This window comes from Agreia sp. Leaf283 (genome assembly GCF_001422485.1).
In the GTDB taxonomy this organism is placed as follows: Bacteria; Actinomycetota; Actinomycetes; order Actinomycetales; family Microbacteriaceae; genus Agreia.
Genome location: NZ_LMNF01000004.1, coordinates 56,769 through 284,878 on the forward strand (window position 1 = coordinate 56,769; position 228,110 = coordinate 284,878).

The window sequence follows — 228,110 nt, forward strand, 5'->3', positions numbered from 1 at the left end:
ATCGGCATCTACCCGTTCGGCAATCTGGCCGAGCTCGCGAGCGAGGTCGCCGCCGCCGGCCTCGACACGACGAAAGGGTCCATCCATCTGAAAGACGGGCAGACATTGCCAGTCGATCTCCTCGGCGCATTCATCCGACGCCGCATGGAGCAGATCGATCGAACCGGGCGCTAGCCCCGCACCTTCTCGACGCGGCGTTTCACAGAGAAGCGAATCCGTCGCGCCAACTCGCGTGGCGCAGAACGAGACCGCTTTCATAGGCGCGCGCGTTCGAGACAGGTCGACCGATGTCGCCAGAGCGCACCACGGCCGGCTCCGGCGCGTCCACGGCCGCCGCAAATCTCGGTGCCCACTCGCGGCCCGAGACGGGATCGTTGTCGACGATGTTCCAGGTGCCGCTCGGCCAGCCCACCGCGAGCGCAATCGCGCGAACGGCATCCGAGGTGTGGATGAACGACGTGACGGTGTCGGGGACCGACAGGTGTCCGGCTCGTGCGTCCTGCCCGAAGCGCCCTTCCCGGGAATACCAGGTGCCCGGGCCGTAGAGCTGTCCGAATCTCAGCACGACATGCTCGGGCAACTCCGCCACGGAGGATTCGAGCGCCGTTACGGCGGAGATCGTCGTGCGCCTCGGCTCGACGGACTCCGGATCGAGCGGTTCGTCTTCCGTGGCGGGCGTAGCGCCAGGCGGGTACGCCCAGGCGATGCTCTCCGCGATAATCCGAGGCGTACCGGCATGCGCCGCCGCATCGACGAGGTTGCGGGAACCGGCGACGCGGAGCCGGGCGTTGCTGACAGAGTCCCCCGCACTCAGATCGGTCAGCAGATGCACGATCACGTCTGGCCGACCCCGGTCGACCGCTTGCAACACGGCATCCCGGTCGAGCGCGTCGATGACGTCCGGGGTTGCACCGAGTCTGCTGATCAGTGAGGTCTTCCCGGTGGAGCGGGTCGTGGCGGTGACCTCGTGGCCGGCCCCGGCGAGCAGCGGAATGAGCTCGCGACCAAGCACGCCGGAACCTCCGGCGATGAAGATGCGCATGGTGATGTCCTCCGTTAGCAACGCCGATAGTCGAGCATCAGCCCCGCACCTTCTCGACGCGGCGGCGCAGCCCCGCACGCACCGACGGCCACTCGCTCTCCACGATCGAGAACACGACCGTGTCGCGCAGGGTTCCGTCTGCCGTGCGGGTGTGGCTGCGCAGCACCCCGTCCTGCTTCGCGCCGAGCCTGGCGATCGCCTCGCGTGACTGCTGGTTCATCCAGTTCGTGCGGAACTCGACGGCCACGCATCCGAGCACTTCGAAAGCGTGCCCGAGCAGCAGCAGCTTCGAGTCCGGGTTCGTGCCTGTTCCATGCACCGACGCGGCGTTCCAGGTGAAGCCGATCTCGAGCCGGGGCGTCGTGTGGTCGATGTCCATGTAGGTGGTCATGCCGATCACGCGTCCCGGCTCTCCCGTCTCGCGCTCGCGCAGGCGGGTCACGAACGGAAGCATCGAGCCCTCCTGCTGCAGCCCGAGTCGTCGATCGATCTCGGCGCGCATCCCCTCGGGCGACGGCACCGTCGTGTACCAGAGCTTCCAGAGCTCGCCGTCGCGCACGGCATCGACGAGTCCGTCGTGGTGATCGTGGCTGAGCGGCTCCAGAACGACGTGGGTTCCAGAGAGGGTGACGGGAGTGATGGCGAGTGTCATGCGGTCGAGTCTGCCCGCCACAGTGGTTCATCGACTATGCCACTATTGGCCGAAACGATGAGACCAGTTTCGAGGAGCATCATGCGGCACGCGCGCGCCATCGACATCGCAGAGCTGATCGCTGCCGACGGCCCCGGCAGCCCGCGCGACCGACTGTCGGCGGGGCTCAGGGCGGCCATCCTCAGCGGGCGCATGCGGCCGGGTGACGCGGTGCCGTCGAGCCGCGCCGTCGCATCCGCCGTCGGAGTCGCGCGGGGCACCGTCGTGCGCATCTACGACGAGCTGTCGGGAGAGGGATACCTCGAGACCGTCGCGGGGTCGGGCACCTTCGTGTCGACCAGCGTGCCCGTGCGAACGCCACATCACGGCGCAAAGCCCTCCGACGAGGCTCCGAACGTTCACGGCACAAACGATCCGTCCGACTCCCCCGGCCGATCTATCGAGCTGCGCCCGGGCATCCCCTCGACCGCGTCGATCGCGCGCGGCGACTGGGCCTCGGCCTGGCGCCGGGCGACCGCCGGCGAACCGGCCGCCGTCTACCCGCCACCCGCGGGTCTGCCGGCCCTGCGCGAGCAGATCGCGCGGCACCTGTTCCACTCGCGCGGCCTCGCCTGCGACCCCGACGACGTGATCGTCACCTCTGGCGCACGAGAGGGCCTGGCCCTGGTCGCGCTCGGCCTTTCGGCGCGACTCGGCGAGCGGCTGCGGGTCGGATGCGAGAACCCGGGTCATGTGGGAAGTCGTGCGGTGCTCGGTCGTCTCGGCGCCGAGATCGTGCCGATCGAGGTCGTCGACGGAGGGGTCGACTTCGCATCGGTGCAGAACTCGACCATCTCGGCGCTGCTCGTCACACCGAGTCACCAGTATCCGCTCGGCGGCAGTCTCGACGTGGGGCGGCGGCTGCAGCTGCTCGAGTGGGCCGAGCGAACGAACGCGATCATCATCGAAGACGACTACGACAGCGAATTCCGGCATGGTCGCAGGGCGCTGCCGTCTATCGCTTCGCTCGACGACTCCGGCCGCGTCGTGCACGTCGGCAGCTACTCGAAGGTGATCACGCCGTGGCTGCGCTGCGGCTACGTGGTCGCGCGCGATCCCGCGGTGCGGGCCCAGATTCTGGATGCGCGGGCCGACATCGGCGAAACCGTGTCGGGCATCCCGCAGCAAGCGCTGGCCCACTACCTCGAGAGCGGCGGACTCAGCCGGCACCTCGCTCGAACCCGGCGCGCGTACGCGCACAAGCGCGCCCTCGTTCTGGATGCGCTCGGCGGCCGTCTCGGCTCATCGCTCGAGCTGAGCGCGGTCGACGGAGGGCTGCACGCTGTGCTCTCGTCGCCCGTGGAAGCCGGAAACGCCCACCTGGCCGAGCGGCTGCAGCGACGCGGAGTCATCGTGAGCGGCCTGGCCAGGCACTACGTCGCGTCCACCTCGCGAGCGCGCGAAGGAATTGTCTTCGGCTACGGAGCTGCAACCGATCTCGAGCTGCAGGCGGCACTCGAAGGCATCCGCCGCGAGACGGCCTGACGAGTGAGACCTGAGGGATGAGAGGTATCGCAGCAAAGACGAGCCTAGCCCCTGATACGTTGAAGCGATGCCCTCCACTCGCCAGATCACCGAGTTCTCCGACGAACCGGCCGCCGGAAACCCCTGGGTCGTCGAGCCCCTGCCCACGACGATCGAGCTGGTCGAGTACGACCCGGAATGGCCCAGGCAGGCCCGTAAGATCCGCGAGCGGCTCAATGATCTGCTGGGCCTCCGGGCTATCCGCATCGATCACGTCGGATCGACCGCCGTCGAGGGCCTGCCCGCCAAACCGGTCATCGACATCGATCTCACGGTGGCCGACTCCGCCGACGAGGCGGGCTATGTGAGCACGCTGCAGGACGCCGGATTCGTTCTCACCGTGCGCGAGCCGTGGTGGCACGAGCACCGCCTGTTCCGTGGCGGCCGACGCGCCGACGATCGTGTCGCGCCGACCGACGGCGGGCCGGCCACGAACATCCATGTCTTCGGACCCGACAGCCCGGAGCTCATCAAGCACCTCGTCTTCCGCAACTGGCTGCGCTCGAGCGAGAGCGATCGAAAGCTGTATGCCGACGCGAAACGTGCGGCCGCCGCTGCCCAGCAGGAACACGACGCGGTCATGGACTACAACGTGCGCAAGCAGGCCGTGATCCTCGAGATCTACGAACGCGCGTTCCGCGCCTCCGGATTCCTCAGCTGACACACACCCGCTTCACGGTTCGACAGACAGCGCCCGCCGCACCTCCTGCGCGAGCCGCGGAACGGTCGTCTGCTCGAACCACGGATTGCGGGAACGCCAGCCCCGCGCCAGTGGCGACGGATGCACGAGCGGAAAGAAGGGCAGAAACGACTCGGCCGCCCGCACGGTCTCGGTCACGGACTGCCGCTTCTGTCCGTGAAGGTAGTAGCGCTGAGAGTAGGCACCCACCAGCACCGTCAGGCGCACCTCGGTCAGTGCGCTGAGAATGCGCGGATGCCACAGCGGTGCGACGTCCGGTCGAGGGGGCAGGTCGCCACTGGCACCTTTGCCGGGAAAGTAGAAGTCCATGGGCAGCAGCGCGAACTTGTCGGGATCGTAGAACGCGGCCTCCGTCACGCCGAGCCACGATCGCAGCAACCGCCCGCTGACGTCGCTCCACGGCTGCCCCATCTCCTGCGCGACCCGGCCGGGCGCCTGGCCGATCACCAGCACGCGAGCGCGAGCCGATCCGGCGAACAGGGGCTCCCACCCCAGATCCGTCGCCCAGGCGTTCGACGGGTGCTCCGTGATCTCCCGACGAATGCGATCGAGCTCATCCACGGGGCGCCCGGCTCTGCCCGGCAAGCCGGTCACGTACCGGCCCTCCCCTTGCGCGACGCCTTGTGCACGTAGAGGCGCTGATCCGCGCGCTCCCTGATCGCGTGAGCGGTGTCGTCCGATCGCGCCTCCGTCAGCCCGAACGACCACTGCTCCGACGTCGACGCACGCAGCCGATCGATCAGGTCGAGCGCCTGCTGCTCCGTCGTCGCGGGCAGCACAAGAAGGAACTCGTCGCCCCCGATGCGCGCCACAGAGTCGTAGGGCCGGGTCACCGACCTGAGAGCGGCCGCATACTGAACGAGCAGGTGGTCACCGGCAGCGTGGCCGCGCTCGTCATTGATGCGCTTGAAGTCGTCGAGGTCGATGATCACGAGCACCAGCGCCTGGCCGGTCCTCGTCGAGCGCGCCAGCTCCGTCTCGATCCGCGCGTCGAGTCCCGAGCGGTTCAGAACGCCGGTGAGCGGGTCGGTGGTGATCTCCTGGTCGAGTCTGCTCCGCAGGTAGCCCGCGGCCTCGAGACAGAACGTCGAGACGAGCGCGATGTTGATCCACGGCAGCAGCACGTCGTCGAGGGGGTTCACGAAGATCGCGATTCCTGACAGCGCGAACCCGCCCGCAGTGGCCGAGCGCGCGATCCACCGCCGATAGAACCAGCCCAGGTAGCAGGCCAGCATCGGGTAGAGCAGAACGTTGTTGACGGATGCGATGGGTGCGGTCGATACCGACAGCTGCAGCGACGTGACGACGAAGAAGATGCAGGCTCCCGCCAGGCCGACCCCGTTCACGAACCGCGTCCCGAGGGCGAGCGGGGTGCCCGCGAGCACGACGGTCACGGCGATCCAGAACCAGGTCCATGCTCCGCCGAGCGGATCCCCGGTCGAGGTGACGGCGTCGAGAAGGCCGCTGGCGGCAATCACCGCGCCGGCCGCCGAGGTGACCCAGGCGAACGGCGGAATCGACCGCCGCGCCACCCACGCGGACATGCGGCTCACCAGGCACCCCCCAGACCTTCGATGTCGTCGAATTCTAACGAGCGGATTCAACGACGAAGGCCGGACCGGGATTTCTCCCGATCCGGCCTTCACTCGTTCGCGTGCGCGAGGGGGGACTTGAACCCCCACGCCCTTTCGAGCACTGGCACCTGAAGCCAGCGCGTCTGCCAATTCCGCCACTCGCGCGAACTTAGAGAGATTAGCACGAAGGGGCGGCGCGGGGGAATTCGACGGAACGGGAGGAGATCTGCACATCCGAGCCGAATACGGGGTCGGATGTCGAAATCTCCTCCCGTTCCCTTCGACAAGCTCAGGGAACGGGGATGCAATGGTTAAAGGGAACGGGGACGCAGTGGTTAAGAGGTACGAGAATCACGCGGGAACACGCACAGACGGCGCACTGGGTGGATTTTCACGCAACACAAGTAACATCTACCTGAGCCACGCCGCCCGTGCCGTGGCGCGCGCGCAGAAATTGGGAGACACGTGGGACTGCTGGACAACTTCGAGAAGGGTCTCGAGCGCGCCGTCAACGGCGCCTTCGCCAAGACCTTCCGCTCGGGGCTGGCACCGGTCGAGATCACGTCCGCCCTGCGTCGCGAGCTCGACACCAAGGCCGCCGTCATCTCCCGCGATCGCATTCTCGTGCCCAACTCGTTCCGGGTAATCGTGGGCCCCAACGACTACCAGCGCATGATGGCCCTCGGCCCCACACTCAACGACGACCTCATCCAGTTCGTTCAGACCCACGCCAAGCAGCAGGGCTACCAGTTCGCCGGCGGCATCTCGATGGAGCTCGTGCAGAACGCCCGCCTCACCGACGGTCTGGTGCAGATCGAGTCGGCCAACGCGGCCGGCGAGGTCACCTGGACCCCGGTGCTCGACGTGGCCGGCAAGCGCTACCCCATCACCTCGTCGCGCACCGTCATCGGCCGCGGGTCGGATGCCGACATCACCATCGACGATCCCGGCACCTCCCGCAAACACGTCGAGATCCTGTGGGACGGCAAGCGGGCCCTGGTCAAAGACCTCGGCTCCACCAACGGATCGCAGCTCAACGGCGTCGCGGTGTCGAAGGCCCCGCTCGAGCCCGAGTCGGTCATCCAGATCGGCCGCACGCGCATCGTGTTCCGCGTTCTCGCGCAGTCCGCCAGCGTCGACCAGTACTCCGACCTGCGCACGCAGCGCCAGACCCGGCCCCCGGAGCAGTTCCGCGAGCAGCGACCGCTGCCACCGCGCCCCGACCGCCCCCGCCACGACCCGGGCGGTTTCTGGAGGGACCAGAGTTGAGTGAACTCACCCTCCTGATCCTGCAGTTCGCGTTCCTCGCCCTGCTCTGGATCTTCGTCTTCGTGGTGGTCTACGCCATGCGCAGCGACCTCTTCGGTCGCCGGGTCAAGAAACTGCCGGATGCGCAGGCCGCGAGCGCCGGCGGCTTCCCCGGTGCGGCCCCGGCCCCGGCCGCCGCCGTCAGCACCAACACCCCTCCCCGGCAGCAAGCCCCTGTTCCCCAGTCGAAGGTGCCGACCTTCACCCCCCTCGAGGGTTCCTCCGCCGGAACCCACCCCCGCGCCACGACCGGCAACGCCGCCCGTCTCGTCATCACCACGGGCACGAAGAGCGGCACGGAGATCCCCCTCGGAACCATGCCCCTCACCATCGGCCGCTCCACAGACTCGAGCGTCGTCATCCGCGACGACTACACCTCCACGCACCACGCCCGGCTCATGGTGTGGAACGAGGAGTGGATGCTGCAGGACCTCGACTCCACGAACGGAACCTTCCTCGACGGCAAGCGCGTCACCTCCCCGGTGAACGTCCCTCTCAATACGCCGATCAAGATCGGCGCGACCAGCTTCGAGTTGCGGCGCTAGGGGATGGCCCTCGTCACATCGAGCGCCGCCATCTCCCATGTCGGCAAGATCCGCTCGAACAACCAGGACAGCGGGTTCGCCGGGCAGTCCCTGTTCGCGGTGGCCGACGGCATGGGCGGCCACGCGGGCGGCGATGTCGCATCCGCCCTGGCCATCACGCGGCTGCGTGAGATCGACGGCGAGTACGGTTCCGCCGTCGACGCCGAGTTCGCCCTGCAGGAGGCGATCGTCGCGGCCAACGCGATCCTCGCCGAGACCGTGTTCGAGCATCCCGAGCTCACCGGAATGGGCACCACGCTCTCCGCCCTCGTGCGCGTGGGGCAGAGCGTCGCCCTCGCCCACATCGGCGACTCACGCGTCTACCGTTTTCGCGACGGCACCCTCACCCAGATCACCGCAGACCACACCTTCGTGCAGCGGCTCGTCGACTCGGGCCGCATCACGGCGGAAGAGGCGAAGACGCACCCGCGCCGATCGGTTCTGATGCGGGTGCTGGGCGACGTCGATTCGACGCCGGATGTCGACCTGCAGGTCATGGACACCCGTCCCGGCGACAGATGGCTGATCTGCTCCGACGGCCTCACGGGCGTGGTCGACAACGATCACATCTCCGAAGCCCTCGCCAGCGAGATGTCCCCCGCCGACGTCGTCTCCGAACTCGTCAAGCAGGCACTCGACGGAGGGGCGCCCGACAACGTCACCATCGTGGTGGTCGACATCAGCTCCTCGTTCGACGAGCACGGCGTCGAACCCGTCACGGTCGGCTCCGCCTCCAAGCCCGTGGCCTTCGAGGGCACGCTGGGGCGCCGCACCTCGCGGCTGCCCGGTCTGCGCCTGCACCCGCGAGGCCCGGCCGACCCCAGCCACTTCGAACCCGAGTCCGAGGACTATCTCGACGAGCTCATCGAAGAGAACCGCCGCCGCTCCCGCCGTCGAAAGACGGCCTGGCTCGCCGGCGCCCTCGTCATCGTTCTCGCCCTCGCGGCGGGCGCCTTCGCCGGCTACCGCTGGACGCAGACGCGCTACTACGTCGGCGATGTCGACGGCCAGGTCGCGATCTTCCACGGCGTGCAGCAGACCATCGGCCCGATCGCGCTGTCCGAGGTGTACCAGACCACCGACATCCAGCTCGACGACCTGCCCGTCTACACGCAGGAGCAGGTGCGTGACACCATCAGCGCCGACTCGGTGAAGGCCGCGCTCGAGATCGTCAAGCGCCTCGGCGCCGCGGTCGAGCCCGAGTCGACCTCGACGGCCACCCCCACCCCCACACCCACGCCGTCTCCCTCACCGACGCCCGACGCCCCGGCGGCCCCCGTTGGCTGATCTCAATGCATCGAGCCCCGTGATCGAGTCGTCGCCGATCGTTCCGGATGCCGGGCGCGGCATCCGTCGCATCCGCGTGCCCCAGAAACTCCGCAACCTCGAGCTGTTCCTGCTGGTCATCGCCTGCGGTATCAACGCGTCGGCCGTCGTGCTCGTGCAGCTCGGCGCGATCGGCACCGTCGACTCCACGGTGATCACGCTGGGCGCGAGCCTCTCGGTCCTCGTGATCGCGATGCATATCGCCCTGCGCTACGTCGCCCCGAACGCCGATCCGTTCATCCTGCCCGTCGCCGCGATCCTCAACGGAATCGGCATCGCCGTGATCTATCACGTCGACCTCATCAACGGCGACACGGGGTGGGATTCGACCGCCATCAGGCAGGTCGTCTGGAGCGCGATCGCCCTGGTGTGCGCCATCGCGGTCGTCGTCATCATCCGCAACCACCGCGTGCTGCAGCGCTACACCTACGTCTTCATGTTCGCGGCGTTCGTTCTGCTGCTGCTCCCCATGCTTCCCGGCATCGGGCAGGAGATCTTCGGTGCCCGCGTGTGGATCCACATCGGTCCGTTCTCCTTCCAGCCCGGCGAGATCGCCAAGATCCTGCTTGCCATCTTCTTCGCCGGATTCCTCGTGCAGCGTCGCGACACCCTGTCGCTCGTGGGCCGCAAGGTGCTGGGCGTGCGGTTCCCCCGGGCACGCGACCTGGGGCCCATCATCGTGATCTGGGCGCTGTCGATGTCGGTCATCGTGTTCCAACGAGACCTCGGCACGGCCCTGCTCTACTTCGGGCTCTTCGTCGTGATGCTCTACGTCGCGACCGGCCGCACGAGCTGGATCCTTCTCGGCGGCGGGCTCTTCCTCGCCGGTGCCGTGGTCGCGAGCCAGACCCTCACCTACGTCAACGATCGCTTCAATGCCTGGCTCGACCCGTTCAGCCAGAAGAACTACGACGATGTCGGCGGCAGCTTCCAGCTCGTGCAGGGCATCTTCGGACTCGCCAACGGCGGCCTCGTCGGCACCGGGCTCGGCCGTGGTCGACCCGACATCACGCCGTTGGCACAGAGCGACTTCATCATCTCGGCGATCGGAGAAGAGCTGGGACTCGCGGGCCTGTTCGCGATCCTCTGCCTGTATCTGCTGCTCATCGCACGCGGGCTGCGGATCAGCTTCGCGGGCCACGACGACTTCGGCCGGCTGCTCGGCGTCGGCCTGTCGTTCGTGATCGCCCTGCAGTGCTTCGTCGTCATCGGCGGAGTCACCCGGGTGATCCCGCTGACCGGCCTCACGACGCCGTTCCTCGCCTCGGGCGGATCGTCGCTCATGGCCAACTGGATCATCGTCGCTCTGCTCCTGCGCCTGTCGGACACAGTCCGCAACCAGCCAAGGCTGGTGATCTAGTCCGATGAGCAAAGAACTCAAACGCGTCGCGATCGTCGTTCTGCTGATGTTCGCCGCACTCTTCGTGGCGACCACGAGCATCCAGTTCTTTCAGACGGATGCCCTCGCCGCCGACACCCGCAACACGCGCGCCCTCTACGCCAGCTACGACGCCGAGCGCGGGCCGATTCTGGTCGGCGGCCAGCCGATCGCCATGTCGGTTCCGTCCAACGACGACTACAAGTTCCAGCGCACCTACCCGAACGGGCCGCTCTACAGCCAGGTCACCGGCTACTACACGCTCGGCCAGGGATCGACGGGAATCGAGCAATCTCTGGGCGACTACCTCTCGGGCACGGCCGACTCGCAGTTCCTCGCGCGCATCAACAGCATCATCACGGGGCAGAAGCCCAAGGGCGCGTCGGTCGAGCTCACGATCGATCCCGTGGTTCAGCAGGCGGCCTGGGATGCCCTGGGCGATTACAAGGGAACAGTCGTCGCGGTCGAGCCGTCGACCGGGCGCATCCTCGCCATGGTCTCGAAGCCCACCTTCGACCCCAACACTCTCGCCGTGCACGACACCCAGGCGGTGATCGACGCGTACAACTCGCTGATCGACGCTCCGGGCGACCCCCTCATCAACCGCTCGATCGACGGCAACCTCTACCCGCCCGGATCGACGTTCAAGATCGTCACCTCGTCGGCCGCCCTCGAGAGCGGGATCTCGGCCACCTCCACCCAGCCGAATCTCTCGCGCTTCCCCCTGCCCGGATCGACCAACACCGTGTCGAACGCCGGCGGCGGAACCTGCGGCGGCGGTGACACGGTCTCGCTCGAGACGGCCTTCGTTCTCTCGTGCAACATCCCCATGGCCGAGTTCGGCGTGCAGATGGGCGACAGCACCCTCGTCGACAAGGCCAAGGCCTTCGGGTTCGACAAGCAACTCGACATCCCGATGGCCGTGCAGCCCAGCACCATCCGCTCGCCCATGACCGATGACAAGCTCGCGCTGGCCGCGTTCGGTCAAGACGAAGACAGGGTCACGCCCCTGCAGGTCGCGATGTTCTCAGCCGCCGTCGCCAACAAAGGAACCATCATGAAACCGAACCTGGTCGACTCCATCACGGCGCCCGATCTCACGGTGCTGCAGCAGTTCGAACCCGAGGTGTTCGCTGAGCCGATCAGCTCTACAACATCTTCGACACTTTCGCAGTTCATGGTGTCCGCCGTCGAGAATGGCGCGGCTACTAATGCAAGAATAGACGGGGTCAGCGTGGCCGGTAAGACAGGCACGGCAGAGAACGGTGAAGACGATCCGTACACTCTCTGGTTCACCGGTTTCGCCCCCGCCGACAACCCTCGGGTGGCCATCGCGGTAGTGGTGGAGGACGGCGGAGGCGAAGACCAATCCGGCTCGGGGAACTCCATCGCCGCGCCGATAGCAAAACGAGTACTTGAGGCGGTGCTGAGTAAATGAGACCCACAGCAGGGCTCACCTTCGGGGGACGCTACGAACTGTCCAGCCGCATTGCGATCGGGGGCATGGGCGAGGTCTGGCAGGCCACCGACCTGGTCATCGGTCGAACCGTCGCCATCAAGATCCTCAAAGACGAATATCTCGGAGACCCGGGATTCCTCGAGCGCTTCCGAGCAGAGGCGCGCCACGCCGCACTCGTGAACCACGAGGGCATCGCCAACGTCTTCGACTACGGAGAAGAAGAGGGCAGCGCCTACCTCGTCATGGAACTCGTTCCCGGCGAAGCCCTCTCCACCATCCTCGAGCGCGAGCACGTGCTCTCGACCGACCGCGTTCTCGACATCGTCGCGCAGACCGCATCGGCCCTTCAGGCCGCCCACGCTGCCGGCCTCGTGCACCGTGACATCAAGCCGGGCAACCTGCTGATCACGCCCGACGGCCGGGTCAAGATCACCGACTTCGGCATCGCGCGCATCGCCGACCAGGTTCCGCTCACGGCCACCGGCCAGGTCATGGGAACCGTGCAGTACCTGTCACCCGAGCAGGCGTCCGGCCAGTCGGCTTCGCCGACCACCGACGTCTACTCGCTCGGAATCGTCGCCTACGAGTGCCTCGCTGGCAAGCGTCCGTTCACGGGCGAGTCGCAGGTCGCGATCGCCATGGCCCAGATCAACGAGACTCCGCCCGACCTGCCCATCACCGTCGCAGAGCCGGTGCGCAACCTCGTTCTCTCGTGCATCGCCAAGAAGCCCGAAGACCGTCCGTCGTCGACGGCCAACCTCGCGCGCGCCGCCACGGCGCTGCGCCGCGGCGACATCGCGGCAGCGGCCGCGGCGGTTCCCGCCATCCTCGGCGGCCGTCCCGCCCCGCAGACGCAGGCCACCAGCCTGATGCCCACCGCCAGCACCGTTCCGTATGGGGCCACGCAGGCGACCACGGTCATCGGCGCGGCCGGCGCGGGCGATGCGCTGCTGCCCCCGATCGACGACGGCACCGAGCAGCCCGGCGACAAGAAGAAGAAACGCAGTCCCTGGACCTGGCCGCTCATCGTTCTCATCGCTATCCTCGTGCTGGTGCTCGGCGGCACGATCACCGCGCTCGTGATCGGCCAGAACGGCTCGAACGACGTGCCGGTCACCACCGCGTCCACGCCGGCCTCGACGCCGTCGAAGACTCCCACGCCATCAGTGACACCCACCACGACGCCGCCCGCCACCACGGTCGCCATCCCTGAAAGCGAGCTCCTCGGCAAGTCGTTCAACGACGCGGCCGCCATCCTCGTCGCGCTGGAATTCGACCTCAGCGCGTCCGACGTGACGGGCACCGCCGCGACGACGGCCGAGCAGGTGGGAACGGTCTACAAGGTCAACCCCGTCGGCAACGTGCAGCGCGGAACCACGATCGAACTCACGGTCTACGGCCCCCTGCCCACGGTGAATGCGCCCACGACCGCGCCCAAGCTCGGCAGCGTCGACGCTCCGTCGCCACTGCCGAACAATCAGGTTCCGGCAGCCACCGGTTCGTTCACCGTCTCGTGGAGCGCGTACAGCTGCCCCTCGGGTACGAGCCTCGACGCGTACTCGATCGTCGCCACCAATGCGACGGTCCTCGCGGAGCCGGGCATCGGCACTCAGGCCACGCTGCAGGCCACCGCCGCGGGCCCGGTCACCGTCGCGTACACCGTCACCTGCTCGGGCATCGCGTCTCCCGCCTCTCCGGCCCTCAGCCTCACCGCGGTCGCCGTGGGCGGATCGACCCCGGCCCCGGGAGCGAACGGCTGACGATCCGCGATTCCCATGCACCTAGACTGAGAACCCCCCTTACACCGACCATGGAGTACCACTGTGACCGATGAACATCGCCTGCTTGCCGGGCGGTATCGAATCGGAGAAGTCATCGGCCGTGGGGGAATGGCCAATGTCTACTCAGGACGAGACGAGCGCCTCGGGCGCCAGGTGGCGATCAAGCTGCTGCGCTCGTCGCTGGCGAGCGATCCCGTCTTCCGCACCCGCTTCAAGCAAGAGGCCCAGGCGGCCTCGCGCATGGCGCATCCCACGATCGTGCGCGTGTTCGACGCCGGCGAAGAGAAGGTGCGCGAGCCCGGCGGATTCGAGGGTGTCGTTCCGTTCATCGTGATGGAGTACGTCGAAGGACGACTCCTGAAGGACATCATCAAAGAAGGCCCCGTCGCTCCTGCGGAGGCCATCCGCATCACCGAGGGCATCCTCACCGCTCTCGAGTACTCGCACCGGGCCGGCGTCGTGCACCGCGACATCAAGCCCGGAAACATCATGCTGACCACGTCGGGTCAGGTGAAGGTCATGGACTTCGGAATCGCCCGAGCGATCTCCGACTCGTCGGCGACCGTCGCCCAGACCACCGCGATCCTGGGAACCGCACAGTACTTCTCCCCCGAGCAGGCCCGCGGCGAATCCGTCGACGCGCGCACCGACCTGTACTCCACCGGCGTCGTGCTCTTCGAGCTGCTCACCGGTCAGGCTCCCTTCCGAGGAGACACACCCGTCGCCGTCGCCTACCAGCACGTCAGCGAGACCCCTCCGGTTCCCTCGTCGATCAACCACAACATCTCCCCCGCGATCGACCGGGTCGTTCTGCACGCGCTCACCAAAGACCGCTTCTCCCGCTTCCAGTCCTCGGCCGAGTTCCGCACCGACCTGCAGATCGCGGGCGCCGGCAAGATCCCGTCGAAGCGACCCCCTGTCGAAGATTTCCAGTCGTCGCTCTTCGGCGCTCCACCGAGCCTCACGGCGACGTCCGATTCGGCGCTCACGCAGCTGGCCGGCGACGACGACTACGCGGTGCGCACTCAGTCCAGGCCCCCGGTCGTGTGGATCTGGGCCGGCATCGCGAGCGTCGCCGTCATCATCATCGCCATCGTCTTCTGGATCTTCACCCTGCAGCCGACCACGATCGTGCCCGACAACTCGATCACCGTGCCCAGCGTGGCCGGTCAGACCTTCGACTCGGCAGACAGCACGCTGCAACAGGTGGGCCTGGTCACCGCCAGGCAAGACGTGTTCGACCCCGATGTTCCCGAGGGTCGAGTGATCCGAACCGATCCAGAGCCCGGCACAGTACTGAATCAGGGCTCCGATCTGATGATCGACGTCTACGTGTCACTCGGCAAGCAAACCGTCTCGATTCCGGATGTCGGGGGGCAGCCCGCCGCTGATGCCACGACAGCCCTCACGACGCTCGGATTGACGGTCGGCACGACGACCAAAGAGAACTCCGCCACGGCTCCGACCGACGCCGTGATCCGCACAGACCCGGCCGCGGGCACGGCGAGTTTCGTCGGAGACTCGATCAACCTCGTCATCTCTTCCGGTCTCGTGAGCGTTCCCGATGTATCGGGTCAGCCGCTCGATGTGGCGAGCACGACCCTGCAGGGCCTCGCGCTGCAGGTGAGCGTCGAAGGCGACCCCGGCTGCAAGACCGTCGCGGGCAACCCTGTGTCGAGCCAGTCGATCGCAGCGGGTGACGCGCCCCAGAAGTCGGCCATCGCCATCCGGTACTGCACCGGGGCGTGACGCCTAGCTCGTGCGCATGAGCGGGCTGAGGTGCTGCGCGGCCTCGGGCGCGCCCGTGAGCCCGGCTGCGGCGAGCCAGTTGCCCAGCATGCGGTAGCCGCCCTCGGTGAGAACCGACTCCGGGTGGAACTGCACGCCGAACACCGGCGCCTCGATGTGTCGCAGGCCCATGATGACGCCGCCGCGAGTGCGGCTGGTCACGACGAGCTCGTCGGGCACGGTGCCGTCGACCACGGCGAGCGAGTGGTACCTCGTGGCCGTGAACGGATCGGACACGCCCGCGTAGAAGGCGCTGCCGTCGTGCTCGATGAGGCTGGTCTTGCCGTGCATCAACTCGTCGGCATGCGTGACCGTGGCCCCGAGCGCCTCACCGATGGCCTGATGACCGAGGCAGACACCGAGGAGGGGCGTGGAGGCGGCGAGCGCCGCGTGCACGACGGGAATGGACACCCCCGCGTCGTGAGGCGTTCCCGGACCGGGAGAGATGAGCACGGCGTCGTAGTCGGCGATTCGTGCCGACGCGTCGGCGGCCGTGAAGTCGTCGTTGCGCACGACCTCGGTCTCGGCACCCAGCTGGAGCAGATATCCGTTGAGGGTGTAGACGAAGCTGTCGTAGTTGTCGATGACGAGAACGCGCGTCATCGGTCGACGGTCACTTCCTGTGCGGGGGTGATCAGCACGTCGATCCACGGGAAGACCCACGCGGCGAGGGCGAAGACCACCGCGGCGACCAGAATCAGAACCAGGATGACACGCAGCCAGACCGGCCCGGGCAGAACTCTCCAGAGGGCGGCGTACATGTCAGTTCCCCGATCCGACGACGGATGCGATCTCGGCGGGCGGCCCGGCCGAGCGCGGCTGCCACGATTCGAAGGCGCCGTAGGCGATGATGCGTTCCGACGCGATGTACAGCGGGTTGCAGCTGGTGAGCGTGATGAGTCGGTCGACCGGCGTGGCACCCTCGACCTGGGGAACGGGATCGATGACGCCCACGCCGTAGGGGGTCACGTACTCGGTGTCGCGGTACCGGTAGGTGTACCAGCCGTCTTGGGTCTCGACGTAGATGGGATCGCCGATCTGCAGCTCGTTGATCTTGATGAATGCGCTGCCCCAGCCGTCGCGGTGGGCCGCGATCGCGAAGTTGCCGACCTCGCCGGGCATCTGGGTGTCTTCGTAGTGGCCTGCGCCACCCTTGTTGAGCACGGTGTGGGGATCGACGCCCTCGGCGATCGTGCGCTTGAAGTCCGCGCCGAAGCGGGGAACGTAGATGATGGCGAAGTCGGTTCCCGTCGACGGCGCCCCCATGACCGCGGGGTCGCCGTAGTTGGCCGGTGCCGCCGTATCGGTCGACGTCGGAGTCGGCGTGGACGTGGGCGTCGTGCCCGTGACGACCGGCAGTTTCCAGTCGTCGGCCAGCGATGAGGCATCCGATGTCTGCTCGTTGGTGAGCACGATGCTGTTCCACCACAGCTGCCAGCCCAGGAAGAGGAGAACGAACACACCGGCCGTGATGAGCAGTTCGCCGAAGACCCCGACGACCTTGGTGGCCATGCTGCGCCTCACCGGCGGGCGCTCGGCGACCGAGGCGGCGCGGGCCTTCTTCGCGGCGCGACCGGATGCGGCTGCGCCGGCGGCCTCATCGGGACCGTCGCCGTGCGCGGGCGGCTCGGAGGCGAGGATGCCGAGCTGCTGCGTGGGCTCGGACTCGGGCTCCGACACGGGGGTCACCGCAGACACCGGCTCGGGCGTCTGCTCGGGCTCGGGCGCCTGCTCTGGCTCAGGCGTGTGCTCGGACTCGGGCGTCGCGGATGACGACGTCGGGCCCGTCGGGCTCTTGAGCGCGTCAGCCTCGGCCTTCCGGGCCTCACGCCGTGACATCGGCGCAGGACCGGAACTCGGCTGAATATCCCCCGGCTGGTATTCGGTCATTGTCGTATTGTAAGCGGTGCATGCTGGCCTTTGCCTTGAGAGCCGAGTCGTTCTCAGGCATTCCGGGCTAGAATCTCCCCTATGGCCCGCGAGAAGACCCGTTCACCCCGTTCCGAAGTCGCCAAGACTGCTACCCGAAGCGGTGATGAGTCGACCAAGCCCAACCCGGTGTGGTTCAAGCCGGTCATGTTCGGCTTTATGCTCGTCGGTCTCGCCTGGATCATCACGTTCTACGTGAGCCAGGCCAAGTTCCCCATCGCCGACCTGGGCGGCGGCAACATCCTCATCGGGTTCGGAATCGCCTTCATCGGCTTCCTGATGACCACGCGGTGGCGCTGAACCCGTTTTCAACGGCCTTCCTAGCCTGTGGATAACTCCTAATTACACCCGTGTAATTATCCCCAGCTGTGTATAAGCCTGTTAATAACTCTGTGAGCTAGACGAGGGCCCTCGCCACGGTCAGCCCCACGAGCGCCACACCGGTGGCGACGAGCAGCAGAATCTGCGTGTTCTTCTGCCTCACATTGCGCGTCTTCGTGAAGATCAGGCCCATCAGAGCGCCCGCGGCCAGACCGCCGAGGTGCGCCTGCCACGCGATGCCGAGGCCGGGAATGAACCCGATGACCAGGTTGATGCCGACGAGCACCAGCAGCTGGATGTTCGTGCCGCCCAGATGCCGCTGGATGACGAAGTAGGCGCCCATCAGTCCGAAGATCGCGCCCGAGGCGCCGACGACGCCCTGGAATGGCGACGCGATCAGGTCGACGGCAACCGAGCCGCCGAGCCCCGACAGCAGGAAGAGAGCGAGGTACCGAGCGCGACCGAGCGTGTGCTCGAGCAGCTGACCGAAGATGAACAGGGCGTACATGTTGAACAGCAGATGGAAGATGCTGCCGTGCATGAAGATCGAGGTGATCATGCGCCAGGGCTCGAGCGGCGCCCCGAGGCCGGGCTGCGTGTACGCACCGGCGTACTGCAGGGCCTGGGTCACCGACGAGCCGATGCCCGGAACGCTCTGCAGAACAAAGAAGAACGCCGCGATGCCGATCAGCGAATAAGTGACGACCGGCTGGGTCGACGTGCTGCGGAAGGCCGTGACGAAGCGCGGCTTCGGGCGCGCGGGTCGATTCTGGCGAGCGCAGTCGACACAGTGCACTCCCACGGCCGCCTGCACCTGACACTCGGGGCAGACGGTCTTGCCGCAGCGCTGACACAGCACGAAGCTCTGTCGACCGGGATGCCGGTAACAGTAGTTATCGGCATCCACCGGAGCCTGGGACACCCGCGCTCGTCTCTATCGTGTCGGTGAGACCTAGACGGCCTCGATGGTGACGCTCTCGACGACCACGCTGTCGAGCGGGCGGTCGCCCGCGTCGGTCGCGACGGCGCCGATCTTCTCGACGATGCGCTTCGACTCGTCGTCGGCGACCTCGCCGAAGATCGAGTGCTTGGCCTGGAGCCAGGTCGTCGGACCGGTGGTGATGAAGAACTGCGATCCGTTGGTGCCGTGACCGCCGCGCTGGCCGGCGTTGGCCATGGCCAGAACGTAGGGCTGCGTGAAGTTGAGCTCGGGGCTGATCTCGTCGTCGAAGGCGTAGCCGGGACCGCCGATTCCCTGGCCGATGGGGTCGCCGCCCTGGATCATGAATCCGGGGATGATGCGGTGGAAGATCGTGCCGTCGTAGAGCTTGTCCTTCGAGACCTTGCCGGTCTGCGGGTGGGTCCACTCGATCTCGCCTGTGGCGAGTCCGACGAAGTTGGCGACCGTCTTCGGTGCCTGATTGCCGAAAAGGTTGACCTTGATGGCGCCGTGGTTGGTGGTGAACGTTGCGACGTGCGTATGTGCGGGCATGGATCGATTCTCCCATACCCACCCATGCATCCAGACGAGGCACAGGGTATGTGCGGGCGATCATCAGGGCAAGCCGTGCGCGGCGAGTGGTGGGCGTGGCAAGATTGGGGGGAACCGCGCTCGTTCCGCTGATGGAGGTTTTCAATGAGTCTTACTCGCAAGCGTCGCAAGGCGCTCAAGAAGTTGAAGGGCAGTGCTGAAGAGCTCTGGCTCGACCAGCAAGAGATCCTTGATCGCGCGAACCAGATCGCCCGTGTCGCCGCAGGTCACGCATCCGACCTGACCCGCGAAGAGGTCGTGCCGCGCGTCCGCGGCGCCGTCGACTCCATCGGACCGGTCATCGGCCGCAACGTCGCCGGGGCCAAGCTCGCGGCTCAAGAAGTGCGCAGCCGCTTCGCGCACGACGTCCTTCCGTCTGTGGGCACCGCCCTCGGCTCCGCCGCGACCGTGCTGCACGTGGCCAACAACCCCTCCGTCAAGCGCGCCATCGCCAAGACGCAGCCGAAGAAGGCACCGGTCGGCGGCATCGTCGCGATCGTGCTCGGCGTCGTGGCTGCAGCAGGCGTCGGCTACGCCCTGTGGCAGACGCTCCGTGCCGATGACGAGCTGTGGATCGCCGACGACGAGGCCGTCTCGGAGACGCCCGCCGGCTAGGCAGCACACCCACGCATCGTCGAGAGCGGCATCCCACACGGGATGCCGCTCTCGTCGTCTGTACTACGTGACGCGCGCTTCGGCGGCGGAGCGCATCCGGAGACCCACGTCGACGAGGTCCACGCGATCGATCGACGCGACGTCGTCGAGCGCGAACCAGGCCGCCTCGTCGGTGCTGCCGTCGAGCTCGTTCGTGAGCTCGCCGCCCACGATCGCCGCCGTGTAGACGATCCTGAGGGCGTGCAGCGGCGCCCCGGATCCGCTGAGTCGATTCTCGGCGGGGATGACCTTCGAGTCGACGCCGATCAGTTCGCCGAGCTCCGCACGGTATCCCGTCTCCTCGGCGATCTCCCGCACGGCCGCATCGGCCGGGTCCTCGCCGGGGTCGATGCCGCCGCCCGGCAGAGTCCATCCCGAGTAGCCGCCCTGGCTCCAGTGAGCCAGAAGAATCCGGCCGTCCTGAACGATGACGGCGTAGGCGGCGACGCGGATATCCATAGGAGCCAACCTACCCGGCGCGTCGGTGACGCGCCGGGCAGGTGATTCGCTCCAGGCCTACTCGGCCATGCGCCGCCGACGACGCAGCACCAGCAGCAGGCCGCCCGCGAGCATGCCGGCCAGGGCGAGAGCACCGAGCACCACAAGCGGCTGGATGCCGAGTCCGGTGTTCGACAGGTGCCCGATGGCCGCCGGGTCGGTCGGTCCGCCGGCACCCGTGCTTCCGTCGCCCGGGAGGACGGGCGGCAGCACGGCGAAGGCGATCTCCACGGGCGCGTTCGATGCGGCCCCGGTGATGACGATCGTGTGGTCGCCCACCTCGGCGTCGGCGGGAATCGAGAAGCTCGCGGCCATGATCCCGTTCCGGTCGGTCGTGACGGTCGCTACCGTCACCGGTGCCGAGCGGAACTCCACCGTCACCTGCTCGCCGGGGGCGAAGCCCGAGCCGTCGAGGCCCACGACGTCTCCGGGGCGGCCCGCTGTGGAGTTCGCGATCACGCGCGGCGTGTAGACCACCGGCGGGGCCGGCGGTTCGTTCACGACCACGGTGCTGTCGGCGGGGTTCTTCGACGTCTCGCCTGTGGCGGTGAGCGAGTAGAGCGCGGGAACCGCGTCATCCGGAACCGAGATCGTGGCGGTGATCTCGCCCGATCCGTTCGAACGCACCGTGGTGGATGCTCCGTTCGGCAGGGTCTTCAGCTCGACCACCACGTCTTCGTCGGGAGCGAAGCCCGATCCGGTGACGGTGAGCTCCGTTCCGGCCTCGACGTCGTCTGTCGGCGACACCTGGATCGTCGGCGTGTACACCTCGGGCGCCGTGACGACCGCCTTCAGGGTGAGCCGCGTCGTGCCGCTGGCGTTGTAGACCGTGACGTTCACCGTGTACTCGCCGGGCGCAGCATAGGCGTGCGTTCCGTCGAGCACATAGCCCCCGTCGGCACCCGCCGTGACCGTCACGTCCTCCGTGGCCGACGCGTCGCCCCACTGAACCCGGGCTCCGGGGGCCGGCGTCGCGGCGTCGGTCACGGCGACCGTTCCGAGACGGGCCTGGATGGCCTCGCCCGTCAGGCCGGCCAGGTCTGCTCCGGCCGTCGCGGTGAACGACAGGTCGGGCACGACGCCGTTGCTGGCGATCGCGAAGATGTGCACGCGACCGGTGACCCCGGCCTCACCCGGCTGCACGGGCAGCGTGATCGACGCGACCGTCTTGCCATCCGGGATCTCGAACGGCACCGTCGAGAAGAAGTACGAGGCCGTCTGCGACGGGTTCGCCCCGACCAGCCTGTAGTTCGACTTCACGACCTCGATGTTGCCGTAGGGCGCCGTGGCGCCCGCGTTTCCTCCCTTGGTCCAGTCGGAGAACTGCAGCGGCGTCTCGACCGTCGTTCCGTCGGTGAATGCGACGGTGGCCGTCGTGTCCTGGTTCTTCTCCGTCGCGGAGCCGATGAACGAGAACGCGGTCGCTCCGACGCCCAGCTCGGGAACGATCACCTGGCCGTTGCCGGTCGCGTTGTCCGGCTGGCCGGCGGGCACCACGGGAAGGGTGAAGGTGAGGTCCGTTCCCGGCACCCCGTGCTCGACGCCCTGCTCGAGGCCGCCGTCCTTCAGACCCTGCCTCGGGTACGAGATGCCCTTCGCGTCGCAGTTTCCGCCCACGCCGTCGTCGGCGATGCAGGTGCTGTCGAACGCGCCAGTCAGCGCGCCGGGCTCGAGATAGTCCACGGTGATGACGACGGATGCCGTCACCGACTCGGTCTCGCCCCGCACGGCCGAGACCGTGGCACGGTAGGTGCCCGGCTTGGCGTAGACATGCGTCGCCGAGACCGGCACGTTGCCGACCTTCTCCTCGCCGATCGTCGCGTCGGACGTGGTGCCGTCGCCCCAGTCGACCGTCGCCGCGTAGTCGCCCGAGGTGCCGCCCGACAGGATGCCGAGGGCGAAGTCCTTCTCCACTCCCGATGAGGCGGTGAGACCGTCAGCCGGGCTGAACGCCAGGCTGCCCGCCTCGGCACCCGTGCCGTTCGTGAGCAGCTCGATCTCGGCGAGCGACACCGTGGCATCCCCCGCTGTGACCTGGAGCCGGAACTGCTGGAACGTGCCCGGCGCCGCGATCTTGAACGGCACGGTCTCGTTGCGGTTGGCGAACGTCTGGCCGGAGCGGCTGTCGACGGCCGTCCAGGTCACCCCGTCGTTGCTTCCCTCGAGGGTCCACGATGACGGATCCGCCTTCGCCGCTCCCGAGGTGAGGGTGTAGAAGGTGGGCCTCTGGCGTGCCCCCGAGTACGCGACGGTCACCTGGGGTGTGGGCTTCTGGAACGTGACCTGCGTGGCCGACGAGTTGTCGACCAGGGCGGCGACGTTCTCGCCGTCGACGCTCGACGACGCGGCGATGCCGGCGTCGGTCGTGTCGACCCGCGGTGTGGCGACCGCGTCGCCCGTGGTGAGCGACGGCAGACCCTCGCCATCCGCACCCCACGACGACGGCTCTGCGCCCATCGAGAAGTCGAGGTTGCCGCCCTGAGACAGGATGTTCGAGTCGATCGAGGGGCTGGTCTGCGGCTCGCCGTTCAGGCTGACCGACTGCACGTAGACGTTCTGCGTGCTGTTCTCCGGGGCGTTGATCACCAGCGACTTGCCGTCTTTCAGGGCCACCGTCGCCTTCGTGAACAGCGGCGATCCGATGACGAGATCGGTCGATCCCGTCTGCATCGGGTAGAGGCCGAGCGCGTTGAAGATGTACCAGGCCGACATCTCGCCGTTGTCCTCGTCGCCCGGGTAGCCCTGGCCGATGTCGCTGCCGGTGAAGGAGCGCTTCAGAGCCTCGCGGGTGATGGCCTGCGCCTTGTAGGGAGCGCCGACCTCGTTGTACATGAACGGGATGTGGTGGCTCACCTGATTGCTCACGCCCCACTGGCCATAGCGGCCGTCGCGGGCCTCGGCCTCTTCGTGGATGCCTCCGAGCGACGTCTCCGGGGTGCCGAAGAACTCGTCGAGCTTCGCCTCCATGCCGGCCTTTCCGCCGTAGAGGTTGGCGAGCCCGTTCGGGTCCTGCGGCGCGTGGAACGCGAAGTTCCAGCCGTTGGTCTCGGTGTACGGCCCCCACCAGGTGGTCGGGTCGTAGTCGCCGGGGGCAACGGAGAACGTTCCGTCGGCGTTGCGGGCCTGGAAGAAGCCGCCGATCGACGAGTCGAAAAGGTTCACGTAGTTCGTGGCGCGGTCGAGGTAGTACTCGCTCTGCTCCAGCAGCTCCTGTCGGCGCTCCTCCGGGGTGTTCGGGTCGGCGGCGAGGGCCGCGGCCATGTTGCCGATGCCGAAGTCGTTGATGTAGCCCTCGGTCGCCCACGACACGCTCTCGCCCTGCGACGCGGGGGTGAAGCCGAGGAAGGTGGAAGTACGCAGGCTCTTGCGCCCCACGTTGTCGTTCGACGACGGCGTCGACGCGTTCTTGAGGGCGGCGTCATAGGTGGCGAGCGCATCCGGCAGCTTCACGCCGCGCAGATAGGCGTCGGCGAACGACACGTCGGAGCTGGTTCCGGTCATGATGTTGGCGTAGCCGGGCGACGACCACCGGGCGATCCAGCCGCCGTCGCGGTACTGGTCGGTGAATCCGTCGACGAGCTCGGCGGCGACATCCGGATACAGCAGCGAGTAGGCGGGCCACACCGTGCGATAGGTGTCCCAGAAGCCGTTGTTGACGTACATCTTTCCGGAGACGACCTTGGCGCCCGTCGTGGTGGCCGAGCTCGAAGAAGTGGGCGTGCTCACCGGACTCGCGTACTTGTATTCCGGAGCCTCGACGGTTCCCGTGTTCTCGAACTGCGCGTTCGGGTAGACGTTGAGGCGGTACAGATTGCTGTACAGGGTCGTCAGCTCGGTCTCCGAGGCTCCCTCCACCGTGACGACACCGAGCCGGTCGTTCCAGATCTGCTGAGCGGATGCCCGTACGGCGTCGAAGGACTGGTCGCCGACCTCCTGGGCCAGGTTCTTGGCCGCCTGATCGAGGCTGATGAGCGACGTGGCGAGACGCAGCGTCACCGTCTTGTTCGCCGACGTGTCGAAGGTGGCGTACTTGGTGAGTGCGCGGCCGCCGTCCGCCGTACCGGTGGTCGTGGGCTTCTGGTCGAACGAGCCCGAGACGAACATGCGGCTCTGTCCCGCGATGAATCCTGATCCGTGGTCGATCCAGCCGGTCACGGAGCCGGTGGCCGCGTCGATCGTGAAGGACCCGTCTCCGGTGGGCGAATCGAGGACAGCACTGCCCGAGTCGCCGGGGAAGGTGAACTGCATGACCATGCCCCGGTTGGTGGGAGTCATCTCAGCGCGCACGTCGTTGTCGAGCGTCACGCCGTAGTAGTCGGGCTGCGCCGTCTCGTTGTCGTGGCTGAAGGTGGCGCCTCGGGCGTGCCAGTTGCCGTTCGGGGCGGATGCGCCGGCGACCGGCATGACCGAGAACTGATTGCGGTCTCCCATCCAGGGGCTGGGCTCGTGCGAGACACCGAGGCCCTCGAAGCGCGTACGGTTCGAGTCGTCGTTCTCCTGCTGATACGAGTACTCGCGGGAGGTGGCCTCGGCGTTGGTCACCGGAACGAGGAAGTTGAAGGCATTGGGCACCGCGGTGATGACCTCGTTCGATCCGCGCGAGAAGGAGCCGGAGGAGTTGGTGCCGCGCCGGGTGTCGACGTAGTGCGTCAGGCTCGTCCCGTCGATGGCGACGGGCTCGGCCTCGATGTCGATGTCGTCGATCCAGCCCTGGAAGGCGGTGTCGGCCTCGGCCCCATCGTTGTCGTAGGAGAGCTGGATGGCATCGATCGTGCGGCCCGCCGCGACGGCCCCCACGTCGATCTGCACGCTGTTCCACTGGTTCGTGTAGAGGATCTTGCCCTGACCCTGGCCGAGCGCCGTCGCACCGACGCCGTAGGAGTCGACAGGAGCGACGTCGGAGAGGCTGGAGCCGTCGGTGAAGTGCAGGTTCACGGCCGTGTACGTCGACGGGTACTGCAGATCGTTGCCCGTGAACTCGGGGAAGATCTTGTAGGACAGACGGGTGGTCTCCGCCACCGGAATCGAGACGTCGAAGAGTCGGTTCGTGGCGTAGCCCTCGCCCGCGTTCGTGTGGTGACCCGAGTACTTGAGCGAGTGGGCGCCCGTGAAGCCCATGCGGGCCTTCATGTTGTACCCCGAACTCGGCCCGGTGCCGATCGTGGTGGTGATGGGCGCGTCGCCCTCACTCGCGTTCTCGCTCGAGATCAGGTCCCAGTCGGCCAGCTGGATGAGACCGCCCGACTGATTCGACGAGATGTCGAGGCGGTAGGTGCTGAAGGCCGCCGGCGTCGCGACCGTGTAGCTCTTGCGCACACCGCGGTCGCCCGCAGCCCACGACTGTCCGGTCTGGGCGTCGACGACGGTCCAGTCCGTGCCATTGTTCGAGCCGAGCACGCGCCAGTCGCGCGGATCGCGCTCGGGTGCGTCTCCACCCGACACGAGGCTGTAGGTGACGGCCGTGAGGCTCTGTGAGAGGTCGTACTGCAGCCAGGCCTTGTTCGCGAAAGCGAGCCACTTGGTGCCCTGGTCGCCGTCGGCGGCGAAGATCGCCGCCTCGTTCGGCGCATTCTGCGCGCTGGCGGAGACGGTGCTGACGCTCGGCAGTACGCTGCCCGGCGCCTCGCCCGCCACGTTCAGTTGGAGCGGAGCGTCGTCTGCGCCGAGCTCGACCCTGTCGGAGTAGGGCTTCGCCTGCTCGGTCGGTTCGAAAGACGTGGAGAAGTCCTGCTCCCCTGCCGCGTACGCGGGAGCGGCGACCGCCAGCGGTACGAGACCGGCTCCCAGCAATGCAGCGGCCACGGTCAGAGAGACCGATCGGCGAAGCGAGTGGGAGCTGGTCCCAGGACGACGGGGGTGGTGCTGCGCCGGCATAACGGCCTTTCGACGATGAATGGCAGAGGAATCTCTTCGATGCGCCCGGGCCCGAGAGCCGGTCGCTCATCGAAACCTATGTTCTCGATCCGTTGTTGTCAACGTTGTCTTTTTATCGGCCCGCGCTTGATCGGCATATTTCCGGGCTTATTCGAGGATTTATCACCCCATCAGTCCCACGATAGGGAAGATCTGACGGACGATATGGCCTGAATTGTGACAACGCTGTCATTTCTCTGGCCCGATCACCCGCGTGCCCTAACCTGTACCGCATGGACGATGTCTCCTCACCCCGCCGATCACGGCCGACGATGAACGACGTCGCGGCCCACGCGGGGGTCAGCCTCAAGACCGTCTCGCGGGTCGTCAACGGACTCGACCATGTGCGTCCCGACAAGTTCGAGAGGGTCACCCGCGCCATCGAGACCCTCGGATTCCGTCGCAACGAGTACGCACGCCAGCTGCGCCAGGGAACGACGGCCACCATCGGCCTGGTTCTCGAAGATGTCGCCGACCCGTTCTACTCCCTGCTCACCCGGGCCGTCGAAGACGTCGCCTTCGAACGGAATCACGTCGTCCTCGCCGCGTCGAGCGCCGAGGATCCCCTCCGCGCCCGGGCGCTCATCGAGTCGTTCGGCGCTCGAGGTGTCGACGGTCTCATCGTGGCGCCGGCCGGTGGAATAGATGCCGGCTACCTGCGAAGCGAACTCGACGCCGGCAGCTCCATGGTGTTCGTCGACCGCCCCGTCTCCGGCATCGACGCCGATACCGTGCTCGTCGACAGCCGCGAGGGCGCCCAGCGCGGCACGGAACATCTGATCGGGCACGGACACCGACGCATCGCCTTCTTCGGCGACGACGAATCGGTCTACACCGCCACGGAGCGCCGCGCCGGGTACCGGGCCGCCCTCGAGGCCGCCGGCATCCCGTTCGACGACCGACTTGTCGTGATGACGGTGCCCTCCACCGCGCCGACGAGCGAACTGCTCGATCGTGTGCTTGCGGGCCCCGACGCGCCGACCGCCCTGTTCAGCGGCAACAACCGCTGGAGCGTTCGGCTGCTCCGCGCCCTGCGCGACCGGAGCGACCGCCTCGCGTTCCTCGGCTTCGACGACTTCGAACTGAGCGACGTCTTGAACCCCGGCATCACCGTTATCGCCCAGGACGCCTCCGCGGTGGGCCGCATCGCCGCCGAGCTGCTGTTCCGTCGGATCACCGGCGACACGTCGCCCGTGCAGCGCGTGCAGCTCGCCACAAGGCTCATCCCCCGCGGTTCTGCCGAGCGACCCGGGCCCTTCGCTGCCCGCTGAGTCAGATGTCGTCCATCTGCTTCTTGAGGGCCGCCAGGTCGACGTCGATCAGGGTGCGGATGCGACGGGTGCGGTTGCGCTCGTAGTCGGCGTTTCTCACCGGCGGCTTGGGGAGCCTGTCGAGTCGGGACTCGACGGCGCCACCCAGCTCGCCCCACGCATCCTGTCTCGCCGTCTCGACGATCTCGCCGACGTACCCGTCGTCGTCTGAGAGTCGCTTGAGCTCTGTGGCCACCCGCGAGTACACGGCGTGGCGCAGGTCAAGGCTTGCGAGGTCTTCGGGGTGATAGTCGTGTTCGTGCTTCACGCTGCCTCGGGCCCTCGCGGCCCGCTCGCGCAGCACGTCGGTGACGCGATCGGCGTAGTCCGACTGCTCGGCGGCGAGACGCACGAGCGACTGCCGCACCTCGCGGCCCGTCGCGTCGGCGTCGAAGGGCTCGTCATGCCGCAGCGCACTCACGATGATGTGGTTCTTCACATCCATGACCACGGCGAAGCGGGCGATGAGGAGGCCCTCGTCGACGGCTCGCTGCACGGCCTCTTCGGAAACGGAAATGGCCTCGGGCGAATCCTTCGGCCGCTTTCGCTTCCGATCGGATTTTCGCCTCAAGGCCATTTCGATCCACCAGTTTCGAGAACTGCTGTGTTTTTCATTAGTGCTGTGGAGCCTAGGAGAATCGAACTCCTAACCCCCTGCTTGCAAAGCAGGTGCTCTGCCAATTGAGCTAAGGCCCCGGGTGAGAAGACTTCTTGTGAAAGCCTCTCGTGGGGGTACGTGGACTTGAACCACGGACCTCTTCGTTATCAGCGAAGCGCTCTAACCGCCTGAGCTATACCCCCGGATGGGCAGATAGTAGGTTATCCCACCTGCACCCGTTTCCCCAAACCGAGCGGACTCGGATGGGAAGTCTGTGTCTTACTTGCTGGTGAAGCCGAGCAGGATTCCGCCCGTGATCTTGGTTGCGAGGTTGTACAGAACGGCGCTGATGGCGCCGAGCGCGGTCACGACGATCACGTTCAGGATCGCCACGATCACCGCGAAGCCCATGACCTGCGACAGTGATGCGAAGTCGAAGAGGTCGAAGTTGTCCTGGCCCGCGATGTCTTTCAAGAGACCGTTGACCTGGTCGAAGACGCCGGTCTGGTTGAGCAGCGACCAGACGAGGAACGACACGACGATCGTGATGATTCCGAGAATCACCGCGAAGAGGAACGACAGCTTGAGGATCGACCAGAAGTCGACGTAGACCAGCTTGAGCCGCACCTGCTTGGTGGCTGCGGGGCGCGACGATTTCTTCGCGAGTTTCTCGGCGACATTACTCATTCGTCGATTCTTCCTTTCCGTCGGGCTCTGATTCGCCCTGTGCGGCGGCGGCGCTTTCTGGAACACTATCCGACGCCGCTTCGGCGTCGAGGTTTCGTTCTGTGTTCTTTGCGAGAGCGATGATTCTGTCTTCGTCTGCGAAACGGGCGAAGACGACACCCATGGTGTCACGGCCCTTGGCGGGTACTTCGGCCACGGCAGAGCGTACCACCTTGCCGCTGGCAAGAACCACAAGCACCTCGTCGTCCTCCTCGACGATCAGCGAGCCCGCGAGATCGCCTCGGGCCTCCTGCAGCTTGGCCACCTTGATGCCGAGTCCGCCGCGGCCCTGCACGCGATACTGCTCGACGTGGGTGCGTTTGGCGAAGCCGCCCTCGGTGACCACGAACACGTAGCCCTCCTCCGAGACGACCGATGCCGCGAGCAGATAGTCGTCGCTGCGGAACTTCATGCCGATGACGCCGGCTGTGCTGCGACCCATGGGGCGAAGCGAGTCGTTCGACGCCGTGAAGCGGATCGACATTCCCTTCTTCGAGACGAGCAGCACGTCGCTGTCTTCTTCGACCAGAAGGGCCGACACGAGCTCGTCGCCCTCGCGCAGGTTGATCGCGATGATTCCACCCGTGCGGTTGGTGTCGTATTCGTCGAGCGCCGTCTTCTTGAGGAGACCGCCTCGAGTGGCGAGCACGAGGTACTTGGCCGCCTCGTAATCGCGGATGTCGAGGACCTGTGCGATCTGCTCGTCGGGAGCCATGGCGAGCAGGTTGGCGACGTGCTGGCCCTTGGCGTCGCGTCCCGCCTCCTGCAGCTCGTACGCCTTGGCGCGGTAGACCCGACCCCTGTTCGTGAAGAACAGCAGCCAGTGGTGCGTGGTCGTCACGAAGAAGTGCTCCACGACGTCGTCGGCACGCAGCTGTGCGCCCTTGACTCCCTTGCCGCCGCGGTGCTGGCTGCGGTAGTTGTCGCTGCGCGTGCGCTTGATGTAGCCGCCGCGCGTGACCGTGACCACCATCTCCTCTTCGGGAATGAGGTCTTCCATGTTCATGTCGCCGTCGAAACCGAAGACGATCTCGGTGCGCCGGTCGTCGCCGTACTTGTCGACGATCTCGCCGAGCTCCTCGACGATGATCTCTCGCTGGCGGGCGGGCGAGCCCAGGATGACGTTGTACTCGTCGATCTTGACCTGCAGCGCGTCGGCCTCGTCCATGATCTTCTGGCGCTCGAGGGCGGCCAGACGGCGGAGCTGCATCTCGAGGATGGCACGCGACTGCAGCTCGTCGATGTCGAGCAGCTGCATCAGACCGTCGCGGGCGTCCTCGACCGTGTTGGAGCGGCGGATGAGGGCGATGACCTCGTCGAGCGCGTCGAGGGCCTTGAGGTAGCCCTGCAGGATGTGCATGCGCTCCTGCGCTTCGCGCAGGCGGAACATCGTGCGTCGCACGATGACGTCGATCTGGTGCGAGACCCACTCGCTGATGAAGCCGTCGATCGAGAGCGTGCGCGGAATGCCGTCGACGATCGCCAGCATGTTGGCGCCGAAGTTCTCTTGAAGAGAGGTGTGCTTGTAGAGGTTGTTGAGAACGACCTTGGCCACGGCGTCGCGCTTGAGCACGATGACGAGACGCTGGCCGGTGCGACCCGAGGTCTCGTCGCGGATGTCGGCGATGCCGCCGACCTTGCCGTCTTTGACGAGGTCGGCGATCTTGATCGCCAGGTTGTCGGGGTTGACCTGGTAGGGCAGCTCGGTGACGACCAGGCAGGTGCGACCCTGCAGCTCTTCCACGTTGACGACGGCCCGCATCGTGATCGATCCGCGGCCCGTGCGGTAGGCATCGTGGATGCCCTTGGTTCCGAGGATCTGCGCGCCCGTGGGGAAATCGGGGCCCTTGATGCGCTGGATCAGCGCGTCCTGCAGTTCTTCGCGCGACGCATCCGGGTTCTCGAGCGCCCACACGGCGCCTGCGGCGACCTCGCGCAGGTTGTGCGGCGGGATGTTGGTGGCCATGCCGACCGCGATTCCCACGGAACCGTTGACCAGCAGGTTCGGGAAGCGCGCGGGGAGGACGACGGGCTCGAGCGTGCGGCCGTCGTAGTTGTCCTGGAAGTCGACGGTCTCTTCCTGGATGTCGCGCACCATCTCGAGCGCGAGCGGGGCCATCTTGGTCTCGGTGTAACGAGGCGCGGCGGCGCCGTCGTTGCCGGCCGAGCCGAAGTTGCCCTGGCCGAGGGCGAGCGGGTAACGCAGGCTCCAGGGCTGGATGAGACGCACGAGCGCGTCGTAGATCGACGTGTCGCCGTGGGGGTGGAACTGACCCATGACCTCGCCGACCACACGGGCCGACTTGGAGAACGCGCGGTCGGGGCGGTAGCCGCCGTCGTACATGGCATAGATGACCCGGCGGTGCACCGGCTTGAGCCCGTCGCGCACGTCGGGAAGCGCCCGGCCAACGATGACGCTCATGGCGTAGTCGAGGTAGGAGCGCTGCATCTCGAGCTGCAGGTCGACCTGTTCGATGCGGTCGGTCGTCGCACCGGAGGAGTCGGGGGCCTGGGGGATGTCGCCCGTGGTGTCGTCAGTCATGTACTTCTACTTCTTTTCCTTGGTCGCTGGCCTTTGTCGCTGGCCTGTGTGCCACGGAGCCCTTCGACAGGCTCAGGGAACGGATATGGCTGGGCGGACTGGATGTCGAGCGTCAGATGTCGAGAAAGCGAACGTCTTTGGCGTTCTTCTGGATGAAGTTTCTTCGTGACTCGACGTCTTCGCCCATGAGGGTCGAGAAGATCTCGTCGGCGGCCGCGGCATCGTCGAGCGTGATCTGGCGGAGGGTGCGCGTGTCGGGGTCCATGGTGGTGTCCCACAACTCGCGGTAGTCCATCTCGCCGAGACCCTTGTAGCGCTGAATTCCGTTGTCTTTCGGAATGCGCTTGCCCGCGGCCTGGCCGCTCACGAGCAGGGCGTCGCGCTCGATGTCGGAGTACACGTACTCGTGGGCCGCATTCGTCCACTTGAGACGGTAGAGCGGCGGCATGGCGAGGTAGACGTAGCCGAGTTCGATGAGCGGGCGCATGTAGCGGAACACGAGGGTGAGGAGCAGCGTGGTGATGTGCTGGCCGTCGACGTCGGCATCGGCCATGAGCACGATCTTGTGGTACCGCGCCTTGTCGGGGTTGAAGTCCTCGCCGATGCCCGCGCCGAACGCGGTGATCATGGCCTGAACCTCGTTGTTGCCGAGGGCGCGGTCGAGGCGGGCCTTCTCGACGTTCAGGATCTTGCCGCGCAGCGGCAGGATGGCCTGGGTCTCGGGGTTGCGGCCCTGGATGGCGGAACCGCCGGCCGAGTCTCCCTCGACGATGAAGATCTCGCTCTTCTCGGGGTCGCGGCTCGAGCAGTCCTTAAGCTTTCCGGGCATGCCGCCGCCCTCGAGCAGTCCCTTGCGACGGGTCTGCTCGCGCGCCTTGCGGGCGGCGAGGCGGGCCTGGGATGCCTGGATCGCCTTGCGGATGATGTCGCGGGCCTGCGTGGGGTTGCGGTCGAACCAGTCGGTCAGCTCGACACCCACGACGCGCTGCACGAAGGCCTTGGCCTCGGTGTTGCCCAGCTTGGTCTTCGTCTGACCCTCGAACTGCGGCTCTGCCAGCTTGATGGAGATGACCGCGGTCAGCCCTTCGCGCACGTCGTCGCCCGAGAGGTTGTCATCTTTCTCTTTGATGATTCCCTTCTCGCGCGCGTACTTGTTGACGAGGGTGGTGAGAGCGGCCCGGAAGCCCTCTTCGTGGGTGCCGCCCTCGTGCGTGTTGATCGTGTTGGCGTAGGTGTGCACGCTCTCGGTGTACCCGGTGGTCCACTGCATGGCGACCTCGAGTGCGATCTTGCGCACCGTGTCCTCCTGCTCGAACGAGATGATCTCCTCGTTGACGAGGTCGTTCTTCTTCGCCCGGTTCAGGTACTCCACATAGTCTTGGAGCCCCTTCTCGTAGAGATAGGTGACCGCGACGGGCTCGCCGTCGTCGCCGGCGGTCGCGCGCTCATCGGTGAGGCTGATGCTGAGGCCCTTGTTGAGGAAGGCCATCTGCTGGAACCGGGCACGGAGAGTCTCGTAGTCGAACTCGATGGACTCGAACGTCTCGGCACTCGGCCAGAAGGTGATGCGCGTGCCGGTCTCGGTGGTGGACTCGTCTTTCGACAGCGGCGCCTCGGGAACGCCGTTGCGATAGCTCTGACGGTAGACGTTGCCCTGGCGACGCACCTCGACCTCGAGTTCGCTCGAGAGCGCGTTGACGACCGAGCTGCCCACGCCGTGGAGGCCGCCGGACACGGCATAGCCGCCGCCGCCGAACTTGCCACCGGCATGGAGGATCGTGAGCACGACCTCGACGGTGGACTTCTTCTCGACGGGGTGCATGTCGACGGGGATGCCACGGCCGTTGTCGGTGACCTGGATGCCGCCGTCGCGTCGCATGACCACGGAGATGGTGTCTGCGTACCCTGCCAGAGACTCGTCGACCGAGTTGTCGACGATCTCGTAGACCAGGTGATGCAGTCCGCGGGGTCCGGTCGATCCGATGTACATACCCGGACGTTTGCGAACCGCTTCAAGGCCTTCGAGCACCTGGATCTGGTCGGCGCCGTACTCGCTGTCGGGGTTCACTTTGTCTGATTCAGACATATAGAAATGGGCTCCTCAGTGCCGCCTCGATGTCAGTCAGGAAGGCGACCCTTAATTCTAGCAAAGCCAACGTGTTTTAAACGGCTCTACGGCGATCTGAGCCGTTTATTCTGACCGGGTGACCGTATTTGTCACGTCAACCGTAGGTATCGCGAGGACCACGCCCTGGAATTGATCTGGAGCCCTTTTTCCAGGACGGTGCGTGGGGTGCCTGAAAGCGAACGGTCTCGATGCCCGCGTCGGGGTACGACTGGGCGATGCGCGTCATGATCATCGTGCGCATGTGCCTCAGCTGCGTGGCCCAGGCCGTGGAGTCGCATTGAACGGTGAGAACGGAGTCGGTGACGTCGAGGGGGAAGCTGTGTTCCGCGGTGTCTGCGCCCGCGATCTCGGTCCACGCGAGAAGCAGGTCGGACTTCGCCAGGGGGGTGGCCCAGCCCAGCTCGCTCGTCATCGCGGTCATCACGTCGGAGATGCCCTTGGGGTCTCGTCCCCGGCCGTAGGCCTCGCTCTCCGCGACGGGCTCCCGGATGCGGCGCTTGCGCGTTCCGTATCTGCGGCTCGACGCATCGCCGAACACCTCTTTGAACCTCAGGTACACAGAGGAGGAGAGATTCGGTTCGTTCCCTGAGGTCTCGTTCCCTGAGCCTGTCGAAGGGCCGGCGTCGCTCACGGTGTGTCCCCTTCGACAGGCTCAGGGAACGACGCAGGCTCAGGGAGCGACGACGGGTCGGGCTCAGGGAACGGCACGCTCGGGTCGACGATCGTTCCCGCGCTGATGCGCACCGTGTGCGGGGTGAGCGACGGAGGCACATCGTCGTAGACCGCTGCCGTGATCAGCACCTGCTCGTAGTCGGCGACAGCGATGGCGAGTCGCTGCCGTCTCGCCTCGTCGAGCTCGGCGAACACGTCGTCGAGAATCACCACCGGGTCGCCGGTGGGCGACTCGATGCGCAGAAGCGCGGCGGCGGAGAGTTTGAGCGAGAGCGCATACGACCACGACTCCCCATGGCTGGCGTATCCCTTCGCCGGCAGTCCGTTGAGCTCGAAGACGAGATCGTCGCGGTGCGGCCCGATGAGGGTGAGTCCGCGGTCGAGCTCCTGTCGCCGCACGCGGGCGAGGCCCTCACGGAACAGGCCGGCGATGACCTCGCGCGTCAGCGCGTCTTTCGTGGTGCCCTCGGGAACGGCGAATCCGTCGTCGCCCTGCTCATCGGCATCCGGATGCGCGGACAGCACGCTGAGCCGATTGCCGAGCGCCGGCCGGTGATCGGCTCCCGCGATGGAGCGGTACGCGTCGACGACGAGAGGGTGGAGCCTGCCGACCAGGGCGACCCGTTCGGCGATCAGCTCGCTGCCGAGTTCGACCAGGCGTTCGTCCCAGATGTCGAGCGTGGACAGATTCGCGCCGCGCAGGCCCTGGGCCCGCGCGGACTTGAGGAGCGTGTTGCGCTGCTTCAGCACTCTCTCGTAGTCGGACTGCACACCGGCGAGCCGAGGAGTGCGGGCGACGAGCAGCTGATCGAGGAATCGGCGCCGACCCGACGGCTCGCCCCGGATCAGAGCCAGGTCTTCGGGGGCGAAGAGAACAGACGAGAAATACCGCGGGAGCTCCCGGGGCTTGATGACCGACCTGTTGACTTGGGCCCTGTTGGCGCTCGAGCGGTTGATCTGCACCTCGACCAGCAGTTCGCGGGCATCGTGCTCGAGCCTGGCCCGCACGATGGCTGCGTTCTGACCGGCGCGGATCATCGCGTGATCGACCGAGACGCGGTGGGACCCCAGGCTGCTCAGATAGCCGAGGGACTCGACGAGGTTGGTCTTGCCCTGGCCGTTGCTGCCCACGAAGAGATTCGGCCCCGGCTCGAGGCCGACCTCTGCGGTGATGTAGTTGCGGAAGTCGACGAGGGAGAGATGCCGAACGAGCACGGGTTCTCTCCTGTCTTCCGGATGTTCTGTTCCCTGAGCTTGTCGAAGGGGGGCCCTTCGACGAGCTCAGGGAACGACATCACTTCTAGTCTTCGGCCTTCTTGACCGCGTGGCCACCGAACTGGTTGCGCAGCGCGGCGACGGCCTTCATCGACGGCGAGTCCTCCTGGCGGGAGACGAAGCGAGCGAAGATCGACGCGGAGATCGTGGGTACGGGAACGGCGTTCGCGATGGCCTCCTCGATCGTCCAGCGGCCTTCACCCGAGTCCTCGACGTAGCCCTCGATCTCTTCGAACTCCGGGTCCTGCTCGAGAGCCTGAACGAGGAGCTCGAGCAGCCAGGAGCGAACGACGGTTCCGCGCTGCCAGGCCTTGAAGGTTCCCGTGACGTCTTTGATGATGTCTTTGCGGGTGTCGAGCAGCTCGTAGCCCTCGGCGTAGGCCTGCATCAGTGCGTATTCGATGCCGTTGTGCACCATCTTGGCGTAGTGGCCTGCACCGACCTCGCCCACGTGCACGAAGCCCTCCTCGCGGGGGCCCTCGGGGCGGAGCGCGTCGAAGATCGGCATGAGCAGCTCGACGTTGGCCTTGGTGCCGCCGACCATCAGGCCGTAACCGTTCTCGAGGCCCCAGATGCCGCCCGAGACTCCGGCATCCACATAGCCGATGCCCTTGGGCTCGAGCTCCGCGGCGTGCTTGAAGTCCTCGGTGAAGCGCGAGTTGCCTCCGTCGATGACCAGGTCGCCGTCGGACAGGACCGTGCCGAGCTCGGTGATGACCGAATCGGTGATCTTGCCGGCGGGAACCATGACCCACACGATGCGGGGGCTGGGCAGGGCGGCTGCGAGGGCGGCGAGATCGGCGACGTCGGAGACGGCCGGGTTGTTGTCGTATCCCGTCACCTCGTGACCGGCGTTGCGCAGTCGCGCACGCATGTTGTTGCCCATCTTGCCGAGACCGACGAGTCCAATGTGCATTACGAAATCTCCTTGACGAATACGTGGGTGACGGCGCCCGGGATCCCGGCCACCGGCATCCGGTGAATTACCGCAGCAACAGGTTCGGCTGCAGCAGGTATTTGTAGTCGTCTGTGCCGGGCTGGTCTTTGGACGACTGGCTCGTGATGAGCACGGGGCCCGGCTTGTTCGGGTTGTCGGTCTTGGTGAACGAGATCCGAACGTATTCCGAGTGCACAGCACTCAGACCATCAAGCAGGAACTGTGGTTTCAGCGAGACGACGGTGTCGGAGCCGGTGAGGAGTGCGTCGATCGATTCGGATGCCTGGGCCTGCTCGGAGCCGATGGCCTCGAGGGTGACACCGTCGATCGTGAACGAGAAGCGGAGCGCGGCCTCGCGCTCGAGAACGAGGCTGACACGGCGAGTCGACTCGATGAGTTCGGCCGTGTTGATGACCGCGTAGTTGTCGACGGTCTCGGGGAACAGGCGCTTCACGGGAGGGAAGTTGCCCTTGATGAGCAGCGACGTGACGGTCTTCTTGTCGGCGCGGAAGGCGATCAGTTCGCGGTCGTCGGTGTTGGTGATCGAGACCGAGATCGTGCCGGCGTTGCCGAAGGTCTTGCCGACCTCCTGAAGCGTCTTCGCGGGAACGAGCGCGCTCGCCGTGGTGACTCCGGCGTCACCCGAATCCCAGTCGATGTTGCGCACGGCGACGCGGTAGCGGTCGGTGGCGACGAGCGAGAGCGTGTTGTCGGAGACCTCGAGCTGCACGCCGGTGATGACGGGCGTGACGTCGTCTCGAGATGCGGCCACGGCGACCTGGGCCACGGCGGCGGCGAACTTGTCGGCGGGCAGGATGCCCGATTCCTCGCCGATCTGCGGAAGGCTCGGGTACTCCTCGACCGGCATGCTCAGCAGCGTGAACTTGGCTGACCCGCTCGAGACGGTGATGCGTGAGTCTTCTGAGGCGAAGCGCACGGGAGCGTTGGGGAGCTTGCTCGCGATGTCGGACAGCAGACGGCCTGAGACCAGGACGGTGCCGGGCTCTTCGACGTCTGCGGCGATCTGAGTTTGAGCCGAGACTTCGTAATCGAACGACGACAGCGTGAGTCCGTCTTCATCGGCCTTGATGAGGATTCCGGAGAGGATCGGCAGAGTGGTTCGCTGAGGCAACAGCTTGACGGCGAAGGAGACGGCTTCGCTGAAGACGTCTCTGTTGGCTTGGAACTTCACGAAGGCACTCCATACGAGATCGGCCAGTTGAGATGGGTTGCTGATTGGCCTCAATGCTAGCGGGTGACGACACCGTCGACGGTTTTTGTGATTCGAGGGCGACGCCGTCGGAAAGGTTGTCGGGGGCTGGATTAATTGAATTAAACGTTAATGGTCTTAACCGCTGTGGATATGTGGATAACTTCTGTGGATTGCAGTCGTGCGTAGGGAACTACACGAGTGTGAGATGTAGAAATCGTGTGCGGCACGCATCCACAACTCGACCCCGCGACGAACGTGGGATTAACGACTCCACAACTCGGGGCCATCTGCTCACACATTCGGAGCCGTTATCCACAGCTTCTGCACAAGCTGTGGAAAGTGCTGTGCGATGGCACGGTGCGAGGCGCGATCAGACGTCTTTGTAACGCTGGTTGTGCTTGATGCGATTGCTCACTTCGGTGACCTGGTTGTAGATCGACCGCTTCTCGGTCATGAGCTTGCCGATCTTGTTGTTCGCGTACATCACCGTGGTGTGGTCCCGGCCCCCGAACAACTGGCCGATCTTCGGCAGCGAGAGACTCGTCATCTCGCGGCACAGGTACATAGCGATCTGTCGTGCAGTCGCGATCGCCTGCGATCTCGACGAGCCGTAGAGATCGTCGACCGACAGCTTGAAGTACTCGGCCGTGTGGTTGATGATGTCGACCGGCGCGATGATGTTGTCTTCATCGAGGGTGATGAGGTCTTTGAGCACGGTCTGCACGAGCTGCATGTCGACGGGCGTGCGATTGAGGCTGGCGAACGCCGTGACCCGGATGAGGGTTCCCTCGAGCTCGCGCACATTGGAGGAGACCTTGGTGGCCATGTATTCGAGGATGTCGTCGGGAACGCGCAGCTTCTCGCTCTGCGCTTTCTTGCGGAGGATGGCGATGCGCGTCTCGAGGTCGGGCGTCTGCACGTCTGTGATGAGACCCCATTCGAACCGCGTTCGCATGCGGTCTTCGAATCCGGTCAGGGCCTTCGGCGGAAGGTCCGACGTGATGACGACCTGCTTGTTGTGGTCGTGCAGGGTGTTGAAGGTGTGGAAGAAGGCTTCCTGGGTCTCGGCCTTGCCCTGCAAAAACTGGATGTCGTCGATGAGGAGCAGATCGATGTCGCGGTAGCGGGAGTGGAAGGCCGCTCCCCTGTTGTTCGCGATCGAGTTGATGAAGTCGTTGGTGAATTCCTCGCTCGACACGTAGCGAACGCGCACCCCGGGATAGAGGCTCATGGCGTAGTGGCCGATGGCGTGCAAGAGGTGGGTCTTGCCGAGACCGGAGTCTCCATAGATGAAGAGCGGGTTGTAGGCCTTGGCCGGTGCCTCGGCAACGGCCACCGCCGCGGCGTGGGCGAAGCGGTTCGAGCCGCCGATGACGAAGTTGTCGAAACTGTACTTCGGGTTGAGCCGGGTGTCGTTATTGCGGGGCGGCCCGACGGTCTCCTGTGCGGGCGTCGGCTGCTGCTGCACGGGCGGCGTCTCGATGTAGACGGGTTCGGATGCCTCGGCCTGGCCGGCCATCTCGGATCCGCTGATCTCGGGGTTCACCACCACGGAGAAGTTGGTGACGTCGAGGCCGGAGTCGAGCTGGCCGATCGCCGTCAGCAATGACGGGCGCACTCTCAACTCGAGCATGTCGCGGGTGAAGTCGTTGGGCACTTCGAGGTAGAAGGATCCGGCCATGATGCCCTTGGGCACCACCAGACCGAGGAAGCCGCGGAGCTGCGGTGTGATTCGTTCGTCACGGGACAGTGCCTGAAGTACGGAACGCCACTGGCCTTCCGTCGAGGTGTCATCCTCAGCCATGGAACTCCCGTCGAACAATATGAAAAAACAAATCTGCCTGTGGAAAACGAAGGCAGTTAGAGCCGGCGTGCTGAGCGTCCCCGAGCGCCAGCGGGCTGGATAACTAAGCTAGTTGCTGCCATGCGGCAGGGCAAGCTCACTGTATTGACTCTACGCGTGTCATGCACAGGCAGTTTCCACAGTCTGTGGATAATTGATTCTTTGTGCCCGTGAAGTTTGACCATTGGCATTCGAGGTCGTAGGTTTAATCAGTTGACTTGTGGCCAATCGGCCCGCACTTACTTTCCCGGTTCCCTGTCGTGCACACGCGATGAGGTCCGGGCCACGGAGAACACACCATGAGCAAGAGAACTTTCCAGCCGAACAACCGCCGCCGCGCCAAGGTGCACGGCTTCCGTCTGCGCATGCGCACGCGCGCCGGCCGCGCCATCCTCGGCGCTCGTCGCCGCAAGGGTCGCACCGAGCTCTCCGCGTAGCAGCCGACCTCGTTTCGCTGTGTTGGCTCACGCCAACCGGATCACCACCGCTGATGACTATCGCGGTGTGGTCCGGCGGGGAACACGTTTCGTGTCCCCGAATGCCGTGACGTACCTTCGCGCACCCAAAAACGACGAGTCCGCTGCCGGTGCTCCCCGGTTCGGATTCATCGTGGCCAAGTCTGTGGGCGTGGCTGTGATCCGCAACAGGGTGCGCAGACGGTTGAAAGCCGCCAGCTACAGCATGCTCGACCAGGTGAAGCCAGGAACCGATGTCGTGGTCCGGGCTCTTCCCGGGGCTGCATCTCAGCCTTACGGCGTACTCTGCCAGGAGTTGGCCGCATCGCTCCGGAAGGGATCCGCACTCGTATGACGACGGTTCCGGTTTCCTCCATCTCGATGAAATACGTGCTGATCAGCGTATTCCTGCTTCCCCGCAACGCGGCGGTGCTCCTTCTCCGCGGGTACAGGGCAGTGATCTCTCCTCTATACGGAGATGTCTGCAGGTATTACCCCTCTTGTTCGTCGTACACCCTCCAGGCAATTCAGCAACGTGGATTGTCTGTGGGAACCGGTCTCGGCATCCTGCGTATCGCGCGGTGTCACCCCTGGGCGGCCGGCGGTGTCGACGATGTGCGACCCGCCAAGAACCCCCGATACGCGCTGACGCCGTTCGGATTCGTTGTTCCACGTAGCCACGGAAAGGGCTAGACGCTTTGGATCTCCTCGGCACCATACTTTGGCCGATCAAATGGGTCGTCGAACTCATCCTGGTCGCATTCCACTACGTCTGGACGTGGGTCGGGCTCAACCCCGATGACGGCCTCACGTGGGTGCTATCCATCGTCGGCCTGGTGCTGGTGATCCGGGCCGCCCTCATCCCCATCTTCGTGCGGCAGATCAAGAGCCAGCGCAAGATGCTCGAGGTCGCGCCACAGCTGAAGAAGATCCAAGACAAATACAAAGGCAAGAAAGACCAGTTCTCCCGCGAGGCGATGTCGCGCGAGACCATGGAGCTCTACAAGCGCACGGGCACCAATCCGCTGAGTTCCTGCCTGCCGCTGCTTTTGCAGATGCCGATCTTCTTCTCGCTCTTCTCCGTGCTCAACGACGCGCAGCACGAGAAGCCCGGAGGTGGCGTCGGGCTCCTCAATGAGGCACTGGCCAAGTCATTCGGAGAGTCCGATCTGTTCGGCGCACCGCTCAAGGCGACCCTCGCGAACAACGAGGGCAGTGTTCTCGTCATCGTCTTCGCTGTCACGATGATCGCCCTGATGACGGCTTCGCAGTTCATCACGCAGCTGCAGATCATGTCGAAGAACCAGTCGCCCGAGGCCAAGAACAGCCCGATGTTCAAGCAGCAGCGCATCCTGCTCTACATCCTTCCCGTTGTCTTCATCTTCTCCGGCGTGGCCTTCCCGCTGGGCGTGATGTTCTACTGGCTCACCTCCAACTTCTGGACCATGGGGCAGCAGTTCCTGGTCATCCGGAACATGCCCACACCGGGCAGTGAGGCGGCCGCGGCGCGCGAGGCACGACTCGCGAAGCGGGGCAAACTCGTGATCAAGGACGGTCCTCTGAGCGACGAGGTCGTCGAAGACCAGACCCCGAAGACGACGCAGCGGCAGCAGCCCGTGAGCAAGAACCGAGCCAAGAAGCAGGGTGGATCCAAGTGAGTGACGTGACAACAGACGCCGCAACCGTGTCGAACGACGAGACGGATGTCGTCGTCGAGGTCGTCGACGAGGCCGCCATCGGCACCGATCCTGTCGAATCGTCGGAGTCGACGCCTGAGGCGAACCTCGACGACGAGGGCGATATCGCAGCCGACTACATCGAAGAGCTTCTCGACATCTGCGACCTCGACGGCGATATCGACATCGACACTCGTGGTGGCCGTGCCTACATCTCGGTCAACGCTTCCGGCGACAGCAACATCCGAGTGCTGTCGAAGCCCGACACGGTGAACGCTCTTCAGGAACTCACGCGCCTTGCGGTTCAGACCAAGACCGGCGCTTTCAGCCGCCTGATTCTCGATGTCGGCGGAAGCCGTGAGGCTCGCCAGGCCGAGCTGGGTCGTCTCGTCGACGCCGCTGTTGCGAAGATCGAGGCCGGCGACGAGTCGGCCGCGCTGGAGCCTATGTCGTCGTACGAGCGCAAGCTGGTTCACGACATCGTGGCCGAGCGCGGCTTCGTGTCGGCGTCGGAGGGCGACGGCCGCGACCGTCACACCGTCATCACGCGCGCCTGACCCACTCCCCCACTACCCCGGCACCGCAGTGAGCATCCCTGAGAACACCGAAGCCGAGCCCGCCGTTGCGGCTGAGCTCTTCGGAGACCGCATCGAGCTCGCTCGTCGATTCACGAACGCCCTCGCCACCCACGGCGAGGAGTACGGCTTGATCGGACCGCTCGAGCTCCCCCGCCTGTGGACCCGGCATATCCTCAACTGTGCGATCGTGGCGCCGCTGCTGCGCGGGGGCACGGTTGGAGACATCGGCAGTGGAGCTGGTCTGCCGGGCATTGTTCTGGCGATCGCCCGACCCGACGTTCACTTCACCCTCATCGAGCCGATGGAGCGTCGGGTGAAGTGGCTGAATGATCAGGTGCAAGAACTCGAGCTCGACAACGTGGTGGTGCTGCGTGATCGGGCCGAAGATGTGCGTCTGCCCGAGGGCTTCGATCAGCTGACAGCCCGAGCTGTGAGCGCCTTCTCGAAGCTCATCCCCATGTGCGCTCCCCTGGTTGTTCCGGGTGGCGAGTTCATTCTGATGAAGGGCATCAACGCAGCCAAGGAGGTCGAGGCCGCCGAGAAGCAGATCCGCCGTTTCAAACTCCGCGACGTCGAGGTCATCGAGCTGGGCGAGGGAACACTGCCCGAGACCACCCGGGTGATCCGAGCCACGGTCTCCTGAGAGAAGCCGATGTTTCACGTGAAACATCGATGGGCGCGCTGACCACGGGTTGGTTCGTGTGCGACCGTGGCAATCGGTCTTTTTCTGGACAGCAGGAAAGGACGAAGAGCCCCACAGACCGGCCGGTTTTTCCGAATGCGTGGAGAACCCGCGCCGGAACTAAGTGAAGCGGACCCTTGTCTTGGTTGGGGGTCGCGACTTGACGTCCGGGACAGTGACTCATGGTGACACTGTCTCCGGCAGATGCTGGTCTGGCTCAGAATGGAGCTGGGGACAGTCTCGTCAAGCGGATTCTGGGCATGAGCTCGAAGCAGCTCGAGGCGTTGTGGGTCGTCGGTCCGCGGTGGTGAGTGGTGTCGCGCGGTGGTCTGGTGTTGCTGCTGTCCCCTGCTCGCGAGGCCTGTCTTATGGGATACGGCAGCAGTGATCGCGTTCATGTTCTCCGTGGCGGATGGGGCCATCGAGATTCGGGCTGGGTTTCAGGAACCCCTCCCCTGGATCGGTCCTGACTGAGATGCATGAGGGCGTCATACTCCGGGCGGAAGGCAGACACTCTTACGATCATGGGCCAGGCGCCCCGGGCGGTGCGCCTGCAGCGATGAACTGGAATGCAGTAACGACCCAGCGGCGCCGGGCCTGAGTTGCCCAGAGAACGCGTGTGTTTGACCGGCTGATGAGACCGGTCGCGGCCACCGCGAGTGATTTCGATAAGCCGTTCTTGTTCCGCGCGCGGCTACTCAATCGGCGCATTCCGATGTTCAGTCAATAGTCCCCCGGTCGAACATTGAGTTCCGGTGCGCTGGTTCCGTCGGCTCGACGTGGTGACCGCTACTGGAAAAGAAAGCCCGCCGATCGAGTAGGTCGATTGCGGCCCTGTCGGCTCGTTGCTCGCGTGGCTACTCAATCTGCGAGATTGATGAGATCGACTTGTCGTCCTATTCCGGGCTCGATGTTTCACGTGAAACATGCGGCCATCGGCAACGAGATGCGCCTGTCGATTAGGCCGCTTGCGGCCGTATCGAGGCCACGGCCAGGGGACGTTTACTCGTCTGCATGATCCCCGTGTAGTTACGTGATCCGGGCATGAGCATGGTCTGTGAGTACGCCCGCGGCCGGACAGGCTTCTCGGCCGGTTAGTCCCCGGCGGGGGACAGTGGATTCGGATGCGCCGGTCGTTCTGGTTGCAGCGGGAGGTTCTGTCGACAAGGTCCGCCGGTCGGATAGGCCGCCCGCGGCAGTATCGAGGCCACTGTGAGGTGATTTCGATACGCCCGCTCGTTCCTCCCGTGGCTACTCAATCGGCGCGAGAGTTTAGATTGACCTTTTCGCCGATTCTGGACGCCTATGTTTCACGTGAAACATGCGATCATCGGCGACAGCGCGCGCCGGTCGAGTAGGCCGCCCGCGGCCGCATCGAGGCCACTTTCACTGATCTCCTTTCGCCTTCTCGATCCTCATGTGGTTACTCGATCAGGGCATCAGGATGGTCTGTGAGTACTCCCCCGGCCGAACGGTCTATCGTCCGGACAGTCCCTGGGAGGCACAGTGGATTCCGACGCGCTTGTCTCGCTGGCCGCGGCCGTATCGAGGCCGCTGTGTGGTGATTGTGATACGCCGGTTCGTTCCTAGCGTGGCTACTCAATCGGCGCGAGGGTTTCGATTGACCTTCCCGCCGATCCTGAACGCCTATGTTTCACGTGAAACACGCGACCATTGGCGAGGACATGTGCCGGTCCAGTAGGCCGCTTGCCGCAGGGCCGCTTCCGCAGTATCGGGACTACTTTCAGGTGATGTCGATTCGCGAGATCGCTCCTCGTATGGATATTCGATCCGGGTATCAGGACGGTCTGTGAGTACTCCCCCGCCCGGACAGACCTCTCGGCCGGATAGTCCCCGGCGGGACAGTGGATTCCCGACCGCCGGTCGTTCTGGTCTCAGCGCTACGCTCTGTCGAAGAAGTGCGCCGGTCGAGTAAACCGCCTGCGGCCGTATCGCGGCCTCGGTGGATGGTTCTGAGATGCCGGCTCGTGCTTCGCGTGGTTACGCAATCGGTGCGTTCGTGTGTTCAGTCGATGTCCCTCCGCCGAGTCGGTCCGGCCTGTTCGCCTGACCGGCCAGCACTGTTCGTGGCGGGGACTCTGGCAGACGAAGTGCTCCGGAGCAGGCGGGCCACGGATATAAGGAGGCCGCTGTGAGGTGATTTCGATACGCTGGCTCGTTCCTCGCGCGGCTACTCAATCGGCGCGTTCGTGTGCTCAATCGATGTCCCTCCGCTTAGTCGACTCGGCTGGGTTGGCCGTCGGGCCCGCACTGTCCGTGAAGGGGATTCTGGCGGACGAAGTGCTCCGGCCAAGTAGGCCGGCCGCAGGTATATCGAGGCCACCGTAAAGTGATTTCGATACGCCGGCTCGTTCCTCGCTCGGCTACTCAATCAGCGCGAAGGGAGGATCCGGCTGGCCGATCAGTTTGGATAGCTGTGTTTCACGTGAAACATTGACGGAGTAGGTCGATGATTCCCGACTCGACGCGTTACCGGTGAAACGCATCGTGGGGACAGATTCTCGTCAACCCCATTCCACAATCGCTCGCACCATATTCGCCTACTCGACTTTGTGGCCGCGAGTCAAGGTGCGCGCCGAACTTTTCGTTCGCTGAAACGGATCCTAAGCGATTTTCGGCTCTGCGAAAAAACCCGAAATCGGGACCAGATTCGACCGATTCTGGTCTCAACTTAGAGTTTCCAGCGGCGACAGGTACTTTGGTCTAGGGACGATTTCGTTTCGACATCTGGTCGTTTCAGTGGTCGATCGATGTCTCCCATCCCCCTCCCCCGACCTCGGGTCTCAACAGGTCGACAACGGAACTCAGCAAGTCAGGATTTGTGGATGTCAACGGAAGCAATCGGCGGAGCAGCATCATTCGATGCGTCGACGCCCCTGGCTCGTGAACTGGCCGACCTCTCGAACCGGCGACGCAATTTCGCCAAACGTGTCGTGCCACTGCCGGAGACCACGAGGGTGTTCACGGTCGCGAACCAGAAGGGGGGCGTGGGCAAGACCACGACGACGGTCAACCTTGCCGCTGCCCTCGCGCGGAGCGGAGCTCGAGTGCTCGTCATCGACCTCGACCCCCAGGGCAATGCGTCGACAGCATTGGGAGTCGAACACCGCGCTGAGACGCCGAGCGTCTACGACGCTCTGATCCGAGACGAGCCGATGTCGGATCTCGTGCAGAAGAGCCCCGAGTTCGACACCCTGTTCTGTGTGCCGGCGACCATCGACCTGGCAGGTGCCGAGATCGAACTCGTTCCCATGGTCGCCCGCGAGCAGCGGCTGCGCAGCAGCGTCGACACCTACCTGCAGGAGTCATTCGACGCCGGCGCCGCCTACCACTACGTCTTCATCGATTGCCCTCCCTCGTTGGGGCTGCTCACCATCAACGCGTTCGTCGCAGCCCACGAGGTTCTCATCCCCATCCAGTGCGAGTACTACGCACTCGAGGGTCTGAGCCAACTGCTCAAGAACATCCAGCTGATCGAGCGTCACCTGAATCCGACTTTGGCCGTGTCGACGATCCTGCTCACCATGTACGACGGACGAACACGCTTGGCTTTCCAGGTCGCTGAGGATGTGCGCAGCCACTTCCCCGACCAGACGCTCACCGCTGTTATCCCGCGGTCGGTGAGAGTGTCGGAGGCTCCCAGTTATGGTCAGACCGTGATCAGCTTCGACCCCAATTCCCCCGGCGCGCTCTCGTATTTCGAGGCCGCAGCCGAGATCGCAGACAGAGGAGCGCCCACCGATGGCAACTAAGAAGAGAACAGGTCTGGGCCGCGGAATCGGCGCCCTCATTCCCACGAACGATGCGGTCGACGCCGACGGTCGGCCAGGAGCCAGGCCCGTCGATGTCTTCTTCGCTGATCGCGGCGATGCGACGGTGTCGTCGCTGCCCCAGGCGAGTCGCCCCGAGACGGAGCTGGTCGAGGTGCCGGGTGCCCGGCTGGCGCACCTGAACCCTGCCGACATCGTTCCCAACGCGAAGCAGCCGCGCGCCGTCTTCAAGGAGGACGACCTGGCCGAGCTCGTGGTGTCGATTCGCGAGATCGGTGTGCTGCAGCCTGTCGTCGTGCGGCCGTTACCCGTTGTGGAGGGCGAGAAGCCCAAGTACGAGTTGGTCATGGGCGAGCGTCGCCTGCGCGCAACGCGCCAGGTCGGCCTCGACACGATCCCGGCGATCGTCAAGGACACCGCAGACGAGAACATGCTGCGCGATGCTCTGCTCGAGAACCTCCACCGCTCAGAGCTCAACCCGCTCGAAGAGGCGTCCGCCTACCAGCAGCTGTTGAGCGACTTCGGCATCACTCAAGACGAGCTGGCTACGCGCATCGGCCGATCGCGCCCCCAGATCACCAATACCATTCGCCTGCTTCGCCTACCGGCCGCCGTACAGAAGCGCGTTGCGGCCGGAGTTCTGAGCGCGGGCCATGCGCGCGCCGTGCTCTCAGCCGGCGATGCCGACGCGATGACTCGCCTGGCCGACAAGATCGTGAACGAGGACCTCTCGGTTCGCGCTGCCGAGGCGGCGGCGACAGCCGTGCCGAAGCCGGCGAAGGCCAAGACGGCCGCGGGCACGAAGCGCGGTCACCTCGATGAGATCGCCGATCGGCTGGGCGATCGCCTCGACACCCGTGTGAAGGTGAGCCTCGGCAGGACCAAGGGCCAGATTGTCATCGACTTCGCGACCATCGGCGACCTGAATCGCATCCTCGCGGAACTGGGCGACAAAGGCTTCGGTCGCCCCTGATCCACTCCCCTAAACGCAACAACCCCGATGTTTCACGTGAAACATCGGGGTTGCGTTGTTAAAGACCAGGGAGGGCATGTTTCACGTGAAACATTCCGGCTGCAGGTCAGGCTGAGGCGTCTGCGATTGCCTTCTCGCCGAGAGCCTCGTACACCTGTCCGAGGTTGAGCCCTGCAGCCTGGATGGCCTGTGGGACGAGGGAGGTCTCCGTGAGGCCGGGCAGAACGTTCGCCTCGAGGAACCAGACCACGCCGTCATCATCGACGATCAGGTCGACGCGAGAGATGTGGCGAAGCGCCAGCGTGTTGTGAATCGAGAGTGCCGTGGACTGGGCCAGCTCGGTGATATCACTCGACAGGCGAGCGGGTGTGAAGAAGCGGGTCTCCCCCGCGTTGTAGCGCGCGTCGTAGCCATAGACGCCGAGGCGCGGCTCGATCTCGACGGCGGGCAGCGCGTAGGGGCCATCGCCGGTGTCGATCACACCGACAGAGATCTCAGTGCCCGAGACGCGACGCTCGATGAGCGCGACATCGCCGTAGGTGTACGCCTCGACCACGCCGCGACGAAGGTCGTCGGTGTCGGCCACCATCGTGACGCCCTGTGCAGATCCACCCATGGCCGGCTTCACGACGAGGTCCGTGCCGAACTGGCTGGCTACGCGATCGAGAACCTGGGCGGAACCTAGCTCCCGGAACGTGTCGCGAGGAAGGGTGATCGACTCCGGTGTGGAGAACCCGGCACGCGCCACGATGACCTTGGCCGTGGGCTTGTGCCAGGCCAGCCGACTGGATCCCGGCTGCGACCCGACGTAGGTGATGTCGAGAGCATCCAGCAGTGCGCGCAGGGCGCCGTCCTCACCGCTGGCGCCGTGCAGTGCGGGCCAGACCACGTCGGGACGGTTCGTCTCGAGATAGGACAGGAGCGACGCATCCGGTTCGCGCAGAATCACGGTGTGCCCACGATCGAGCAGGCCGTCGGCCACGCGCCGACCCGATCGAAGTGAGACGTCGCGCTCGTGCGAGATGCCTCCGGCCAGAACGACGACGGTACGAGAGGTCACGGTATTCATCCCTAATTGGTGTTGGGCGGCGGTGCTGTGTAGTTGTCGTCACGACGGACGGCGGTGAGGGGCCCTGTGGCCGAGAATGACTCGAGCAGGTCGCGCTCCGCGTTGATGACGCTGGTGAGGCGTCGGATGCCGAGCTTGATCTGCTCCGGTGTGGGATAGCAGAACGAGAGTCGAATGTTGTTGCGGCCCTGCCCGTCGGCGAAGAACGCGGTTCCGGGCGTGTAGGCCACGAGTTCGGTCACCGCGCGGGGCAGCATCTGCTTCGAATCGAGATAGTCGGGCAGGGTGAGCCAGACGTAGAAGCCGCCGTTGGGGTTGGTCCAGCTCAGGTCTGGCAGGTACTCGGTGAGCGCTGAGAGCATGGTCTCTTTGCGCTCCTTGTAGATGCCACGGAACGTGTCGATCTGGCCTTTCCAATCGGCCGTGTCGAGGTATTGGCTGATGATGAGCTGGCTGAACGAACTCGGGCTGAGCACGGCTGCCTCGTTGGCGAGGATCAGTTTCTCGCGGATGGCGTGGGGCGCGAGGGCCCAGCCCACCCGGAAGCCCGGGGCGAGGGTCTTCGAGAAGGTGCCCAGGTAGATGACGCCGTCGGTTTCGAGCGACCGGATGGCGGCGGGCGGCTTCTCTTCGAAGTAGAGCAGGCCGTAGGGGTTGTCCTCGAGAACGAGAATGCCCTCTGACCGGCAGATTTCGAGGATCTCGATGCGGCGTTCCCAGCTGAGCGTGACGCCGGCCGGGTTGTGGAAGGTGGGGATCGTGTAGAGGAACTTGATGCGCTTGCCCGCGCGCTTGAGGCCGGCGATATGCTCGCGCAGAGCCTCGGGGATGAGCCCGTGCTCGTCCATGGGAACGTGCTCGATCTCGGCCTGATACGACTTGAAGATGACCACGGCGGTGACGTAGCTGGGGCCTTCGGAGAGAACGACGTCGCCCGGGTCGAGGAAGAGCTTGCTGACGAGTTCGAGCGCGTGCTGCGAGCCCGTGGTGACGACGACATCGTCGACGCCCGCCTTGATGCCCTCAAGCGCCATGACGTCGAGGATCTGCTCACGGAGAGCGGGAACGCCCTGGCCCGATCCGTACTGGAGTGCAGCCGCACCGTTGCCGGTCATGACACGATTCATCGCGTCGATGACGAGGTCTTGGGGAAGACCCGAGACGAAGGGCATTCCTCCGGCGAGCGAGACCACCTCGGGGCGGGAGGCCACAGCGAAGAGTGCACGCACCTCGGAGGCCGCCAGGCCTGCCGCCCGGGCGGCGTAGTTGCCGTACCAGGGGTCGAGGTTGTTTCCTGTGCCACTTCGAGTGTTGTCGTTCACGCGCATGTCCTGACAGTGGGTCATTCTGGTTTCAGATCGCCTGATTCCAGACCGAAATTCCATACTAACCAGCCCCGGGCGTGTCGAATGCCGGGCGGAACGCATCCGGGGCCACAGGCATCCGACTGGCCCTTAACGCCGACAGGCCCCCCGCGATGAGCGGGAGGCCTGTCGAGTCGAGCGATCTACGCGAGGAAGTCTGCGAGGTCCTTCTCGAGCGCAGCCTTGGGCTTGGCGCCGATGATGGTCTTCACGACCTCGCCGCCCTTGTAGACCTTGAGCGCGGGGATCGACGTGATCATGTACTTCGCGGCGGTCTGGGGGTTGTCATCGACGTTGAGCTTGACGATCTCGATCTTGTCGCCGTGCTCGTCGGCGATCTGGTCGAGGATGGGGCCGACGGCGCGACACGGGCCGCACCACTCTGCCCAGAAGTCGACCAGGATCGGCTTGTCGGACTGGAGGACGTCGGCATCGAAGCTGGCGTCGGTGACTGCCTTGGCATTGGACATGATTGCTTCTTTCGTTGAAAGGGGAGAAAACTAGTTGACGGGGATGAGGTCTTCGGCGGCTGCGTCAGGAGCGACGTGCGCCGCCTGCGCTAAACCCGCGAGGTAGTGCTCCGCGTCGAGGGCTGCGACGGTTCCCGACGCGGCGGCCGTGACGGCCTGGCGGTAGGTGTCGTCGACGACGTCGCCGGCTGCGAAGACGCCGGTGAGGTTGGTCTTCGAGCTGCGGCCGTCGACGGCGATGGTTCCGGATGCCGTGAGCTCGAGCTGGCCGTGAACGAGGTGCACCCGCGGGTCGTTGCCGATCGCGACGAACAGGCCCTGCACGGGCAGCTCGCTCTGCTCTCCCGACACGGTGTTGCGCAGCGTGAGACCCTCGACCGTGTTTTCACCGGAGATGCCGACGACCTCGGAGTTCCAGACGAACTCGATCTTGGGGTTGTCGAAGGCACGCTGCTGCATGATCTTCGATGCGCGGAGCGTGTCTTTGCGGTGAACCAGGTAGACCTTGTCGGCGAAGCGGGTGAGGAACGTCGCCTCCTCCATGGCCGAGTCGCCGCCGCCGATGACGGCGATGGTCTTGGTCTTGAAGAAGAAGCCGTCGCAGGTGGCGCACCACGAAACGCCGCGGCCGCTCAGGCGCTCTTCGTCTTCGATGCCGAGCTTGCGGTACGCGGATCCGGTGGCGAAGATGACCGACAGGGCCTCTTGGTCGCCGCTATAGCCGGTGCTGACCTTTTTGATGTCGCCGGTGAGGTCGACGCTGGTGACGTCGTCGAGCAGCACCTCGGTGCCGAACTTCTCGGCCTGCTCCTGAAGCTTGCCCATGAGCTCGGGGCCCTGGATGCCTTCGGGGAAGCCGGGGAAGTTCTCGACGTCGGTGGTCTTCATCAGCTCGCCGCCGGCCTCGACACTCGAGGCGATCAGGAGCGGGTTGAGCCCCGCCCGGGCAGCGTAGATGGCCGCTGTGTATCCGGCAGGACCGGATCCGATGATGATGATGTCGCGCACGTGCGTGTCAGCTCCTTGAAAGGGTGTCGCGAGGTCGCCCGGAAAAGCGCCTCACGAACTGGTACAACACATCCTATTCCGCGGATATTCCGCCGTCAGGGGACAGCGGGCACCTGGTCGGAAACTAGGAGGAACGGCGCGTGACGCGCGCGAACAGGGGTGTGAGCGCGTCGTTCAATTCGGGCGACTTCAGCAGGCGGAGCGCGCCGATATAGAGGACCGACAAGACGAGACCGATCACAATCATCGATAACAGAACGCCGACGTAGCCGCTCACGCCGTAGCCCCCGTCGTTCGCGAAGCCGAACGCGACGGCGAGTGCGATGCCGGCAGCTGCGGCGGGGACGAGTGCGCCGAGGTCGCGTGCCAGGCTCCGGGCCACCGTGGCGCCGCCCAGCCCGCCGAGTCGGCGGCGGATGAGGACGGCCGCGAGGACCGCCTGGAGGATGCCGGCGGCCGACAGGGCGAGTGCCACACCGACGCCGATGAACTCCTTCGGCACGAGGACGAGCACGAGGAGGGCGCCGATGGAGAAGAGCACGGCCTGGAACAGCGTGATGAAGAACGGAGTACGGGTGTCGCCGAGCGCGTAGAACGCCCTGAGGATGACGAACAGGATGCTGAAGGCGGGCAGGCCGACCAGGAACGCAATGAGAACGTTCCCCATGGCCACCGTGGTCGAGTAGTCGAACTTGTTGAAAAGACCGCTGAAGGGATAGGCGACGACGATGAGCACCACTGTCGCCAGCATCATGATCAGAGAGATGACGCGAATGGAGGCCGACAGATCGCGGCGGACCTTCGCGAGGTCTCCCTCGGCGGCGTGCTCACTCATGCGGGTGAAGTAGGCGGTCGCGATCGACACGGCGACGATCGAATGAGGCAGCATGAAGATGAGCCAGGCGGTCGACAGCACCGTCGTCGATGCGTCGTCTCCCGAGGCGGTGATGACGACGCGCGTCTCCACGATTCCGGCCAGCTGGGTGACCATGAGCATGGCGAAGGTCCAGCCCGCGAGCTTGCCCGCCGTGCCGAGACCCACTCCCCGCCACCGGAAGTCGGGACGATAGCGCAGACCGACCCGTCGCCAGAAAAAGAAGAGCACGAGGGCCTGCACCGCGACGCCGAGCGTGGCTGTTCCCGCGAGAACGGCCACCTTGTCGGGCGTCCACCAGTCGAGGTCGCCCACATTCAACGCGGAGGGGCTGAAGGCGACGTTGAAGGCGACCAGGCCGAGAATCGCGACGATGTTGTTGAGCACGGGCGTCCAGGTGAACGGGCCGAACGAGTTCCGGGCGTTCAGAACCTCGCTGAGCACGGAGTAGACGCCGTAGAAGAAGATCTGCGGCAGGCACCAGTAGGCGAATGCGGTCGCCAGGGCGAACTGACCGCTCGACGAGGGGTCGGCCACGATCGTGATGAGCACCGGGGCGAGCAGAGTTGCGATGAGGGTGGCCGAGCCGAGCACCACGAACGCCACGGTCACGAGCTTGTTGATGTAGCCCGCTCCCCCGTCGGCGTGCCGTGCCGCTCGCACGATCTGCGGAACGAGGATGGCGTTGAGCATGCCGCCCGCCACGATCACGAAGATCGTGTTCGGCAGCTGGTTGGCGATCGTGAACGCGTCGGTTCCCAGGCCGATCGTGCCGATGGTCTGGATGAGGACGAACGCCTTGACGAAGCCCAGGATGCGCGACACGGTCGTGCCCGAGGCAAGGATCGCGCTCGCGCGTCCGAGGTTGGGCGCCGGTTTGGCGGAGGTGTCAGCCACGCGGCTCCTCGGTATCGGATTCAGCGGCGGCAGCGGTCGGCGCAGCCGCATCCGGATCATCGTCTGGATCGCCGGCGGTCTCTGCGGCCGTTTCGGCGGTGTTCTCCGCAGCACGGTTGTGGCGCCGCTTCAGGAACAGGCGGATCGCGGCGAAGATGAGCAGCGCGCCGACGACTCCGCCCACGAGCCACGAGCCCGCGACCTCCCAGTCGGCGGAGACATTCACGGGAATGAAGGTGGGCTGTGCCGAGATGAGGATGCCGGTGGGGCTGACGAGCTCGGCGCGCACGATGGTGTCCCCGTTGGCGACTCCGGCCGTGATCGGCACCTTCGCCTGCTTGCTCGAGGACGCCTCGACGGTGATCGAGACCTCTCTCTGAACAACGAGACGGAAGTTCGAGGGCGAGAGCCGCACGGTGAGGGTGACCGGATACGGGAGCTTGTTCTCGACGAGCACCGGCATGTCGCCCGTATTGCTCACCAGGTTGATGGGCGAGCCGGCGACGATCGAGACGGCCCCCAGTGTCTGGGTCGAGCGGTCGGCCTGCGCCTGCATGGCCACGTTCCAGCCGCCCGAGTTCGAGGCCCAGGAGTTGGCCAGCAGCGAGAGGATGTTGGCGCGGTTCTCGCCGAGCAGGTTCGTGGGGTCGGCGATGATGCTCGAGAACGCGGCGACCTGGTTCTCGGATGCGAGGAGTGCGGCGACCTGGCCGGTGCGTTCCGCGGGTTCCGGCTGGTCGACAACCGTGGCGTCTGCCGCGGGAGCCTGGGCGGCGAAGCCGTCGAACGCGGTGGTCGACGACCAGGAGAGTGCGTCGAGCGAATTCAACGCGTCGGTGAGCGCCGTTCCGTCGGAGGGCGCCGCCCGGTCGAGAGTGGCGAGGATCGTGCGCGGGCTGCTGTCGTCTTCATTGGCCACGACGGCGAGGCTCGACGCGAGGTCGGAGAGCGACTTCTGTCGTTCGGTCGCGGTGAGTGCGCCCGCTGCCTCTCGAAGCGGCGTCGATACCGTGTCGTCGGAGACGAGCACCGTGTTGTCTCCTGCGCGAACGACGCCGCCCACCGCAGACGACGGGGTCGACACATTCGACGACGAGACGATCGTGGTCGTGAGGCCGTTCGCCGCGAAGTACGGCAGATCGGCGGCGGTGACGGTGTCGTCTCTCGGCCAGGCGATCGAGGTGCCCGTGTAATCCCACTGCAGCAGCGCGCTCGTGTCGGGCACGGCATCCGGTGTCGGGCTGGGCGTGGGCGTCGGCGTATCGGTGGCCTCGCCACCGGGCGAGACTGCGGCGGCGCCGGTTGTGGGTGACGGGCTGGTGGTGGGCGGAGCCAGGTCGACGAAGTCGGCCTCGTCGAGCGCGTAGTCGAACGAGTTGGGGGTGAGCAGCTGGGCGGAGCCGGCCTGGCTCATCGCGGCGACGTCGGCGTCGGCGTAGCTCAGCTGATAGATGGGATTGGATGCGCCCTGAAGCCGCTCGAGCCACGAGATCGCGCTCGATGGTGCCGTGCTTCCCAGGGCGCGGATCGACACGATGATGCGCGGGTCGATGAGGATGCCGACGGGCCGGCCGATCACCGCGTCGAGTTCGCGGGTGAGCAGGCCGTCGTCGGCCGTGATGGTGGCGAGCGTGGCCTCGGGAATGAGACCCGTCTGCCCGGGCTGCGTGGTGAGGGGAACGGCGACCGCGACCCGGGTGGGTGCGGGAGCGTCGGCGCCGTTGAACACGACCGACGTGTGCGCGACCGTCTCGGTGCCGTCGCCCTGCTCGAGGGTGCCGGTGATGCCGTGCACGCCCCAGTCCTCGAACGGGACGGAGGCGGCGGGAATCGTGGCCTGCACGACGTGTTCCTCGCCGGGCTTCAGGGCGGGAACGGCGACGCTGGTGATGATGGCGTCGGAATCGACCGTCGAGGTGTCGTCGGCGGGCGAGAGCCACTCCGCCAGGTCCGCGCGGGTGGAGATGAACTCGCGATCGACGGCGATCTGCAACGAGGCCCCGTCGATCGTGGTCGAGCCGGAGTTGGTGAGAGAGGCGGTGACCGTGAGGTCTGCGCCGGGCTGCGCCACTCCCCCGTTCGCCGGGGCCAGAACGACCTGCACGGGCTCCTCCGCGGCGTTCGCGGCACCCGTCACGGGCACGATGCCCAGCATCGACGACGCCACCACTCCCAGGCCCAGGAGGGCGGGGATGGCGCGCAGGCGTCGAGGAGGAGGCAGGTTCATAGGGGCTTTCGTCGAGGCAGCGTGGGATGCGGCCTCGCGTAGATTCTAGGTCGCACAGGCTGGGAAGCACGGGAGGCCGCTCTGCCCGTGCCGCCCGGCGCTCCTCGGTAAACTGTCGGGATGCAGCGAACTGTCCAGGAATCCATGGTTCGGCTGCGCTCTCTCAGCGAGTCGTCGCCCGTCGCCCCGCTTGCCGCCGCCTTCAACGCGGCGGGCTTCGAACTGGCCCTCGTCGGCGGCCCGGTTCGAGACGCCTTCCTCGGGCGACCGGCCAAAGATCTGGACTTCACGTCGAACGCCACCCCCGACGAGATCCTCGCGGTGCTGAAGAAGCTCACGAAGAGCACCTGGGACATCGGCCGGGACTTCGGCACGATCGGAGCCCTGATCGATGGCGAACAGGTCGAGATCACCACCTACCGCTCCGACAGCTACGACCAGCAGACCCGCAAGCCGATCGTCGAGTTCGGCGACAGCCTCGAGGTCGACCTGTCGCGCCGCGACTTCACCGTGAACGCCCTCGCCCTGCGGCTGCCCGAACTCGTTCTCGTCGATCCGTCGGGCGGCGTCGAAGACCTGCTCGAGGGCATCCTGCGCACGCCGTCGACGCCGGCTATCTCGTTCGGCGACGATCCCCTGCGCATGCTGCGCGCCATCCGGTTCTCGGCGCAGCTCGGGTTCGATCTCGACGCCGAGACGATGGATGCCCTGAGGACGATGGGCGAATCGCTCACGATCATCTCGGCCGAGCGCATTCGCGACGAGTTCTCGAAGCTGCTGCTCACGCCCGCGCCGCGCCGGGGAATCGAGCTGCTCGTCGAGACGGGCCTCGCCGAGCTAGTGATGCCGGAGATCCCCGCGCTGCGCCTGGAGCGCGACGAGCACCACCACCACAAAGACGTCTACCAGCACAGTCTCACCGTGCTCGACCAGGCCATCGAACTCGAGGAGTCGCGCGGCTCGTTCGAGGGACCGGATCTGGTGCTGCGCCTTGCCGCCCTGATGCACGACATCGGAAAGCCGGCCACGCGTCGGCTCGAACCGGGCGGCGTCGTGACCTTCTATCACCACGACGTCGTGGGCTCGAAGATCGCCAAGAAGCGGCTGCGCGAGCTGCGCTTCGACAACGACACGATCAACGACGTGGCCCGGCTGATCGAGCTGCACCTGCGCTTCTTCGGCTACACCGAGGGTGCGTGGACCGACTCCGCCGTGCGCCGCTACGTTCGGGATGCCGGACCGCTGCTCGAGCGGCTGCACATCCTCACCCGGGCCGACGTGACCACGCGCAACAAGCGCAAGTCGCACATGCTCTCGTTCGCCTACGACGACCTCGAGACCCGCGTGGCCGAGCTCGCCGAGCTCGAGGAGATGCAGGCCGTGCGCCCCGACCTCGACGGCGAGCAGATCATGGCGATCCTCGGCATCCGGCCCGGCCGCGAGGTGGGAGAGGCCTACCGTTTTCTGCTGGAGATGCGCCTCGACGACGGGCCCCTCGGAGAAGAGGAGGCGACCCGCCGCCTGCTCGAGTGGTGGGCTAGCCGTTCTTCTGGATGAAAGATTCCAGTCTGGCGCGAGCCTCGTCGTCGGGCAGCTGCACGGCCGGCGACTTCATGAAGTAGGCGCTGGCCGACTCGACAGGCCCTGACAGGCCGGCATCGAGGGCGATCTTCGCTGCGCGCACGGCGTCGATGATCACACCGGCCGAGTTCGGAGAGTCCCACACCTCGAGCTTGTACTCCAGGCTCACGGGGGCATTGCCGAATCCGTGGCCCTCGATGCGCACGTAGGCGAACTTGCGGTCGTCGAGCCACGGCACGTGGTCGCTCGGGCCGATGTGGATGTCGCGCTCCGGCAGGTCGATGTCGATGTTGCTCGTGACTGCCTGGGTCTTCGAGATCTTCTTCGACGCGAGGCGCTTGCGCTCGAGCATGTTCTTGAAGTCCATGTTGCCGCCCACGTTGAGCTGGTAGGTGCGGTCGATGGTGAGGCCGCGGCTCTCGAACAGGCGGGCGAGCACCCGGTGGGTGATCGTGGCGCCGAGCTGGCTCTTGATGTCGTCGCCGACGATCGGCAGGCCGGCCTCGACGAACTTCGCGGCCCAAACCGGGTCGCTCGCGATGAACACCGGGATGGCGTTGACGAATGCGACCCCGGCATCGAGCGCCGCCTGCGCGTAGTGCTTGGCCGCCTCCTCCGATCCGACGGGCAGGTAGCAGACGAGTACCTCGGCGCCGCTGTCGCGGAGGGCCTGAGCCACGTCGACGGGTTCCGCCTCTGACTCCTCGACCATCTCCGAGTAGTACTCGCCGAGGCCGTCGAAGGTCGGCCCGCGCAGAACGGTGAGGCCGGTCTGTTCGACGTCGGCGAAGCGCAGGGTGTTGTTCTCGCTGGCCCAGATGGCGTCGGCCAGGTCTTCGCCGACCTTGGCCGCGTCGACGTCGAACGCCGCGACGAACTCGAGATCGCGCACATGGTGCGGGCCGAAGCGCACGTGCATGAGCCCGGGCACCACCTCGTCGTCAGCGGCGTCGCGATAGAACGTCACGCCCTGGATCAGCGAGTTGGCGCAGTTTCCGACTCCGGCGATGGCGACTCTGATGCTCATGTGACACGTCTTTCACTTCGGGAACGGCAAACCCCACAATGCTAGCCGCCATACGGAGGTCGAAGAATTTTCAGAAAGTCCCGTCATAACCGAGCGCTTGGCGCCTCTCTTAGGTGAGAGAGAACATTTAATGCATCTCGACTCAAGCGATACATATCGCCTAGTTGGGTCAATGACGATCGGGGAGACCGTGGCACATTCACGAGCACGATACGCGCAGGGGCCGCTGGCCCTCCACCGTCTGAGAAAGGTCGTCGCGTCACTCGCGGTCGTCCTTCTCGGAGTCTCCGGAGTCGCGCTCGGCGCCACGGCCGCGAACGCGGCAGACGAGGGCTTCACGCTCACGAAGTCGGTCATCGCACCCGATACGTCCGACATCGGCATCTCGAACGTCGCCGGAGTCGACGGCGAGGGGTTCACCTATCAGCTCGCGTACTCGTGCAGCACCTTCGACCCGGCCGGCTGTACGAGCGTGCTCATCCACGACGCCCTGCCCGCCGGCGTCGAGGTCGTCGGCGACATTCCCAGCAACTGGACCGTCGTCGGCACCGATGTCACGATCAACCTCGGCACGATCCCCCCGGGCAACGGCACCGTCTCCATCCCGGTGCGCTTCACCACCGACCCGGCGCTCGCCGCGAATGACACCGTCACGGTGAACAACACCGCCGACATCAGCGGCACGGTCGCCGGCGTGGGCAAGACGGCCGTCTCGCAGACCGTTCCGGCCACAGGTCGGGTCAAGCCCGTCGGTGGTGCGGATGCGCACAAGACCGCGACGCCCGACACGGTGGGCGAGTTCACCGGTCAGTCGGTCGCGTTCTCCCTCACCGGCACGAACGCCGGTACGACCGCCGCGTCGAGTATCGGCATCACCGACCTCGATCCGGCGTTCTTCGATGCGTTCGATGTCGCCTCGATCGACGCGCCCACCCTTCCTGCCGGCGCCACCTCGGCCGTCGTCGAGGTCTCGACCGACGGAACCACCTGGACGACCGTAGCGACTCCCTACACCCCGGCCGCACACATCCAGGGCATTCGAGTGACCTTCGACGGAGCTGCCGCCGGCAGCACGGGAACCCTGAACTACACGGCCACCCTGCGCGACAGCCTCGTCTCCAACGGCGCCCAGGTCGTCTCGGGTGGATCCACCGCCTACACGAACGACGCCGATGTCGACGTGCACTACGCAGACAGCGCCCTCGACCGCTCGCTCACCGCGTCGGCCGTCGTCACCGTCGCAGGCGAGGTCGTCTCCGCTCCGAGCGTGACGAAGACCTTCAGCCCCAACACCGTCATCCAGGGATACTCCGGAACGGTCGACACCACGATCTCCACCACCGGCGCCGGACAGGGTGGCGCCAAGACGGTCGTCATCTCAGACCCCGCCACCGCGGGCGGCGTCACCCCGTTCCCGAGCACGCTGGTGCTGAACGGAACCTTCACCGTGGCCTGGCCCGCAGGCGCCGAGGAGGCCACGCTCACTCTCTCCGACGGGTCGACGGCCACGATCGTCAACCCCACGACCACGTTCACCCTGCCGGCCGGAGTCGACCTCGCCACTCTCACCGGCTTCTCGGTCGAATTCGAGTCGACCTCCGGCGCTCCGATCGACTCCACGTTCACGGGCACGATCACCGCGGGCTCGACGCTCGCCGCCGGTGTCACCAACGACGTCTACAAGAACAACGCCGAGGTCGACGTCGACAGCGCATCGGGCAACTCGTCTGGCGAGACCGTCTCGCCCACCGTCGACTTCACGGTCGCCACGCCGCATGCCGAGATCCAGACGACGAAGGCGTTCACGCGTCCGACCGTGGTCCTCGGCTCCCCCACCCAGTCGAACGTCGTGCAGCTGCGCACCGTCTACGGTCCCACCGGATCGGGAACGAACGTGAACGCCGAGAAGGTCGTCATCCAGGACCCGGTCTCACTGCCGACCGCGGGAGTCGACGACTTCTTCGACGAGTTCGACCTCACGAGCATCAAGAGCGCGAACTGCAGTGCCGGAGACAGCCTGCTCGTCGAGATCTACAACGGAAGCGCCTGGGTCACCGTGACGAGCGACGCCTGCGCGAACACGCCCATCGCCATCACCGATCCCGACGCCCAGGGTGTGCGATTCACGTACTCGAACCCGAGCGGCATCCAGCCGGGACGCACGTTCCAGCCCGAGGTCGTCGTGAAGATGAGGGCGACCAACCGCGAGACCGGAGCCCCTGTCCTCACCCTCACGCCCCCGCTCAGCGGAACCGACCCGACCCGGGTCTTCACGAGCCCCGGCAACTGCTCCGCCGCATCCGCCTACCTGGCCGGCGCCACGGCACCCGCCTCGACAGACTCGCTCGCCGGCGACGAGTGCCCGGAGATCAAGACGGAGCAGCGCCGCAACAGCGGCACCGTCGGAATCACCAAGGTGCTGCACGGCACCGATGGCACCGACTCCGGAACAGAGGGATCCGGCGCGCCGATGCACGCCGACCTCCAGCTGAGCAGCCGACCCTCTGAAGACACGGCCACCCTGGTAATCGCCGACCCGCTGCCCGGTGACACCTACTCGCAGACCTTCGCGGCCGTCACGAACATCACCAAGGTCGGCCCGTACACCGTTCCGCAGTACGAGCAGGCGCGCATCGACTGGCTCGACGCCTCGGGCGCGGTCATCGCCTCGAGCCCGACCGTCACAGGCGCAGGAGTTCTCACCGCCGCCGGCGACCCGAGCTACGCCGGCTTCCGCTTCGTTCTCGAAGAGAACCCGGCCGACCCCGGAATCGACCCCGGAATCGAGGCCGCCACGTTCGACCTCGCGCTCAAGCTCGGAGTCGACTACACCCTGCGCGACACCTTCCGTGACGCGGTCGGCGGCCACGCGGCGGGAAGCCTCGTGCGCAACAACGTCTGCTACACCGAAGACGACAGCACCCTCACCGAGGGTCTCGACGGCAACCCCGACAACGCGGCGGAGTGCCAGCTCGACCACGGGCCGTTCAACGAGAACGGGTTCAACAACGATCTCGACAACATCAACGACGGCGGGTGGATTCTGAACAACGCCGAAGCGGTCGCGACGTACGTCGCCCCGAATGCCGAGGGCGACACCTCGGAGCGCGGCGAGACGAACCTGTACTCCCAGCAGATCTTCCGCATCACCAACAGCATCGCCAACGCCAAGCTGACCAAGTCGGTCGCACCGGATGCGTCGGTGCCGCTTCCCGAGACCGGGGTGCCGGTCGGCACGCTGCAGGAGCGCACGGTCAGCCTGAAGGCCGACAACATCTCGGGCAACCCTGTTCGCGGCCTCGACATCGTCGACACCGACGCCGACTTCTGGGCGACGTTCGAGCTGCTCTCGGTGTCGGCACCGATCACGCCCGCCGGATCGACCGTCACCTACGACGTCACCTACTCCGACGGAACGCCGGCTCTGACCGGCGTCGACGCGGCGGCGATCACCAACCTCGCCGCGGTCGACGGCATCGCGGCGCACGTGGTCGGAGCGATTCCGACGACAGGAACGGCGACGATCGCGCTGCAGGTGCGCCTGCGGAGCTCGGTGACCGCCGAGACGCAGGTGATCAACACGTCGACCGTCACCGCGGTCAGCCCGTTCGCCGACTCGCTTCCGAGCGACGACAGCGCCACGATCACCGTGCGCAAGCCCGGAACGAAGGTCGACACGAGCAAGGCGCTCACCTTCGCCCCCGGCTCCTCGACCGACATCGACTCGCATCCGGTGGTGAACGCGACCGTGCGCACCACCAACTCCGGTGAGCTCGGCCTCACGACCATCGTCTCCGAAGACGACGACATCCTGACGCCCTCCGACTACCCCGCCGGAACGACTCTGCCGACCAATACCGACGGTGACTTCTGGGCCGATTCCGACTTCGTCGGCGTGATCTCGATCACCGCCCCCGCCAGTGCAGAGACGGTGAACGTCGAGTACTTCGACGGCACGACGTGGGCCGCAGCGGCGAGCTACCCTGCCGCATCCATCGACATCGCGGCCCTGAACGCCGTTCTCGACGGCGTGACCGTCGAGGGTCTGCGGGTCAGCTACCTCAGCACCGCGGCAACCCCCATCGCCAACGGAGAGTTCGGAGAACTCGCGTTCGGCGTCTCGCTGAACGATCAGGCCGAGGCCGAGGCCGCCCTGACGAACTGCGCCGAGTCGGCGTACTCGACGGGTGCGGAGCTCTCGCACCTCAGCCCGTCGTGCGCGACCGTCACCCCGACATCCGGAACCCCGCAGGTGTCGGTGTCGAAGGTCTTCGCCCTCACCGGCCAGCCGACCGCGAGCGACAGCGCGGGAACGACGCAGCGCTACTCGATCACGGTGACCAACACGGGAACCCAGAACCTCGGATCGCACGGCAGCGTGTTCGAGATCGACGATCTGCTGCCCAGCACGCTGAGCTACAACGTCGCCACCGCCAACCCCGTGATCACCCTGCCCGCAACGGGACCGGTCGACTCGACGCTGGCAGGATCGCCCACGGCGACCGTCGTCGGCCAGACGGTCGTGTGGGCGTGGCCCGCCGGCCAGTACCTCGCCCCCGGCGAATCGGTGAACATCGCGGTGAGCCTCGATGTGGCCGCGGCGCTGCCGACGGGAACCACCGTCACCAACACGGCGGCGGTTCCCACCCACGGCGAGATCACCTGTGCACCCGGAACGGTTCAGCAGGGCGATGACTACTGCGTCTCGACAGCCGTGCTGAACGTGAACGCGGGCGGCGCCATCCGAGCGACCAAGTCGATCGACGGCGCATCGAACACCGGCGCGGCCGGCCCGAACACGACGTGCGAGTCGATGACCGGCTTCGTCTCCAACCCCTGCGCGGCCCTCACCCCTGCGGGCAGCACCTACACCTGGAAGCTCGACCTCCAGAACGCGGGCAACTCGACCATGCGCGACCTCGTCGTGATCGACCGCCTGCCGGCCGTCGGTGACACCGGCGCGTACCTGAACGTGTCGCGTGGAACGGAATGGCGCGGAACGCCGCTGACCGCACCCGTCGCATCCGGCGTGCCTGCCGGCGTGACCGTGGGCTACGAGTACCTGCCCGCGGGCGCCGACCTGAACGCCTGCACGGGGGAGGTCGCCACGGGTGCCGCGAAGTGCGGCGACTGGGTGGTTCTCGCCGCCGGCGCGGTCATCCCGGCCGACGCCCAGGCGCTGCGCATCGCCGCGGACTACGGCGTGGGCTCGAACCCAGTGTTCGCTGCTGGCGACCGCATCACGGTCACGTGGGACGAGACGGCTCCCGAGAACCTCACGGGTGCCACGGATTCCACGGACGCGAACGGCCAGCCCGCCCCCGACGGTCGACTGATCGAGTGGAACAGCTTCGGCTTCAGCGTTCACGAGATCGACTCGGGCGAGGTCTACCGCAACGAGAGCACGAAGGCTGCGGCACTGTTCGACAGCGCGGCGCTCTCCGTGACCAAGTCGGTCGCCAACGACACCATCGCGCCGACCGCGGCGTTCGGCGACTTCACGGTCGACTACTCCTGCGCTCCCCCGGCAGGATCCTCGGGTGCCGTGATCACCGGATCGTTCGTGCTCTCCGATGGAGAGACGGGCACCGCGCTCGGCCTGCCCACAGGAAGCGTGTGCACCCTGACCGAGCAGAACGCCCCGGCGAGCTTCTCATGGTCGACCCCGGATGCCGACACGACGACGGCGGGCTACCAGCTGGTGCTCGCGACGGCGTTCGGTTCGACCGCCTCGACGCTCACCAACCCGATTGCGGCGCAGAGCCTGACGATCGCCAAGAGCGTCGCCGGCGAGGTTCCGTCGAGCGCCGAGTTCGACTACACCGTGGTCTGCACGTTCGCCGGCGAGGATCTGGCGTTCGCCGACGGACCCGACTACTCGCTGCCCGCGGCGGGTGGCCGGATCGTCATCGACGGCCTGCCCATCGGCACGGAGTGCGTGGTGACCGAGACGAACAGCGGCGGCGCCCAGACGGTCACGATCAGTGACCAGAACGGTGGCACCCAGGTCGGAGACGGCATCACCGTCACCATCCCCGATGGAGGCGACCAGGTGACGATCACGAACAACTTCGGCACCAACGCCCTGACGGTCGCAAAAGACGTGAAGGGAACCCTCGACAGCGACATCGTTTTGGGCGACTTCTCGATCACGGTCGTCTGCTCCGACCCGGTGAACGGGGAGTCGACCCAGACCCTCACGCTGGCCGACGGCGGTTCGCAGACGCTCACCGACATCGCGAACGGCACGGAGTGCACCGTCTCCGAGCCCGCCCCGGGCAACAAGCACGCTCACTCCACGAAGATCTTCGTGAACGGCGTGGAGTCGGCGGACGGAACGATCGTCTTCGATGAGACCGGGCTCGGACAGACCATCCAGGTGGTCGTCGAGAACAGCTACGACACCGGCGCCCTCACGGTGAACAAGGTCGTCGAGGGTGACACCGACGCGGTCGACTTCACCTTCGCGGTGACCTGCACCTGGTTCGACCAGACGATCTCCGAAGACGTCGTCGTGCAGAACGGCGCCTCGGGCACCGTCACCGGCATCCCCGTCGGCGCCGAGTGCACCGTGGTGGAGCAGGACAGCGGCCAGAGCAGAGTCGTCTACGACGTCGAGGGTCCCTACGAGATCACCGCGGCCGGAACCGACGTCGCCGTGCAGGCCACGAACTACTACGAGGCAGACCTGACCGTCGAGAAGATCGTGTCGAACGACACCGTCCTCACCGACGAGCAGATCGCCGACCTCACGTTCACCATCGAGGTCACCTGCACCTACGGCGACACCGTCGTGAGCGAGACGTACGAACTCGCGAACGGCGAGCACGCCACGCTCGAGGGCGTGCTGGTGGGCAGCGACTGCATCGTCACAGAGACGGATGCCGACGGGGCCACCTCGACGGTCGTCACCATCGCGAATGGCGACGCAGACGGAACGGACACCGAGGGAACCTCGGCCGAGTTCGTGCTCGGCGCCGGCAGCACGACGGCCACTGTCGAGAACAGCTACGCGTCCACGGCGCTCGAGGTCACCAAGACCGTCACCGGTGCGGCACCGGCGGGAGCGCAGTACACCTTCCTGGTGCTCTGCACCTTCGAGGGAGCCACTCTCGAGCTCACCGGCCACTCGGGTCTGGAGGCCACATTCATGAACCCGGCCAGCCGGTTCGACCTCGCCGCCGGCGCGACCCAGCTCATCGACGGCCTTCCTGTCGGCACGAGCTGCGACGTCACCGAGTCCGATTCCCACGGCGCCGTCTCCACCACCTACGCGGTCGAGGGGTCGGCCGCAGCAGACAACGCCAAGGCGATCGTGTTGACGACCGCCTCCGCGGGAGCCGACGACGTGCGGTCGGTCACGGTGAAGAACACCTTCCCGGCCGCGGGCAAGGGCGGCACCGGCAACCCGATCGTCGATCTGGCGCACACGCGGGCGGGCGCGGTGTTCATCGCGCTGCTGTCGCTGTCGCTGGCGGTGGCAGGACTGGTGCTGCTGGTCGTGCGTCACCGCCGCCGGCAGCACGCCGAGTAGCGCGAGTCGCCTCCCGAAGGGCCTGTCACGCAGCAGCTGAAGCGTGACGGGCTCTTCGTCGTCGTTGGGTCGAGACGACTTGTTAGGGTAACCTTACCTTCGAGTCGAGGAGGCGAAGACATGGCACGGATGACGGCCCAGGCGCGCAGGATCAAACCCGGTATCACCGAGCTGCTGACGCTGCACGTGATCCGGCGCGAGCAGATCACGCCCTCCATGGCCCGGGTCACGCTCGGGCAGGGAGACATCGCGAAGTTCGTGCCGATGGGGTTCGACCAGTGGTTCCGCCTCTTCATCCCGGTGGCCGACAACGACTCGCTCTCGCGGCTGCCGCAGAAGCTGAACGCCCTCGCCTACGCCAAGTACCTGACCATCTCGAAGACGCATCGCCCTGTGCTGCGCAACTACACGGTGCGCGCCTACAGAGAAGACGGCCCCTCCGGCCCCGAACTCGACGTCGACTTCGTGCTGCACGGCGACGAGGAATCGGGCACCGCGGGCCCCGCCTCGAGCTGGGGCGGCCGTTGCGTGCCGGGCGACGCGGTGGCGATCCTCGACGAGGGCATCGGATTCGTGCAGCCCGCCGGTACGAACAGCGTGCTTCTCGTCGCAGACGAGACGGGCCTGCCCGCCGTGGCGGGCATCCTGGCCTCGCTGCCGGCCGACACCGTCGGCATCGCGCTGGTCGAGGTCGGGGCGACCGACGACATCCAGAATCTCGATGGCCCGGCCGGCGTCGACGTGCGGTTCGTCGTGCGACCGGATGCGCGTGACACCCCGGGCGTCGCCGTTCTCAAAGCGACCCAGGCGCTGCCCGCCCTGGGCGAGCGCTGCTTCGCCTGGACCGTGGGCGAGTCGGCCCTCGTCGCGGGCGCGCGCAGGCACTGGATCGCCACGGGGGTGCCCAAGGACAACATCATGTTCTGCGGGTACTGGAAGGCTTCTCACCACTGAACAGGGCCTTCTGCTAAGCTTCCAAGGTTGTCCGTTGCCAGTGGGAATCTCCTACGCGGCGGCGGGCCGATGCAGATACACCCTCCTGTCACAGACCGTCTGTGACCGAACTAGTCCGAAGGAGGTGGGTTTGTGACGCATCAGTACGAACTCATGGTGATCCTCGATCCTGAAATCGATGAGCGCACCGTGGCCCCCAGTCTCGACAAATTCCTCAACGTCATCCGCAAGGATGGCGGCACCGTCGACAACGTCGACATCTGGGGACGCCGTCGCCTGGCCTACGAGATCAACAAGAAGACCGAAGGCATCTACGCGGTGGTCAACCTGACCGCCAGCGCAGACTCGACCAAAGAGCTCGACCGCCAGCTGAAGCTGTCGGAGGCCGTCATGCGCACCAAGGTGCTGCGTGCCGAGGAGGCCATCGCGATGGTCGCCACCGCCGACAAGCTCGCCGCCGAGAAGGCCGCCCGCAAGGCTGCCAACCCGAAGGCCGCTGCCGCGCCCGCCGAGACCCCCGCTGCCGCTCCTGCTGCCGCGAAGTCCGCGCCGAGCGCCGCCTCGAAGGTCGCTGCTGCCGCCAAGGCTCCGAAGGCTGCCGCCGAGCCGGCCGCCGCCGACGAGTCCGCCAAGTAGTCGATCATGGCTGGCGAAACCGTAATCACCGTGGTGGGCAACCTCACCAGCGATCCCGAACTGCGCTACACGCAGAACGGGCTGGCGGTTGCCAACTTCACCATCGCTTCCACGCCGCGCACGTTCGATCGTGCCGCGAACGACTGGAAAGACGGCGAGGCTCTGTTCCTGCGCGCGAGCGTCTGGCGTGAATTCGCCGAGCACGTCGCCGGATCGCTGACCAAGGGAAGCCGCGTCATCGCGACCGGCCGCCTGCGCCAGCGCTCCTACGAGACGAAAGAGGGCGAGAAGCGCACCTCCATCGAGCTCGAGGTCGACGAGATCGGCCCCAGCCTGCGCTACGCCACGGCAAGTGTCACCCGGGCAGCCGGGGGAGCACGCCAGGGCGGCGGCCAGGTCGGTGGACCGAGCGGTGGAAACGACGAGCCGTGGGCCGCTTCGGCGCCCGCGCAGCCGGCTGCCGGAGCTGGAGCCGACGTGTGGAACACGCCGGGCAACTTCAGCGACGACACCCCCTTCTAACAACTTCGTTCTTTACTAGAACTCATCTGAAAGCAGATAAAAATGGCTGGAAAGTCAAGCGGCGACCGCCGCAAGCCGCTGCGCGGTGCCAAGGGCGCCAAGAACGCAGCTCCCGCGAAGTCCATTCGCGTGGGCGTCATCGACTACAAAGATGTCGCAACTCTCCGCAAGTTCATCTCCGAGCGTGGAAAGATCCGCGCTCGCCGCATCACGGGAGTCTCCGTCCAGGAGCAGCGCCTCATCGCCCGTGCCGTCAAGAACGCCCGCGAAATGGCTCTCCTGCCCTACGCCGGCTCGGGCAGGTAAGGAACCGACATGTCAAAACTCATTCTCACGCACGAGGTCTCCGGCCTCGGTTCAGCGGGTGACGTGGTCGAGGTCAAGAACGGCTTCGCTCGCAACTACCTGATCCCCCAGGGCTTCGCGGTCTCGTGGAGCCGCGGTGGCGAGAAGCAGGTCGAGCAGATCAAGGCCGCCCGCGTTTCGCGCGAGCACGCCACGATCGAAGAGGCCCAGCACCTCAAGCAGGTTCTCGAGGCTGCCGTCGTCAAGCTGACCGTCAAGGCCGGCGAAGGCGGACGCCTGTTCGGCTCGGTCAAGACCGCCGACATCGCTGACGCGGTCTCGGCTCAGGGTCTCGGCTCGCTCGACAAGAAGAAGATCGAGATCAGCCAGGCGATCAAGCTCACCGGAACCCACGAGGCCACGGTCAAGCTGCGCGACGACCTGGTCGCCACGATCACGTTGAACGTGGTCGCTGCCAAGTAGCGTCACCCGCACTCGGCGAGTGCACAAACGAATGGCGGTGGATTCTTCCACCGCCATTCGTCGTTGAAAAGCTTGCGCGCGCGGCGAGACCAGACCCACTTCGGGGGTAAGAATCGCTCGATTTTATGCACAGGCCAAATGTCAAATCCAAACCCTCAAGCTCTGCTGGAGGGATGTATTTATCCACGGTTGTGGAATCTCTGTAAGTGCTGGTCAAGCAGCCTTTATACCCAAATTTGGGTTTGAGTTTCCACAACGCTTTCCACAGTTTTACCCCAGACCTTCCGGCGTTTCTCCCACACTCTCCACAAGGTTATCCACAGGCCCTGTTTGGGATGTCCGACGCTACGGGTAGAACTGTGCAAGAACGATTCTGCGTGCGAACGCAGACGAAGGAGGACCCGTGTCGATAGCCCATCTCGGACTGTCCGGCCCGAACGACGGCCAACGGGGCGGCAACGCCGCTGGTGGCTCCTCGAGCGAGTGGCGGGCCGACTCACGCGGCGATCGCACCCCTCCCCACGACCTTCTGGCCGAACAGAGCGCTCTCGGCGGAATGCTGCTCAGCAAAGACGCGGTGGCCGATGTCGTCGAGGTCGTGCGCGGCGCCGACTTCTACATTCCCAAGCACGAGATCATCTTCGACGCCGTGCTCACCCTCTACTCGCACGGTGAGCCCACCGACGTGATCGCCGTCACCGACGAGCTCACGAAGATCGGCGAGCTGAGCCGCGCCGGCGGCGCGGAATACCTGCACACGCTCACGGGCCTCGTGCCCACCGCGGCCAACGCGGGCTACTACGCCAACATCGTCTCCGAGAAGGCCGTGCTGCGCCGCCTCGTCGAGGCCGGAACCCGCATCGTGCAGATGGGCTACGCCAGCGAGGGCGAAGTCATGGACCTGGTGAACAACGCCCAGGCCGAGATCTATGCCGTGAACGGCAACGTCGAGACCGAAGACTACGTGCCCCTCACGATCGCCCTCACCGCGGCGACCGACGAGATCGAGGCGGCGGCGGGCAAAGACGGCCAGATGACCGGAGTGCCGTCGGGGTTCACCGACCTCGACAACCTCACCAACGGCTTCCACCCGGGCCAGCTCATCATCGTCGCGGCCCGTCCCGCCCTCGGAAAGTCGACGCTCGCGCTCGACTTCTGCCGGGCCGCATCCATCAAGCACGACATGCCGGCCATCTTCTTCTCGCTCGAAATGGGCCGGGCCGAGATCGCCATGCGTCTGCTCTCAGCCGAGGCATCCGTGCCCCTGCAGATCATGCGCAAGGGCCAGGTCAACGGTCAGGACTGGACCAAGATCGCGTCGACCCGGTCGACCATCAACGACGCGCCCTTCTACATCGACGACAGCCCCAACATGACCCTGGTCGAGATCCGCGCCAAGTGCCGCCGTCTCAAGCAGAAGGTCGGCCTGAAGCTCGTGGTCATCGACTACCTGCAGCTCATGACCAGCGGCAAGAAGGTCGAGAGCCGCCAACAAGAGGTGTCGGAGTTCTCTCGTGCCCTCAAGCTCATGGCCAAAGAACTTCAGGTTCCCGTCATCGCGCTGTCGCAGCTCAACCGTGGTCCCGAGCAGCGCGCAGACAAGAAGCCGGCGATCAGCGACCTCCGCGAATCCGGATCGCTGGAGCAGGACGCCGACATGGTCATCCTGCTGCACCGCGAGGGCGCCTACGAGAAAGACAACCCGCGTGCGGGCGAGGCCGACTTCATCGTGGCCAAGCACCGCAACGGCCCCACCGCCACCATCACGGCCAGCTTCCTCGGACACTTCTCCCGCTTCGCGGACATGCCCCAGGCGTAGCGCGCGGATACGTACTCGTCGAGCTGCCTACGCGCGCGTCGTCATGCGCAGTTCGAGGGCCGACTCGGACTGCTGAGCGTGCAGGGTCACCTGCGGCGCACTGAGCTCGGCGAGGCTCGCCACGTGCGTGCCTCCGCACGGGATGCTCACGGCGTGGCCGTCGAGCATCGTGGTCCAGTAGCGGCGGTCGGTGAGGCGCTCGCCGTCTCGCTCGACGGAGGCCGCCGCGCCCGAGGCGACCCACGCCGACAGGCGCGCATCCACGCCCGTCTCGACCTCGCCGAGGTCGTCGACCAGTCGGGCCGGCGCGAAGCCCTTCTTGCGCAGCGACTTTCCGACGCGGTACACGTCGACCGAGCCGCGCTCCTCGATGCGCGAGGTCTCGATGGCCAGGGCGTCGAAGTTGGGCTGGTCGAGGGCGTCGGTCGACGCGGGCTTGCTCCACGACCCGGCGAGCTCGGCGTTGAGAGCGAGCGAGGCCAGATGGCAGGCCGTGTGGCCCACCGAGAGTGCGTGCCGGTAGTCGGCATCGACGGCGATGGATGCCTCGGCCCCCTCGACCAGGCCGGCCTCGGTGGCGAGGGCGTCGTCGACGAGGTGCGCTGTCACGAAGGCCCAGCCTTCGGTGCCCTTGCGCACCGGCACCTCGGCGCCGAGGAACAATGCGGTGCCGTCGGTGGCCCCGACGACGCAGTCGAGCACGTCGAGAACAGTGCCGTTCACGGTGATCGTCGCCCGGTCGGCGGGCTGGTCGGGCCAGGCGGAGTCGACGGGGTGGCAGGCCGAGCTGTCGAGCAACACCACACGTCGCCCATCGGCCACGGTCTCGGTGTGCAGCACGGTTCCGCTGGACCTGAGAGCGCCCGCCGGATAGCTGACAAGTGTGTCGAGGCGTGGAAGAGTCATGCGTGACAGCGTAATCAACAGGCAGGGAGTCGAACATGACCGCAGTAGAAGTGGCAACAGTCTCGTACACCGTTTCGGCTGACTATTTCGCAGAGGTCGGGGCCGATTTCAACAGCGAGGCCGTCGACGACGCGGTGCTCGCCGAACTCAACCGCATCGTTCCGAAGGGCGTGGTCGTTCACCGCAACGGCAAGGCGTTCGCCGAGCCCGAGGTCGCGGCGGCTGCACGCGACATCGACTGGGATGAGCTGCTGAAGCGCATCGATGTCGATCAGATCATGGCGACGCACGGGCGCTGATCGCTGCGCCCCTCAGTAGCTCAGGGGTGAACGCCGATCGCGCGGTGAACGGATGCGACGGCGCTCGCTCCCTCCCCCACGGCGGCGGCGACCCGCTTCATCGAGCCGTGCCGAACATCCCCCGCGGCGAAGAGCCCGGGAACGCTGGTCTCGAACGGGAGTGGCGCGCGGCCGAGTGAGGCGAAGGTGTCTCCGAGTGCCGCGGCATCGAGACGCGTGTCGGTGAGCAGGAAGCCGTTCTCGTCGGATTCGACTCCGGTGAGCCACTCGGTCGCGGGGGTGGCGCCGATGAAGCAGAACAGCCCCGTGTTCGGCAGGGCCGAACTGACGCCCGTCGCGCGGTTCGTGAGCGTGATCGACTCGAGCGAGTCCCCACCGTCGATGGCGGTCACCTCGGTGCGCGTGTGCACGGTGACGCGCGGGTCGGCGAGCAGCCGGTCGACGAGATAGCTCGACATCTCGGCGCGGATGTCGGCTCCCCGGATCACGAGACACACCGGGCTCCCCCGCTCGGCGAGGAACAGTGTGGCCTGGCCGGCCGAGTTCGCTCCCCCCACGACGGTCACCGGTTGTCCTGCCACGGCTCGAGCCTCGATCTCGGTGGCCGCGTAGTAGATGCCGGCCCCCTCGAAGTCGGACCAGCGTGGCAAGGGAAGGGCCCTGTACCGCGCGCCGGTGGCGATCACGACGGCTCGGGAGTGGATCTCGGTTCCGTCTTCGAGGACCACGCGCAGGCGTTCGCATCGGGAGTCGAGCGTGGTGACCGTGCAGGGGCTGTAGATGCGGGCGCCGAACTTGAGCGCCTGCACCGACGCGAGCCCGGTGAGCTCAGAGCCGCTCAGGCCGTTCGGAAAGCCGAGGTAGTTCTCGATTCGGGAACTGGCCGCGGCCTGCCCGCCCGGCCCCGTGGCATCCAGAAGAACCGTGTCGAGACCTTCGGATGCGCCGTAGACGGCGGCGGCGAGGCCCGCCGGTCCGGCTCCGATGACCGTGAGGTCGACCTGCTCGCCCGAGGGCCGCGCGTAAGAGAGGCCGATCCGCTCTGCGAGGTGCCCGGGTGTCGCCCGGGTGAGCACATCGGAGCCGAGCAGCACGACGGGCAACTCGGATGCCTCGACGCCGGCCGATTGCATCAGGGCGATTCCGGCGGCTCCGTCGGCGTCGAACCAGTGGTGGGCGAGTTCCAGCCGTGCCGCGTAGGTGCGCAGGGCGAGCGAAGCCGACGAGAGCGGGCTGCCGATGATCTCGATGCTGCGCGACGCGGTTCCCTGAAGGAGGGTTCGCCGAGCCTGGAGCGAGCGCAGGAGGATGCTCGACAGCTCCGGGTCCTCCGACATGATGCGGCGAAAGCTGTCGGGCGAGATACGGTGCATCACCCCGGCCGAGGTGACGCGGGCGGTGAGGAAGACGGTCTGGCCGGTGAGCAGGTTGAGCTCGCCCAGGAACCGCCCCGGCCCGTGCTGCGCGACGATGAGCTCGGGAGAATCCCGCGTGGCCTCTCGAACGATGTCGATCGTGCCGCTGTCGATCAGCACGAGGTCGTAGCTGCGGTCTCCCACCCGGAACAGGGTGTCGCCCACCTCGACGGCGACGGCGCGACCGAACGAACGCAGCCTCGACAGCTGCTCCTCGGTGAGAACGGGGTTGGATGCGCTGGGCTCGGTCGTCACACGCCCACCGTAATGCGGCACGGGTCGGCGCCGCTCCTCGAATCGTCGCATCCGGAGGGCCGCAGCGGCACTTTCCTAGACTGGGAAGCCGCAGCGACTTCTGTCGCCCGACCGATTGGACCTCATGGACACCGGCCTGCTCGCACTCATCGGCATAGGAATCGTCGTTCTCATCATTGCGATGAACGCCTTCAAGTACTGGACACGCCGCAAGCTGCGCACCATCAACACGGAGCGGAAGATCACGGTCACCGGCGAGGCCCTGACCGAGTTCGGCCGATCGGTCGTGCTCTCGGCCGATGCCGCAACGGTGACTGCCCTCATCGAGGCAATCCCGAAGAACAAGCTCGTCAGCCTCCGGCCGGGCGTCTGGGGACTCAAGTACGTGGAGCGCGACGATGTGATCGTCGAGCTGCGGAATGTCGACGGAGGGTCGGAACTGCTCGTCACGTCGATGCGCGAGTACTGGGATTCGCCGCAGGAGTTGCCGAAGTGGACGAACCTCGTCGAGAGAGTGACCCAGGCTGCCGCCGCGGCGGGTATCACCACACGACGGGGCGCCTACGGCTTCGCCTTCGAGGCGCCGTCGAAGGGCACGAACGGGCACGGTCGCTGGGTGCTCGCGGGATAGCGGAGCGGCAGCTGCCCGCTCGCTAGCGCGCTCGCTCTGCCTGCTCGCGGATCGAGTCGACCTCGGCCGCGTAGAGCAGCCCTGCGTCGATTCCGGTGGCGGGCAGGTGGCCGCCGAGCTCGAGGCTCATGATGCCGTGCAGCCTGGTCCAGGCGGTGAGGCCCAGCAGCAGGACCGAACGCGGATACTGGGCCAGCTGCGACCGCTCGGCCCACGCCTGGAGGGCGGTGTCGAGAGTGGGATCGGGCTGCGCCACGGTGTTCGAATCGGATTTCGACTCCGCCTTCGTCGCAGAGGCCGCGTCGGCCACGGCCGCGATGGCCTCGACGATCGTCGTCATGCTTCGGGATGCGGCGGGAATCGTCCTCTCGGGAGCGAGTTCCTGACCCGAGCCGATGCTGGTCTGAAAGATCAGGCGGTAGGCGTTCGGGTTGGCGAGAGCCCAGTCGCGGGCACCGTTGAGCACATCGGTCAGGTGCTGCCCCGCGTCGCTGCGATCCCGGGCGGCCTCGAGAACGGAGTCGGCGAAGTCGTCGTAGGCGTCGACCACGAGGTCGGCCAGCAGAGCGTCGCGGCTAGCGAAGTAGCGGTAGAGCGCGGCCGGCGACATCGCCATCTCGCGAACGATCCCGCTGAGCGTGACTGCGTCGGGACCGCCTTCACTGACCTGCTGCATGGCCAGCGTCTTGATCTCCTGAACGGTCTGGGAGCGTCGCTCCTGCCGTCGTGTGGGTCGGGGGCCCTGCTCGTTCATGGCGCATCCATTCTGTGAAATGTATTGACACCGTAACAGGTCCTACTTAGTGTGAAGGGTATTCACATAACAAATACTATTCACACAACGTAGGGATGACCGCCATGAACACGTTCGCCACAGCTCGCCCGGCCACGACGACCCGGGTCGTTCTTCCTGGACTCGTCGAACCCGACGGACTCGAGGTCGGCACGCACTCCCTCGCCGCACCCGGTCGAGGCCAGTTGCTGGTCGCCGTCGAGGCCACAGGCGTCTCATTCGCAGAGCAGTCGATGCGCCGGGGCCGATACTTCGGCCAGCCCGAATTTCCATTCACGCCCGGATACGACCTGGTCGGCCGGGTGATCGAGGTCGGGCCGGGCGGCGACACGGCCATGCTCGGTCGGCGGGTGGCCACTATGACGAAGACCGGAGCCTGGGCCGCGCACGCCGTCGTCGAGGCGCGCGACAGCATCCCCGTTCCCGACGGGGTGACGTCGGAGGATGCCGAGACGGTGGTCGTCAACGGGGTCACGGCCTGGCAGATGCTGCATCGCTCGGCCCGCGTGAAGCCCGGCCAGACGATCCTCGTTTTCGGTGCGAACGGCGGCGTCGGAGGAATCCTGATCCAGCTCGCGCGGCTGCACGGCGTGCACGTCATCGGGGCGGCGTCGCCCCGGCATCACGAGGCACTCCGCGCCGAGGGTGTGGTGCCCGTGGACTACGCCGACCCGGAGCTGGCGGCGCGCGTGCGCGAGCTCGCGCCCCACGGCGTCGATGCCGTGTTCGACAACGTGGGCGGCGAGATGACCAAGACCGCCTTCTCCCTTCTCGCCCGAGGCGGAAAGCTGGTGACCTACTCGATCATCACGGCTGTGAGCGGCGACGGTCCCCTGATGCTCCCGTTCGTCAAGGCGATCGGCCAGGCCCTGCTCTGGAGCGCGCTGCCGAACAGTCGCAGCGCGACCTTCTACGACCTCTGGTCCGGCCACCGCATGCGCCCCGCGACATTCCGGCGACACCTCGAGTCGGATCTCGGCCGCGTTCTGGCGCTCCTCGAAGACGGCACCATCAGCGCCAATATCGCGGCCCGCTTTCCTCTGGTCGAGGTGGTCGCCGCGCTGCGTCTGGCCGAGTCTCGCACGCTGAACGGCAAGGTCATCCTGCTTCCCTGACGCGCCTCTAGGCTGTGGGTCATGACCCTGCCGCGGCGATGATCGCCGTCACCGTGCTGCAGCAGTGCTCGCGCGCACTGACTGTCTCGCGCACACTGACTGTAAGGAGTGCCTCGTGACCAACGACGATCGCCGTCCCAAGTCCGTCTACGGCGTCGGCGACGAGCCGGATGCGCGATTCTCGCTGGCGAACGAACGCACGGCGCTCGCGTGGATGCGCACGGGCCTGGCTCTCGTCGCGGGCGGCGTCGCGTTGACGACGCTGGCCGTCGTCGCGGATCTCTCCGTCTTCGTCGACATCATGGCCGCCCTCGTCTGCCTGAGCGGCGGCATGCTCGCGGTCTCCGCCCTCGTCGGCTGGCGCCGGGTGGAACGCGCCATGCGGCTGTCTCTGCCCCTGCCGGCTCCGCGCATCCTCACCGGGGTCGGCGTGGGTATTCTCGTGCTCGCTCTCGTCTTCGCCGGATATGCGGTGTTCGAGGGGCTGAGCAGGTGAATGGACGAGCCGGTGAATGGATGCGCGGGTGAGCCGGTGAATGGACGAGCCGGTGAGAGGTGAGCCGGTGACGCGTGAGCCGGTGAGAGACCCGGGCCTGCAGCCGGAGCGAACCGCTCTCGCCTGGCGGCGCAGCGCACTGGCCGCGGCCGGGGTGGCGCTGGTCTGTTCGATCACCGCGGTGCGCGCGGGCGTTCTGCTCGTGGCTGTCGTGGCCGCACTTGTCGCGGGCGGAATCGTGGTGGCGTCGCTTCTTCCCGTCGTCCGGTCCCGGATGTCTGCCGGCGCTCGCGGCCGACACCCCTGGCCCGCACTGGCGCTGCTCGCGGCTTGCGTCTGCGCGGTCTCGGTACTCGGATGCGCGCTCGCCGTCGTCGGCGCGCTGCTCCCCTGACGTCGGACTGCGTTCACCTGCTGATCGGGGGGGGGGAGGGTGTTTCGTGGCGCGCGAAAGCGCTGAGCGTGCCCGCTCGAGCGTTCGGATCGGATGGGTCTGCGGGGTGATCTCGATACGCGGTGCTTGTTCCTCGCGCCGCTACTCGATCGGCGCAGGGATGGTCGCGGCAGCTCCTCGGGCGGCGCTGTGTGGAATCCGGGCGCGCTGCATTGCCGACGCTCGGCGGAGGCGCTCTCGTCGACCTTGCATCGGCCGAGTGGGCTGCCCTTCGACAAGCTCAGGGAACGGGGCGGGTGTTCTCGTGTCCCTTGCGTTGGTCGACGAGGCTTAGCCCTTCGACAGGCTCAGGGAACGGGGCCGCTGTTCTCGTGTCCCCTGCGTTGGTCGAGTGGGCTGCCCTTCGACGAGCTCAGGGAACGCCGCGGGTGTTCTCCTTCCCCCGCGTTGGTCGACGAGGGTTGGCCCTTCGACAGGCTCAGGGAACGGGGTGGCTGTTGTCGTGTCCCCTGCGTCGGTCGAGTAGGCCGCTTGCGGCCGTATCGAGGCCCACGGTGGCGGTTTAGAAGGGGCAGTCGGTGAGGTCCTCCTCATCCGTGATCCTCGTCGGGGTGGCGGCTGCCGCTGTTGCCGTGATCAGGGCTCGTGGTGCGGGCCTCATCCGGCCTTCGGGCCGGACCGTGTAGACGTGGCCTGCGGGTGAGGTGGCGGTCAAGGTGTCGTCTCCGTTCTGGATGAACTGCCACCTCGTGTGATGCTTCGCCCGATGATGGCCCGCACTCAACGGGGCGAGGTTCTCCGGGACTGTGCCGCCGCCGTAAGCGTGGTCCTCCGTGTGATCCATGTCGGCTTGCTCGGACGGGACAGTGCATCCCGGGAACACACATTCCGGGTGCACCAGCCGGGCGTGATCGATCATCACCGCGGTCGGCCGGTAGTCCCGCGGGTCGGTGGCGAGGATACGTCCCGTGATCGGGTCGGTGAGGATGCGCCGCCACGACGTCGCATCGGCCGTCAACTGGGCAGCGGTAGCGGGGTCGATGGGACCGTACCCACGGAGGATCGCCGCCTCGTCACCGACACCGAGGAGCGTCATCGCCGGAACCATGACATGCACCCTGCCGCGGATACCGCGGGTGGCTCCGGGGATCGACGGTTCTCCGTTGAGGAGCAGGTCGGTGAGAACGTCGACTTTCAGGTGTCCCATGCTCCGCGGGTCACCGGCCGTCTTCAACCCTGCGGCCAATCGGACGGCGCGGTCTGCGATCGCGTGGATTTCCGGTGCTGGGGCCAAGAGGGTGAGTTGGGCCATGCCGTCCGCTGCTGGATCGACATAGATCCGTCGCGTCCCCGCTGCTTTCTCTGCTCGTTCGATCGCGGTGGACGGTTGGGCGAGTTCGACCTCGTGGCGGGCCTTCTTCTCGAGCTGCTTCGGATTCACCTCCGCCGCAAGCACCGACAGACGGGCGTCGTGTCGAGGCCGTCGGCGTGCTTCGCAATGACTTCCGCGTGCTCCCACGACACGGCACCGGCGGCGACCGCCGCGAGGGTTGCGGGGAGGCGGTCGACGAGGGCTGTGCTGGTGTCGACGAGAACGGCGGTGCGGTACTCGGTTCGTCGAGTCAGCAGGGCGAGCTCGGTGAGGAGTTCGACCCGTTCGACCCGGGCGGTAGACCAGACCGGTCCGGCGGTGGACGTGTCGACGGGTGCCTGACGATGGAGCTCGCGGGCGGCGTCGGTGACGCGTCTGGCCCTGACTGCGGATAGCCGGGCTATCTGCGTGTCGAGGGCGGCGACCTCATCGAGCGCGACCACGTACGGGTCTGGCTCAGAGGGTGGGCTTTCGAATGTCATGGGACAAGTCAAACAGTGACCACCGACACTCGGTCCGAACCAGCATTCGACACTTGACCAGCGGAAACGTCTGTGGATAAGTATCGTGAGGGGTGGGCTGTGGAGGAGGAGAAGTCGTCGGGTTGCGGGCCCTTCGACAGGCTCAGGGAACGGGTCTCGACACGGCCGCGGGCGGCCTACTCGACCGGCGCAACGGGCGGAGCAGGGTCGGAACGGGCGTGCCCTTCGACAAGCTCAGGGAACGGGTCTCGACCGGGCGGGGTGCCCTTCGACAGGCTCAGGGAACGGGAACGGGGCCGGATACGGCCGCGGGCGGCCTGCTCATCGGGCGCGGGGGCGGCAGGGGCCTGCGCGCACATGTCCCCCGTGAGGGGGATGCGGGTGTCGGAGGCCTCCCCCTAGGGTTGAATCCACGAGCCGGGCTCGCAGCACTGCGGCTCGATTGTCCATCGCAAGACGGAAAGCAGGCGCCATGTCACTGACAGACCCAGCACAGACCGACCCAGCCCAGACGGCTCCAGCCCAGACATCCTCGGCCCACGCCGGTCCCGCCCAGACCTCTCCCGCGCAGGCCGACCCGGCCCAGGTTCTCCCCCCGGTCAAGGATGCCCATGGCCCGGCCCTCGAGATCCGGGGCCTCACGAAGCGTTTCGGCGCGAAGGTCGCCGTCGACAACCTGTCGCTGACCGTGCCGTCGGGCTCGTTCTACGGCCTCGTCGGCCCCAACGGAGCGGGAAAGACCACCACGCTCTCCATGGCGACGGGCCTCATGAGACCCGATGCGGGCGACATCGTCATCCACGGCGTGAACGTGTGGCACGACCTGCTGAAGGCGAAGCGCCTGGTCGGCGTGCTCTCCGACGGGGTACGGCTCTTCGACCGCCTCACGGGAACGCAGCTCGTGACCTACGCCGGACTGCTCAGCGGAATGGATCGCGCGACCGTGGCCGAGCGCACGAACGACCTGCTCAACCTGCTCGATCTCGAATCGGCCGGCGGCACCCTCGTGGTCGACTACTCGGCCGGAATGACCAAGAAGATCGCCCTGGCCTGCGCCCTCGTGCACGCACCGAGCCTGCTCGTTCTCGACGAGCCGTTCGAGTCGGTCGACCCCGTTTCTGCCGCGAACATCCGCGACATCCTCGACGGCTTCGTGAAGTCGGGAGGCACCGTGATCGTGTCGAGCCACGCCATGGACCTGGTGCAGCGCATGTGCGACCACGTCGCCGTGATCGCCCAGGGCCGAGTGCTCGCCGCCGGCACCACAGAAGAGGTGCGCCAGGGCTCCACGCTCGAAGACCGCTTCGTCGACCTCGTCGGAGGACGCCGCACAGGAGAGGGACCGGAATGGTTGCGACTCTCGTAAAACTGCGCTTTCTCATTCTCGCGAACAGCCTGAAGGGAAAGCCCTGGCAGATCGTCGCCGTGGTGATCGGCGCCCTCTATGGAATCGGTGTGCTCTTCGGCGCGGTGATCGGGCTCAGCGCCCTGAGCCTCGCCCCCACCGAACTGGCGCGCACCATCACGGTGCTGGCCGGTGCCGCGACGATCCTCGGCTGGATCGTGCTCTCGCTCATCGGGCCCGGAACCGACCAGACGGTCGAACCCTCGCGGCTCGCGATCTTCCCGATTCCCCTGAACAAACTCGTGCTCGCGCTCGCCGTCAGCGGCGTTCTCGGCGTTCCCGGAATCGTCACCTCGATCGCCGCCCTCTCGACGGCTGTGACGTGGTGGGCGCATCCACTCGCCGCCCTGGCGGCCGTCGTGTGCGCCGTGATCGGTGTGTTCACGTGCGTCGTCGGCTCGCGGGCCGTCACCGCTCTGAGCACGGGGCTCGGCTCCGGCCGTCGCTTCCGCGAGGCCAAGGGAATCCTGATCTTCATCCCCCTGATCCTTCTCGGCCCGATCATGATCGGTCTCACCGCGCTGGTGCGCGGGTCTCTGGATGCCCTCCCCGGCATCGCAGACATCGTCGCGTGGACGCCGCTCGGCGCGATCTGGTCGGTTCCCGGCTACATCGTCGAGGGGAATGGCGGCCGGGCCGCGGCCGGATTCGCCATCGGTCTCGCGACCCTCGCCATCCTGACCCTCGTGTGGCGGGCTAGCCTGCGGCACGCGCTCGAGAACCCCGCCCGTGCGTCGTCGCCCACGAAGAACGGAACCCGCAAGCTCGGTCTCTTCGGCGTGTTCCCGGCCACGCCCTGGGGTGCAGTCGCCGCGCGAGCACTCACGTACTGGCTGCGCGATCCGCGCTACGCGCAGTCGCTCATCGTCATTCCGCTGGTGCCCGTTCTGCTCTTCGTGTACTCGGGCAACATGGGCAGCAATGGCGTGATCAACGCGCTCGGCCCGGTTGTGGCACTGCTGCTGGCGCTGTCGATCTTCACCGATATCTCGTACGACAACACCGCATTCGCGCTGCACCTGTCGACGGGAGTGTCGGGGCGCGACGACCGGCTCGGTCGCGTGGTCGCCCTCGGCGTCTTCGCCGTTCCCGTCTCGGTGCTGCTGACGATCGCCTCGGTCTGGTTCACGAATTCGTGGCAAGTGCTGCCCGGCCTGCTGGGCATGGTGGTCGGCCTGCTGCTCTCGGGTTTCGCTCTGTCGTCGGTCATTTCCGGCAGGTTCGCTTTTCCCGTTCCGGCGCCGGGCGAGAGCCCGTTCAAGGCGCGGCCGGGCGGTGGCTTCATGCTGACCCTCTCGACCTTCGCCACGTGGGGCGGGCTCATCGTGCTCGTGCTGCCCGAGTCGGTTCTGGCCATCGTCGGCTTCGTCACGGGCGAGGCGATCTACGGCTGGCTCGCTCTGGTCGTGGCGTTGGTTCTGGGCTCCGTCATGCTCGTGATCGGAGTTCGCTGGGGCGGCTCGATCCTCGACCAGCGCGGACCCGAGCTGCTCGTCGAGCTGCAGTCCAACAAGTAGCTGCAGTCCAACAGCAAGCCAGCAGTACTCTCGAGGCATGCACGGCACCATCGACTCGCTCTATCGCTACCCGGTCAAAGGGCTCACTCCCGAGCACCTCGACCGGGTAGCGCTCGAGGCGGGCCGGGCGTTTCCGGCCGACAGGCTGTTCGCCCTGGCCAAGCCCACGGGCGCCTACGACGCCGTGAACTTCGTTCCCCTGTCGAAGCGCGAGTACTTCGTGCTGCTTAACACCGACCGGCTGGCGGGCCTCGCCGCGAGCTACGACCCCGCGAGCCGCACGATGCGCGTGACGGTGCAGGGGCATCCGGTGCTCGAGGCAGACTTCGCCACCGCCGAAGGACGGGCCGAGTTCGTCGAGCTCTATGCCCGAGTCGCCGACCTGCCCGACGGCGTGCGGCCCGTGCTGGCCGAACAGCCGGGCTACAACTTCACCGACAACGCGAACGACGGCCCGCGCATGATGAACACGATCTCGCTCATCAACCGCGCATCCATTCGCGACCTCGAGCAAAGAATAGGGCGCGAGCTCGACCCTCTGCGCTTTCGAGCGAACGTCTACCTCGAGGGCCTCGAGCCGTGGGCCGAGCGGCAATGGATCGGCCGCGAGCTGCAGCTCGGCGGCTCCGGCGGCTCTGGCGGCGTGACCGTGCGGGTGGTCGAGGAGACCGAGCGCTGCGCCGCCACCGAGGTCGACCCCACGACCGCCCGCCGCGACGTGCCCGTGGTGCGGCTGCTGCACGAGAACTACGGACACGAGATCATGGGCGTGTTCGCCGAGGTGCTCTCGGCCGGCGAGCTCGCCGTCGGCGACGCGGTGTCGGTGCGCGAGGAGACGGCGGCATGACCGACGACGAGACGGTCGTCGTCTCGGCCCGCCGGATGCTCACGGCCGACGTGTGCGAGTTCGAGTTGCGTCGCGCAGACGGCGGGCTGTTCGAACCGGCCGAGCCGGGATCCCACATCACGGTGCACACCCCCTCCGGCGAGGCCCGCAGCTACTCGCTGACAGCGGATGTGAGCGACCGCAGCCGCCGGGTGATCGCGGTGCGTCGCGACGTGAACGGCCGCGGCGGCTCGCGCAGCATGGTCGACGAGGTTCACGTCGGCGACGAGCTCGTGATCTCCGCCGCACGCAACGACTTCGAACTGGTGGATGCCCCGTCGTACCTGCTCGTGGCGGCGGGCATCGGAATCACGCCGATTCGGGCCATGCTGATCGAGCTGCTCCGCCGCGGGGTCACGGATGTCCGGCTCGTCTACCTGAGTCGCTCGCGCGACGAGACGCCCTATCTGGAGGAGATAGCAGAGCTGATCGAGCCGACAGCGGCCGGTGCCGAGCGCTTGATCACCCTGCACCACCGCACCCTCCAGGGCGCCTTCGACTGGTGGCCGCTGCTCGAGACGCCCGGTGAGCGCCACCTCTACGTGTGCGGACCCGAGCCGCTGCAGAACGAACTGCGAGCACTCACAATGCACTGGCGCCCGAGCCGGGTGCACATGGAGGACTTCGCCGGAGTCTCCGCGTTCGGCGAGATCAGCCTGCCGTTCGAGGCGGACTGGCAGCCCACGGGAGCCCGCATTTCCGTGCCCGGCGACCAGACGATGCTGGCCGCCCTCGAGGGCGCCGGCATCGACGTCGACAGCTCCTGCGGCAGCGGAACATGCGGAACTTGCCGGCTCAGGCTCGTCGAGGGCGAGGCCGATCACCGCGACGTCGTGCTCACCGAGGGCGAGCGGGCGCAGTTCGTGATGCCGTGCGTTTCGAGGGCCGCGGGCGAACGTCTGGTCGTCGCTCCCCTGTGACTTCCGACCCCCAGGAGTGGGGTGACATGGGGAGTTCTCCCCATTTACTCTCGGTAGTGTCCCCGTGCTTGAATGTCCCGGTGCCCCTGTGCCCACTTCATGGGGTGCGCGACGTTCATAAATGACTCGACCGACGTGAAGATGAGGACCGTGTGAGGCTGTTCGAGGCACTGCGCCGCCGCAAGGCGACTGCTGCGTCGGTGGCGACCGTCACGGTCTTCTCGCTCGCGGTCACCACCATGGCGTTCCTGTACCAGGGAGTCACGACCGCCGACGTCGAGCTCAACGACGGCGGGGTCTGGGTCACGAAGCCCTCGGGTCTCCTCGTGGGCCACCTCAACTACCAGGCCCAGCTGCTCGACGGCGGCCTGAAGATGACGTCGAGCGACTTCGACATCCTGCAGCACGACGAGACCGTCATCACCGTCGACAACGCCACCGGATCGCTGGCGCCCATCGACCCCGTGTCGGTGACACTGGGCAATGCCGTGGCGCTGCCGGCCGAGTCATCCGTCACGATGGGCGGCAACACGCTCGCCGTCGTCGACGACAAGACCGGCGACCTCTTCACCACCCGCGCCAACGACGTGGCCAACTTTCTTCCCGACCCCGAGAAGCCGCAGCTCGCCCTAGGCTCCGGCGCATCCGCCACGGTGGATGTCGACGGCGGGGTTCACGCGCTATCGCCCGCGTCTGGCGAGATGGTCACCATCGCGCTCGACGAAAACGGCGTGCCGCTCGAACCCGTCACCAACGGGTTCCCCGAAACCGAGGAAGACGCCGCGCTCACCATGACGACTGTGGGCGACGACGCCGTGGTCTTCGACTCGGCCAACGGCATCGCCTACCTGCCCGGCGGCAAGAAGGTCGAGGTCGCCGACTCGACCGGCGGCGTGCTGCAGGAGACCGGCCCCGAGTCCGACGCGGTGCTCATCAGCACCGACACCTCGCTCATCCGCCAGCCCCTCGACGGCGGCGCAGCCACCGCGACGTCGGCTGGAAAGCCGGGCAAGCCCGCCGCTCCGGTCTACCTCGCCGGATGCGCGTACGCCGCCTGGGCCATCTCGAACGCCTACCTGCGCGATTGCACGGGCGACGACAAAGACGTGCAGACCACGATCGACGGTCTCACCGCGCAGGCCCAGCTCGTCTTCCGCGTCAACCGCAACGTCGTCGTCCTCAACGACCTGACCTCGGGTGCCGTCTGGCTCGTCAACCAGGACATGAAGAAGGTCGAGAACTGGGACGACATCGTTCCTCCGCCGGACGAGAACGAGACCGAAGAAGAAGACGACAGCACCGAAGAGGAGCTGCAAGTCATCCTGCCTGAGCGCAGCGACGAGAACACTCCGCCGATCGCCGAAGACGACCAGCTCGGTGTGCGGGCCGGCCGCACCGTCGTGCTGCCCGTGCTCGACAACGACTCCGACCCCGACGGCGACGTTCTCACCGCCACGCTGAAGGGCTCGCAACCCTCGATCGGCGAGGTGCAGCCCATTCTCGGGGGCGTGGCCATGCAGGTCATCGTCGACCCCGACGCATCCGGCACCGGCACGTTCACCTACACGGCCGACGACGGCCGGGGCGGCACGGCGGATGCGACGGTGACGCTGACCGTCAAGGCTCCCGGCACGAACGAGGCTCCGGTTCAGAAGCGCGTTCCGAAACAGCTGTGCGAGGTCGGCTCGACCTGCTCCTACAACCTTCTTCCCGACTGGATCGACCCCGACGGCGACGACATGTTCGTGCGCTCCGCGACCGCCGATGGGGCGAACCAGATCCAGTTCCGGGCCGACGGAGAGCTCACGTTCACCGCGCTCGACCCCGACGCTGGTCGCAAGACCGTGACGGTGCTCGTCTCCGACGGCGTGACCGACACCGAGGGCACGGTGGCCTTCCAGGTCAGCGAGTCGGGAACGCTCCTTCCCGTCACCAACGGCGATCACGTCGTGACTCGGGCCACACAGCAGGTCACGATCTCGCCGATGGCGAACGACTACGCCCCCAGCGGCGCCCCGCTGCGCCTCGCGAAGGTGAACCCGGTTCCGGGCGCCGAGATCGCGCCCGACTACACGACGGGAACGTTCGACTTCACGGCAGCCGCGCCCGGCGACTACTACGTTCAGTACCTCGTCACAGACGGGCCCAAGACGGCTCCGGGCATCGTGCGCGTCACGGTCGTCGGCGACACGACGGCCGACCAGGCGCCCATCGCGGTGCGCGACGTGGCGCTGCTCACCAAGGGTCGCTCCGTGCTCACCGACGTGCTCGCGAACGACTTCGACCCCGCCGGCGGCATCCTCGCGGTGCAGTCCGTGCAGGTTCCTGAGGGCCTCGGCGTGAGCGTCGAGGTTCTCGAGCACCAGATTCTGCGCATCACCGACACGGGCATCTCCGAGCCGGCGAGCATCAGCTACACCGTGACCAACGGCGTGAAGTCGGCCAAGGGCGAGGTCTTCATCGTTCCGATCCCTGCCCCCGAGAAACTGCTGCCTCCGGTGGCCACAGACGACACGGTCACAGTTCGGGCAGGCGACGTCGCAACGATTCCCGTGCTCGACAACGACTATTCGCCCAACGGCGACACGATCACGCTGGCGCCCGCGCTGATCGCGCCACTGATCGACCCCGCCGACGGCGACATGTTCGTCGCTCAAGACGCGCTGCGCTTCAAGGCCGGGCCCGTGGCCAAGACCGTCTACGCCACCTACGAGGTCGTCGACAGCCAGGGCCAGCGCGACGCCGGCTACGTGACCATCCAGATCGTGGCCAACGACGAGGGCGCGAACTCGCCGCCCCGCCCGCGCGACGTCACGGTGCGGGCACTCGAGGGCACGACCGTGCGCATCCCGATTCCCCTCGACGGGATCGACCCCGACGGCGACTCCGTGCAGCTCATCGGCCAGGGCGACGCCCCGACCAAGGGCCGCATCACCGAGGTCGGGCAGTCGTGGCTGCAGTACGAGGCCTACCCGACGTCCGTCGGAACAGACGTGTTCACCTACACCGTGCGCGACCGCAAGGGAGCCGAGGCCTCGGCCACCGTGCTCGTGGGCATCGTTCCCTCGTCGAGCGCGAACCAGCGGCCCTACGCCGTGAAGGACACGGTGTCGGTGCGTCCCGGACGCACGGTCGCGGTCGACGTTCTCGCGAATGACTCCGACCCCGACGGCGACCCGATCGCCATCCGGGAGAACGGCCTCGAGGTACCCGAGGGCGTCATCGGCGAGATCGACCGCGGACGCGTTACCGTGACCGCGCCCAAGACTGCCGGCGACTACCCGGTGCAGTACACGATCGTCGACCAGTACGGCGCCACCGCCGTGGGACAGCTGCTCGTATCGGTGAGCCCGGATGCTCCGCTGCAGGCCCCGATCGCCCGTGACGACCTCGTGCTGGTCGCCGACGTGGTGGGCCGTACGACCACCGACGTCGACGTGAAGAAGAACGACGACGATCCCGACGGCACTATCGACGCGCTGGACGTGTCGGTGACCAGCGGAACGGCCACCGTGCGCGGCAACGGCGAGCTGCGCATCCCGCTCACGCCGGAGTCTCAGATCATCACATACACCGTGACCGACGTCGACGGCCAGAAGGCCTCCGCCTTCGTGTTCGTGCCCGGCCTCGAGGGCGCGCATCCGGCCCTGAAAGCGGGAACCAAGCCCATCGTCGTGAACAGCGGCGAGACCATCAGCGTGCCCCTCTCCGACTACGTCGTGACCGGCAACGGCGAGCCCGCGCGCATCACCCAGGCCGACAAGGTGGCCGTCTCGCACGGCAACGGCTCGAGCCTGGTGACCGACGCCACCACCTTGAGCTACACCTCGGCCGACGGCTACTACGGCCCCGACGCGCTGAGCTTCGAAGTGACAGACGGCACCGGGCCAGACGACCCCGAGGGCAAGAAGTCCACTCTCGTCATCCCGATCACCGTCGTGTCGACCACCAACGTGTCGCCCACCATGAGCGGCGGCGCGGTGAACGTGGAGCCCGGTGGCGACGAGGTCGAACTCAACCTGCGCACGCTCGCTCGGGATCCCGACGATGGCGACCTGAAGAAGCTCGTCTTTACGGTCGTCGGGCCGACGGCCCAGGGCATCACCGCATCGGTGTCGGACAACCAGACCCTCAAGGTGAAGGCCGCGGGCAACGCGGCGAAGGGCGACTCGCCCATCCAGATCGAGGTCACCGACGGCCAGAGCAAGCCCGGTACGGGAACCGTGACGGTGACCGTTCTCACCTCGACGCGGGCGATGCCCAGCGCCACCGACGACGTGGTTCCGCAGGCCAACCAGGGCGAGACCCGCACGGTCGACGTGCTGTCGAACGACTTCAACCCCTACCCCGAGAACCCGCTGTCGATCGTCGAGGCCGTCGTCGAGACGGGCGATGGAGTGGCCAGCCCCGACGGCGGCCAGGTGAGCGTCACGCCCGGCGCCGAATTCGTGGGAACCATGGTGGTGCGCTACCGCATCGCCGACTCGACCGGCGACCCGGCCCGCCAGGCCGACGGGCGCATCCGGCTCACCGTGCAGGGCAAGCCCGACGCACCTGCGACGCCGAGCGTCACGAGCATCCAGGACCGCACCGTCGTTCTCTCGTGGACCCCGCCGGTGAACAACGGCTCGCCCATCACGACGTACACCGTCACCTCGCCGCAGGGGTACTCGAAGCAGTGCGCGTCGACCACCTGCACGCTCGACGGCCTCACCAACGACGTGGAGTACACCTTCACGGTCACCGCGACCAACGGCGTCGGCGAGTCCGATCCGTCGCCCTCGTCGGCCGTGGCCCGACCGGATGCCCGCCCCGACCGCCCAGCCGCGCCGACGCTGGTCTTCGGTGACAAGAGCCTCACGGTCAACTGGGTCACGCCATCCACCCCCGGCTCGGCCGTGACCTCGTACAACCTCGAGATCTCTCCTGCCCCGGCGCGCGGAGCGATTCAGAAGACCGGTGTCACGGGCAACTCCGTGGTCTGGGAAGGCCTGGAGAACGGCGTCGCGTACCAGGTGCGGGTGCAGGCCGTGAACCGTGCGCCCGACCCGAGCGACTGGTCGACGTACTCGGCGACCGAGATCCCGGCGGGCAAACCGGATGCCGCCGGCTCGCCGACCTCGGTGCGCGTCGATTCGGTGGGCAGCCAGTCTCAGATGAACGTGAGCTGGAACGCTCCGAACGACAACGGTGACGCGATCTCGTCGTACATCCTGTACATTAACGGAGGCTCGGGTGCCCGCGAGGTTCCCGTGGCCGGCGGCGCGACGAGTCAGACCGTGACCGTCGACGTGTCGGAGAACGACTACACGTTCGCCGTCGCTGCGATCAACAAGGCCGGCCAGGGTGCGACGTCGCCCGCTTCGGCTCCTCGACGATCCGTCACTCCTCCGACTGCTCCAACGCTGAACAGTGCGACGGCGGGCGACAACACCATCACGGTCGCCTATACCCCCGGCGCCACGAACGGCGCCCGCTCCGGCGAAGTGTCGTACCAGTACAACGTCGGCGGCGGGTGGATCGGCCTTCCCGGCGACAACGTCATCCGCTCCGGTGTGAACAACAACGGCACGTACTCCGTGACCCTGCGGGCGACGACGGTCGCCGACGGCTCCACCTACTTCAGCGGCGACAGCAATCCGATCGACAACCTCCAGCCCGCGGGGGCGCCCAACGCCCCGGGGGTCAGTGCCACCGGCGGCAAACAGAAGGTCACGTTCACCTGGTCGGCTCCCGGCCGGAACGGTCGAGACTTCAGGGTTCAGATCAACACCGGAGGCGACTGGACCGATGTCGCCAATTCGGGCAGTACAGAGGTGGGCGCGGGCTACAGCGACCAGAAGTGCTTCACGGCTCGCACGGTGGACTCGAGCGGCGCGATCACGGAGTCGGGTCAGGCGTGCGGCACCTCTGAGAAAAAGCCCGACCGCAAGGTGTACCTGTCGGCCGCAGGCACCTGCCCGGAGATCTCGGGCTGCCGCCGTATGCACGTCGACGTCGAGAACTTCGAGCCGAACGAACACGTGACCTGCGTCTGGGAAGCCGCGGCGAACACACTCGAGTTCAACGCCGACGGCAACGGAAACGGTGGAGCGACGAGCCCCTACTGGTACACGCAGGCGGGTTCGGCCGGCTTCACGATCGCCGACCAGGCGAAGAAGATGAAGTGCAATGGCATCGAGCCGATCCCCAGATAACCGGGTGCGCCGCGCCCGTGATCGATGAAGCCCCTATGAGAGAGACACCACGTTGACAATGACACCGGAGCAGGCGACCTGGTTCGCCGGTACTTTCGATCGCCTCGTCGCGAATGTGGGCGTGGCCGTGCTCGGCAAGTCGCACGTGATCAGGCTCTCGATCATGGCGATGATCGCCGAGGGCCACGTGCTGCTCGAGGACGCGCCCGGTACCGGCAAGACCAGCCTCGCCAAGGCGATCGCGGCCACCGTGCAGGGATCGCACCAGCGCATCCAGTTCACGCCCGACCTGCTGCCCTCCGACGTCACGGGTGTCACCATCTACGACCAGAAGACGGGCGCGTTCGAGTTCCACCGCGGACCGGTCTTCGCGAGCATCGTGCTGGCCGACGAGATCAACCGCGCCAGCCCGAAGACGCAGTCGGCGCTGCTCGAGGTCATGGAGGAGTCGCGGGTGACCGTCGACGGTCAGGTGCACGAGGTCGGCCGCCCGTTCCTCGTGATCGCGACCCAGAACCCCATCGAGCAGGCGGGAACCTACAAGCTCCCCGAGGCCCAGCTCGACCGCTTCCTCATCAAGACGTCGATCGGCTACCCCGACCTGGCCAGCGCTGAGCAGATCCTCGCGGGCTCGGCGAACCGCAACCCGTCGTCGGCGCTCAGCGCCGTGATCACCACCTCGGCGGTCGCCGACATGGCCGATCTCGCGTCGACCGTCCATGTCGACAGCGCCATCCTGCGTTACACGGCCCAGCTCGCCGAAGAGACGCGCAACGCCCCCGAGAGCCGCGTCGGCGTCTCGGTGCGCGGCGCGATGGCCCTGATCCGGGCCGCCAAGGTGTGGGCCGCGGCCCAGGGCCGGCACTTCGTGCTGCCCGACGACATCCGCGACCTGGCCGGCCCCGTGTGGACGCACCGATTCGTTCTCGACCCCGAGGCCGAGTTCCAGGGAACGACCGCCGAGAAGGTTCTCGCGCGCGTGCTCAGCGACGTGGCGGCACCGCAGGCGAGGCAACCCGCAGCATGACCGTGACGGGGGAGAAGAAGGCCTCCCCGATGGCGACGATCGGCCCCCGGCTGGCGAGCGCATCGGGCGCGGCGCGCACGAGCGCGCCCGCACGCTGGGTCTCGGGCACCGGATGGCCTGCTCTGCTCGGCGGCCTGCGCGCCGCCTGGCGCGTCGTCTCCCCCGTGCTCTCGACCGTGTCGGGCTTCGGCTGGGCAGTTCTCGGCTTCTCCCTCGTCTTCCTCATCGTGGGGCTCGAATTCGGATGGCGCGAGTTCCTCGTGATCGCCTGCGTCGGCCTCGCGGCCGAAGTCATCGCGATCGGCTTCGCGGTCGGGCGCTCCGCCTACGCCGTGCGCCTCGACCTCGCGAGCGAGCGGGTCGTGGTCGGAGAGCGTGCAGTGGGACGCATCACCGTGTCGAACACGTCCGCGCGCACCCTCCTGCCTGCACGGATCGAGCTTCCCGTCGGCGCCTCGCTCGCCGGCTTCCCCCTCCCCCGCCTGGCCCCCGGCCAGGAGCACGACGACCTCTTCGGCATCCCGACCACCCGCCGCCAGGTCATCACCGTCGGCCCCGTGCGTTCCGTGCGCGGCGACCCCCTGGGCCTGATGCGCCGCGAACTGCGCTGGACCGACGCCGTCGACCTCTACGTGCACCCGCGCACGGTGCGCCTCGAGGGCTCTGCCTCGGGCTTCATCAAAGACCTCGAGGGCCTCGCCAGCCGCGACCTCTCGAACAACGACGTGTCGTTCCACGCGCTGCGCGAATACGTTCCCGGCGACGACCGCCGCTACATCCACTGGAAGACCACGGCCCGCACCGGCACCCTCATGGTGCGCCAGTTCGAGGAGACCCGCCGCTCGCACCTCGCGCTCGCCCTCTCGACGAACACCGCCGACTACGCGAGCGACGACGAGTTCGAGCTGGCCGTCTCCGCCTGCGGCTCCCTCGGCATCCAGGCGCTCATGGAGGAGCGCGACGTGACCGTGATGGTGCAGGGCGCCACCCTCCACTCCGAGACCGGCCGACGCCTGCTCGACGACCTCTCGGCCATCGAAGAAGAGGAGAAGCGCGAGACCATCGTGCAGCTGTCGAAGGTGGCGGGCCAGACGGTTCCGGATGCCTCGGTGGCGGTTCTGCTGTTCGGCGGCCCCGTCACCCCCACCCAGCTGCAGGCCGCCTCGGTGCACCTGCCCCTCGGCGTGCGCGTCGTGGGCGTGAGCTGCCAGCCGGGAACGGAGCCCATGCGTCGACAGATCGGCGACATGACCCTGCTCACCATCGGCGACATCGGCCAGCTGCCCGCAGCCCTCAGGCGGGTGAACAACTGATGACCGCACCCGCACCCACCCGCCGCAGCGGACGCTCAGCGCAGCAGCTCGGACGACGATCCGTCGCCGACACCGCCCTCGACTGCGCGGCCGTCGTCGCCCTGCTCTCGGTGGCCATCGTGGGCTTCGGCCCCGCGTTCGGCGGAACCGGCTACCTCGTCGCCGGCTTCGGCGCCCTGCTGCTGGGTCTCGCGATCGCTCTGCTCGGCGCCCGACTGCGCGCCAACATCCTGGTTCTGGCGGCCGCGACCCTGCTGGTCTACATGGTGTTCGGCGGCCCGCTCGCGGTGCCCACGACCACTCTCTTCGGTGTCATTCCGAGCCTCGAGACGATCCGCGCGCTGGTTCTCGGCGTGGTCTTCTCGTGGAAGGACGTGCTCACGCTGGAGACTCCTGTGGGAGCCTTCGCCTCGGTGCTGATCGTTCCCTACCTCGCCACGCTCGTCGCATCCGTTCTGGCTTTCAGCTTCGCCCTGCGCCTGCGCCGCGCCGCCTGGGCGCTGCTGCCCGCCGGCGTGCTGTTCGTGGTGGCCATCGCCTTCGGCACGCGGGACGCGGCCGCGCCGATCGTGCAGGGCCTCGTCTTCGCCGGCATCGCGCTCGCGTGGTGGGCCTGGCGCCGCAGCCAGGATCGCGCCCGCCGCATCGCCGCGACCACCCTCGACAGCGCGTCGGGTGCGCAGGCTCCGGATGCGGGCCTCGCCCGCACGCGGCTGGCGCTCGGCGCCGGACTGCTCGTCGTCGCCCTGGGAGTCGGCCTCGCCACCGGCGGACTGCTCGCCCCGGTCAGCGCCCGCGAGGTGCTGCGCGACGCGATCGTGCCTCCGCTCGACCTGCACGACTACGCGAGCCCCCTTGTCGGCTTCCGCAAGTACGTGCGCGACGAGAAGGAGGACGTGCTCTTCACCGTGAAGGGACTGCCCGACGGCGCGCGCATCCGTCTCGCGACGCTGGATGCCTACGACGGCGTGGTCTACAACGTGGCGGGCGACGGCACGGCCGGCTCGGGCACGTTCACGCGGGTGAGCGGCGACATCCCCAATGATGTGGCGGGCGACAAGGCCACGCTCGACGTGACCATCGGCGACCTGACGGGCGTGTGGATTCCCGACGCGGGCTACCTCGATAAGTTCCGCTTCACCGGCGACCGCGCCGACGAACTCTCGGGCAGCCTGCACTACAACCGCACCACGGGTGTCGCGATCACCACCACTCCGTTGGCCAAGGGCGACAGCTACACGATGGACGTCGTGATCCCGAAGGTGCTCACCGAAGAGCAGCTCGAGAGCCACTCGCTGCAGTCGCTGACGATGCCGAAGGCCTCCGGCGTGCCCGAAGACGTCGCGCCCCTCGCCACCACGTACATCGGCGACGCGGAGCGGCCGCTCACCCAGGTGCGCAACATCGCCACGTCGCTGAGCCAGGAGGGCTTCTTCAGCCACGGGCTCGAGGGCGAGGCCACGTCGCGCGCCGGCCACGGCGCCGAGCGCATCGCGACCCTGCTCGGTGCCGACCAGATGATCGGCGACGACGAGCAGTACGCGGTGGCCATGGCCCTCATGGCGCGTTCGGCGGGAATGCCCGCCCGCGTGGTGATGGGCTTCTACCCCGACGAGTACGCCGGGGCCGATGCCGACCAGCAGATCACGGGCGATCAGCTTCACGCGTGGGTCGAGGTCGCCTTCGACGACGCGGGCTGGGTGGCCTTCGATCCCACTCCCCCGGAGGACCAGGTTCCCCAGGAGGAGGCTCCGAAGCCGAAGTCCGACCCGAAGGCCCAGGTTCTGCAGCCGCCGCCCCCGCCGCAGGAGCCGGCCGACCTTCCGCCGGACATCCGCACCGACGACACCGAACAAGACGACGAACCCGACTCGAATGCGATCTTCACGACCGTGCTGATCGCATCCGGAAGCCTGCTGGCCCTGCTGATCGTGCTGCTGACGCCCGTCGTGGTGATCGGCGCGTTGAAGGCGCGCCGCCGCAAGGACCGCCAGAACGCGGAGCGCCCCGCCGATCGCCTGAGCGGCGGCTGGGACGAGATCGTCGACCGCGCCGACGACCTGGGCACACCGGTGGGCGGTCGCGGCGTGACCCGCCGGGCCGATGCCGCCGTGCTCGCCGAGGCTTGGCCCGCCCTGCCGGTCGCCGAGGTGGCCGTGCGCGCGGACAACGGCGTATTCGGCCCGGGCGAGCCCTCGCAGCAGGAGGTCGACGCCTTCTGGGCCGAGGTGAACGATATCGTCAGGGGAATGCACGATTCGCGCGGCTGGTGGAAACGCCTGCGCGCGAGGGTGTCATTGCGCGCATACATCGGCAGGCGCCTGGAGAGTCGACGCAGACGAAGGAGGGCACGGTCGTGACGAACCCCGTGCAGCAGGGCCCCGCCCAGACGATGCCGTGTGTGCGCTGCGGATCGCCCGTTCCGCGCAGCTCGCAGTTCTGCCTCGCATGCGGAACGCCGACCTCGACCCGCAGCCAGGCAGCGGCGCTGGGGGGCCCGGAGGTTCCGGTGCAGGCCGCGTGGCAGCCGACGCCCGTGAACGCGCCCATCCTGCTCTCGACGATCGTGCCCGCGAACTACGGCCGGCGGGTGCTGGCGTTTCTCATCGACGGCGCGTTCGGGGGCGTGCTCACGACGATCATCGCGCTGCCCATCATCTGGATCGCGGCCGCCTCGGTGGCTCCCGGCAGCACCTTCGAACTGGCCGGTCTGCCCTCTGCGCTGATCAGTCTCGCGAGCGGCCTCTATCCGCTGGCCATGCTGGTGCTGCAGGCGTTCACCGGCTTCTCGCTCGGCAAGCGCATCATGGGCCTGCGCATCGTGAAGGTCGAGAGCCTTATCCGCCCGGGCCTGGGTCGCATGCTGCTGCGTGGCGTGATCGTCGGAGCCTCGAACATCGTGATCGGCATCGGCCCGCTGCTCGTGTACCTGTCTCCGCTGTGGGATCCGTCGAAGCGCCTTCGCGGCTGGCACGACCGCCTTTCGGGCACGTGGGTCATCGACGTGACGCGGGGCCCGAACCCGTTGGCGAAGAACGCCGGCGAGATCGTCGACGATGTGCCCGCTGTCGAGAAGACGCGGCGGCCGAAGGCGGCGCCGGTGCCGGCAGCGGTTGTGCCCGCCGCGCCCGCGGCGCAGGCTCCTGTCGTGCAGTCGCTGTCACAGGCTCCGGATGCGTATTCGTACGCGCCGCCGAGCGTTGCGGCGGCTGCGCCGTCTGCTCCTCCGGTCGCTCCCGCGCCGACCGCTCCTCCGGCTCCCCCGGCCCCTGCGTTCTCGGCTCCGCTCGCCTCGGCGCTGCCGCCGTCTGCGCCGCCCGTGCCCGTGAACCCCGACGTTCCGTCGTATCCGTTCGCGTCGGCATCCGGAGCGCCCGCGGCACCGGCGGCGCCGGTCGCCCCCGCGGCGCCCGCCGCACCGGTCGCCCCCGCGGCATCGGTTGCGCCGCCCGTGCCCTCAGGACCGATCGAGGCGATTCCGAGCTTCGATCCCCTGCCCCCTTTCGGTGGCGAGGACCTCGACGGGACCAAGCTCAGCAACTCCGTGCCCGCGCAGGCGCTGCCCACCGGAACCGTGACGCTGCTGTTCGACACGGGCGAGAGCTACGTGATCGCGGGCCATGGCGTGCTCGGCCGCGATCCCGTGTCGCCCTACGGTGCTGCCGACGACATGCTCGTGCAGGTCGCAGGCGACACCCGGTCGATCTCGAAGACCCATCTCGAATTCGAGGTGCAGGCCGGGAGCATCTGGGTGACCGACCGACGCTCGACCAACGGCTCGGCCATCGTTCGGGCCGACGGTGTCGAGTCGCCGATCACGCCCGGACAGCGCATGACCCTGCGCAGCGGCGACCGGGTGCGCATCGGCACGCGCGTCTTCACCCTCACGGTGGCCCCGTGAGCCCCCCGCCGACCATCGGCGCGTCGACGATCGTGCTGCGCTCCGGCGCCGCCACGCACCGCGGCCTGAAGCGGGCCACCAACGAAGACGCCTACCTGGCGTCGTCGCCCGTGTTCCTCGTGGCCGACGGCATGGGCGGGCATGAGGCGGGTGAACGCGCGAGCGCCATCGTGGTCGAGTCGTTCGACGGGCTCACCGGCCGGTCGACGGTCGACCCCACCGAGGTGCGCGCCGCCTTCGACCGCGCCTACCGGTCGATCGCCGAGCTCAGCACCAGCGGGCGGCGGCGTGCCGGAACCACCGTGTCGGGAGTGGCGATCGTCGACAGCGAGGGCGCGGCCGTGTGGCTCATCTTCAACCTGGGCGACTCGCGCACCTACCGCCTCAACTCGGGCGTGCTCGAGCAGATCAGCATCGACCACTCGGTTGTTCAGGAACTACTCGATGGCGGCGGCATCGACGCCGCAGAGGCGGCCGTGCATCCCGCCCGCAACGTGATCACCCGTGCCCTCGGGGCCGGCGGCGACTACCGTCCCGACTTCTGGCTCGTGCCCGTCGAACCCGGCGATCGCATGTTCATGTGCTCCGATGGCATCTCCGGCGAGATCGACACGGAGTCGATCGCCCGAATACTCTCGAGTGAGAAGGATCCTCAGGTGGCGGCCGACCGGCTCGTGCGCGAGGGCATGGCTCGGGGAGGCCACGACAACCTCACGGCGGTCGTGGTCGATGCCTCGCTGCCCGCAGCGGGGTCGAATGCGGCCCTGCCCGACGACACCATCCCCCGCGGATCCGTGCCGACCGAAGGAGCCGTGCGATGACCCGCCTCAACTACCAGCCCGGCCAGTGGCGCGGTGTCGTCGCGCCCGGCGCCGTCGCGCTGTTCCCCACCACCCTCGACGGCGAGCTGCTCGAACGCATCTGGCGCACCCTCGACGACGGGCACGGGCTGAGTGGCGTTCTCGAGGCCCTCACTGCCGAGTTCGGCACGAACCTCAAGGCCATCCCGCCGTTCGCCGTTGCTGTCGCCTCGGGGTCGGAGCTGCGCCTGGCCGTGCGCGGGGCGTTCCGCATCGACGTATCGGAGCCCGGCGCATCCGAGCCCGTGACCGTGGCGGGCGACGAGGTCACCACGTGGAACGAGCGCGTCGTGGCCGCCGCTGAGGGCTTCGTGGTGAGCAGCGACGGCCCCGACTCGTCCGACTGGTTCGCGATCCGCAGCGGCATCGTGCTGTGCCGCGCGGTGTCGTTCCGTATGGCGGGGCAGGCCGGGGCCGCTGCGTCGGCCGTTCCGGTCGTGGCCGTGGATGCGGCGCCGGCGCCTCAGGCGCCTGCAGCAGTAGTGCCCGTGGTCGAGACTGTGGCCGAGCCAGCGCTGCCCGCCGAGACGATCGTTCCGGATGCGGCTCCCGCCGTTGAGCCCGAACCTGAGCCCGAACCCGAACCTGAGCCCGAGCCCGTCGTCGACGACCCCGACGACACCGTCGACGATGTCGAGCCCATCGAGGCCGACGACTTCGGGCCGACCGTCACGGAGCTGCCCGACGATGCCTACGACCACCTCTGGGGTGCGACCGTGGTGAAGTCGGTCGAAGAGGCCGCCGTGCGACTCGACGACGACGAGTCGGCCGACGAGGAGAGCGCGGCGGCCCCTGCCCCTGCCTCAGCCACGGCGGCGCCCGCGCCCGATCCCGCGCCCGCGCCCGCACCCGCCGCATCCTTCACCCCGCCGGTGGAGGCCCCGAAGGTCTCGTCGAAGGAGTGGACCGCGCCGCCGCCGACGGGCCTCATCGACCGCGTTCCCGGCTTCGCGGGCGTCGGAGCGGCCGCCCCGAGCTGGAGTGAGCCCTCCACTCCTGCGGCGTCGCCGACCGCGGCAGCCAGCGAGAACGACCACGACGGGCTCACCGTCACCGTCTCCGAACTCGAGGCGATGCGCCGACTCGAGTCGGCCGACGAGGCCGCCACGGCAGGCGGGCCCGGCCGCATCGTGCTGGCGACGGGAGACGTCGTCACGCTCGACCGTCCCGTCATCGTGGGACGTCGGCCGCGGGCGCAGCGCGTGCAGGGCGATGTCCTCCCGCATCTGGTCACCGTGCCGAGCCCGGAACAAGACGTCTCGCGCAGCCACCTCGAGGTGCGGGTCGAGGGCCGGCACGTGCTCGTAGTCGACCTCGACACCACCAACGGCTCGGTGCTGCACCGCGATTCAACGCCGCCCCTGCGTCTGTCTCCGGGCGAGGCGGTGCTCGTGCTGAACGGCGACATCGTCGACATCGGCGACGGCGTTACCCTGCTCTTCGAGGATCTTCCGTGAACGCGCGCCGACCGCCGTCTCCCCCACCCGAGATCGCCGGGTTCGAACACGAGCAGCTGCTCGGCTCGGGCGGGTTCGCCGACGTCTTCCTCTACGAGCAGCGGATGCCCCGGCGCAGGGTGGCCATCAAGGTGCTGCTGAGCGAGGCGCTCACGCCGGGCGCGCGTGAGAACTTCGACGCCGAGGCCAACCTCATGGCTCAGCTCTCCACGCACCCGTCGATCGTCACGATCTACCAGGCGGACATCGCCAAAGACGGCCGGCCCTACCTCGTGATGGAGTACTGCTCCCGGCCCAACCTCGCCGCTCGCTACCGCCGCGAGAAGATCAGCGTGGCGGAGGCGCTGCGCATCGGAATCCAGGTGGCGGGAGCCGTCGAGACCGCGCACCGGGCCGGCATCCTGCACCGCGACATCAAACCGGCGAATATTCTCACGACGGAATACAACCGACCCGCCCTCACCGACTTCGGCATCTCCGTGACCATGGTGGGCGGGGACGACGCTGCCGTGGGCATGTCGATCCCCTGGTCGCCGCCCGAGGTGTTCGGTCAGAGCTCGTCGAGCGGACCGGGCGGAGACATCTACGCCCTCGGCGCCACGGTCTACACGCTTCTGGCCGGGCGCAGCCCGTTCGAGGTTCCGGGCGGAAGCAACGGCGGGCTCGACCTGATCACGCGCATCCAGCAATCGCCGCTGTCTCGCACGGGCAGGGCCGACGTTCCCGACTCGCTCGAGCAGATCCTTGCCACGTCGATGGCCAAGCGCGAGGAGGACCGCTTCGGTTCGGCCCTCGAGTTCGCCCGGGCGCTGCAGAAGGTGCAGCTCGAGCTGAGCCTCTCGGTCACGCCCGCCGACGTGCTCGACGACTCTCTGCCCTCTGCGGCCGAAGAGGAAGAGGACGACGGCAACACCCGCATCCGCGGGATCGTCACCATCGACCCCACGGCGCCGGTCGCGGGCACCGCGACGCGTCGCCCCTATCCGGGGTCCGCGCCCGCCTCGACCGTTCCTCCCGTGCCTCCCGTCGGTGTTCAGCCCCCGTCCTTCTCGCAGAGTCACGGGCTCGCGCCGGAGGCCGTCGAGGCGACGCAGCGCCGCGGCCAGGTTCCACCGGTGGCCGGATTCCCGGCATCCACGCCCGTGGCGTTCGGACTCACCTCACCCGCCATCGAGCAGACGCAGCATCGCGCGCCCCAGCCGAGCGAGTTCGCCGATGCCGACCCGTCGAGCCGCTCCAAGAAGATCCCCATTCTGATCGGCGCGATCTCGCTCGTGGTGCTGCTCGCCGTGGGCGGCACGATCTTCGCGATCAACGCCAGCGGCGGCAGTCCGGCGGCGGTCGAGACCGACGATCCGGTCGACCCGATCGACGTCATCCCCGGCGGAACGGTCGCACCGCCGACCGACGTCGTGGGAGCCCCCGGCGAGGGCGGCGTCGTGTTCACCTGGTCGAACCCCGAACCGGAGAAGGGAGACGTCTACCAGTGGGGACTCCTCGTTCCCGGAACCGAGACCAGCCTCTCGTCGACCACCGACACCACTGTGACGGTCGTGCCGACAGAGGGCCAGAAGACCTGCATCGAGGTGAGCGTCCGTCGCACCGACGGGCGCGCCTCCGAACCAGCGACGGGATGCGCACCCTGATGACCGACGTCAGCACCACCGAATCGACCACGACCGACGCCAGCGTCGAGTACTGCGGCGAGTGGTTCACCCTCGACAGGAACAAGCCCTTCGACATCGGCCGCGACGCCGACCTCGACATCGACGACAACCAGTATCTGCACCGCCGCTTTCTGCAGATCGCCTACATCGACGGCCTGTGGTGGCTCATCAACGTGGGCTCGCGCCTCTCGGCCTCGATCTCGGATGCGACGGGGTCGATGCAGGCCTGGCTCGCCCCGGGTGCGCGGCTCCCCGTGGTGTTCGGCCTCACCTCCGTGGTCTTCACCGCCGGCCCGACGACCTACGAGTTCGTCGTGCACACCTCGACTCCGGCGTTCGTCGACTCGAAGCCCGTCTCCTCCAGCGACGGAACGACCACGGTCGGGGCGGTCACGTTCACCCGCTCGCAGTGGCTGCTGATCCTCGCCCTCGCCGAGCCCATGCTCAAGCGCGAGGGAACGGGCACGAGCGAGATCCCGTCATCGGCCGCGGCCGCCGAGCGCCTGGGCTGGGTGCTCAGCCGGTTCAACCGCAAGCTCGACAACGTGTGCGACAAGCTCAGCCGCCAGGGCGTCGACGGCCTGCGCGGCGGAGTGGGCGCGCTCGCCACCAACAGACGCGCGCGGCTCGTGGAGTACGCCGTGCTCTCTCGGCTCGTGACCCCCGCAGACCTTCCGGCGCTCGACGACGACACCGCCGACACTCCCCAGGCGCCCGCCGCGACCCCCACGAAGGATGCCCGCTAGTCCATGCACATCAAACTCACGCTCTCGCGCGGCGGCGGAACCTCCACGAACGTCGCCGTCACGGCGGATGCGACGACCAGCGTCTCGAACGTGGCCGAGGCGTTGTACACGGCCGACCCCGACAACGACGTTCAGCTCGCGCCACCGCGGCTGACGCTCCAGGTCACCGAGACCTCCGGCCAGACACGTGTTCTCGACCCGCAGTCCAACCTGCTCGACTCGGGCGTGCGCTCGGGCTCGACGATCGAGATACGCCAGCACAGCGACGACTTCAACGCGCCCGGCTCCGATCGGGGCGCTCCCGCGGCCACCCTGCGGGTGCTGTCGGGCCCGGATGCCGGTGCCGAGTTCGCGCTGCCGTTCGGCACCAGCTACATCGGCCGTGAGCGCGGTGTGGATGTGCGGCTCACCGACTCGCTCATCTCCAAACGGCACGCTCGCATCACCGTGGGCGAGACCGTCGAGATCACCGACATGAACTCCGCGAACGGTCTGCTGATGGGCGGCGAGCAGGTGCCCCGCACCACGCTGAGCTCGGCCGACGTGGTGGTTCTGGGAGACACGGCCCTCTGCGTCGTTCCCCTGCAGCGTCTCGGCGGTGCGGCTCCCTCGACCCCCGTGATCGAGTTCAACCGTTCACCTCGCGTGGTCGCTCGCTACCCCGGAGACAAGTACCCGGCCCCCGAGCCCCCCGGCCGCCCGCAGCCCCAGCGCTTTCCGATCGTCGCCTTGATCGCGCCGCTCATCATGGGTGTCGTCCTCTACGCCTTCACCCGCAACATCCTCAGCGTGGTCTTCATCGCCCTGAGCCCGCTGTTGATGATCGGAACGTACATCGATCACAAGCTCACGACGCGTCGGCAGATGAAGGACGCGATCAAGCAGTTCACCCTGTCGCTCAAGGCCTTCGTCGACAAGCTGCACGAGCGCCAGCGGCTGCAGCGGGCGGTTCGGCTGGGAGAGGCGCCCTCGGTGGCCGACAGCCTCGAGTCCGCCCATCGGCTGGGCCACCTGCTGTGGACCCACCGGCCCGAGCACGGCGCCTTCCTCGCCGTGCGCCTCGGGCTCGGAACCGCGCACAGCCGCGACAGCGTCACCCTGCCGCAGGCCAACGACACGCTCCCCGAGTACTGGGGCCAGCTCGAAGAGGTGGCCGAGAAGTTCTCGCTCATCGACAACGTGCCGATCGTGGCCGACCTGCGCGAATCGGGCGCGCTGGGCGTGGCCGGCAGCCTCGAGCTGCGCCGCGGCGTGACCCGCGGCGTGCTCGCCCAGCTCACCGCCCTGCACTCCCCCGCCGAGCTCGTGGTGTGCGCGCTCGTCTCGCCCGCGTCGCGCGAGAGCTGGGAGTGGCTCGAATGGATGCCGCACACCGGCTCCCCGCACAGCCCCCTGGCCGGCGATCACCTCGCCGACAACCCCGGATCGGGACTCGCCCTGCTGTCGCGCCTCGAGGAGCTCGTCGCCCAGCGCACGGCGGGAGCCCCCAGCGCTCGCGGTGCGCTCGAGAGCCCCGATCTGCGGCCGAAGAAAGACGACGAGTCGGACGTTCCGCTGCCCATCACCCCCGCGGTGATCGTGGTCATCGAAGACGACGTGCCCGTCGACCGGGGTCGCCTCAACCGCCTCGCCGAGCGCGGCGCCGACGCCAACGTTCACATCGTCTGGTCCGCGCCATCCATCGCCCACCTGCCGGCCGCGTGCCGCAGCTTCGTTAGCGTCGATTCGGATGTCGCCGGCGGCACCGTGGGCCAGGTCCGGCTGGGCGAGCACACCTACCCGGTCGTCTGCGAGACGGTCGAGCTCGAGGCGGCGCACCGCTACGCGCGGCATCTCGCCCCCGTCGTCGACGTGGGCTCGCCGATCGACGACGAGTCGGATCTGCCCCGCTCGGTGTCGTACCTCTCGCTCGTGGGCCCCGAGCTCGCCGAGCAGCCCGACGCCGTGGTCGAGCGCTGGCGCGAGAGCAACTCCATCGCCCTGCGCGACGGCTCGCCGCCGGTGCGCCGCAAGAAGGAGGGCTCGCTTCGGGCGCTCGTGGGTCACAGCGGAACCGAGCCGTTCTACCTCGACATCCGCAACCAGGGCCCGCACGCCCTCGTCGGCGGAACAACCGGAGCCGGCAAGAGCGAGTTCCTGCAGTCGTGGGTGCTGGGCATGGCGGCGGCGCATTCCCCCGACCGCGCCACCTTCCTCTTCATCGACTACAAGGGCGGCGCGGCCTTCGCCGACTGCGTGGCGCTGCCGCACACCGTGGGCCTCGTCACCGACCTGTCGCCGCACCTCGTGCGCCGCGCCCTCACCTCGCTGCGCGCCGAGCTGCGCTATCGCGAGCACCTGCTCAACCGCAAGAAGGCGAAAGACCTGGTCTCGCTCGAGAAGACGGGCGACCCGGAGACGCCGCCGAGCCTGCTGATCGTGGTCGACGAGTTCGCCGCCCTCGTGCAGGAGGTGCCCGAGTTCGTCGACGGCGTCGTCGACGTGGCCCAACGAGGTCGTTCGCTCGGCCTGCACCTCATCCTCGCCACGCAGCGTCCCGCCGGTGTCATCAAAGACAATCTGCGCGCCAACACCAACCTGCGCATCGCGCTGCGCATGGCCGACGCCGAGGACTCCTCCGACATTCTCGGAACGCCCATGGCCGCGTACTTCGACCAGTCGATCCCCGGTCGCGGGGCCGCGAAGACCGGCCCTGGCCGGCTCGCCTCGTTCCAGACCGGCTACGCGGGTGGGTGGACCACGAACGAGCCGCCCCGCCCGCGCATCGACATCACCGAGATGAACTTCGGTGCCGGCGCCGAGTGGGAGGTGCCGGAGGTCGAGGTCGTCGAGGCGGCCGACCCGGGGCCGAACGACATCGCGCGACTCGTCGCATCCATTCGCACGGCGGCCCGCCGGGCCGACATCCCCGACCCGCGCAAGCCGTGGCTCGACGAGCTCGCGGCCGTCTACGACTTCTCGCTGCTGCCGAACCCGCGCACCGATGAGCGGCTGCTACTCGGCGTGATCGACGAGCCGGAGAACCAGATCCAGCCGACGGTGTTCTACGAGCCCGACCGCGACGGCAACATGGCCGTCTACGGAACCGGTGGATCGGGCAAGAGCGCCACCCTGCGCACGATCGCGGTCGCTGCGGCCATCACGCCCCGCGGCGGTCCGATCCACGTGTACGGCCTCGACTTCGGATCGAGCGGACTCAGCATGCTCGAGGAGCTGCCCCACGTGGGCGCGATCATCGACGGCGACGACGAGGAGCGCGTCATCCGCCTGCTCCGGATGCTGCGCGACACGGTCGACGACCGCTCGGCCCGGTATTCCGCGGTTCGCGCCGGCAGCATCGGCGAGTACAGGCGCATCGCTGGAGCGCCGCAGGAGCCGCGCATCATCGTCCTGGTCGACGGAATCGGCGCGTTCCGCGAGCAGTACGAGTTCGGCGGGCACTCCGCGTGGTTCACCACCTTCGCGCAGATCGCCAGCGACGGACGCCAGGTGGGCGTGCACATCGTCATCTCCGGCGACCGCCCCAACTCCGTTCCCGCCTCGCTCGGATCGACGGTGCAGAGACGCCTGGTGCTGCGCATGGCCAGCGAGGACGACTACCAGCTGGTCGGCGTGCCGAAGGACACGCTCACGGCGATCTCGCCCCCCGGGCGAGGACTCATGGGCGGAAACGAGATCCAGATCGCGGTGCTCGGCGCCGACCCCAACGTGGCCATCCAGTCGCGTGAGGTGGCCAAGCTGGCCGAGGCCATGCGCCGCCAGGGCATCCCCGAGGCCCCGCCCATCCAGAAGCTGTCGGACTCGATTCCGCTCTCGACCCTCCCCGCCACGGCCGGCGGACTGCCGGTGATCGCCGTGCGCGACGACAACCTGGCCCCGCTCGGCATCGCGCCGCGCGGAGCATTCATGGTCTCGGGCTCCGGTCAGAGCGGCCGTTCCACGGCGCTCGCGACCATGGCTGCCGCACTGCGTCGGGCGCAGCCCGGCATCCGGCTCGTGCACATCTCGCCGCGCAAGACGTCGCTCACGCCCCTGCCGTTCTGGTCGATGTCCATCTCGGATCCCGCCCAGGTCACCGCCTTCGCCGACGACCTGCAGGGCCAGCTCGACGCCGGAACCCTGCGGCCCGACTCCCTCGCGATCTTCGTGGAGAACATCGGAGACCTCACGGGGACCATGGCGGAGAACGACATCGACCGCCTGATCAAACGGGCGCTGCGCGACGACGTGTTCGTGGTGGGCGAGAGCGAGACGGCCACCTGGTCGGCGGCGTGGACCCTGGCCGGCTCGTTCAAGGGCGCCAAGCGGGGCCTGCTGCTGGTGCCGGGCGAACTGGATGGCGACACCCTGCTGGGCACATCGCTCGGCCGCTTCCGACGCGCAGACCTGCCGCCGGGCCGCGGATTCCTCGTGCAGCAGGGCCGCATCACCAAGGTGCAGGTGGCCTTGCCGGATGCCTGAACGGCGTATGGGGAGTTCTCCCCATCGACTCCCCTACGGGGGTCACCCTAGTCTGATCACGTGAGATCGACTCACGGGATGTAGCGAAACCGGAACCGCCGGGTCGCCAGGAAAATAAGGAGAAAACAATGGCCGTATGGGGTCTTGACGTTGACCAGGTTCGCAGCCTCGGAAAGCAGCTCAACCAGCAGTCGCAGCAGGTCCAGACGATCCTGACGACGCTCACCAGCGCACTGCAGAGCGTGCAGTGGACCGGTCCCGACGCGGAGAACTTCCGCAGCGAGTGGAGCGGAACGCACACCGCCGCCCTCAAGCAGGTCATCGCCGCACTCGAGGACGCGTCGCAGAAGGCAGCAAAGAACGCTGCCGACCAGGAGAGCACCTCGAACGCGTAGCACTTCTCTTCTTGAGGATCCGGCCTTCGGATACTCCGGAACCGGGCGGGCGTCGATCACTCGACGCCCGCCCGTGGTGTTTCTCCCCTTAAGAAAGGTCTGCAGGCTCGATGTCGCGCACGCTCACATTCCCCAGTTCGGATGCCCCGGCACTGCCCATCGTGTCTCTCGATGTGCCCGACGACTGGCATGTGCTCTCGACGACCGCCGCCGTACTGGCCGCGGCGAAGGAGGTCGAGCAGGGCGAGTTCCGACCGAACGTCGTCGTGTCGATCTCGCGCTTCGGATCGGGCTACACGCTCGGCACGGCTATCGAAGCGGTCGTCGAGAAGGTGTCGTCGATCGCGGGTGTCGTCGAACTGGGTCGGGATCGGCCCGAGGTGCTGGGCCGGGCGGGTTTCCGTATCGAGTTCAGCTATCCGGATGCGCGCGTGGGCACCCTCGTTCAGGCGGTGCGACTCGCCCTCGTGTCGAACGGCCCCACGCTCGACCTGGTCGAGGTCACCGGCACCGCCACGGCCGCGCAGGCGATGCAGGTCTGGCCGGAGATCCGCGCCATTCAGGCCAGTGCGACGCTGGCCTGAACTGACCTCTGTCGTCGCGCGATTCCCGCGTCACTTCCGCGTCATCGCCGTGTCACAGCCGTGTCACGCGCGCGTACTTGTCGGGTCACGAGGCCGTCACGACCCGGTCATGATCCCTGAGTGAGACTCGAGCTACAACTAGGGAGTCACATCATGGGGAAGCCTCACACGCTCGCGACATCGCGACAATTCTTCGGCCTCGGAGCCGCGCACCGCCGTCTGTTCATCGCCGCAGCCCTGCTGGCCGTCGCCGCGGTCGCATGCCTTCCGCTTCTCGGCGCGAGCAGCGCATCGGCCGCTCCGCTCCCCGTCTCGCAGTGCAACGGCAGCGACAACAGCACCAACGAGGCCGTCGAGTGCCGCGTGGTCGTCACCAACACGGTGAATGTCGCGACCGGTGTGAAGAGCAGCTCGACGGTCGTCACCGAATGCCACGGCTTCGCCAACGCGGAACCGGTGTGCGAGCTGCCTCAGACGCTCAACACGAACGACGTCGTTCTCTCAGTGGACCAGTGCAACGGTTCGGGCAACGGAACGGGAAGCACCGTGATCTGCTCGGTCGAGGTCATCAACAACATCGTCGGTACCGCGACGCCGCAGACCGTGACCATCAACCAGTGCCAGGGATCGGGAGCCGGCGGCGCGGACGCCACCAGCCTCAACTGCGACTCCTATGACAGCACCGATCCGTCGACGGCGACAGTCGTGCAGTGCAACGGCTCGGGCAACAACGGCGGCGGAATCCTCCGGGTGACCTGCACCGTCGAGGGCGGCTCCACCGCATCCGTCATCCCCACCACCGTCGACCAGTGCAACGGCTCGGGCAACGGCGGCGGCGCCTACGTGACCTGCTCCGTCGAGTTCACCACGAACATCGTCGCGGGGCCGGATGACGGCGAAGGCGACGGCGACGGCGACGGCGAAGGCGACGGCGGCGGCGGCGGCGGCGAGACCGGCGGCGAGACCGGCGGCGAGACGGGTGGTGGCACGGGCGGCGAGACGGGCGGTGAGACCGGTGGTGGCACCGGCGGCGGAACCGACGGAGGAACGACACCCCCGGGCTCAGGCACTCCTGGCACTCCCGGCGGCCCCGGCACACCCGGCACACCTGGAAACCCCGGAGGATCGGGCGGTTCGGGATCGACGGCCGGAACGCTGGCCAACACCGGCATGCCGGTCGAGAACATCCTGCTCGGCGGCGCCTCGGTTCTGCTGCTCGGACTTGTCGTTGCTTCCCTCGCGCGTCGTCGGCACACAGTGAAGAACTGAACACGTCGGGTGCGCCCCTAGCTGGGCGCACCCGCATATGGGAACATGTGATTCTAGGAGCGAATCCATCACATGTTGCCTCTGCTCAACCCGAGTTCTCCGGTCGTTCCGACGCGGAGGATTTCGGCGTGGGCGGCGACATGATCGAGATCAGCGTGCTCGGACCGCTCACGGTCCGCAACGATGGAGAGGAGATCCTCGGTCTCTCGGTCGGCACCAAACGGCTTATCGCTTTTCTCGCGCTCAGACCGCGGGGCGCCCGTCTGGCCATCTCGGGGGAGATGTGGCCGGATGTCACGGAGCGGCGGGCCAGCGACAGCCTTCGGTCGGCGCTCACACGACTCGAAGACGCCATCAAGCCGGCCATCACCATGACTCCCGCCGGATTGAGCCTGGCTCCCGGCGTCGCGGTCGATCTCAACGTCGCCCGCGAATCGGCGAGGCGCCTGCTGCAGCCGGGCGCGGCATCCACGTCCGATGACCTGAGCACCTGGGCGATCGAGGCCTTCGCGTCTCGCATCCTCCCCGACTGGTACGACGAGTGGGTGCTCTCCGAGGTCGAGGACTGGCGGCAGCTGCGCCTGCACGCACTCGAGGCTCAGGCCGAGATGCTGATCACGGAGGGAAGCCTCCGGGCCGCCGCCTGGGCCGCACGGGCAGCGATGCGGGTCGAGCCCCTCAGGCAGAGCGCCATCGTCAGCCTCATCAAGGTGCACCTGGCCGAGGGGAATCAGTCGGAGGCGCTGCGCGACTACGACATCTATAAGGCGCTGCTCGAGCGCGAACTCGGGCTCGAGCCCACGGCGATCCTCAGCGACCTCGTCGCACCCTTCCGCCGGTAATCACGGAAGGGTGCGACGCAGCGGGCTAGGAGCGACGTCGAGCGGGTCGGATGCGCAGGGCGAAGCCGACCGCCAGCAGCGCCAGGGCTCCGGCGATCAGGCCGCCGGTCTCGAAGCCGGTCGCTGCGAGCGATCCGCCCTGTCCTGAGCCGCTCTGACCCGAGCCACCCTGACCCGATCCGGTCTGTCCTGGTCCGCTCGGCGTCTCGACGACAGGCGGTGTCGGCACGACGGGGGCCGCCTCGGTGACGATCGTGTACGTCGCAGTCACGTCGCCCGTATCGCCGTTGCTCGCCGTGACGGTGAACGTCGAGGTGCCGGGAGTGGTCGGCGTGCCCGTGATGGTGCCGTTCTCAGAGATGACCAGGCCCGCAGGCAGCTCGCCCTCGGTGACCGTGACGGTCGCGGTCGGCGTGCCCTCGGTGGCGACCGTGTCTTCGTAGGGAGTTCCCACAGTCGCGTCGTCGAGCGAGTCCGTGGTGATCTCCGGTGTCGTCGTCTCGGTCGTTTCGCCCGAACCCGTCGTGCAGTCCGACGGGCGCACGATGGTGTCGTTGATCAGGGTGACCGCCGAGGTGCTGGCGAGAAGTCTGCCCTGAATGACTGCGGCGTTGCCCACGCTGATCGACTCCTGCGCCATGATCGTGCCGACGAAGGTCGAGCTGCTTCCCAGAGTGGCCGACGAACCGACCTGCCAGAAGACGTTGCAGATGCTGGCCCCGTTGATGAGTTCGATACGGCTTCCCGACCCGGTGACCAGGGTGCTCGCCGCCTGGAAGACCCAGACGGATGCCGCGCCACCATCCAGCGTGAGGGTGTCGCCCGACGAGAGGTCGAGGGCTCCGCCCGAATAGACACCCGGTTTCAGCGTCTTACCGGCGAGTTGAGAGAGTCCCTTCGCCTGAGGCGTGAGACTCTTCGCGACACCGAAGGCCTGGTCGAGGTCGATCTTGGCCTGGTCGACGTCGGGATCGGTGCGAGCCGAACCCGTGCCGAGAACGAAGGAACCTGCCGGCTCTCCTTCGAATCCGTCGATGGCGGTGCCCGGCGAGAGTCCCACGTCGCCCGTGACGACGGTCGGCCCGGTGTTCGTCACGGTGGAGCCCGCGAGAACCGCGTAGCCGGCCGCGGTCTTCAGGTTGATCGGGCCGTCGAGCACGATTGCGGCCTGCGCGGTGCTGGAGAACCCGAGCACCAGTGCGGAGCCGAGTGCCAGGCCTGTGAGGCCTGCGACGGAGATACGACGGTAGAGATATGAGCTCGGCATGCGTGACCCCCAAGGTCGACGGCGAGTGAAGCATCGTTGCCTCGATGTGACGAATTGTCGCATCATCCTCAGTGACGAGTAGATCACAAGCGACAACCTCGGAACATAGTGATGACAAAAGGTTCGACAGGGTGTAAGAGCGTGCAATAGCTCGCCGGAGAACCCCCAGCATTCACCACGGTAAACTGATGGCGTTCTCGAACTCGAAAGCAGGCCGCGCGGTGACCACCCAGCCCACTCGCCCGCAGGCGCAATCGCCCTACTGGGGCGTGCCTGTCGCCCGGGCGATCCCGGCGATCGTCGTGGCCCTCGTCGTCGCCTTCACGCCGAACCATTCGAGTGTCGTCGGCCTGCTGGTGTTCGGGGCGTTCGCCCTCGCATCCGGCCTGCTCACGGGCATCCTGACCCCTCGGGCCCTGCCCGCCGGAACGGGCCGTGCGCTGCTTCTCGCGCAGGCGGCCACCAGCATCGTCGCGGGTGTGCTCGCCCTGTCGCTGCAGGGCTTCGGGCTGGCCTTCCTGCTGTATCTCGTGAGCGTCTGGGCGGCCATCACGGCCATTCTGGAGCTCGTCACGGGACTGCGCTCGCGCGGCGAGGCGCCCGCTAAAGACTGGATCGCCATGGGAGGCCTCACCGCGATCCTCGCGCTCGCCTTCCTTCTCCTCCCCCTCACCGACCTGGTTGCCGTGGGACTCTTCGGCGCGTACGGTGCCGTGCTCGGCATCTATCTCGTGATCGCGGGGCTGTCGCTCCGCTGGGGCACCCAGCCGAGCGCCCCCACAGCAAAGGACTCCGTGACTCTCGAGGTGCAGAACCCGTGACCCAGCCATCCAAGCGCGACGTCTTCAAGCCCGTCGAACTCATCGTTCTGTCGGCCGTGATGGCCCTCTTCGTCGGGCTCACCGTTCTGCTCGCGACGCGTAACCCGCTGCTCGCGGTGATCTTCTTCGGGGTGGCGTTCATCGTCGTGCTCGTGGTGATCGCGATGATGGTGCTGACGTTCAAGCCGAACAAGTCGGAGCAGACGGAGCTCGACGACGATCTTCCGCCTTCTGGGCATTAGGGGTTTCCTGCGGGCGCAGCTCGGGGTGTGCGTTTTCAGCTCAGACAATGACTGTGGCTGACGACCGCTCCGCGGCGCTCGTTCCTCGCGCTGCTCCGGGTCATCAGCCGCAGCCATAACTCGCAAGAAAACGCTCACCCCTCCCCGCGCCGAGTCCGTTCGCCGAGTTCGCTTCTTCGCCGAGTTCGCTTCGCTCACCGGCTTCGCTGGTCGAGTAGCGCCGAGTTCGCTTCGCTCAGCGGCTGCGGTGGTCGAGGAGCGAGGAACGAGCGTATCGAAACCACGATCCGTGGGCTGAAAGGGAAAGGATCTCGTTTGCGTCGCGCCGTCGTGCCTATTCCGACGCACCGGATGGGCCTGACGGCGCCATCCAAACGACGAGTGGCGATCGAGTGGCGTCGTCGTGCCCATCACGGAGACCCGGATGGGCAGGACTGCGCCACACGACCTTCTCATCGAGGGGTCCGGCTTCGCTGGTTGAGTAGCGCCGAGTTCGCTTCGCTCACCGGCTGCGCTTCGCTCCGCGGCTTCGTTCCCTGAGCTTGTCGAAGGGAGCCTGCTGGGCCTAGGAGAGGGCGTCTTTCAGGGTCTTGAGGGACTGCTGGGCGGTTCGGCGCACCTCTTTGTCGGGGTCGCGCAGAAGGGCCTCCAGCGTGTCCTGGGTCGCGGCGTCGCCCGTGGCCGCGAGTGCTCGGGCCGCTGCTGCGCGGACTCGCGCATGGTCGTCTTTCGTCAAGGCGGAGAGGGCCTCGGGGGCCGCGATCGACCGCAGGGCAGCCACCTTGGCGCACATCTCGCGGACCCGCCATGCCTGGTTGCCGAGACCGGCGATGACGGCCGGCGCCGCGGCATCCGACCACACGTAGTTCAGCGCGCGGGCGCCCCACAGCTCCGGCCAGTACAGCGAAGGGGCGCCGGCCAGGATGCCGTCGGCGTGCGGGCCCCCGACGACGCGAAGGAAGTCCTCGCCCTCGTAGCCGCCCTCGAGCAGCGACCGCGCGCGGAGCACCACAGAGGTCTCGCCCTCACGCTCGACAGCGGCCTGGATGCGCTCTTCGAGCGACGCGGTGTGGTGGGACGGGGTCTCGCTGTCGTGTGCCATAAGACACCAAGGCTACCGTGAGCTCCCGAGAGCGCTCAGAGGATGTGCTCGACCAGCGCAGACGAGATGCCGACATAGCTGTGCGGGGTCAGTGCGAGCAGCCGCTGCTTCGCCGCATCGCCGATATCGAGGCCGTCGACGAAGGCAGCCAGGTCGCTCGCTCCGATGCGCTTGCCGCGGGTGAGCTCCTTGAGCAGCGCGTAGGGGTCGGTGATTGAGGAGCGGCCCGCCGTGATCTCGGCGCGGACGACGGTCTGGATGGCCTCCGCCAGCACCTCCCAGTTGGTGTCGAGGTCGGCGGAGAGCAGCTCGCGGTTGAGCGAGATCTGTCCGAGGCCCGACGTGATGTTCGACAGGGCGAGCAGCGAGTGGCCGAGGGCCACGCCCACGTTGCGCTGCGTCGTGGAGTCGGTGAGGTCGCGCTGCAGGCGGCTCGTGACGAGGGTCTGGGCCAGCGAGTCGAGAAGTGCGCTCGAGAGTTCGAGGTTGGCCTCGGCGTTCTCGAACTTGATCGGGTTGATCTTGTGCGGCATCGTCGACGAACCGGTCGCGCCGGCCACCGGGATCTGGGTGAAGTAGCCCAGCGAGATGTACGTCCACACGTCGGTGCAGAGGTTGTGCAGAATGCGGTTGCCGTGGGCGACCTGCGAGTAGAGCTCGGCCTGCCAGTCGTGCGACTCGATCTGGGTGGTGAGAGGGTTCCAGGTGAGGCCGAGCGAGGTCACGAACTCGCGCGACACGGCCTGCCAGTCGAGGTCGGCCTCGGCCGAGAGGTGGGCCGCGAACGTACCTGTGGCGCCCGAGAACTTGCCGAGGTACTCGGCGGCCTCGACCTGTTTGCGGATGCGCTCGAGGCGGTAGACGGTGACCGCCAGCTCCTTGCCCATGGTGGTGGGGGTGGCGGGCTGTCCGTGGGTGCGGGCGAGCATGGCGTCGTCGCGGTACTGCACGGCCTGGCTGCGCAGCTCGTCGATCACGGCGCGGAACGCCGGCAGCCAGACCTCGGTCACGGCATCGCGGATGACGAGCGCGTAGCTGAGGTTGTTGATGTCCTCGCTCGTGGCCGCGAAGTGCGTGAGCTCGGCGATCCCGGTGAGTCCGAGCTCGTCGAGGCGGCGGCGAACGTAGTACTCCACGGCCTTCACGTCGTGCTTGGTGGTCGACTCGAGGGCGCCGAGCTCGGCCACCTCGACGTCTCCGAAGTTCGGGGCGAGCTGGCGCAGCTGGCGCTGCTTCTCGAGTTCGATCGGCGTCGATCCGAACAGCGAGTGGTCGGTGAGGTAGATCAGCCACTCGACCTCCACCTGGATGCGGGCGCGGTTGAGGCCCGCCTCCGAGAGGAACTCGCCCAGTTCTGAGACGGCGGATGCGTAGCGGCCGTCGAGCGGGCTGAGGGGCTGGGGGGAAAGGGCGCTCATGATGCGGGGTAACTCCAGTGCTGGGCGGCCGTCGGGCCGCGGCGGTCAGGCGGGGGTGGATGCGTGGGGAGCTCGAAACGCCGGCTCCAGTTGCGCGAACAGAGATGCGCAGGCCCGCTCGATGGTGGCGAGCACGGCGGCGAAGGTGGCGGCGTCGGCGTAATACGGGTCGGGCACGTCGAGCTGGCGGTTCGGGTCGGTGTCGAAGCTCGTGAGCAGCCTGATCTTCGATCGGTCGGAGTCGCTCGTCGCCCACGACCGGATGGCCCGCTCGTGCGTGCGGTCGAGCGCGACGATCAGGTCGAGTTCGTCGAACGACGACGAGTCGAACTGCTTGGCCCGGTGCAGGGATGCGTCGTAACCGCGATCCGCGAGAGCGTCGATCGTTCTCGGGTCGGCCTGCTCGCCGACGTGCCAGTCGCCCGTTCCGGCGCTGGTGACCGAGACGCGATGGCTGAGGCCGGCCTTCTGCACGAGCTCGCGCAGCACGATCTCGGCCATGGGCGAGCGGCAGATGTTGCCCGTGCAGACCATGCAGACTCGAAAGATTCCAGCGGGAATCTCGGTCTCATCCAGGGGCATGCCTCTATCTTGGTGCAGTTTCCCCTCCTCCACATCAGCGGGTGTCCGCACCTCTCCCCCGATGGCGCGCTCGCGCCCCGCCGCGCAGGGCGGGATGGCGACACTGGTGCGGTGACAGATCATCCCGATGCCCTCCTCCTCCACGTCAGATCGTCGCTCGAGCACGACCGGGCGACCGTGCAGAGGCTCAGCGTGCAGCTCAGCACAGAACTGCTGCCCACCGTCGTGCGCGACGATGCGCCCGGTTGGCAGGGGCTGGCCCGGCAGTCGTTCGATGCGAGATGCGACAGGGTCGCGGCCGAGGTTCGCCGGGTGTCGTCGACCCTCGACGAGATCTCCGCACTGATCGCCGGGGCGATCGTCTCGACGGGTGCGACTCCGTGACGGCCGACGACGACGAACTCGTCGTGTCGGGCGGAGGCAGCTTCGCGGTGTCGACAGACGAGATGTCGAACACGGCGTTCCGGCTCCGCTTCGTCGAGAGCGAGTCTCTGGCCGCCGCGGCGCGGCTGAGAGGGCTCGAGCTCTGCATCGATCCGCACGTCGCCGCGCAGGCGCCGACCGTGCCCGCGCTGGTGCTCCAGGCCGCAGACGACCTCGATCGAGCGTCTCGAGAGGCGGGCGAACTCGAGGTGTCGCTGCGCCTGGCGGCCGAGGCCTACGGCCTGGTCGAGAACGCCATGATCGATGGCATCCGCGTCTCCACGGGTCTGCTCGGCAACGTGCTCGGTCACCTCGCTCCCTTCCTCCTCCTCGCGGGCGCACCCTTCCTCGCCGCGGGGTCCGGTGTGCTCGTCGGGCTGGCGGCAAGGCCGGGCGCCGCGCGCAGCCCCGTTGATGCCGCCGAGTGGATGCGCGAGAACCCGCAGCTCGCCAACAATCCCGCGGTGGCGGCGGCCGTGCGGCTGCTCTTCTCGTCGAGCGATGACATCATCGCGGGGCTCCTGGGCGTTCCTCCGGGCGCCGGCGCCGTCATCGGCGACGACGGTCTCGGGCTCTTCGGAATCAGGGAGGCCGCCGGGCTGGTTCTCGCGGCGGCGGGTGCCGCGGGTGCGGCCAGAGGCCTGGCGGGCGGTGGCGCTGCGGGCGGTGGTCGCAGTCCGCTCGTCGAGACGCCGGTGCAGACCACGAGGGTCGGCACATCACCGGTCACGGCCCCGTCGAGCATCGCCGAACTGACGTCGCGCATGCCGAACACGAGCGCCCGCGGCCCGCAGATCAAGGTCGAGAAGTACGCCACCGAGAACGGCGATCCGTCATACATCGTCTACCTCGGCGGCACCGTCGACATGAACGCCATGCCCGCGGGCGAGGCCTTCGACATGACGAGCAACGTCGAATCGATGAGCGCCGGTGGCGGGGCCTCCTACCGGGCCGCCGTCGAGGCGATGAGCGACGCGGGCATCCGTCCGGGCGACCCCGTTCTCGAGGTCGGCTACTCGCAGGGCGGACTGCTCGCCGTGCAGCTCGAGCAGTCGGGCGACTACTCCGTGCAGGGCGTCGTGACCCTCGGCTCGCCTGTCGGCCAGCTCGAGACGACGGCTCCCACCCTCACCATCGCCCACACCGAAGATCTGGTTCCCGCGCTGGGCGGGCTCGACACCGCATCCGGCGACGATCGGGTGCTGGTGCGGCGCACCCTCTACGACGACGCGCCCATGCCGACCGGCGATGCCTTCCCGTCACACGATCTCGACGCCTACCGCGAGACGGCCGGCCTGGTCGACGCCTCGAAAGATCCGAGGGTCGAGAAGTTCATCGACGGTGCGGCGCCGTTCCTGTCGGGCTCCGCTGCGGGCACGGCCACGGAGTATCGCGCCGAGCGTGTGGGTCGATGACGGTGTATGCGCGGGCTGCTCGGCTGTCAGTCCTTGTCGCGTCCGGCGAGGGGGCGCAGGATCGAGCCGATGATGGCCGAGAGAATGGCGAGCACAAGAGCGCCGAGCACGGCCCACCAGAAGTTGTCGATCACGAGACCGAAGCCGAAGAGCTGGGAGAGCCATTCCGCGAGCAGCAGCAGCAGGGCGTTGACCACGAGCGAGAGCAGGCCGAGAGTGAGGATGTAGAGCGGGAACGCGACGATGCGAACGGCTGTGCCCACAATGCCGTTGACCACGCCGAAGATCAGGGCAACGAAAAGGTACGACAGGATCGTGCCGAGGGCGTCGTCCTGAAATGGATCTAGCTTAACGCCTGTGACGATGAGCGTGGTGAGCCACAGGGCGATCGCATTGGCCACAAGAGAGACGACGAATCTGCGCATGCGCCCAGTATTCCAGTTCGACGGCTACGCCGACAGCGCCGCGCGCGCCCTGTCGCGGCCGGGCATGGCACGCAGCTCGTCGCTCAGCAGTCGGCAGCGAGCGCCTGTCTCGGTGTCTGCCAGGAGCGACTCCGCCGCCGAACGGAGTGCGTCGACCGATGCCGTGTTCGGATCGAGAGCGGCCCCGTAGCCCTGGCTCTCGATGGCCGCCGCTCCTGCGAACTGGTCGGTCGAGAACGGCAGCACCAGCATGGGCACGCCGGCCGTCGCGGCCTCGGTCACGCTGTTGTTCCCCCCGTGCGTCACGGTCAGGGCCGCGTGCTCGAGCAGGGTCACCTGGGGCAGGAACTCGCGCACGAGCCACGACTCGGGCAGCTCTCCGAGTTCACGCCGGTCGGCCGAACCGACAGCGAGGGCGACGCGCACGTCGAGACCCTTCAGCGCCTCGGCGATCCGAGCGAGTACATCCGCGCGAACAGAGAGGAAGCTGCCGAAGCTCACGTAGACGATCGGGGCTCCTCCCCCGGCCAGCCAGGCGTCGACCTCGGGGTCGGCAGGCTCGTCGCGCACGGCCGACCCGAGAAACGCGTGCGTGGGAAGCAGCGCGGTGCGAGCGGGGTCGTGAAGCTGCCCGGGGTAGTTGAACAGCAGAATGTCTCCGTGCTCGGCGAAGGCGTCGCTCGACGGCGAGGCACTCGGGTCGAGCACCGCCAGGGCGTCGTTCCATTGACCGGTGAACCGATCGCGCACGGCCTCGCAGCGCAGGCGCAGGCGATCGAGCCCCTCGCTATCAGGGCTGAATGCCCTCGGCCACGACGCGGGGAGGCCATATACCTCGTCGGCTATGGGCAGGGCGGTGGGGTGTCCGAGCACCACGTCGGCGTGTGCCACTCCCGCGGCCTGCAGTGCGAGACGGGCCGTGAAGGCCAAGTGATCGACGATCACCGCATCCGGTCTCACCTTCTCAATCACGGCCAGTACGGCGCTCGCGGTCTCGACCGGCCGCCACAGCAGATCGGTCGTGCGCTGCGACGCCTGGTAGTCGAGAGTCTCGACCATGCCGCGGCGCGTGGCGTCGAAGAAGCCGCGCAGCGAGTCGTCCTCGCCCGCCGGCTGCTCCTCGGCCCGAATCGTGCCGGGATTCGAGCCTCGCCCGAGCCGCAACTCGGTACCACGGAACCCGAACGACCGCACGATCGACGTCGTCGCTGGTCCGGATGCGACCACCACGTCGTCGCCCGCGTCGCGCCAGGCCGTGGCCAGCGTCGCAAGGGGAAGCAGATGGGAGGCGTAGTCGGGGCTGATGACCAGCAGGGTCACGAGGCTCCGCCCGTGCTCGACAGTGTCATCGAATCGAGTCGCCGGTTCTCGGCAACCGTGGCGTACACGCGCTCGAGGGCCGTCGCCATGGCCTGCACGGTGAAGCGCTCGCGAACGATTCCACGGGCGGCCGCGACGCGTTCCGGCTCGTCGCGCGCGGCGATCAGCAGGGCGTCGGCCATACCGCGTCGAACGCCCGAGGCCGATCCGGTGTCGACCAGAACACCCGTGACCCCATCGTCGACATATGTCGCCGGACCTCCCGCGTCGGGCGTCACCACCACGAGGCCTGCGGCGAGCGCCTCGAGAATGGCGATTCCGAATTCCTCCTTGAGGCTGCCGCACACGTAGATGCCGTTGGCGCCCACGAGTGTGCCGGAGCCGAGCCTCGTGGCGGCGAGCCAGCGCGACACCACGTCGTTCGGGCGGTGGCCGGCCAGCACGAGGCCCTCCGCGGCGCGAGGATGCTCGCGCAGAACGCCGTCGATGGCGTCGAGCTGGGACTGCTCGTCCGGCGAGGGCGCGGCGAGGTCTCCGCCCACGATCACGAGGTTGCAGGTGGCCAGCAGAGTCGCATCCGACGCCCACGCCTCGACGACCGTCGCCATGCCCTTCACCCGGTGCAGGCGCCCCACGCTGAGGGCCAGTGGCAGGCCTCGGCGATGCTCGGGCAGAGCGGCGATCAGCGCGTCGAGGTCGTCGAGCGCGCCGACGACCGCACCGTCGGCGCGGGCCTCCACGTCGAGGATCGCGTCGTCGATCGTGGCGAGATCGATTCCCTCGGGAACCACGGTGTACTGCTCTGGCGACGACTCGATATCGATCCCGAGAAGCTCCTGCAGCTCGTCGCGCAGCGCAGGGCGGGGGAACAGAACGGTGTGCTCCGCATCAGCCGCGAGACGCTGCACGAGCCGGTGCCTGAACCAGTAGTGCTCGCGCTCGTCGACATCGCCGAAGTTCGCGACGGTCAGCGCGCCGGCCACGTCGAGGGCGCGGATCACGCCGTGCGGGTCGGGGGCCAGGGTGAACACCACGGGGATGCCCAGCTCGCGGGCCACGCTCGACGCGGCCATGCTGCCCACATCCGCCATCCGCAGGTGCAGCACGTCGATGGGGCCGAGGGCCACGAGCGCACGACGGATGCCGCGCTCTGCAGCGACCCTGGTGTGCCAGGAGCGAGCCTGAGGGCTCGGCTCCGACAGCAGGGGAACGGGAACGAACTCGTGGTCCGCGAGCACGAGCTGCTCGGCGGCGAGCAGAGTGTCGGCGGCGACGCCCGCGTTGCCCCGCGACAGGGTGAGCACCCGGTCGATGCCGTCGAGAGAGGCGAGCGCGTCGCCGAGGCGCACCAGCAACGTGGCCACTCCCCCGTTGTCGCCCGCCCCGGCGCGGGTCAGTCCCCGGTCGATGTCGGCGTGCAGGAAGAGCTGGGCCACGGTCAGCCCGTCGCCGAACCGGATGGCAGCGGGCGCGTCGCCGAGATCGACGAGGGCCAGTCTCGCCGCGTCGATGGTGGCCTGGGAATCGGCCGCCTCGGCGCCCGCGGCCGCGATCTCGCGGACCAGTCGAAGGGCCCGCTCGTCTCCGCGTCGGTCGCCGAGGCCGGCGATAGCCGCGACCCGGGCGTCCTGCTGCTCCCCCGCGTTCGCGGCGATCTCGCGCAGTGCGCGCCCAGCGACGCGCCCGGAGACGAGCCCGAGGGTCTCGACGAGGCGCGAGCGGGCGCCGGCTTCCGACTCGGAGATGAGGGCGCTCTCGAGTGCGAGCGCGATGTGATCCGGTGCCGAGGCGCCCCACTGCTGCAGCGTGCGCTGGGCGAGCATGCCCGTGAAGCCCGCCTGCACGACGCACCCCACGAGTCGCGACACGGCATCCATTCGCGGAAGCCGGCCGCCGAACGCCCAGGCGGCGTGCTCGCGCAGAAACGCGTGCTCGTTCGAGAGGAGCTCGGAGAGGACGTCGTCGGCCTCGTCGTCGAAGACCCGACCGAGCGCGTGCACGGCGGCGATGGCCACGAGCTGATTCTCGTCGTCGTGGATGGCGCGGCGGAGAATGCCGACGGCCTGCCGACCGCCCTCCCGCGACGCGACCAGCGCGAGATCGTCGGCGGAGCGCACGACGTCGAGCAGGAAGGGGGTTCGACGAAGACGGTCGAGGGCGGCGGTCAGTTCCATCGCGGGGGTGTTTCCATGGTGCGGGTGATCCGAATTCGTCAGGGGATGTCTCGGTCTATTCGGAGCCGATCGTGCTGCGGTTCTCGGATACACCGTCTTCGAGTACACGCGAGTTGACCGCGCCCTGCAATGCCATTGACAGGAGCGCGTCTTCACGCTCTGGATGCCTCGCACAACCCGGTCCATTTGTCATCACTTGGGCCGACATCTGTCGGATGGAGGTGATCATGCGAGACTGGGGCCATGGCACACGAGCTCATGAGCCCGGATGATGTGGCCAGGATCGTCGACCGTAACAATGTACGGATCACGGGACCGGACGCAGGCGACGTGCTGCTCTTCGCCCATGGCTTCGGATGCGATCAGACCATGTACAGGCGGCTGCTGCCCTTCTTCGAGCACAGCTTTCGCGTCGTCGCATTCGACCATGTGGGTTCCGGCGGCTCGTCGCTCGCCGACTACGACGCGGTGCGCTACGGAACGCTCGACCAGTACACGCACGACCTCATCGAGGTCTGCGGGGCCCTGCAGCTCGCCGAGGTGACCGTCATCGCCCACAGCTTCGCGGCGATGGTGGCCGTGGCCGCCGCGATCGAGTCGCCTGAGCTCTTCCGCAGCATCGTTCTGCTCGCTCCGACACCGTCGTACATCGACGACGAGGCCGCCGGCTACGAGGGCGGGTTCTCACACGAGGACATCGATGGCCTGCTCGAGTCGCTCGACGACAACCACCTCGCATGGTCATCCATGATGGCGCCCGTAGTCATGAAGAACCCCGAATTCCCCGAACTCGCCGGCGAGCTCGAGCAGAGCTTCTGCCGAGTCGACCCGCGCGTCATGCGCACGTTCGCCCGCGTCGCCTTCCTCTCCGATGTGCGGGAGCTGCTGCCCCGCGTCGAGGTGCCCGCCCTCATCGTGCAGTGCACCAACGATTCGCTCGCCCCGCTCTCCGTGGGCGACTACATGGAGTCGCGGATGCCCCGCGCCTCGGTCGTCGTGCTCCAGGCGCAGGGCCACGTTCCGCAGGTGAGCGCTCCCGACGAGACTGCTCGCGCGATCCTCGATTTTCTCGACGAGCGATGACCATGCAGCCGGATGCGAGGGGTGCGATCGACTACGAGCTCGTGTTCCGCTCCGGGCCCGGCGGGCTGGTGGTCACCGACTCGGAGAACTCGATCATCGAGGTCAATGATCGCCTTCTCCTGTGGAGCGGCTTCGCTCGGGAAGACCTGATCGGAACGTCGTTCGCCCGCCTCCTACCACCGGCCGATCGCATCCTGTTCTCCGCACGTATCCTCCCTCTGCTTCATCTGGAGGGGGAGGTGATGGACATGTCGCTCACTCTGCTCGGAAAAGACCGCACGGCCCGTGCCGCCCACATGTCCGCCGCCCGCTTGAGTCGCGCGCCCGAAGACGCCGACCCCGATTCGTCCGCCGCCTCGCAGAACCTCTTCGTGTTCGTGCCCCGGCGGGAACGTTCCGCCGACGAGGAGAACATGATCAGGGCGATCATGCAGGCCGAAAGGTCCGACGCGCTGCGGCGCGAGGCCGAGCTCGACCTCGAGCAGGCGGCGCACTACGACGCGCTCACCTCCCTGTTCAACCGCTCCGGGCTCCTGACGCGCATAATCGAGCTGGCCGACGACCTGCCTCCCCTGAGCGAGTTCTCGACCTTCGTGCTGGGTCTCGATCACTTCAGAGTCGTGAACGGCAGCCTGGGCAGGGCCGGCGGAGACCAGGTGCTCAGGGCGGTCGCGGAGCGCCTGATGACCCTGTCGGCCGTTGGCTTCCTCGCTGCCCGCGTCGGCGACGACGAGTTCGTCGTGGTCGGTCGAACCCACCCCCGGGGCGTCGCGTTCGCCGAGACGATCCTCGAATCGATCAGCGCTCCGATCCTGGTCGACGAACTCGAGATCGTCGTGACGGCGAGCCTGGGCGCATCCGTCGCCCGACTCGATTCGTCGGAGCGCATCCAGCCCGCGTCGATAGCCGAGACCCAGATGAGACAGGCGACGACGGCCATGTACGAGGCGAAGGCGTCGGGTCGCAATCGGTGGAAACTGTTCAGCTCGGTTATCGACGATTCAACGATCGACGAGATCCGTCTCCTGGGCGAGATCCGCGCGGCCCTCGCCGACGATCAGTTCCGCCTCGACTACCAGCCGCAGCTCGACCTGGCGACGGGAGAGCTGCATGGCTACGAGGCGTTGCTGAGATGGGACCATCCCGACCGAGGAGTGATCGGGCCGGCGGGCTTCATCGCCGTGACCGAGAAATCCGGCCTCATCAACCAGATGGGCGCGTGGGCATGCCGCACTGCCATCGAACAGTGCGCCCTGCTCAACCGGGAGCCGGACGCCCGGCCCGTGACGGTGTCGATCAACGTGTCGGCGCGGCAGTTGGGAGATCCGCGGCTGGCCGAGATGGTCGGCGCGCTCGTGCGCGACAATCGTCTCGACCCGGCACTGATCACCCTCGAGATCACCGAGACGGGCCTGATCACCGACAGCCCGCGCGCACATCGCAACCTCGAGTTGCTGCACGAACAGGGGGTGCGTCTGGCTATCGACGATTTCGGCACCGGCCACGCGGGCTTCGCCTACCTCAAGGATTTTCCGGTCGACGAGCTCAAGATCGACGGCTCCTTCGTGGCGGGTCTCGGCGTCTCTGTCGAGGACACGGCCATCGTCACCAGCTGCATCGACGTCGCCCATGCGCTCGGCATGCGCGTCGTCGCCGAGGGGGTCGAGACCCGTGCCCAGCTGGATCGCCTCGCCGAGCTCGGATGCGACCTCATCCAGGGGTACCTCTACTCGAAGCCGCTGCACCGCGATGCCATGCAGTCGTTCATGTCGGAGCCCTGACGATCGCTCCCGTTCTGCGCCGCACGCGGTAGCGTCATGCGTATGCCCCTCAGCGACGCCCCCGTTCCGCCGTATGACGGACCCCGCGGCATCCTGCACGCCGATCGTCACGAGGTCGCGGCCCGCCTGTTCGTCGCCACATTCCTGAAGCAGAAGGCGTCGCGGTTGCCCCGGGTCGACGTCGAGATCCCGGGCCTGTCGGGCCTGCAGGGCGAGTTGGCCGAGCTCGGCGGCTATTCGGTGGGGTCGTTCACCCTGTTCGCGAACAAGCAGCCGTGGGCCATCACCACCCAGCTGGCCCTCGAGTGCGTGCTGATCTGGGAGAGGGCATCGATCGCCGCCCGCTACGGAGACAAGATCGTCGTGCTGGAGCCGGGCATGCGCATCCTCGTCTCCAGCGAGCCGTCGGCCGCCGCCGACCGGGCGATCGCACGGGTTCGGCCGGCAGAATGAGCGGCACGAGCGACCTGGGCAGCTCCCGGGACTTCTCGGGGTTCTCGCACCGGGCCGGCGTGCGGGCAGCCGTGGTGCTCGCCATCTTCGTCGTCGTGTTCACGGTCACGGGTGTCGTCGGGTCGTGGATCTTCGCGCCCGCCGTCGGCTGGATCGCCGCGGCGGGCACCTTCACGATCTGGGTCTGGATCTCGGTGCTCCGCTTCGGTGCGGCCGACACCGCCGCCCATGCGAGCCGGGAAGATCCGTCGCAGAGCATGGCGCAGACGCTGCTGATCCTCGCCAGCATCGCCAGCTTCGGCGCGATCGCCCTTCTCCTGGTCGAGGCGGGAAAGCTGGGAACGAGCGCGACGCTCGGGCTGATCGTCACGGCGCTCGCGACACTGGCCGCATCGTGGTGGCTCGTGCACACGATCTACACGCTGCGGTACGCGGGCTTCTACTACCGCGCGGGCGGCACGGGCATCGAGTTCAACCAGAAGGAGCCGCCCCGTTACCTCGACTTCGCGTATTTCGCCTTCACCCTGGGAATGACGTTCCAGGTCTCCGACACGACCATCACGTCGTCTGTGCTGCGGGCCGAAGCACTGCGCCACGCGCTGCTGTCTTTTCTACTCGGCGTCGTCGTGGTGGCCTCGACGATCAACCTCGTGTCGAGCCTGCTGCACTAGCCGTGCTGCGAGCGGGCGCCGGCCCGGTCGACTCGCGCTCGATCAGGGCCGGCAACGACTGCGGGAGCTCGGTGGCGCGGTCGCCGTCGATGCGCGACAGCAGTGTGCTGAGCATGTCGCGGCCGATCCGTTCGAAGTCCTGGCGCACCGTGGTGAGGGGCGGCGTGACATATGCCGCTTCGGGAATGTCATCGAAACCGATGACGCTCATGTCGCGAGGAACCGCGAGACCGCGTTCGTTGAGCGCGTGGATCAGGCCGATCGACATCTGATCGTTCGACGCGAAGATGGCCGTGAGGCCCGTCAGGTCGCTCGATACGCCGAATCGGTGGCCGGATGACGGGGTCCAGTCGCCGACGCCGATCACCCTGGCAGACAGGTCGTTGGCCCCCAGCTCGTCGCGCCACCCGCGCTCGCGCTCGCGGGCGTCGACCGAGTCGGCCGGTCCGGCGAGGTGGGCGATGCCGCGGTGGCCCAGCTCGATCAGGCGCTTGACCGCGGTGCGGGCGCCGGAGTACTGGTCGGCGCCGACGGTGGCGAGCCCCGCGTGGGCCGTGGCCTCGAGAGCCACCAGGGGAATGGTGAGCTCCATGCCCGCGACGACGTCGACCGAGCCCTCGTGGCCGGAGATCACCGCGATGCCCTCGACGTTCTGGCGCAGGAACGCCTCGACGGCACCGCGGATGGAGCCGGGGTCGCTGTCGGTCATGTTCGCGGTGAAGACCGACCAGCGGGCGTCCCTGGCCGCCGCGTTGAAGTACAGAACGGTCGACGACGGGCCGAATTCTGGGCCGCCCGTGGCGATGAGCCCGATGGTGCGCGACCGTCTCGTGACGAGTGCCCGCGCCGCCGGCGAGGGCACGTAGCGCAGCTTCTTGATGGCCTCCTCGACCCGGACCCGAGTGGAGGAGCGCACGTTGGGCAGGTCGTTGACCACGCGAGAAACAGTCTGGTGCGATACGCCTGCGAGTCGTGCCACATCGAAGATCGTCGCTTGGCGCGGCGTCTCTTCCGTCACGTGTTCCACCCTATCCAGCGACGCGCCCGTGCTCGTGTCGTGCCTCGAACACTAGTCGACCAGAGAGCGCGATCAGTCATCGTCGCCATCCGTCGAGTTCTCCGCGATGATCGTGAGCAGCCGCTCGACCGACAGGTCGTGGTTCTCGAGGTCTCCGACCTTGCGTTTGTCGCGCAGAATGGCGATGCGGTGACTGATGCGCAGCACCTCTTCGAGTTCCGCCGAGATGAACACCACCGAGAGCCCGTTGTCTGCGAGATCGGAGACGAGGCTCTGGATCTCTGCCTTCGCGCCGACGTCGATTCCGCGGGTGGGCTCGTCGAGCACGAGCAGCCGCGGGGCGATCGCGAGCCACCGGGCGAGGAGCACCTTCTGCTGGTTGCCTCCCGACAGGGTGCGCATCAGCGCGTCGGGGTCGGCGGGCCGGATGTTCATGGCCTGGATGTAGCTCGCGGCCAGGTCGTCCTGCCGTCGGCGGGGGATGCGCCGGAACCAGCCCATGTCGGCCTGCAGGGCGAGGGCGATGTTGTCGCGCACCGACAGCTCGCCGATGATCCCCTCCGTGCGCCGGTTCTCGGACGCGTACGCGATGCGGTTCTTCAGCGCCCTGCGCGGGTTGGCGAGTTTCTCGGCATGCCCGTCGATGAGCGTCTCGCCGCTGTCGGCGCGGTCGATGCCCGCCAGCAGTCGTGCGAGCTCGGTGCGCCCCGAGCCGAGGAGGCCCGCGATGCCCACGACCTCGCCTTCGTAGACGCGCAGGTCGAAGGCCTCGATCGCCCCCCGGCGGCCGAGCCCGATGGCGCTGATGAGGGGCTCCTCGCCGGAGAGACCCTCCTCGACCGTGCTGCTGCTGGTGTGCTCCTGGATGTTCGCCAGCGCGGGAAGGTTGCGGCCGACCATCTTCTGCACGAGGTCGATGCGCAGCAGGTCGTGGGTGAGGTACTCGCCGACCAGCCGTCCGTCGCGCAGCACCGTGAGTCTGTCGGAGATCTCGTAGACCTGATCGAGGAAGTGCGAGATGAAGAGAATGGCGACGCCCGACTCCTTGAGGCCCGCGATGATGCGGAACAGCTCGGTCACCTCGTCGTTGTCGAGGCTCGACGTGGGCTCGTCGAGCACCAGCACGCGCGCTTCGACGTAGACGGCGCGCGCGATGGCGATGAGCTGCTGGATCGCGGGGGAGTGGTCGGCGAGCATCGAGCGGGGGTCGACGTCGAGCCGCATCGTCGCCAGCAGCTCGCTGGTGCGCGCGTGCGCCTCGCGCCAGTCGATGCCTCCGAACCTGGTGCGCGGCTCGCGCCCGAGCATCACGTTCTCGGTCACCGACAGGTTCGGCAGGAGATTGACCTCCTGGTAGACCGTGCTGATGCCCGCCCGTTGCGCGGCTGCGGGAGTGCTGAACGACACCGGTCGGCCGTCCATCTCGATGGTTCCGCCATCGATGGGCTGCACACCCGTGAGGGCCTTGATCAGCGTGCTCTTGCCGGCGCCGTTCTCGCCCATGAGCGAGTGGACCTCGCCCGCGAAGAGGCGGAAGTCGACTCCGTCGAGAGCTTTCGTTGCGGTGAACGCGACCGAGACGTCGGTGAAGCGGATGACGGGCGCATCCACGGTCATCGTCGCCTCCCGCGAGGAGCCGTCATGGGGAACCTCCTCGTTCGTGCACGCGAGGACGCGTGCTCCCTGAGGGAATGTTAGGGCTCACATTTACCGCGCACAAGTCGATGGCCGGGATCGTGCCGTCACCCGCGTGTGCCCGGCATACGTTGCCGATTCGTTACCTGAGTCGACGCAATCGTCGCTTGACAGGATGTTCACCGCGCGGATATTGTCTCGACCAAGCAAACTGTGAGCGCTAACAACTCTTCACCAACTGCCGCCGGATCTCAGGGACGAGATGACACGATCCCCTGCAGGACCGCCCGGCCGAAGCAATTGTTAGCCCTCACAACCCGGCCCACGCATCAACCACGGTTCACATTCACTCCGGAGGCGCACGACAGTCGCCGCCGGGTCTCAAGGAGGAGATCAATGTTCAAGACACCTCGATTCAGGTCCATCGCAGGCTTCGCTCTGGTGGGGGCAGTCGCCCTCGGCCTCGGCGCCTGCTCGGCAGGCGGCGGCGGCGACGACGCATCGGGCGATGGGGGAGACCTCACGACCATCGGTTTCGTCGCGGTCGGCCCCGAGGGCGGATGGCGCACGGCGAACGAGAAGAACATCCAGGACTCGTTCTCGGAGGAGAACGGCTTCGAGCTCAAGTACGCCCCGGCCACCAACGGCGACCAGAACTCGCAGATCACCGCGTTCACGTCGTTCATCGATGAGGACGTCGACGCCATCCTGCTGTCGGCCACCGAGGCCACCGGCTGGGAGAGCATCCTCGAACGCGCCAAGGAGGCCGAGATCCCCGTCGTGCTGCTCGACCGCGGCATCGAGCCGAACGACACCGAGCTCTACACCAGCCACATCGCGCCCGACAACGTCGGCATCAGCGCCTCGGCCGCCGAGTGGGCGAACGAGCAGTTCCCCGACGGAGCCAACTACGTCGTCCTCGAAGGACCTCCCGGACTGTCGGTCGTGAACGACCGCAACAAGGGATGGGACGAGACGGTCGATTCGAAGCTCACCAAGCTCGAGAGCCAGTCGGCCAACTGGTCGACCGAAGAGGCGAAGAGCGTCTTCGAGACGATCCTCAAGGCCAACAACAACGACGTCCAGCTCGTGTTCGCACAGAACGACGAGATGGGCCTCGGCGCCGCCCTGGCCGTCGAAGAGGCGGGCCTGAAGCCCGGCACCGACGTCAAGATCATCACGATCGACGGCACCAAGGCCGCCCTCGAGGCGCTTGCGGCAGGTCGACTCAGCTTCGTGGCCGAGTACAACCCGCTGTTCGGCGACACCGCGATCGACGTCGTGAACAAGGCCATCGCCGGCGACAAGGTCGAGTCCGACATCGTCGTTCCGAGCGTGACCTTCGACTCGCCCGAGGCCGCGACCACCGCGCTGCCCGACCGCCAGTACTGATTCACCCCGCTCCTTCGGTTCCCCGGGCCTCGCGGCTCGGGGAACCGAACGGGCTCTCGCGTGGGAGAATCCACGCGACTCAATGACGAGGCCGGCACCCCGGCAGAACGAGCAGGCAGACATGGCAGCGACAGAGCCGATCGTCGAGATGACAGACATCTCGATCGAGTTCCCTGGCGTCAAAGCCCTCCAGAACGTGCAGCTCAGGCTGTACCCGGGAGAGGTGCACACCCTCATGGGTGAGAACGGTGCGGGCAAATCGACCCTCATCAAGGCACTGACCGGCGTCTACAAGATCGACTCCGGCAGCATCCGGGTCTCGGGCGGCCCCCGACAGTTCTCGGGAACCGCAGACGCCCAGAGCGCCGGCATCTCGACCGTCTACCAAGAGGTCAACCTCTGCGACAATCTCACCGTCGGCGAGAACGTGATGCTCGGCAACGAGATCCGCGGCGCCTTCGGAATCAACTGGAAGAAGACCCACGAGGCCGCCCACGAGGCGCTCGTCGGTCTCGGCCTCGGCGACCTCGACCCGCGCCAGCCCCTCTCGAGCATCTCGCTCGCGCTGCAGCAGCTCGTCGCCATCAGCCGTGCGATGGTCGCCAAGTCGAAGGTTCTCATCCTCGACGAGCCCACCTCGAGCCTCGACGCCAACGAGGTCGAAGGCCTCTTCACGGTGATGCGTCGCCTGCGCGACCAAGGCGTCGCCATCCTCTTCGTCTCCCACTTCCTCGACCAGGTCTATGCGATCAGCGATCGCCTCACCGTGCTGCGCAACGGCGAGTTCGTGGGGGAGCACCTCACCCGCGACCTGGGCCGCAGCCAGCTGATCTCGCTGATGATCGGCAAGGACTTCGAGACCCTCGCATCGCTCGGCTCGAACAGACGGCGGGATGCGCGGGAAAGCGGTGAGCAGCCCTTCTACAGCGCCGCGGGCCTCGGCCGAAAGGGTTCGATCGAACCCGTCGACATCGCCGTGTACCCGGGCGAGGTCGTCGGCCTCGCCGGACTCCTCGGCTCCGGCCGCACCGAACTCGGCCGTCTGATGTACGGCGCCGACCGTCCTGATACGGGCGAGGTGACTATCGGAGGCAAGAGCACCGAGGTGCACAGCCCTGTGACCGGGCTCGCCACCAAGATCGCGTTCTCGACCGAGAACCGTCGCGACGAAGGCATCGTCGGCGACCTCACCGTGCGCGAGAACCTCATCCTGGCCGTCCAGGCCCGCCGCGGCTGGGCCCGGCCGCTTTCGAAGCGCGAGCAGAAGGAGCTGTGCGACAAGTACCTCGTCGAGCTCAACGTGCGCCCGAGCGACCCGGAGCGTCCCATCAAGAACCTGTCCGGCGGCAACCAGCAGAAGGTGCTGCTCGGGCGCTGGCTCGCCACGAAGCCCGAACTGCTCATCCTCGACGAGCCGACCCGCGGCATCGACATCGGCGCGAAGGCAGAGATCCAGGAGGCCATCGCGACACTCGCCGAAGACGGCATGTCGGTCGTCTTCATCTCGTCGGAGCTCGAAGAGGTCGTGCGACTCAGCGAAAGAATCGTGGTTCTGAAAGACCACCGCAAGATCGGAGAGATCATCAACGGTCCAGACATCACCGCCGACACGATCGTCGACCTGATCGCATCGGATGGCGCAGAGGCGCAGGGTGTCGAGGCCTTCGAGCCCGAGCCCGAGCCCGCCGCGTTCGCCGCCGAGGGGAGCACCAACTGATGTCGAACACCTCATCGGGCGCGGCCTCGTTCCTCAAGACCAGCGTCAAGCAGCCCTATATCTGGGCCATCGCGGCCCTCGTGCTGCTGCTCATCATCAACCTCATCAAGGACCCGAGCTACCTCGGCATCTCGGTGAACGCCGTCACCGGAGACCTCTCGGGAAACCTCATCGACATCCTGCGTGCCAGTGCGCCGATCATGATGATCGCCGTGGGCATGACCCTGGTGATCGCCACGAGAGGCATCGACCTCTCGGTCGGATCTGTCATGGCCGTCTCCGGCGCCGTGTCGATGGAGTTCATGCACGATGCCGGCGACGGATCGCTCGGATCCGCGCTCATGGCCATCGCGCTCGCCCTCGGCATCAGCGCCTTCCTCGGCCTGATCAACGGAGTGCTCGTCTCGATCGTCGGGCTGCAGCCCTTCATCACCACGCTGATCATGATGCTGGCCGGTCGAGGACTGGCCAAGGTCATCACCTCCGGTCAGAACACCTCGGCCAGCAACGAGTTCTTCCGCTGGATCGCCAATGGAACCGTCCTCGGCTTTCCCGTCGTCTTCATCATCGGGGCGGTGATCGTGGCCCTCGTGGCCCTGCTGGTGCGCCGCAGCGCACTCGGGCTCATGATCGAATCGATCGGCATCAACCCCAAGGCGGCGCGCATGGCCGGCATCCGACCGGTCGGCCTGCTGATCTTCGTCTACATCCTGAGCGGTGTACTCGCCGGCGTCGCGGGAATTTTCAGCACCGCCAGCGTCATGACCGTCGAGGTGGCCAAGACCGGCTTCTCCTCCGAGATGGATGCGATCCTCGCGGTGGTCATCGGCGGCACCTCGCTGGCCGGTGGCAAGTTCTCGCTCACGGGCAGTGTGATCGGCGCCCTGCTGATCGCCACGCTCGACAAGACCATCGTGTTCCTCGCCATCCCCTCGTCGGCGACCCCCGCATTCAAGGCCATCGTCATCGTGGCGATCTGCCTCCTGCAATCGCAGCGGGTTCGCGCACTCTTCAGCCAGCGTCGTGCGAGAACCAGCACGCCACGAAAGGAGGCGGTGTCGGCATGACCTCCGTCATCGAACGCCCGAGCGCGCCGCAGAGCCCGCACACCCCGTCGCTCGTGAGCCGCCTCAAGCCGAACCTCGAGACGCTGCCCACGCTGGCCGCCATCGTGATCTTCGTCGGCATGATCATCTACGGCGAGATCGCCTACGGCCGCATCCTGCAGTTCAGCACGCTGTCGAACCTGTTCATCAACAACGCCTACCTGATCATCCTGGCGGTCGGACTCACCTTCGTGATCCTCACCGGCGGAGTCGACCTCTCGGTCGGCGCGATCATCGCCATCAGCAGCCTCGTCGGGGTGATGCTCGCGAACGCCGGATGGAATCCGTTCGTCGTGATCGTGCTGATGATCCTCATCGGCTCGGCCTTCGGAGCCGCCTCGGGAATCCTGATCCAGTACTTCAACGTGCAACCGTTCATCGCGACGCTCGCGATGATGTTCCTGGCCCGGGGACTCGCATCGATGCTGAGCACCACGCCCGAGCGCCTGGCCGACGAGTCGCCCATCCGCGCCCTGTCGACGGAGATCAAGGTGGTCGACGGTCCGAAGATCAACGACCTCGTCACCACGCCGAACGTGATCATCGCAGCGCTCGTGGTGATCGTGGCCTTCTACGTGCTGCACAAGACTCGCTTCGGCCGCACCGTCTATGCGATCGGCGGCTCCGAGCAGTCGGCCACGCTGATGGGCCTGCCGGTCGTGCGCACCAAGCTCGCGATCTACATCATCAGCGGCACCCTCGCGGGCCTCGCAGCCGTCGTCTACACATCGAAGCTCGGCATCGCCCAGAACATCACGGGCGTCGGCTGGGAGCTCGACGCGATCGCCGCGGTCATCATCGGAGGAACCCTGCTCACGGGTGGCGCCGGCTTCGTACTCGGCTCGGTCATCGGCGCCCTCGTGCTCGGCCTGATGAACGTGCTGATCACCCGCGACGGCAGCATCCCGCCCGAGGCCACGACCATCATCACAGGCGCGATCCTGCTCGTGTTCGTCCTTCTGCAGAGGCTCGTCGTCTCGCGTAAACGCAAGACCTGATCTCGATACGCCCGCTCGTTCCTCGCGGGCTACTCGATCGACGCACGACCGCATCACACTTCCACCCGTCAATGAAGCCGACCCTGGAGTTTTCGCGCCATGAAACGACCCCTGCTCACGAGATCGCTGGTGGCCGCGACGGCCTTCGCCCTCGCCGTCCCCCTGCTCAGCGCCACCCCCGCGCTCGCGGCCGATGACAGTCTTGTGCTCTCGTACGCGCTCGATGAGGCAGACGGCACCGTCGCCGTCGACTCATCTGGCAACGGCCTCGACGGAACCGTGGTGGGCGGAGCGACACACGCCGGCAGCGCGGGTCTCGTGCTCGACGGAGTCGACGACCACGTCGCGCTTCCGGGCAACGTGCTGGCCGGCCTCGACTCGATCACCGTCAGCACGCAGGTGCTCGTGCGTCCCGAACAGGCCTCGCCATACTTCGTCTTCGGCCTGGGCAACCCCGCGAGCAGCAACACGGGCACCGGATACCTGTTCGTGACCGGCAATGCCTATCGCGCCGGCATCACGACGGGCAACTGGAGCGGTGAGCAGGTCGTCACCTCCAACGCCGACCTGGAACGTGGCAGCTGGAAGACCCTGACCTACACGCTCGACGACGCCACCGACACGGCGCGGCTCTACCTCGACGGCGCAGAGGTCGCGGTGAAGACCGGCGTCACGGTCAAGCCGAAGGACCTGGGCGGCGGCGTGACGAGCGCCAACTACATCGGCCGCTCGAACTACGCGAGCGACCGCTACCTCGCCGGCAGCGTGCGCGACTTCCGCATCTACAGCACCGCCCTCGGTGCGACCGAGGTGGCCGCTCTCCAGCCCGCCGACGCCGATCGCGCGCTTCGCGACGCCGACGCGCTCGATCTCGGCGACCTGAGCGCCGTCACGAGCAACCTGACCCTGCCGACGACGGGAGTCAACGGCTCGACGATCGCCTGGGCATCCGATTCGCCCGCCGTGATCTCGACCACAGGCGTCGTGACGCGGCCCGCTGCAGGCGAGAGCCCCGCCGCCGTGAGCCTCATCGCCACCATCACGCGCGGCACCGCGACCGAGATCCGCACGTTCTCGGCGACGGTCGCGCCGCTGCCCTCCGACCAGGCCGATGTGGATGCCGCCGCTGCGGCTCTCGAGATCGCCGGCCTCGACGACGTGCGCGGCAATCTGACGCTGCCCACGGCATCCAACGGCGTTGCGACGGCCTGGTCGTCGTCGAACCCGGCCGTCGTCTCGAACGACGGAGTCGTGCTGCGCCAGGCATCCGAGACGACCGTCGTGCTCACGGCGACGCTCACGAAGGGCGCCGCGACCGCGAGCCGCGAGTTCACGGCGCAGGTGCGTGCAGCCGCCCCGGCAGCCGAGTACGAGGGCTACGCCTTCGCCTACTTCACCGGCAACTCCCTCGCCGGCGAGAACATCTTCTTCGCGGCCAGCGAGGGCAACAACGCGCTCGACTGGCGCGAGCTCAACGGCGGACAGCCGGTGCTCACGTCGAGCCAGGGCACCAAGGGTCTGCGCGACCCGTTCCTCATCCGCTCTCCCGAGGGCGACACCTTCTATCTGATCGCCACAGACCTCTCGATCGGCAGCGGAACCTCGTGGGGCGACTCCGTGCGCACGGGAAGCAAGTACCTCGAGGTGTGGGAGTCGAACGACCTGAAGGCCTGGTCGCCGCAGCGCCACATCAAGGTCGCACCAGAGAACGCGGGCATGACCTGGGCGCCCGAGGCGTACTACGACGACACGATCGGCTCGTACGTGGTGTTCTGGGCGTCGGCTCTCTACGGCGACGACGACCCAGGACACACGGGCAACTCGTACCACCGCATGATGTACGCCACGACGCGCGACTTCGTGACCTTCACGCCAGCGCAGGTCTGGCAGGACCAGGGCGTGTCGCGCATCGACTCGACCGTTCTGAAAGAAGACGGCACGTACTACCGCTTCACGAAGGACGAGGGAGCGGGCGGCACCGGCTGCGCCGACATCATCCAGGAGAAGTCGACCGAGCTGCGCGCGACCCTCGAGTCGTGGAGCATGGTGGACAGCTGCATCGGACAGAAGGCGGGCACCAGCGCGGTCGAGGGACCGACGGCGTTCAAGGCCAACCCTGGTGACATCAACGGCGAGAAGTTCTATCTCTTCGTCGACGAGTACGGCGGACGCGGCTACATTCCCCTCGAGACCGACGACATCGCGAACCCCGACTGGGAGGTGGCGCCGAACTACGACCTTCCGGCCAGCCCGCGCCACGGCACGGTCATCCCGATCACCGCGGCCGAGCTCGAGAGCCTCGGCAGCGGACCGACGCCTGCCCCGGTCAACGAGGACGGCGAGATCCTGCGCTACGACTTCGAGGATGCCTCGGGCTCGGTCGTCAGCGACGTCACGGGCAACGGCCAGGACGGCACCATCAGCGGGGGAGCGACGTGGGCGGACGGCTCACTGACCTTCGATGGCAGCGACGACTACGTCGACCTGCCCGACAACCTGCTCGCCGGCGTCACCGACGTGACGGTCGAGGCGGATGTCTGGATCGACTCTGCGCAATCGGGCGCCTACTTCATCTACGGCCTGGGCAACACGATCTCGGGAGCCGGAAACGGCTACCTGTTCACGTCGGGCAACGGGTACCGCACCAGCATCGCCACGGGCAACTGGACGACGGAGCAGACCGTCTCGCAGGGCTCCAACCTGCCACGCGGACAGTGGGCGCACCTCGTCTACACGCTGAAGGGCGACACCGCCACGATCTACCTCGACGGCGTCGCCGTCGGCACGGCGACGGTCACGACGGATCCGGGAGACATCGGCGGCGGCATCACCACCGCGAACTACCTCGGCCGCTCGAACTACGACGCCGACAACACCTTCCGCGGCAAGTACCGCGAGTTCGCGATCTACGACCGGGCTCTCTCGGCCGACGAGGTGCTGTCGCAGTCCGGCAACGTCGGAGCGCTCGCGGGGGTTACTCTCGCAGAGGCCGACGCCCTGAAGATCGCGCCCATCGTGAACAACACCACGCACGAGGTCACGTTCCCGGTGAAGCCGGGCACAGACCTGACGGCGCTGACGCCGGTCTTCACGACCGCGGCCGGAGTCGTCGCGAGCCCGGCATCCGGAACCACCAGCGACCTGAGCGCCCCGCTCACGGTGACCCTCACGCCGAACGGCGGGGGAGCGGCGACGACCTGGACCCTGAAGGCCGTCGAGATGGGCAGCCCGAGCATCCCGGGGCTCTACGCCGACCCGAACGTGGTGGCCTACGGTGACAGCTACTACGTCTACGCCACCTCAGACGGCTACCCCGGCTGGAGCGGCAAGGAGTTCTACGTCTGGTCGTCGAAGAACCTCGTCGACTGGGAGCGCTCGGCAGAGCCCATCCTGACCCTCGACGGCGCGAACGGAAATGTTCCGTGGGCCATCGGCAACGCGTGGGCGCCGACGATCGCCGAGAAGGATGGAAAGTTCTACTTCTACTTCAGCGGTCACAACGCCGCCCTCGACCGCAAGACGATCGGCGTCGCGGTCGCGGACAGCCCCGAGGGGCCGTTCGTGGCGCAGCCCGAGGCGATGATCCTCAATAACGAGGCCGTCACATCCGGCCAGGCGATCGACCCGGCGACCTTCACCGACCCGGCCACCGGCAAGAACTACCTGTTCTGGGGCAACGGTTCGCCGGTCTACGCCGAGCTCAGCGACGACATGCTGTCGATCAAGCAGGAGACGCTGAAGCGCATCGACGGTCTGACCGACTTCCGCGAGGGCTCGTTCGTGAACTACCGCGACGGTCTGTACCACCTGACCTATTCGATCGACGACACCGGAAGCGAGAACTACCGCGTCGGCTATGCGACAGCGACCAGCATCGATGGACCGTGGACCTACCGCGGGGTCATCCTGCAGAAGGACCCGTCGCAGGGCATCCTCGCCACCGGGCACAGCTCGATCCTGAACGTGCCGGGAACCGACGACTGGTACATCGTCTACCACCGCTTCGCGATGCCGGGCGGCGACGGCCAGCACCGCGAGACGACGATCGACAAGCTGACCTTCGACGCGGAGACCGGCCTCATCAACACGGTGACGCCGACCCTCACCAGCGTCGAGCCCCAGACCATCGTCGATCCCCAACCCCTGACGGTCGAGATCACGGGAACCGCTCGCGAGAACGAGACCCTGACCGCATCGGTGCCCGAGCCCTGGGCAGCGACCTCCGTGCAGTGGACTCGAGACGGCGAGGACATCGACGGCGCGACGGCGGCGAGCTACCTGCTCACTGCATCGGATGTCGGTGCCACGATCGGCGCGTCGGTGACGGCTGAGAAGCCGCTCTGGGATCCCGCCTCGGCCGTCGCGTCGGTCGGACCGGTGCTTGCCGCCGGCGGGGGCCCGGTCGACCCGGGCTCGCCTCCCGTAGGGAACCCCGGAACGACTCCGGGAACCGGCCTCGACCCCGCGGCGCCGACTCTGGCCGGCACGCCGGGTGGTGCGCTCGCCAGCACCGGGCTCGCCGTCGGCTGGCCGATCGCGGCCGGGGCCCTGCTCCTCGCAGCGGGACTGCTGCTGGTCATGCGCCGCCGCCGCAGGTCCGTCTCGTAACCCCGATCACCCCCGTTCCCTGAGCTTGTCGAAGGGCTGAGCTTGTCGAAGGGCTGAGCTGGTCGAAGGGCCGAGGCCGCCCTTCGACAGGCTCAGGGAACGCACCGATCACCGAAACCATTGACAACCCACATCGGAGTGAGTTCATGCTGAAATCCCGAATTGCCCTGGTGACCGCGTTCGCGGTGGCCTTCGGCACCCTGCTGGCCGTGCCACAGGCATCCGCCGCCGAAGGCGACCTGCTCGTGCACTACGACTTCAGCGCCGTATCGGGCACGACCGTGCCCGACGCGTCGCCGAACGGAAACGACGGCGTCATCAAGGGAACGGGCGCCACCGTCGACGGCGCCGAGCTGACCCTCCCCGGAGGGGGGAGCGGCAGCAATGCCGCCTACGTCGAGCTGCCCACCGGGCTCTTCGACGGGCGTGACACGCTCACGATCTCGACGTGGCTGCGCAACGAGAAGGCCTCGGGCAACTACGCGGCCATGTTCTTCGGATCGGCGAACAACCCGCCGTCGCAGTACTGGCTGCTCAACCCGAAGAACCCGGGCGGACTGTTCAAGTCGGTCATCACCAACGGCAGCAACCCGGGCGCCCCGTGGGGCACGGAGGCGGGCATCTCCCCGACCAACGCGGCCAACGGCATCGCCGGACCGACGACATCCAGCGCCTGGGGCCTGTACACCACGGTCATCGAGCCCACGCGCATCACCGGCTACTTCGACGGCAAGAAGATCGGCTCGGTGCCCACCAGTCGAACGGTCAGCCAGTTCGGCTCGAACCTCGTGTCGTACATCGGCAAGTCGTCGTATGCCGACGACTTCTACAAGGGCGGCGTGCGCGACGTGAAGGTGTGGACGTCGGCACTCGGCGACGCGGAGATCGCGGGCGAGTACTACTCGTGGGCCGACGAGGCCACGGTGCAGGCCGCGCTCGAGGCCGACGCCGACGCGCTCGCGCCCGGCTCGGGAGCCGTCACCACCGACCGCGACCTCGTCGCGACGGGAGCCAACGGGTCGACCGTGGCCTGGGCATCCGATCGCCCGGACGTGATCGCGAATGACGGCACCGTGACCCGGCCCACCGCGGGCGGCGACGTGCCCGTCACCCTCACGGCCACGCTCGAGCTGGCCGGCCGCACCACCACGCGCACCTTCGATCTCACCGTGCTCGCCGACACCCCGCAGAACAACCTGCAGGTGGCCGTCGACGGCTACGACCTCGCGATCAGCCACGTCACCGACGACCTCGTGCTGCGCACGGCGATCGGCGACGTGACGGTGGCCTGGGCCTCATCGGATGCGGGCACGATCGCGAACGACGGCTCGGTCACCCGGCCGGCCGCCGAGAAGCAGGTCACCCTCACGGCGACGTTCACCCTCGACGGCCAGACCGCGACCCGCGACTTCGCCGTCACCGTGCTGGCCGCGGATGCCGGCCGGATCGGCTCGTACATCGTCGACGGCGACACCACGCGCACCGATGTGCTGCACCTCGCTGCGTCGTCGTCGCCATCTGCCGGTGGTGACTTCGAGGCCCTGAACAACGGGCGCGGCGTGCTCTACCCGTCTCTCGGCTCGGTGAAGTTCGGGCCGCCCGTAACGCTGCGCGCACCCGACGGAACCTTCCGTCTCGTCTCGATCGAGAACGGTTCGGGTTCGAGACTGTACGTCTACGACTCGGCAGACCTCACCTCGTTCACGAACGAGCGACTGGTGTCGTTCGTGCCCGACGGCGTGACCGCGACCGCGGTCTCCGCCCGGTACGACAACGGCATCGGCGCCTATCGCGTGGCCTACACCGGCCAGGGCGGAGCACGCTTCGAGGTGACGACGGCCGACTTCGCGAGCTTCAGCACGCCGGTGGCCGGTGGCGACGCCGCTCCTGCCGAGACCGGCGATCTTCCTGCCGGCGCATCGGGCGCATCCAGCCTCGGCGTGACGGAGGCCGAGTACTCCCGCATCGTCGAGAAGTTCAGCCGCGTCGTGAACACCGGGGTGCAGTCGTTCGACGACGTAACGGTCGACGAGGGCGAGGCTCCGGTGCTTCCCGAGACCGCGACGGTCGAGTACTCGAGCGGCGACACCTCGTCGATGCCCGTCGAGTGGGATGCCGACGACCTCGCGGCCCTCGAGGCAGCAGGGCCGGGCACGTACACGGTCGACGGAACGGTGACGCGACCGACGTTCCCCGACCCGCTCGTCGAGCGCCGGGCAGACCCCGACGTGACCCTCGGCGATGACGGCTGGTACTACTTCACCGGCTCGTACCCGATGACCCGCGCCGACGACCCCAACGGCTACGACCGCGTCGTGCTGCGCCGGGCGCAGACGATCCCGGGCCTGAAGACCGCGCCCGAGACCACGATCTGGCACGAAAACACCGATCCCACCCTGAACCGCTATATCTGGGCTCCCGAGCTCACGAAGATCGGCGACGACTGGTACATCCTGTTCACCGCCGGCCGCACCAGCGGCTTCGACATCCGACCGGCGATGCTCAAGTTCACCGGCGACGAGTTCGGCGGAGACGCCGCCCTCGACCCTGCGAACTGGACGAGCCTGGGCTACGTCAAGGCGGCAGCCGGTGACGCCTCGGCGTTCACGAGCTTCTCGCTCGACATGACCCACTTCGAAGAGGCCGGCAAGCACTACGTGGTCTGGGCCGAGAAGCCCGCCATCGGATCGACGCTGCGCATGGCCGAGATCGACCCGGCCACCCCGAACCAGCTGATCTCGCAGTCGATCCTGCTCTCGGCGCCGACCCTGGCGTGGGAGAAGAACAACGGCGACTCCATCGACGAGGGTCCGGCCGTGATCAAGAAGAACGGCAAGATCATCATCGCCTTTTCGGCGGCGACAGTCGACGACAAGTACTGCGTGGGCGTGCTCACCGCGGATGCTGCGGCCGATCTGATGGATCCGGCCTCCTGGGCGAAGAACCCCTACCCGCTGCTGACGACCGACGACGTTCCCGGACAGGTGGGCCCCGGCCACAACTCGTTCACCGTCGACGAATACGGCAACCCCGTGATCGTGTACCACTCGCGCACCGTGAACGACTCGTCGAACCCGGGCGAGGCGACGGATGCCGGCCTGTTCGACCCGCGCAGGCACGCCCGCGCCGCCCTGGTGCACTTCACCAGCGAAGGCCTGCCCGTGTTCGCGATGACGGCCGACGAGGAGCTCGCCCCCGAGAACGCCGCGGTGCAGGTGCGCGTTGTCGTCGAAGGCGAGGATGTCGATCCGGGTACGCCGCCGACGACGACGCCGGGTACGTCGACGCCGGGGATTCCGACACCGGGCGGTGCGGTGACTCCCGGCACCGGCACCGGCTCGGGTTCGGGCTCGACCAACGCCGACGGCAGCCTGAGCAGCACCGGATCCGGTGCGGCCGGCTTCCTGGCCGGCGGGCTGCTGCTCGCCCTCGTCGGCATCGTGCTGGTCATCGCACGCCGCCGCACACGCACACTCGCATCGAAATAAGACACAACAGGACAACGGGGGAGAACGATGAGGTTTTCGACAATGAAGGCGGCCGGAGTAATGGCCGCGATGGGAGTGCTGGCGTCGACACTGCTCGTCACTGCACCGGCGAGCGCCGCCGCGCCCGGTGACGGGCTGATCGGGGAGTACCTCTTCACCCAGACCACGGGCAACGCCGTGCCGAACACCGCCACCGGTGCCGGCTCGGTCGCCGGCGCCACCGTGGTGAACGGCACCGACGCGCAGTGGACAGGGAACTCCCTCGTCTTTACCGGCGGAGCGAAGAACAGCGCCGCCAACTGGGTCGAGCTGCCCGACGGCATCCTCGCCGGAAAGACCTCGGCCACGATCACGACCGAGGCCAAGATCGATGAGTCGATGAAGACCGCCAACCACTTTCTGTGGAACATCGGCAACGACACGAACGCCGCCTACTGGTTCGCCACGGCCCGGGACACCACGCGCACCGCGATCACCACCACCTCCGGCGGCGGCGAGGTGAACGCCCGGGCCACCAGCGCGCTCGACGCGAACCGCTGGTACAGCCTGACCTCGGTGATCGACGGCGCATCCGGAACCATCACCTACTACGTCGACGGAACCCGGGTCGGCCAGGCCGACACCGCGCTGACCCCCGCATCCATCACCGACCAGTCGCTCAACACCATCGGCCGATCGCCGTGGCCCGACCCCTTCTACAAGGGCGAGGTCGCCGCGTTCCGGGTCTACGACCGCGCGCTGACCGCTGACGAGGTCGACGCCGTCTCAGACGAGGATGCCCTCGCCCACGCCGACAGCATCGGCGCGGCCGCGCAGGCGCTCGTCGACGGTATAGAACCGGTGACGATCGACGACAGCTCGCTCGTGCTTCCCGCATCCGGGGGATCCGTGAGCTGGGCGTCGAACACAGCCGGCATCGCGATCGCAGCCGACGGTGTGACCGCGACAGCCGTGCAGCCGGCCGCCGGCGAACCAGCCCTCACCGGAACTCTCACCGCCACCGCGACGGTGCGCGGCATCACAGCATCGAAGGAGATCGCCGTGACCGTCACTCCGCTGGCCGCCCAGACCGACGACTACGGCTACCTGATGGTGCACTTCATCGAGGACTCGGCCGGGTACGCCGAGAAGATCTACCTCGACGTATCGCGCGGGGACAACCCCGAGCAGTGGGACCCGCTGAACGGCGGCGTGCCGATCCTCGCCTCCGACCTCGGAACCACGGGCATCCGCGACCCGTACCTCACCTACAACCCCGAGACCCAGACGTACTTCATCATCGCCACCGACCTGCGGGTCTTCGGCGGAGACAGCGGCTCGGGCACCTGCACCACCTGGTGCTACTGGACAAAGAACGCCAGCACCAAGCTCAACATCTGGGAGTCGAAGGACCTCGTGACCTGGGGCGACCTGCGCCAGATCGACATGGCCGCCGACGCTTCGGGCAACACCGTCGCGCAGCTCGGAATGGCATGGGCTCCCGAGGCCACCTGGGTCGATGACTACTACCCCGATGGCCGTGGCGCCTTCGTCGTCTACTGGGCGTCGAACGTCTTTCCCGCGGATGACACGGAGCACAACACCGCGACGTACAACCGCGTGCTCTGGGGAGCGACCACCGACTTCACGCAGGGCAGCTACTCCTACGGAGGAGACTTCGTGAACACCGGCGGCAACGCGATCGACACCACGATGATCCAGAACGACGGCACGACGTACCGCATCACGAAGGACAACTCCTTCGGCAACGGCATCTACATGGAGTCGACCGCGGCCGCCCGCTGGTGGGAGCCCGGAACGACCTGGACGACCCTGCAGACGACGATCGGTGCGGTCTGGGCCGGCGGCAACGCGGGCGGAGTCGAAGGCCCCGCGGTCTTCAAGAGCCACAGCGACGACACGTGGTACCTCTACGTCGACGTCATTCCCTCCACCGGCTACCGCCCGATGGTGACGAACGATCTGGATGCCGGGTGGACGCAGTTGACGTCGGCCGGTTTCGAGATGGCCCCGAGTACGAAGCACGGCGGCATCATCTCGCTGACCAAGGCCCAGTACGACACGGTGCGGGCAGCGGATGCGACGTCGGCGGTCACGACGGACCTCGGCATCGCGTCGGTCGCGCAGGGCGTGACGGCGGATGCGGTCACCGCCGCGCTGCCTGCCACGGCCTCGGTGAACCTGGCGTATGCGCGCGGTGTCGCGGAGTTGCCCGTGGACTGGGATCTCAGCGGCGTCGACACCTCGGTCGCCGGCGACTACTCCGTCACCGGAACGGTGCGCTCGATCGGCGCGAACCTCAACGACTGGGTCGGAGCCGACGGGTCGACCGCGTGGAACGCGGCCGGCAAGCAGCTGTCGAGCTCGACCGCGATCCGGGTGACTGCCACGGTGCGGGTCGCTCCGGGAGAGGTCGTCGTTCCGCCTGTCGACCCGGGGACAGGTCAGCCGGGAACGGGCCAGCCGGGAACGGCCGGACCCGGCGCATCCACCCCGGCGGCGCCCGCCGCCGCCGAACGGCTCGCGGCCACGGGATTCGGCGCATCCGGAATCGCGACGCTCGCGGCCTTGCTGCTGGCGGCCGGAGCCGCTGTGCTCATCCGCCGGCGATCCGCCTGACCTCTCCTCTCCCAACCTCGAACCGAAGGTGAACACGTGATCTCCAGAATTCTCAAGCGAGGCGCAGCGGCCGTGGTGTCGCTCGCCGTGATCGGCACGGGCCTCTCCGCGGCCGGCGCCGCCTCGGCGGCGGCCCCGACAGACGGCCTGGTCGCCGAGTACCTCTTCTCGCAAGCCGCAGGCGCCACCGTGGCGAACACGGCAACGGGGGCGGGAGCCCTCGGCGACGCAACCGTCGTGAACGGAAGCGACGCCCGGTGGACGGGCGACTCGCTGGAGTTCTCGGGCGGGGCGAAGAACAGCTCGGCCAACTGGGTGCGGCTGCCGAACGACATCCTCGCGGGCAAGACCTCTGCGACGATCAGCACCGAGGTCAAGGTCGATGCGTCGATGAAGTCGGCCTACAACTTTCTCTGGAACGTGGGCAACGACTCGCCCACCTCGTACTTCTTCACCACGGTGCGCGACACGCCCCGCACGGCGATCACCACCTCGTCGAACCCCGGCGAGTTCAACGCCCGGGCCACGAACAACCTCGAGGCCGACCGCTGGTACAACCTCACCTCGGTCATCGACGGCGCGGCAGGAACGATCTCGTTCTATGTCGACGGCGTGAAGACGGGCCAGGCGCCGACCACCCTGACGCCCGCCTCGATCACCGACCAGTCGCTCAACGCGATCGGGCGCTCGCCCTGGCCCGACGGCTTCTTCGCCGGCGAGGTCTCGGCGTTCCGGGTCTACGATCGGGCGCTTGCGGACGCGGACGTCACCGCGATCTCCGACCTGGATGCGACCATCCATTCCGCAGACGTGGCCGCGCGTGCGCAGGCGGTACTCGACGGGCTCGATCTCGACGACCAGACGGTCGACTCCGGCTACGTCGCCCTGCCGACGGCCGGTGGGGCCGTGACCTGGACCACCTCCGACGAGACGATCGTGGCCCCCGACGGACGAGTGAACCAGCCCTCGGAGTCGGACGGCCCGGCGACGGTCACCGCCACGGCGACGAGCACGGTTCGAGGCGTCAGCGCATCCACCAGCATCACCCTCACCGTGCTGCCGACCAGCGACCAGGAGCGGGTCGAGGCCGCCGCGGCGGGCTATGTGCTGCCGCCGGTCGTCATCTCGGGAACCGTGCTGCCGGCCCCTGCGGACGGCACGACCGTCGTGCTGCAGAACGCGCAGGGCATCGTGGTCGCCGCCGACGGCACGATCACGGCACCGGATGCCGCGGGCGCGGCCGCCGCGGGCGACGTCACGGGAACGGTCGACGCGGTCATCTCCCGCACCGACGCCCCCGCGGTCACCGTGACGAAGACGTTCACCGTGCGGGTCCTGCCTGCGGGCTCCTCGCAGGAGCTGCTGAGCTACCACCGCACTCCCACCAGCGCGAACACGGCGAACAACGCCGACGTCGCCTTGAGCATGCACCTCGCACTGCCCTCGGCGGATGCCGCGAGCTGGACACCGCTCAACGAGAACTACGGAATCTTCTTCCCGAAGACCTCCGTCACTCCGCCCCCGACCGGAACGTCGAACGAGATCATCCGCAGCCTCGTGAACCCGCAGGTGTTCGCGCTCGAAGACGGCGGCTATGGCGTTATCTCCACCCGCACCGCGCGCGAGGGCGCATCCGACGGCACGCAGAAGTCGAGCGTGCTGATCGCGACCTCCGCCGATCTGTTGTCGTACGACGAGGTCGGCCTGCTCGATCTGGGTGAGACGAATGGCGTGAATGCGCCGCACGCGGTCTACGACTCCGCCGCCGACGCGTACCTCATCGCATGGACCGACGACTCCGGAACCCCGAAGTACACGACCGTTGCCGACCTCGCCGATGCGGGCACCCGTGGCCAGATCGTGGCCGGCGTGATCAACGATCGCGGCGCGGTCGCCGCCGCATCCGGAATCGACGACTACGTCGCCGGGCGCACTGTGCCCGTCGACGCGGCCACGATCACGGCCCTCGAGGAGCGTTTCGGCCGCATCGTGAACACGGGCTACACACCCTTCGACGACGTGGAAGCGTCACTCGGGGCGGACGCGTCGACGCTCGATCTGCCGACGGACGTCGCGCTCGAGTACTCCGACGGATCGACCGGATCGCTGCCCGTGGCGAGCTGGGACACCAGCGCTGTCGACACGTCGAAGCCAGGCAGCTACACCGTGACCGGAACCGTGAAGCAGACCGAATACCCGCGCCCGTTCGCCGACGAGCGCGCCGACCCGTCGGTCTACAAGTACGACTTTAACGGCACCACGAAGTACCTGATGATCGCCACGAACGACCTCTACGGGTCGAACGTCGAGCAGCAGGGCGCGGCCATGATGCCCATCCGCATCGCGGACTCCATCTCGGGTCTGTCGGATGCCGCGGGCGCAGAGGAGATCGACCTGCTGAAGCGGGGCGACACCGATGCGCAGGGCGCGGTGATGACCGGATGCTTCTGGGCGCCGGAGTACCACGAGATCGACGGCCGGCTGTCGATTCTGTTCATGCCCTGCTACGGCGACAACCCCGACATGTGGTCGGGTCGCGCGTCGATCATGCAGCTGAAGCAGGATGCCTCGGGCGCGGATCTCGATCCGGCGATTCCCTCAAACTGGACGAAGCCCTCCAAAGTCCTGCGCGCCGATGGATCGGACCTCAACCAGGTCAACGGCATCTCGCTCGACATGACGTTCTTCCAAGACGAGTCAGGACAGGCGTACTACGTGTGGCAGCACCTCGGGGCGCTCTTCATCGCCAAGGTCGACCCGGCGAACCCGACCCGATTGACGACCGACCCGGTGCGCATTCTTGCTCCCGAGTACGCGTGGGACAACACGATCGCGGAGGGTCCGAACGTGATCACCCGTGATGGCAGGCTGCAGCTCATCTACTCGGGCTCGACGGTCGGCGACACGTATACGACGGGTCTCGCGACGGCGGACGCGTCGGGCGACACCGACCTGCTGAGCCCCGACGCCTGGTCGAAGCTCGACTACCCGATCCAGAAGTCGGGAGTGTTCGACGGCGCCTGGCAGCTCGGCACAGGCCACGGCATGTGGTCGGAGGACGAGGACGGCAACATGATCTACGTCTTCCACGCCCGCACCGACAACAACAACCTGAGCGGCCGCGACATGTTCGTGCGCCGGGTGCACTGGTCGGCCGAGGGTCTGCCGGTGCTCGACATGGAACCGGAGGAGGAGCTCGCGTCGCCGACCGTCACGCTGAACGTGGTGGTCGCCGACGGCGAGGTCACGCCTCCCGTCGGCCCGACGCTTCCTGGGCAGCCGGGCCTGCCCGGACAGCCGGGTGGCACGGGAGGCCCGACGACCCCGGCATCCGGGTCGACGGTGGATGCCGGCGGCACGTCGAACGGACCGCTCGCCCTCACCGGGTCGGGCGCCCTGTTCGCCGGACTCGGAGCCTTGGCGCTGCTGCTGGCCGGTGGAGCGGCCCTCTGGCTGCGTCGCCGCCGCAAGCTCGTTCCCTGAGCCTGTCGAAGGCCAGGGGTAAGAGTCCCCGTTGCGGACAGCGGGTACCAGTGCGCCGGTACCTGCTGTCCGCATCGGTACCTGCTGTCTAGACTCCTCACATGGATGACACCGCACCGCGCGCAGCCGAGCATGCCGACGGCGTCGAAGCCAGCCCGCCCTGCCCCACCTGCGGTGAACCGCAGGAACTGGTCATGCTCGAGCGCTTCACCGGATGGTGGTGCCGCGACTGCGCGGAGGCTGGCCGGGCGCCGCACGCCGCGCCGGTCACGTAGCGGAGGTCGCTCGTACCGAGTGGATCAGCGCGGTCTTCGGGTAGCTCTCCGGCGCGCGCTCGGCGCCGTTCGGGAACTCGAACAGGTCGATCATGAGCTGCTGCTCGTAGGCCAATCGCTGGCCACTGGTCATCACGACGACTCCGTCGACCGAGAACTCGGTGACATCGCCCGACCATCTCACGCCGTAGGGCCCGAGAACGGTCCCGTCTGCAGGTTGCTGACCCGCATCGGCCCGTCGGCCTCACGCCACGCGGGCTGATCCGCGTCGATGCGCAGCCGGATGCCGTCGCTCGGCCAGTCGTAGCGCGCGGCCGATCGCTCGGGCGTCGTCCACTGCGGCAGGTAGTGGTCGACCCAGGTGGTGGGATCGAGCTCGCCGCTATCGAAGTCGTCGTGGATCGTCGCCATGGCCATGGCTCCATTCTGGCCGTGGTCGCACAGGGGCACGTTGACAAACAAAGTGAGTGAACTCATAATTGAGTAGGCTCGGAAAAAGAGCCGTTCCTTATTCCTTACCCCGCAGTCATCAGGAGCACCATCATGAGGGCCTTCACTCTCTCGACATACAAGACCCCGCTCACCGAGAGCGAGGTGCCGGAGCCCGTGGTCACCGAGCACGACGTGCTCATTCGCGTGCAGGCGGCCGGACTCAATCAGCTCGACGAGAAGATACGCGTCGGCGAGTTCGCCCAGATTCTTCCCTACACACTGCCGATCACCCTCGGTCACGATGTGGCCGGAACGGTGATTCGCGTCGGGGAGGCCGTGCGCGGGTTCAGGCCGGGTGACGAGGTCTATTCGCGTCCCAGCGGCGACCATATCGGCGCTTTCGCCGAGCGCATCGCCGTTCCCGAAGCCGATGTCGCCCTCAAGCCTGCCTCGATCACGATGGAGGAGGCCGGATCTCTTCCGCTCGTCGCCCTCACCGCATGGCAGGCGCTCGTGGAGATCGGCGACGTGCGGCCAGGTCAGAAGGTGCTCATCCATTCGGGTGCCGGGGGAGTGGGCTCCATCGCGATCCAGCTCGCCAAACGCCTGGGGGCGACCGTCGCAACGACCGCCAGTGCGTCGAACGCCGACTTCGTTCGAGAGCTCGGCGCCGACACGGTGATCGACTATCGCACCGAGCGCTTCGAGCGGATGCTCAGCGGGTTCGACTTCGTGCTCGACGGCATCGGTGGCGAGAATCTCGATAAGTCACTGCGCGTTCTGAGGCCAGGTGGAACGGCAGTGGGCATCGCGGGCCCACCCACACCGGCTTTCGCGAAGAAGGCCGGACTGAACCCGGTGCTGCGGCTCGCCGTCAGGGCGCTCAGTGCGAAGGTGCGGCGGCGGGCCCGCCGGCTCGGCGTGAACTACGAGTTCTTGTTCATGCGCGCCAGCGGCGACCAGCTGCGCGAGATCGCCGCGCTCGTCGACGCCGGAGAGCTGCTTCCGGTGGTCGGCCGAGTCTTCCCATTCGACGAGACGGTCGAGGGCCTCGCGTCGCTCGCCCGGGGAGGCTTCCGCGGCAAGGCCGTGATCAGCAACCCGTGACCGAACTCACCGAGGCCGACCCGCCGGGCCGGCCATCGGCATCCATCGCTTCACCACCCTCACGAATCAGGAGCAGCACCATGAGCAGCGCCAGCAACGAACCCCTCATCACGTCGTACTCGACAGCGCCCGCCAAGACCGTCTCGGCGGCGGGCATCGACTTCGCCTACCGCGAGCTCGGGCCGAAGGGCGGGATCCCCGTCGTCTTCTTCGTTCACCTCGCTGCCACCCTCGACAACTGGGATCCGCGACTCATCGATCCCATCGCACGGAACCGCCACGTGATCACGTTCGACCAGCGGGGAGTCGGGGGTTCCACGGGCGCGGCGCCCAAGACGGTCGAGGCCATGGCCGACGATGCCGCCGCCTTCATCGCGGCACTCGGCTTCGGCACTGTGGATGTCTTCTCGTTCTCTCTCGGCGGCATGGTCGCCCAAGCGCTCGTCGTCAAGCACCCCGAACTCGTGCGCAGACTCGTGCTCACAGGAACGGGCCCGCGCGGGGGCAAGGACATGGACAAGGTCGCCGGGGTGACCTACGGTGACATCCTGCGCGCCACCCTCACCCGCTCCGACCCCAAGGAGTTCTTGTTCTTCAATCGCGATACCGCGGGCAAGCGTGCGGGGAAGGCGTTCGTCGAGCGCCTGAAGGAGCGCACGGTCGACCGCGACGCGAACATCTCGACTTCGGCGTTCCGCAATCAGCTCACGGCGATCAAGAGCTGGGGGCGAGCGGCTCCCGTCGACCTGTCGATCATCACCCAGCCGACCCTCATCGCCAACGGCGACAACGACCGCATGGTGCCCTCGGTGCTCTCGGAGGACCTGCATCGGCGCATCGCCGGTTCCGAGCTGATCATCTATCCGAACTCGGGGCACGGAAGTATCTTCCAGTACGTCGACCGGTTCGCTCCCGTCGCCGTGGAGTTCCTGGCCCCGTAGCCCGAGGGCCGTCGACGGGCTCGTGAAAGAATGAACCGCCCACCGACTTCTGAAAGACACTCATGACCGACGCTGCCGCATCCCTCGGCCGCCGTGAGCGCAACAAGCTCGACAAGCTCGCCCGCATCACGGCGGCTGCCGGGGAGCTGTTCGCCGAGCACGGAGTCGACGACGTGACGACGCAGCAGATCGCCGACCGGGCCGATATCGGCACCGGAACGCTGTTCCTCTATGCCAAGACCAAGGGCGAGCTGCTGCTGCTGGTGCAGAACGCGAGCTACGCCGACGCCCTGGCCGAGGGGCGCGATGCGGCCGCCGCCGAACCGGATGCGTTCAAGGCCGTGATGTGCGTCGTGCGACCGGTCGTGGAATGCAACCGCAAGCAGATCGACAACGGACGCACCTACCTTCGCGAGATCGTCTTCGGCGACCCCGAGGAGCCCCATCACAAGGCGGCTCTCGAGGTGACCGTTCAGACGGAGCAGGCGATCGCCGAGATTCTCCGGCGGGTCGTCGAAACGGATGCGCGTGCCGCGGTGCTCGCGCACGTGGCGTCAGCGATCATGTTCATCAGCATGGCCGCCACGATCAACGCATCGAAGACGACCACGGAGGTCATCGAAGAGATTGCGCTGCAGCTCGGCGCGGTGCTGCCTCGACAGTAGCGGGCACTTCGGTCGTGCGGCCCTCGGGCCGACTACTCGAGGTGCGCGTAGTCGGGCAGGTCGATCTTGTCGGCGGGCGGGGTGAAGAACCGGTCGCCCAGCCTGCCGATGATCGGGGTCGACGCTACGCGCACCGCGACGCCGAACAGGGCGACCCCCGCGCGGGACTTCGGGTTCGCGAGGCGCGGAGTTCCCGGCGGCAGGCTCTGGGCCTGATCGACGTAGGGTCGCATGATGCGCTCGTACGCGCGGAACGCATCCCGGTGGTGCACGTGTGCCGCCAGCTCGCCCGCGAGCACGTAGGCGCCCGTGAGCGACAGGCTCGTTCCCATGCCGCTGACGGGTGACGCGCAGTAGGCGGCGTCGCCCACCAGGGCGATGCGACCGGATGTCCACCGCGGGGCGTGCACCTGCCCGATCGATTCGAAATAGAGGTCGTCGGCCGCATCGATGCCGTCGAGCACACGCCGCGCCTCCCAGCCCGCATCTCCGAACTTCTCGCGCAGGAGTGCACGCTGCTCGTCGACCGAGCGGCGCTCCGAGCCGGCGCGCTCGCGGTGGCGATCGGTGACGAACGAGAGGGCCGCGCGGATCGTGCCGTGGGCATCCGGTCTGAGGGTGATCGAGCGTCCGCCGGGCGCGTTGTACCAGCGCCACCAGTCGTCGTCACTGGCGGTGCGCGGAATCGTGGCGTAGGAGGTCTCGAGGCCGAGCGAGCGGATCGTCGGCTCGTCTCCGAAGACGAGGCGGCGCGTGCTCGAGCCGATGCCGTCGGCAGCGATCACGAAGTCGAACTGCTCGTCGGACGCGTGCTCGAACGAGACGGTGACGCCGTTCTCGGGGGAGTCGTCGAGGCCTGTGACGCGGTCGCCGAAGCGGTAGTCGGTGTCGCCGGCTGTGCGGGCGACGAGCAGCTGGGCGAGGTCGCCGCGCAGGATCTCGAGCTCGGCGGTCGCGCCGCCGGAGTCGGAGGTTCCCACGGGGAACTCGGCCTTCGTGACGCCGTTGCGGCCGACGAACCGCGTGCCCACCTCTCCGGTGGTCGCCTCGCGGATGTCGTCTTCGATGCCCATGCGTCGCGACACCTCGCGGCCCGCGCCGCGCACGTCGACGTTCTGCCCGCCGGTGCGTAGTTCCGGTGCGCGCTCGATGATGGTCGTGTCGTAGCCGTAGCGGTTCAGCCAGTACGCCAGCGCGGGGCCGGCGATACTCGCACCGGAGATGAGGACGCGTGTGGTGCCCATTTTGCCTCGAATCTTGATTATCAATGAGATTAGCAATCTACATGAGTATTCTTGCCCTGTGTCAATCGACGAATCGCAGGAGCCCAGCGCCGGCGCCGGCGTCGGTCGCGCCGACCGTCGGGATCGTCAGGTGGCGCGACGTGACGGGCGCGCCCTGCTCGATGACGACATCCGGGCCCGCGTGCAGCAGGTGGCCGTGCGGCAGCAGAAATTCGAGCGCTACCTGGCGCGCGAGCTCGCCGTCGACCCCGTCGGACTCGAGGTGATGGACCACCTCATCACGATCGGCTCCGCCACGCCGACCGAGCTGGCTCGACGGCTCGACACGTCGACGGCCGCGATGACCCTGGTGCTCAACCGGCTCGAGGACGCCGGCCACGTGCGCCGGGACAGGCATCCGAGTGACGGTCGCAAGCTGGTCGTCACGGCCGCGGACGCGTCGTCGGATCGCGCGTACGAGCTGGTTCTTCCGATCATCGACGGGGTCGAAGATCTCGTGGCGGGCCTGGATGCGACGGAGCGCGCGACCGTGCAGGCATTCCTCGACAGGCTGCTCGCCATCTACGACGACGCGACCGGCTGACCCGGCGCCGGTCGAGGCGTCACGGCCTCGTGCGATCAGGCGAGGAGGTGCACCAGTGCGGCCAGATCGTCCGCCTCCAGGTCGAAGCGATCATCGCTCGAGGGTCGCTCTGCGCCCGGTCGGGCGATGTAGGCGGTGCGGAACCCGTGCAATGCGGCGGCCCTCAGGTCCCACGGATGGGCTGCGACGAAGAGGGTCCGTTGCGGGTCGATTCCGAGCTGTTCGATGGCGTAGCGATAGGCAGCCGGCGCGGGTTTGAAGGTCTGAACGGCCGCGGTCGACAGCGCGATGTCCCAGCTGATCGAGTTGGTGTTCGCGAGATGCGCAAGAGAGCCGAGGTCGCCGTTGCTCACGCCCGCGACGAGGCGGTTCTGCCGCAGGGCGGCGGTCGCCCCCGCGACGTCGGGCCAGGCCGGGTACTCCCGATCCACGAACTCCACCAGCGCCGAGGTCGCCGCCGTCGTTCTACCGCCAAGGCTGACGATTGCCTCGTCTGCGGTGTCGCTCACCAGTCGGGCGTGCGGTTTCCACGGCATCTCGCCCGAGATCACGGCGTTCGTGCGCTCGTTCAGCAGCTCGGTCCAGCGCGCGTTGAGCGCTGCCGAATCGCCGAGGCCGGCCTCCGTCGCGAGCTGAGCAGAGACCGTGGCCCACGTTTCGTCCTCGTCGACGAGGGTTCCGATCACATCGAAGACGATCGCACCGATGTGATTCGCGACGAACGGTGTTGCCTGCATGACGTGCAGTCATTCAGTCGAGCTGCGTCATCGCCACCCTGAAGCGGTGGAGCGCGGCCGACGTCAGCGCGCCCAGGCTCTGCTCGCTGTCGTCGGAGATCCATTCGTCGAAGCCCACCTTGAAGGCGAGCACGCCGAGCTCTGCGGCCATGAAGGCCGACGACTCGTCGACACCCCTGTCGCGGAGGGCGTCGGCGATCGCGGAGGCCATGCCGACACGCTTGAGCACCGCGCGCTCCTGCAGCTCGCCGCTGGTCGCGATGACGGCCTCGAGGCGGGGGCCGAGCTCGCGGTTGAAAGGAGTCATGGCGGAGGACGCGTTGTCGAGGCCGGCGGCGACGGCCTCCAACGGGGACGCGCCGGCTGGAGCGGCGGTGACGCCGGCGGCGAGCAGGCGCGAGAGGGTCTCCTGGCCGGCCGCCAGCACCTCCCGTTTGTCGCTGAAATGCCTGAAGAACGTGCTCTTCGTGAGGCCCGCGCGTTCGGCGATCTGAGCGACGGTCGTCTCGTCGTAGCCCTGGTCGGTGAAGAGCTCGAGGGCTGCGGCGACGAAGCGTTCACGAGCGTCCGGTTCCCAACGAGGCATAGGCACAGTCTAGCGACGGGACAAGTGTCCCATCACGGTGCTACTGTGATGAGACAAGAATCCCATCACAAAGGAGCAGGTCATGCGCATCTTCGTCACCGGAGCATCGGGCGGTATCGGATCGGTCGTCGTCGAGGAGCTGGTGTCTCACGGGCACGAGGTGCTGGGCCTCGCCCGCACCGAGGCATCCGCTGCGAAAGTCGAGGCGGCGGGCGGCACGGCCGTGCGCGGCGGGCTCGGCGATCTCGACGTGCTGACGGCCGCCGCGTCCGAGACCGACGGCTCGATCCACCTGGCCTTCAGCAACGACTTCTCCGACCTCGAGCGCAGCATCACCGAGGAGGGCCTCGCGATGGACACCATCGGTGCCGCGCTCGTGGGCACGGGCAAGCCGTTCTCTATCGTGTCGGGCACCACCTTCTCCGACGGCCGGATGGCGACCGAGCACGACCCGCTGTCGACCACCGGCCCGGTCGGCGGCCGGGGAATCAATGCCCGCCGCATCCTGGATCTCGCGTCGCAGGGCGTGCGCACCTCGGCCGTGCGCCTGCCGCGCTCGGTGCACGAACGGTACGTCTCCTACGGGTTCGCAGGGCTCCTGATCGACGCGGCACGGCGCTCAGGGGTGTCGGCGTATGTCGGCGACGGCACGCAGCGCTGGCCGGCGGTGCACCGTCGGGATGCCGCGTCGCTGTTCCGGCTGATGATCGAGAAGGGCGAGCCCGGCACCTCGGTGAACGCGGTCGGCGACGAGGGCGACTCCATGCGCGAGATCGCGACGGTCATCGGCGCTCAGCTCGATCTGCCTGTGCAGCAGGTGTCGGTCGAGACGTTCGGCCCGCTCGGTGAGATCTTCGCGATGGACCAGCCGGCCACGAGTCTGTGGACCCGGGAGACCTACGGGTGGGAGCCGACGCATCCGAGCCTGCTCGCAGACCTCGAGGCGGGGGAGTACCCGGCGAGCTGAGTTGGCTGCCGCTATCGTGTGAACCGCCCGTCGTCACTCGCTGCTCGGCCTACCGCATCGGAGTATCTGCATGAACAACAGGTGGACCAACGCGATTGTCGTGGCTTTGATCACCGCGGGTGGGGCGGCGCTGGCCTTCTTTGTCGCGGCCAATGTGAATGCGGCCGTGTTGACGTCGTGGGACCTGGGCTTCTGGGGTTTCGTCTTGATACTGGCGGCTATGGGGAGTGTCGGTGTGTTCGTGCTGTTCTTCGCGATCGCCGTCGTCGCCGATCCGTTGGTGAGGCGCCTGCCGGCATCCATGTCCGATACGGCTCGGTCCTGGATGGGAGGCGCCTTCATTGCCGTCGCGGCGACCGTGACTGCATTTCTGGTCGCGATCGTGCTGAGAGGGTTCTGGTTGTGGTGGCCGACGTGTGTGGCGACGTCCCTCGCCGCCGGTGTCGTCTATGTCTTTGCGATCCGCATGGGCCGCGCTGCGAAGCGCAGCGAACCGAACCCCTGGCTTGCGACTACTCCGCCGTTCTGATTGATGCTACGGGCGAGCGCCGGTCAGTTGATGATCTCGCCTCGTTCGTCGGCGCGGAGAACGGCCAGGCGGTCGTGCCAGGTCTGCAGCTCGTCGGGCGTCAGCCGGGGCCAGTCGAGCACCTCGGAGACGACCCGCAGCGGTGCGGTGCTGCGATACGAGCGGGTCGGGTTGCCGGGGAACTTCTTGTCGGTGACGTTCGGATCGTTCTCGAACTCGCCTGTCGGCTCGACCTCGTAGACGCGCGGGGCACCGTCTCCGGCGGCGAGCTCGGCCGCGAGGCCGGCCCCGTTCTGCAGGGCCGTGAAGTAGATGTGGTTCATCACGATCTCGGGGCGGTAGTTCGAGCGATAGCCCGCCGTGAGCAGGTCGCCGACGCGAAGGTCGGCCTTCGTGCCGTGGAAGAAGGGCCCGTCGTCGAGTGCAGTGCTCACGGAGTCAGTGTACGAAGACGCGCTCGAACCGTTCAACAGGATGAATCGAGACATCGTCGGTGTGTCTTATGACGAACATCGGAGTGTCGACGATCCATCCTGTTGAAGGGTCAGCCAACTGCCTACTTCGCGGTCGGACCGTAGAAGGCGTTGACCTCAGCAAGCTCCTGCTCTGCCGTGGCCTGGATCAGTTTGAGCAGTTCGGGGTCGAGTCCGGGCGAGAACTCCTCGAGGCGCTCGGGTGCAATGAACGACGGCGTGCCGACCGGGGCCTGCTTGCTGCCGTCGAGGTCTGTGCCGTCGTTCGAGGGCGACGCCCCCTGGAAGATGCGGCCGGCCTCGGACTCGCCCTTCAGGTCGAAGGTGAACTGCTTGCTCTGCAGGCCGAGGTCGACGAGCTTCTTGACCTCGGGGAACTGCTCGGCGTTCGTCTTGGGAATCGGCAGCGTCTTCTTCCAGTCGATGCCGAGCGTCTCGAGCGCCTTGGCATAGGCGTTCTCGTGGGCCTGGTCGCGCACGATCAGGTACGCGATGGTCGAACGCGCCGTCTTGTTGGCGGTCATCTCGTAGATGCGCGTCTTCTGCAGGCGACCCGTCGACTCGAGCATGAGGTTGTAGAGCAGGTCGAGCACGAGGTTGCCCGAGTTGTAGACGTAGCTGCCCGACCAGGGGTTTCCGGCCGAGTCGACGGGAAGCGCGCCCTGAGCGCCCACCAGATAGTGGTGGATGTTGCCGTGGTCGAGGGCGATGTTCAGGGGAGTCGCGCCGCCCGCACCCGGGGTGTCGAGGGGGTCTGTCAGCTTGCCGCTGTATCCGGGCGCCCCATCCAGCAGCCGCGAGATCGTGGTGCCGATCAGCTCGACGTGGCTGATCTCCTCGGTGCCGACTCCCTGAATCAGGTCGCGGTACGGCTTCGCGGCGGGACCGCGGAAGTTCATGGCCTGGAACAGGTACTGCATCATGGTGCGCATCTCGCCGAACTGCCCACCGAGACCCTCTTGCAGGGCGTTCGCGGCCGCAGGGTCCGGCTCGTCCTCGGCGATGTCGCTGATCCATTCCTGAACGTGGAAGTACATGCTGGTCTCCTTCGACCGGCGGCGCGGTGCCCCCGATTCGTTCAGCCTGCGGTCTCGGATCGGATCGTGATCCGATCCTTGCTTTATCGGCCGGATGCGCGCAGCATGACCCGCCGCCCGGCTGCGGACCCAGCGGCGTGACGATGCGAGCGAGGGTTCTCGGGGTTCGCTCTTGTCACCGACGCACGGTGTGCACTACCTTGAGCTTAGGTTAGCCTAACCAAACTTCGAGGGGTGACTGTTCCGTGTGAGCGGGCCGGGGTGAGTGTCGTGAAGGATCCCTCACCCCGGCAGCCCTGCAGCCCCTCGAGTCGCGCTCGCCAGATGGTGCGCGCGGTCCGTTCAGACGAGGCAGCAGTGCTTTGTCACACCGTGAAAGGTCGACAACCATGTCAATTCTCACTCATCCTCGCGTCGCCACAGGCCGTCGTCGCCGGGTCATCGGGTCGCTCGCGGCTCTGGTCGCGGCCGCCGGGATCGCCCTGGCAGCTCCTTTGTCCGCCTCGGCCATTTCGAGCGTCACGGTGTCTCCGAACACCGGTCCTGCCTCGGGCTACACCACGACTGTCACCGTGAACGGCACCGAGGCGGGGCACACCTACCGCGTCGGCCTGTGCTCCGACGCCAATGTCGGTACTCCTGCCATTGCTCCCGCCTGCCAGTACATCGGCTCGGAGTTCACGGGAACAGGGGGAACCGTCACGCAGTCCGGAACCGTCAAGCGCACCCTGACCAACGCGCACTTTCTTGTGATCCCAGGCCAGCCGGCCACCTTCAACTGCGGCACCACGTCGTGCCGCGTTGTTGTGACCGACAACCACTCGAGCGGGTCGTTCCCGTCGGTCTCCGCCGACATCGCTTTCTCCTGATAATCAGCGTCCCCGGCGGCCAGCACCGCCGGGGACGCGTCGGCTTCGCCCATATTCGGCTGCCATTCCCTCTCCCTGCTCTCCTCTGCGCATTCGTGTGCCCTCGACCCAAAAGAAGTGCGATCGTGACAACCATTCCGACCCGAACCACGCACCCGTTCCGCTCTCTCCTCCTTACCGCGACGGCCGCCGCCGCCCTCCTGTCGGGCCTCGTGGTTCCGACGGCCGCGAACGCGGCTGCGAACGCCGCCGCAACGGTGAATGCGGCTGATACCTCGCCCACCGCCGTCTCGATCACCGAGGGCACCATGACGTGGGGCATCAAGGAGTCGTGGCGCAAGTACATTGGCGCCGACGCCACAAAGGTCGAAGACGGGGCCGCTCGCACCGCCGACGGCCTCTTCTCGTTCCCGCTCACCTCGGGCAGCTACGACTCGGCTACCCAGACGACCACGCTCACCTTCGCCGGAAGCGTGCACTTCGAGGGGTACTGCAGCGACTACTGCCTGCTCGACACGCGCTACGGCAACTTCTCTGTCGAGATCGGCCCCGACCGCCAGGTCGTGCGCGGCGACTGGGCGGGGCGCCTGCAGGAGGATCCGGCCGCCGGCATCGAGACGAAGACGGGTGTCGACCTCGCCACCCTCGACATCGCCGATGTCGCGCTCGAGACCAGCGATACCCGCACCCTCTGGCCGGCCATCCCGAGTGCCGCGACATCCGACTTCGTCACCTACCCCGCCGGAACCCGGCTCGACCCGGTGACGATCGACTACGTCGGCCCGGGCGGTGCACCCGACCTCGAGGAGCGCTGGGACAGCCCGGGATCGCCGCTCTACACTGCAGGTGCCCAGTGGGTGTCCGACAAGAAGGAGTCGAACACTCGGGTCGCCTATCCGACCGCCGACGGCCAGACCGTCGTGATCGTGCAGGGCGCGACGGGCGAGGTCGGCGTCAAGCAGCACTCGCTGATGGCAGTCGACCCCGTCTCCCTCGAACCGCGGGGGGAGGCACTCGTGATTCCGCAGACCGGTGGCGTCGCGATGATCCGCACCGCGTTCGACGCCGAGACGGGCGCGGTCTTCTGGCCGTCGGTGAGTGCCGACACGGTGACCATCAACCGATCGGTATGGAACCCCGGAACCCTCGCCTTCGACACCGAGCCCATCGGCGATCTTCCCCCCGACTCCGTCGCGTTCGGGAGCGCAGAGATCACCTCGTTCGCCTGGAATCCCGTCAACCGCGAGTTGGACGTCGTCTCCGGCGTCTTCAGTTTCACCGATCCGCAGAGCTCGTTCACGGTCTTCCGTTCCGAGACCTCGGGGTGGACGAGCGCCGTGTCTGCTCTGGACATTCCTGCCGACCTCCGCGCACAGTACGAGGGCAGCCTCGACGTGTCCAGTCCGTTCGGCCTGGCCGGCCTCGCCCCCAATCTCGCGTTCCTTCCCGACGGCAGCGCGGTGCTCGCCGGTGGCGGTTCGGTCTCCACCGGCCCCGAGGACTGGTCGGATGTCACCGCCACTCCGATCCCCGCATTCCACATCGTGACCGGCGCGACCGGCTCGGCCGACGGCATCCGCATCGAGGCGATCGACGGAGCAGAACCCGTCGACGACCCCTACGGCATGGGCTACGGACACGCGTCGGTGGCGGCAGACGGGTCGGTGCTGCTGACCACGGGGCTCGGCATCTTCCGCCCGGTGTCCCTCGTCGACGGTGCAGTCCTGGCCGGCGACGAGTTCACGCTGGATGTCGGGGGCAACGTCTACACATCGCCCACGGTCGTCGGCGACCCGGCCACCGGACTCACCCTCGCCACGAACCTCTCGGCCAAGCGTCTCCTCGCGTTCCGTGACGGCACGCTCGTGGGCACCCAGGAGCTGCCGCTGATCAACGGGTACTACCCGCAGGCGCTCACGATCGGGCCCGACGGCGCGCTCTACCTGCAGATCCGCACGGCCGACGGCCTCGGCGGCATCCAGCGGTACTCGTTCGCAGGAACCGTTCCCGAGATCACCTCCCAGCCCGCGTCCGTCGTCGTCGACACGGCAACGGGAGCGACCACGGCGCGCTTCTCGGTCGAGACGGTCGGAACGCCTGAGCCGACCGTGCGCTGGCAGTCCAAGCCCGTCGGCCAGACCGCGTTCGCCGACATCGAGGGCGCGACCGCGGCCTCTCTCGAACGTTCTGTCTCTCCCACCGACGACGGAACCGTCTACAGGGCCGTCGTCACCTCGGCGGCCGGCAGCGTCGCATCCGAACCCGCAACGGTCACGGTGCTGTCTGCGCCCGCGTTCGTGCAGCAGCCCGTCGGCCTCTCGGTCGAGCCGGGCGATGAGGCCGTGTTCCAGGTGCTGGTCTCGGGCAATCCCGAACCGGTCGTCACCTGGGAGCAGGAGGTCGGCTCGGTCTGGCAGCCGGTGGTCGTCGACGGCCAGCCGGCGACCGGCACCCGGCTTGCGATTCCGGATGCGCGGGCGACCGTCCGCATCCGGGCCGTGGCGACGAACGACCACGGCGCCCTGGCTTCGGAGCCTGTCGAGCTGAAGGTCGTGGCGCCCATCGTGCACCCCGACGGATCGATAAGCGGAGCGCCCAACGCCGCCGGCGCGTTCACGACCGTGTCGCCCGCGGTGGAGCTCGCGGCCGACGGTTCCGCGGTTCTCGGCGTCTCGGGTTCGAACTTCACGAAGGGCACGAACAAGTCGGGGCTCTACGTTCTCTTCGGCTACGTCGAGACCTTCCCGTCGGAGGGTGGAACGCACGGCAGCGGCTACGCGTACATCGACGGCGAGGAGAACCAGCGCTTCATCGCGTGGCCCGGAGCGGGCACGGCCGGCGCCGCGAACGCGCTCTTCGAGTCGAACGGCTCGTTCACGGTCGACGGCCTCGTGACCGCCGCACGGTTCACCGCAGGATCGGAGCAGGTCGACTGCCTCGACGGCAGCGTTCGCTGCGGCGTGCTCACGATCGGAGCCCACGGCCAGCGCGACGCGGGCCTCGAGACCTTCACCCCGGTCTACTTCGCGGGGCAGGAGGCTCCGCCGATCACTCCGCTGGCGCCCGTCGTGCTCACGCAGCCGGCGGCCGCGTCGGCGACGGTCGGCGAGTCCGTACGCTTCGAGGCGACGGCGTCGGGCTATCCCGCACCCGAAGCCGCATGGCAGGTGCTGGCTGCGGGGGAGACCGAGTGGGTCGACGTGCCATCGGCTGAGGCTGCGACGTCGTCAGCGCTCGCGGTCGCTCCCGCGGCGGCGATTCTCGAGCTGGATGCCGTCACGGGCACCCAGAACGGCTCCCGTTACCGTGCGGTCTTCTCCAATGCGGCCGGGCAGGTCGTCACGGCGGAGGCGGAACTCACAGTGAGCGCGGTCGTCGGCCCAGAACCGACACCCGGGCCGACCTCCGAGCCGACACCCACGCCGACCGGGGCCGCGGCGCCCACGGCGTCAGACTCGGCGACCGGCGCATCCGGAGCACCGGGCCAACTGCCGCGAACGGGAACAGCCCCCGGAGGGATGTTCGCCACGGCGCTGCTGGCCCTGCTGGCGGGCGCCGGAGTGCTCACCTTCCGCCGTCGCCCGGGGGCTGCGGGCCAGTAGTTCCCGTTGCGGACAGCAGTTGCCGGTGCGCCGGTAACTGCTGTCCGCACGGGTACCTATTGCCCTGATCGGCCGAGCAGCACGCGGAAGATCTGCCGCAGGGGCTCGTTCAGCTCGTCGCCGCTCGCGGAAGCGACGGGCTGAACGGCGGCCGAGGTGCGCAGCATCACCACGCCGAGTGAGGTCGCGATCGCCAGCTGGGCGCGCAGCAGGATGGCCTCGCTCTCCGGGGTGTCGGATCTCCAGCCGGCGGCGGCGGCGAGTCGGCGGGTGAAGTGCTCGAGTGTTCTGCGGCGGATGAGATCGGCGTTCTCGTCTCCCGAGGAGCGCAGGAGGAGAAGCAGCTGCAGCGGGTCGTCGCTGTCGGGCGCGTTGACGACGTGTTCGATGAGGCGCTCGATGACCTCCTCGATGCTCTTCGACGGGGTGGAGGCCTGCGTCTCGAGCTCGTCGGAGGTGCGCAGCATGCAGGCCTCGAACAGCCCCTCCTTCGAGACGAAGTAGCGGTTGATCAGGGCGACGTTCACGCCCACGTCGGAGGCGATCTGCCTCACGGTCGTCGCGCGGTAGCCGTCTGTCGCGAACCGTCGGCGGGCGGCGCGCACCAGGGCTCGCCGCGTTGCTGTGGCGTCGCGCCCGGAGCGGATCAGCTCTCCGTCTGCTGCCGCGGGGGCCTCGCCGAGGTCGGCTGTCGACGCCTGTGTCTCGTTGCTCATGTATCAACTCCTTCGTCCACTGTAGCGGCGGCCGCAGTTGCAAGTAAACGATTGTTGACAGAGATCATCCAGTGGTGAATACTCGTCAAGTCAGCAAATGCTTACATCGAGGAGAGTCATGTCCGTCACCACCCAGGGCCCATCGACGGGGTCCGTCCGCGCACAGTCGGGCGCGGCATCCAAGACCCCCGGATCGCGGTCGATCGCGATCGTGCTGTTCCTATCGCTGGGCGGGCTCTCGTTCGCCGTGCTGCAGTCGCTCGTCGCGCCGGCGCTCGGCACCATCGGCTCCGACCTCGGCGTCGCCACCTCTGATGCGAGCTGGGTTCTCACGGCCTACCTGCTCTCCGCCTCGGTGCTCACGCCCATCCTCGGTCGCCTCGGCGACATGGTCGGCAAGCGCAAGGTCATCATCGTCGTGCTGGCGCTCCTTCTCGTCGGCACCGTGCTCGCCGCTCTGGCCCCGAACCTCGGTGTGCTGATCGTGGCCCGCGTGCTGCAGGGCGCGGCCGGCGCGGTGATGCCGCTCTCGATCGGCATCGTGCGCGACGAGCTGCCGCGCGAGCGCGTCAGCGTGACGATCGGTCTGCTCTCGGCCATCTTCGGCATCGGCGCGGGCGTCGGCATCGTCGCGGCCGGCCCCATCGTCGAGGGCCTCTCGTGGCACTGGTTGTTCTGGCTGCCGGCCATCCTCGTCGCGATCGCCCTTCTCGGCGCGATCTTCGGCATCCCGGAATCGACCCGGCGCACACCGGGCCGTCTCGACCTGGTGGGCACCGGCATCCTGTCTGTCGGTCTCGTCGCCCTGCTGCTCGCCATCGGCGAGGGCCAGAAGTGGGGCTGGGGCGACGGCAAGACCGTGGGCCTGCTCGTTCTCGGTGCCGTCGCGCTCGTGGTCTTCGTGTTCGTCGAGCTGCGGGTGAAGGAGCCGCTGATCGACATGCGCCTGTTCCAGCACCGCGGAGTGTGGACGGCCCACATCGTGGCGCTCGCGTTCGGCTTCGCGATGTTCGGCACGTTCATCCTCGTTCCGACCCTTCTGCAGCTGCCCAGCGCGCTCGGCTACGGTTTCGGCAAGTCGGTCAGCGAGTCGGGGCTCTACCTGCTGCCGACCGTCGTCGCGATGGTGCTGTCCGGCGTCGCCGCCGGCATCCTGATCCGCAAGATCGGCCCGAAGATTCCCATGCTCATCGGCGGGGTCGCCGTGGCGGTGGCCTTCATCATCCCCGCGCTCGGTCACGCTGAGGAGTGGCAGATCCTGGTCTCCGGCATTCTCACCGGAATCGGCATCGGCATGGCGCTCGCGGCCACCTCGAATGCGATCGTCGAGAGCGTTCCCGCCGCCCAGACGAGCGAGGCGATCAGCGCGAACACGGTCATCCGCACGATCGGAAGCAGCATCGGAACCGCGGTCATCGCCGCCCTGCTCTCGTCGAACGTGACCGCCCAGGGCGCCCCGACCGACGAGGCGTTCACGATCGGCTTCTGGGCATCCGCCGGGGTCGGAGTGCTCGCGATCCTCGCCGCGCTCGTCGCCCCGTCGCTGCGCGCGCGCCGCCGCGAGGCCGCCGCCGCCGGAGTCGACGACTTCGCCGAGCTGGAGGTCGACGCGCCCGCGAAGTAGACCGCTGAGGTGCAGCAAACGGCCCTTCTCCCAAGCGAGGAAGGGCCGTTTGCTGCATCTCGCGCCCGAGTTACGCCGGGACCGCCGCCGCATGCGCCTCGACCAGTGCGCCGTCGACCAGGCGCAGCACCCCGTGCATCCGGGGCAGGTGCACGAGGTCGTGCGTGACGAGCAGGGTGCTCGTGTCGAGCTCGTCCGTGAGCCGCAGAATGAGCTCGATGATGCCGGCGCCCCGCTCCTGGTCGAGCGCGCTCGTCGGCTCGTCGACCAGCAGAACGGCCGGGTCGTTCATCAGGGCGCGGGCGATGTTCACCCTCTGCCGTTGCCCGCCCGACAGCTGGTGGGGCCGCTTGTGCCGCTGGTCGGCCAGGCCGACGGCATCCAGAAGCGTCGCTGCGCGACCGGATGCGACGGCGCGGCTCCGGCGCGCGGCCCGCGTGCCGCGGCCGCCGAGTTCGTTCATAACAACGAGCTGCTCCAGCGCGGTGAGCGACGGGATCAGGTTGGACTGCTGGAAGACGATGCCGATCTTCTCGCGGCGCAGCTCGGTCGCCTCGGCGGCGCTCAGCCGACCCGCGTCGATTCCGTCGATGAGCACCTCGCCCGAGTCGGGCCGGATGAGCGTGGCCGCGACGGCGAGCAGGCTCGACTTGCCCGAGCCGCTGGGCCCCGTGATGCCGGTGACGGTGCCCGGATGCGCGACGAGTGACACATGGTCGATCGCGGTGATGCGGCTCTCGCCGTCGGGAAAGGTGAGGGTGACGTCGTTCAGGCGGATCATCGGGTGCTCCCTAGGGCGGTGAGGGGGTCTGCGGAGGTGATGGAGCGGAGCGCGAAGGCGGCCCCGGCGAGGCCGAGAACGATCATGATCGCCCCGGGCAGCACGGTGGTCACGGGGCTCAGGAGGAACGGGAGCGCGGAGCCCGCGAGCAGCCCGAGCGCGGTGACGATGCCGAGGCCGACCGCGATGCCCGCGACCAGAACGATGAGGGCCTGGCCCAACGCATCCGTTCGCAGAGATCGCGTGCTGGCTCCGAGCGCCTTGAGAACGGCGATGTCGCCCTGCCGCTGCATGGTCCAGACGGTGAAGAACGCGCCGATCACGAGCCCGGAGATGCCGAAGAGCATCGCCACCATGAGCAGCAGCGACCCGATCTCCGAGCGGAACGCGCTCAGCGCGGTGAGTGAACCGACGATGCTCTCCGAGACGGTCGCGGTGGCCGTGTCGGCGGCGGCCCAGTCGGGCGTTCCGGATGCGGCGAGCACGGTCGCGTAGCTGTCGGGGCTGCCGGTGGCCGCCGCGTAGGCCTGCCAGTCGGTAAGGGTCATCCAGACGACGGGGGTGTGGCTGTACCAGGCGTCGCCGCCGACGGTCTCGACGGCGTAGTCCGTGCTGCCGATCGTCACGGTGTCGCCCGCGCCGACCCCGAGTTGCTTCGCGGCCGGCGCCGACAGGCTGACGACGCCGCTGCGGGTCGGCGCATTCCGGGCAAAACCGGGCTGCATATCGGAACCGGGCTGCACCCCGAAGACGGCGATCGCCGTCCGGCTGTCGCCCGCCTCGGCACGGGTCTGACTGATGCCGATCGGCAGCACAGAGGTGACACCGGCAGTCGAGGCCCAGGCCTCGGCCTGCTGCCTCGTGATCGCCGAGTCGGTATAGCTCGGGCTCTCGCCGGCGCTGCTCGAGAAGACGATGCGGTCGCCAGGGAGCTGGAGGATCGCCGAGATGTTCTGGGTGGCGAGCCCTCCGGTGAGGCCGCTGAGGAACCCGACGAGGATGGTGATGAGGGCCACGACCGAGCCGATCAGAATGAACCGGCCCCGGGCGAAGCGCAGGTCGCGGAGGGCGACGAACATGGAGTGTCCTTTCGTGCCACCGGTGCGGTGACCTCTCTCACTTTTCCCTGGGACCGGCGCCGTGGCATCCGTCTGACGCACGGCCGCACGCGACCGATCGGCGGGCGGGGGAGTCGTCCTTTCGGACGATGCGGCGGCCGGGCCGACGCGTAGAGTTCGATTCATGGCCCACACCGCGCTCACCCCCGTTTTCGTGGGTCTGCGCACCGGTCTTCATGCGCTCTTCGTCGCACTCGCGGGGCTGGTCGTCGTGCGCGCGATCGCGGTTCCGACCGCTGCGAGCGCCGCGGTCGTCGCGCTGGCGATTCTGCTGATCGCCACCTACGCGGCCGGGGGGTTCGTGGCCAGGATCGCGCGCGGTCGAGGCCGACCGCCCGCGCTGGCGTGGCTCGCCGCGCTGACCGTCGAATGGATCGCCCTGCTGTGGTTGACGCCCGAGGCCGCCTATCTCGTCTTCCCGATGTTCTTCCTCTTTCTGCATCTGCTCGGGCGGTGGTGGGGTTCCGGGGCGATCGTGATCGCGACCGTCGTCGCGATCTGCGCCCTGGGCATCCATGGCGGGTGGAGCGTCGGCGGAGTCGTCGGCCCGATCGTGGGCGCCGGTGTCGCCCTGCTCATCGGCCTCGGATACCAGGCCCTCGCCCGGGAGGCGCAGCAGCGCGAGGCCCTGGTTCAGGAGCTCCTGGCGACCCGCGGACAGCTCGCCGCCACGGAACACGAGTCGGGTGTGCTCGCCGAACGCGCCCGGCTCGCCCGCGAGATCCACGACACCCTCGCCCAGGGCCTGTCGAGCATCCAGATGCTGCTGCACGCCGCCGAACGGGCCGACCCCGAGCGACCGGGCGTGGAGCACATCCGGCTCGCCCGCGAGACCGCGGCCGACAACCTGGCCGACGCCCGACGCTTCATCAGCGAACTGACGCCTCCGCAGCTCGACGACAACGGCCTCGGCGGGGCGCTTCGTCGACTCGCGTCGGGCCCGTGGCTGACGCAGGGCCTGCAGGTGACCGTGCGCGTCTCCGATGGCGCCCCGCTTCCGATGCACCTGCAGACCGGGCTTCTACGCATCGCCCAGGGCGCGGTGGCGAACATCATCCAGCACGCCAACGCCACGGCCGCCACTATCGCCCTCGAGGTGCAGGATCGTCGCCTGCGGTTCAGCATCGTCGACGACGGCACGGGCTTCGACCCGGGGCGGGTTCCGGATGCGCGGGGCGGCCGGTCCGATTCGTTCGGCCTGCAGGCGGCCAGGGAACGCGTCGGCCAGCTCGGCGGTGTGTTGACTGTGGACTCATCGCCCGGGAGCGGCACGACGCTCGCGGTCGAACTCGCCCTCGAGAACGCCTCGTGATAAGGATCGTCGTCGCCGACGACCATCCCATCGTGCGCGCGGGCCTGATCGCGCTCTTCGGCCTCGAAGACGACATCGAGGTCGTGGCCGAGGCGGCGACTCCCGACGAGGCTGTCGCCGCGACCGTGCACAAAAACCCGGATGTCGTTCTTATGGATCTGCAGTTCGGCGCCCGGTCGCGGGCCACGGGCGCCGACGCGACCCGTCGCATCCGGGCCCTCGACGCTGCACCCTACGTGCTGGTGCTCACGAACTACGACTCCGATGCCGACATCCTGGGTGCCGTCGAGGCCGGCGCCAGTGGGTACCTGCTCAAGGATGCGCCGCCGCACGAGCTCATCGCCGCCGTGAGAGCGGCTGCCGCGGGCGAGAGTGCCCTCGCCCCGGTGATCGCGTCGCGCCTGCTGAGCCGCATGCGGGCGCCCCAGGCGAGCCTGAGCTCTCGGGAGATCGAGGTTCTCGAGCTCGTGGCTTCCGGCCGCTCTAACACCGAGGTCGCCGGCGATCTCTTCGTGAGCGAGACCACGGTCAAGTCGCACCTCGCCCACATCTTCACGAAGCTGGGCGTGAGCTCGCGCACCGCGGCCGTCTCGGCGGCCCGCACCCGAGGCATCCTGCGCTGAATCTTGGCCCGAGCGAGGCGAACGGGAGGAGATTCGTCACATCGACGCGCTATTCGCGACGGATGCGCTCAGCTCCTCCCGTTTGAGCGCTGCGCGGTCATTCGGGCTCAGTGATCTCGACGAGCAGGGTGCGAAGGCCGCTGATGCGTCCGTCGCGCACGGTGACGATGTCGAGGCCGCGCACGACCGGTGAGCCCGCCGGGCCGAAGGCCCACGGCAGGGCGCCGGTCTCGGCAGACTCGTAGTGGATGCCGTCGGTCACGAACTCGAAGTCGGCGGGCGCCGTGGCGAGCAGGTCGCCCGCCTTCTCGTCGAGCGCATCGCGCCCGACGGCGGTGCCCTCGGGATCGGTGAACTCGACATCGTCTGTGTAGGTCTCGTCGATCACGCGTCTGCGATCCGCGGCGTCGCGGTTGTTGAAGACGCCGAAGAGATTCGCGTCGAGCAGTTCGTGCACGGTGGCCATGGTCGAGTCCTCATCGTTCGTCGGGAGTGATGGTGTGCTCCATTATTCGCGCGGGCAAGGTGAACGGGCGGAGATTCGTCGATCCGACGCGCTATTCGCGACGGAGATCCTCTCCTCCGCCCGTTCGAGCCTGGACGACGGCGGCTACCGCGGCGCCCACCCACCGTTCTCGCGGATGGCGCGCTGGATGCGCTCGCTGATCGCGCGCAGCTGCTGCTTCTGAGCGCTGGTGAGGGGGTCGAGCACGAGCGCTCTGACATTCCGCTCGTGCAGGGGAGTCGCGCGCTCGAACACCTCGAGACCCTGTGCGGTCAGCAGCGCAAGCGTCGATCGCCCGTCGGCGGGGTCGCGCGTGCGGCTGATCCATCCGCGCCCTTCGAGGCGGGTGGCCGCTCGCGACAGCCGCGAGAGCGAACTGTTCGCGTAGCCCGCGAGCACGCTCATGCGAAGGGTTCGCTCGGGCGACGTGGCCAGTGCGTAGAGGATGCCGTACTCGAAGTGGGTGAGGTCGACGTCGCGCGCGAGCCCGGCATCGAGTGCGGGCGGCAGCCACTCCAGAACGGTTGCGAGCGCCGCCCACGTCGCCAGATCGTCGCCGGTGAGAGGTGATGCGTCGGACTCGTCGTTCATGTTCCCACGCTACCTCTTTAGTTGCTCAGTCAAGTTAATTCATCTACCTTTTACTTACCCAGTCAAGTAAAAAGAGGACAAAACCCCCATGGATCTGCAACTCGCCGACAAACGCGCCTTCGTCAGCGGCTCGACCCAGGGCATCGGATATGCCATCGCGAAGGCCCTGCTCCAGGAGGGCGCCGAGGTCGTGATCAACGGTCGGGATGACGCACGGGTGGACGCATCGGTGCGAAAACTGGGCCGCGAGGTCTCCGGTGCCCTCGTCACGGGGATCGCCGCCGACTTCTCAGACGTTGCCGACGTGCAGCGACTGATCGAGTCGATCGGTCGTGTCGACATCCTGATCAACAATGTGGGCCTCTTCGACGTGACGCCCTTCGCCGACGTCACGGATGCCGACTGGTCGCGCTACCTCGACGTCAACCTGATGAGCGGGGTGCGTCTGTCGCGGGCCCTGCTTCCGCACATGCTCGCCGAGGGGTGGGGTCGCATCCTGTTCATCTCGAGCGAATCGGGCGTGAATGTGCCCGCCGACATGGTGCACTACGGCGTGACCAAGGCGGCCACGATCGCTCTGGGCAACGGCCTGGCCAAACTGACCCGCGGCACAGCTGTGACGGTCAATACGATCCTCGGCGGCCCGACCTACTCCGACGGGGTCGCGGCGACCGTGGAGAGCATCGCGCAGGCTCAGGGGTTGCCGACTGAGCAGCTGAAGGCGGCGATCATCGGTGCGAACCACACCTCTCTGCTCGAGCGCTTCATCGACGCCGATGAGATCGCCCGCCTCGCCGCCTACCTGGCGAGCCCGCGCTCGTCGGCGACGAACGGAGCGGCCCTCCGCGCCGACGGCGGAGTGCTGACGACGCTGCTGTAAACGCGACATCACAGCCAGATGGTCGAGAGCCACGCCACGATCGCCGCCGCCACGGCCAGTGCGAGGTTCATCCAGATCGTGTCGTGTCGGCGAAGGTGGACCACGGCGGCTCCGAGCTGCACGGCGAACAGCCCGACGGCCGCGGCGAGGCTCAGCCACGGCAGGATGCCGACGAGCGGCGGCACGACGAGCCCGATCGCTCCCAGCACCTCGACCAGGCCGATGGCGCGAACCGCGCCGAGGGGCATGTCGTCGACCCACTGCATCATCGGCCGCCGATCCAATAGGCGATCAGCATGGCGGCCCTCTCTCATGGTTACGCTTGGTAAGCATCGCCAGTATGGGCGCTTCAATAGAGCCCTACAAAAGGCACACGTGTGTAACGGTGGAGAGGTCGAGGGTGTCGGACTACGAGAACGTCTGCCTGATCCGCGGCGATCAAGGGCGGGCCATCCGGTCTCTGCTCGACCGGATCGCCGACAAGTGGACCCTGCTGGTCATCGCGACCCTCGACGACCAGCGCCTGCGCTTCACGGAGCTGCAGCGTCGCATCCCGGACGTCTCGCAGCGCATGCTCTCCCGCACGCTGATGCACCTCGGAAGAGACGGCCTGGTCACTCGAACGGCCTACGCCGAGGTGCCGCCCCGCGTCGAATACGAGCTCACACCGACCGCCAAGACCCTGCTGCCGCATGCCATCGCGCTCGCGGACTGGGCAGTGAACAACATCGTCGACGACGACGTTCCGGCTGGCGAGACGGTGCCCGTTGACGACTCCCAGCGCGAGTCGTGAGCCCGCTCACAGCGCTTCGACGACGCCCCACGGTCGTGCTCGCGATCGTGTGCGTCGCTCTGCTCGTGGCCATCGTGGCTGCCGGCCTGATCGTCTCATCGTCGGTGAGGTCGCTCTCGGTCGACGACGTCACGACGGAGGTGACGACCGGCATGGACGATCTGCAGGAGCAGCTTCCTGCATCGGCCGTCGTCTCTGCCGACGAGACCACACGAAGCGATCCGTGCCCGGATGGCGGGCCCGGTCGGCTCATCAGCGTCGAGCGCACGATCGTGACCGCCGACGGCTTCGATCTCACAGGCTGGACGCGCGAGCTGTCGGCGAAGTACAGCTCGATGGAGGGCTGGAGCGCGACCCTCGAGCCCGTCGGATCGACCGACACCGTGGAGCTCACCCTCGCGAACCGCTCTCTGATGCTGTTCACGCTCCGCGCGGGAACGCAGGAGCATCCGCAGGATCTGCTGATGAGCGCCACCTCGCGTTGCTCCTCCGGCGACTGACTCAGGCGCTGGGGAGCGCCTTCAGGAAGGCGAGGATCGCGTCGGAGGTGATCTTCGGCTGCTGGGCCTGGGGGTAGTGGCCGGCCTCCGGCACCATCACGACCTTCGCTGCGAGCGCGTCGCCGATGAAGGCGGCCTCGGCTGCGGGGTTCTTGAAGTCGGGATCCTTCTCGCCCATGATCACCAGCGTAGGTGCCGCCACCGATGCGAGCTTGGCCTCGGCGGGGTCGTGGTCGGTCTGCCGAGTGGTCAGGGAGAAGGCCTTGCCGTAGGCGCTGCGCTTCAGGCTGGATACGACGGCCGCGCGGTACTCGGTGAAGTCGTCGGGCTTGCGTCCGGCGTAGAGGGTGGGCATGTAGGCCTTCCAGACCCCGGCGATCCAGAGCGGGTTCATCATCAGCCTGAACGCGCCGAGCAGGAGCGCGTTCGCGGGCGGGTTGCGCACGAACGGGCCCACGAGCACGAGTCCGTCGACCTGGGCCGGATGCTCGGCCGCGACGATCACGGCCGCTCCGGCGGCCAGGGAATTGCCGACGATCACGGCCGGCCTGCCGAGCTCGGTGACGAGGGCCTGGATGTCGCCCGCGGTCGCGACATCGCCGTATGCCGTGAACGAGGTGTCGCTGTCGCCGTGGCCGCGGAGGTCTGTCGTAGCGACCGTGTAGCCGGCGGCGACGAGCGACGGGGTGAGGTGGCGGTACGACGAGCGCAACTCGCCCATTCCCGGAACGAGGACGAGGAGCGGGCCGGAGCCCTGGATGTCGTAGGCGACGCGGCCTTCGGGGCGGGAGACGAACTGGGTGACGGGCGAAGAGGCAGAGGAGGAAGTGGAAGTCATGAAGCTACTGTGCATCTCCGTTTGGCTAATGTCAATAGCTAAAGCTGAAAAGCTATTGACATTAGCCCGCCCTGCGGGTCACTCTTGGATCATGAATAGACGAGCACGTGCCTAGGGCCGGCCTGACCCGAGACCGCGTTGCCGAAGAGGCGGCCGTGATGGCCGACGAGGTGGGGCTCGCGAAGCTCACGCTCGCTGCCCTCGCCGACAGGCTCGGAGTGCGCCAACCCTCTCTCTACAAGCACATCGACTCCATGGCCGGCCTGCAGCGCGACATGGCCGTGCACGCCAAGCGCGACCTGGGCGGGGTGCTGGCGCGCGCATCGGTCGGCCGTTCGGGCGCCGACGCGATCTCGTCGATGTCTCACGCCTATCGCGACTGGGCGCGCGCCCACCCGGCGCGGTACGAGGCATCCAATCTCATGCCGGCGCCCGGCGACGTCGAAGACGAGGCCGTGTCGCTCGAGGCGGTGCAGCTCATCGCCGATGTGCTCGCCGCCTACAACCTCGAGGGAGACGACGCCATCGACGCGATCCGTGCCTTCCGCGCGACGCTGCACGGGTTCGTCTCACTCGAGACCAGCGGCTCGTTCGCCTTGGCCGCCGACGTCGACCGCAGCTTCGACCGCCTCGTGCGCGGCTTCATCGCCGCCCTCGCCCAGTGGACGGGCGACACCGCAGCGAGCTGACGTGGCCGGGTCGGTCAGTCGGCATCGGGCGACGACCGTGCCGCGCGAATGAGTGCGGTCGAGTGGTCGAGGTGGGCGCGAACCGCGCTGCCGCCCGAGCTCATAATGTCGACGAGGTAGGCGCGGTGCTCGTGCGCGAGCGCACCCGGGGGATAGTCGGGCCGGACGTGCGCGAGCAGGAGGAGGATCTCCGACTCGAGGAGCCGGTGAGCCTCGGCGATGCGCGGACTGCCCGCGGCGGCGACAATCGTGCGGTGAACCAGGGCGTGGGCGCGCGTGATCGCGGGCCAGTCGCCGGATGCCTCGGCCCGGGCGAGATCGTCGACGGCCGCGTCGATCGGCATGGTCACCTCGTCGGGCCATGCGCTGCCGTGGGTCTCCGTCGTGAGCCGCACGGCCTCTGTCTCGAGAGCTCCTCGAAGCTGTTGCAGCGCGATGAGCGAGGCGTCGTCGAGGGCGGCGACGCGCGCGCCCCGATAGGCAGCGGCCTCGACGATGCGCTCGGCCGCCAGGGCTGCGAGGGCTGTGCGCACCGTGTGCCGAGAGACTCCGTGCCGCAGGGCCAACTCCTCTTCGCGCAGCGGGGCTCCCGGCGCGACCTCTCCGTCGAGGATGCGGGCGCGCAGCGCATCGGCCAGCTGCGTGGCCGTGGTGGGCCCCACCTGCTCGTCACGGCGTCGCGGTGTCACGGAGAAGTCCTTTCCGTCGTGCGGGAAGCGTGAGGATCGTCAGTCCCACCGCCATGATGATGAGCCCGACAACGGCGGGGGCGGAAAGGGTCTCGCGCAGAACGATCAGGCCCAGCAGCGTGGCGACGAGCGGTTCCGCCAGCGTCAGGGAGGCGACCGTCGTGGGGGCGAGGCGCTTGAGCCCCCAGCCGAAGAGGAGATAGGCGACCACGATGGTGACCACGCCGAGCCACAGCACGAGCACGATTCCCGACGGCGTCGCAATCCACGCCAGCGAGGTGCTGAGCAGCACCGGCACGCTGAAGACCGCGGCGACACCGAAGACGGCACCCATCGAGGCCGACGTACTCCACCCCCTGTCGAGGAGGAGCTTGCTCGCGATGGCGTAGACCGCATACGACGCGCCGGCGCCGAGCGACGCCAGGATGCCTGCGGGAACGATCTGCTGTCCGCTCCCGTTGCCCGCGACCCCTGACACGAGAACGACGCCGACCAAGGCGATGGCCGTGGCCACCGCCCATCGTGATGTCGGTCGGCTGCGGCGGATGACCGCGTTGAGTACTCCCGTGAACACGGGGGCGGAGCCCAGGGCGATGACGGTTCCGACGGCGACCCCGTTGAGCCGGGTTCCCGCGAAGAAGGTCGGCTGATAGGCCAGAACTCCGAGGGCCCCGACGATGACGATGACCCAGCTCGGCACAGCCCCGTCGCGGCGCTCACGATCCGAGCTCTGCTGGCGTCCCCGCCTGAGTAGCGCGACGAGCGCGATGGCCCCGAGGAGACCGCCGCCGACGAGCACGCGGGCCGCGCCGATCGACAGTGCCGAGCCGTCGACGTCTGCGAGCGCCTGGGCGGTGCCCGTCGTGGCGAAGCAGAGGGCCGCGAACAGCACGGCGAAGACAGCGGTCATGGGGAACATTGTTACACAATCAGCATGTCCAGCTCATCCTTGCATCTATCATGCATAACAAGGTAACGTGCAAAGCATGACAGTGGATGTGGGTGCCCAGCTGCGCAAGGGCGTGGTGGAGTTCTGCGTGCTCGGGTTGCTCGAGCGCGAGCCGATGTACGGCTGGCAGCTCTCCGATCGACTCGTGAAAGCGGGCATGATCGCCAGCATCGGCACGCTCTATCCCATGCTCTCGCGCCTGCGAAACCAGGGTCTCGTCACGGCCTACGACGAGGCATCTGCTTCAGGCCCCGTGCGCAAGTACTACCGGCTCACCGCCGAGGGCGACGCGCAGCTCGAGACCTTCCGGCTCCAATGGGGCCCCTTCGCCGCCACTGTGCACGACCTCGTCGGAAAGGACGAATCATGACCCAGAATTCCTCGAACCCCGTGACCGCCTACCTCGCCCGGCTCGACTCGGCTATGGCCGGCGTCGAACCGAGCGTGCGCGCAGAGATCGTGTCGGGTATCCGCGAAGAACTCGCCGGACTCGACCCGGCAGATGCCGCGGCCCGCATCGCCGACCTGGGCGATCCCGCCCTCATCGCGGCCGAGGCCCGCGCTGGAACGACCGCGCCCGTCGCCGAACCCGCCCCAGGCCGAACCCTCTCGATCGTGGCGGTGCTCGTGCTCATCGTCGGCAGCTTCGCGGTTCCCGTGCTGGGCGCGCTCGTCGGCCTGATCTGGGTCTCGCTCTCGGCCGCCTGGTCGCGCCGCGAGAAGCTCGTGATGTGGCTGGTTCCCGTCGTGTCGGTGGTGGTCATTCTGGCCGTCGTGGCCGTGCTCGAGGCCCTGAATCCGGATGCCACGGCGCCCACCCTGCCCCTCGGGTTCGCGGGGGTCTCGCACCTCGCGCTTCTGATTCCGTTCGTCGTGCCGCCGATCGAGGGCATCGTGCTGCTCGTCCGTGCGCACAGGAGGGGCTGGCGGCCCGAGGCGCTTATCGCGAACCGGGGCGGTGTCGGAGGCCCCGCCTAGATTCTTCAGCGGGAGGTGCGGTGCCGGAGAACGTGCAGGCCTGGTGGTCGCGACGCCAGTGGTCGAAGGGCGCCGAGGTGCCCTACGCCGTGGGCGCCTACCGCGACGACTGGCAGCGTTATCCCGTGCTCGCCCGCCAGTTCCACCCCGACCTCAACGCCGGCATCGTGCTCACCCAGATACCGCCCGCCGCCGACGTCTACCTCACCTGGCAGTGCGACGCCGGGCACGTCTTCGTGGCCACGCCCGACGAGCAGCGCACCCGTCCGGGCCGCACCCGACGCCGATCGTCGTGGTGCCCCGACTGCTCCGCGCTCGCCGCGCCCCGTCGCATCCGCACCGCAGACACGCCGCCGCGGGCGGCCTCGAAACCGGATGCGCGACGCGTCGCGACCGCTCGGGCGCCGCAGAGCGGCCGCGTGCCGGGCGAGGCCTTCGTCAGCGACCGCGCGCCGCGACCGAGCTCGGCCGCCGAGGGCGCCCTGCGTCAGAAGCTGGCGCGCAGGCTGCCGCTCGATATGACCCCCAACGCTGTGGCGGTCTCGCGACCGTTCTTCGACCGGGCGGAGGTGTGGCCCGACATCGTCATCCCCGACCTGAAGGTGGCGATCGAGTACGACACCATCGGCAAGTTCGGCCTCGAGCACGTGGGCACCCGTGAGGCCGTCGACCGCCGCAAAGACCGACTGCTGCGCGAGGTGGGGTGGCAGGTCATCCGCATCCGCTGCGGCGCCCTGCAACCTCTCGGCCCGCACGACGTGGCGGCATCCGGGGTCAATGCGGCGCTGATCGAGCGCGTGCTCGACGAGCTGCGGGTCATCCGCGGGGCGTTGTTCGTCGAGGCGTACCTCGCCTGAGCCGGTGCGACGCGCGGCGTCACCCCGGACCGGGCTATCTGAGTTCGCCGCGGCGGGAGTAGATGAGCGTCACGAAGCCGTAGCCGAAGAGGCCGCCGCCGATCCACGTCAGAACGTGGAGCGCGGAAGGGCCGCCGTTGAGGTCGAGGACGAGGCCGATCGCCCCCATCACGATGCCGATGATGACCATGGTGACGCCGATGGAGCGCCGAGTCGCGGTGTTCATGACGACGAGCATAGTGACGTGTCGAGCGGGCGTCACGCACTCATTTCGAGGCAGGTGCGGGGTCGGGCAATTGCTCGGCGAGGGTGAGCAGTTGCTGGCTCGTCCAGTTCGACCACTGCTGCGGCGACCAGCCCCGTGAGCGGGTGAAGTGCAGGTAGGCGTCGGCTCCCGTGACGTAGCTGAGCACATCTGCGGCGGCGGCGACACTCGATTCGGGGATGCGACCGCGGCCCGCGAACCAGTGCGCCGCGATGGTCATGTCCCTGTGGCGGCGCTGCTCGAGCTCGTCGTACGCCGCTCGCACAGCCGTATCCGCGTCGGCGGCCGCGGACATCGCTTTGACGATGCCCGCGGCCCGCTGATTCGCTGCCCCGAGGAACTCGACGTAGCGCCGGACTGCCGTCTCGAAGTCGGGCTCGCTCATGATCGCCGCCATCGATGGCCGGTCGGCGAGGGAGTGCGCGCCCTCGTCTCCGGCGAACGCCACCTCGAAGGCGGCGATCAGCAGGGAGTGCTTGCCGCCCTGCTGTTGGACGGTCGGAAGGGACACCTGCGCCTCGTCGGCGATGGCCCGCAGCGACGTGGCGGCGTAGCCGTCGCGTACGAACAGCTTCTCGCCGGCCGCGATGATCGCCGCTCGCGTGGAGGCGGCATCCGCCTCTCGTCGAGGTGATCGATATGCGCGGGCCATGGCAACGACGCTACCGGTGATGACGAGGGGTGTAGGCGATGAACACGATGCCCACGACGATCTGCGTGACCGTCGAGACGAGGTGAGCCGACGTGGCGACCTCGGTGCTGTCGGTCGCGTTGCCCACGACACCGGTGACGATGGCGACGACGGTGAGGGCTAGAAGCGCCCAGCGCGCCGACCCGGTTGCGACGCCCGCACGAACGATCACCAGAGAGCCGACGAGAAGCAGCACCAACTGGGCGAGGCCCAGGCCCGTCGTCAGAGACAGCACGCCGGAGTAGTCGTCGACGGCGGGCATGGCGTACACAACGACGAAGTACACGATCTGGCTCGTGAGGAAGAGGCCTCCGAAGCCCAGGAGCGCGAACCGCCCCAGCAGAGATCGACCGACCGCGCCGGCATCGCCCGTGGCTCCGCCGGTCAGCGGAACCATCGCGGCCGCGTGGATGATCGTGCTGGCCAGGAAGGTGACGGCGAACAGGCCGAGAACTCCGCTGTTCGGGTCATCGAGAAGCGGGATCTCGAGCAGCGTCGCGATGAGCAGGAGTGCACCGCCGGTCGCAATTCCGATCCCGCTCCAGAGCGACCACGCCGGCCGAGGCGTGCTCCTGCCTGTCGTGTCATTCATGCCGGCCTTCGCCTCGAGGGTACTCATCACTGCATCTCCATTCGCTTGTACAACAACATATTGAATATGTCATAGTAATTACGAACTGGCAATGACGCGATTCTCTGCTTGCGTCAGTGCGTGCGCAGCTCGGCCCGGCCGAATATCGTGTCTCCATGAGCCCAGACCGCGTTCTCGCCCCGCAGCAGCCCACCGACGGTTCCAAGCTGAAGGGGCCGGCGTCGTACTTTCCGAGTATCGAGAAGACCTACGGCAAGCCGATCCAGGAGTGGCTCGATCTCGTGAGTGCGCAGCTCGCCGACAACACGCACATGCAGGTGGTGTCGACGCTGAAGGCGGATCACGGCCTGGGCCACGGTCACGCCAACGCGATCGTCGCCTACGTGAAGGCGGCCCAGAAGTAGCGACGGCCGACCGTACCCGGCCGATGGCCCATTGAGGTGCGGGAATGTGTCGTCTGACCGGCACGCGAGGCGGCCATATCCCGCACCTCAGCGCTCCGCGGACCGCCTTGACTCAGTCTTGGGGAACGGATTGTCCACCCCGCGACCGTTCGTTGGTCAGTTTCGCGGGCTGCTCGGGTGAGCCGCACTCAGTCTTACTTGGTCGGTTTCCGCTGTCGGATGTCGTGCTCGCGGTGGTGTCGAGCGACCGCCGCGCTGCTGGCTTGAACCCAGGTTGCCAAGGCGATTGCGGGGAGTGCTGCTTCGTGGCCAAGGAGGGTGAGCTCGTAGTCGACGCGTGGCGGAATGGTCGGGTAAGGGGTGCGGGTCACAAGCCCTGAGCGTTGCTCCGAGGGGTCCGGTCCCGTGCCGCGTTCCAGCCGCGCGTAGTAGTCGGTCGACATGTGGCTGAGCGCCCACGACCTGCCGATCCACCCCTGTCGCCCGGCGGTCTTTATGTTCGCCCGAAGAAACTTAATCGACAAAATGAGGCATAAACGCATTAGGTCTGTTAGCCTCATTCTGTCGTCGGGGGACGAGGGCTCGCACCGGTCATTCCGGGCGCCCCTCATCAACCCTGAGGAGCTGTCCAGAGTGATTCGCGTCGCCCACCTCACCAAGAGGTATGGCCCTGTCACCGCCGTGAACGACCTGTCGTTCGATGTGCCCGCCGCGAGTGTCTTCGCCTTTCTCGGCACGAACGGCGCGGGCAAGAGCACGACCATCTCCTGCCTGACCACCGTCGCGACAGCCGACTCCGGAAGCATCGAGATCGACGGCCTGCGGGTCGGACGAGACGACGACGCGATCCGACGCAAGATCGGCGTGGTCTTCCAGTCGTCGCTGCTCGATCCGAGCCTCACGGTCAGAGAGAACCTGCGCGACCGTGCGTCGTTCTACGGGCTGAGCGCGACCGACTGCGCCACGCGCATCCGGCAGCTCGCCGAGCAGGTCGACCTCACCGACTTTCTCGACCGCCCCTACGGCCCGCTCTCGGGCGGCCAGAAGAGGCGGGCCGACATCGCCCGGGCGCTCATGCACGATCCGGTGCTGCTGTTCCTCGACGAACCGACGGCGGGTCTCGACCCGCAGAGCCGTGAGCAGGTCTGGCAGACCATCCACGAGCTGCGACAGACGAAGGGGCTCACCGTCTTTCTGACCACGCACTACATGGAGGAGACGGAGGAGGCCGACCTGGTGTCGATCATCCACGCGGGGTCGCTGGTGGTGCAGGGCACTCCGGCTCAGCTTCGAGCGGCGCACAGCTCGAGCGTGCTCTCGGTCACGTCGAGCGACATCGCGGCGGTGATGCGCGCCTGCGCCGATGCCTCGCTCACCTGCACGGTCTCGGGAGACGGCGGCCGCATCGTCGTGCCCGACTCGGCCTCTGCCCTCGACTTCGTGAACCGCCATCGCTCGATCGTCGACGACTTCGAGTTCCGGCACGGCACGATGGACGACGTCTTCCTCTCTGTCACGGCGACGGGAGGCCGAGCATGAGCGCCTGGATCCTGGCCCGCCGCAACCTGCGCATCTTCTTCCGTGACAGGGCAGGCGTCTTCTTCTCGCTGCTCTCGGCCCTCATCCTGATCGCCCTCTACGCCCTGTTCCTCGGCGGTCTCCAGGTCGACAACCTCGCCGAACGCTTCACGAACGCATCGACGGGCGAGATCCAGGCCTTCGTCGACGCCTGGGTATTCGCGGGAATCACGATGATCACGACGCTGACGACCGGCCTGGCCGCGCTGAGCGTGTTCGTCGAAGACTCCGCCAGCGGCCGCTTCAAAGACTTTCTGGTGTCGCCGATGCGACGGTCGAGCATCATCTTCGGCTACATGATCTCGAGCTTCGTCGTCGCCGTGATCATGACCGCTGTGGTGGTCGCCGTCTCGCAGGTCTACACGCTCCTGCGGGGCGATGAGCCCATGACCCCGCAGAGCCTGCTGCTCACGGCCGCCTATGTGGTCGTGGCAGCCGCCGCGTTCTCCGCGGTGTCGGGCTTCGTGGTCACGTTCCTCACGTCGAACAGCGCATTCGCCGCGCTCAGCACCATCGTCGGCACGATCATCGGATTCCTCGCGGGGGCGTACATTCCCGCGGGAACCCTGCCCGTCGCCGTGGTGAACGTCATGAACGCCCTTCCCTTCGCCCAGGCGGCGATGCTGCTTCGGCAGCCCTTCACCGGCGAGGCCGCGCAGGCCCTGACGAGCGGCAACGCCACCGCCGAGGCGGCGCTGAATGAGTTCTACGGCATCGCGATCTCTGTGGGCGACCTCGAGGTGTCGAACGGGTTCGCGCTCGCCGAACTCGCCGTGCTCTTCGCCGTGTTCGCCGTGCTGTCCGCCCTCCGGCTCGCGAAGCGCATCCGATGACCGCCGCCGAAGCAACGCGCACGAGCAGCATCGGGCTCTTCCCGGGGCAGGGCAGCCAGTTCGTCGGTATGGGCGCGGGCCTGGTCGGTCGTTTCGCCGAGGCCGCCGCGGTCTTCGACGAGGCCTCTGATTCGATCGACAGCGACCTGCGGGCCCTGTGCTGGCAGTCGTCGGCCGCCGAGCTCGCCGCGACCGAGAACGCACAGCTTGCCATCGCGGTCTGCTCGGTCGCTGCCTGGCGGGTGTGGACCGCGAACCGGCACGACGCCGAGCCCGAGGCGGTGGCCGGACACAGTGTGGGTGCGCTGCCGGCCGCGATGGCCAGTGGTCACCTCACCTTGCGCGACGGCATCCGGCTGGTGCGCACCCGCGCGCGGCTCATGGGCGGCGTTCCGAGAACGGGATCGATGCTCGCCGTGTCGGTCACGTCAGACACGATGCTTCAGGATGTTCTGGCGAACGCCGACCGGTTCTCTCTCGACATCGCCGCCCGCAACGGGGCGAGGCAGGTCGTGCTCAGCGGATCTGTCGGCGGTGTGGAGGCGGCCAAGGCCTACTTCGGCGCCCGCTCGCGTGCGCTCGACGTGAGCAACGGGTTCCACTCGCGGGTGATGGACCCGGTCGTCGACGCCTGGAGCCAGGCCGTCGCAGGGGCCCCGTTCTCAGACGGCGAGGGCGCAGACGGCGCGGGCGCAGACGGCGAGGGCCCGGCGTATGTGGCCTCGACGACCGGCCTAGTCGCGTCGAACACCGCCGACGTGACGCGCGACCTCATCACGGGTCTCCGGCGCACGGTGCGCTGGGACCTGGTGATCGGCGACGCTACTCGCGCCCGGTGGATCACGTTCGGCCCCGGTGGCGCGCTCGCGAGATTCGGCCGAGGCCTGGTGCGGGCCGACGACATCACGAACGTCGACGACTCGTTCGCGGGCGGTTCGTCTGCTCCTAGTTCCTCCGTCGAACGGCGGGCTCATGCGCGCTGAGGTGCACGACACGGGGATCGCGCTCGTCTTCGGAGGCTCGCGGGGAATCGGGCGCGCGGCAGCCGAGCGGCTCGCGGAGTGCGGACTGGCCGTCGTGGTCGCCTTCCGTTCCGACGAGACGGCCGCGCTCGACGCGGTCACGAGCATCCGGCAGGCCGGAGGCCGGGCCGAGGCCCTGCGTGCCGACGTCTGCGACGAGGCCGCCGTTCGGGGTGCCTTCCGGGCGGTCGCCGCCATGGAGGGGGTGCTGCGCACGGTGGTCTTCAGCGCGGGGGTCACCTCGGACGGCCTGCTTGCCACGATGTCGGCCGAGAGCTGGAGGCGGGTGATCGACACCAATCTGACCGGTGCTTTCCACGTGAGCCGGCAGTCAGTGAAGGCAATGCGCAAGACCGGGGGCTCGATCGTTCTCGTGAGCTCGACCTCGGGCATCAGCGGCCAGCCCGGGCAGGGCAACTACAGCGCGAGCAAGGGCGGAATCAATGCGCTCACCCAGTCGCTGGCGAAGGAGGTCGCCGGTCTCGGCATCCGGGTCAATGCGGTGGCGCCCGGTTTCACCGACACCGACATGCTTCGGCGAATGGATGCGAAGGCGCGAGCGGAGTACGCGGCTCTCATTCCGCTCGGACGCGTGGCCGACCCCCGGGAGGTCGCGTTCGCCATCGAGTTCCTCGCCGGCCCGCAGTCGTCGTACACAACAGGACAAATACTCGCGGTCGATGGTGGCATCACCGCCTGAGATGAAGGAATCCGAATGAGCACGTTCACTGAGATCCACGCCCTCGCCGAGCAGCGCTCGGCCCTCAACGCCCGCCTGCGGTCACTCCTCGTGGAGGGGCTGGAGCTTCCGATCGTCGCAGGGATGATCGAAGACGACCAGCCGCTCTTCGGCCGCGGCCTCGAACTCGACTCGCTCGACACTCTCGAGATCGTCAGCCTGGTCGAGGAGGAGTTCGAGGTCTACATCACCGACGACGACAAGTCGGTCTTCGGCTCGATCAACAAGGTCGCCGACTACATCGTCGCGAACCGACCGCGCCCGTGAGCACGGTGCTGACCGCGGCGCAGATCCTGCGCAGGCTGCCGCACCGGCATCCGTTCGTGATGCTCGACGCGGTCACCGAACTGGTGCCGTCGCAGTCGGGCGCGGCGCTCAAGAACATCTCGATCTCCGATCCGGTGTTCGCGGGACATTTTCCGGGCGAACCCATCTACCCGGGCGTGCTGCTGATCGAAGCGGCGGGCCACCTCTGCGGACTGGTCATGGCCGACCTCGACGAGCCCGCCGCCCCGGCGATCGGCTACCTCGCGTCGGTCAAGCGGTTTCGCTTCGTGACGCTCGTGCGCCCGGGAGATCAGGTGCGCATCCGGGCGACGGCCGGCACCCGGTTCGGCGGAATGACCGACTTCTCGGTAGCGCTCAGCGTGAACGGCGCAGACGTCGCCTCGGGGTCGCTCGTGATCGCGCTGCCGAACTCGTAGCCATGTCCGCCCAGATCCGGGATTACAACCCGTCGACCGATGCCGACGCCGTCTCCGAGTTCTACAACCGCAACCACTACGGGCCGGCGCGAGACGCAGGCGTGCTCTCGGGGCGGCAGCTCAACCTCGTTCTGGCCGAGCGAGGCGTGCATATCTTCCTCATCGCAGAAGACCGGGGGCGCGTCGTCGGCACGATCGGCTACCTGCGCGTGTCGGGCCGCAGGGTGACCCGCGACGACGAACTGTTCGCGGGCATGTTCGTGATCGACCCCGGGTACCGCGCGGGATTTCTCGCCGGGCGGCTCTTCACGACCTCGTTCGGTCGCCTGCTCGAAGACGGCATCGCCACCCTGCGGGTCGAGGTGAATCCGGCGAACGTGAAGGCGCTTCCCCTCTACGTGCGCGTCGGCTTCCGATCGGCCGAAGAGCGTCCGCAGCCCGATCAAGACGGCTACATCGAGCTCATCAGCCACATGCCGGGGGTGGTCTCGCGGCTGCTGCGCGAGCTGGCGGCCGACGTGCCCCTCACAGACGTGTTCTCCACGTTCTCGTGGAGAACGATGGCGGGCGGTCGAAACCGCACGATCAGTCACGGCGTCACCGTGCACGACGGCGAGGTTCTCGTCGAGTACGACTTCACCGTTCGAGGCGACGCCATCCGCGTGCGGGTACGCATGCAAGACGGCGCGCCGGTCGACACCACCATCAACGACGTCGTCACCCCGTCGTTCCCCTCGTTCCCTGAGCTTGTCGAAGGGCTTGTCGAAGGGCTTGTCGAACGGCCAGTCGAAAGCCCGCCCCTCAGCACGCGTGCCGCGACGAGAGGGCGTCACACTCGCCGAGAGGTCGCCGTGGGCGACTACTCGGTCGAGGTGGATGCCGACGGCACGATGAGCGTTCGGCATCCGTCGTACGCCGGCCCGGTGTACCGGGATGCGCTCGCCTCGGTCGAGGGCAGACCCTCGGCCTGGAGGCGGCCTGCGTCTCACGCGCCGCTCATCACGGAGCACAGGGGGGGATGGCTGCTCGCCTGGCAGGTCGATGAGGTGCGCCTGCAGAAAGAGATCTCGATCGCGGACCGCACGGTCACGACGGTGGTGCGCGGCCTCCCGAGCCGAACGCTCGCGGCCGAACCCTGGAGCTCGATTCGCGGGGCGACGGTTCGCACCTTCGTGGACGAGTCGCCGCAATACCGGGCGCCGAACGTGCCCGGTCTGTGGCCCCGCGACCTCGTCGATTTCGAGGCCGCCCTCGACGCCGAGGCCCATGCGGGTCGGCGGCGCATCCTGATCGACGAACCGGTGTCAGGCCTGGGGCTGGGCTTCGAGTGGCACGACGCGGAGTTCGTGCGCGTCGAGGGGCAGCCGCTCGGCCGCGCCACGTCGTCGAGCTCTCTGATCCGCTACTCCCTGACGCTCGGCATCGCATCGCCCCACGAGAGCGACGGCGTCGACCGTCACCCCGACGGCGTCGCTCGGGTCGACGGAGTCCCGAGCTCTCCTGCGCTCTCCGTTCGCGACGCCGACGTCGACAGCAGGGTCTGGGTCGCCGAGCCCAGGGGCCGATTCGAGGCGATCGTCGCCCGCTCGTCGAGCTCATCGGGCCCGTCGGGTGAGATCGTCGTCGTCGCCGATCGGGGAGTCGTGTGCTGGACCGCCTTCGGGCACGGCGTTCTCACCTCGCCGTTCCCCACCTCTCGCACGCTCGGCCCGATCGACGACTGGGCCGCGGGCCTGTGGGTGACCACCCAGAGCGCGCGCGAAGATCTCGAGCGCGGCGTGGGCTGGGGCGGCTCGCCGCGCGTCGGCTACAGCGCCACGCCGCCGGAGCGCGGGCCCTCGTGGTCGATCGACGTGCTCGACGACGCGGTCGCCGCGCTCCGGTTGACGCTGCGGAGCGGGGCGTCGCCGACCGATCCCGAGATCGTCGCCCACCTCACTCCCAAGGTGTGGGGGTCGACGGTGTTCATCCCCGCGCATCCGACGGGATGGTGGGCACTCGACCGATCGCAGCGCCGGTGGTCCTGCTTCGCTCGCGCAGCACGCATCCCCGTGGCCGACGACAGGGTGCTCGTCATCGTCGCGAGCGGGGTCGACGACGAGTTGCTGATCCGATCGAGCGCCGACACGTTCCTGGTGTCGCTCATCAGCCGCGCCGAGTCCGCACACGATGAGTCCGCCCACGCCGCGGGCGGTTCGTGGCATCTCTCGGTCGAGACGTCGGAGGTCGCCCGATGAGTCGCCTCGCCGAGGTCGTGTTCGTGTGCCCGGGCCGCTACAGCGTGGGCGAGCTCTACAACGCCATCGTCATGAGCCGCAGCCTCGAGGCCGCCGGCATGACGACGAGGTTCATCGTCACCGAGCAGCTCGCCGACTATGCGACGGCGAGCGGGGCCGACGTGATCGTCCAATCCATGCGCCGCACCCGCGGAACCGAAGTCATCGACACGATCGAGCAGCTGAGTCCGGATCTCGTCGTGCTCGCCGATTACCACCTGCCGTTCCTGGAACCGGGCGCAGCCGGCATCCAGAATCTCATCTCGCCCCTCGTGCCCACCGTGATGCTCGATTCCCTCGGCTTCGGACTGTCGGGCGCCGAGGTCACGAACACGCTGGCGGGCCTGCCGGGCGCCGAGGCGCTGCGCCGGTGGTTCACGCCGACGACGAGCATTCCGCGCGCCGAGAATCCGCAGGCGTTGCTGCATCCCGTTCCGGTCGCGACACCGGATGCGCCGGGCTCGTTCTCGCTGTACGACTCGGTTCCCGAGGTGGTCGCCGAGCGGCGCGCGACTCGCGAACGCTACGGCGTCGAACCCGGGCGCGCCCTGGTGGTGGTCGCCCAGTCGGCCTGGGCCGCCACCGGATTCACCCAGTTGGGCCGCACGCGCGGGCGCCAGTTGGGCAGATCGTACGACGACCTGCGCATCGACTGGATCCTGCACTGCCTCAGCCTGGTGGGCGTCGACCTCACCGTCGTGGGGGTGCGCCGCGATGCCGCAGCGCGCGATCGATACCCGAACGTCTCGCTCGTGCACACCCCGTTTCTCGGGCTCGACGACTTCTCCGAGCTGCTGGGGGCGGCAGATCTCTACGTCACCGACAACATCCTGTCTGCGGCGATGGCCCGGGCGGCCGTCATGGGCACGCCCTGCCTGGCGCTCGTGCATGAGCTCGACGGGGTCGCAGAGCCGACCGATGAGTTCGAGCAGAACTGGCACGCCGACATGCGCGCCCTGTTCCCCGGCTACGACTTTCCGTATCTGGTGAACCCGTTCGGCTGGATCGCGGAGGTCGGAGCGATGATGCCCGGCAACCCGTATCTGCAGTCGGTGCCGCGCGTCGATGTGTTCGATTCCCGGGCCGTCTCGGGGGCCGTGCGCACGCAGCTGTCGACCTCGGCAGACACAACACCGACGGATGTCCTCCGCGATGCCGGAGCCGCGAGGGCCAGCCCGGTCGACGTCGTACGGCGGGCGCTCGCGCGGCCCTCCGACCTCCTCCACACCTCTCGCACCACCGACCCGCACCACTGACCCACTGCACTGACCCACTCCATACAAACGGAACGGAACTGATGACGATGCTTGACACAACTGCCGGCTACCACGCCCTGAGAAACACGGCGGGTGCCTACCGTCGCGGCACCAGCGTGCTGACCGTGACCGGCCCCGACCGCACAGCGTTCGTGAGCCACCTCTGCGCCAAGCGCACCGAGTTCGCGCAGCCCGGCACGGTGACCGAGTCCATCGCGCTGTCCGACGACGGCACAGTCGAGTCGCTCATTCTCGTGGTCGTCGAAGACGAGCGGATCCTGCTGGTCTCCGACCAGGTCGTCACCATCGATGCGGCCGCGATCACGCGCGAGCTCGAGTTGCCCCAGGTCGACGTGGCTGATGTCACCGCCGGGTTCACGGCGGCATCAGTCGAGGGTCCGCAGTCATGGCGGGCCATCCAGCAGCTCATCGACGACGACATCTCCTCGGTGCTCCTGAACGAGCTGAGGAGCATCTCCGTGCCCGGAACGACCGCGCCCGCGCTGCTCGCTCGCGTCGGCACGACCGCGGAGTACGGGTACCTCATTCTGGTCGAGGCGCCGTCTCATGAGACCGATGCGCTCGATCTCGCGGTGCGACTGGCCGGCGAGGTCGGGGGAGGCGAGGTCGATCACCACGCCCTGCACCGAGCGCAGGCCGAGGTGAGCCACCCGCTCGTGCCCGCCCAGTTCGACGGCCTGTCACTGGCCGAGGCCGGAGCGCTCTGGACGCTCTCCGCCGACCGCGACGACGACTTCAGGGGGCGATCCGTTCTCGTGGCGGCCCGCGCCGATCGCCGTATCGTCGCCGTCACTTCGCCCGGCGCCGATGCACCCGACGTGGGCGCCCCCGTGTTCGCGGGCGAGACGCAGGTCGGGCGCATCCAGGTGTCTCTCGCGAGAGCGGGCCTGCCCGACGGCTTCGCGCTCGCGGTTCTCGACACGCCCTTTCACGTGCCCGGCCTCACGCTCAGGTCGCACGGCGTCGAGCTGCTGACCGTGTCGCGCCCCGCGGTCGACCTCGTCTCGTGGGCGGAGCCGATCGGATCATGAGTCGAATCGTCGTCACGGGCATCGGGCTCCAGGCCGCGTCGGGCCGCAACGCCGACGAGAGCTGGGTGTCGATCATGAGCGGCACCAGCGGCATCGCGCCGACCACGGTCGTGCCGACCGACGGCCTCATCAGCTCGATGGGCGGTCAGGTCTGGGGGCTGCCGGCTTCCCGGTCGACCTATCTCGACCGCTGTCATGGCCTGGCGGTGGATGCGGCCCGGGAGGCGCTGGCCGGCTCGGGCGTGCCGGAGGGCCGGGGCGAACGCATCGCGATCTCGCTGGGAACGTCGCTGGGCGGGGCTCGAAGCGGGCAGCAGTTCCACGACCAGTGGATCAGGCGGGGCCTGCGCTCGGCGAACACCGCCCTGCTGCGCCACTACCCGCTGCACAGCGTCGCAGACCACCTGGCATCGACGTTCGGCCTCCTCGGGCCACGCAGCGTGCAGTCGAACGCCTGCGCGGCGGGCGCCGTGGCCATCGCCTACGCCGTCGAGCTGCTCGAATCGGGAACCTCCGACTTCGTGCTGGCCGGCGGAGTCGATCCGCTGGCGCTGCTGTCGTTCGGAGGATTCTCGTGCCTGGGTGCGCTCGACCCGCTGCCCTGTGCTCCGTACACGCGCAGCTCCGGGCTGAATCTCGGAGAGGGAGCCGGCTTCCTGGTGCTCGAGACCGAGCAGTCCGCGTTGGCCCGCGGCGCGAGCATCCACGCCGAGATCGCGGGCTACGGCCTGAGCGCCGATGCGTATCACGCGACCGCTCCCGACCCGAATGGTCGGGGTGCGCTCCGTGCCATGGAATCCGCGCTCGAGATGGCGGGGCTCGGCGCCGAGGACATCGACTACGTGAACGGGCACGGCACCGGAACGCCGGCGAACGACTCCGTGGAGCGCAAGGTCATCACGCACCTGCGGGCCGGATCGCCGCCCCCGATCAGCTCGACGAAGTCGATGATCGGCCACACGCTCGGCGCAGCAGGAGCCGTGGAGGCGGTGGTCTCGGTGCTCGCCCTGATGAATCAGCAGATTCCGCCGACGCACGTGCCGGAGGGCACGGACACGGCAGAGGACGTGGACATCGTCGCCGGGGTCGGCCGGGCCGCCGAGCTCTCCGTCGTCGTCTCGAACTCCTTCGCGTTCGGCGGCAACAACGCGTCGCTCGTGATCCGCTCGCGTCCTTCCGGGCCCGAGGCCGACGTCCCTCGTCACGGTGTGGTCGTCACGGGCATCGGCGCGATCGCCGGATCGGCGGCGACGACATCGGACGTGCGCCGTCATTTTCTCGAGGCGACCCCCGTCTTCGGCAGCGAGACCGTGCAGCTGGAGCACTTCGGTGCCTTCGTGACGGCGGAGATCCCCTCGGCCGACCTCACGGCGGGCATCAATCCGCAGCATCTGAGACGAATGGACACCCTCGGTCGCCGGGCGGCCATCGCGGCCGGCCAGCTGCTGCGCGAGCGCCGGCTGTCGCGCGAGGAGGCGACGGGCACGGGCCTGTTCTCTGCCACGGGCACCGGCCCGGTCTCGACCATCGAGGCCTTCGAACGCGAACTCCTCGAGACCGGAACGGGCAACACCCGCCTGTTCCCGAACACGGTCATGAACGCGGCCGCGGGGCATGTTGCGCTGTTGAACAGGCTGCAAGGGCCGACCGCCACGATCTCGGCCGGGGGAACCAGCGGCATCTCGGCCCTGCACTTCGCCAGCGCCCTGATCGCCAGGGGAGCGGCCGACCGCATCATGGTCGTCGGCGCCGACGAGTCCCCCGCGGCGATGCTCGCGGGATACGCGCGCATCCCCGGCTATCTCGCCCGCACCGACTCGGTGCCCTTCGGGGGTTCGGGCCGCCTTCTCGGGGGCGCGGGAGTCGCCATCCTCCTCGAACGCGAGGGCCTGGCGCCGAGCGAGTCCGTGCTGGGCAGGCTGTCGGGATTCGGGCTCACGGGTGACGCGAGTGGAGCAGGGCGCCTGAGCGAGGGGAGCGAGGCCTGGGCGCGCTCGTTCAGGCTGGCGCTCGCCGATGCCGCGGTCGACGCATCCGCTGTCGACGCGATCGTCTCGGCCGCGTGCGGTCGAGATCAGGTCGACGGGCTCGAGCGAGACGCGCTCGAGCTCGCCGGCATCGCCGGCGTGCCCCTCACCGCGCCGAAGAGCGTCTTCGGCGACGCGGGTGCGGCCTCGGCCCTGCTCGGGGTGGCTCAGGCGATCTGGATGGGCAAGGCCGGGCGCATCCCCGCCAGCAGGGCCGTTCCGGTCGGCGCACCGCCCGCCCTCGTCTCCGTCGACGGTCTCGACGCCGCGGTCTCGAGAACACTCGTCTCGTCGTACGAGGTCGGCGGCAGCTACCAGTCGGTCGTCGTGGAGCGGGCGGGATCCTGATCCGTGGCGCACGCCCGCGTCTGGATCTTCGCCGCGCAGTCGACGCGCGTCGACGACTTCGGACGCGGGCGCGCGCCCTCCGGTCTGCGCGCGGTGACACGGGCGGCGAGCCTCGGCGACTGCTCGTCGTGCCCGCATCCCTGTGTCATCGAACGAGACCGCTTCGGGGCGTCGTCGTGCGCTCGGTGTCGCGACACCTGGTCCGCGACGCACTCCGGAGGCGTCGTGCTGGCGGCGCGCTCGCGGCGGCCGGTCGGCGTCGATGTCGAGGCCCCGAGAAGTCGGCCCGCCGCATTCCGATTCCTGACCCGGGTGACGGGCGCATCCATCGTGTCGATCGAGCAGTGGACCCAGGCCGAGGCGATCTGGAAGGCTAGCGGCCAGGCGCATCGCCGACCGCGGCCCGGGGAGCTCGTGATGCCGGAGTCGTACGCGAACGGATGGAACAGCACGGCCGACTCGGCCTGGAGGGTGTTCACGCATCGCGAGCCGGGCCTCGTGTGGAGCGTCGCGGTGCCGAACGGCGGTCGCCCTGCGCTGGAGGTGCGAGACCTGCGGGGTGCACCCGCTCCCTGAGCCTGCCCCCCCCGTTCCCTGACTCTGCCCTCCGTTCCCTGAGTCTGCTGCCCGTTCCCTGAGCTTGTCGAAGGGTGTTGTCGTCGACGAGACCCGAATCGCTCGCTCATACCGACTGCTGCCGCGTGGCGTCGTCACGCCGGTCCCGGCGCGAAGGATGGGCGCGACGGCGCCACGCGACCGAGGCCTTTCGATCGCGTAGCGTCATGTGGCCCTGCGCCGGCGCTTGGATGGGCGGGACGCCGCCACGGGAGGGCGCTCTTCGACCGAAGGCGGCTTCGACCACCGGGTGAGAGGTCTGCGTTCCCTGAGCCCCCGTTCCCTGAGCCTGTCGAAGGGGCCCGAGACAGAAGAGTCCGCCCGGCTAGCGGCTGCCGCCGCGCCTGCGCGGAGCCGCGGAGCGCGGAGGCGTCGACCGCATATGGTCGCGCACGGCCGTCAGCGTGCGCTGGAGTTCCTCGACGTCGGCGGCGCCGAGAGGAGCCAGGAACACCTTCTTGAGCACGTCGATGTGGCCGGGGAACACCGTCGCCAGAACGGCCCGGCCGGCATCCGTTATCGTCACCGTCACGCCGCGCTCGTCGTCGACCGACGGCGCCCGCGTCACGAGGCCCGCGCTCTCGAGCAGCCCTGCCTGATGCGTGAGACCGCTGCGGCTGTAGACGACGCCGTCGGCCAGGTCGGTCATGCGCATCGCGCCCTTCGGTGAGTCGCCGAGCGTCGCCAGCAGCTGGAACTGCACGTAGCTGAGCCCGCCGGCCTCCTTGAGCTGCAGCTCGACGGCATGACGCAGCAGGCTGCTCACCTCGATGAGCGCGAAGTACGCGCCGAGCTCTGCGGGTTTCAGGGAGGCGGCTTCGTCGGTCATGCATCGATTCTACTTGCTTCGACTTCGAAGCAGTGTTACGGTGATCGCAAATGCTTCGACTTCGAAGCAAAACAGATCAAGGAGACATCATGAAGGCAGTGCGATTCCACGTCACGGGCGAACCGAGTGTTCTGCAGCTAGACGACGTGGAGACCCCGACTCCCGGGAGCGGCGAGGTGCGAATCAGGGTCGAGGCCTCGGCGTTCAGCCCTGCCGACAACGGAATCCGCGCGGGCATCCTCCCGATTCCGGTAACGCTGCCGCACACCCCCGGCTACGACGTGTCGGGCACGATCGACGCCCTCGGCGACGACGTCTCGGGCTTCACGGTCGGCGACCGCGTCATCGGCTTTCTGCCCATGACCGCCCCCGGGGCGGCTGCCGAGTTCGTCATCGCGCCGGCGAACGTGCTGGCCGCGGCGCCCTTGAGCATTCCCCTCGCCGATGCCGCGGCCATCCCCTCGGTCGCCCTCACCGCCTGGCAGGCGCTCTTCGACGAGGCGTCGCTGGCCGAGGGCCAGACGGTGCTGATCGTGGGCGCCGGGGGCGCGGTCGGCGGATTCGCGATCGGACTCGCCAAGCACGCCGGCGCGCACGTGATCGCCACGGCCAGTGAGCGCAGCCATAAGAGCGTGCGCGCGGCGGGCGCCGACGTCGTCATCGACCACACACGGGAGAGTGTGCTCGATGCGGTCACCGAACCGGTCGACGTGCTGTTGAACCTGGCGCCCATCGATCCCGAGGAGTTCACGGCACTCGTCGGTCTCGTGCGCGACGGCGGCGTGGTCGTGAGCACGACCGCGTGGATGCCGGCACCGAGCGACGAGAGCCGCGGCGTGCGGTCGGTCGTTATGTATGTACGCAGCGACGCCGAGCGGCTGGCCCGCATCGTCTCGCTGGTCGACGAGGGCGTTCTGCGCGTCGAGATCGCCCGAAGGGTGCCGCTCGCCGAGCTCGCCGACATCCACCAGCAGGCAGCCGACGGCACCCTGCGCGGAAAGGTGATCGTGCTGCCCAACGCGTGAGCGCCCTTGCACGATCGACCCCGCGCTGCCTAGCGTGATGGTCATGACCGGGCAATCGGATGCGAGCGTCGTCATCGCGGGCGGCGGGCCGGCCGGGCTCTTTCTCGGCTTACTCCTCGCCCGCGCCGGCGTTCGCACAACGGTGCTCGAGAAGCACGCCGACTTCCTGCGCGACTTCCGCGGAGACACCGTGCACCCCAGCACGCTCACGATGCTCGATGACCTCGGTCTGTTCGACCGCTTCGACGCCCTGCCGCACTCGAAGATCAGAACGGTCTCGCTGCCGGCCGGCGATGGTTCGGAGGTGATCATGGCCGACTTCGGTCGACTGACAGTTGCGCACCCCTACATCGCCATGGTTCCGCAGTGGGACCTGCTGGATCTGCTCGCCGATGCCGGTCGGGCCGAACCCGCGTTCACCCTGAGGATGCGGCACGAGGTGACCGGGGTCATCCGTGAGGGTGGCCGGGCCGTCGGCGTGAGATACGAATCACCCGACGGGGCCGGAGAGATCAGGGCCGACCTCGTGGTGGCCTGCGATGGACGATCCTCGACCGTGCGCGCGGCGGCGAAACTCCCGGTGAAGAGGTTCGCGGTCGACTTCGATGCGTGGTGGTTCCGCGTGACGACGACGAGGTTCGTGGGCGAGCAGCTGATACCGCTGCTGGGCGGCGGTCATGTGATGATCTGCATTCCTCGGCAGGGCTACCTGCAGATCGCCTCCCTCGGACCGAAGGGCACCGATCGCCAGCTGCGGGCCCGGGGCGTCGACGCGCTCAGGGCCGACGTCGCATCCCTCGTGCCCGAGCTCGAGCCAGACGTGCACAACCTCGACTCGATGGACGACGTCAAGCATCTCGACGTCAAGCTCGATCGGCTCACGAAGTGGCACAGGCCCGGCCTGCTCTGCATCGGAGACGCGGCCCACGCCATGTCGCCGGTCGGCGGTGTGGGTATCAATCTCGCCGTGCAGGATGCCGTTGCGACCGCCCGCATCATCGCGTCACCGCTGCTGCGGGGCGAGTTCGCAGACGGCGGCTCCCGGGTGCTGTCACGGGTTCGACGACGTCGCCTCCTGCCGACCGTGCTCATCCAGGGCCTGCAGCGGGTGCTGCACCGGCGACTCATCGATCCGGCGCTCGACGCGCGTGCCACCCGGCCGCCGCGTGCCCTTCTGACGCTCGTGCGAACCGTGCCCGCGCTTTGCGGCGTCGCCGCGCGGTTCATCGGCATCGGGCCGCGACCCGAGCGGGTTCCGGCGTTCGCCCGCAGGTTGGAACGCTGACCGTCAGGTCTTCGCGCGTGATGTCTTGCTCAGCGCCACCAGGTAGCGGCAGTCGCGCGGGCCGGCGTTGGCGAATACGCACTCGGCAGGTTCGCCGAGCTGTAGGCAGTCCCCCGCGTAGAGGCGATGAAGCGCGTCGCCCTCGGTGAAGTCGAGCGTGCCGTCGATCACCCAGATCTGCTGGTCGATGAACCGGAACGCGTCTGCCGGGTAGTGAACCGTGGCACCCGGGGGGAGGGTCACGTCGACGAGCTCGAGCGACGCGGCCATCGCCGGCGAGAGAGCTCGGCGCACGTAGCCCGTGTCGGGATCGGTCCAGACCTGCTGATCCTCCGCTCGCCTCAGCCGGGAGCCCGGGTCTTCTGCTCTCACGATGAGCTGGGACAGGGTGAGGCCGAGCCCGGCCGAGAGGCGGGCGAGAAGGGCGGCCGTTGGCTGCACCTCGCTCCGTTCGATCCGATTGATCATCGTGCGAGAGACCCCGGAGAGTTCGGCGAGGGCTGTGATCGACATGCCCTGCTCGACTCTGGCGGAGTGCACGGTGCGGGCAAGGGCCTCATTCAGATCGTGCGGCACGACATCTCCTCGGCACTATAAGAACCATTCGTGTTTACTATATGTGCATGACCAGACAACATCGAATTCGGGCGGCGGCCGCAGCGGATGCCGCCGCCTGCGCATCCATCTACGCGCACTATGTGAGGACAACGGCAATCACGTTCGAGACCGACCCTCCGTCGGTCGACGAGATGATGCGAAGGATCGCCAAGGCGCAGGAGCGCCACGAGTGGTTGGTCCTCGAGGAGGACGACGCGGTGATCGGCTACGCCTACGCCGGCACCTTCAATCCGCGAGCGGCGTATAAATGGAGCTGCGAGGTGAGCGTGTATCTCGACGTCGAACGTCGCGGTGCGGGTGCCGGCAGCGCGCTGTACGAGGAACTGCTCGCCCGGCTCGCACGGCGAGGTTTCCGGCGCGCGATCGCCGGCGTGACGCAGCCGAATCCGGCAAGTGCGCGATTGCACGAGAAGTTCGGGTTCGAGCCCGTGGGAATCTACAGGAACATCGGGTGGAAGTTCGACGGCTGGCACGACGTCGCCTGGTTTCAGCTCGACCTCGATCCGGATGAGGACCGAGCGGTCGCTCCCCGCGAAACGCGGTGACTGAGAAGGAGTCGACGAAGGTGCGCCCGCGAACCTCAGGCCTCGGGATCCCGCGCATCCCACCCCGGGGTGTCGATGCGGATGACGTCGGCTCCCACATAGCTCTGCAGGGTCTGCTCGAGCGCGGCCACCGCGTCTGCGCCGACCTGGCTCTCCCACTCGGTGCGGAGCCGGTCGAAGATCGCCTCGCCCTCGCGCATCATCGTCAGTCCGCGCTCGGTGACCCGCAGTTGCATGCGGCGCTTGTCGGAGGGGTCCGGCTCCCGTGCCACGAAGCCGCGGCCCTCGAGCAGCGTGATCGTCTTGGCGGCCGCCTGCTTGGTGATCGACATCGCCCGCCCGAGCTCGGAGGCGCTGTCGGCCCCGGCGAGGATCGAGTGGAGCGCGAAGTCATGCACCGGCCGCACGTCGTCGTATCCGAGCTTCGACAGCTCTTCCGAGCCGCGGTCGGCCATGCTGCGGAAGCCGGCGAGCAGCAGCAGCGCGAGATCGGCACCTCTTCTGGACATGGCCACAGTGTACGACGAGTATTGACCTGGACAACCCGGTTGTCTACTGTGATTAGACAACCTTGTTGTCTATTTGAGGAGCAATCATGACCGTCATCACCCCACTGGGCGCAACCATCGCCGAGGTCACTCACCACCTGGTCGATGTGAACGACACGCGGCTGCACTACGTCTCCGCCGGCGAGACGGGATCGCCCATCGTGCTGGTGCACGGATGGCCCGAGACCTGGTGGGCGTTTCGCAAGCTCATTCCCCTGCTCGCCCGAACGCACCGCGTCTACGCGCTCGACCTTCGGGGCTTCGGAGATTCCGCGACCACAGCCGAGGCATGGGAGCCGCGGGTCGCCGCAGACGATCTGCACCACCTCGTCGACCACCTCGGCGTCGGCCCGGTGCACCTGCTCTGCCAGGACATCAGCGGCGGGGTCGCCTTCCGCTTCGCCGCGACCCACCCCGACGACCTCCTCAGCTTCACGGCGACCGAGTCGAGTCTGGTGGGCTTCGGGCTCGAGCAGCTCGCCGACGTGAACGGCTTCGGGTCGTGGCACGTGGGGTTCCTGGGCGCCCCCGGAATTCCGAGCCTGCTGCTGCCGGGCCGCGAACGCACCCTCCTCGCCGAGTGGGCGTATCCGCTGATGAGCGGCACCGAGGGCGCGGTCACCGAGGCAGACCTCGACGAGTTCGTGCGCACATACTCTCGGGTGAACGGGTGGCGCGGCACAGAGAGTCTCTACAGGGCGATCTTCACAGACGAGGGCGCCACCGCCGCACTTGCGCGGGACCATTCGATCTCCGTGCCGGTGCTCGCGGTCGACGGGCCGAACGCCCCCTTCACCGCGAACTCGTTCCGAGCCGTGAGCGGCGATGAGTTCACCGCGGTTCACATCGAGGGAGTGGGTCACCTCGTGGCGCAGGAGGCGCCCGAGAGGCTGGCGGCCGCGATGCTCGACGTCATCTCCGGCGTCGATGAGTTGGCCGATGACGCGTGAATGTTGCCGAACGCGACGGATGTTGCCGGGCGACCGGTAACATCCGTCGCCATGGGCGACACTCGCTCGAGAGCGAGTGCGCTCGGGTCGAGCTACTGCTGGATGAACGCCAGCAGGTCGGGGTTGATCACGTCGGCGTGCGTCGTCAGCATGCCGTGCGGGTACCCCTCGTAGATCTTGAGCGTGGAGTTCTGCAGCAGCTCGTGCTGCTTCAGCGACGCGTCCTTGTAGGGAACGACCTGGTCGTCGTCGCCCTGCGTCACGAGAACCGGAACGCTGATCGCCTTGAGGTCCTCGGTCTGGTCGGTCTCGGAGAAGGCCTTGATTCCCTCGTAGTGTGCCAGCGCGCTGCCGGTCATTCCCTGGCGCCACCAGTTGTCGATCACCGGCTGCGAGACCTTCGCGCCCTCGCGGTTGAAGCTGTAGAACGGGCCGGATGCGACGGCCACGTAGAACTCGGCCCGGTTGGCGGCGAGGGCTTCGCGGAAGCCGTCGAAGACCTCGATGGGCGTTCCTTCGGGGTTCGCGTCGGTCTTCACCATCAGCGGGGGCACGGATGAGACGAGCACGGCCTTGGCGACGCGGCCCTGCGGCTCCCCGTACTGGGCGACGTAGCGGGCGACCTGTCCGCCACCGGTGGAGTGACCGATGTGGATCGCGTTCTTCAGGTCGAGGTGCTCGACGACGGCCGAGACGTCGCTGGCGTAGTGGTCCATGTCGTGCCCGGTGCCGATGTCGGTCGACCGACCGTGGCCGCGACGGTCGCTCGCGATGACCCGGAAGCCCTTGGAGTGGAAGAACAGCATCTGCGCGTCCCAGTCGTCGCTCGACAGCGGCCAGCCGTGGTGGAACACGATGGGCTGGGCGTCCTTCGATCCCCAGTCCTTGTAGTAGATCTCCGTGCCATCTTCTGTTGTCACAAACGCCATGATTGACCTCCGATTTCGTGTCGAACCAAGTCGTGCTCGGGACGACGAGATGTGGGCATTCCGCTCCCCGACGAGGTGGGGAGCGCTCTCACACTAACCCCGCTGAACGGGCGAATCGAGGCTCGAGCGGAGGTTCCGACATCTGTTCAACGGACGCCCGTCATTCGTCGAGATCGGCGGGTCGACGAGGCGCGAGTTGCATGCACAGCAGCCGTGGCCGGTCGTCCCAGGACTCCACGAGATCGAAGCCGCGTGAGCGGTACAAGCCCACGGGGCCGTCGCGCCAGTCCCATACGGTCAGGCGGATGGGACGATCGCGACGGCTGAGTGCCGCATCCATCAGGGCCGAGCCGACGCGCAGACCTCGCGCGCCGGGATCGACCCAGAGCCTCTTGATCTCGCGAACGCTCTCGCCCTGCTGCACGACCACGAGTCCCACGAGCGAACCGTCGGACTCCGCCACCCAGACGAGCGAGTCGGCATAGGCGCCCCGGGGGTCGTCGACCTCGTCGCGGTAACGCTCGGGGAGCTCGTGAGTGTTCGCGTCGCCTGCCGGGCCGAGATGGGCCGCCTTCTCGAGTTCGGTCTGCGTCAGGTATGCCTCGACGAGGCGACCGACTGCCGCGTTGTCAGGGCCATCGAGGTCGGCCGGTCGAACGATGAGGGCTCGCGCGCGTCCTGAAGTTCCTGCAGACAAGCCGTTTATCGTCATCATTCGACGCTACAGCGTGAGAGACAGCACCAGCACGGCGATAGAGAGCGCGAGCATGCCGAGGCAGTTGATCCAGAACGCCTGACCGGTGTTGCGCGCCCTGATGTGCGCCGCAGCCGCACTGCAGAAGTAGACGATCACGCCGACGTTCGCGGCGAACGCGACCCCGGGCATCCAGATGCCGGCGATGAGACCGACGACCGCGAGAGTCTTGATGACGATGAGCGTCCACCACCACTCGCGCGGAAAGTTCACGCCGGCGAGGCAGTCCCGTATGAACTGCGGAGGCCGGATCGACATCGCGGCATCGACGAAGAGAACCAGGGCGAGAAGCGCTGTCGGCCACCACTCGTTGGGAAGAAGGGTCATGAGGAGGGCTCCGTGCAGGTGCAGATCGAGGCGAAGGTGAGGTGGAGGCTGTCGAGGAGCTCGGCCTCGATGATCGTGTCGCGAGCCGACCAGCTGAACAGCGTGCCGATGTAGGCGAAGTAGATCGCGCGGGCGGTGCCGTCGATCGCGTCGGGCGGCGTGCAGCCGTGCTGTGCGAGGGTCGACGCGATCTCGTCGATGAGCAGCGCCGCGAGCTGCGTGAACAGCGGTGACGACTGTCTGCCGGAGACCTGGATTGCGGCGTACGTTCTCGACAGGTCCTGCCGCTCGGCGAAGAGGGTCACGAACGGCTGCACGAGCTGCAGGATGCGGCGGGCGCACGAATCGGCGGGGTTGGTTGCGGCGGCCGGGCCGGCTTCGGCGGCCGCTCGCGCGTGGCCGGCCTCGATGAGCGAGTCGAAGACCTGCACCAGGAGGGCGTTCTTGTCGCCGGAGGCCATAACCGAGCCCACGCTCACGCCGCTCGCCTCGGCGATGTCGCGGATGGTGGTCGCATCGAAGCCGCGTTGCCGGAAGAGGTGGTCGGCCGCCGTGAGAACCCTCCTATGCGTGGAGTCCCTGAGCTCGCTTCGGCTGGGCACGGTCGGTCCTCCAATGAACACGTTCGCTGAACACGTTCATTATGTCCATCTCCCTCTCGTCTTGTCCACTTCAGGTGAGACAGTGGACAGGAGCCACGAAGGAGGATCGCGATGGGTAGCCGTCGTCAGTCGCCGGAGACGTGGTCTCCGGCGAGCGTCGCGCGCATGGCGGTCGGCGCCATCGCGCTCGCTGCGGTGGCCGCCGCGATCATCTGGACCATGGTCGACCGGTGGGGTGAGCCTCTGCTCGACACCGTGGGGTCACGCAACACGCCGCTGTGGCTGTCCTGGATCATACTGAGCGTGCTGCTCGTGATCAGCGTCGCATTTCTGTGGATCTGCGTCACGTACCTGATTCGGGTGCTTCGTGGTCGCATCCCGCGACAGTGGCAGGGTAGAGAGCATGATCACCTTTCCTGACGGCACACAGGTTCCCCCTCTCGGCCAGGGCACGTGGAACATGGGCGACTCGCCTGCGGCGCGCGACTCCGAGATCGACGCGCTGCGCACCGGCATCGATCTCGGCCTCACCGTGATCGATACGGCCGAGATGTACGGCGGCGGGCGCAGCGAAGAGCTCGTCGGCGAGGCGATCGCGGGTCGGCGCGACGAGGTCTTCCTCGTGAGCAAGGTGCTGCCCTCGAACGCTTCGCGCGCGGGCACGGTGGAGGCCTGTCGGGCGAGCCTGCGCCGCCTCGGCACCGACCGCCTCGACCTCTACCTGCTGCACTGGCGTGGTCGGCATCCGCTCGACGAGACGGTCGATGCGTTCGAGGAGCTCGTCGCCGACGGCTCCATCCGTTCCTGGGGCGTGAGCAACCTCGACGCCGACGAACTCGCCGAGCTGCCTGACGGCTGCCAGACAGACCAGGTGCTCTACAACCTCACCCGCCGCGGCCCCGAATTCGACCTGCTGCCGTTCGCCTCGGCGAAAGGTATGCCCGTGATGGCATACTCGCCGGTCGAGCAGGGGCGGTTGCTGGGCAACTCGGCGCTCGCTGACGTCGCCCGCGACCTCGGAGCGACGCCCACGCAGGTCGCGCTCGCGTGGACGATGCGCAGCGGGAGCGTTCTCTCCATTCCGAAGGCGTCGACTGCCGCTCACGTGCGCGAGAACGCGGCTGCTCGCGAACTCGCACTCTCCAATGAAGTCCTCGCCCGCCTCGACGCCGCGTTCCCTGCCCCGAGCGAACCCGTGCCACTCGAGATGCTCTGATCCGCGCGCGCTGTCTGTCGGATTCAGGTATTACAGGACGATTCGAGGTCTCGTCGGCGTGTCACGGTTCAGCGACCGGAGTGTCGTCAATCCATCCTGTTGAACGGCGCGGCAAAGAAGGCGAGCTCATGCTCGGCCGACCGCATGAACGCCTCGCGCATCGTGTCGCGAGTCGCCTCGTCGAAGCGAGCGGCCGCATCCATCACGAAGCCCACGGCCGCCTCGGTCGATACCGCGATGCCCTCATCGGCGTAGGTCTCTATCCACGATCGATACGGATGCGCGTCGTGCGACCGCGACAGCAGGCGCGTTCCGATGTCGTGATAGAGCCAGAAGCACGGCAGCAGGGCGGCGATGAGAGTGGGGTAGTCACCGCCGGCGCAGCGGGCGTGCAGGTGGTTCAGATAGGCCGTGGTCGTATGGTCGGGCCGGATGCCGGCACGCGCTGCGTCTGCACCCGCTGCGCCTGAGAGCCACGAGTCATGCAGCTCGAGTTCTGCAGTGATCGACCCCTCCGCGGCCGCCGCCCAGAACGCCTGTTCGGCGAGGGTCGGCGCCTGCGCGCTCGCGGTCGCCAGGGCTCGAGCGAAGTCGCGCAGGTAGAGCGCGTCCTGGGCGAGGTAGGCGCGGAATGTCCGGTCATCGAGCGTTCCATCTCCGAGACCGACCACGAACGGCAGGGCGTCGATCCGCTCACGCACTGGCCGGATGCCCTCCCACCATTCCGCCCGGATCTCGCCCGCAGTGGGACGGGTGTCGAGCCCGGCCCGCTGCCACATTCCGGCGAAATGGCTGATCGGACCGTTGCCGCGGCCGACCTCGAGGTCGGCGCCGCCCCGGATGCTCTCGCTCAGCCACCGCTTCGCCTCGCCGACCGCATGCGCGGCATCGGGCGACGTCACGAGCCTCGTCGCGAGGGCGGACGAGAGGGAGCACCCGGTTCCGTGGGTGTTCGTGGTCGCGATGCGGGGAGCATCGAACAGGGTGGTGAGCACCTCGCCGCCGCGGGCATCGACCAGTGCGTCGGGCGACGTGCCGTGATCGAGGTGCCCGCCTTTGGCGAGCACCATCACGCCGAGTCGCCTTGACACCCTCGCGGCCTGGGCGAGAGTCTCCTCCCAACTCGTGGCCGGCGGTTCGTCGGCGAGGATCGCCAGCTCGGGCATGTTGGGAGTGACCAGGTGAGCGAGGCGTGCCAAGTCGCGTAGCGCTCCCTCCGCGTCGGCGCGCAGCAGCCCGTCGCCGCTGGTCGCCACCATCACAGGGTCGAGCACGACGATCGGCGGCGCCACCCGAACCAGCCACTCGCGCACGGTCCCGATCACGTCGACGTCGGCGAGCATCCCGATCTTCACCGCGTCGATCTCGACGTCGTCACTGACCGCATCGAGTTGCTCGCGAAGAAACGCCACCGGAGGAACGTGAACGGAGCGCACTCCGCGCGTATTCTGCGCGACGAGGGCCGTGACGACCGCCATGCCGTAGCCGCCGTTCGCCCCGATGCTCTTCAGGTCGGCCTGGATTCCGGCACCTCCGGTGGGGTCGGTTCCCGCGATGCTCAGCACCCGAGGAACGACGCGGACGGCCTGCGTATTCGCCGCTCCGCGCATCAGGCGTTCCGCCATTCGGTCACGAGTTCCCGAGCAGCATCGCGGGGGCTGACAGCCGAGCAGATCGCGGAGACGACGGCCGCTCCCGCCGCCCCAGCGCGTCGCAGGGACGCGACGTCCGTGCGGCCGATGCCGCCGATCGCCACGGCGGGCAGGCGAGTGGATGCGGCCAGCTTCGCAAAGGCGTCGAGTCCCAGAGGCCGGGGCGCGTCGGTCTTCGTGGTCGTCGCGTGCAGCGCCCCGATTCCGACGTAGTCGATGGCCGCGCTGTCGGCCTCCGCCTCGCGCAGCTGCGCGGGCGTCGACGCGCTGAGTCCGAGCACCGCATCGGGACCGATGAGGTCTCGCGCCAGCGCGGGCGGCAGATCGGACTGTCCGAGATGCACGCCGCCCACCCGCGCGCCGAGCCTGCGGGCGGCGAGAAAGACATCCACCCTGTCGTTGACGATCACGGTCACCGTCTCGGGCACCGCGTCGGCGACCATGCAGACCAGGTCGAGGAACTCGCGAGCGGTGCCGTGCTTCTCGCGCAGCTGCACGACGCTCACCCCGCCGGCGACGGCCTCGCGCACGACCGAGAGAATCGGATGCCCGGCCGCGGCGGCGATGGCGGTGTCGGTCACGAGGTAGATCGACAGGTCGGGGCTCACGAGATCCTCGCTCGCGCCGCGATGTGCTCGTCGTCGATCGCGGCGAGCGCGTCGAGGAAGGCGACGCCGAAGGTTCCGGGGCCGGCGGACTGCGCCGCGGCCAGCTCAGCGGCGATCGTGTACACCGTGACGGCGGCGACCGTGGCGGCCAGATGGTCGTCGTCGGCCGCCAGGAACGCGGCCATCACGGCGCCCAATGCGCATCCGCCGCCGGTGATGCGGGTCAGCATCGGGTCGCCGGTGGCGATGCGCACCACCCGGATGCCGTCGGTCAGCAGATCGACGGCGCCGGACACGGCGACGATTCCGCCGGTCGACTCGGCGAGCGAGCGCGCGGCGGGCAGCGCGGTCTCGACGGAGTCGAGGGCGTCGACCCCGCGTCCGCCCGCGCCGGTGCCCGAGAGCGCGATGATCTCGGAGGCGTTGCCGCGCACGACCGACGGGCGCAGCTCGCGCAGCCGGTGAGCGAGGGGCGTGCGCACGGGCAGGGAGCCGATCGCGACAGGGTCGAGCACCCAGGGCGTCGCCCCGGCCGCGGCCCCCGCCTGAGCCTCGATCATCGCGGCCCTCTGCTCGGGCGTGGGCGTGCCGAGGTTGATCAGCAGCCCCGAGGCGATGGTCGCGAACGGCCCGGCCTCGCCGACGATGTCGACCATCGCGGGCGCTGCCCCGATCGCGAGGAGCGCGTTGGCTGTGAAGTTCACGACCACGCTGTTGGTGATGCACTGCACGAGCGGGCTGGTCTGCCTCACCCGGTTCAGGGCATCGATGGTGGAGTCGATGAATGGTTCTGACGTGCGCATAAGCGCGACATCCCTTCGCTAGTACGAACTAGATCAGGTTCGACGGGTGTGATCTCAGCCCCGAAGGGGCACCCCGTGTCACGTAATTGCAGTCAGCCTAGCAAGGCTCCTCGTCGTGGTCGAAGCGTCAGGCCAGCATGCGGTCGGCCGTGCGCAGCGACAGCGCCAACTGCGCCAGGCACGGGTTCGCGCTGAGCGCGCTCGGAAATGTCGAGTTGTCCGAGATCCACAGGTTCGGGATGTCGTGGCTGCGGCCGTCGGCATCGACCACGCCCGCAGAGGGGTCGGCACTCATGCGGCACGTGCCGAGGGTGTGCGCGGTGCGGGCGAGCACCCGCGTCTCCTGCGCTCCCGCCGCCTCGAGGATCTGCGTCATCGTCGACAGCGCGTGGTCTTCGATGGCCTGCTCGTTCTGCCCCGCCGTGAAGGTGACGAGCGCGCGCGGCACGCCCCATTCATCCCGTTCGTCGGTGAGCACGAGCCGGTTGTTCTCTGCCGGGAGGCACTCGCCGTTGATGCCGATCCCGGCCGAGTAGCGCCACGCATCCATCGCCTGCATCAGGTCGGCTCCCCAGAGGCCGGCGCCGCGCACGAGGGTGTTCGCGTAGTTGAGCGGCATCACGCCGAGGCTCTGCATGAGGTAGCCGCCGGCGAAGTCGACATCGTCGGGGCGCACGAAGTCCTCGCTGATCAGCGACGACGGGTAGCCGCGGTAGCCGCGGATCTGCTCGTCGAAGCGGCCCCACACCTGCACGCCGCCGTGGGCGAGGAAGTTGCGGCCGACCTGGCCGGACGAGTTCGCGAGCCCGGTGTTCAGCAGCAGGCGAGGCGTCTCGACGCCGCCGCCCGCGAGCACCAGCGCCGCGCAGCGCTGGCGATACTCCACGCCGTCGTGTCGGTAGACCACGGCAGAGACGCGTCCGAGCGAGTCGAGCTCGATGCCGTGCACCATCGATTCGGGGCGGATCTCCGCGCCGGAGGCGACCGCCGCGGGCAGGTACGTGTTCGCGGTGGTGGCCTTCGTTCCGTAGCGCTCGCCCTGGTGGATGCTGCCCAGGTTCTGGCTCGCACGCCGGTCGCCGAAGTGCGGCTGGTCGCGGTCACGGCTCAGGATGGCCGCCGGCGCATCCGTGGCCCGGATGCCGAGCTGGGCGCATCCGGCCGCCATGAGATCGGCGGGGGCGTTGCGATCGACCGGAGGCTCGAGGTACTCGCGCTCCGGGTCCCACGGATACGGGGTCGGCCCGGAGACGCCGATCGTGCGCTCGACCTCCACGATGTAGCGGGTGAGTTCGTCGTGCTCGATCGGCCAGTCCTCGCCGACTCCCGTCTCGGTGCGCAGCCGCATGTCGCGCGCGTCGGGGCGCGGTGTGAAGGCGCCCCAGTGCAGCGTTCCGCCACCCACGCCGAAGCCGCTGTTGTTCGTGCCGAACGCGGTGGGGTCGTCGCCGCCCGACAGTCGTTCCGACATCCAGTTGATGCGCGGCGACTCGATCTCGTCGTTGGTGAAGCCGTCGGGGTCGGTATTGGGGCCGGCCTCGAGCGCCACGACCTTGAGGCCGCGCTCGGCGAGGCGGGCCAGCAGGGGACCTCCGCCCGCTCCGGTTCCCACGACGACGACGTCGACGATCTCATCACGGTCGTACGTGCGCATGCGGCTCAGATCCACGCGGGGTTCTCCTCGACGGTTCGGGTGTTGTTCGCGGCGGTGCCGTCGTGCTCGTCGTCGTACGCATCGTCATCGTCTTCGTCGGATGCGACGCTTCCGAGTTCGGCCGGCTCCCAGGGGTCGCGCTGGCCTGCGGCGGTGGCGACATAGCCGACATCGCCGCTCGCCGTGCCGCTGGTGGCGAAGCCGTCGTAGCCGACTCGCGCAAGAGAGGCCGGATGCGCCAGCCAGATGCGGGTCAGGTCGGCGCGCACGTCGTCGAACCAGTGCTGGCGCATCGCGCCGTTCCAGTCGTCTCCGCCGAGTGCCTCGTGATCGTTCAGCTCGCCCGAGACGATGCCAGCGATGAGGGCATCCTGCTCGGCCTCCGCGTTCTGTTCATCCGTGTCGTCGGACCAGAGGGCGGCGAGGTCGTCGAGGCCGAGGCGGTACGCGGATGCGTCATCCGGCTGCCCGGCGTTGCGCCACCCGTCGCCGCGCCCCGAGGCGAGGTCGTCGTCGACGCGCGCTGCGAGGTCGATGCGGCGATCCCCGGGCTGCGGAAGGAGCCGGTCGGCGAGCGTGCGAAGCATGGCCAGCTGTGCCGCCGAGAGTGCGCGCGGCCTGTAGTCCGGGTCGTCGGCGATCAGCCTGCGCGCGAGAAAACCGCGAGCCTCGGGCGCCGTGCGATCGGATGCGACGAGCCGGCCCCACTCGGGCGTGAGCTGCGGGCTCGCCGACACCGTCGCATCCCACAGCCGCACGATCTCGGCGGCCACCTCGGCGGGGCGCTCGTAGGGCAGCAGGTGGCCTGTCTCGGCGAGCGAGACGACGCGCGCCCGCGGGTACAGCTCGGCGACGAGCCGCGGCTGGGCGGATGCGCCGAGGTCGTCATCGTCTTCGCCGGCTAGAACGACGACGGGCAGGTCGATCGAGCCGAGCTCCTCCGACACGTCTTCCGTGCTGCCGTCTGTGAGCCAGCGACGCCACGCGAGCGGCGACATCAGGCGCACCTGGGCGATCGCCGTGCGCTCGTCGTCGTCGCCGAGCGGAGTCGCCGCGTTCTGCGCCACGAACTCGACCGCGTGCTCCTCGGAGATGAGCCCGTTCTCTGCCCAGGCCAGCATCTCGGCGCGTTTGTCGTCGGCCATGGGCTCGGGCGTCGGCGGCGACGGCGCGAGCAGCACGAGCCCGGCAAGGCCGAACACGTTCGCGTCGCCGCTCAGGATGCGATGGGTCACGACGGCCGCCACCTTGCCGCCCATGCTGTGGGCCGCGATCACGAACGGGCCGCCGTCGGCCTCGGCCTCGATGACCTGGAGCGCGCGGTCGGCGAGGGCCGAGACCGAGCCGTTCGGCGCATCCGGTGACCCACCGTGCCCGGGCAGGTCGATGCCGACCACGCGCAGGCGGCCGCTCGCGAGGCTGTCGAGGGCGTCGGCGATCGGAGCGGCGGCTGCCGCGTCGAATCCGAGGCCGGGGAGGAAGAAGACGGTTCCGTCGGCGGCGGTCACGGTGTGACCATGCCCCCGTTGACGTTGAGCGTCTCGCCCGAGACGTAGCTCGACTCGGCGGAGGCGAGGAACACGTAGGCGGGCGCCAGCTCGGCCGGCTGGCCGGAGCGCTGGTAGGTGCTCTCGTCGTCGAAGGCCTTCATCTGCTCGTCGGAGACGCCGCCCGACACCTGCAGTGCCGTCCAGGTGGGGCCGGGCGCGACGATGTTCACGCGGATGCCGCGGGGCGCGAGCTGCTGCGCCAGACCCTTCGAGAAGTTGTTGATCGCGGCCTTGGTCGACGCGTAATCGAGGCGGTCGGGGGCGGGCTTGTAAGCCTCGAGCGAGGCGGTGTTGATGATGGTGGCGCCCTCGGGCAGGTGGGGGAGGGCGGCCTTGGTGAGCCAGAAGTTCGCGAACACGTTCGTGCGGAACGTCTGCTCGAACTGCTCGTCGCTCAGGTCTTCGAGCCGGTCGACCGAGACCTGCTTGCCCGCGTTGTTGACGAGGATGTCGAGTCCGCCGAGCACGTCCACGGCCTCGTCGACGATGGCGCGGCATGTTGCGGCCTCGCTGATGTCGGCGGCGATCGCGTGGCCCTTCGTGCCGGCCTCCTCGACCAGGCCGACGATGCGGTCGGCGTCCTCCTTCTCGGCGGCGAGGTGCACGATGACCACGTCGGCTCCCTCGCGGGCGAAGGCGATCGCCACGGCGCCGCCGATGCCGGAGTCTCCTCCGGTGATCAGCGCCTTGCGGCCGGTGAGCCGCCCGGTGCCGCGATAGCTTTTCTCGCCGAGGTCGGGAACCGGCGTCATCTGCGCCTGCACCCCCGGCTCGGGCTGGTGCTGGACGGGCGGTTCGACCCGGTCGTACTGGGTGACCGGGTTCGTGAAGGTGTACTGGTCGCGTTCCGTCATACGACCCACCGTAGATCGGAGGCCCTCTTGGGGCGGGGGCCTTGCGCGCCGCGCAGCTTCTGGTAGCGGAGGAGTGCATGCACGATCTCCCCAATGTTGCAGCACGCCGGTACTCTTGGAAGATGTCGCGCCTGGATCGCATTGTGGTCAACCCTGAGGTTGTTCATGGACGACCCGCCATTCGGGGCACCCGGGTTCGCGTGGCCGACGTGCTTTCTCTTCTGGCCGCTGGGGCCTCCGAGGCAGAGATCCTCGACGACTACCCGTACCTGACGGCCGATGACATCAGAGCGTGCCTCGAGTATGCGGCTGCGCAGGCCGATCACGCGATCGTGCTCGCTTCATAGCCCGTGCGCTTTCTTGTCGACGCCCAATTGCCACCCGCACTCGCGCGCATGCTGTCCGCTCGCGGTCACGTTGCGGAGCATGTGACCGATATCGGGCCTGCAGATGCAACCGACCAAGAGTTGCTGCGCTATGCACTAGAGCACGGAGCGGTGCTCATGACGAAAGACGAAGACTTCTCGATCATGATCTCGCTCGGTGTGCAAGCGCCGGTGATCGTGTGGATCCGCGTAGGCAACACGCGCCGCCGCGCACTCATCGAATGGTTCGAACCATTGGTCGATCACGTGATCGAGATGATCGAGACCGGAAACCGTCTCGTCGAGCTCCGTTAGCTCGGAGCTTTTGGTCGGTCAGTGTGTCGCGGCCACCCCGTAGACCACGTGGTCGTCGAGGTACTGCCACACCGTTCCGGTCTCGACGAAGCCTGCGCTGCGGAGGCTCTCGAGGTGGAAGCCGAGCGTGACCTTCGGCGGAGCCTCGTGCAGCTCCGAGCCCCAGACCTCTGCTCGTCGGTGCAACGCCTCCGCGTAGTAGGGAACGTCGGCGACGGCCTGCCACCACTCGTCCCAGGTGTCCGTCTCGCCGGCGAACGTCTGTGCCTGCATGGCCGCGTCGTCTGCCAGCGCGATGCGGGCGAGGGTGCCCTCGTGCTCGGAGCTGTACGAGAGATGGTCTCCGTTCAGCACGATCCCGCCGGGTCGAAGCAGGCCCGGGAGGGCACGGTACACATCGACGAGAGTGCCCGGCTGGAGCCAGTGCAACGCCGTCGACGACACGATCGCGTCGAACGGCGCGGCTGCGATGGCCGGATGCTCGGCCCAGTCCATGCGCGCGAGGTCGACCTCGGCCGTCTCCAGCCGAGGGTCGTCTTCAGCCAGATCGGCCGCGATCGCCAGGAGGGCGGGATCCTTGTCGGCGATGACCGCCCGGGCGCCCGGAACGTGACCGAGCACCTGGAGGGCGAGCGACCCGGTTCCGCCCGCCAGGTCGAGGATGCGGGGTTCATCGACGTCGGCGCAGACGGCGGCGACGACGCGGGCGATGGTGTCGAAGCGTTCGGCCCGGTGCCGGATGTAGCCGGTCTGCTGGGCATCCCACCGCGCGGCGAGGCTGCGGGCGGTGTCGAGGCGGCTGGATTCTGTCATGGGTGATCCTTTGTTGTCGGAGAGGAAGGGGTGTTTGGCGAGGGAAGGGAGAACGAGAGGCGTGTGCGCCCATCCGGTGAGGGATGCACGTGCGTCGCCACGTCGTACACCCGGTCGAGGAGATGGGGTTGGAACAACTCGGCCGGCGAGCCGGAACCGGCCACACGTCCGCGCTGCAGAACGACCACGTGATCGCAGACCTGCGCGGCGAGTTCGAGGTCGTGCAGCACGATCACGACCGTCGGAGCGATCAGCCGAAGCAGCGACATGATCTCGAGCCGGTGCCTGATGTCGAGGTGATTGGTCGGCTCGTCGAGCAGAACATGGCTCGCGCCCTGAGCCAGTGCGCGTGCCAGGGCGACGCGCTGCAGCTCGCCGCCCGACAGCGTCGACAGCCGGTCGAACGCTCGATGCGACAGTTCGACCGCATCGAGCGCGTCGGCCACGCGCTGGTCGAAGCCGGCTCCGCCCGAGCGCAGCACGCCATGCTCGGCGAGCCCGCCGAGCGAGACCTCGTCGACGATGCGCAGGGAAGGATCCGGCTGGCTGCGTTGACCCACCTCCGCCACACGGCGCGCTATCCAGCGCCGGGGCCGGATGCGGAGATCGTGCCCGTCGAGCGCGATCCGCCCGGCCGACAGCGGCGCTGCACGGACCAGTGCACGAAGCAGGGTGGTCTTGCCGCTTCCGTTCGGACCGACGATGCCGGTCACCTCCCCCGTCTGCGCGCGGAAGGACACCCGGTCGAGCAGCACCCGTTCACCCGCGCGCACGGTCACGTCGCACGCTTCGATCACGGCAGCGTGGCGAGAAGCCCGCTCAGCTCAACGGGACCCGCGATCGAGAGCATGCTGGGCGGATCCGTGTAGGCGAACTGAAGTGCCACGACCCTGCCCTTCTCGACAGCGGTCAGGGCGGAGACCCCGGGCGCGCTCAGGAAGCTGTCTATGACGCTCTGCGGGTCGCCGCTGGAGTAGAGCAGCACGATGGTGCCCGGGTCGCGCGAGATGATGTCCTCCACATTGGCGTCGAAGACCCGCTCGTCAGAGTCGGCGTAGACGTTCTCGAGTCCCGCCGCGGCGAAGACGGGAGTGACCATGCTCGGGCCGCCGTAGGGCGAGAGCACGCTGCCCCCGGAGGAGACGTAGAGGGCGGCGGCGGTTCCGGCATCCGGTGCCGTGGAGCTGAGACCCGCCGAGCCCGTTGCAATGACCTTTTCGGCGAGGTCCTGTTCGCCCAGAAGGGTTCCGAGGGTGCGCACCTCGCTCCAGACGCGGTCGAAGGTGGCGGGTTCGCTCAGCTCGGGGTCGGGGTTCGCGCAGTAGGCGCTGGGCGAGTAGACGGCGATGCCGCTGGCAGCGAGGGCCTCCCGGTCGACCGCGTTCTCGGGCGCGATCACGAGGTCGGGCTGCGCCCCGAGGATGCTCTCCTGCGACACGATCGAGCCGCCCGTCGAGTTCTTCTCGGTCGACAGCAGGCTCAGCGAACCGAGGGTGGAGTAGGTGGAGTCCTTGTACAGACCCTCCTGGGGAGCGGAGGTCACCGCCACCACGCGGTCGACGGCATCGAGCGCCTCGAGGTTGGGCAGGGAGTCGTTGTTCACGAGCACGATGCGCTTCGCCGGCGCATCGAGGGTGACCTGCGAGCCGCAGTTCTCCACGGTGATGGCCGTGTCGGCGGCGTCGGTTGTGGATGCGCTGCTCGCCGGGGTGGTCGCGCAGGCGCTCAGCGCCGCCAGGCTGAGCGCGGTGATGGTGAGGGCCGCCGGCAGGCGCCGGAGGAGGGATATGTTCATCGGGTTCTTTCTAGAGAGGGGTCAGGAGGTGGAGATGGACGAGGAGGGAGTGCGCAGCAGCACCAGCAGAAACGGTGCGCCGATGATGCCTGTGATGACGCCGACGGGGATCTCCTGCGGAGCGAAGGCGGTTCGGGCGACGGTGTCGGCGGCGACGAGCAGGATGGCGCCGAGGAGAGCGGAGACGGGGAGTACGGCGCGGTGGCGTCCGCCCGCGATGCGGCGAGCGAGGTGCGGCACGACCAGGCCGATGAAGCCCACGCCGCCGACGGCTGCGACCGTGACGCCGACCATCGCCGACACTCCCACCATCAGCAGGATGCGCGTGCGCTCGGGGTCGATTCCCGCCGATCGTGCAGAGTCGTCTCCCGCGGCGAGCGCATCGACCATCGGGGCGATCAGGATCAGGATGCCCAGACCGATGGCCGCGGTGATGGCCGCCGCGGCGAGGGCGATCGGCTGCACCGAGGCGAGCGAGCCGAGAAGCCAGAACAGAACCGACCGTGCGGCCTCGGGCGAGTCGCTCGAGAACACGAGAAAGCTGGTGGCGGCGTTGAGCGCGTAACCGACCGCGAGGCCGGCGAGCACCAGGCGCAACGGCCCTCTGCGGTTGGCGGCGCCTGCGAGCATCAGCACGAGAACCACCGCGCCGATGGCTCCCGCCAGGGCTGCCCCCGAGAACAGCAGGGCACTGCCGCCTCCGAAGACCAGCACCACGAGGGCGACCCCGGTGGATGCCCCCGAGTTCAGTCCCAGCAGGTAGGGGTCGGCCAGGCTGTTGCGCACGAGGGCCTGCAGCATCGCGCCGGAGACCGCGAGCACGGCCCCGGCGACGAGCGCCATGGCGACGCGGGGCAGGCGGGTGGCCCACACGATCTGCTGCGCCGAGTCGGACCAGTCGCCGCGACCGGTCGAGAACAGGCCCTCGGCGATGATGCCGACCACGGTGCCGGGCGCGATCGGCACCGGGCCGATGCAGACGGCGACCAGGGCCGCTATGGCTGCGGCCGCGGCGAGGCCGACGGTCAGCAGAGCACCGCGCCGTCGGCCCCGCCGAATCGATGCGACGACCTCGTGCAGAGCCGGGGCGGTCACCCCTGGCGAGCTTTGAAGCGTGGGTTGAGCTTGTTGATCACGAACACGCGACCTCGTCTGCGCACGACCTGCGAGCCCGGCATCTTCTTCATCGACTTGATCGAGTTGCGCACCTTCACGGCAGCCTCCTGTTGTTATTGAGAACGATTCTCACATACAGTAGCCCACATGACCGACTCCCCGAACCGCAGTGCACTGGCCGGTCTCGCTGTGACCCTGGTCAGCGGCAGCGACCGTCGGTCCGCGCAGCAGATCGCCACCGTGCTCAGCGGATGCCCCGTCCCGCAAGCTCCCGTCGAGCTCGATCTCGGGGGCGACGACGACGCGACGTTCGCCGTCGAGCTCGCGCACCGACTCGCATCCGACTACGACGACGGGCTCACGGGCAACACCGTGATCGTCGTCGAGCCGCAGGCCGACATCGTCGAGATCGCCCTGGTGCTCGAGCACGTGCTCGACTCCCGGCGCCCCAGGCCGCCCATCGGAATCCGCGATGTCTTGGCCGTGACGTCGGTGCGCGAGATCGGCGAGCTCCTCTTCGACCGAGCGCCTGAGGCCCAGAACAGAGACGACTTCGCGTCACCGGGCCGCCTGGCCTCCCGGCTCGAGTTCGCCAGCATGATCGTGCTGACAGACGTGCCGGATGCGGCTGCGCCGGCGGACACTCGCCTCGTGCTCGCGTTCCTCGCGCGACTGGCGCCGTCGGCCCTGCTGCTGGCACCCCTCGACGTGGAGAACGCGCGACAGCTCTCGGGTCTTCTCGTGCGCGGACGAGCGCACAGGCTGGGAGCCACCATGGGGTGGCAGCGCGAGCTCGCCGACGGTGCGCCCGCGCATCCGGTTTCTGATGCCTGCACGACGTTCGTCTTCCGCGACCCGCGACCGTTTCACCCGGGCCGACTGCACGCGGCCGTGACAGAGAGACTGACTCACGACATCGTCGGATGCGTCGCCCGGTCGCGCGGCTTCGTGCGACTCGCGACGCGCCCGGCCCGGGTCGGATCGTGGGCGACCGCCGGCGACGTGCTCGACCTCGGACCGACCGACATGCTGAGCTGGCAGCCGGACTCGCCGATCGGGCAGGAGATCGTCTTCTTCGGCCCCGGTCTCGACAGGGAGGCGCTCGCGGCGACGCTCGCCGACTGCCTGCTCACGGCAGACGAGCTGGTGGCCGGCGCGGATGCCTGGGTGCACTACTCCGACCCGTTCCCGGAGTGGGTGGTCGAGCACCACCACTGAGCCTGGGCGGAGCGGCTCGCCTCAGGCTGCTCGCCCGACGCGCCGGTTCGACCGCGCCTCTCGCACGAGGAACCACACGAGGTAGCAGCCTCCGAGCACGACGGTGACCACCCCGACGGGAACCGTCACGGGCAGGGCGTGCTGGGCGATCAGGTCGGAGGCGCTCAGCATGACGGCGCCGAAGAGCGCCGTCGTCAGCAGGGGGATGTGTGGTGTGCCGGCGATCCGTCGAGAGATCTGCGGTGCGGCGAGGGCGACGAAGGCCACGGGTCCCGCCACCGTCGTGGCCGCGCAGACGAGCACCACGCCGACGGCGAGCATCGTGATGCGCGTCACGGTGATGCGCACCCCTGTGACGACGGCGATGTCGTCGCCGAGACCGAGCTGATGCAGGGCGCGCGCGTGAAGGGGGATCACGGCGAACAGGATCCCGACGAGCGCGGCCGCGGTGGCGACGCCGCCGATGGTCACACCGGCGAGCGTGCCCGCACCCCAGGCCGACGCGAAGAGCGCCGTATCGACGTCGACCTGCAGAAGGAGCCACGTGCCCACGGCGGCTGCCATCGATGAGATCGCGACTCCCACGACGATGAAGCGGAAGCCGCCGATACCGAGGCCGCGCGCGAGCGCGAAGATGAGCAGGGCGACGACGATGCCGCCTGCCAGGGCGCCGATGGTGCGCGACTCGATCGAGGACCCGGCAGCGATGAGCGCGACGAGCATCCCCACGAAGGCCCCGTTGGAGAGGCCGATCACGTCGGGACTCGCGAGAGGGTTGTGTGTGACGGTCTGAAAGAGGCCTCCGGCTACTCCGAGAGCCGAACCGACGACGATGGCGGCCGCGATGCGGGGCAGCCTCCACTCGAGTACGACAGTCGACGCCAGGTCGCTGGCCGTGCCCGACAGCACCTTCACGAGGTCGCCGAACGGAATGACGAAATCTCCGGTCATCGCTCCGATCACGGCCAGAGCCGCGAGCAGAAGGAGGAGGGCCAGGTTCACCGTCGCAGGGTGTAACCGCATTCTCGACATTCTCGATCGGCGAATCACAGGCCGGTCACCCGACGGTTCCGTCGTACGAGCACGATGAGAACGGGAGCGCCGACGAACGCGGTGACGATGCCCACCGGCATCTCTCCGGGCAGTGCCACGAGCCGTCCGATGATGTCGGAGATGAGCACGAGGATCGGTCCGGTGACGATCGATCCGGCGATGATGCGGCGATGGTCGACTCCGACGACCCACCGAACCACATGAGGCATCATGAGGCCGACGAACGAGATGGGGCCGGCCACCGCAGTGGCTGTGCCGGCGAGAAGAGTGATCGCGATCACCGCGAGCAGTCGGGTGCGCGGCACGCTCACGCCGTGGCCCGTGGCCACCTCGTCGCCCAGCGCCATGGCATTGAGCGCGGGTCCGATGGCGAGAGCGAGCACGATGCCCGCAGCCAGGGGCAGCAGCACGGGGGTGGTCACGTCGAACCCCCGGCCGAGAAGACTGCCGGCCGACCAGCCGAGCATCCGTTCGAACGCATCGGGATTCGTGAGCGTGAGGCCCGTGGTGAGCCCGGAGAGGACGGCGCCGACGGCCAGGCCGGCGAACGTGAGAGTGAGAGGATCGGCCCGACGCGGCCCGGCCGATCCGAGCAGGAAGACCGCGGCCGTCAAGACGAAGGCGCCCGCGTAGGCGAACGACACGTACTGGCCCGGGCTGGTCACGCCCAAAAACACGATGGCGGCGGCGACAGCGGCTGCCGCTCCCGCATTGACGCCGAGGATTCCCGGATCGGCGAGCGGATTGCGGGTGACGGCCTGGATGAGTGCACCAGCGCCGCCGAGGCCTGCACCGACCACGAGCGCCGCCGCCGACCGCGGCACCCGCTGGTCGAGGAGGATGAAACGCGACTCTTCTGTTCCCCTGCCCGCCAGCGTGTCGAGCAGCACGGGCACAGACACCATATTGGTGCCGACCACCAGTGACAGAACGAGGAGCACGGCGACGAGCACGCAGGCTGCCGCTATGAGGAGACCGAATCGACGGGTCGAGTTCGCGGATGCTCCCGCGGACTGTGCCGTAGGCGGTGCTGTGCGGGCGGTGGCCCCGTCTGCCGCACTCACTGAGCGTCGCGGAGGATGCTTTCGATGTCGTCGAGCACCGCGAGACCGCCGAGAGGCCCTACTCCCGTGATCCAGTAGGACTGATCCACGAGGTGCACGTTGGGAAACGACGACGCATTGGCGGTGATCGCCTCGGGGATCGTCGACGTGTCGTCGACATCGGTCGTGGTCACGACCACGAGGTCGGCCTTCGCCTCGAGAACCTTCTCGGGCGACAGATCGACGGAGATGGAGTTCTCCCAGTCTCGTGCCGGGGTGGTGAACCCGACGCACTCGAGGGTGCTGCCCGCGAACGACTCCGGGCCATAGACCGTCAGCAGCCCGTCGCGGGGCCGGATGAGCTGCGCCGTCTCGCCGCTGATCGCGAACTCGTCCTTCACCTCAGCACAACGGTCGTCGTAGCCGGCCAGCAGATCCTCGGCCGCATCCGCTCTGCCGAGGGCCTCGCCCACGAGCGTCACATTGTCTTTCCACGGGTCTGCCTGAGAGGCGAAGAACACCGTGGGAGCAACAGAGGTCAACTGGTCGTAGAGGGCCGAGTGGCGCGACTCGGTGCCGATGATGAGGTCGGGGGCGAGGGCCGCGATCTTCTCCAGACTCGGCTCGGTCACCGTGCCGACGCTCTCGATCCCGCTTGCGTCCGTGCCGAGATACGAGGGGATTCCCGCGGCCTCGTTCAGAACGGCCGCGCCGACGGGGATGATGCCGAGTGCGACGGAGGTGTCGAGCGCGACCGGTTCGAGCACGACGACACGCTTCGCCTGGGCCGGCACGTCTGACTCGCCTCGGGCGTGAGTGACGGTGATCGTGCCCTCGTCGGCGGAGTCGGTCGCGGCCGGCGTGGTCGCCTGGGCGGTGCAGCCGGACAGGGCCAGCGCGGTGATCACCAGGCCGGCGAGCACTGCGGCGGGTCGGAGGCGGCGGGCGGCGATGGGGAATGGCGGCATTGAAGGCCCTTTGAGTCGGCGTACGGATGAACATCGACGACCCTGGCGACCAAGGTTAGGCTACCCTACCTAGTTCCTCGCCTCTCGCCCTTCGGCTCTCCAGTAGCCCTGGCGGTGAATGCGCTCGCGGGGGATTCCGGTCTCGGCGACAGCCGCGCTCAGCCCAGAGACGGCGGAACTCTCGGCGGCGATCCATGCGGCGAATCCTGTTCCTGCGGATCGCGCCCCATGCGCATCCGACACGGCCCACGATGCGACGGCCGCGCCGAGAGCCTCGCCGGGTCGGCCACGATCGCGGGTGACGTGCCGAACGGTCACGCCGGCCGGCACGTTCTCGATCGGCGGGCACGAAGACCTGTCGTCTGCCTCGACGATGACGGTTCCTCGCGTGTCCGCACCGAGGGACGCGACGATTCCGTTGATGGCGGGAATCGCCGTCTCGTCGCCCAGCAGAAGAACGACTGCGGGCGGCTCGGCCGGGCGCCATTGGATGCCGTGCCGCCGGTCGTCTGCCCGAACGTCGGGACCCGACACCAGGATTCGATCGCCGGGAGCCGCGGACGCCGCCCAGCTGGACGCGGGCCCGGCCGGGTGGTGGATGAAGAAATCGATGTCGATTTCGCACTCCCCTGGTCGCACGGCGCCCGTCGTGTACGTGCGCGCGAGGTGGCGATCGGCCGGGGTCAACCGCCCGAGCGCGGCTCGCCATTCGGGTGCGGAGATGCCGTCGACCTCGTCGGAGAAGAGGCCCCGCCACGGGCGATTCTCGTCGGTCGCGGGATCGCTGCCGTGCGGGAGGATCAGCTTGACCCGCTGGTCCAACCCCCACGGGGCGAAGTGCCGAAGAGACGGTGCACCGAGCGTCACGCGCACGAAAGTGCGCGTTATCGGGCTGCTGCGGATGACACGCGTATCGAAGAGACGAGGCGAGGGAGGTGCGGGCGCGGTCGTCATCGGAGGAATACTAGCGACAGATCTCGGGAGGGCCGTCGCCCTCCCCTCACGGGATGAGGCGCTGGTCGCGCAGATCCTGGAAGATGCGCAGGAACATGGCCTCGGTGTCGACGTACTCGTGGAACCCCGCGCGTCGGGACTTCGAGCTGTCCGAGATGACGTCGTAGTCCCACGCGAAGACGAAGTCGCCGAAGGCCCACGACGAGAGGTCGGAGTAGGGAGTGGAGACGAGGCCGTGGCGCTCGATCATCCCGTTCCACAGCTGCTCCTTATCGGCCATCACCTCGGCGAGCGTCATCTCGAGCGGGGGAGCGACGTCGAGATCGAAGAACGCGGCGATGCGCGGCCACATCGACGACCACCGGAACATGTCGCCGTTGGTGATGTTGTACGCCTCGTTTCGACCGGACTCGGTGGTCGCCGCCCAGACGGTGGCCTTTGCGAGCAGGTCGGCATCCGTCATCTCGATGAGGCTCGTGTAGGCGCCGGGCCTGCCAGGGAAACGCAGGGGGATGCCCAGTTCCCTGCTCATCGAGGCGTACACGGCGATCACCATGGCGAGGTTCATCGGGTTGCCGAGACCGACGCCGGCGACGACGGATGGGCGCAGGGCCGACCACGTCCAGCTCGCGTCGGCCTGTCGCCGTTCGAGAAACTGCTGCTGGTCGACGTTGAATTCGGGAGGCATGTGCGGCGGGTCGGACTCCTTGGCCGGCGTCGCGAAGGGGCCGAGGTGAGCGCCGTAGACCTTGTAGCCCTGCATCAGGCTGATGTGCTCGAGCTCGGGGGCGACGGGCTCGATGGCGTCGACCACGTTCGTGAGCATGGCGAGGTTCGGCGGCACGAGCTCGGCCCACGTGGGTCTGTCCTGATACGCGGCGTAGAACACGTGGGTCACCTGCGACAGCTCTTGTAGCGCGTCGGCGGTCGCCTCGCTGTCGAGCAGATCCACGGCGATGTGGCGCACTCGACCGCGATCGATACCGCCCCGGCGCGAGAGGCCGACGACGTTCCAGTCGCCGAGGGATTCGAGGTGCTCGATGAGGTTGCCTCCGATCACTCCGCGCGCTCCGACTACCAGGGATGTCTTCTGTGTCATGGTTCCTCCATCGTTACATCGCAATTTACCGATCTAAGTAGTAGCACATCATCGGTAAATGCCGATATTGCGATATCATCGCAACCATGAGCGAAACGCAGGAGCCCGACCTCGTGGCGGTCTTCAAGGCCCTCGGCCATCCGACCCGCCTCGCGATCATGGGGTGGTTGAAGGAGCCGGAGTCGTTTCCGCCGCAAGACGTGTCGGCATCCGAGGTGGGGGTGTGCCTCAAGCACATCCAGGCCAGGGCCGAGGTCTCGCAGTCGACCGCGTCGCAGTTCATGGCCACCCTGCAGCGCGCCGGCCTGGTGACCTGCACCCGCATCGGGCAGTGGTCGCACTACAGCCGCAACGAGCAGGCGATCGAGGCCCTCGGCAAGAAGGTGTCGCTCAGCGTCTGAGCGGTTCGATCGAGTGAGCGATTTGTGTCGGTTGCACCGCGCGATACGCGCACAGTCTGCGCACTCGATTCACGAGGCGGCGAGAAATCGTCCGCGTTCCTCGATGAGGCGCTGCATGTACCGGGCGAGCACGAGCTTCTCGACAGCCCGACCGATGAGGCCGAACGGCGCGTCGAAGCGAATGCGATCGATCATCACCGAGCCGGATTCCGTCGCCTCGAAGCGGTGCTCGTGGTGAAAGATCGTGAAGGGTCCGCGAATCTGCTCGTCGACGAAGCGATGGGGCGGCTCGAACTCCGTGACCCGGCTCGTCAGGGTGAACGGCACCCCGAAGTGTCGGGCCTTCCAGGTGACGTTCTGGTGCAGTCCGATCAGTCCCTCGGTCACACCTGCGACGGCCTTCTCGCCAGCGTCGGCTTGCGACTGGGTGTGGGTGTCGATGTTCCTCGCGAGGTCGAACATCTGCTCGACCGATTTGCTCGAGGTCGTCACGCAGTCGAATTCGACGGTCACGCGGCGTTCTCGATGAGCTGCAGCTGCGTTCCGTCGACGTCGATGAGGAACCCCGCCCGGTGTCCCCACGGTTGCAGTCGTACGGGATGCAGTCGCGGATGCCCCACGGATTTCTCCTCGACGCCGGACTGTGCGATCTGGCGGTACAGTTCGTCGACATCGTCGACGCGCACGCTGCACATGAACGAACTCTCTTCGGGCACGAGGTCGGCGAAGGGAAAGAACTCCAGCTGAAGCTCGCCGCGGCGCAGGCTGAGCCAGTCGTCGCCACGATAGCTCGGCTCGAATCCGAAGCCGCCGTAGAACGCGACCGTCGCGTCGAAGTCTCGAGACGGCAGATTGGGGATCGCGCGATCAGCCATACAGCCAAAGTAGTACTCCGACCCCCACTGCGCCAGCAACAGCACGTCGCCTCGATTCGACTCTCGCAGCCCACTCGATAGGGTCGAAGGAAGGTGCGCAGATCGTGGCCTGTCTGGCGGGGGAGCTCGATGACTCAGTGGCGGTGGCGTTACGCCCTCTGGTATCTGCTCGCGCTGCCAGCCATATGGCCGCTGGCCGCCTTCGCGAGCTGGGCGGCAGAGAACTTCTCCCACAGCGCCACTCCGCCCGATTTTCCGTTCGAGGTGGACCTTCTCCTGGGTGCACTCGTGGTCGTGCCCCTGGTGATGGGGCTGTACATCTCTGAAGTGCGAGCCGCTCGGCGCTTCGCAGCGATACGCGCACAGTTCCCTCGGGCCGTCGTGATGGAGTTCGGGGTCTCCAAAGAACTTCGCGCTTCGTTGCAGCAGGCGCTGGGTCGACGACTCGCCGGCCTCGTCGTCGCGTCCATGGTCGTGGTCATCTCCGAAACGGCCATCGGCCTGCACCGCCGAGCCGACCCCACGAGGCCCGAGCTCGTTCTGCGCTGGGGCTCGATCGGACGGGTCGCCGTCGTGCGCAAACGACGCGCCCTCGCGCTCGTGGTCGAGATCCTCCGCCCGAACGACGCGACGGGCGAATCCCTGATCCTCGACCTGCCCATGCCGCTCCTCCACTCGCCGAGCCTGCGGGCCTACGAGAGCCAGCGGCCCGTTCTCGAATCGGCTCTCGACGGCGTCGAGTCGTGGCGCGAGCATCGCTTCGTGGCCGGCGAGTCCGGCGAGTCGAGCGAGGCCAGCGAGGCCACCCCGTGACCACCCTCCCGCCGTTCCCCCGCGCAGGCCGCAAGAAGCCCTTCCCTGTCTGGGGAATCTGGCTCATCTTCGGCATCATGCTGCTGCCCGGCATCATCACCCTCTACGTTCTCGGCCTCGCCAAAGACACCGCGGCGAGCGGCGTCGACTTCCAACGCGACGCGGTGGGCCGCAGCGTCGTTCTCACCGGAACGCTCTCCGAGGTCGACACCACATCCGGCCTCCCCAAGACCACCGCCTACTACGAGGTCGCGGTTCCGGATGCCGACGGCGGCCCCGACACGACCGTCACCTTCACCGGCGGCGAGCAGTGGGGCTTCCCGCCCTCGTCCGACTACCCGGCCGAGCAGTCGTTTCTGGTCGTGACCGACGACCCGCCGCGGTCGGTGAAGCATGGCCCGGTAGGCAGCATCCAGCCCGTCACCGAGAAGACGGTGCAGGATGCCGAGAACGGCCTCTCGGTCGCGCGGGCCGCGTGGGTGGTCGGCATCGTCGTGTTCTGGATGCTGGCGCTGGGTCTGCCCGCGCTCGTCGTCACGCTCTCTGTGCGCAAGCGCCGCGGGCGCAGGGCCGCTGTGCCTCGGGTCTAGGCGTGCCAGTTCTGCGTAGGGTGCTTGCATGACGTCTCCGCAGTCGCTCAGTGAAGCAGATCGTCGACTCGTGGCCGCCTGGGCGGCAGACTGCGCCGAGAGGGTGCTGCACCTCTTCGAGGCAGAGGCGCCTGATGACGACCGCGCATGGGATGCGATCGCCCGGGCCAGGGCGTTCGCCGACGGTCAGCTGGATGCCGCGGGCGAGATCCGTCGCCGTTTCGTCGCCAACCGCGCGGCTCAGGTGGTGAGCTCACCCGCGGCGAAGGCTGCCGCGTGGGCCGCCGGGCAGGCGTCGGGCGTCGCTCATATGGGGGCGCACGCATTGGGGGCGGCGGCCTACGCGGCGAAGGCCGCAGAGCTGGATGCGCCCGGCGTCGGCGGCTCGGCCGAGATCGCCTGGCAACTCGAGCGCCTCACCGAGCCGGCCCGCGAAGCCCTGAGGCTCCTGCCACCGCTCGGCACTGACTCCTCGGGACCGCTCGGCGCGGGACTCTTGGCATCCGGAGCCCTCGGCGCGAACATCCGACTGCTTCAGGCTGGTCTTTGACATCCGGCTTAGGCGCGGAACGCGCCGACCGGAGTCACATCGCGGGTGTGGGCCTGGCCTCGAACCAGTGCACGAGCTCGCGCACCGCGGCGGTCGTCGCGTTGACGTCGTTGGTCTCGTCGGAGAGGTCGTCGAACGCCTTGCGGTAGCCCGGAACCTGATCTTCGTCGGCGCTGCTCAGCTGCTGGAAGCTCATGGTCCAGTCGGGAAACTGGCGTCGATCGACGGATTCCTTGAGCAGAACACGCACGTTGCGGTGTCCCGAGTCTCCGGAGATCTTCGTCATGAGCTCTTCGATCTGATGCTGCGGGCCTTCGAGCACCTGCAGAAACCGGTCGTGACGCGAGAGCAGCATGCCGGTGACGCCGGCGCGGGCGTTGTTGTGTCGGCTGACCGTGAGCAGAGCGGCGAGGTCGGAATCGGTGAAGGCAGTGGTGGCGGTGCTGGAATAGACGACGGACAGCACCGGATGACGCGAGGGACTCATTAGACAGATGTTACCGAGCAGAAAACCACCCCTAGCGGGAGTTGACTTTTACTCGAACAGGCTCTCGCCCGCGTCACGGCAGCGGAGAGACGGCGATCGTGCCGCTTCCGGCGTCGGCCGAGACTGTGAGCAGATCCGCTTCGCCCACCGGGAAGACGAGGTCGGTGAAGGTGACGGCTCCGTCGTCGGCGAAGATCTCCACGATGCACTCGTCGACAATGACACTCATCGCCAGTCGACCGTGACGGAGGGGCACCGTGGCCTGGTTCACCGAGGCGAAGTCGGGGTGAAGGTCGACGATTCCCGACCGCCGTCGATCGAGTGAGAGACGGCCGGTTCGAGCGTAGTAGGCGATGACCACCCCGCCTCGGGAGCCCGCCAGCACCTCGAGCCGCAGCGTCGAATCCGGTTCGGGCCGCCAATCGACGGCCAGAGCGTAGCGGCGGCCCGCGACCGTCGTCGACGGCATCGCCGCGACGATCGGCAGTTCGCGCACGCCCGCGCCGGCCCGCGGCGCCTCCAGGCGCGGCGGAAGTGTCTGGACCAGAGCGAATCCGTCGGGCGTGGTGACCAGCCCGAGTTCGCGAGGCGACGACATCACACCGCGCCACTCGCCCGTGGGTGTCTCGGCTGCGTATTGCCAGTTGCCCGCCCAGCCCAGGGCGATGCGGCGGTTCTGCGGCGCATCCGAGAAGGTGACGGCCGCGTAGAAGTCCCGGCCGTGATCGACCGGGCGCCAGGATCCGGCCGGATCCACCTCGAAGGTGTGGCCGTCGAACGAGCCCACGAGGTAGCTCATCGAGGAGTCGACGAGGTCGCCGACACGATTGGTGCTGAGGAGAAACACCCACCTGATCCGCTCCGAGTCTCCGTCGACGGGCAGGGGGAACAGGTCGGGGCACTCCCACACGACGCCGTCCGGTCCGAAGGGCCCGATCGTCGACTCGAAGGTCCAGTCGCGCAGGTCGTGCGAGCTGTAGACGACCACCTGGCGAAGGGTCGCCTCGACGGCGACCATGATCCACGTCTGCGCGCCAGACGACGCCGTGAAGCTGAAGACCTTCGGATCGCGGAACTCCCGCGAACCACGATCGAGCACGGGGTTCGCGCCGTACTTCTCCCACTGATAGCCCCCGTCGATGCTGTACGCGAGCGACTGGGCCTGGTGTCCGTCGGGCGAGACGCTGGTGTAGACGGCCACGAGCGGGGGAGACTCGAGCGAGCCGAAGCGAGAGCTGTTGCCATGATCGACGACCACTGAACCCGAGTAGATCTGCTCGCTCGGCGTGCACGCGATCGCCACGGGCAGTTCGCTCCAGTTCACGAGGTCGGGGCTGACGGCATGACCCCAGCTCATGTTTCCCCAGTCGGCGCCGAACGGGTTGTACTGGTAGAAGAGGTGGTAGACCCCCTGATGGTAGACGAGTCCGTTGGGGTCGTTCATCCAGTTGCGAGCGGGCGTGTAGTGACGGTGCGGCCGGTAGTCGGTGCTCATGCGGCCTAGATCGACGAGCGGGGCACGGCCGGGCAGGAGATGAGCAGCGGCTCGCCATCCGGTGCGGCCTGCAGGCCGAGGAGGACTCGAACGCCTGCCGCGCCGATCTCGTAGTGCGGAAGAGCGACGGTCGACAGCGGTGGCCGCAGATGGGCAGCGATGACCTCCTGGTTGTCGAAGCCCACGACCGCGATGTCCTGCGGGATCGACAGGCCGAGCTCTCGCAGGCCGTCGTAGAGTCCCATCGCGACGCGGTCGTTGTGGCAGAAGACGGCGCTCACGCCGAGCTCCCGGATGCGCTCCGCGGCAGCGTATCCGCCTTCCTGCTGCGGCTGGGCGCGGATGACCAGGTCGGGATCGAACTCGACTCCCGCATCGTGAAGCGCCTGCCGGTACCCCTGCAGGCGGCCGGATTGCGCCGGTGACGGGGTCGTCGTGTTCACGAAGGCGATGCGGGTGTGGCCCGCGTCGAGCAGGAGCCGGGTGGCGGTTCTGCCGCCCTGTCGCTCGTCTGGAACGACGGCCGGCGCGGGAGTCTTCTCGTCGAAGCAGTCCACCAGCACGTACTCGGTCTCGTGCAGGGTTTTGGGCGCGACGACCGACCGGTGGTACCACGTGGAGTAGAGGATGCCGCGAACCTTGTGCTCGAGCATCATCGAGATGGCGGCCTCTTCGGCGGCGAGGTCGCCCTCGGTGTTGGCGACGAGCAGAACGTAGCCGTGCTTCCACGCTTCATCTTGGGCACCATGGATGATCTGACCGGCGAAGGGGGTGGTCGCGATCGCATCGGCTACGAGCCCGATGAAGTTCGAGCTGCCGCTCGACAGGTTCTTCGCCAGGGCGTTCGGACGGTAACCCAGCTCTCGCACCGCCTCGAGAACGCGTTGCCGTGCCCCCGGACCGATCCGGGCGCCCTTCTTGTCGTTCACGACGTGGGACACCGTGGCGATCGAGACCCCGGCCGCGTCGGCCACCTGGCGCATGGTCACCGGCTGGCCGGATCGGTCTGCGCTCATCGGTTCATTCGTTTCGGACACGTGACGATCATCCCTTAGTGGCGCCGCTTGCGAGGCTGTAGGTCATGGCTTTGTTCAGCACCAGGAATACGAGCAGGAGGGGAGTGATGCTGACGCAGACGGCGGCGAAGGTCGCCGTCCAGTCGACCTTGCCCATGGCGCCGATGTAGTTCTGCAGTCCGAGGGGGATCGTCTTCAGGTCGTCGGTCAGCACGAAGGTGTTGGCGAAGATGAAGTCGTTCCAGATGAAGATGCTGTTGACCATCGCCACCGTCACCATCGTGTTCACCGAGAGGGGCAGCGTGATCTGCCCGAAGATGCGATACGGGCCCGCTCCATCCAGCGACGCGGCCTCGTAGATCTCGCCGGGGATGTACTCGTAGAACGACGAGAACAGGTAGATGGAGGTCGGCAGCGCGAAGCCCGCGAGCGGAATGATGATCGACTGGTAGGTGTCGAGCAGGTTGACCGCCGCGTAGTCGACGAAGAGCGGCACGAGCGCGACCTGCACGGGCACGATGATGCCGATGAGAAAGAGGGCCCGCACGAGCTTGCTGAATCTAAAGCCCAGAACCTGGAGTGCGTAGGCGCCCATCATGCCGAGGAACACGATGACGACGATCGACCCGACCGTGACGATGAACGAGTTGAGGATGTTCAGCCCGAGGTTGCCGGTGGCGAACGCCCGCGCGTAGTTGTCGAATGTGACCTCTGTCGGCAGGGCGAAGGGATTGCCTCCCGCGAAATCCTGCTCGGTGCGCACGCTGGTGATGAACAGCCACGCGAGCGGGTAGACCTGCACGATCACGATCAGCGCCACGATGACGCCGGTGATCGTGCGCCGGATGTCCATGGGTCGCCGTCTCGGGGTCGGCCGCCGGCCGGGTCGGGTGGTGTCGGTGGGGCGGGATGCCGTGAGCGTCATGCGTCGGCCTTACGTCGGAGGAGAAGGAAGATGAGACCCACGGCCGCGAGACATTCGACCACCACGAACACCGAGATAGCGCTCGCGTAGCCGTAGTTCGTGCTCGTGAAGGCCGTCTTGTACATGTAGGTCGTCAGAAGCTCTGACGACTGCCCCGGCCCGCCGTTGGTGAGCAGGTAGGGGATGTCGAAGCCTCGCAGCGCGTTGGTCGTGGCAATGATGGTCGTCGTGATCCACACGGGCCGGATGTAGGGAAAGCGGATGCGCCAGAACGTCTGCCACCACGACGCACCATCGAGCTTGGCCGCCTCCTCGAGCTCCGTCGGCACCGCGAGGAGGGCGGCGTAGATGATGAGCATGTAGAGGCCGGTGAAGCGCCACCCCTCGGGCACCGAGACCGCGACCAGCACCGTGCTCACGTCGGACAGCCAGGCCTGCTGCAGGTTTCCGAGCCCGACGAACTCGAGGACCTGGTTGATCAGACCCTCGGGATCGAGTGAGTAGATGCGCTGGAACAGGAAGGCGATGGCCACCGTCGAGATCACCGCGGGCAGGATGTAGAGCGTCTTCACGACCTCGCGGCCGCGCCGCAGGAGGGTGAGGAGGCTCGCCACGATCAGCGCCCCGCCGAGCTGCAGAACCAGGCAGATGACCACGTAGCCGAGCGTGTTCCGGAACGCGATCCAGAAGACGGTGTCGCCCGTGAACATGCGCACGTAGTTGTCGAGACCGACGAACAGCATGGGGCTGATGCCGTCCCAGTCGAAGAAGCTCAGGAACAGCGACTGGAAGATCGGCAGCAGCACCGCGATGCCGTACAGGGCGAGCGGCGGAAGCAGGAAGACCAGCACGGAGAGGCGTGATCGTTGGGGAAGCATTGCGTCCCCTTCCTGTGGGGCCCGAAGGCCCCACATCGGGCGTTGATGAGGTGGGTGTCGCTTACTTGAAGGCCTTGGGCCCGTTCTCGGCGATGACTCCGTCCATCGTGGTGATGAACTCGTCGGGGTCGACCTCGCCCTGCAGTAGCAGGGTCAGCTCTTGCTGCAGCCGAGTGTTCGACGTCGGGTCGAGCTGCGTGTCCCACGGCATGGCGGTCTGCTCGCCGACGTCGTTGGCCTGGTCGACGGCGCGCTGGTAGAGCGGGGTCGCGTTCGCAGGAATCGTGGTCTCCACGTTCGTGGTGGGAGACAGTGCGCCTGTCGCGGCATAGACCTCGGGGTAGCGCTTCAGGGCGAAGGAGAGGAAGTCCCTGACGAGCGGGTCGTAAGTCTTCGTGTTCACGGCCATGCCGATTCCGGATGGCGACACGTACTCGTTCTCCGCCGTCACCGAATCCGCGGTGACGGGAAGGGTGAAGTAGTCGATGTCGTCGCGCACGGAGGGATCGAGCGCATCGGTGGCGAGGCTGTTCAGCTCCCAGGTTCCGATGTTGTAGACCGCAGCCTTGCCCGAGGTGAACGAGGCCTGCGCGTCGGAGTAGCCGGTCGACGAGAAGCCGTCCTGGAAGCATCCGGCCGACCCGAGGTCGCTGAGCCACTGCACGGCCTGCTCGCCGGTCGCGTCGCTGAGCTTCGCGTCGCCCTTCTTGAGCTGCTGCACGTAGTCGGGGCCCGCAGTGCGGAAGGGGTAGTAGGCCATGTACCGCTCGAGCGGCCACTGGTCCTGCCCGTCCAGCGCGATCGGCGTGATGCCGGCATCGCGCAGCTTGGTGCACATCGCCGGGATGTCGTCGAGGGTCTTCGGGATCTCGACGCCGGCCTGCTCGAAGAGCGCCTTGTTGTACCAGAAGAACTCGAGCTGGAACTCGAACGGAACCATGTAGAGCGAGCCGTCGTCGAATCGCTGATAGTTCAGCGCCGCCGGACGGTAGTCGTCGTACACTCCCAGGTCTTTCAGGAGCGCGTCGGCGTCCATCATCTTGCCCTGCTTGGCGAGCTTCTGCGCGAACGGGGTGGCGTCCGTGTCGAAGAGCTCGGGTAGCTTGTTCGCCGCGGCCAGGGTCTCGTACTTCTGGATGTACGACGGCCGGTCGGGCGTGGTGATCAGGTTGAGGGCGAATCCGGGGTGGTCTGCCGCGTATTCGTCGGCGATCTGCTCCATGGCTGTGATGACCCCGCCGTCTGCGGGCCGTGACAGCAGCCACGAGATCTCCCGCGGCGTGATCTCGCCATCCGGATCGACGTTGGTGGGGTCGGTGTTGCCCGAGCCGCCGCCGGCCGAGCAGCCGCTGAGCAGCAGGCCGAACGCAGCCACGGTGGCTGCGATCGTGAGTCGTGTGCGTGTCGTTCTCATGTGTTCTATCTCCGTTGATCGAAAGGGTGGATGTGTGCTGGGTGGTGATGAAGGGTCAGGAAGAGTGGGCAGACAGCTCGAACCGTCGCACGGTGACGGATCCCTCGCCGACGAAGACTCCGATGCCCCCGTCTGTGCGGTCGTAGATCCTGGTGCTGAGCGTCGTGCGACCGTCGAGGTTCACGACGCAGATGTCGTTCTGCACGATCACCTCGAGGCGGTGGATGCCTGCGGCGAGATCGCAGGCACGTTCGAGTTCGACCATGAACGGCTCGTCGCCCGAGATCTCCCACTGCCCGTCTCCGGTGCGGCGGCGGGGCCAGCGGTCGAAGACCATGCGATTGCGCTTGGGTTCGAGCCGCACGACGTACGACGAATCCCCGTCAGCGCTGGAGCGCAGGAGAAGACCGCATTCGGTCGTGCCCGCTTCGATGTCGAGGTCGACGACGGCGTAGTAGGAGGCCGGGACGTCGTCATGCGAGATCGATGCCTCGTATCCGTCGGGCGCTGAGAGCACGAAGGGTTCGCCGTCGACGGCGCCGGGCAGGGTAACGGGGAGCGCTTCGCTGAAGCTCTCTCGTGTCTCCGTTGCGAAACCGAAGTCCAGCGTGCCGTCGGCCCGCTGCGTCGCCTCGAGGGTCGACAGGGTGCCCGCCCACTGCCAGGCTCCGTCGTCGCGAGAGCCCTCTTTACTGGCAATCCAGCCGAAGAAGAAGCGCCGACCGTCTCGGGTCGCCGTTTTCGAGGCGTAGTAGGCGCGGCCGTCGATGCTGTCGAACTCGGGAACGATCCACGGACCGGCGAGGTCTCTCGCCATGCGGTACCGCGTCGTGAAGTTCTCTGAGAACTCGGAGTAGACCATGTACCACCACTCGCCCCACTTGAAGACGTCGGGGCACTCGTGGGCGATGTAGCGCCGCGGATCCCAGAGGGGTTCGACCGGCTGCCAGGTCGTCAGGTCGGTCGACACGCACTGGGCGATCACCCCGCGGCGACGCTCGGGACCGTCGGTGTGTCGGGCGGCGATGAGCATGCGCCAGAACCCGGCGTCGTCGTCGTAGAAGACGAAGGGATCGCGCCAGTCGCCTGATTCGTAGCCTTGCGGGGCACCGAAGGTGTGCTCGGGGTGCTTCGTCCACGTGGCCATGTCGTCGGTGCTCGTGGCGTGCATGACCAGCTGGAGCGGCAGACCGTCGGCGCCGAGGTGCTGCGGGTTCTGCCCGGTGTAGAACAGGTGGTTCGTCGACCCGTCGCGCACGATGCTTCCGGTATACACGTTGAAGTCGGCGTCGGTTTTTGATCCGTGCTCGAAGGCCAGGCCCTTGTCTTCGTAGTCGACGAGGTTGCGGGTCGAGACCAGGTGCCATGGCGTGCCCGGTTTCGGGTCGCACCGCTCCTCGTAAAGATAGAAGAGTCTGAACTCGCCGTCATGCTCGAGGGGGATGATGTCTCCCACCCACGCGTTGCGGGGCTGAAAGAAGATCTGCTGGGGCATCGTCGTTGAGTCCTTTGGTTAATCGCTTGATCACACCCTAGACGCGCCTGCGCGATGTGATCAAGCGGTTAAGCAAATTAACCAAATTAAGCAGATCGGTGGCTTGGCCGTTCGGCACAACGGGAGGAGATACGCGAAACCGACGCTCTATTCGCGTCGGCTGCGCGGATCTCCTCCCGTTTGCCTCTGGCATCGCGCCGGTGGTCGGAGGAACACGGCAATCCTGGTCAGAACGCCCCGCGCCATTCCCTGATCGCTGTCACGACGTCATCGAGGTGGGATTCGAGGAGGAAGTGCCCGCCGTCGACGAGCTCGATCCGGGCGTCCGTCGCATCCCGCCGGAACGCCTCGGCGCCGGCGGCGGCGAAGATCTCGTCGTTGGCGCCCCAGATGGCGAGCACGGGTACTCGTGACTCGCGCAGCCAGCGGTGAACGTCGGAGTAGAGGGCGCGATTGTTCGCGTAGTCCCGAAAAAGCGCCAGCTGGATCGCGTCCTGCCCCGGTCGAGAGAGCAGCGCGAGGTCGTGCTCCCATGCGTCGGGATCGATGGTGGTGGGGTCGGGTGCCCCGTGGGTGTACTGCCATTCGACGGCTTCGCGGCCCAAGGCGGGCCGGAGCGCGTCTCGAGTGTCCTCCGAGCGCTCGAGCGCATCGGCCCAGATCGGGTCCCAGAAGTCTGAGACGAAGCCTTCTTCGTAGGCGTTGCCGTTCTGGGTGATGACGCCTTCGATCGCGCCGGGGTCGTTGAGCGCGAGTCGCCAGCCGATCGGCGCGCCGTAGTCCTGCACATAGATGGAGTAGCGGTCGACGCCCAGGGAGCCGAGGAACTTCTGCGTGATATCGGCGAGCGCGTTGAAGGTGTAGTCGAAGGCGTCGACGGATGGCATGGCCGATCGGCCGAATCCGATGTGGTCGGGTGCGATGACGTGATACCGGTCGGCCAGGGCCGGGATGAGGTGCCGGAACATGTGCGAGCTCGTGGGGTATCCGTGCAGCAGGACGATCACGGGCGAGCTGCTGTCACCCGCCTCTCGCCAGAAGACATCGAGCCCGTCGATGGAGGTGGTGCGGTGATGAACGGTGACCATTACTAACCCTTTAATCTCGTTTAAGTAGTTAGTCGTACGGTAGCCTGTACATGTGGAATTCGCAAAGGAAGCCGGAATGCCGGCCGTGAATGACGAGGACTTGCTCCTCGCCCTGCTCAATAGCGCGCCGATCGAGGCCGGACGCATGACCGATCAGCTGGCATCCGACGTCGGCTCCGACCTCGCCCTCCGCCTGGGCGGTACCGGCTCAGATGCTGAGGCGGCCCGCCTTCGCGCGACCCGATCCGCGCTCCACGTGATCGTGCGCGGCTCCGTCGGAGTGCGCGAGGCGACACGCGAATTATCTGCAATCCTCGATTCCACTGTGCTCGAACCCCGAGTCACGAACCGCGGGGTCGACTGGGAGGTTCAGGCTCCGGCCGACGATCGGCTTGCTGCTCGGGTCGTACTCGCGTGGTCCTCCGTCGAGAAGCAGTTCCCCGGCAGGCTGCGGCCGTGCGCGAACTCCGAATGCAACCTCTTTCTCCTCGATCACAGCAGGCCGGGAACCGCGAAGTGGTGCTCGATGGCGGCATGCGGCAATCGCATGAAGGCCCGCTCGTACGCGAGCCGCGCACGAGGCTGAATCGTGATCAGGCGCCGGCCCAACGGGCCGGTTGCTATGCGGCCGCCGAGCCCGTGCTCGGTACCGGCGTCACGTCCAGGACTGCAGCCCGGTCAATCGAGCCACGGCGACCATGACCAGA

Annotated in this window: 207 protein-coding genes, 3 tRNA genes, 1 pseudogene and 1 riboswitch (2 of these 212 cut by a window edge); of the genes and pseudogenes, 113 read left to right on the top strand and 98 right to left on the bottom strand. The window is 67.7% G+C overall.

From position 1 onward, the window contains the following. Positions 1 to 174, top strand: partial view of an iron chaperone gene (locus ASF51_RS16485; RefSeq protein ID WP_055932516.1) — the final stretch only. Its footprint begins 183 nt before the window's first position; only the last 174 of its 357 coding nucleotides appear in the window; the start codon falls outside the window, past its left edge; it ends in the stop codon at positions 172 to 174. Between the two features lie 25 nt (positions 175 to 199). On the opposite strand, the gene ASF51_RS16490 is transcribed toward ASF51_RS16485, so the two are convergent. Together ASF51_RS16490 and ASF51_RS16495 are read right to left on the bottom strand one after the other, a co-directional pair. Beyond that, the gene (locus ASF51_RS16490; protein ID WP_055932519.1) at positions 200 to 1,042 is read right to left on the bottom strand and encodes an NAD(P)-dependent oxidoreductase; all 843 of its coding nucleotides are present in this window, start codon (positions 1,040 to 1,042) and stop codon (positions 200 to 202) included. A 37-nt stretch (positions 1,043 to 1,079) separates the two neighbouring features. Beyond that, a complete protein-coding gene (locus ASF51_RS16495) occupies positions 1,080 to 1,694 on the bottom strand; it encodes a GNAT family N-acetyltransferase (protein ID WP_055933523.1) in 615 nt (204 codons plus the stop codon). Positions 1,695 to 1,775: 81 nt separating this feature from the next. Here ASF51_RS16495 and ASF51_RS16500 point away from each other — a divergent pair, with 81 nt between their 5' ends. Beyond that, positions 1,776 to 3,218: a PLP-dependent aminotransferase family protein gene (locus ASF51_RS16500; RefSeq protein WP_055932522.1), complete on the top strand. Its 1,443-nt coding sequence runs from the start codon at positions 1,776 to 1,778 to the stop codon at positions 3,216 to 3,218. Between the two features lie 67 nt (positions 3,219 to 3,285). Beyond that, positions 3,286 to 3,918, top strand: a complete 633-nt coding sequence (locus ASF51_RS16505) for a GrpB family protein (RefSeq protein ID WP_055932525.1) — start codon at positions 3,286 to 3,288, stop codon at positions 3,916 to 3,918. 12 nt (positions 3,919 to 3,930) lie between these two features. On the opposite strand, the gene ASF51_RS16510 is transcribed toward ASF51_RS16505, so the two are convergent. From ASF51_RS16510 to ASF51_RS16520, 3 genes are all read right to left on the bottom strand, one after another. Further along, the gene (locus tag ASF51_RS16510) at positions 3,931 to 4,551 is read right to left on the bottom strand and encodes a uracil-DNA glycosylase family protein (protein ID WP_235497293.1); all 621 of its coding nucleotides are present in this window, start codon (positions 4,549 to 4,551) and stop codon (positions 3,931 to 3,933) included. After that, positions 4,548 to 5,501 (bottom strand): GGDEF domain-containing protein, encoded by a 954-nt coding sequence (locus ASF51_RS16515; RefSeq protein ID WP_055932530.1) that lies wholly within the window; start codon positions 5,499 to 5,501, stop codon positions 4,548 to 4,550. The genes ASF51_RS16510 and ASF51_RS16515 overlap by 4 nt, the downstream gene beginning before the upstream one ends. Positions 5,502 to 5,612: 111 nt before the next feature. Then, positions 5,613 to 5,696: transfer RNA gene (locus ASF51_RS16520), tRNA-Leu, on the bottom strand. Positions 5,697 to 5,996: 300 nt separating this feature from the next. On the opposite strand from ASF51_RS16520, the gene ASF51_RS16525 reads away from it, so the two are divergent. The 7 genes from ASF51_RS16525 to pknB all read left to right on the top strand — a co-directional run bounded on the left by ASF51_RS16525 (position 5,997) and on the right by pknB (position 15,116). Then, a complete protein-coding gene (locus ASF51_RS16525) occupies positions 5,997 to 6,800 on the top strand; it encodes a DUF3662 and FHA domain-containing protein (protein ID WP_082480315.1) in 804 nt (267 codons plus the stop codon). Continuing rightward, positions 6,797 to 7,384, top strand: a complete 588-nt coding sequence (locus tag ASF51_RS16530; RefSeq protein WP_055932533.1) for an FHA domain-containing protein — start codon at positions 6,797 to 6,799, stop codon at positions 7,382 to 7,384. Before ASF51_RS16525 ends, ASF51_RS16530 begins: the two co-directional genes overlap by 4 nt. Before the next feature lie 3 nt (positions 7,385 to 7,387). Then, positions 7,388 to 8,710 carry a PP2C family serine/threonine-protein phosphatase gene (locus ASF51_RS16535; RefSeq protein WP_055932536.1) on the top strand — a complete coding sequence of 441 codons (1,323 nt, stop codon included), beginning with the start codon at positions 7,388 to 7,390 and terminating at the stop codon, positions 8,708 to 8,710. 22 nt (positions 8,711 to 8,732) lie between these two features. After that, entirely contained in the window at positions 8,733 to 10,109 is a 1,377-nt protein-coding gene (locus tag ASF51_RS16540) for an FtsW/RodA/SpoVE family cell cycle protein (RefSeq protein WP_235497319.1), read from the top strand. 4 nt (positions 10,110 to 10,113) lie between these two features. Continuing rightward, positions 10,114 to 11,565 (top strand): penicillin-binding protein 2, encoded by a 1,452-nt coding sequence (locus tag ASF51_RS16545; protein WP_055932543.1) that lies wholly within the window; start codon positions 10,114 to 10,116, stop codon positions 11,563 to 11,565. Beyond that, complete coding sequence (locus tag ASF51_RS16550) at positions 11,562 to 13,346, top strand: protein kinase (RefSeq protein ID WP_055932547.1); 1,785 nt, start codon at positions 11,562 to 11,564, stop codon at positions 13,344 to 13,346. Before ASF51_RS16545 ends, ASF51_RS16550 begins: the two co-directional genes overlap by 4 nt. 63 nt (positions 13,347 to 13,409) lie before the next feature. Further along, positions 13,410 to 15,116, top strand: a complete 1,707-nt coding sequence (gene pknB, locus ASF51_RS16555) for a Stk1 family PASTA domain-containing Ser/Thr kinase (protein ID WP_157412199.1) — start codon at positions 13,410 to 13,412, stop codon at positions 15,114 to 15,116. 3 nt (positions 15,117 to 15,119) lie between these two features. On the opposite strand, the gene ASF51_RS16560 is transcribed toward pknB, so the two are convergent. From ASF51_RS16560 to ASF51_RS16565, 3 genes are read right to left on the bottom strand one after another with little or no spacing between them, the layout of a single operon-like run. Next, positions 15,120 to 15,758 carry an aminodeoxychorismate/anthranilate synthase component II gene (locus ASF51_RS16560; protein WP_055932549.1) on the bottom strand — a complete coding sequence of 213 codons (639 nt, stop codon included), beginning with the start codon at positions 15,756 to 15,758 and terminating at the stop codon, positions 15,120 to 15,122. After that, positions 15,755 to 15,916, bottom strand: coding sequence for a hypothetical protein (locus ASF51_RS19460; RefSeq protein WP_200920303.1), 162 nt, complete (start codon positions 15,914 to 15,916; stop codon positions 15,755 to 15,757). Before ASF51_RS19460 ends, ASF51_RS16560 begins: the two co-directional genes overlap by 4 nt. A 1-nt stretch (position 15,917) precedes the next feature. Beyond that, positions 15,918 to 17,045: a class E sortase gene (locus tag ASF51_RS16565; protein ID WP_235497294.1), complete on the bottom strand. Its 1,128-nt coding sequence runs from the start codon at positions 17,043 to 17,045 to the stop codon at positions 15,918 to 15,920. Between the two features lie 81 nt (positions 17,046 to 17,126). On the opposite strand from ASF51_RS16565, the gene ASF51_RS16570 reads away from it, so the two are divergent. Further along, positions 17,127 to 17,384, top strand: coding sequence for a cell division protein CrgA (locus tag ASF51_RS16570; protein ID WP_044440925.1), 258 nt, complete (start codon positions 17,127 to 17,129; stop codon positions 17,382 to 17,384). Between the two features lie 97 nt (positions 17,385 to 17,481). Here ASF51_RS16570 and ASF51_RS16575 read toward each other — a convergent pair whose 3' ends face one another. Together ASF51_RS16575 and ASF51_RS16580 are read right to left on the bottom strand one after the other, a co-directional pair. Next, entirely contained in the window at positions 17,482 to 18,327 is an 846-nt protein-coding gene (locus tag ASF51_RS16575) for a rhomboid family intramembrane serine protease (RefSeq protein WP_055932551.1), read from the bottom strand. Positions 18,328 to 18,357: 30 nt separating this feature from the next. Beyond that, positions 18,358 to 18,897: a peptidylprolyl isomerase gene (locus ASF51_RS16580; protein ID WP_055932553.1), complete on the bottom strand. Its 540-nt coding sequence runs from the start codon at positions 18,895 to 18,897 to the stop codon at positions 18,358 to 18,360. A 144-nt stretch (positions 18,898 to 19,041) separates the two neighbouring features. Between ASF51_RS16580 and ASF51_RS16585 the strand changes: the two genes are divergently transcribed. Next, positions 19,042 to 19,551, top strand: coding sequence for a hypothetical protein (locus ASF51_RS16585; protein ID WP_055932556.1), 510 nt, complete (start codon positions 19,042 to 19,044; stop codon positions 19,549 to 19,551). Positions 19,552 to 19,614: 63 nt separating this feature from the next. Here the strand turns inward: ASF51_RS16585 and ASF51_RS16590 are convergent, their stop codons facing one another. Together ASF51_RS16590 and ASF51_RS16595 are read right to left on the bottom strand one after the other, a co-directional pair. Continuing rightward, entirely contained in the window at positions 19,615 to 20,049 is a 435-nt protein-coding gene (locus ASF51_RS16590; RefSeq protein ID WP_055932559.1) for an NUDIX hydrolase, read from the bottom strand. 57 nt (positions 20,050 to 20,106) lie between these two features. Beyond that, the gene (locus ASF51_RS16595; protein ID WP_200926152.1) at positions 20,107 to 25,890 is read right to left on the bottom strand and encodes a GH92 family glycosyl hydrolase; all 5,784 of its coding nucleotides are present in this window, start codon (positions 25,888 to 25,890) and stop codon (positions 20,107 to 20,109) included. 344 nt (positions 25,891 to 26,234) lie between these two features. On the opposite strand from ASF51_RS16595, the gene ASF51_RS16600 reads away from it, so the two are divergent. Continuing rightward, entirely contained in the window at positions 26,235 to 27,272 is a 1,038-nt protein-coding gene (locus ASF51_RS16600) for a LacI family DNA-binding transcriptional regulator (protein WP_055932562.1), read from the top strand. Between the two features lies 1 nt (position 27,273). On the opposite strand, the gene ASF51_RS16605 is transcribed toward ASF51_RS16600, so the two are convergent. From ASF51_RS16605 to dnaA, 11 genes are all read right to left on the bottom strand, one after another. After that, a complete protein-coding gene (locus ASF51_RS16605; RefSeq protein ID WP_055932565.1) occupies positions 27,274 to 27,807 on the bottom strand; it encodes a hypothetical protein in 534 nt (177 codons plus the stop codon). A 127-nt stretch (positions 27,808 to 27,934) separates the two neighbouring features. After that, a tRNA-Ala gene (locus ASF51_RS16610) sits at positions 27,935 to 28,007 on the bottom strand. 31 nt (positions 28,008 to 28,038) lie between these two features. Then, a tRNA-Ile gene (locus tag ASF51_RS16615) sits at positions 28,039 to 28,112 on the bottom strand. Between the two features lie 76 nt (positions 28,113 to 28,188). Further along, positions 28,189 to 28,596 (bottom strand): DUF3566 domain-containing protein, encoded by a 408-nt coding sequence (locus ASF51_RS16620; protein WP_055932568.1) that lies wholly within the window; start codon positions 28,594 to 28,596, stop codon positions 28,189 to 28,191. Next, entirely contained in the window at positions 28,589 to 31,177 is a 2,589-nt protein-coding gene (gene gyrA / locus ASF51_RS16625) for a DNA gyrase subunit A (protein ID WP_055932571.1), read from the bottom strand. Before gyrA ends, ASF51_RS16620 begins: the two co-directional genes overlap by 8 nt. Before the next feature lie 112 nt (positions 31,178 to 31,289). Continuing rightward, complete coding sequence (gene gyrB / locus ASF51_RS16630) at positions 31,290 to 33,263, bottom strand: DNA topoisomerase (ATP-hydrolyzing) subunit B (RefSeq protein ID WP_055932574.1); 1,974 nt, start codon at positions 33,261 to 33,263, stop codon at positions 31,290 to 31,292. 136 nt (positions 33,264 to 33,399) lie between these two features. After that, complete coding sequence (locus ASF51_RS16635) at positions 33,400 to 33,936, bottom strand: DciA family protein (RefSeq protein ID WP_082480318.1); 537 nt, start codon at positions 33,934 to 33,936, stop codon at positions 33,400 to 33,402. After that, the gene (recF, locus tag ASF51_RS16640) at positions 33,933 to 35,192 is read right to left on the bottom strand and encodes a DNA replication/repair protein RecF (protein ID WP_055932580.1); all 1,260 of its coding nucleotides are present in this window, start codon (positions 35,190 to 35,192) and stop codon (positions 33,933 to 33,935) included. The genes ASF51_RS16635 and recF overlap by 4 nt, the downstream gene beginning before the upstream one ends. Positions 35,193 to 35,277: 85 nt before the next feature. Then, positions 35,278 to 36,168, bottom strand: coding sequence for a phosphogluconate dehydrogenase (NAD(+)-dependent, decarboxylating) (gnd, locus tag ASF51_RS16645; protein ID WP_055932583.1), 891 nt, complete (start codon positions 36,166 to 36,168; stop codon positions 35,278 to 35,280). Positions 36,169 to 36,235: 67 nt separating this feature from the next. Continuing rightward, the gene (dnaN, locus tag ASF51_RS16650; protein WP_055932586.1) at positions 36,236 to 37,381 is read right to left on the bottom strand and encodes a DNA polymerase III subunit beta; all 1,146 of its coding nucleotides are present in this window, start codon (positions 37,379 to 37,381) and stop codon (positions 36,236 to 36,238) included. A 391-nt stretch (positions 37,382 to 37,772) separates the two neighbouring features. Beyond that, entirely contained in the window at positions 37,773 to 39,206 is a 1,434-nt protein-coding gene (gene dnaA, locus ASF51_RS16655) for a chromosomal replication initiator protein DnaA (RefSeq protein ID WP_055932589.1), read from the bottom strand. A 338-nt stretch (positions 39,207 to 39,544) separates the two neighbouring features. Between dnaA and rpmH the strand changes: the two genes are divergently transcribed. The 8 genes from rpmH to ASF51_RS16685 all read left to right on the top strand — a co-directional run bounded on the left by rpmH (position 39,545) and on the right by ASF51_RS16685 (position 47,400). Then, on the top strand, positions 39,545 to 39,682 hold the full coding sequence (rpmH, locus tag ASF51_RS16660; protein WP_010204566.1) for a 50S ribosomal protein L34: 138 nt from the start codon (positions 39,545 to 39,547) through the stop codon (positions 39,680 to 39,682). 67 nt (positions 39,683 to 39,749) lie between these two features. Beyond that, positions 39,750 to 40,055: a ribonuclease P protein component gene (gene rnpA, locus ASF51_RS18840; RefSeq protein ID WP_235497320.1), complete on the top strand. Its 306-nt coding sequence runs from the start codon at positions 39,750 to 39,752 to the stop codon at positions 40,053 to 40,055. Positions 40,056 to 40,081: 26 nt separating this feature from the next. Beyond that, positions 40,082 to 40,393, top strand: coding sequence for a membrane protein insertion efficiency factor YidD (yidD, locus tag ASF51_RS18845; RefSeq protein WP_082480596.1), 312 nt, complete (start codon positions 40,082 to 40,084; stop codon positions 40,391 to 40,393). 5 nt (positions 40,394 to 40,398) lie between these two features. Continuing rightward, positions 40,399 to 41,358, top strand: coding sequence for a membrane protein insertase YidC (yidC, locus tag ASF51_RS16665; protein WP_055932592.1), 960 nt, complete (start codon positions 40,399 to 40,401; stop codon positions 41,356 to 41,358). A gap of 77 nt (positions 41,359 to 41,435) precedes the next feature. Beyond that, positions 41,436 to 41,933, top strand: a complete 498-nt coding sequence (locus ASF51_RS16670) for a R3H domain-containing nucleic acid-binding protein (RefSeq protein ID WP_055933536.1) — start codon at positions 41,436 to 41,438, stop codon at positions 41,931 to 41,933. 34 nt (positions 41,934 to 41,967) lie between these two features. Further along, positions 41,968 to 42,597 (top strand): 16S rRNA (guanine(527)-N(7))-methyltransferase RsmG, encoded by a 630-nt coding sequence (gene rsmG / locus ASF51_RS16675; RefSeq protein WP_055933540.1) that lies wholly within the window; start codon positions 41,968 to 41,970, stop codon positions 42,595 to 42,597. A gap of 2,885 nt (positions 42,598 to 45,482) precedes the next feature. Continuing rightward, complete coding sequence (locus ASF51_RS16680) at positions 45,483 to 46,409, top strand: ParA family protein (protein WP_055932595.1); 927 nt, start codon at positions 45,483 to 45,485, stop codon at positions 46,407 to 46,409. After that, positions 46,399 to 47,400, top strand: a complete 1,002-nt coding sequence (locus ASF51_RS16685; RefSeq protein WP_055932598.1) for a ParB/RepB/Spo0J family partition protein — start codon at positions 46,399 to 46,401, stop codon at positions 47,398 to 47,400. The genes ASF51_RS16680 and ASF51_RS16685 overlap by 11 nt, the downstream gene beginning before the upstream one ends. A gap of 106 nt (positions 47,401 to 47,506) precedes the next feature. On the opposite strand, the gene ASF51_RS16690 is transcribed toward ASF51_RS16685, so the two are convergent. From ASF51_RS16690 to ASF51_RS16715, 6 genes are all read right to left on the bottom strand, one after another. Then, the gene (locus tag ASF51_RS16690) at positions 47,507 to 48,469 is read right to left on the bottom strand and encodes a D-alanine--D-alanine ligase (protein WP_055932601.1); all 963 of its coding nucleotides are present in this window, start codon (positions 48,467 to 48,469) and stop codon (positions 47,507 to 47,509) included. A 2-nt stretch (positions 48,470 to 48,471) separates the two neighbouring features. Beyond that, positions 48,472 to 49,791, bottom strand: a complete 1,320-nt coding sequence (locus tag ASF51_RS16695) for a PLP-dependent aminotransferase family protein (RefSeq protein WP_235497295.1) — start codon at positions 49,789 to 49,791, stop codon at positions 48,472 to 48,474. Positions 49,792 to 49,976: 185 nt separating this feature from the next. Further along, a complete protein-coding gene (gene trxA, locus ASF51_RS16700; protein WP_055932603.1) occupies positions 49,977 to 50,303 on the bottom strand; it encodes a thioredoxin in 327 nt (108 codons plus the stop codon). A gap of 30 nt (positions 50,304 to 50,333) precedes the next feature. Next, positions 50,334 to 51,311 carry a thioredoxin-disulfide reductase gene (trxB, locus tag ASF51_RS16705; RefSeq protein ID WP_055932606.1) on the bottom strand — a complete coding sequence of 326 codons (978 nt, stop codon included), beginning with the start codon at positions 51,309 to 51,311 and terminating at the stop codon, positions 50,334 to 50,336. A 124-nt stretch (positions 51,312 to 51,435) separates the two neighbouring features. Next, positions 51,436 to 53,082, bottom strand: a complete 1,647-nt coding sequence (gene murJ, locus ASF51_RS16710) for a murein biosynthesis integral membrane protein MurJ (RefSeq protein ID WP_055932609.1) — start codon at positions 53,080 to 53,082, stop codon at positions 51,436 to 51,438. Then, positions 53,075 to 55,309 (bottom strand): DUF6049 family protein, encoded by a 2,235-nt coding sequence (locus ASF51_RS16715; protein WP_055932612.1) that lies wholly within the window; start codon positions 55,307 to 55,309, stop codon positions 53,075 to 53,077. The genes murJ and ASF51_RS16715 overlap by 8 nt, the downstream gene beginning before the upstream one ends. A 120-nt stretch (positions 55,310 to 55,429) precedes the next feature. On the opposite strand from ASF51_RS16715, the gene ASF51_RS16720 reads away from it, so the two are divergent. Next, positions 55,430 to 56,866 carry a CCA tRNA nucleotidyltransferase gene (locus ASF51_RS16720; RefSeq protein ID WP_055932615.1) on the top strand — a complete coding sequence of 479 codons (1,437 nt, stop codon included), beginning with the start codon at positions 55,430 to 55,432 and terminating at the stop codon, positions 56,864 to 56,866. On the opposite strand, the gene ASF51_RS16725 is transcribed toward ASF51_RS16720, so the two are convergent. Next, a complete protein-coding gene (locus ASF51_RS16725; RefSeq protein WP_055932618.1) occupies positions 56,847 to 57,917 on the bottom strand; it encodes an inositol-3-phosphate synthase in 1,071 nt (356 codons plus the stop codon). The two genes, ASF51_RS16720 and ASF51_RS16725, sit on opposite strands and share 20 nt — an antisense overlap. 190 nt (positions 57,918 to 58,107) lie before the next feature. Between ASF51_RS16725 and ASF51_RS16730 the strand changes: the two genes are divergently transcribed. The 7 genes and pseudogenes from ASF51_RS16730 to dnaB all read left to right on the top strand — a co-directional run bounded on the left by ASF51_RS16730 (position 58,108) and on the right by dnaB (position 70,150). Next, positions 58,108 to 65,451, top strand: a complete 7,344-nt coding sequence (locus ASF51_RS16730) for a DUF5979 domain-containing protein (RefSeq protein WP_157412201.1) — start codon at positions 58,108 to 58,110, stop codon at positions 65,449 to 65,451. Between the two features lie 120 nt (positions 65,452 to 65,571). Then, entirely contained in the window at positions 65,572 to 66,405 is an 834-nt protein-coding gene (locus tag ASF51_RS16735; RefSeq protein WP_055932624.1) for a siderophore-interacting protein, read from the top strand. 153 nt (positions 66,406 to 66,558) lie between these two features. Further along, positions 66,559 to 66,906, top strand: a pseudogene (gene rpsF, locus ASF51_RS16740) (30S ribosomal protein S6); the annotation flags it as partial. Positions 66,907 to 67,047: 141 nt separating this feature from the next. Further along, positions 67,048 to 67,563, top strand: a complete 516-nt coding sequence (locus tag ASF51_RS16745) for a single-stranded DNA-binding protein (RefSeq protein WP_055932630.1) — start codon at positions 67,048 to 67,050, stop codon at positions 67,561 to 67,563. A 42-nt stretch (positions 67,564 to 67,605) separates the two neighbouring features. After that, positions 67,606 to 67,869 (top strand): 30S ribosomal protein S18, encoded by a 264-nt coding sequence (gene rpsR, locus ASF51_RS16750; RefSeq protein ID WP_022895757.1) that lies wholly within the window; start codon positions 67,606 to 67,608, stop codon positions 67,867 to 67,869. 9 nt (positions 67,870 to 67,878) lie between these two features. After that, positions 67,879 to 68,331, top strand: coding sequence for a 50S ribosomal protein L9 (gene rplI / locus ASF51_RS16755; RefSeq protein WP_055932633.1), 453 nt, complete (start codon positions 67,879 to 67,881; stop codon positions 68,329 to 68,331). Between the two features lie 403 nt (positions 68,332 to 68,734). Beyond that, positions 68,735 to 70,150 (top strand): replicative DNA helicase, encoded by a 1,416-nt coding sequence (gene dnaB, locus ASF51_RS16760; RefSeq protein WP_055932636.1) that lies wholly within the window; start codon positions 68,735 to 68,737, stop codon positions 70,148 to 70,150. A gap of 27 nt (positions 70,151 to 70,177) precedes the next feature. Here the strand turns inward: dnaB and ASF51_RS16765 are convergent, their stop codons facing one another. Next, a complete protein-coding gene (locus tag ASF51_RS16765) occupies positions 70,178 to 71,056 on the bottom strand; it encodes a hypothetical protein (protein ID WP_055932640.1) in 879 nt (292 codons plus the stop codon). Positions 71,057 to 71,091: 35 nt separating this feature from the next. On the opposite strand from ASF51_RS16765, the gene ASF51_RS16770 reads away from it, so the two are divergent. Then, positions 71,092 to 71,355, top strand: coding sequence for a hypothetical protein (locus ASF51_RS16770; RefSeq protein ID WP_055932643.1), 264 nt, complete (start codon positions 71,092 to 71,094; stop codon positions 71,353 to 71,355). A gap of 20 nt (positions 71,356 to 71,375) precedes the next feature. On the opposite strand, the gene ASF51_RS16775 is transcribed toward ASF51_RS16770, so the two are convergent. Continuing rightward, positions 71,376 to 73,025, bottom strand: coding sequence for a cyclic nucleotide-binding domain-containing thioredoxin-disulfide reductase (locus ASF51_RS16775; RefSeq protein WP_055932646.1), 1,650 nt, complete (start codon positions 73,023 to 73,025; stop codon positions 71,376 to 71,378). Between the two features lie 124 nt (positions 73,026 to 73,149). Between ASF51_RS16775 and ASF51_RS16780 the strand changes: the two genes are divergently transcribed. Continuing rightward, a complete protein-coding gene (locus ASF51_RS16780) occupies positions 73,150 to 73,656 on the top strand; it encodes a hypothetical protein (RefSeq protein ID WP_055932649.1) in 507 nt (168 codons plus the stop codon). 22 nt (positions 73,657 to 73,678) lie between these two features. On the opposite strand, the gene ASF51_RS16785 is transcribed toward ASF51_RS16780, so the two are convergent. Then, positions 73,679 to 74,410, bottom strand: a complete 732-nt coding sequence (locus ASF51_RS16785; protein WP_055932654.1) for a TetR/AcrR family transcriptional regulator — start codon at positions 74,408 to 74,410, stop codon at positions 73,679 to 73,681. Between the two features lie 95 nt (positions 74,411 to 74,505). On the opposite strand from ASF51_RS16785, the gene ASF51_RS16790 reads away from it, so the two are divergent. From ASF51_RS16790 to ASF51_RS19465, 3 genes are all read left to right on the top strand, one after another. Then, the gene (locus ASF51_RS16790; protein ID WP_200926153.1) at positions 74,506 to 75,564 is read left to right on the top strand and encodes a medium chain dehydrogenase/reductase family protein; all 1,059 of its coding nucleotides are present in this window, start codon (positions 74,506 to 74,508) and stop codon (positions 75,562 to 75,564) included. Positions 75,565 to 75,679: 115 nt separating this feature from the next. Next, complete coding sequence (locus ASF51_RS16795; protein ID WP_055932657.1) at positions 75,680 to 76,060, top strand: YidH family protein; 381 nt, start codon at positions 75,680 to 75,682, stop codon at positions 76,058 to 76,060. A gap of 67 nt (positions 76,061 to 76,127) precedes the next feature. After that, positions 76,128 to 76,454, top strand: coding sequence for a DUF202 domain-containing protein (locus ASF51_RS19465; RefSeq protein ID WP_200926154.1), 327 nt, complete (start codon positions 76,128 to 76,130; stop codon positions 76,452 to 76,454). Positions 76,455 to 77,016: 562 nt separating this feature from the next. Here ASF51_RS19465 and ASF51_RS19220 read toward each other — a convergent pair. Together ASF51_RS19220 and ASF51_RS19225 are read right to left on the bottom strand one after the other, a co-directional pair. Further along, the gene (locus ASF51_RS19220) at positions 77,017 to 77,661 is read right to left on the bottom strand and encodes an HNH endonuclease signature motif containing protein (protein ID WP_157412202.1); all 645 of its coding nucleotides are present in this window, start codon (positions 77,659 to 77,661) and stop codon (positions 77,017 to 77,019) included. Positions 77,662 to 77,891: 230 nt separating this feature from the next. Then, entirely contained in the window at positions 77,892 to 78,308 is a 417-nt protein-coding gene (locus ASF51_RS19225) for a hypothetical protein (protein WP_157412203.1), read from the bottom strand. Positions 78,309 to 78,780: 472 nt separating this feature from the next. Between ASF51_RS19225 and ASF51_RS16815 the strand changes: the two genes are divergently transcribed. The 18 genes from ASF51_RS16815 (at position 78,781) to ASF51_RS16900 (ending at position 107,755) form a co-directional block, all read left to right on the top strand. Next, positions 78,781 to 79,674 carry an ABC transporter ATP-binding protein gene (locus tag ASF51_RS16815; protein WP_082480495.1) on the top strand — a complete coding sequence of 298 codons (894 nt, stop codon included), beginning with the start codon at positions 78,781 to 78,783 and terminating at the stop codon, positions 79,672 to 79,674. Then, positions 79,656 to 81,230: a hypothetical protein gene (locus tag ASF51_RS16820; protein WP_055932668.1), complete on the top strand. Its 1,575-nt coding sequence runs from the start codon at positions 79,656 to 79,658 to the stop codon at positions 81,228 to 81,230. The genes ASF51_RS16815 and ASF51_RS16820 overlap by 19 nt, the downstream gene beginning before the upstream one ends. 37 nt (positions 81,231 to 81,267) lie before the next feature. Then, positions 81,268 to 82,077 carry an MOSC domain-containing protein gene (locus ASF51_RS16825; RefSeq protein ID WP_055932671.1) on the top strand — a complete coding sequence of 270 codons (810 nt, stop codon included), beginning with the start codon at positions 81,268 to 81,270 and terminating at the stop codon, positions 82,075 to 82,077. Then, positions 82,074 to 83,036 (top strand): PDR/VanB family oxidoreductase, encoded by a 963-nt coding sequence (locus ASF51_RS16830; RefSeq protein ID WP_055932674.1) that lies wholly within the window; start codon positions 82,074 to 82,076, stop codon positions 83,034 to 83,036. The genes ASF51_RS16825 and ASF51_RS16830 overlap by 4 nt, the downstream gene beginning before the upstream one ends. 152 nt (positions 83,037 to 83,188) lie before the next feature. Beyond that, entirely contained in the window at positions 83,189 to 89,233 is a 6,045-nt protein-coding gene (locus ASF51_RS16835; protein ID WP_055932676.1) for an Ig-like domain-containing protein, read from the top strand. Positions 89,234 to 89,285: 52 nt separating this feature from the next. Further along, positions 89,286 to 90,260: a MoxR family ATPase gene (locus ASF51_RS16840; protein WP_055932679.1), complete on the top strand. Its 975-nt coding sequence runs from the start codon at positions 89,286 to 89,288 to the stop codon at positions 90,258 to 90,260. After that, entirely contained in the window at positions 90,257 to 91,573 is a 1,317-nt protein-coding gene (locus tag ASF51_RS16845) for a DUF58 domain-containing protein (RefSeq protein ID WP_082480498.1), read from the top strand. Before ASF51_RS16840 ends, ASF51_RS16845 begins: the two co-directional genes overlap by 4 nt. Beyond that, positions 91,573 to 93,933 (top strand): transglutaminase domain-containing protein, encoded by a 2,361-nt coding sequence (locus ASF51_RS16850; RefSeq protein WP_082480500.1) that lies wholly within the window; start codon positions 91,573 to 91,575, stop codon positions 93,931 to 93,933. The genes ASF51_RS16845 and ASF51_RS16850 overlap by 1 nt, the downstream gene beginning before the upstream one ends. After that, entirely contained in the window at positions 93,930 to 95,474 is a 1,545-nt protein-coding gene (locus ASF51_RS16855; RefSeq protein WP_055932682.1) for an RDD family protein, read from the top strand. Before ASF51_RS16850 ends, ASF51_RS16855 begins: the two co-directional genes overlap by 4 nt. After that, positions 95,471 to 96,295 (top strand): PP2C family serine/threonine-protein phosphatase, encoded by an 825-nt coding sequence (locus ASF51_RS16860; RefSeq protein WP_235497296.1) that lies wholly within the window; start codon positions 95,471 to 95,473, stop codon positions 96,293 to 96,295. The genes ASF51_RS16855 and ASF51_RS16860 overlap by 4 nt, the downstream gene beginning before the upstream one ends. Next, the gene (locus ASF51_RS16865) at positions 96,292 to 97,791 is read left to right on the top strand and encodes an FHA domain-containing protein (RefSeq protein ID WP_055932685.1); all 1,500 of its coding nucleotides are present in this window, start codon (positions 96,292 to 96,294) and stop codon (positions 97,789 to 97,791) included. The genes ASF51_RS16860 and ASF51_RS16865 overlap by 4 nt, the downstream gene beginning before the upstream one ends. Beyond that, positions 97,788 to 99,437, top strand: a complete 1,650-nt coding sequence (locus tag ASF51_RS16870; RefSeq protein ID WP_055932688.1) for a serine/threonine-protein kinase — start codon at positions 97,788 to 97,790, stop codon at positions 99,435 to 99,437. The genes ASF51_RS16865 and ASF51_RS16870 overlap by 4 nt, the downstream gene beginning before the upstream one ends. Beyond that, a complete protein-coding gene (locus ASF51_RS16875; protein WP_055933558.1) occupies positions 99,437 to 100,204 on the top strand; it encodes a hypothetical protein in 768 nt (255 codons plus the stop codon). The genes ASF51_RS16870 and ASF51_RS16875 overlap by 1 nt, the downstream gene beginning before the upstream one ends. A 3-nt stretch (positions 100,205 to 100,207) precedes the next feature. Beyond that, positions 100,208 to 104,665: an FtsK/SpoIIIE domain-containing protein gene (locus ASF51_RS16880; RefSeq protein WP_055932691.1), complete on the top strand. Its 4,458-nt coding sequence runs from the start codon at positions 100,208 to 100,210 to the stop codon at positions 104,663 to 104,665. 128 nt (positions 104,666 to 104,793) lie between these two features. Further along, positions 104,794 to 105,060, top strand: coding sequence for a WXG100 family type VII secretion target (locus tag ASF51_RS16885; protein WP_044441009.1), 267 nt, complete (start codon positions 104,794 to 104,796; stop codon positions 105,058 to 105,060). Positions 105,061 to 105,170: 110 nt separating this feature from the next. Continuing rightward, entirely contained in the window at positions 105,171 to 105,644 is a 474-nt protein-coding gene (locus ASF51_RS16890; protein ID WP_055932694.1) for a hypothetical protein, read from the top strand. A gap of 153 nt (positions 105,645 to 105,797) precedes the next feature. After that, on the top strand, positions 105,798 to 106,913 hold the full coding sequence (locus ASF51_RS16895; RefSeq protein WP_055932699.1) for a hypothetical protein: 1,116 nt from the start codon (positions 105,798 to 105,800) through the stop codon (positions 106,911 to 106,913). A 128-nt stretch (positions 106,914 to 107,041) separates the two neighbouring features. Further along, positions 107,042 to 107,755, top strand: a complete 714-nt coding sequence (locus tag ASF51_RS16900) for a BTAD domain-containing putative transcriptional regulator (protein ID WP_055932702.1) — start codon at positions 107,042 to 107,044, stop codon at positions 107,753 to 107,755. Between the two features lie 25 nt (positions 107,756 to 107,780). Here ASF51_RS16900 and ASF51_RS16905 read toward each other — a convergent pair whose 3' ends face one another. Next, positions 107,781 to 109,022 (bottom strand): ice-binding family protein, encoded by a 1,242-nt coding sequence (locus ASF51_RS16905; protein ID WP_055932705.1) that lies wholly within the window; start codon positions 109,020 to 109,022, stop codon positions 107,781 to 107,783. Between the two features lie 188 nt (positions 109,023 to 109,210). Between ASF51_RS16905 and ASF51_RS16910 the strand changes: the two genes are divergently transcribed. Both ASF51_RS16910 and ASF51_RS16915 read left to right on the top strand, forming a co-directional pair. Further along, positions 109,211 to 109,843 carry an HdeD family acid-resistance protein gene (locus ASF51_RS16910; RefSeq protein WP_055932709.1) on the top strand — a complete coding sequence of 211 codons (633 nt, stop codon included), beginning with the start codon at positions 109,211 to 109,213 and terminating at the stop codon, positions 109,841 to 109,843. Next, positions 109,840 to 110,085 (top strand): hypothetical protein, encoded by a 246-nt coding sequence (locus tag ASF51_RS16915; RefSeq protein ID WP_235497297.1) that lies wholly within the window; start codon positions 109,840 to 109,842, stop codon positions 110,083 to 110,085. The genes ASF51_RS16910 and ASF51_RS16915 overlap by 4 nt, the downstream gene beginning before the upstream one ends. Before the next feature lie 565 nt (positions 110,086 to 110,650). Here ASF51_RS16915 and ASF51_RS16920 read toward each other — a convergent pair. Genes ASF51_RS16920 through ASF51_RS16930 form a run of 3 tightly spaced genes read right to left on the bottom strand, consistent with a single transcriptional unit; the run spans position 110,651 to position 113,187 of the window. Further along, a complete protein-coding gene (locus ASF51_RS16920; RefSeq protein WP_055932714.1) occupies positions 110,651 to 111,187 on the bottom strand; it encodes a HEAT repeat domain-containing protein in 537 nt (178 codons plus the stop codon). Positions 111,188 to 111,222: 35 nt separating this feature from the next. Continuing rightward, entirely contained in the window at positions 111,223 to 112,605 is a 1,383-nt protein-coding gene (gene purB / locus ASF51_RS16925) for an adenylosuccinate lyase (protein ID WP_055932717.1), read from the bottom strand. A gap of 45 nt (positions 112,606 to 112,650) precedes the next feature. Then, entirely contained in the window at positions 112,651 to 113,187 is a 537-nt protein-coding gene (locus ASF51_RS16930) for a low molecular weight protein-tyrosine-phosphatase (protein ID WP_055932720.1), read from the bottom strand. Between the two features lie 111 nt (positions 113,188 to 113,298). Between ASF51_RS16930 and ASF51_RS16935 the strand changes: the two genes are divergently transcribed. Together ASF51_RS16935 and ASF51_RS16940 are read left to right on the top strand one after the other, a co-directional pair. Further along, a complete protein-coding gene (locus tag ASF51_RS16935) occupies positions 113,299 to 113,571 on the top strand; it encodes a hypothetical protein (protein WP_055932723.1) in 273 nt (90 codons plus the stop codon). Then, positions 113,568 to 115,025: a hypothetical protein gene (locus tag ASF51_RS16940; protein ID WP_055932726.1), complete on the top strand. Its 1,458-nt coding sequence runs from the start codon at positions 113,568 to 113,570 to the stop codon at positions 115,023 to 115,025. The genes ASF51_RS16935 and ASF51_RS16940 overlap by 4 nt, the downstream gene beginning before the upstream one ends. 26 nt (positions 115,026 to 115,051) lie before the next feature. Here ASF51_RS16940 and ASF51_RS16945 read toward each other — a convergent pair whose 3' ends face one another. Genes ASF51_RS16945 through ASF51_RS16955 form a run of 3 tightly spaced genes read right to left on the bottom strand, consistent with a single transcriptional unit; the run spans position 115,052 to position 118,944 of the window. Then, positions 115,052 to 115,450, bottom strand: coding sequence for a phage holin family protein (locus tag ASF51_RS16945; protein ID WP_055932729.1), 399 nt, complete (start codon positions 115,448 to 115,450; stop codon positions 115,052 to 115,054). 24 nt (positions 115,451 to 115,474) lie between these two features. Beyond that, on the bottom strand, positions 115,475 to 116,770 hold the full coding sequence (locus ASF51_RS16950; RefSeq protein ID WP_055932731.1) for a glycosyltransferase: 1,296 nt from the start codon (positions 116,768 to 116,770) through the stop codon (positions 115,475 to 115,477). Beyond that, entirely contained in the window at positions 116,767 to 118,944 is a 2,178-nt protein-coding gene (locus ASF51_RS16955; protein WP_055932734.1) for a glycosyltransferase family 4 protein, read from the bottom strand. Before ASF51_RS16955 ends, ASF51_RS16950 begins: the two co-directional genes overlap by 4 nt. 243 nt (positions 118,945 to 119,187) lie before the next feature. On the opposite strand from ASF51_RS16955, the gene ASF51_RS16960 reads away from it, so the two are divergent. From ASF51_RS16960 to ASF51_RS16975, 4 genes are read left to right on the top strand one after another with little or no spacing between them, the layout of a single operon-like run. Beyond that, on the top strand, positions 119,188 to 120,027 hold the full coding sequence (locus ASF51_RS16960) for an alpha/beta fold hydrolase (protein ID WP_235497298.1): 840 nt from the start codon (positions 119,188 to 119,190) through the stop codon (positions 120,025 to 120,027). Continuing rightward, positions 120,024 to 121,808, top strand: coding sequence for a bifunctional diguanylate cyclase/phosphodiesterase (locus tag ASF51_RS16965; RefSeq protein ID WP_055932737.1), 1,785 nt, complete (start codon positions 120,024 to 120,026; stop codon positions 121,806 to 121,808). The genes ASF51_RS16960 and ASF51_RS16965 overlap by 4 nt, the downstream gene beginning before the upstream one ends. A 42-nt stretch (positions 121,809 to 121,850) precedes the next feature. Further along, the gene (locus tag ASF51_RS16970) at positions 121,851 to 122,261 is read left to right on the top strand and encodes a hypothetical protein (RefSeq protein ID WP_157412205.1); all 411 of its coding nucleotides are present in this window, start codon (positions 121,851 to 121,853) and stop codon (positions 122,259 to 122,261) included. After that, positions 122,258 to 122,932, top strand: coding sequence for a DUF1345 domain-containing protein (locus ASF51_RS16975; RefSeq protein ID WP_082480516.1), 675 nt, complete (start codon positions 122,258 to 122,260; stop codon positions 122,930 to 122,932). Before ASF51_RS16970 ends, ASF51_RS16975 begins: the two co-directional genes overlap by 4 nt. Here the strand turns inward: ASF51_RS16975 and ASF51_RS16980 are convergent. Next, positions 122,904 to 123,950, bottom strand: coding sequence for a LacI family DNA-binding transcriptional regulator (locus tag ASF51_RS16980; RefSeq protein WP_055932742.1), 1,047 nt, complete (start codon positions 123,948 to 123,950; stop codon positions 122,904 to 122,906). The genes ASF51_RS16975 and ASF51_RS16980 overlap by 29 nt on opposite strands. Before the next feature lie 72 nt (positions 123,951 to 124,022). Continuing rightward, on the bottom strand, positions 124,023 to 125,567 hold the full coding sequence (locus tag ASF51_RS16985; protein WP_055932745.1) for a sugar ABC transporter ATP-binding protein: 1,545 nt from the start codon (positions 125,565 to 125,567) through the stop codon (positions 124,023 to 124,025). 414 nt (positions 125,568 to 125,981) lie between these two features. Between ASF51_RS16985 and ASF51_RS16990 the strand changes: the two genes are divergently transcribed. The 9 genes from ASF51_RS16990 (at position 125,982) to ASF51_RS19230 (ending at position 145,271) form a co-directional block, all read left to right on the top strand. Further along, positions 125,982 to 126,977, top strand: a complete 996-nt coding sequence (locus tag ASF51_RS16990; protein WP_055932749.1) for an ABC transporter substrate-binding protein — start codon at positions 125,982 to 125,984, stop codon at positions 126,975 to 126,977. Between the two features lie 121 nt (positions 126,978 to 127,098). After that, the gene (locus tag ASF51_RS16995; protein ID WP_082480610.1) at positions 127,099 to 128,694 is read left to right on the top strand and encodes a sugar ABC transporter ATP-binding protein; all 1,596 of its coding nucleotides are present in this window, start codon (positions 127,099 to 127,101) and stop codon (positions 128,692 to 128,694) included. Further along, positions 128,694 to 129,761: an ABC transporter permease gene (locus tag ASF51_RS17000; protein ID WP_055932752.1), complete on the top strand. Its 1,068-nt coding sequence runs from the start codon at positions 128,694 to 128,696 to the stop codon at positions 129,759 to 129,761. Before ASF51_RS16995 ends, ASF51_RS17000 begins: the two co-directional genes overlap by 1 nt. Then, positions 129,758 to 130,798, top strand: coding sequence for an ABC transporter permease (locus ASF51_RS17005; protein WP_082480523.1), 1,041 nt, complete (start codon positions 129,758 to 129,760; stop codon positions 130,796 to 130,798). The genes ASF51_RS17000 and ASF51_RS17005 overlap by 4 nt, the downstream gene beginning before the upstream one ends. Positions 130,799 to 130,897: 99 nt before the next feature. Then, positions 130,898 to 135,406: a family 43 glycosylhydrolase gene (locus ASF51_RS17010; protein WP_055932755.1), complete on the top strand. Its 4,509-nt coding sequence runs from the start codon at positions 130,898 to 130,900 to the stop codon at positions 135,404 to 135,406. 146 nt (positions 135,407 to 135,552) lie between these two features. Then, the gene (locus tag ASF51_RS17015) at positions 135,553 to 138,894 is read left to right on the top strand and encodes an immunoglobulin-like domain-containing protein (RefSeq protein WP_055932759.1); all 3,342 of its coding nucleotides are present in this window, start codon (positions 135,553 to 135,555) and stop codon (positions 138,892 to 138,894) included. A 60-nt stretch (positions 138,895 to 138,954) separates the two neighbouring features. Then, a complete protein-coding gene (locus ASF51_RS18855; protein ID WP_162236972.1) occupies positions 138,955 to 141,513 on the top strand; it encodes a LamG-like jellyroll fold domain-containing protein in 2,559 nt (852 codons plus the stop codon). A gap of 36 nt (positions 141,514 to 141,549) precedes the next feature. After that, positions 141,550 to 144,996 carry a family 43 glycosylhydrolase gene (locus tag ASF51_RS17025; protein WP_055932762.1) on the top strand — a complete coding sequence of 1,149 codons (3,447 nt, stop codon included), beginning with the start codon at positions 141,550 to 141,552 and terminating at the stop codon, positions 144,994 to 144,996. A 101-nt stretch (positions 144,997 to 145,097) separates the two neighbouring features. After that, positions 145,098 to 145,271 (top strand): hypothetical protein, encoded by a 174-nt coding sequence (locus ASF51_RS19230; RefSeq protein WP_157412206.1) that lies wholly within the window; start codon positions 145,098 to 145,100, stop codon positions 145,269 to 145,271. On the opposite strand, the gene ASF51_RS17030 is transcribed toward ASF51_RS19230, so the two are convergent. Together ASF51_RS17030 and ASF51_RS17035 are read right to left on the bottom strand one after the other, a co-directional pair. After that, positions 145,264 to 145,455 (bottom strand): hypothetical protein, encoded by a 192-nt coding sequence (locus tag ASF51_RS17030; RefSeq protein WP_055932764.1) that lies wholly within the window; start codon positions 145,453 to 145,455, stop codon positions 145,264 to 145,266. The genes ASF51_RS19230 and ASF51_RS17030 overlap by 8 nt on opposite strands. After that, the gene (locus ASF51_RS17035; protein ID WP_055932767.1) at positions 145,452 to 145,688 is read right to left on the bottom strand and encodes a hypothetical protein; all 237 of its coding nucleotides are present in this window, start codon (positions 145,686 to 145,688) and stop codon (positions 145,452 to 145,454) included. Before ASF51_RS17035 ends, ASF51_RS17030 begins: the two co-directional genes overlap by 4 nt. A 126-nt stretch (positions 145,689 to 145,814) precedes the next feature. Here ASF51_RS17035 and ASF51_RS17040 point away from each other — a divergent pair, with 126 nt between their 5' ends. From ASF51_RS17040 to ASF51_RS17050, 3 genes are all read left to right on the top strand, one after another. Then, a complete protein-coding gene (locus ASF51_RS17040; protein WP_055932770.1) occupies positions 145,815 to 146,810 on the top strand; it encodes an NADP-dependent oxidoreductase in 996 nt (331 codons plus the stop codon). Positions 146,811 to 146,890: 80 nt separating this feature from the next. Next, a complete protein-coding gene (locus ASF51_RS17045) occupies positions 146,891 to 147,751 on the top strand; it encodes an alpha/beta fold hydrolase (RefSeq protein WP_055932772.1) in 861 nt (286 codons plus the stop codon). Between the two features lie 62 nt (positions 147,752 to 147,813). Further along, positions 147,814 to 148,416, top strand: coding sequence for a TetR/AcrR family transcriptional regulator (locus ASF51_RS17050; RefSeq protein WP_055932776.1), 603 nt, complete (start codon positions 147,814 to 147,816; stop codon positions 148,414 to 148,416). A 32-nt stretch (positions 148,417 to 148,448) separates the two neighbouring features. Here the strand turns inward: ASF51_RS17050 and ASF51_RS17055 are convergent, their stop codons facing one another. Next, complete coding sequence (locus ASF51_RS17055) at positions 148,449 to 149,660, bottom strand: FAD-dependent monooxygenase (protein ID WP_055932779.1); 1,212 nt, start codon at positions 149,658 to 149,660, stop codon at positions 148,449 to 148,451. A 58-nt stretch (positions 149,661 to 149,718) separates the two neighbouring features. Between ASF51_RS17055 and ASF51_RS17060 the strand changes: the two genes are divergently transcribed. After that, positions 149,719 to 150,243, top strand: coding sequence for a MarR family winged helix-turn-helix transcriptional regulator (locus tag ASF51_RS17060; RefSeq protein ID WP_235497299.1), 525 nt, complete (start codon positions 149,719 to 149,721; stop codon positions 150,241 to 150,243). Positions 150,244 to 150,278: 35 nt separating this feature from the next. Here the strand turns inward: ASF51_RS17060 and ASF51_RS17065 are convergent, their stop codons facing one another. Together ASF51_RS17065 and ASF51_RS17070 are read right to left on the bottom strand one after the other, a co-directional pair. Further along, positions 150,279 to 150,980 (bottom strand): HAD-IA family hydrolase, encoded by a 702-nt coding sequence (locus tag ASF51_RS17065; RefSeq protein ID WP_055932783.1) that lies wholly within the window; start codon positions 150,978 to 150,980, stop codon positions 150,279 to 150,281. A gap of 13 nt (positions 150,981 to 150,993) precedes the next feature. Beyond that, on the bottom strand, positions 150,994 to 151,566 hold the full coding sequence (locus ASF51_RS17070; protein WP_055932786.1) for a TetR/AcrR family transcriptional regulator: 573 nt from the start codon (positions 151,564 to 151,566) through the stop codon (positions 150,994 to 150,996). 82 nt (positions 151,567 to 151,648) lie between these two features. Between ASF51_RS17070 and ASF51_RS17075 the strand changes: the two genes are divergently transcribed. Continuing rightward, positions 151,649 to 152,533: an SDR family oxidoreductase gene (locus ASF51_RS17075; protein WP_055932789.1), complete on the top strand. Its 885-nt coding sequence runs from the start codon at positions 151,649 to 151,651 to the stop codon at positions 152,531 to 152,533. 70 nt (positions 152,534 to 152,603) lie between these two features. Further along, positions 152,604 to 153,062 carry a hypothetical protein gene (locus tag ASF51_RS17080; protein WP_055932793.1) on the top strand — a complete coding sequence of 153 codons (459 nt, stop codon included), beginning with the start codon at positions 152,604 to 152,606 and terminating at the stop codon, positions 153,060 to 153,062. A gap of 23 nt (positions 153,063 to 153,085) precedes the next feature. Here ASF51_RS17080 and arr read toward each other — a convergent pair whose 3' ends face one another. Both arr and ASF51_RS17090 read right to left on the bottom strand, forming a co-directional pair. Then, on the bottom strand, positions 153,086 to 153,496 hold the full coding sequence (gene arr / locus ASF51_RS17085; RefSeq protein ID WP_055933574.1) for an NAD(+)--rifampin ADP-ribosyltransferase: 411 nt from the start codon (positions 153,494 to 153,496) through the stop codon (positions 153,086 to 153,088). A 122-nt stretch (positions 153,497 to 153,618) separates the two neighbouring features. Beyond that, positions 153,619 to 154,572, bottom strand: a complete 954-nt coding sequence (locus ASF51_RS17090; RefSeq protein ID WP_055932796.1) for a manganese catalase family protein — start codon at positions 154,570 to 154,572, stop codon at positions 153,619 to 153,621. A gap of 389 nt (positions 154,573 to 154,961) precedes the next feature. Here ASF51_RS17090 and ASF51_RS17095 point away from each other — a divergent pair, with 389 nt between their 5' ends. Continuing rightward, positions 154,962 to 155,441: a neocarzinostatin apoprotein domain-containing protein gene (locus ASF51_RS17095; RefSeq protein WP_082480536.1), complete on the top strand. Its 480-nt coding sequence runs from the start codon at positions 154,962 to 154,964 to the stop codon at positions 155,439 to 155,441. 125 nt (positions 155,442 to 155,566) lie between these two features. Next, the gene (locus tag ASF51_RS17100; protein ID WP_055932802.1) at positions 155,567 to 159,043 is read left to right on the top strand and encodes an HtaA domain-containing protein; all 3,477 of its coding nucleotides are present in this window, start codon (positions 155,567 to 155,569) and stop codon (positions 159,041 to 159,043) included. Between the two features lie 56 nt (positions 159,044 to 159,099). Here the strand turns inward: ASF51_RS17100 and ASF51_RS17105 are convergent, their stop codons facing one another. Continuing rightward, the gene (locus tag ASF51_RS17105; RefSeq protein WP_200926155.1) at positions 159,100 to 159,759 is read right to left on the bottom strand and encodes a TetR/AcrR family transcriptional regulator; all 660 of its coding nucleotides are present in this window, start codon (positions 159,757 to 159,759) and stop codon (positions 159,100 to 159,102) included. A gap of 118 nt (positions 159,760 to 159,877) precedes the next feature. Between ASF51_RS17105 and ASF51_RS17110 the strand changes: the two genes are divergently transcribed. Continuing rightward, the gene (locus ASF51_RS17110) at positions 159,878 to 161,383 is read left to right on the top strand and encodes an MFS transporter (RefSeq protein ID WP_082480537.1); all 1,506 of its coding nucleotides are present in this window, start codon (positions 159,878 to 159,880) and stop codon (positions 161,381 to 161,383) included. A gap of 70 nt (positions 161,384 to 161,453) precedes the next feature. Here ASF51_RS17110 and ASF51_RS17115 read toward each other — a convergent pair whose 3' ends face one another. Together ASF51_RS17115 and ASF51_RS17120 are read right to left on the bottom strand one after the other, a co-directional pair. Beyond that, positions 161,454 to 162,164: an ABC transporter ATP-binding protein gene (locus tag ASF51_RS17115; protein ID WP_055932805.1), complete on the bottom strand. Its 711-nt coding sequence runs from the start codon at positions 162,162 to 162,164 to the stop codon at positions 161,454 to 161,456. Continuing rightward, on the bottom strand, positions 162,161 to 163,243 hold the full coding sequence (locus tag ASF51_RS17120; RefSeq protein WP_055932808.1) for an ABC transporter permease: 1,083 nt from the start codon (positions 163,241 to 163,243) through the stop codon (positions 162,161 to 162,163). Before ASF51_RS17120 ends, ASF51_RS17115 begins: the two co-directional genes overlap by 4 nt. A 163-nt stretch (positions 163,244 to 163,406) precedes the next feature. Here ASF51_RS17120 and ASF51_RS17125 point away from each other — a divergent pair, with 163 nt between their 5' ends. After that, positions 163,407 to 164,594: a sensor histidine kinase gene (locus ASF51_RS17125; RefSeq protein WP_055932812.1), complete on the top strand. Its 1,188-nt coding sequence runs from the start codon at positions 163,407 to 163,409 to the stop codon at positions 164,592 to 164,594. Next, complete coding sequence (locus ASF51_RS17130; RefSeq protein WP_055932815.1) at positions 164,591 to 165,217, top strand: response regulator; 627 nt, start codon at positions 164,591 to 164,593, stop codon at positions 165,215 to 165,217. The genes ASF51_RS17125 and ASF51_RS17130 overlap by 4 nt, the downstream gene beginning before the upstream one ends. A 97-nt stretch (positions 165,218 to 165,314) precedes the next feature. Here ASF51_RS17130 and ASF51_RS17135 read toward each other — a convergent pair whose 3' ends face one another. Both ASF51_RS17135 and ASF51_RS17140 read right to left on the bottom strand, forming a co-directional pair. Next, a complete protein-coding gene (locus ASF51_RS17135) occupies positions 165,315 to 165,683 on the bottom strand; it encodes a nuclear transport factor 2 family protein (protein ID WP_055932819.1) in 369 nt (122 codons plus the stop codon). A gap of 144 nt (positions 165,684 to 165,827) precedes the next feature. Then, positions 165,828 to 166,313, bottom strand: coding sequence for a MarR family winged helix-turn-helix transcriptional regulator (locus tag ASF51_RS17140; RefSeq protein WP_055932822.1), 486 nt, complete (start codon positions 166,311 to 166,313; stop codon positions 165,828 to 165,830). Between the two features lie 88 nt (positions 166,314 to 166,401). On the opposite strand from ASF51_RS17140, the gene ASF51_RS17145 reads away from it, so the two are divergent. Further along, positions 166,402 to 167,193: an SDR family NAD(P)-dependent oxidoreductase gene (locus tag ASF51_RS17145; protein WP_055932825.1), complete on the top strand. Its 792-nt coding sequence runs from the start codon at positions 166,402 to 166,404 to the stop codon at positions 167,191 to 167,193. 8 nt (positions 167,194 to 167,201) lie between these two features. On the opposite strand, the gene ASF51_RS17150 is transcribed toward ASF51_RS17145, so the two are convergent. After that, a complete protein-coding gene (locus ASF51_RS17150; RefSeq protein ID WP_235497300.1) occupies positions 167,202 to 167,462 on the bottom strand; it encodes a DoxX family protein in 261 nt (86 codons plus the stop codon). Between the two features lie 131 nt (positions 167,463 to 167,593). Here ASF51_RS17150 and ASF51_RS17155 point away from each other — a divergent pair, with 131 nt between their 5' ends. Together ASF51_RS17155 and ASF51_RS17160 are read left to right on the top strand one after the other, a co-directional pair. Beyond that, positions 167,594 to 167,986 carry a helix-turn-helix domain-containing protein gene (locus ASF51_RS17155; protein ID WP_055932831.1) on the top strand — a complete coding sequence of 131 codons (393 nt, stop codon included), beginning with the start codon at positions 167,594 to 167,596 and terminating at the stop codon, positions 167,984 to 167,986. Then, a complete protein-coding gene (locus ASF51_RS17160) occupies positions 167,983 to 168,486 on the top strand; it encodes a hypothetical protein (RefSeq protein ID WP_055932834.1) in 504 nt (167 codons plus the stop codon). The genes ASF51_RS17155 and ASF51_RS17160 overlap by 4 nt, the downstream gene beginning before the upstream one ends. Position 168,487: 1 nt before the next feature. On the opposite strand, the gene ASF51_RS17165 is transcribed toward ASF51_RS17160, so the two are convergent. Then, positions 168,488 to 169,324, bottom strand: a complete 837-nt coding sequence (locus ASF51_RS17165) for an alpha/beta fold hydrolase (protein ID WP_055932837.1) — start codon at positions 169,322 to 169,324, stop codon at positions 168,488 to 168,490. Positions 169,325 to 169,431: 107 nt separating this feature from the next. Between ASF51_RS17165 and ASF51_RS17170 the strand changes: the two genes are divergently transcribed. Then, positions 169,432 to 170,013 carry a TetR/AcrR family transcriptional regulator gene (locus ASF51_RS17170; RefSeq protein ID WP_055932840.1) on the top strand — a complete coding sequence of 194 codons (582 nt, stop codon included), beginning with the start codon at positions 169,432 to 169,434 and terminating at the stop codon, positions 170,011 to 170,013. Positions 170,014 to 170,027: 14 nt separating this feature from the next. On the opposite strand, the gene ASF51_RS17175 is transcribed toward ASF51_RS17170, so the two are convergent. Next, entirely contained in the window at positions 170,028 to 170,702 is a 675-nt protein-coding gene (locus ASF51_RS17175) for a GntR family transcriptional regulator (RefSeq protein ID WP_055932843.1), read from the bottom strand. Continuing rightward, positions 170,683 to 171,612 (bottom strand): DMT family transporter, encoded by a 930-nt coding sequence (locus ASF51_RS17180; protein ID WP_055933582.1) that lies wholly within the window; start codon positions 171,610 to 171,612, stop codon positions 170,683 to 170,685. Before ASF51_RS17180 ends, ASF51_RS17175 begins: the two co-directional genes overlap by 20 nt. Positions 171,613 to 171,688: 76 nt before the next feature. On the opposite strand from ASF51_RS17180, the gene ASF51_RS17185 reads away from it, so the two are divergent. From ASF51_RS17185 to ASF51_RS17195, 3 genes are read left to right on the top strand one after another with little or no spacing between them, the layout of a single operon-like run. Then, positions 171,689 to 172,021 carry a PadR family transcriptional regulator gene (locus tag ASF51_RS17185; protein ID WP_055932846.1) on the top strand — a complete coding sequence of 111 codons (333 nt, stop codon included), beginning with the start codon at positions 171,689 to 171,691 and terminating at the stop codon, positions 172,019 to 172,021. Next, complete coding sequence (locus ASF51_RS17190) at positions 172,018 to 172,629, top strand: hypothetical protein (protein ID WP_055932849.1); 612 nt, start codon at positions 172,018 to 172,020, stop codon at positions 172,627 to 172,629. The genes ASF51_RS17185 and ASF51_RS17190 overlap by 4 nt, the downstream gene beginning before the upstream one ends. A gap of 20 nt (positions 172,630 to 172,649) precedes the next feature. Further along, the gene (locus ASF51_RS17195) at positions 172,650 to 173,486 is read left to right on the top strand and encodes a zinc-ribbon domain-containing protein (protein WP_055932850.1); all 837 of its coding nucleotides are present in this window, start codon (positions 172,650 to 172,652) and stop codon (positions 173,484 to 173,486) included. Between the two features lie 34 nt (positions 173,487 to 173,520). On the opposite strand, the gene ASF51_RS17200 is transcribed toward ASF51_RS17195, so the two are convergent. From ASF51_RS17200 to ASF51_RS17210, 3 genes are read right to left on the bottom strand one after another with little or no spacing between them, the layout of a single operon-like run. Then, positions 173,521 to 173,712 (bottom strand): hypothetical protein, encoded by a 192-nt coding sequence (locus tag ASF51_RS17200; protein WP_157412207.1) that lies wholly within the window; start codon positions 173,710 to 173,712, stop codon positions 173,521 to 173,523. 40 nt (positions 173,713 to 173,752) lie between these two features. Continuing rightward, a complete protein-coding gene (locus tag ASF51_RS17205; protein ID WP_055932856.1) occupies positions 173,753 to 174,403 on the bottom strand; it encodes a TetR/AcrR family transcriptional regulator in 651 nt (216 codons plus the stop codon). A 10-nt stretch (positions 174,404 to 174,413) separates the two neighbouring features. Beyond that, a complete protein-coding gene (locus ASF51_RS17210) occupies positions 174,414 to 175,061 on the bottom strand; it encodes a hypothetical protein (protein WP_055932859.1) in 648 nt (215 codons plus the stop codon). Positions 175,062 to 175,189: 128 nt separating this feature from the next. Here ASF51_RS17210 and ASF51_RS17215 point away from each other — a divergent pair, with 128 nt between their 5' ends. Then, the gene (locus tag ASF51_RS17215) at positions 175,190 to 175,438 is read left to right on the top strand and encodes a DUF4287 domain-containing protein (RefSeq protein ID WP_055933584.1); all 249 of its coding nucleotides are present in this window, start codon (positions 175,190 to 175,192) and stop codon (positions 175,436 to 175,438) included. 194 nt (positions 175,439 to 175,632) lie between these two features. Here ASF51_RS17215 and ASF51_RS19720 read toward each other — a convergent pair whose 3' ends face one another. Further along, a complete protein-coding gene (locus ASF51_RS19720) occupies positions 175,633 to 176,049 on the bottom strand; it encodes a winged helix-turn-helix transcriptional regulator (protein ID WP_369797328.1) in 417 nt (138 codons plus the stop codon). 22 nt (positions 176,050 to 176,071) lie between these two features. Between ASF51_RS19720 and ASF51_RS17225 the strand changes: the two genes are divergently transcribed. The 11 genes from ASF51_RS17225 to ASF51_RS17275 are packed head-to-tail and all read left to right on the top strand — an operon-like array spanning position 176,072 to position 187,849. After that, positions 176,072 to 176,977, top strand: a complete 906-nt coding sequence (locus ASF51_RS17225) for an ABC transporter ATP-binding protein (RefSeq protein ID WP_235497301.1) — start codon at positions 176,072 to 176,074, stop codon at positions 176,975 to 176,977. Beyond that, positions 176,974 to 177,849, top strand: coding sequence for an ABC transporter permease (locus ASF51_RS17230; RefSeq protein ID WP_055932865.1), 876 nt, complete (start codon positions 176,974 to 176,976; stop codon positions 177,847 to 177,849). Before ASF51_RS17225 ends, ASF51_RS17230 begins: the two co-directional genes overlap by 4 nt. Next, a complete protein-coding gene (locus tag ASF51_RS17235) occupies positions 177,846 to 178,832 on the top strand; it encodes an ACP S-malonyltransferase (protein ID WP_055932868.1) in 987 nt (328 codons plus the stop codon). Before ASF51_RS17230 ends, ASF51_RS17235 begins: the two co-directional genes overlap by 4 nt. Then, the gene (locus ASF51_RS17240) at positions 178,822 to 179,571 is read left to right on the top strand and encodes an SDR family NAD(P)-dependent oxidoreductase (protein WP_055932871.1); all 750 of its coding nucleotides are present in this window, start codon (positions 178,822 to 178,824) and stop codon (positions 179,569 to 179,571) included. The genes ASF51_RS17235 and ASF51_RS17240 overlap by 11 nt, the downstream gene beginning before the upstream one ends. A gap of 15 nt (positions 179,572 to 179,586) precedes the next feature. Further along, a complete protein-coding gene (locus tag ASF51_RS17245) occupies positions 179,587 to 179,877 on the top strand; it encodes a phosphopantetheine-binding protein (RefSeq protein ID WP_055932873.1) in 291 nt (96 codons plus the stop codon). After that, positions 179,874 to 180,314: a 3-hydroxyacyl-ACP dehydratase FabZ gene (gene fabZ / locus ASF51_RS17250; RefSeq protein ID WP_055932877.1), complete on the top strand. Its 441-nt coding sequence runs from the start codon at positions 179,874 to 179,876 to the stop codon at positions 180,312 to 180,314. The genes ASF51_RS17245 and fabZ overlap by 4 nt, the downstream gene beginning before the upstream one ends. Positions 180,315 to 180,316: 2 nt before the next feature. Then, positions 180,317 to 182,551: a GNAT family N-acetyltransferase gene (locus ASF51_RS17255; protein WP_055932880.1), complete on the top strand. Its 2,235-nt coding sequence runs from the start codon at positions 180,317 to 180,319 to the stop codon at positions 182,549 to 182,551. Beyond that, positions 182,548 to 183,846: a DUF6365 family protein gene (locus ASF51_RS17260; RefSeq protein ID WP_055932882.1), complete on the top strand. Its 1,299-nt coding sequence runs from the start codon at positions 182,548 to 182,550 to the stop codon at positions 183,844 to 183,846. Before ASF51_RS17255 ends, ASF51_RS17260 begins: the two co-directional genes overlap by 4 nt. A gap of 47 nt (positions 183,847 to 183,893) precedes the next feature. Then, positions 183,894 to 184,898 (top strand): aminomethyl transferase family protein, encoded by a 1,005-nt coding sequence (locus ASF51_RS17265; protein WP_162236973.1) that lies wholly within the window; start codon positions 183,894 to 183,896, stop codon positions 184,896 to 184,898. Continuing rightward, a complete protein-coding gene (locus tag ASF51_RS17270) occupies positions 184,895 to 187,273 on the top strand; it encodes a beta-ketoacyl-[acyl-carrier-protein] synthase family protein (protein WP_055933590.1) in 2,379 nt (792 codons plus the stop codon). The genes ASF51_RS17265 and ASF51_RS17270 overlap by 4 nt, the downstream gene beginning before the upstream one ends. A 3-nt stretch (positions 187,274 to 187,276) precedes the next feature. Next, entirely contained in the window at positions 187,277 to 187,849 is a 573-nt protein-coding gene (locus tag ASF51_RS17275) for a hypothetical protein (protein WP_200926156.1), read from the top strand. A 364-nt stretch (positions 187,850 to 188,213) separates the two neighbouring features. Here the strand turns inward: ASF51_RS17275 and ASF51_RS17280 are convergent, their stop codons facing one another. Further along, a complete protein-coding gene (locus ASF51_RS17280; RefSeq protein ID WP_055932889.1) occupies positions 188,214 to 188,717 on the bottom strand; it encodes a MarR family winged helix-turn-helix transcriptional regulator in 504 nt (167 codons plus the stop codon). 89 nt (positions 188,718 to 188,806) lie between these two features. On the opposite strand from ASF51_RS17280, the gene ASF51_RS17285 reads away from it, so the two are divergent. Further along, positions 188,807 to 189,742: an NADP-dependent oxidoreductase gene (locus ASF51_RS17285; protein ID WP_055932892.1), complete on the top strand. Its 936-nt coding sequence runs from the start codon at positions 188,807 to 188,809 to the stop codon at positions 189,740 to 189,742. 43 nt (positions 189,743 to 189,785) lie between these two features. Then, on the top strand, positions 189,786 to 191,027 hold the full coding sequence (locus ASF51_RS17290; RefSeq protein WP_055933593.1) for an FAD-dependent oxidoreductase: 1,242 nt from the start codon (positions 189,786 to 189,788) through the stop codon (positions 191,025 to 191,027). A 3-nt stretch (positions 191,028 to 191,030) separates the two neighbouring features. On the opposite strand, the gene ASF51_RS17295 is transcribed toward ASF51_RS17290, so the two are convergent. After that, on the bottom strand, positions 191,031 to 191,603 hold the full coding sequence (locus ASF51_RS17295; RefSeq protein WP_055932895.1) for an XRE family transcriptional regulator: 573 nt from the start codon (positions 191,601 to 191,603) through the stop codon (positions 191,031 to 191,033). A gap of 47 nt (positions 191,604 to 191,650) precedes the next feature. Between ASF51_RS17295 and ASF51_RS17300 the strand changes: the two genes are divergently transcribed. Next, entirely contained in the window at positions 191,651 to 192,190 is a 540-nt protein-coding gene (locus ASF51_RS17300; RefSeq protein WP_200926157.1) for a GNAT family N-acetyltransferase, read from the top strand. 35 nt (positions 192,191 to 192,225) lie between these two features. Here ASF51_RS17300 and ASF51_RS17305 read toward each other — a convergent pair whose 3' ends face one another. Continuing rightward, positions 192,226 to 192,699, bottom strand: a complete 474-nt coding sequence (locus ASF51_RS17305; RefSeq protein ID WP_055932900.1) for a MarR family winged helix-turn-helix transcriptional regulator — start codon at positions 192,697 to 192,699, stop codon at positions 192,226 to 192,228. 86 nt (positions 192,700 to 192,785) lie between these two features. Here ASF51_RS17305 and ASF51_RS17310 point away from each other — a divergent pair, with 86 nt between their 5' ends. Further along, positions 192,786 to 193,688 carry an alpha/beta fold hydrolase gene (locus tag ASF51_RS17310; RefSeq protein ID WP_055932902.1) on the top strand — a complete coding sequence of 301 codons (903 nt, stop codon included), beginning with the start codon at positions 192,786 to 192,788 and terminating at the stop codon, positions 193,686 to 193,688. Between the two features lie 92 nt (positions 193,689 to 193,780). Here ASF51_RS17310 and ASF51_RS17315 read toward each other — a convergent pair whose 3' ends face one another. From ASF51_RS17315 to ASF51_RS17330, 4 genes are all read right to left on the bottom strand, one after another. Continuing rightward, entirely contained in the window at positions 193,781 to 194,617 is an 837-nt protein-coding gene (locus tag ASF51_RS17315; protein WP_055932905.1) for an alpha/beta fold hydrolase, read from the bottom strand. 160 nt (positions 194,618 to 194,777) lie between these two features. After that, entirely contained in the window at positions 194,778 to 195,314 is a 537-nt protein-coding gene (locus ASF51_RS17320) for a GNAT family N-acetyltransferase (RefSeq protein WP_200926158.1), read from the bottom strand. Between the two features lie 24 nt (positions 195,315 to 195,338). Next, entirely contained in the window at positions 195,339 to 195,698 is a 360-nt protein-coding gene (locus tag ASF51_RS17325; protein ID WP_055932910.1) for a DoxX family protein, read from the bottom strand. After that, the gene (locus ASF51_RS17330; RefSeq protein ID WP_162236974.1) at positions 195,695 to 196,300 is read right to left on the bottom strand and encodes a TetR/AcrR family transcriptional regulator; all 606 of its coding nucleotides are present in this window, start codon (positions 196,298 to 196,300) and stop codon (positions 195,695 to 195,697) included. The genes ASF51_RS17325 and ASF51_RS17330 overlap by 4 nt, the downstream gene beginning before the upstream one ends. A gap of 111 nt (positions 196,301 to 196,411) precedes the next feature. Here ASF51_RS17330 and ASF51_RS17335 point away from each other — a divergent pair, with 111 nt between their 5' ends. After that, positions 196,412 to 196,720 (top strand): hypothetical protein, encoded by a 309-nt coding sequence (locus ASF51_RS17335; protein ID WP_055932916.1) that lies wholly within the window; start codon positions 196,412 to 196,414, stop codon positions 196,718 to 196,720. Beyond that, complete coding sequence (locus ASF51_RS17340; protein ID WP_055932919.1) at positions 196,704 to 197,516, top strand: aldo/keto reductase; 813 nt, start codon at positions 196,704 to 196,706, stop codon at positions 197,514 to 197,516. The genes ASF51_RS17335 and ASF51_RS17340 overlap by 17 nt, the downstream gene beginning before the upstream one ends. An 86-nt stretch (positions 197,517 to 197,602) precedes the next feature. On the opposite strand, the gene ASF51_RS17345 is transcribed toward ASF51_RS17340, so the two are convergent. The 6 genes from ASF51_RS17345 to ASF51_RS19470 all read right to left on the bottom strand — a co-directional run bounded on the left by ASF51_RS17345 (position 197,603) and on the right by ASF51_RS19470 (position 204,637). Further along, positions 197,603 to 199,141, bottom strand: coding sequence for a bifunctional hydroxymethylpyrimidine kinase/phosphomethylpyrimidine kinase (locus ASF51_RS17345; RefSeq protein ID WP_082480541.1), 1,539 nt, complete (start codon positions 199,139 to 199,141; stop codon positions 197,603 to 197,605). Continuing rightward, the gene (gene thiE, locus ASF51_RS17350) at positions 199,126 to 199,776 is read right to left on the bottom strand and encodes a thiamine phosphate synthase (RefSeq protein ID WP_055932925.1); all 651 of its coding nucleotides are present in this window, start codon (positions 199,774 to 199,776) and stop codon (positions 199,126 to 199,128) included. Before thiE ends, ASF51_RS17345 begins: the two co-directional genes overlap by 16 nt. Next, positions 199,773 to 200,579: a hydroxyethylthiazole kinase gene (gene thiM, locus ASF51_RS17355; protein ID WP_055932928.1), complete on the bottom strand. Its 807-nt coding sequence runs from the start codon at positions 200,577 to 200,579 to the stop codon at positions 199,773 to 199,775. Before thiM ends, thiE begins: the two co-directional genes overlap by 4 nt. After that, positions 200,573 to 200,665, bottom strand: a riboswitch (TPP riboswitch). It overlaps the preceding gene by 7 nt. A gap of 41 nt (positions 200,666 to 200,706) precedes the next feature. Next, positions 200,707 to 202,248: a GMC family oxidoreductase gene (locus tag ASF51_RS17360; protein WP_235497302.1), complete on the bottom strand. Its 1,542-nt coding sequence runs from the start codon at positions 202,246 to 202,248 to the stop codon at positions 200,707 to 200,709. Next, positions 202,239 to 203,741 carry an alpha/beta hydrolase gene (locus ASF51_RS17365; RefSeq protein WP_082480542.1) on the bottom strand — a complete coding sequence of 501 codons (1,503 nt, stop codon included), beginning with the start codon at positions 203,739 to 203,741 and terminating at the stop codon, positions 202,239 to 202,241. Before ASF51_RS17365 ends, ASF51_RS17360 begins: the two co-directional genes overlap by 10 nt. Continuing rightward, positions 203,738 to 204,637: an SDR family oxidoreductase gene (locus tag ASF51_RS19470; RefSeq protein WP_055932931.1), complete on the bottom strand. Its 900-nt coding sequence runs from the start codon at positions 204,635 to 204,637 to the stop codon at positions 203,738 to 203,740. Before ASF51_RS19470 ends, ASF51_RS17365 begins: the two co-directional genes overlap by 4 nt. A 77-nt stretch (positions 204,638 to 204,714) precedes the next feature. Between ASF51_RS19470 and ASF51_RS17375 the strand changes: the two genes are divergently transcribed. Both ASF51_RS17375 and ASF51_RS17380 read left to right on the top strand, forming a co-directional pair. After that, positions 204,715 to 204,984 carry a DUF433 domain-containing protein gene (locus ASF51_RS17375; RefSeq protein ID WP_235497303.1) on the top strand — a complete coding sequence of 90 codons (270 nt, stop codon included), beginning with the start codon at positions 204,715 to 204,717 and terminating at the stop codon, positions 204,982 to 204,984. A gap of 3 nt (positions 204,985 to 204,987) precedes the next feature. Then, the gene (locus ASF51_RS17380) at positions 204,988 to 205,317 is read left to right on the top strand and encodes a DUF5615 family PIN-like protein (RefSeq protein ID WP_055932937.1); all 330 of its coding nucleotides are present in this window, start codon (positions 204,988 to 204,990) and stop codon (positions 205,315 to 205,317) included. An 18-nt stretch (positions 205,318 to 205,335) separates the two neighbouring features. Here the strand turns inward: ASF51_RS17380 and ASF51_RS17385 are convergent, their stop codons facing one another. From ASF51_RS17385 to ykgO, 5 genes are read right to left on the bottom strand one after another with little or no spacing between them, the layout of a single operon-like run. Further along, complete coding sequence (locus ASF51_RS17385) at positions 205,336 to 206,130, bottom strand: trans-aconitate 2-methyltransferase (RefSeq protein ID WP_055932940.1); 795 nt, start codon at positions 206,128 to 206,130, stop codon at positions 205,336 to 205,338. After that, positions 206,127 to 206,927, bottom strand: a complete 801-nt coding sequence (locus ASF51_RS17390) for an ABC transporter ATP-binding protein (RefSeq protein ID WP_082480543.1) — start codon at positions 206,925 to 206,927, stop codon at positions 206,127 to 206,129. The genes ASF51_RS17385 and ASF51_RS17390 overlap by 4 nt, the downstream gene beginning before the upstream one ends. After that, on the bottom strand, positions 206,924 to 207,925 hold the full coding sequence (locus ASF51_RS17395; RefSeq protein ID WP_055932943.1) for an ABC transporter substrate-binding protein: 1,002 nt from the start codon (positions 207,923 to 207,925) through the stop codon (positions 206,924 to 206,926). Before ASF51_RS17395 ends, ASF51_RS17390 begins: the two co-directional genes overlap by 4 nt. 21 nt (positions 207,926 to 207,946) lie before the next feature. Continuing rightward, positions 207,947 to 209,020, bottom strand: a complete 1,074-nt coding sequence (locus tag ASF51_RS17400) for an iron ABC transporter permease (protein WP_055932946.1) — start codon at positions 209,018 to 209,020, stop codon at positions 207,947 to 207,949. Further along, positions 209,017 to 209,139, bottom strand: coding sequence for a type B 50S ribosomal protein L36 (gene ykgO / locus ASF51_RS17405; RefSeq protein WP_044441107.1), 123 nt, complete (start codon positions 209,137 to 209,139; stop codon positions 209,017 to 209,019). The genes ASF51_RS17400 and ykgO overlap by 4 nt, the downstream gene beginning before the upstream one ends. Positions 209,140 to 209,188: 49 nt before the next feature. On the opposite strand from ykgO, the gene ASF51_RS17410 reads away from it, so the two are divergent. Beyond that, entirely contained in the window at positions 209,189 to 210,259 is a 1,071-nt protein-coding gene (locus tag ASF51_RS17410; protein WP_055932949.1) for a GTP-binding protein, read from the top strand. Positions 210,260 to 210,280: 21 nt separating this feature from the next. Here the strand turns inward: ASF51_RS17410 and ASF51_RS17415 are convergent, their stop codons facing one another. The 5 genes from ASF51_RS17415 to ASF51_RS17435 all read right to left on the bottom strand — a co-directional run bounded on the left by ASF51_RS17415 (position 210,281) and on the right by ASF51_RS17435 (position 215,376). Next, positions 210,281 to 211,261 carry an iron chelate uptake ABC transporter family permease subunit gene (locus ASF51_RS17415; RefSeq protein WP_235497304.1) on the bottom strand — a complete coding sequence of 327 codons (981 nt, stop codon included), beginning with the start codon at positions 211,259 to 211,261 and terminating at the stop codon, positions 210,281 to 210,283. A gap of 44 nt (positions 211,262 to 211,305) precedes the next feature. Next, positions 211,306 to 212,376, bottom strand: coding sequence for an iron chelate uptake ABC transporter family permease subunit (locus ASF51_RS17420; RefSeq protein ID WP_082480545.1), 1,071 nt, complete (start codon positions 212,374 to 212,376; stop codon positions 211,306 to 211,308). Continuing rightward, positions 212,373 to 213,323 carry an ABC transporter substrate-binding protein gene (locus tag ASF51_RS17425; RefSeq protein ID WP_055932955.1) on the bottom strand — a complete coding sequence of 317 codons (951 nt, stop codon included), beginning with the start codon at positions 213,321 to 213,323 and terminating at the stop codon, positions 212,373 to 212,375. Before ASF51_RS17425 ends, ASF51_RS17420 begins: the two co-directional genes overlap by 4 nt. 69 nt (positions 213,324 to 213,392) lie before the next feature. Then, positions 213,393 to 214,277 (bottom strand): siderophore-interacting protein, encoded by an 885-nt coding sequence (locus tag ASF51_RS17430; RefSeq protein ID WP_055932959.1) that lies wholly within the window; start codon positions 214,275 to 214,277, stop codon positions 213,393 to 213,395. Positions 214,278 to 214,323: 46 nt separating this feature from the next. Continuing rightward, positions 214,324 to 215,376 carry an SDR family oxidoreductase gene (locus ASF51_RS17435; RefSeq protein WP_055932962.1) on the bottom strand — a complete coding sequence of 351 codons (1,053 nt, stop codon included), beginning with the start codon at positions 215,374 to 215,376 and terminating at the stop codon, positions 214,324 to 214,326. Between the two features lie 86 nt (positions 215,377 to 215,462). On the opposite strand from ASF51_RS17435, the gene ASF51_RS17440 reads away from it, so the two are divergent. Next, the gene (locus tag ASF51_RS17440; RefSeq protein WP_055932965.1) at positions 215,463 to 215,777 is read left to right on the top strand and encodes a helix-turn-helix transcriptional regulator; all 315 of its coding nucleotides are present in this window, start codon (positions 215,463 to 215,465) and stop codon (positions 215,775 to 215,777) included. A gap of 69 nt (positions 215,778 to 215,846) precedes the next feature. On the opposite strand, the gene ASF51_RS17445 is transcribed toward ASF51_RS17440, so the two are convergent. After that, positions 215,847 to 216,290: an SRPBCC family protein gene (locus ASF51_RS17445; protein ID WP_055932967.1), complete on the bottom strand. Its 444-nt coding sequence runs from the start codon at positions 216,288 to 216,290 to the stop codon at positions 215,847 to 215,849. Continuing rightward, the gene (locus ASF51_RS17450) at positions 216,287 to 216,652 is read right to left on the bottom strand and encodes a bleomycin resistance protein (RefSeq protein ID WP_055932971.1); all 366 of its coding nucleotides are present in this window, start codon (positions 216,650 to 216,652) and stop codon (positions 216,287 to 216,289) included. The genes ASF51_RS17445 and ASF51_RS17450 overlap by 4 nt, the downstream gene beginning before the upstream one ends. 129 nt (positions 216,653 to 216,781) lie before the next feature. Here ASF51_RS17450 and ASF51_RS17455 point away from each other — a divergent pair, with 129 nt between their 5' ends. Genes ASF51_RS17455 through ASF51_RS17465 form a run of 3 tightly spaced genes read left to right on the top strand, consistent with a single transcriptional unit; the run spans position 216,782 to position 218,605 of the window. Next, positions 216,782 to 217,465 (top strand): hypothetical protein, encoded by a 684-nt coding sequence (locus ASF51_RS17455; RefSeq protein WP_055932974.1) that lies wholly within the window; start codon positions 216,782 to 216,784, stop codon positions 217,463 to 217,465. After that, on the top strand, positions 217,462 to 218,055 hold the full coding sequence (locus ASF51_RS17460) for a hypothetical protein (RefSeq protein WP_055932977.1): 594 nt from the start codon (positions 217,462 to 217,464) through the stop codon (positions 218,053 to 218,055). The genes ASF51_RS17455 and ASF51_RS17460 overlap by 4 nt, the downstream gene beginning before the upstream one ends. A gap of 28 nt (positions 218,056 to 218,083) precedes the next feature. Beyond that, positions 218,084 to 218,605 (top strand): putative immunity protein, encoded by a 522-nt coding sequence (locus ASF51_RS17465; protein WP_055932980.1) that lies wholly within the window; start codon positions 218,084 to 218,086, stop codon positions 218,603 to 218,605. Between the two features lie 34 nt (positions 218,606 to 218,639). On the opposite strand, the gene ASF51_RS17470 is transcribed toward ASF51_RS17465, so the two are convergent. The 8 genes from ASF51_RS17470 to ASF51_RS17505 form a co-directional block, all read right to left on the bottom strand. Next, the gene (locus tag ASF51_RS17470; protein ID WP_082480548.1) at positions 218,640 to 219,092 is read right to left on the bottom strand and encodes a BLUF domain-containing protein; all 453 of its coding nucleotides are present in this window, start codon (positions 219,090 to 219,092) and stop codon (positions 218,640 to 218,642) included. Between the two features lie 73 nt (positions 219,093 to 219,165). Beyond that, the gene (locus ASF51_RS17475) at positions 219,166 to 220,587 is read right to left on the bottom strand and encodes a glycoside hydrolase family 32 protein (protein WP_055932986.1); all 1,422 of its coding nucleotides are present in this window, start codon (positions 220,585 to 220,587) and stop codon (positions 219,166 to 219,168) included. Positions 220,588 to 220,592: 5 nt separating this feature from the next. After that, entirely contained in the window at positions 220,593 to 221,603 is a 1,011-nt protein-coding gene (locus ASF51_RS17480; protein ID WP_055932989.1) for a LacI family DNA-binding transcriptional regulator, read from the bottom strand. A gap of 28 nt (positions 221,604 to 221,631) precedes the next feature. Beyond that, positions 221,632 to 222,528, bottom strand: coding sequence for a carbohydrate ABC transporter permease (locus tag ASF51_RS17485; protein WP_055932992.1), 897 nt, complete (start codon positions 222,526 to 222,528; stop codon positions 221,632 to 221,634). Then, on the bottom strand, positions 222,525 to 223,406 hold the full coding sequence (locus ASF51_RS17490) for a carbohydrate ABC transporter permease (protein ID WP_055932995.1): 882 nt from the start codon (positions 223,404 to 223,406) through the stop codon (positions 222,525 to 222,527). The genes ASF51_RS17485 and ASF51_RS17490 overlap by 4 nt, the downstream gene beginning before the upstream one ends. Positions 223,407 to 223,467: 61 nt before the next feature. After that, on the bottom strand, positions 223,468 to 224,820 hold the full coding sequence (locus ASF51_RS17495; protein WP_055932999.1) for an ABC transporter substrate-binding protein: 1,353 nt from the start codon (positions 224,818 to 224,820) through the stop codon (positions 223,468 to 223,470). Positions 224,821 to 224,875: 55 nt separating this feature from the next. Next, positions 224,876 to 226,315: a glycoside hydrolase family 32 protein gene (locus tag ASF51_RS17500; protein ID WP_055933002.1), complete on the bottom strand. Its 1,440-nt coding sequence runs from the start codon at positions 226,313 to 226,315 to the stop codon at positions 224,876 to 224,878. Positions 226,316 to 226,542: 227 nt separating this feature from the next. Continuing rightward, positions 226,543 to 227,403 carry an alpha/beta fold hydrolase gene (locus tag ASF51_RS17505; protein ID WP_055933005.1) on the bottom strand — a complete coding sequence of 287 codons (861 nt, stop codon included), beginning with the start codon at positions 227,401 to 227,403 and terminating at the stop codon, positions 226,543 to 226,545. 52 nt (positions 227,404 to 227,455) lie between these two features. Here ASF51_RS17505 and ASF51_RS17510 point away from each other — a divergent pair, with 52 nt between their 5' ends. Beyond that, positions 227,456 to 227,989, top strand: coding sequence for a CGNR zinc finger domain-containing protein (locus ASF51_RS17510; RefSeq protein ID WP_235497305.1), 534 nt, complete (start codon positions 227,456 to 227,458; stop codon positions 227,987 to 227,989). A 69-nt stretch (positions 227,990 to 228,058) separates the two neighbouring features. On the opposite strand, the gene ASF51_RS17515 is transcribed toward ASF51_RS17510, so the two are convergent. After that, positions 228,059 to 228,110: the 3' end of a hypothetical protein gene (locus tag ASF51_RS17515; RefSeq protein WP_055933011.1), read on the bottom strand. 203 nt of this gene lie beyond the right edge of the window; only the last 52 of its 255 coding nucleotides appear in the window; the start codon falls outside the window, past its right edge; its stop codon occupies positions 228,059 to 228,061.

What these genes read in the sequence shown, in the direction of transcription:
- ASF51_RS16490 (WP_055932519.1), bottom strand. Translation starts at nt 1,042, where the DNA reads ATGCGCATCTTCATCGCCGGAGGTTCCGGCGTGCTTGGTCGCGAGCTC.
- ASF51_RS16495 (WP_055933523.1), bottom strand. Translation starts at nt 1,694, where the DNA reads ATGACACTCGCCATCACTCCCGTCACCCTCTCTGGAACCCACGTCGTT.
- ASF51_RS16500 (WP_055932522.1), top strand. Translation starts at nt 1,776, where the DNA reads ATGCGGCACGCGCGCGCCATCGACATCGCAGAGCTGATCGCTGCCGAC.
- ASF51_RS16505 (WP_055932525.1), top strand. Translation starts at nt 3,286, where the DNA reads ATGCCCTCCACTCGCCAGATCACCGAGTTCTCCGACGAACCGGCCGCC.
- ASF51_RS16515 (WP_055932530.1), bottom strand. Translation starts at nt 5,501, where the DNA reads ATGTCCGCGTGGGTGGCGCGGCGGTCGATTCCGCCGTTCGCCTGGGTC.
- ASF51_RS16535 (WP_055932536.1), top strand. Translation starts at nt 7,388, where the DNA reads ATGGCCCTCGTCACATCGAGCGCCGCCATCTCCCATGTCGGCAAGATC.
- ASF51_RS16545 (WP_055932543.1), top strand. Translation starts at nt 10,114, where the DNA reads ATGAGCAAAGAACTCAAACGCGTCGCGATCGTCGTTCTGCTGATGTTC.
- ASF51_RS16550 (WP_055932547.1), top strand. Translation starts at nt 11,562, where the DNA reads ATGAGACCCACAGCAGGGCTCACCTTCGGGGGACGCTACGAACTGTCC.
- ASF51_RS16560 (WP_055932549.1), bottom strand. Translation starts at nt 15,758, where the DNA reads ATGACGCGCGTTCTCGTCATCGACAACTACGACAGCTTCGTCTACACC.
- ASF51_RS19460 (WP_200920303.1), bottom strand. Translation starts at nt 15,916, where the DNA reads ATGTACGCCGCCCTCTGGAGAGTTCTGCCCGGGCCGGTCTGGCTGCGT.
- ASF51_RS16565 (WP_235497294.1), bottom strand. Translation starts at nt 17,045, where the DNA reads ATGACCGAATACCAGCCGGGGGATATTCAGCCGAGTTCCGGTCCTGCG.
- ASF51_RS16570 (WP_044440925.1), top strand. Translation starts at nt 17,127, where the DNA reads ATGGCCCGCGAGAAGACCCGTTCACCCCGTTCCGAAGTCGCCAAGACT.
- ASF51_RS16580 (WP_055932553.1), bottom strand. Translation starts at nt 18,897, where the DNA reads ATGCCCGCACATACGCACGTCGCAACGTTCACCACCAACCACGGCGCC.
- ASF51_RS16585 (WP_055932556.1), top strand. Translation starts at nt 19,042, where the DNA reads ATGAGTCTTACTCGCAAGCGTCGCAAGGCGCTCAAGAAGTTGAAGGGC.
- ASF51_RS16590 (WP_055932559.1), bottom strand. Translation starts at nt 20,049, where the DNA reads ATGGATATCCGCGTCGCCGCCTACGCCGTCATCGTTCAGGACGGCCGG.
- ASF51_RS16600 (WP_055932562.1), top strand. Translation starts at nt 26,235, where the DNA reads ATGGACGATGTCTCCTCACCCCGCCGATCACGGCCGACGATGAACGAC.
- ASF51_RS16620 (WP_055932568.1), bottom strand. Translation starts at nt 28,596, where the DNA reads ATGAGTAATGTCGCCGAGAAACTCGCGAAGAAATCGTCGCGCCCCGCA.
- gyrA (WP_055932571.1), bottom strand. Translation starts at nt 31,177, where the DNA reads ATGACTGACGACACCACGGGCGACATCCCCCAGGCCCCCGACTCCTCC.
- gyrB (WP_055932574.1), bottom strand. Translation starts at nt 33,263, where the DNA reads ATGTCTGAATCAGACAAAGTGAACCCCGACAGCGAGTACGGCGCCGAC.
- gnd (WP_055932583.1), bottom strand. Translation starts at nt 36,168, where the DNA reads ATGCACATTGGACTCGTCGGTCTCGGCAAGATGGGCAACAACATGCGT.
- dnaA (WP_055932589.1), bottom strand. Translation starts at nt 39,206, where the DNA reads ATGGCTGAGGATGACACCTCGACGGAAGGCCAGTGGCGTTCCGTACTT.
- rpmH (WP_010204566.1), top strand. Translation starts at nt 39,545, where the DNA reads ATGAGCAAGAGAACTTTCCAGCCGAACAACCGCCGCCGCGCCAAGGTG.
- yidD (WP_082480596.1), top strand. Translation starts at nt 40,082, where the DNA reads ATGAAATACGTGCTGATCAGCGTATTCCTGCTTCCCCGCAACGCGGCG.
- ASF51_RS16680 (WP_055932595.1), top strand. Translation starts at nt 45,483, where the DNA reads ATGTCAACGGAAGCAATCGGCGGAGCAGCATCATTCGATGCGTCGACG.
- ASF51_RS16685 (WP_055932598.1), top strand. Translation starts at nt 46,399, where the DNA reads ATGGCAACTAAGAAGAGAACAGGTCTGGGCCGCGGAATCGGCGCCCTC.
- ASF51_RS16690 (WP_055932601.1), bottom strand. Translation starts at nt 48,469, where the DNA reads ATGAATACCGTGACCTCTCGTACCGTCGTCGTTCTGGCCGGAGGCATC.
- trxA (WP_055932603.1), bottom strand. Translation starts at nt 50,303, where the DNA reads ATGTCCAATGCCAAGGCAGTCACCGACGCCAGCTTCGATGCCGACGTC.
- ASF51_RS16715 (WP_055932612.1), bottom strand. Translation starts at nt 55,309, where the DNA reads ATGAACCTGCCTCCTCCTCGACGCCTGCGCGCCATCCCCGCCCTCCTG.
- ASF51_RS16720 (WP_055932615.1), top strand. Translation starts at nt 55,430, where the DNA reads ATGCAGCGAACTGTCCAGGAATCCATGGTTCGGCTGCGCTCTCTCAGC.
- ASF51_RS16725 (WP_055932618.1), bottom strand. Translation starts at nt 57,917, where the DNA reads ATGAGCATCAGAGTCGCCATCGCCGGAGTCGGAAACTGCGCCAACTCG.
- ASF51_RS16735 (WP_055932624.1), top strand. Translation starts at nt 65,572, where the DNA reads ATGGCACGGATGACGGCCCAGGCGCGCAGGATCAAACCCGGTATCACC.
- ASF51_RS16745 (WP_055932630.1), top strand. Translation starts at nt 67,048, where the DNA reads ATGGCTGGCGAAACCGTAATCACCGTGGTGGGCAACCTCACCAGCGAT.
- rpsR (WP_022895757.1), top strand. Translation starts at nt 67,606, where the DNA reads ATGGCTGGAAAGTCAAGCGGCGACCGCCGCAAGCCGCTGCGCGGTGCC.
- rplI (WP_055932633.1), top strand. Translation starts at nt 67,879, where the DNA reads ATGTCAAAACTCATTCTCACGCACGAGGTCTCCGGCCTCGGTTCAGCG.
- ASF51_RS16765 (WP_055932640.1), bottom strand. Translation starts at nt 71,056, where the DNA reads ATGACTCTTCCACGCCTCGACACACTTGTCAGCTATCCGGCGGGCGCT.
- ASF51_RS16770 (WP_055932643.1), top strand. Translation starts at nt 71,092, where the DNA reads ATGACCGCAGTAGAAGTGGCAACAGTCTCGTACACCGTTTCGGCTGAC.
- ASF51_RS16780 (WP_055932649.1), top strand. Translation starts at nt 73,150, where the DNA reads ATGGACACCGGCCTGCTCGCACTCATCGGCATAGGAATCGTCGTTCTC.
- ASF51_RS16785 (WP_055932654.1), bottom strand. Translation starts at nt 74,410, where the DNA reads ATGAACGAGCAGGGCCCCCGACCCACACGACGGCAGGAGCGACGCTCC.
- ASF51_RS16790 (WP_200926153.1), top strand. Translation starts at nt 74,506, where the DNA reads ATGACCGCCATGAACACGTTCGCCACAGCTCGCCCGGCCACGACGACC.
- ASF51_RS19220 (WP_157412202.1), bottom strand. Translation starts at nt 77,661, where the DNA reads ATGGGACACCTGAAAGTCGACGTTCTCACCGACCTGCTCCTCAACGGA.
- ASF51_RS19225 (WP_157412203.1), bottom strand. Translation starts at nt 78,308, where the DNA reads ATGACATTCGAAAGCCCACCCTCTGAGCCAGACCCGTACGTGGTCGCG.
- ASF51_RS16815 (WP_082480495.1), top strand. Translation starts at nt 78,781, where the DNA reads ATGTCACTGACAGACCCAGCACAGACCGACCCAGCCCAGACGGCTCCA.
- ASF51_RS16820 (WP_055932668.1), top strand. Translation starts at nt 79,656, where the DNA reads ATGGTTGCGACTCTCGTAAAACTGCGCTTTCTCATTCTCGCGAACAGC.
- ASF51_RS16825 (WP_055932671.1), top strand. Translation starts at nt 81,268, where the DNA reads ATGCACGGCACCATCGACTCGCTCTATCGCTACCCGGTCAAAGGGCTC.
- ASF51_RS16830 (WP_055932674.1), top strand. Translation starts at nt 82,074, where the DNA reads ATGACCGACGACGAGACGGTCGTCGTCTCGGCCCGCCGGATGCTCACG.
- ASF51_RS16845 (WP_082480498.1), top strand. Translation starts at nt 90,257, where the DNA reads ATGACCGTGACGGGGGAGAAGAAGGCCTCCCCGATGGCGACGATCGGC.
- ASF51_RS16850 (WP_082480500.1), top strand. Translation starts at nt 91,573, where the DNA reads ATGACCGCACCCGCACCCACCCGCCGCAGCGGACGCTCAGCGCAGCAG.
- ASF51_RS16865 (WP_055932685.1), top strand. Translation starts at nt 96,292, where the DNA reads ATGACCCGCCTCAACTACCAGCCCGGCCAGTGGCGCGGTGTCGTCGCG.
- ASF51_RS16875 (WP_055933558.1), top strand. Translation starts at nt 99,437, where the DNA reads ATGACCGACGTCAGCACCACCGAATCGACCACGACCGACGCCAGCGTC.
- ASF51_RS16880 (WP_055932691.1), top strand. Translation starts at nt 100,208, where the DNA reads ATGCACATCAAACTCACGCTCTCGCGCGGCGGCGGAACCTCCACGAAC.
- ASF51_RS16885 (WP_044441009.1), top strand. Translation starts at nt 104,794, where the DNA reads ATGGCCGTATGGGGTCTTGACGTTGACCAGGTTCGCAGCCTCGGAAAG.
- ASF51_RS16890 (WP_055932694.1), top strand. Translation starts at nt 105,171, where the DNA reads ATGTCGCGCACGCTCACATTCCCCAGTTCGGATGCCCCGGCACTGCCC.
- ASF51_RS16895 (WP_055932699.1), top strand. Translation starts at nt 105,798, where the DNA reads ATGGGGAAGCCTCACACGCTCGCGACATCGCGACAATTCTTCGGCCTC.
- ASF51_RS16905 (WP_055932705.1), bottom strand. Translation starts at nt 109,022, where the DNA reads ATGCCGAGCTCATATCTCTACCGTCGTATCTCCGTCGCAGGCCTCACA.
- ASF51_RS16910 (WP_055932709.1), top strand. Translation starts at nt 109,211, where the DNA reads ATGGCGTTCTCGAACTCGAAAGCAGGCCGCGCGGTGACCACCCAGCCC.
- ASF51_RS16920 (WP_055932714.1), bottom strand. Translation starts at nt 111,187, where the DNA reads ATGGCACACGACAGCGAGACCCCGTCCCACCACACCGCGTCGCTCGAA.
- purB (WP_055932717.1), bottom strand. Translation starts at nt 112,605, where the DNA reads ATGAGCGCCCTTTCCCCCCAGCCCCTCAGCCCGCTCGACGGCCGCTAC.
- ASF51_RS16930 (WP_055932720.1), bottom strand. Translation starts at nt 113,187, where the DNA reads ATGCCCCTGGATGAGACCGAGATTCCCGCTGGAATCTTTCGAGTCTGC.
- ASF51_RS16945 (WP_055932729.1), bottom strand. Translation starts at nt 115,450, where the DNA reads ATGCGCAGATTCGTCGTCTCTCTTGTGGCCAATGCGATCGCCCTGTGG.
- ASF51_RS16955 (WP_055932734.1), bottom strand. Translation starts at nt 118,944, where the DNA reads ATGGAACTGACCGCCGCCCTCGACCGTCTTCGTCGAACCCCCTTCCTG.
- ASF51_RS16960 (WP_235497298.1), top strand. Translation starts at nt 119,188, where the DNA reads ATGGCACACGAGCTCATGAGCCCGGATGATGTGGCCAGGATCGTCGAC.
- ASF51_RS16965 (WP_055932737.1), top strand. Translation starts at nt 120,024, where the DNA reads ATGACCATGCAGCCGGATGCGAGGGGTGCGATCGACTACGAGCTCGTG.
- ASF51_RS16970 (WP_157412205.1), top strand. Translation starts at nt 121,851, where the DNA reads ATGCCCCTCAGCGACGCCCCCGTTCCGCCGTATGACGGACCCCGCGGC.
- ASF51_RS16975 (WP_082480516.1), top strand. Translation starts at nt 122,258, where the DNA reads ATGAGCGGCACGAGCGACCTGGGCAGCTCCCGGGACTTCTCGGGGTTC.
- ASF51_RS16985 (WP_055932745.1), bottom strand. Translation starts at nt 125,567, where the DNA reads ATGACCGTGGATGCGCCCGTCATCCGCTTCACCGACGTCTCGGTCGCG.
- ASF51_RS16990 (WP_055932749.1), top strand. Translation starts at nt 125,982, where the DNA reads ATGTTCAAGACACCTCGATTCAGGTCCATCGCAGGCTTCGCTCTGGTG.
- ASF51_RS16995 (WP_082480610.1), top strand. Translation starts at nt 127,099, where the DNA reads ATGGCAGCGACAGAGCCGATCGTCGAGATGACAGACATCTCGATCGAG.
- ASF51_RS17000 (WP_055932752.1), top strand. Translation starts at nt 128,694, where the DNA reads ATGTCGAACACCTCATCGGGCGCGGCCTCGTTCCTCAAGACCAGCGTC.
- ASF51_RS17005 (WP_082480523.1), top strand. Translation starts at nt 129,758, where the DNA reads ATGACCTCCGTCATCGAACGCCCGAGCGCGCCGCAGAGCCCGCACACC.
- ASF51_RS17010 (WP_055932755.1), top strand. Translation starts at nt 130,898, where the DNA reads ATGAAACGACCCCTGCTCACGAGATCGCTGGTGGCCGCGACGGCCTTC.
- ASF51_RS17015 (WP_055932759.1), top strand. Translation starts at nt 135,553, where the DNA reads ATGCTGAAATCCCGAATTGCCCTGGTGACCGCGTTCGCGGTGGCCTTC.
- ASF51_RS18855 (WP_162236972.1), top strand. Translation starts at nt 138,955, where the DNA reads ATGGCCGCGATGGGAGTGCTGGCGTCGACACTGCTCGTCACTGCACCG.
- ASF51_RS19230 (WP_157412206.1), top strand. Translation starts at nt 145,098, where the DNA reads ATGGATGACACCGCACCGCGCGCAGCCGAGCATGCCGACGGCGTCGAA.
- ASF51_RS17035 (WP_055932767.1), bottom strand. Translation starts at nt 145,688, where the DNA reads ATGGCCATGGCGACGATCCACGACGACTTCGATAGCGGCGAGCTCGAT.
- ASF51_RS17040 (WP_055932770.1), top strand. Translation starts at nt 145,815, where the DNA reads ATGAGGGCCTTCACTCTCTCGACATACAAGACCCCGCTCACCGAGAGC.
- ASF51_RS17045 (WP_055932772.1), top strand. Translation starts at nt 146,891, where the DNA reads ATGAGCAGCGCCAGCAACGAACCCCTCATCACGTCGTACTCGACAGCG.
- ASF51_RS17050 (WP_055932776.1), top strand. Translation starts at nt 147,814, where the DNA reads ATGACCGACGCTGCCGCATCCCTCGGCCGCCGTGAGCGCAACAAGCTC.
- ASF51_RS17055 (WP_055932779.1), bottom strand. Translation starts at nt 149,660, where the DNA reads ATGGGCACCACACGCGTCCTCATCTCCGGTGCGAGTATCGCCGGCCCC.
- ASF51_RS17065 (WP_055932783.1), bottom strand. Translation starts at nt 150,980, where the DNA reads ATGCAGGCAACACCGTTCGTCGCGAATCACATCGGTGCGATCGTCTTC.
- ASF51_RS17070 (WP_055932786.1), bottom strand. Translation starts at nt 151,566, where the DNA reads ATGCCTCGTTGGGAACCGGACGCTCGTGAACGCTTCGTCGCCGCAGCC.
- ASF51_RS17075 (WP_055932789.1), top strand. Translation starts at nt 151,649, where the DNA reads ATGCGCATCTTCGTCACCGGAGCATCGGGCGGTATCGGATCGGTCGTC.
- ASF51_RS17080 (WP_055932793.1), top strand. Translation starts at nt 152,604, where the DNA reads ATGAACAACAGGTGGACCAACGCGATTGTCGTGGCTTTGATCACCGCG.
- ASF51_RS17090 (WP_055932796.1), bottom strand. Translation starts at nt 154,572, where the DNA reads ATGTACTTCCACGTTCAGGAATGGATCAGCGACATCGCCGAGGACGAG.
- ASF51_RS17095 (WP_082480536.1), top strand. Translation starts at nt 154,962, where the DNA reads ATGTCAATTCTCACTCATCCTCGCGTCGCCACAGGCCGTCGTCGCCGG.
- ASF51_RS17105 (WP_200926155.1), bottom strand. Translation starts at nt 159,759, where the DNA reads ATGAGCAACGAGACACAGGCGTCGACAGCCGACCTCGGCGAGGCCCCC.
- ASF51_RS17110 (WP_082480537.1), top strand. Translation starts at nt 159,878, where the DNA reads ATGTCCGTCACCACCCAGGGCCCATCGACGGGGTCCGTCCGCGCACAG.
- ASF51_RS17115 (WP_055932805.1), bottom strand. Translation starts at nt 162,164, where the DNA reads ATGATCCGCCTGAACGACGTCACCCTCACCTTTCCCGACGGCGAGAGC.
- ASF51_RS17120 (WP_055932808.1), bottom strand. Translation starts at nt 163,243, where the DNA reads ATGTTCGTCGCCCTCCGCGACCTGCGCTTCGCCCGGGGCCGGTTCATT.
- ASF51_RS17125 (WP_055932812.1), top strand. Translation starts at nt 163,407, where the DNA reads ATGGCCCACACCGCGCTCACCCCCGTTTTCGTGGGTCTGCGCACCGGT.
- ASF51_RS17135 (WP_055932819.1), bottom strand. Translation starts at nt 165,683, where the DNA reads ATGGCCACCGTGCACGAACTGCTCGACGCGAATCTCTTCGGCGTCTTC.
- ASF51_RS17140 (WP_055932822.1), bottom strand. Translation starts at nt 166,313, where the DNA reads ATGAACGACGAGTCCGACGCATCACCTCTCACCGGCGACGATCTGGCG.
- ASF51_RS17145 (WP_055932825.1), top strand. Translation starts at nt 166,402, where the DNA reads ATGGATCTGCAACTCGCCGACAAACGCGCCTTCGTCAGCGGCTCGACC.
- ASF51_RS17150 (WP_235497300.1), bottom strand. Translation starts at nt 167,462, where the DNA reads ATGATGCAGTGGGTCGACGACATGCCCCTCGGCGCGGTTCGCGCCATC.
- ASF51_RS17165 (WP_055932837.1), bottom strand. Translation starts at nt 169,324, where the DNA reads ATGACTTCCACTTCCTCCTCTGCCTCTTCGCCCGTCACCCAGTTCGTC.
- ASF51_RS17180 (WP_055933582.1), bottom strand. Translation starts at nt 171,612, where the DNA reads ATGACCGCTGTCTTCGCCGTGCTGTTCGCGGCCCTCTGCTTCGCCACG.
- ASF51_RS17185 (WP_055932846.1), top strand. Translation starts at nt 171,689, where the DNA reads ATGACAGTGGATGTGGGTGCCCAGCTGCGCAAGGGCGTGGTGGAGTTC.
- ASF51_RS17190 (WP_055932849.1), top strand. Translation starts at nt 172,018, where the DNA reads ATGACCCAGAATTCCTCGAACCCCGTGACCGCCTACCTCGCCCGGCTC.
- ASF51_RS17200 (WP_157412207.1), bottom strand. Translation starts at nt 173,712, where the DNA reads ATGAACACCGCGACTCGGCGCTCCATCGGCGTCACCATGGTCATCATC.
- ASF51_RS17205 (WP_055932856.1), bottom strand. Translation starts at nt 174,403, where the DNA reads ATGGCCCGCGCATATCGATCACCTCGACGAGAGGCGGATGCCGCCTCC.
- ASF51_RS17210 (WP_055932859.1), bottom strand. Translation starts at nt 175,061, where the DNA reads ATGAGTACCCTCGAGGCGAAGGCCGGCATGAATGACACGACAGGCAGG.
- ASF51_RS17215 (WP_055933584.1), top strand. Translation starts at nt 175,190, where the DNA reads ATGAGCCCAGACCGCGTTCTCGCCCCGCAGCAGCCCACCGACGGTTCC.
- ASF51_RS19720 (WP_369797328.1), bottom strand. Translation starts at nt 176,049, where the DNA reads ATGAGGGGCGCCCGGAATGACCGGTGCGAGCCCTCGTCCCCCGACGAC.
- ASF51_RS17230 (WP_055932865.1), top strand. Translation starts at nt 176,974, where the DNA reads ATGAGCGCCTGGATCCTGGCCCGCCGCAACCTGCGCATCTTCTTCCGT.
- ASF51_RS17235 (WP_055932868.1), top strand. Translation starts at nt 177,846, where the DNA reads ATGACCGCCGCCGAAGCAACGCGCACGAGCAGCATCGGGCTCTTCCCG.
- ASF51_RS17240 (WP_055932871.1), top strand. Translation starts at nt 178,822, where the DNA reads ATGCGCGCTGAGGTGCACGACACGGGGATCGCGCTCGTCTTCGGAGGC.
- ASF51_RS17245 (WP_055932873.1), top strand. Translation starts at nt 179,587, where the DNA reads ATGAGCACGTTCACTGAGATCCACGCCCTCGCCGAGCAGCGCTCGGCC.
- ASF51_RS17255 (WP_055932880.1), top strand. Translation starts at nt 180,317, where the DNA reads ATGTCCGCCCAGATCCGGGATTACAACCCGTCGACCGATGCCGACGCC.
- ASF51_RS17260 (WP_055932882.1), top strand. Translation starts at nt 182,548, where the DNA reads ATGAGTCGCCTCGCCGAGGTCGTGTTCGTGTGCCCGGGCCGCTACAGC.
- ASF51_RS17265 (WP_162236973.1), top strand. Translation starts at nt 183,894, where the DNA reads ATGCTTGACACAACTGCCGGCTACCACGCCCTGAGAAACACGGCGGGT.
- ASF51_RS17270 (WP_055933590.1), top strand. Translation starts at nt 184,895, where the DNA reads ATGAGTCGAATCGTCGTCACGGGCATCGGGCTCCAGGCCGCGTCGGGC.
- ASF51_RS17280 (WP_055932889.1), bottom strand. Translation starts at nt 188,717, where the DNA reads ATGACCGACGAAGCCGCCTCCCTGAAACCCGCAGAGCTCGGCGCGTAC.
- ASF51_RS17285 (WP_055932892.1), top strand. Translation starts at nt 188,807, where the DNA reads ATGAAGGCAGTGCGATTCCACGTCACGGGCGAACCGAGTGTTCTGCAG.
- ASF51_RS17290 (WP_055933593.1), top strand. Translation starts at nt 189,786, where the DNA reads ATGACCGGGCAATCGGATGCGAGCGTCGTCATCGCGGGCGGCGGGCCG.
- ASF51_RS17300 (WP_200926157.1), top strand. Translation starts at nt 191,651, where the DNA reads ATGACCAGACAACATCGAATTCGGGCGGCGGCCGCAGCGGATGCCGCC.
- ASF51_RS17305 (WP_055932900.1), bottom strand. Translation starts at nt 192,699, where the DNA reads ATGTCCAGAAGAGGTGCCGATCTCGCGCTGCTGCTGCTCGCCGGCTTC.
- ASF51_RS17310 (WP_055932902.1), top strand. Translation starts at nt 192,786, where the DNA reads ATGACCGTCATCACCCCACTGGGCGCAACCATCGCCGAGGTCACTCAC.
- ASF51_RS17315 (WP_055932905.1), bottom strand. Translation starts at nt 194,617, where the DNA reads ATGGCGTTTGTGACAACAGAAGATGGCACGGAGATCTACTACAAGGAC.
- ASF51_RS17325 (WP_055932910.1), bottom strand. Translation starts at nt 195,698, where the DNA reads ATGACCCTTCTTCCCAACGAGTGGTGGCCGACAGCGCTTCTCGCCCTG.
- ASF51_RS17335 (WP_055932916.1), top strand. Translation starts at nt 196,412, where the DNA reads ATGGGTAGCCGTCGTCAGTCGCCGGAGACGTGGTCTCCGGCGAGCGTC.
- ASF51_RS17340 (WP_055932919.1), top strand. Translation starts at nt 196,704, where the DNA reads ATGATCACCTTTCCTGACGGCACACAGGTTCCCCCTCTCGGCCAGGGC.
- ASF51_RS17345 (WP_082480541.1), bottom strand. Translation starts at nt 199,141, where the DNA reads ATGGCGGAACGCCTGATGCGCGGAGCGGCGAATACGCAGGCCGTCCGC.
- thiM (WP_055932928.1), bottom strand. Translation starts at nt 200,579, where the DNA reads ATGCGCACGTCAGAACCATTCATCGACTCCACCATCGATGCCCTGAAC.
- ASF51_RS19470 (WP_055932931.1), bottom strand. Translation starts at nt 204,637, where the DNA reads ATGACGGAACGCGACCAGTACACCTTCACGAACCCGGTCACCCAGTAC.
- ASF51_RS17375 (WP_235497303.1), top strand. Translation starts at nt 204,715, where the DNA reads ATGCACGATCTCCCCAATGTTGCAGCACGCCGGTACTCTTGGAAGATG.
- ASF51_RS17385 (WP_055932940.1), bottom strand. Translation starts at nt 206,130, where the DNA reads ATGACAGAATCCAGCCGCCTCGACACCGCCCGCAGCCTCGCCGCGCGG.
- ASF51_RS17395 (WP_055932943.1), bottom strand. Translation starts at nt 207,925, where the DNA reads ATGAACATATCCCTCCTCCGGCGCCTGCCGGCGGCCCTCACCATCACC.
- ASF51_RS17410 (WP_055932949.1), top strand. Translation starts at nt 209,189, where the DNA reads ATGACCGACTCCCCGAACCGCAGTGCACTGGCCGGTCTCGCTGTGACC.
- ASF51_RS17425 (WP_055932955.1), bottom strand. Translation starts at nt 213,323, where the DNA reads ATGCCGCCATTCCCCATCGCCGCCCGCCGCCTCCGACCCGCCGCAGTG.
- ASF51_RS17430 (WP_055932959.1), bottom strand. Translation starts at nt 214,277, where the DNA reads ATGACGACCGCGCCCGCACCTCCCTCGCCTCGTCTCTTCGATACGCGT.
- ASF51_RS17435 (WP_055932962.1), bottom strand. Translation starts at nt 215,376, where the DNA reads ATGACACAGAAGACATCCCTGGTAGTCGGAGCGCGCGGAGTGATCGGA.
- ASF51_RS17440 (WP_055932965.1), top strand. Translation starts at nt 215,463, where the DNA reads ATGAGCGAAACGCAGGAGCCCGACCTCGTGGCGGTCTTCAAGGCCCTC.
- ASF51_RS17450 (WP_055932971.1), bottom strand. Translation starts at nt 216,652, where the DNA reads ATGGCTGATCGCGCGATCCCCAATCTGCCGTCTCGAGACTTCGACGCG.
- ASF51_RS17455 (WP_055932974.1), top strand. Translation starts at nt 216,782, where the DNA reads ATGACTCAGTGGCGGTGGCGTTACGCCCTCTGGTATCTGCTCGCGCTG.
- ASF51_RS17465 (WP_055932980.1), top strand. Translation starts at nt 218,084, where the DNA reads ATGACGTCTCCGCAGTCGCTCAGTGAAGCAGATCGTCGACTCGTGGCC.
- ASF51_RS17470 (WP_082480548.1), bottom strand. Translation starts at nt 219,092, where the DNA reads ATGAGTCCCTCGCGTCATCCGGTGCTGTCCGTCGTCTATTCCAGCACC.
- ASF51_RS17475 (WP_055932986.1), bottom strand. Translation starts at nt 220,587, where the DNA reads ATGAGCACCGACTACCGGCCGCACCGTCACTACACGCCCGCTCGCAAC.
- ASF51_RS17480 (WP_055932989.1), bottom strand. Translation starts at nt 221,603, where the DNA reads ATGAGCGCAGACCGATCCGGCCAGCCGGTGACCATGCGCCAGGTGGCC.
- ASF51_RS17485 (WP_055932992.1), bottom strand. Translation starts at nt 222,528, where the DNA reads ATGACGCTCACGGCATCCCGCCCCACCGACACCACCCGACCCGGCCGG.
- ASF51_RS17490 (WP_055932995.1), bottom strand. Translation starts at nt 223,406, where the DNA reads ATGCTTCCCCAACGATCACGCCTCTCCGTGCTGGTCTTCCTGCTTCCG.
- ASF51_RS17495 (WP_055932999.1), bottom strand. Translation starts at nt 224,820, where the DNA reads ATGAGAACGACACGCACACGACTCACGATCGCAGCCACCGTGGCTGCG.
- ASF51_RS17500 (WP_055933002.1), bottom strand. Translation starts at nt 226,315, where the DNA reads ATGCCCCAGCAGATCTTCTTTCAGCCCCGCAACGCGTGGGTGGGAGAC.
- ASF51_RS17505 (WP_055933005.1), bottom strand. Translation starts at nt 227,403, where the DNA reads ATGGTCACCGTTCATCACCGCACCACCTCCATCGACGGGCTCGATGTC.